Origin of the sequence: Methylopila sp. Yamaguchi, assembly GCF_002897035.1 — a bacterium.
Classification (GTDB): domain Bacteria; phylum Pseudomonadota; class Alphaproteobacteria; order Rhizobiales; family Methylopilaceae; genus Methylopila.
This window is the reverse complement of record NZ_BAUX01000003.1, coordinates 56,314-279,617: the sequence shown is the minus strand read 5'-3', so window position 1 is coordinate 279,617 and position 223,304 is coordinate 56,314. Positions and strand designations below refer to the sequence as shown.

Sequence of the window (223,304 nt, the reverse complement as noted above, 5' to 3'; positions counted from 1 at the left end):
CGGCCGCCCCATCCGCCTGCAGGAGCTCGCCGACCTCACCGGCATGACCCAGAGCCACTTCAGCCACGCCTTCAAGGCGGCGACCGGCGTGCCGCCGCACCGCTGGCAGATGCAGGCGCGCATCCGCAAGGCGCAGGAGCTGCTGACGCGCAGCGACGCTTCGCTCACGGAGATCGCCGCCGAGACCGGGTTTTCGGACCAGCCGCATTTCACCCGGGTCTTCCGCCAGATCATCGGCCGGACCCCGGCCGCCTGGCGCGACGCCTCGAGCTGAGCCTATTCCCCCGGCGCAAGCGCGGGCGTCTCGGGCTCTACGCCCGGCTTGGCCTTGTCCGCGGCCTTGCCGTCGCGGGCGAACGCCCGGCAGACGACATAGAACACCGGCGTGAAGATCAGGCCGAAGATCGTGACGCCGATCATTCCGAAGAACACCGCCGTGCCGAGCGACTGCCGCATCTCGGCGCCGGCGCCGGTCGCGAGCGCCAGCGGCACGACGCCGAGGACGAAGGCGAGCGACGTCATCAGGATCGGCCGAAGCCGGGTCTTCGCGGCGTCGATCGCGGCCTTGGCCCGGCCGATCCCCCGGTCTTCGTTCTGGCGCGCGAACTCGACGATCAGGATGGCGTTCTTCGCGGCGAGCCCGATGAGCACCACGAAGCCGGCCTGGGCGAGGATGTCGACCGGCATGCCGCGGATCGTCAGGCCGGTGACCGCCGCGAGCAGGCACATCGGCACGATCAGGATGATCGCAAGCGGCAGCGTCCAGCTCTCGTACTGGGCGGCGAGCAGCAGGAAGACGAGCAGCACGGAGGCGAGGAACACCAGCATGCCGGAATTGCCGGCGAGCTTCTCCTGCAGCGAGAGCTCGGTCCATTCGAAGCTGAAGCCCGCCGGCAGAGTCGCCGCCGCGACGCGCTCCATCGCCGCCATGGCGTCGCCGGAGGAGAAGCCTGGAGCCGCCGAGCCCTGGATCTCGGCCGCCTGGTAGAGGTTGTAGCGCGGGACGCGGTAGGCGCCGGTCATCTCCGTGAAAGACGCGACCGAGCTCAACGGCACCATCTCGCCGCTATCGCTGCGGGTGCGGTAGCGGCCGATGGCGTCGACGTCCTGTCGAAAGGCTCCGTCGGCCTGGGCCGCCACCCGGTAGGTCCGGCCGAGCATGTTGAAATCGTTGACGTAGGCGGAGCCGAGATAGACCTCGAGCGCCTCGAAGACGCGATCGGCCGGCACGCCGATCATCTCCGATTTCACGCGGTCGATGTCCGCGAAGATCTTCGGCGTCCCGGTGTTGAACGGCGTGAACACGCGCGACAGCGAGGGCTCGCGGTTTGCCGCGGCCACGAGATCGTTCGCGACCTTGGCGATCTCCTCGGACGAGGCGCCCGAGAGGCTCGTCACCATCATCTTGAAGCCGCCGGTATTGCCGATGCCGCGGACGGAGGGGGGCAGCACGGTCACGATCTGGGCGTCCTGGATGGTCGCGAGCCGCTGGTTCACGGTCGCAAGCATCTTCTGGAGCGTGAGGCCCTTCGGATAGCGCTCCTCATGGGGCTTCAGGATGGTGAACACGCGGCCGACATTGGAGGCGTTGGTGCCGGTGGCGCCGTCGATTCCGCTGCTCGACACCACCACCTGAACGCCCTCCACATCCTTCAGCTTCTCGACGATCTGCTGCACGACGACGTCGGCGCGGTCGAGGGCGGAGCCCGGCGGCAGCCGGTAGATGGTGACGAGCTGCGCCTGGTCCTGCTCCGGGATGAAGCCCGTCGGGGCCCGCGTGATCTGCCAGCCCGCGAGCCCGACCAGCCCGAGGTAGGCGACCAGCGCGAGCGTGGAGACGCGCAGCAGCCGGGCGCTCAGCCTGCCGTAGCGGTTGGCCAGCCATTCGAAGCCGCGGTTGAACCAACCGAAGAACCACGCCAGCAGCCGGGCCGGCCAGAACCTGGGCTTCGGGGCGTGATGCGGGTCATGGGGCTTCAAAAGGATCGCGCAGAGGGCTGGCGACAAGGTCAGGGAGACGAAGGCCGAAATCAGGGTCGCGACCGAAATCGTGATGGCGAACTGTTCGAAGAAGAGGCCCGGGATGCCGGGGACGAACGCCGCCGGCGCGAACACCGCCATCAGCACCAGCGCGATCGCGATCAGCGCGACGCCGACCTCGTCCATGGTGACGTGCGCGGCTTCCTTCGGCGACATGCCGCTTTCGAGGTTTCGCTCGACGTTCTCGACCACGATGATGGCGTCGTCGACCACGATGCCGATCGCGAGCACCAGCCCCAGCAGCGACACGGTGTTCAGCGAGTACCCGAAGGCCGCGAGCGCGGCGAAGGTCCCGATCAGCGACACCGGGATCGCGGCGATCGGCACGATCGCGGCGCGCCACCGCTGCAGGAACAGGATCACCACCAAGGCGACCAACAGCACCGCCTCGACGATGGTGGCGTAGACCGCATGGACCGAGGCGGACACGAAGCGCGTGGGATCGAAGTTGATCGCGTATTCGACGCCGGGCGGGAAGCTCTTCGCGAGCTCGACCATCGTGGCGCGCACCTCGTCGGCGGTCGCGAGCGCGTTGCCACCCGGCAGCTGGAACACGCCGACTCCGACGCCCGGCGCCTCGTTGATGTAGGTGCGGTCGGTCACCGTCTGGCTCGCGACCTCGACGCGCGCGACGTCGCGCACGCGGGTCACCCGGCCATCCTCGCTCTTGATGACGATCGCGCCGAACTGCTCCGGCTCGGTCAGCCGTCCCAGCGCCTCGACGTTGAGCTGGTACGCCCGCGAGGTCGCGGTCGGCGGCTGGTTCACCACGCCCGCCGAGATCTGGACGTTCTGGGCGCGCAGCGCTGCGACGATCTCGCCGGCGGTGAGGTTGCGGGCGGCCGCCTTATCGGGGTCCAGCCAGACCACCATCGACAGGTCCTGCGCGCCAAGCATGCGCACGTCGCCGACGCCTTCGATCCGGGCGAGCACGTCGCGGATCGAGAGGTTCACGTAGTTCGAGATGTAGAGCTGGTCGCGGGAGTTGTCGGGCGAGCGCATGTGCACCGCGAGCAGCAGGTCCGGGGAGGACTTGCGCACCGTAAGGCCCTGGCGGCTGACGGACTCCGGAAGCCGCGGCAACGCCAGTGACAGCCGGTTCTGGACAAGCACCTGCGCCTTGTCGAGATCGGTCCCGAGCCTGAAGGTCACGGTGGTCGTCAGCTGGCCGTCGCCGGTCGCCTGCGATGACATGTAGAGCATGTCCTCGACGCCGTTGATCTGTTGCTCGATCGGCGTCGCGACCGTGTCGCTCACGACCTGCGCGGAGGCGCCGGGGTAATTGGCGCGGATCACAACGGTCGGCGGGACGATCTCCGGATACTGCGACAGCGGCAGAGAGAAGAAGCTCGCGGCCCCGAGCAGCGTGATCAGGATCGAGAGCACCACCGCGAAGATCGGTCGGTCGATGCAGAAATGGGCGAGCCGCATAGGCTGTCCTCAAGGGTCTTGCGTCGGCGGTCTTGGACGGGCGCGGCTCAGCTCTGCGGCGCGGCGGCAGGCTCGATCGCGCCGGGCTGGGGCCGCGCGGGCGCCCCGACCCGGGCCTGCATCAGGCCGTTGACGATCACGCGGTCCGTCTTGGACAGCCCCTCGCGCACGATCATCAGCCCGCCGGGCTGTATTGGTCCCGGCTTCACCTTGCGTTGACGGACGATGTTCTGATCGTCGACCACGCGCGCGACCTTTTCGATCTGGTCGCTGAGAACGGCGGTCTCGGGCACGAGGATGGCGTCGTAGGGCTCGCCCCGCGGCACGCGGATTCGCCCGAACTGGCCCGGCGTCAGCGCGCCGTCGGCGTTGGCGAAGGTCGCGCGCGCCCGGATGGTGCCGGAGCCGGCCTGCAGCCGGTTGTCGAGGAAGTCGAGCACGCCCTCGCGCGGCCATGCCGTCTCGCCGTCGCGCCGCGCCTGGACCCTCAGCCCCTCGGCGCCGCGCGCCGAGCCGCCCGCTTGTTGCTGGCGGGCGAGCAGGTCGCCCTCAGACATGTCAAACACGAAATAGAGCCGCTCTTCGGCAAGCACCGTGGTGAGGATGGTGGAGGCGCCGTCGCCGACGACGAGATTGCCGATGTCGACGCGCCGGTTCGACACCCGGCCGCGCACCGGCGATCGGACCTCGGTGAATTCGAGGTCCAGCCGCGCCCGCGCGACCGCCGCCTCCGCGGTCTTCCGGGCGGCCTCCGCGGCCTGACGCTGCTGGATGCGCTGCTCGTGGGTCGCGACCGCGATGTTGGAGCTCTTCACCAGCTCCTGGCTGCGCTTGGCGTCGGCCTCCGCGAAAGCGAGCTGCGCCGTCGCGCCCGCCAGCTGCGCCTCCGCCTGGGCGAGCGCCGTCTGATAGGGGCGCTTGTCGATGACGAACAGCGCTTGGCCGGCCTCCACGATCTGGCCGTCCCTGAAGTTGATTTCGGTGAGATAGCCTGACACCCGCGGCCGCACCTCGACCGTCGCCGTCGGCTCGAAACGCCCGGTGAACTCGTCGTAGTCGGTCACCTTCCGCACTAGCGGGTTCGCCACCGTCACCACCGGCGGCGGAGGCGCCGCGGTCTGCGCCGTCGAGGCGTCCATCCGTCCCCAACCGTAGAATCCGGCTCCTGCGGCAAGAAGGCCCGCGCACGTGAGGCCGATGACGCGGACGACCCGCATGGGCTGCTCTCCGAACCGGTGAGGTGAATGTCGCAATGCAACAAAGGTAGGGCAGCGGCCGTCGACGTGTGATCACTATCTCGTCGACGGCCGCCGGGGATGCGGGGGGGGCTTCGCATCCCTCGGGACGTGGCGGGGGGACGCTGGCTCCACGCCCCAACGTCTGAGGGGTTAGCCCTCGTTGTCGTTTCCGCTCCACTCGATCGTGGTGCGGTAGGCCGCGTCCGGCGTCGCCGGGCGCTTGGTCTCGTAGGTCCGCTCAAGCGACACTGGGGCGGAGTCGCGCAGCCGGTCATCGATCACGCGGGACTGTTGCGGCCGCTCGCGGGCGGGCTCGGCGCCGCGCTCTGCGGCCTGGGCCGCGGCGGTCGCAAGCAGGGTGGCGGCCATGGCTGCAAAAATGCTCTTCATCGATCTTCTCCTCTGTTTCTCCGTCGGACGATCCGTCGTCGAGACGTGGAGAGCGTCTCCGGCGATGCTGTGGTTCTAGCCGCCGTCTGTCGCAGAGCTCTGCCAAGGAACGCGGCCTTGGTCGCCAGATGTCGCCGATCGCGGCGTCGATACATTCCGATACATTTTTCTCGAGAGCGCTCCAGGCGATGCAGCTATGGTGAGGCGCTGCTTGAAGAGCGAAGACGAGATGGACGCTCAACCACATATCGCCGTCGTCGACGACCACCGGGACATCCGTGATCTGGTCGGGAAGTATCTCGTGAAGCACGGCTACCGCGTCAGTCAGGCCGAGAGCGCCGCGGCGTTCCGCCGGCTGATGGAGAAGAACGGAATCGACCTCGTGGTGCTCGACGTGATGATGCCGGGCGAGGACGGCCTGTCGCTCTGCCGCGACCTGCGGAGCGGCGCGGATCTGCCGGTCATCCTGCTGACGGCAATGGCCGACGAGACCGACCGCATCGTCGGGCTCGAGATCGGCGCCGACGACTATCTGACCAAGCCGTTCAATCCCCGCGAACTGCTGGCCCGGATCAAAGCCGTGCTGCGCCGGGTGCAGAGCCTGCCGCCGCAGCGGGCGACGCCGAAAGCCCGCGAAATCCGGTTCGACCGCTGGCTGCTCAACGTCGGGCGACGCGAACTGGTGGACGACAACGGGCTCGCGGTGCCCCTCAGCACGGCCGAGTTCCGGCTGCTTTCGGCCTTCATCGATCATTCCGGACTTGTGCTGAGCCGGGACCAATTGCTCGACCTGACGGTCGGCCGCGCGGCCGATCCCTTCGACCGCAGCATCGACAACCAGGTCAGCCGGCTGCGCAAGAAGATCGAGGCGGATCCGAAGGCGCCGACGCTTATCAAGACGCATTGGGGCGGAGGCTACAGCTTCGGCGCGGAGGTGCAGACGCCATGATCCGGATCTGGACGCGCAGCCTCACTGTGCAGTTCATCGGCCTCATGCTGCTCGCGCTCGCGGCGTCGCAGGGGCTCGGCGCCGCGCTATTCCTGGGCGAACGGGGCGAGGCGCTGCAGAAGGCTTCGAAATCCGAGTTCCTCAGCCGCTGCGCCTCGATCGCCCAGGTGCTGGAGACCACGCCGTCCGGCGTTCACGAGGACATTCTGCGCGCGAGCGGCACGACCTACGCCCGCTTCTGGGTGACGGCCGAGGCGCCGGGAGACGCCGCCGCCTGGCGCGAGGAAGCGTTCCAACAGCTGACGCAACCGCTGCCGAGCTTCACGAGCCTCGGCAGTCCGGCGAAGTTCGCCGCGTCGAACGCTTTCACGCCCCCGATGACCCCACCCGCCGAGCCCAACTGGCGCGAGCTCCCGGCCCATGCGTGGCCGCTCTCGCGCCCGGCGAAGTTCCTGTCGTTGAACGACGCCAACGGCATGGGGCTCGCCGTGCAGCTCAAGGATGGCGGCTGGCTGAACACCGCCCTCGCCAAGCCCGCGCCAAGCGGGTTCTGGACCGAGCAGTCGATGGTCTCTATCGGCCTGACGGCGATTCTGCTTTGCGCCATCGCCGCCTTCATCGCGCGCGGCATCACGCGGCCGATGCGCCGGATGGCGGCGGCCGCCGAGGCGCTTGGCCGCGGCGAGCAGAGCGCTTTGCCCGAAACCGGCCCCGACGACATCCGGCGCACGGCGGAAGCGTTCAACCTGATGCAGGCGCGGCTGCAGCGCTTCGTCGATGACCGCACGCGGATGCTGGCCGCAATCGGCCACGACCTCCGCACCCCGATCACCTCGCTGCGGCTCCGGGCCGAGTTCGTGCAGGACGACGACACCCGCGAGAAGATGCTCGCGACCATCGACGAACTCCGGGCCATGACCGAAGCCGGCCTCGCTTTCGCGCGCGAGGAGTCGGTGGTCGAGGAGACGCGGGCGGTCGACCTTCGGTCGTTGGTGGAGAGCCTCTGCGACGACCTCGCCGAACTCGGTCAGGACGTGTCCTTCGAGGACAGCGCGCGCGTGACGCTGCGCTGCCGTCCCGACGCCTTGCGCCGCGCGGTGCGCAATTTGGTGGAGAACGCCGTGCGCTACGGCGGAGAGGCGCGGGTGCGGGTGGCGAGCGTGGGGAAGAGCGTGGAGATCGTCGTGGAGGATCGAGGACCCGGCATCCCGCAGGAGGCGATGGAGCAGGTCTTCGCGCCGTTCTTCCGTCTGGAGGAGTCCCGCAGCCGCGAGACCGGCGGCATGGGCCTCGGCCTCGCCATCGCCCGCACCATCGCGCGTCGGCACGGGGGAGACGTGGCGCTCGCGAACATCGCCGCCGGTCTTCGAGCGACGATCGTGCTGCCCGCGCCGGAGACGCCGTCGTCGACGCGGCGGGATCGGCCTAGGCTGCGAACGCCGGCCGTGTCGGTGCAATCGACGTAAACCATTCCGGTCTGGCGGCCTTCGCGCCGCACGCGCCGGTAGGCTCGCCGAGGCGCGTGAGATCGGCGTTCGCGGAGCCCCGTCGCGCAGCGGTCAGGCGGCGAGTTCGAGCCGCTTATGGAAGTGTTCCGCAAGGGCCGCAAAGAACAACCGCTGGCGCTGAAGCTCTTCTTCCGTGGGCTGGCCGCGCTTGTTCTCGTCGACGGCCGCGAGCGAAACCGCCGCCGCGTCGAGTCGACCGAACAGAGCTTCGAAATAGCGCCGCACGTTGACCATCGGCGCATTGATCAGCGGCTCGAGTTCGTCCGCCAAAACGGACACGCGGTCGTCGAGGTCCGAGGCGCCGCTTGCGGCGTAGATGGCGGCCCGCGCAGCGACGAGCTCCATCACCTCGCCGACGCTCATCGTGCTCATGGAGCGCTCCTCTATCGTGTTCATCCGACCACGATCGAAGCGCTCTCATGGTTTACAGTCCGTTAACGCGCCGCCCGATGGCGGGGCGGCGCTTGCTGCTCGGGCAGCGGCCGGCGAGCGCCGCGAAACGCTCGCCGGGACAGGACGTCGATTACGCCGCCTTCGCAGCGGGCTTGCGACCGCGCTTGGCGGGAGCCGGCGCGGCGGCCGCGGCCGCGCGCTGCTGGCCAAGGCCCATCTTCTTCGCGAGTTCCGACCGCGCGGCCGCATAGTTCGGGGCGACCATCGGATAGTCGGCCGGAAGGCCCCACTTCGCGCGGTAGTCCTCAGGGCTCATGTCGTACTTCGTGCGCAGGTGGCGCTTGAGCGACTTAAACTGCTTTCCGTCCTCAAGGCAGATGATGTAGTCCGGGCTCACGGACTTCTTGACCGGAACGGCGGGCTTCAGCTCGACGGCCGGCTCTTCGACCTTGCCCTTCGCCGTTGCAGTGAGCGCGGCGTGAACGGACTGGATCAGAGCGGGAAGGTCGGCGGACGGCACAGAATTGTTGCCGACGTAAGCGCTCACGACATCTGCGGCGAGCGCAACGAAATCGGTCTCGTATTCCATTTTGGGGGAAACTCCATATGAGATGGTGGTCAGATGATCCATCCGGCGCGCCAGCGCAATAGATATCTTTCAAACGATGTGCCGCACGGCAAGATAATTGTCTGATTCTGACCCGGTCTGCACTGGCAAATTGCTCGGACGTCCTGCGCCCATGCGACGACTGCATCGCGCGCGCCGGTTTGCGGAGACTGCTTCGGCCAAACATCGCGCCATTTGTTTCCGTAGATGTCCGGGAACTCTGGCGCGCCAGCAGGACGACGCGCTCGTTCCCGCCGATCGGCTCGACCTCCTCCGGTCCCGGACCTCAGTCCGAGATCGTCGCCGGCGCCTTCAACGTCATCAGGACGGGAAGCGCCGCGAGGGCGACGACCCCGATCATCGCCCCGGGCGCCATCGCCCAGCCGGTTCGCTCGGTGAGGACATGCGCGAGATAGGGGGTGAGGCCGCCGAACACGGCGGTGGCCGTCGTCGCGCCCAGGGCGAGACCGGTCAGCCGTCCTTCGCCTGGGAACTGCTCGGCGGTCGCGACCGCTCCGACCGCGCTGACGCCGCCCGCGAGCCCCGCCAGCACGACTGCGCCCAGAAGCGCCTGCGCGCCCGAACCGCTCGCCATGAGCGCGAACATGGCGATGGGCAGGACCGCGCTGCCGACGCCCAGCGCCGTCAGGACGGGCCTGCGTCCCCACCGGTCGGACAGCGCGCCGGCGAGCGGCGTCACCAGGATCACGACCACGGCGGCGACCGTGGACAGCCAGAGCGATAAGCCTTCCGCGAAGGCTCCCGTCGAGGTGAGGAACGACGGCACGTAGGTGATGCCGACGTAGTAGGTGATCGAGCCCAAGGCCGAGATGGCGAAGCCGCGAAGGATGCCGGCGCGATGATGCGCGAGCGCGTAGCGCAGCGGCTGCGCCGGGGCGCTCCCCAAGGCGCGCTGGCGTTCGAAATCCGGCGACTCGCGCATCGTCGAGCGCGCGATCCAGACGCTGCCCGCCAGCGCGGCGCCGACGAAGAAGGGAATCCGCCAGCCCCAGGCGTCGAGATCGGACGGGCTGAGCCAATGCACGGTCAGGGCGGACACGCCGGCCGCGAGCAGAGCGCCGACCTCGCTCGCCGCCGAAGCGGACGAGGTGATCAGGCCGCGTCTCTGCGCCGGGGCGCCCTCCAGCAGATAAGCCACGACGCCGACGTACTCGCCGCCGACCGAAAAACTCATCACGCAGCGCAGCGCGAGCAGCATCCACGCCGCGGCGGGGCCGATCTGCGCGTGCGTCGGCAGCACCGCTGTGGCGAGCATGGCGGCCGTCATCACGGCGACCGACAGCAGCATCGCGCGCCTGCGTCCGAAGCGGTCGCCGATGTGGCCGAACGCCACCGCCCCAAGCGGCCGCAACAGATAGGCTAAGGCGAAGCCCGCGAGAATGGCGGCCAGCGAGCCTTCGCCCGATCCGACGAACACTCGCGACAGCACCGTCGCGAAGTAGAGGTAGAGCGTGAAATCGTACCACTCGACGACGGTCGAGAACGCGGCGATCGCCATGGAGCCGCGCGACAGTGTCCGGGGCTCCGCGACGCTGGCGGCCGTCATGCCGGCGCTCGTAGGAAGCCTCTCCGCCGCGGCGTCAACTCTTGTACTCCGGCTCCTTTCGGTCGAGCGTCCGGCGCACGGCCGCGAGATGAAGCCGCGCCGACTCCGGATCGCCCTCGCGCATCTGGCGGTAGGCCGCCTCGGCGATCTCGGGGGCGACGGGCAGAACCGGGCGCCCTGTCGAGAGCGCGAGCGTCTGAACCTCGCAGGCGCGCTCGAGGTAGTAGAGATCGTCCCAGGCCTCGGCGATCGTCGCTCCGAGCACCATCACGCCGTGGTGCTTCATGAAGACGATGTCGGCGTCCCCAACCGCCGCGGCGATGCGGTCGCCCTCGCGCTCGTCCAAAGCGAGACCGTTGTAGTTCCGGTCGACGGTTGTCCGGCCATAGAACTTGAGCGCCGTCTGCCCCGCGAAGATCAGCGGCTCGCCCTCCGTCATCGAGAGCGCCGTGGCGTAGGGCATGTGGGTGTGGAACGCGACTCGGGCCCTCGGCACGCGCTTGTGGACGCGGGCGTGGATGTAGAATGCGGTCGCCTCCGGCGCGCCCTCGCCCGACACCACCGCGCCGTGGAAGTCGCAGACGAGGAGCTTGGACGCCGTCAGTTCGCTGAAGGCGTAGCCGTAGGGATTGACGATGAAGAGATCGTCGTAGCCCGGAACGAGCGCCGAGAAGTGGTTGCAGATGCCCTCCTCGAACCCGCAGCGCGCCGCCATGCGGAAGCAGGCCGCGAGATCGACCTTGGCCTCCCAAACCGCCTCCGAGTCGAGGTCGGGCTGGTTCGCGCCGGCCTCAGACGCCTGAGGCGAACCATCGTGCGACAGCGGATGCGCCATGAGTCTTCCTCTCCTCCCGGCCAGTATGTCCCGCAGAGGTTCTGGGGCCGAGCCGCCGGGTTTCGAGGGAGGTCCCGCAGCGGAGCGCCACGCCGCCTCAGAACGGGAACTGCCGCTTCCCCATCTGCAGCGTCACCCACTTCACCTCGGTCAGCTCCTCGAGCGAATAGCGCCCGCCCTCGCGGCCGAAGCCGGAGTTCTTGACGCCGCCGAAGGGCACGTGAGGCTCGTCGGAGATCGTGGTGTCGTTGACGTGCACCATGCCGGATTCGAGCCGCATCGAGAGATCGAGCGCCTTCTGCATGTCGTTGGTGATGAGCGCGGCGGAGAGGCCGTACTCGGTGTCGTTCGCGATGCGGAGCGCGTCCTCCGCGTCCTCCGCCTTAATGAGCGACACCACGGGGCCAAAGCTCTCCTCATGGTAGATCCGCATCTCGGGCGTGACCCCGGTGAGGACGGTCGGCTGGTAGAACTGCCCTTCGTGCGTGCCGCCGTAGACGATGGCGGCGCCCTTCTGCTTCGCGTCCTCGAGCTGGCCGTCGATGAAATCGCACTGGCGGGCGCGGATGAGCGGCCCGATCACCGTCTCCGGATCCTGCGGGTCCCCAACCTTGATTCCCGCCGTCCTCGCTTTGAACTTCTCGGCGAAGGCCTCGAACAGCGGCGCCTCGACGATGACCTTCGAGCTCGCCATGCAGACCTGCCCCTGGTGCAGGTAGACGCCGAAGGCCGCGGCGTCGACCGCGTAGTCGAGATCGGCGTCGGCGAGCACGATCAGCGGGCTTTTGCCGCCCATTTCGAGCGTGAAGCGCTTGAGATGCGTCGCCGCCTGCACCGCGAGGCGACGCCCCGTGCGGGTGGAGCCCGTGAAGGTGATCATCTTCACCCGCGGGTCGGCGATCAGACGTTCGCCCACTTCGGCCGGAACGCCCGGCACCACGTTCAGCAGCCCGGCGGGAAGCCCCGCCTCGTCGAACAGATCGGCGATGATCGCGCCCGAGAGCGGCGTCTCTTCAGAGGGCTTGAGGATGAAGGCGTTGCCGACCGCGAGCGCGTAGGCGATCTTCTTCATCGACAGCAGGAAGGGCGAATTGAACGGCGCGATGCCGGCGATGACGCCGAGGGGTTTCCGCACCGAGATCGAGATCTGGCCGGGCATCGTCATCGGCATGGTCTCGCCCATGACGTGGCGGGCGTCGCCGGCGGCGACGCGCAGCGCGTCCACGACGTAATCAATCTCCCACAGCGCCTTGGAGAACACCGATCCGCACTCTTCGATCAGGAGGTCGCGGATTTCGGGGGTGCGGCGCACGATGACGTCGGCGGTCTTGAGCAGGATCGCCTCACGCTCGGCCACCATCGCCGCGCCCCACTTGGCCTGCGCAGCGTGGGCGGAGGCGATCGCGGCGTCGACCTCCTCGACGCCGGCCTGCTGGGTGCGGGCGAAGACCTTGCCGGTCGCGGGATTGACGTCGTCCGCAAGCATGTTGCGGGACGAGTCCGTCCACTTGCCGTCGATGAACAGCTTGTAGTGCGGCACGCCGTCGATGACGTCGAAGGCTACGGGGTTCATGTCGGTCTCCTGCGAAGGTCACGGCCGATCCGCCGGGCGAAAGTGAAGACGAACGCCGTCATGACGCGGCGACCTGTTGAAGAACGGTCGCAAGCGTATGCGGCGCGGAGAGGAACGGAGAGTGGTCGCCGTCGAGGTCGAAGACGCGCTCGCAAGGCGTATTCTCGAGCATCGCGTCCTGATAGGCGGGCGATACGGCGTTGTCCTTGAGACCGCGGACGTAAGCTCGGGGCACAAGGCCGAAGCGCTCGGGCGTCAGCCTGAGGGGCTCGCCGTAGATCTTGGTGCGCTGCGGGCCAAGTCGAGCTGCGGCCCAGGCGGCGTCTTCGACGGCGCAGGTGTTGTAAAAGACGTCGCGCGCCTTCCCGGCAGGAAAGCGCGCCTCCGAGCCGTCGGCCGAAACCTCCATGTTCTTGAGGACGAGGTCGTCGACGTCGAGATGGGCGTGGGCTTCGAGGAAGCTTCCGAGGCTCTCGCCATCCCTCAGCATCAGGCCGTTGACATAGACCAGCGCCGAGAGCCGATGCGGCCGGAGCTCCGCGACCTGCGCCGCGACGATGCCGCCCATGCTGTGTCCGACAAGAACGACAGGACCCGCAACTCCGTCGATCACGCCCGCGACGCGGGTAGCGTAAGAGGCGAGATCGGCGTTCTCGATCGGCGCGGGATCTTCGCCGCTGCCTGGAAGGTTCGGCGTGATCACCTGGTGACCCACGGCCTCCAGCAGCGGAGAGAGGCGCTCCCAGCACCAGGCGCCGTGAAACGAGCCGTGGACGAGGACGAAGCGCGCCATCCTCAGCCCTTCACGGCGCCGAGGGTCAGGCCGCGCACGATGTGGCGTTGCAGCAGCAGCACCACCGCGAGCACCGGGAGCAGCGCCACGATGCCGACCACGGCGACCTCGCCCCAGCGCACGCCCTGCGCCGTGATGAGCTTCGGGATGGCCACGGGCAGCGTCTGGATGCGGTCGCCGCCGAGCATGAAAGCGAACAGGAACTCGTTCCATGCGAAGATGAAGCACAGCACCGCCGTCGCGACGATGCCGTTCCGCAGCAGCGGGAACACCACGCGCATGAAGATCTGAGGTCGCGACCAGCCTTCGAGCGCGGCGGCTTCCTCCAGCTCGACCGGCAGATCGCGGCAGAAGCTGCGCAGCACCCAGACGTAGAACGACAGGTTGAACGTCATGTAGGCGAGGGTCAGTCCCGCGAAGGTGTCGAGCAGGCCGACCTTCGTGAAGATCAGGTAGAACGGGATGACGAGGCACACCGGCGGCCCCATCCGGCTCGCCAGGATGAACAGGAACAGGTCGTCCTTGCCCTTCATCTCGAAGCGCGCGAAGGCGTAGGCCGCGGGCGTCCCGATCAGCACCACGAGAACCGTCGAGACCGTGCACAGCACGAACGAGGTCAGGAGGTTCCACGCGAAGCCTTCGGCGATGACATAGTCGAAGTTCGCGAGCGTCGGCGTGAACAGGAATTCGGTCGGCCGCGCGAACATCACGTCCGCCGGCTTGACCATCATCGTCGCCATCCACAGCACCGGGAACAGCAGCACCAGCGCGTAGAGCACGGCGACCGTCGTCCAGAGCAGGCTCGTCTTGTTCGCGTTCATGGTCGTTTCGTCTCTCAGAAGGCGTTCAGCTTCTTCTTGGCGATCTGGTAGAACACGTTGCAGAAGACGAAGAACGCCGCCCAGACCAGCACGGCGAGCGCGGACGCCTCGCCGATGTTCCAGAATTCGAACGTCATCTTGTAGGCGAGCACGCTTGGGGACTGCGTGGCGACGCCGGGGCCGCCGCCGGTCAGGATGAAAATCGTGTCGAACACTTTGAAGGCGTCGATCAGCCGGAGCAGGCCGATCACAGCCAGCAGCGGGATCATCATCGGCAGCGTGATCTTGAAGAACACCCTGAGCGTCGAGGCGCCGTCGACGGCCGCCGCGCGGTAGGGCCCGAGCGGCAGGGCCTGAAGGCCCGCGAAGAACGCCAGCATCATGAACGGCGACCACTGCCAGATGTCGACGAACATCAGCGCGTAGAGCGCAAGATCGGGCGAAGCGAAGATCGACTGATCGCCTAGCCACCCGAACCGCTCCAGAAGATTGTACGAGATCAGGCCCCAGGAGCCGGCCAGCATGATCTTCCACAACAGCCCAACGACCACCGGCGCCATCATGGTCGGGATGAACAGCAGCGGCACCAGCACCGAGCGGCCGCGAACGCCCGCATTGAGGATCAGCGCGCCGCCGAGGCCGATCATGAATTCGATCGGCACCGCGATCCCGACGAACAGTCCCGCGACCTTGAGCGAGTTCCAGAACTGCGGGTCCGCCAGCAGCTTCGCGTAGTTGTCGAAGCCGATGAAGTCGCCGACGCGGCCGTACTTGGCTTTGTGGAAGCTCAGGTAGATCGCGTAGACGAAGGGAACCAGCGAGACCAGAACGAGCGTGATCATCGTCGGCGCGATCAGCAGGTAGGGGTACCAGACTCCCCGGCCCGAACGCCGCCTTTCGCGGGCCGGGGCGACGGCTGTTTCGGTGATCACGGACATGTCGGACGTCCCGTTCGGGTCTCGGAACAAGGCCCCGGGCGAGACGCCCGGAGCCTCAGGCGTAGCGCTTTCAGAGCGTGCACTTGTCGCCGCAGACGCGGACGAGCGCCTTCTGGCCCTCGGCGGCGCCCTGCTCCGGCGTCAGCCGACCCATGCCGACCTGCTGGACGACCGCCGACAGCGCGTCCGACAGCTCGAGATACTTCGGCATGCGCGGCTTGGCCTCGGCGACGGACAGCGTGTCCTTCATGGCCTTGAACAGCGTGGGATTGGCCGAGGCCTTCAGCACGGGAAGCTCCCACGAGCTCTCGCGGATCGGCACGCCGCCCTGGCCTGCGTTGAGCAGCGCTTCCTGCTGCTTCTTGTCGGCCAGCCACTGGATGAAGAGGAAGGTCGCTTCCGGATGCTTGCTGCTCGCGCCGATCGCGACCAGCGAGGGCTCGGCTTCCGCGGAGGCGAACTTCGGGTCGGCGCCGGCCTTCACCGGAATGCCGCCGTAGACGAACTTGCCGGCGAAGGGCGAAGCGCCGGGCTTGTCGACGCCAAGCACGAAGTCCGAGAACGCCATGGACTGCGCGGCGATGCCGTTGCCCATCACGGTCGGCACGTCGAGCAGCGAGTACTCGGCGGTGCCGGGAGGCGCGAATTTCCACAGGTCGGCGTAAAGCTTGAGCGCGGCGACCGTGGCGGGCGTGTCGAAGTTCGGCTTGCCGGACGCGTCGACGATGTCGCCGCCGTAGTTCTTGAGGATGTTGTTCACGAAGGAGAACAGCGAGGCAGAGCCCTTTACGCCGTCGAACACGATCCCGTAGAAGTCGCTGTCGAGCGGCTTGCCGGCCAGCGTCGCGCCCTTCTTCCGGGTGAAGAACTCGGCGATGTCGCGGAGCTGTTCGAGCGTCTTGGCCGGGGCGAGGTCGTAGCCGTACTTCGCCTTAAACGCGGCCTTCTCGCCCTCGTCGTCCAGAAGATCGGCGCGCGCCCAGTAGACGTGGTTGTAGTTCCAGTTGACGAAGCCGTACTGCTTGCCTCCGAAGAAGGCGACGGTCTTGTAGGGCCGTTCGATCAGGTCCGCGGTCTCGAGGTTCGGGTTCGACAGCGTCTTGTCGGCGATGAGGCTGTCGATCGGGAGCAGCGCCTCAGCTTCGAGCATCTGGCCCATCTGGAAGCCGTGCAGCATCACCGCGTCGAAATAGCCGCGACCGGACAGCATGTCGGCCTGGCCGCGGTTGATGACCTCCATGTGGCCGAGCAGCTGGTAGTCGACCTTGATGCCGGTCTCCTGCTCGAATCCCGGAACGAGCTTCGCCAGCACCTCCTGCAGCGGCGTGACCTCGTCCAGCACGCGGATCGAGACGCCCTTGAAGGGCTTCGCCGCCTCCGCGTAGGAGAACTCCGCGGCGCGAGCGCTCGCTCCGAGCCCCGCCGCAAGAAGGGCGGCCGCAGCCGCGGCCATGAACGTCCTGCTCGTCATCGTTCCAAGTCCCCCGTGGTCGCCGCGGCCTCTCCGGGCCCAGCGTGGTCGCGTGTGTCGTAAGTCATGCGGCCGAGGCCGGCAGCGCGCGGCCGGTCTCGGTGTCGAACAGCGCCAGCGCCTCGGGCGGGCAGATCAGCCCCGCCGTCTCGCCGATGCGCACCCGGGCGGCGGCCCGCGTCTTGATCTTGATCTGCGCGCCGCCCGCGACGCTGAAGGTGATGATCTCGTGCTTGCCGAACGGCTCGTGCGAGTAGATCTCGCCGCGCGCCGCCCCCGCCGCGTCCGCGGCGGCGAGGTTCAAGGCGCCGGCGCGGAGGCCGAGCGACACCCGCCGGCTCGTCGCCCGCGCCGCGTCGGCCGCAAGGCTTGCGGGCAGCGGCAACCGAAGACCCTCGCGCGCGAAGACGAGCGCGTCGCCTTCGCCCTCGAGCTCTCCGTTCAGCACGCTCATGGGCGGATCGCCGATCAACCGCGCCACCGTCATGGTCGCCGGGCGCAGCCAGATGTCCTCGGGCGTCCCGATCTGCTCGATCCGGCCATGGTCGATCACCGCCACCCGGTCGCCGACCGACAGCGCTTCCAACCCGTCCGGCGTGCTCCAGATCGACGGGCTGTCCCGCGTCATCAGCCGCTGCCGGATGGCGCCCCGGAGCTTGTGGCGAAGCTTGGCGTCGAGATGCGAGATCGGCTCGTCCAGCAGCAGGGCACGCGGCTGCTGGACGAGCGCGCGGGCGAGCGCGGCGCGCTGCTTCTGGCCTCCGGAGAGCGCGCCGGGAAGACGATCGGCCAGATGCGCGATCTCAAGCAGTCCCAGCGTCTCGTCCACGATCGCCCGATGACGCTCGCGCGGGATACCGCCGCCCGGCGCGCGCAGCGGGGACAGCGCGTTGTCGCGCACCGAGAGATGCGGGTAGAGCGCGTAGGACTCGAACATGAAGGCGACGCGGCGCCTGTCCGGAGGCACGTGGTCCATTGGCTCGCCTCCGAACCGCACCGACCCCTCGTCGGGCGTCTCGAGGCCGGCGACGACGCGGCAGAGCGTGGTCTTTCCTGCGCCGGAGGGACCGGTGATCGCAAGCACCTCGCCCGGCCCGACCGACAGCGTGACGCCTTCGAGGGCGAGCGTTGCGCCGAAGCGTTTGCGCACGCCGCTGAGCGCGAGCCCGGCGCGAGGCTGAAACGACGTCACGAGACAGCCTCCACGTTCCGCTCGCTCGCGCGCTCGAACAGGTGGACCCGGTCAGGGGCCACCGACACGGCGACGGCGTCGCCCGGGCGGAACGCCGCCGGGCCCGGTATCTCGACGAGAATCTGGACGTCGGGCGCCGCCCGTGGGGTCAGGATCAAGGAGTCGGCGTCGCCGCGGCATTCCCGGTAGCTGACGACGGCGTCGGCGCGTTCGCCCTGCGCGGGCGCGATCGCCAGGTGCTCCGGTCGAATGCCGACGATGAGATCGCCGTCGCCGCGTTCGGCGCGCGCCGCGCGCAGCGGCTCGACGGCGATCGCGCGGCCGAAGGCCTCTACATGGACGGCGCCTGCGCCGGCCGGGCGACCGGGCAGCATGTTCATGGGCGGCTCTCCAATGAAGTTCGCCACGAACACGTTCGCGGGCCGCTCGTACATCGCGGCCGGCGTGTCGACTTGCTGCAGCACGCCGTGACGCATCACTGCGATGCGGTCCGCCATCGCGGTCGCTTCCGTCTGGTCGTGGGTGACGAGGATCGACGTGACGTGGCGGGTCTTCTGCAGCCGCTTGATCTCGGTGCGGAGTTGCACGCGCTGGTCGCCGTCGAGATGGGACAGCGGCTCGTCGAACAGGATGAGGCGCGGGTCGCGCACCAGCGCCCGACCGATCGAGATGCGCTGCATCGCGCCGCCGGACAGGCCGGTCACGGGCCGATCGGCCATGTCGTCGAGACCGAGGAGGCCGAGAGCGTCGTCCACGCGGGCGCGCGCCGTGGCCCGGTCGACGCCGCGCGCCGCGAGCGGAAACGCGATGTTCTCGCGCACGGTCATGCGCGGGTAGAGGCTGTAGTCCTCGAACACCATCGCGACGTTGCGCGCGCCGGGTTCGAGCCGGGCCACCGGCTCGTCGTCGAAGAAAATTTCGCCGGCCGAAAGGTCCTCGAGGCCGGCCGCCATCTTCAACGTGGAGCTTTTGCCGCAGCCGGAGGGGCCGAGCAGCGCGATCATTTCGCCCTCGCCGCAGACGAGGTTCAGGTCCGCGACGGCCAGCGCCTCCACGCCCGCATATCGCTTGGACACAGCCTCGAACCGGACCACGGTCATCAGTGTACGTCCTATTTCGTTCCGGAGCTGTCTTGGCAGGCGCGCCCTGCGGATCAGCACCCTTGTTCGCTTGGCGTCGTCCGCCGGCCAGCTGGCAATCAAATTGCATGCCAGATGCTGCGTTTCGTTGGACTCGTTCTGAAATTCCTACACGCCGTCCGGCGCTGCATGGCGGCGGCGGGTCGATCTGCCCTCCCACGCCGCACCGGCGCCTCAACCAAAGGCAATCGTCATGGTACTGACGATTTGGACATCGCAGAGCCCAATTCCGCGGGTTGGGATCCGCACCGTCTCAGATCAACGAGGCTTGGGCGGGCGCGGGTTGTCACGCCGCGCCGCAGGCCGCGCGCTTGGCGCCGGCGCGCGTGGGATCAGCCTGAGACTGGCGAGCGACTGATGGCGTTGTTGCTCTCGACGAGCAGCGCCAGGTCGTCGAGGAAGCCCTCGCGCCGGGCCTCTGGAAGCGCCGCAAGCGTGCGCTCGTGGGCGCGCGCCGCGCCTTGCTCGACGCGCTTGAGCACGGAGCGGCCGAGGTCCGTCAGCACCGCCAGCTTTTTGCGGCCGTCGTCCGGCGACAGGCGCCGGCGCACGAAGCGCCGACGCTCCAGCCGCGCGATCACCTCGGCGACGTTGGTGCGGTCAACGCCGACCGCGCGCGACAGGGCGACCTGTTCGACCTGGCCCATCTGGTCGAGCGCGGTCAGCACGCTGTACTGCACCGGCGTCAGCCCCTCCGAAGCGCATTCCTCTAGGAACAACGCGACATGGATCTGGTGCAGGCGGCGGATCAGGAAGCCAGGGCGCGACTGCAGCGGCCGCAGACGCCAGTCGCCCGGCGCGTCGTCGTCGCCCGTCGTGGCGCTCGTGTCCGCTGATGTCACCTTTGTTCGCCCCTTCCCGCAGGTCCGCCGCGACCTCGCCACGCCGCGATGCGGCGATCAAGCGTGCAATCGGCGCGCCACCGCCTTTCCGTTCTTCGCACACCGGACCGAACGCCATGACCGTACGTGATATCGCGACCTTCGACGTCGTCATCTGCGGCGGAGGGGCGGCCGGCTGCGTCGTCGCGGGACGGCTCGCCGCCCATCCTGAGCTTCGGGTGCTCGTGCTGGAAGCCGGCGGATGGGGCGATGTTCCCGAGGTCCGCGACCCGACGATCTGGATGCGTAACATCGGCTCGGAACGGGACTGGGCCTTCGCCTCGGAGCCCTGCGCTGGTCTGAACGGTCGCCGCGCCGCCCTGCCGATGGGCCGGGTGCTCGGCGGGGGCTCCGCCGTCAACGGCCTCGTCTGGGCGCGCGGCCACAAGGCGGACTTCGACCTTTGGGAGGCGGAGAGCGGCGACGCCGGCTGGGGCTACGCCGCGGCGATCGACCTCTATAGACGGATTGAAAGCTGGGACGGCCCGGCCTCTCCCCTGCGCGGCGTCGACGGGCCGATGGCGATCACCTTGCCGAAAAGCCCGGTGCCCGTGGTCGGCGCGCTGCTTGAAGCGACCTCGGCGCTCGGCGTGCCGCAGGTTGCAGACCATAATGCGGAGTCGATGGCCGGCGACGGCTGCTGCGCGGTGGCGAACGTCAACGTCGCAAAGGACGGCGGGCGGGTCTCGACTGCGGTCGCCTATCTCGCCCCGCGCCTCGACCAGCCGAACCTCACGGTGCTGACCGGCGCGACGGTCCGCCGGGTGGTGATCGAGGGCAGGCGCGCCGTCGGCGTCGAGTTCGAGATTGGCGGCGAGATCCAAGTCGTCCGGGCGGAGCGCGAAGTGGTGCTGTCGCTCGGCGGCATAAACACGCCCAAGACTCTCATGCTCTCCGGCGTCGGCGACGAGCGCGAGCTGAAGCGGCACGGGATCGACGTGATCCAGCATCTCCCCGGCGTCGGGCAGAACTTCCAGGACCATATCCTGGTCGCAGGCTGCGTGTTCGAGTACCGCACGCCGGAGCCGCCGCGGAACAACTCGGCGGAGTTCACCTTCTTCTGCAAGAGCGACGCGTCCCTGCCCTCGCCCGACCTGCAGCCGATGCTCGAGGAGACCGCCTTCGGCTCCGAGATCACCCGGCCGGCCTACGACCTGCCCGTCGATCCCTCGCTCGCCTTCACGCTCGCGCCAGGACTGATCCGTCCGAAGAGCCGCGGCCATCTCGAGCTTACGGGGCCGCGGCCCGAGGACCCGGTCCGGATTCACGCGAACTTCCTGAGCGAGGAGGCGGACGTGCGCGCCCTCATGGTCGCGCTGGAGCTCTGCCGCGAAATCGGAAACTCGGAGGCCCTGCGCCCCTTCGTGAAGCGCGAGCTGATGCCAGGCGCCCTCCCCGACGCCGAACGGCTCGACTTTCTGCGCAACGCCGCCGGTACCTACTTCCACGAGACCTGTACGGCGAAGATGGGCCGCGACGCGCTGTCGGTGGTGGACGGGTCGCTCAAGGTCTACGGCGTCGAAGGCCTGCGCGTGGCGGACGGCTCAATCATGCCGGCGATCGCCGGGGGCAACACCCTCGCCCCGTGCGTGCTCATCGGCGAACGCGCCGCCGATCTGATCGGCGCCGGCCTCGGACTTCGCTGATCCGCTCCCTCAAAACAGGGCTCAAACGTTCAAGACGAGGCGCCCATCCCCGAACGAAAGTGCGCCCGCGTCCGGCGCCGCCGCGGCGCCGCAAAGGGGGACTTGTCATGCCTGCCACCGCCACGCCCACACCCGGCTCACTGCTGATCTCGCCCACCGACCATGCGCTTGTTCTGATCGACTTCCAGTCGCAGATGGCGTTCGCGACCAAGTCGATCGACGCCGTGACGCTTCGGAACAACGCGGCGCTGATCAGCCGCGCGGCCAAAGGCTTCGGCGTTCCCACGATCCTGACGACGGTCGCAGAGAAGAGCTTCTCCGGCCCGATGTTTTCGGAGATCAGCGACGCGTTCCCGGGCCAGAAGATGCTGGACCGGACCTCGATGAACACCTGGGAGGACGCCGCCGTCATCGAGGAGGTCAACCGCATCGGCAAATCACGACTGGTGTTCGCCGGACTGTGGACCTCGGTCTGCATCGTGGGCCCGACGCTCTCGGCGCTCGACCAAGGCTTCGAGGCTTACGTGATCGCCGACGCCTGCGGCGACATCTCGGACGAGGCTCATGAGCGCGCCATGGACCGCATGATCCAGGCCGGCGTCCGCCCGATGACCTCGCTTCAGTATCTGCTCGAACTGCAGCGCGATTGGGCGCGGACCGAGACCTACGACTTCACCACCGGCGTCGCGAAGCAGTACGGCGGCGCCTACGGCCTCGGCGTCACCTACGCCAAGACGATGTTCGGCGCCTCCGAAGGCGGACACTGACAGCCGTCCAAATGCCGGAGGGTTAGCCCCGATGAGGATGTATCTCCTGTCCGCCGGCGCCGGTTTGCTGGTCGGCGTGGTCTACAGCCTGCTTCAGGTCCGCTCGCCCGCGCCGCCGCTGGTGGCGCTGGTCGGGCTGCTCGGCATCCTGGTCGGCGAGCAGATCGTGCCGTTGGGCAAGCAGATGATCGCCGGTCTCTCCCCCGCCGCGGCCTGGGCGGAAGCGAAATGCGCCCCGCACCTGTTCGGCGCGCTGCCGGGGCGGCGTGCGCCTTCGGACGACAGCCCTTCACACGAGAACGCGCGCCCATGAGCCCAACCCGACGAGAAACGGCGCTCGGCGCCGCCGCGGCCGCGCTCGCGGGCGGCCTTCCCTTGGCCGCGCGCGGCGACGACACTCAGATGACGGACGCCGTGACCGCCGACCTGATCCTGATCAAGGCTCTCGTCACGACCCTTGATCGCTCCAATCCGACCGCCGAGGCCGTCGCGATCAAGGACGGCCGGTTCCTCGCCGTGGGGCGCGAGAGCGAGGTGATGGTCCATCGCGGACCGGAGACGAAAATGGTGGACCTGAAGGGCCGCCGCGTTCTGCCGGGGCTGATCGACAACCACCTGCACATCATCCGCGGCGGACTGAACTTCAATATGGAGTTGCGGTGGGACGGCGTGCCGTCGCTCGGCCAGGCCATGGAGATGCTGCGCCGCCAGGTGGAGATCACCCCGCCGCCGCAGTGGGTGCGCGTCGTCGGCGGCTTCACCGAGAACCAGTTTGTTGAGAAGCGCCTTCCCACGATCGACGAGCTGAACCAGGTCGCGCCCGAGACGCCGGTATTCATCCTTCACCTCTACGACCGCGCGCTGCTGAACGGCGCGGCGCTGCGGGCGGTGGGCTACACGAAGGACACGCCGAACCCGCCGGGCGGCGAGATCACCCGCGACGCCAAGGGCGAACTGACCGGCCTCCTGCTGGCGAAGCCCAACGCCGGGATCCTGTATTCGACGCTGTCGAAAGGACCGAAGCTGCCGTTCGAGTATCAGGTCAACTCGACGCGCCACTTCATGCGTGAGCTGAACCGGCTCGGCGTCACCGGCGCGATCGACGCCGGCGGCGGCTTCCAGAATTACCCGGACGACTACGCCGTGGTGCAGAAGCTCGCCGACGACGGCCAGCTCACCATCCGCCTCGCCTACAACCTGTTCACGCAGAAGCCCAAGGCCGAGCGCGACGACTTCCTCAACTGGACGGCGACGTCCAAGTACAAGCAGGGCGACGATTACTTCCGGCACAACGGCGCGGGCGAGATGCTGGTATTCTCCGCCGCCGACTTCGAGGACTTTCGCGAACCACGGCCGGACATGGCGCCAGAAATGGAGGGCGACCTCGAAGGAGTCGTTCGTGTGCTGGCCGAAAACCGCTGGCCGTGGCGGTTGCACGCCACCTATGACGAGACCATCTCACGCGCGCTCGACGTGTTCGAGAAGATCGACCAGGAGATCCCGCTCGCAGGGCTCAACTGGTTCTTCGACCATGCGGAGACCATCTCGGAGCGGTCGATCGACCGGGTGGCGGCGCTCGGCGGCGGCGTCGCCGTGCAACACCGCATGGCCTATCAGGGCGAATACTTCGTCGAGCGCTACGGCTACGGCGCGGCCGAAGCGACCCCGCCCTTCGCCCGCATGCTGGAGAAGGGGGTGAAGGTCTCGGCGGGCACCGACGCCACGCGCGTCGCCTCGTACAACCCGTGGGTCTCGCTGGCCTGGCTCGCCACCGGCCGCACCGTCGGAGGCCTGCAGCTCTACCCCACCCGCAACCGCCTCGATCGCGAGACCGCGCTCAGGATGTGGGCCGAGAACGTCACCTGGTTTTCGAACGAGGAGGGGGTGAAGGGCCGGATCGAGGCCGGCATGCTCGCGGACCTCATCGTCCCAGACGCCGATTTCTTCTCGTGCCGCGACGACGAGATCGCCGGGATCACCTCCGACCTCACGATGGTCGGCGGCAGGATCGTGTTCGCGAAAGGCGACTTCGCCAAGCTGGATGAAACCGACGTCCCGCCGGCGATGCCGGACTGGTCGCCGGTTCGCGCCTTCGGCGGCTACGGCGCCTGGAGGGCGGAGGCGAAGAAGGACCGCGCGCTTCGTCTTCAAAGCGTAGCCTGCGCCTGCGCCAATGCCTGCGGCGTCCACGGCCACGAACACGCGCGCGCCGCATCCGGCGGCTTGCCCGTCGGCGATCTCAAGGCATTCTGGGGCGCGCTCGGCTGCGCGTGCTGGGCGGTCTGACCTTTCCTTTCAACTTGAGGACAAGAACATGCCCTTCGTCACCACGAGCGACGGCGTCGACATCTTCTACAAGGACTGGGGCCCGAAGGACGCCCAGCCGATCGTGTTCCATCACGGCTGGCCGCTGTCGTCGGACGACTGGGACGCGCAGTTGCTGTTCTTCGTCGGCAAGGGCTACCGTGTCGTAGCGCATGACCGGCGCGGCCATGGCCGCTCGGCGCAGGTCTGGGACGGCCACGACATGGACCACTACGCCGCGGACGCCTCGGCCGTCGCGCAACACCTCGACCTCAAGAACGCGGTTCATATTGGTCATTCAACGGGCGGCGGCGAGGTCGCGCGCTACGTCGCGCAGCACGGCGAGCCACAGGGCCGCGTCGCCAAGGCGGTGCTGGTCAGCGCCGTGCCGCCGCTGATGCTGAAGACCGAAAGCAACCCCGGCGGTCTGCCGATCGAAGTCTTCGACGGGTTTCGCTCGGCCCTGGCAGCCAACCGCGCCCAGTTCTTCCGGGACGTGCCCGCGGGCCCGTTCTACGGTTTCAACCGCGACGGCGCGACGGCGCACGAGGGCCTGATCCAGAACTGGTGGCGCCAGGGGATGATGGGCTCCGCCAAGGCGCACTACGACGGCATCAAGGCCTTCTCCGAGACCGATCAGACCGAGGACCTCAAGGCTATCAGCGTGCCGACCCTCGTGCTGCACGGCGAGGACGACCAGATCGTCCCGATCGACGACAGCGCCCGGCTCTCAGCCCCGCTGCTGAAGAGCGGGACCTTGAAGACCTACCCCGGTTATTCGCACGGCATGCTCACGGTGAACGCCGACGTGCTCAACGCCGACCTGCTCGCCTTCGTCGAAGGCTGACCTTCAGCCGGTCCACTCGACATGCCCGCGCCTGCGCGCGGGCATGTCGCCCCCACGCAGCGCAAGGCGCGAGACCCTGATGACCGACGCCGCGCCCCGCGCCGCACCCTCTCCTCCCGGCGCCTTCGCGCCGCTCCGGCGCCCCGTCTTCGCGGTGCTCTGGGCGGCGACGGTTCTCGGCAACACCGGCTCGTTCATGCGCGACATTGCGAGCGCGTGGATCGTGACGGATCTCGCCGCTTCGCCGGTCGCGGTGGCGCTCGTGCAGGCCGCCGGCACGCTGCCGATCTTCCTGCTGGCGATCCCCGCCGGCGTGCTGTCCGACATCCTCGACCGCCGCAAGCTGCTCATCGCCATCCAGGTCCTGCTCGGCCTGGTCAGCCTGGCGCTCGCCGTCCTGGCCGCGACCGGCGCGCTCACCGTCGGCACGCTCGTCGGGCTGACCTTCATCGGTGGGGTCGGCGCCGCGCTGATGGGGCCGACCTGGCAGTCCATCGTGCCGGAGCTCGTGCCAAAGGCCGAGCTGCGCGACGCGGTCGCGTTGAACTCGCTCGGCATCAACGTGGCGCGGTCGATCGGGCCGGCAGCGGGCGGGCTTCTGCTGGGCGCGGTCGGCTCGGCGGCGACCTATGGCGTCGACGTCGCGTCCTACCTGCTGGTGATCGCGGCGCTGGTCTGGTGGAACCGGCCCGCGTCCGCCGACGACGCCCTGGCGGAGCGCTTCCCCGGAGCCTTCCGGGCCGGTCTGCGCTACGCCCGCGCCAGCCGCGACCTGCACCGCGTGCTGTTCCACGCTTTGGTCTTCTTCGCCTGCTGCAGCGCGATCTGGGCGCTGCTTCCGCTGGTCGCCCGCGGGCTCCTAGGCGGGACGGCCGGCTTTTACGGCTTCATGCTCGGCGCCGTCGGCGTCGGCGCGATCTGCGGCGCACTTGTGATGCCGCGGCTGCGCGCGCGCCTTGGCGCGGATGGTCTGATGCTGTTCGCGGCGGTCCTTGCGGCGCTGGTCATGGCCGGCCTCGTCCTCGCGCCGCCGAAGCCGGTCGCGCTCGTCGCGCTGCTCGCCCTCGGCATCGCCTGGATTGTCGCGCTGACGACGCTGAACGGCGCGGCGCAGGCGATCCTGCCGAATTGGGTGCGCGGGCGCGGGCTCGCCGTTTACCTCACGGTGTTCAACGGCGCGATGACCGGCGGCAGCCTGCTGTGGGGCCTGGTGGCGCATCACATCGGCGTCGCACCCGCCTTGCTGGTCGCAGCGGCGACGCTGCTTGGCGCGGGCCTTCTGCTCCGCCGGCGCGTGCTGCCGGTGGGCGAGGCCGATCTCGCGCCCTCGAACCACTGGCCGGAGCCGCTGCTCGCCGCGCCGCTTGAGAACGACCGCGGACCGGTCACGGTCCTCATCGAGTACCGCATCGCCGCGGCCGACAGACCTCAGTTCTTGGCGGCGCTCCATCGTCTCGCCGATGAGCGCCGCCGCGACGGCGCCTTCGAATGGGGGGCGGCGGAGGACGCCGCGGACCCCGAGGTCGTCGTGGAGTGGTTCCGCGTGGAATCCTGGGCCGAGCACCTCCGCCAGCACCGCCGAGTGTCCAAGGCCGATTCGGACGTGCAGGGAGCCGCGCGGTCTTTTCACAAAGGGCCGGGGGAACCCGTCGTACGACACCTCATCGGCGGCCTCGCAGAAGCGACCTAACAATTTGAGAAACAGTATTTTTCAATAGTTTCTATTTTTATGATTATCTCGGGGACTTAGGTTCGCTGTCGTGACCACGTCACCGGAACTCTAGCGTCACTCTTTTGGATCTCGCGAACCAGGCGACCGCCTAGCGACGCGAGCGCTGCGGGAGCGCGCGGCAAAGCCTCCGGTCGACGTCCAGACCTCGAACCGGAGGCGCCGCCCATGACCACGCTTGAACGACCGTCCGAACGCGGCCGCGGCGAAAGCCGCTCCGAGGCTAAAGCCGCGTCAGCCGCGGCCGACCGCCCCCGCGCCGGCGGCCTCTCGCCCGCCCGCGAACGACTGGCGACCGCCGCTTTGGCGGACGGCCGCGTCTCCGTCGCCGGCGTCGCAGCTCTTTGCGGCCTGTCGCGGAGCTATTTCATTCGCGCCTTCCAGGCGACGACGGGCCTCACCCCGCATCGCTGGGCCCGCGAGCGGCGACTTCAGCGGGCCCGGGATCTGGTAGCCGGCACGTCCGAGCCAATCGCGGCGATCGCGGCGAGCTGCGGCTTCGCCGATCAAAGTCACTTCACACGGGCGTTCCGGGCGCGCTGGGGAGAAAGCCCGGCGAGCTATCGCCGCCGGTCGGCGGAGCCGCCGCCCGCCGCGTCCGAGGGGGAGCAGAGAAGATGCGCGTGATCGAGCGCAGCGCCTGTTCTCGCCGGCGATAAGCCCGCCGCCGCCTCTAGCGGCACGCCCAGCCAGCGCTATCGCGCGCGATAGGCGCTGCCTTTGCGAACGCCCTCGCCTATATGGACTGAGCGGCCGCCAGTCTCGGCCCCCGCAGGCAATCCCCGGAGCAGCGCGCTTTGACCGTCAAGGATAAGAACGCCACGCGTTACCGCGAGGCGATGTCGCGGGTGGCGATGCCGGTGCATGTGGTGACGACGGACGGTCCCGGCGGGCGTCACGGGGCGACGGCGACGGCTGTCGCGAGCGTCACGGACTCGCCGCCCACCCTTCTCGTCTGCCTGAACCGCGCGAGCACGATCCACACCCGCGTCACCGAGAACGCCGTGCTGGCCGTCAACGTGCTGTCCGGCGATCAGGAGGCCGTGGCGCGCGCCTTCGCCCGTTCGTCAGGCGGCCGTGAAGACGATCGCTTTGCGACAGGGAAGTGGCGCGTGCTGTCGACTGGCGCTCCGACCCTAATCGACGCCGTGGCCGTGTTCGACGGACGGGTTGTGGAAGCGCGCGAGATCGGCACCCACACCGTGCTGATCGTCGAGGTGGACGCGGTCGACGCGTCCGACGACCATCGCGACGGCCTGCTTTACCATCGCCGCGGCTATCGTCGCGACGAGGCCGCCGTGACGCGCGAGCCGACGCCGACCGCGTGAGCCTGCGCCTCAGTTCGACCGCGTCTCCGCGTTCGCGCGGAGATCTCGCCTCTCAGTCGGAGACAGTCTTGGTTCGGCTGACCGCGTCTCGCCATCCGGCGATCTTTCTGGCGCGCCTTGCGGGGTCCATCTGCGGCTCGAAGCGCCGGTCCAGGCGCCATGCGGCGGCGAAGGCCATGGGCTCCGGGCACACCCCCGCCGCGAGCCCCGCGAGATAGGCGGCGCCCAGTGCGGTCGTCTCCGGCGCGGTGGGCCGATCCACCGGCGCGTCGAGCACGTCCGCCAGGAACTGCAGCGTCCAATCGCTCGCCGCCATGCCGCCATCCACCCGCAGAACGGTCCGCACGCCGGCTCCCTCCGGCCAATCCGCCTGCATCGCCTCCAGGAGATCGCGCGTCTGGTATCCGACGCACTCCAGCGCCGCGCGGGCGATCTCCGCCCGGCCCGCCCCGCGGGTCAGTCCGAACAGCGCGCCGCGCGCCTCCGCGTCCCAGTGCGGCGCGCCGAGGCCGACGAAGGCTGGCACCAGATACACGTCCTGTTCGGGGTCGGCAGCCTCGGCCAGCGCCTGCGTTTCGGAGGCTTCGCGCACGAGGCCGAGCCCGTCGCGCAGCCACTGGACCGCCGCGCCCGCGACAAAGATCGCGCCTTCGAGCGCATAGGTGCGAACGCCGCCGAGTTGGTACGCGACGGTCGTCAGCAGCCTGTTGCGCGAGGCGACCGGCCGTTCGCCGACGTTCAGCAGCGCGAAGGCGCCGGTGCCGTAGGTCGCCTTCGCCATGCCGGGCTCGAAGCACGCCTGGCCGACAGTGGCCGCCTGTTGGTCGCCCGCGACGCCGAGGATCCGGATCGATCCGCCGAAGACCTCCGGGGACGTCGCTCCGAATTCGCCCGCGCAGTCGAAGACCTGCGGCAACGTCCCGCGCGGCACGCCGAACAGCCGGCAGAGATCCTCGTCGAACCGCCCGGCGTGAATGTCGTAGAGCGAGGTGCGGCAGGCGTTTGTGGCGTCGGTCGCATGCGCGGAGCCGGCGGTGAGACGCCAGATCAGGTAGCTGTCGACCGTCCCGAACAGGAGCTCGCCCGCCTCCGCCCGGGCGCGCGCGCCGTCCACGTGGTCGAGCAGCCAACCGATCTTGGCGGCCGAGAAGTAGGGGTCGAGCAGCAGCCCCGTCTTGGCCGTGACGTCGCGCCCGGCTCCTTCCGCCTCAAGACGCGCGCAGACTTCGGCGGTGCGACGGTCCTGCCAGACAATCGCGTTGTGTATCGCCCGGCCCGTGGCGCGCTCCCAGACCACCACGGTCTCACGCTGGTTGGCGATCCCGAGGCCCGCCACATCCGCTGCGTGGAGGCCCGCGCGCGCCAGCGCCTCCGAGACGGTCGCGACCGTCGTCGCCCAAAGATCCTCGGGGTCATGCTCGACCCAGCCCGGCCGCGGATAGATCTGACGAAACTCCCGCTGCGCCGAGGCGACGGGTGCGAGGCCGGCGTCGAACAGGATGGCCCGCGTCGAGGTCGTGCCTTGGTCGATTGCGAGAAGATGCGTGCTCATGCCGCGCCGTCCTCCGACAGGGTGTTCATGAACGCGGCGAGCCGCGCCGTCTGACGCGCGTCGAACCGCAGGCCGAGCTTGGTTCGCCGCCAGAGCACGTCCTCGGCGGTGCGCGCCCACTCCGCGTCGAAGAGATGACGCGCCTCGCGTTCGGTGAGGCCCGCGCCGAAGTCTTCGCCCAGGTCTTCGATCGACGCCGCGCCCGCAAAGATCGCGGGGGCCCGGACCCCGTAGAGCCGCACGAGCCGCTGCGCGGTCGCGGACGCGAAGAACGGGCAGGCGCGCGTCAGATCCTCGACGAGCGTCGCCTCGGCGCGCCCTCCGAAGTCGCCGCCGGGAAGAGCGACGCTGCCGGTCCAGGCCGGCGCGGTCACCCCCAGCGGCCCGGCGAGCCGGCCAAGCGCCGCTTCGGCCAGCTTACGGTAGGTCGTCAGCTTGCCGCCGATCACCGTCAGCAAAGGCGGCCTGCCCTCCCCGACGTCGAGCTCCAGCGCGTAGTCCCGGCTCGCCCTCTGGGCGGCGTCCCCGCCTCCGTCGCGCAAGGGCCGGACGCCTGCGAAGCTCCATACGACGTCCGCGGGCTGAACCGGCGTCGCGAAATAAGCGCTGACGGCGTCGCAGAGGTAACGGACCTCCTCCGGGCTCGCGATCGCCCCGGCGGGATCGCCATCGTGATCGCAGTCGGTCGTGCCGATCAGCGTGAAGTCCTGCTCGTAGGGGATCGCGAACACCACCCGGCGGTCGCGATGCTGGAAGATGAACGCCCGGTCGCCCGCGAACAACCGGCGGGTGACGATATGGGAGCCGCGCACGAGCCGCACCCGAGGTTCGCCGCTCCCCGCGATCCGGCCGGCCATCACGGCGACCCAGGGGCCTGCGGCGTTGACCAGCGCGCGCGCTGCAATGTCCCGCCGGCCGCTCCGGTCCTGCAGCGTCAGCCGCCAGAGGCCATCGCCCTGCTCCGCCGCGACGACTTCGGTTCGGGGTGCGATCGTCGCGCCGCGCGCCCGAGCGTCGACCGCGTTCAGGACAACGAGGCGGCTGTCGTCGACCCAGCAGTCCACATATTCGAGGGCGCGGCGGAAGCTCGGCTTGAGCGCGGCGCCCTCGGGCGTGCGGGCGAGATCAAGCGCGCGGGACGCGGGAAGCGTCGTCTTGCCGCCAAGCCGGTCGTACAGGAACAGGCCGAAGCGGAGCAGCGGCCAGGACCGGAGGCTTCGATGATGCGGCAGGACGAAGCGCATCGGCCGGACGAGGTGGGGCGCAAGGCGGAGCAGAACTTCGCGCTCGGCGAGCGCCTCGCGCACGAGGCGGAACTGGAAGGTCTCGAGGTAGCGCAGGCCGCCGTGGATGAGCTTGGTCGAAGCCGACGAGGTCGCGCCGCCGAGGTCGCGCGCTTCGCTCAGATGCACGCGAAGGCCGCGGCCGGCCGCGTCGCGGGCGATGCCGCAGCCGTTGATCCCGCCGCCGACGATCGCGACATCGAAGACGCCGGCCTCAGAGATCACTGCGCCGCTTCGTTCTGGACCTCGTCGCGCAGGCCGGTCTCGACCACCCGCACCTCATGGCGCCGGCACAGCTCGGCGAGTTCCTCGCTGTCGAGGCGATCCGTCACGAAGGCGTCCACCTGCGACAGGCGCCCGACCCGGATCGGCGCGCTGCGGGCGAGCTTCGACCGGTCCGCCACGAGCACGATTTCGCGCGCGTTCTCCATGATCGCCTGGCTGACCATGACCTCACGGTAGTCGTAGTCGAGAAGCGCGCCCTCCTCGTCGATCGCGGACACGCCGATGACCGCGTAGTCGACCTTGAACTGCTTGATGAAGTCGACGGCCGGGCCGCCGACGATGCCGGCGTCCGAGCGGCGGACAGGTCCGCCCGCGACGATCACGTCGACGCCGGGGTGGCGGTAGAGCGAGGTCGCGACGTTCAGGTTGTTCGTGATGACGAGAAGCTCTTCGTGCCGGCCGAGCGCCCGGGCCACCTCTTCGGTCGTCGTCCCGATGTTAATGAACAGCGACGAGCCGTTCGGAATGATCCGCGCCGCGGCCTCGCCTATCGCCCTTTTCTCGTCCTGCGCGATGAAGCGGCGCGCGTCGTAGCCGACGTTCTCGACCCCGGACGCGATCGTGGCGCCGCCGTGCACGCGCGACAGCATCCGGCGCTCGCAGAGTTCGTTCAGATCCTTCCGGATGGTCTGCGGCGTGACGGAGAAACGCGCGGCGAGGTCCTCCACGACCACGCGGCCCACCGAACGCGCGAGCGCCACGATTTCGTGTTGCCGCCCATTGAGTTGCTCCATGCGCTTCCTCCGTCTTGTTCCAACGGTTTCAGCGACCATCGCATGGACGGCGGCCGGGCGAACGACCTCCTTAAGATTAAGACGGCGGAGTTGCATACGTCAGCAATTGCCGCCTTGCGATTGCATGATTTTGGATCATACGCAAAGCTGCGGATCGACAGCCGGCTTAACGCTGCATTAAGCAATCGACGACCGTTGGTATTGCGGTAGTGCGCTTCGTTGGGGCCAAAAGTGTCTTCAAGTTTGCACTTCCGCATTAGAGGCCTCATCGCGGAGGCGATCGTCGCCGGCCGGCTCGCGCCGGGCGACGTCCTGTTCGAGGCGATCGTTGCGGAAGCCTTGCTGACGAGCCGGACGCCCGTCCGGACCGCGCTCGAACTGCTGCGCGACGAGGGGCGGCTCGCCAAGCTGCTGGGCCGCGGCTACTGCGTGGTCGGCGGCGACGGCGTTCCGCCCAAACGCTTGCGGCGCATCGACCGCGACGCCTTCGCCGCTCTTACGTCGGCGTCCGACTTCGGCGGACGCGCGCCCGCCGCCTGGTCGCGGATTTACGCGGAGGTCGAGGCGGAGGTCGGCTGCGGCTCGATCTTCGGTCCCCTGCGGATCATCGAGCTCGAAATCGCGAAGATCTATGGGGTCTCGCGAACGGTCGCGCGCGACGTGCTTGCGCGGATCGAACGGGTGGGACTGATCTACAAGGACGAGCGGAACTTCTGGCGCGTGACGCCGCTCACCGCCGAGCGCGCTGCGGACCTCTACGAACTCCGTCGCGCGCTGGAGCCGGTGGCGCTGCGCCGCGCGGCGGAGGGCGGGCGCTACCACGCCGCCCGGGACATGCGGGATCGCCTCGCGAAGGCCTACAATCGGCTTCCCTATGTCACTCCGCTCGAAGTCTGCGCCTTCGAACGCGAGCTGCACGTCGACGTCATCGCGCTGTGCGATAACCCCCAGATCATTCACGCCCTCCGCGTCGGCCAGCTGCAGCTGGCCGCGAACCGGCAGCTCTACGCGAAGATGCCCCATGGTTTTCGGCAGATCCTGTCCGAGCATCTGGCCATCGCCGACCGGCTCGCGGACGACGACGTCGACGGCGCGGCGGAGGCGTTGCGGCATCACCTGAGCGAGGCGAAAGTCGCCTACATCGGGCATGTCACGGAGATCGCCGCGCTGACGCCGGCGACCTTGCCGCCATACCTCCAGTTCGACCTCGACGACGGCCTTCCCTACGGAGGGTATCGCCGCACCCATGCAAGCGAAGCTGACGCAGTGCGGCCTTTCCGCCACGCATGAGATCTCTTCGCGGCGAAAGGGTGTTTGACCCGCCGTTTCACGCCATACTTGGCGCGAAGATCTGGAGGCGCGCACGCGCTTTCCAGCGCCCCGTCCCCCCGGAGCTTTTGAGATGCACATCCGTTCGACCGCGAGCCTGCTCGCACTAGCGCTCGCGACCGTCACCGTCCCCGCTTTCGCGGCCGATCTCGCGGCGGACGGCGTCGTGATCGCCCCGACCGTGGTGGAGGAGACCGGCTGGCGCGTCACCCTGAAGGCCACGGGCGTGGTTCAGCCCAAGTTCGAAGGCGTCGACGAGTACGGCGTGTCCGGCTTCCCGGGCTTGAGCATTCGTCGTCCCGGCCAGCCGTGGAAGTTCGGCGCGCCGGACGATGGGTTTGGTTTCGCGCTGTTCGACAGCGAATTCTTGCAGTTCGGCCCGGTCGGCCGTCTGCGCTCCGAGCGCAACTCGAGCGAGGTCAACAAGCTCCGCGGTCTCCACGACGTCGATTGGGGGATCGAGCCGGGCGTGTTCCTCGAGGTCTACCCGACCCATAACATCCGCGTGCGCGGCGAGCTTCGCTACGGCGTGACCGGCCACGACGGTTTCGTCGGCGACATCGCGGCGGACTGGATCGAACGCCAGGGCCCGTGGACTCTCTCCGTCGGTCCCCGTATCGCCCTCGGCGACTCGGATTTCATGAATGAGTACTTCGGCGTCACGAACCGCGACTCGGTTCGCACCGGCCTGTCGCGCTACAAGGCCAAGGGCGGCGTGAAGTCGGTCGGCGTTGCGGGCGCCGCGACCTACGACTGGACGCAGAACTGGAGCACGACCGTGTTCGGCGGCTACAACCGACTAGTGTCCGACGCCGCGGACAGCCCGATCGTGAAGCGCGCCGGCTCCAAGGACCAGTTCACCGTCGGTCTCGGCGTGGCCTATTCCTTCAACGTCGACTGGTAAGCCCGGTCGGCCGAACGGTCAGAGAGAATACCAAAGGCGCGCTTCTCGAAGCGCGCCTTTTTCATTTGCCGGCCCCGGTCCGCGTCGCCTGCGCGGACGCCGCCCGTCCCCCGGAGCGCGTGCGTTCCACGGCGGCCGCCTTTCTGTCGCCTCGCCCTAGAGCCTGAGCGCCCTCACATCATGTGAACGCGGCGGGCGCCTCACGCTCCGCCTTGGGCTCGGCTGTGGCAAGGGCCTCAGCCCTACGGTCGGCCGAGCGCGTCTGGCTCGAACCCATCTCCCAGGCCCCTCGCTTCTGCAGACCACATTGGCTCGCACCGGCCCGACCCAAGCCTCTTTACATACATTCATGTATGGATAATGGTTGCGAAAGGCGGGAGCGGAATGCGCAAAACGAAGGCGGACGCAGAGCGGACGCGCGATCAGATCCTCGATGCGGCGGAGATCACCTTCTTCGAGCGCGGCGTCGCGCGTTCGTCGCTCGACGACATCGCGCGCGCGGCCGGCGTCACCCGCGGCGCGGTCTATTGGCACTTCGCCAACAAGGTCGAGCTCTTCCTTGCGATGCAGGACCGCGCGTGGCTGCCGCAGGAGGATCTCTGCGAAAAGCTCGCCGACACGCCGGATCGCGACCCGCTGGCGACCGTCGCCGACGTGGTCTGCGACATGTTCCGCCGGATCGCGGCGGACGAAAGCCAGAAGCGGGTGCTCGCCATACTGCTCCTGCGCTGCGAGTACACCGACGAGATGGCGGACGCTCTCCAGCGTCGGAAGGAGGCGGACTGCTCGCTGGACGCGCGGTTCGGCGCTCTGTTCGCCGCGGCCGGCGATCGCGGACTGCTTCACCCGGCGTTCACCCCAGCGCTGGCGCAGGGCGCGTTCCGGGCGCTGGTGTTCGGCGTGTTTCGTCGTTGGCTCGAGGCGCCCGAAGAGATGGACCTGACGGCGCAGGGCTGCGCCATGGTGCAGGCGTTCATCCGGGTTCTTGGCGACGCCTCCCATGAGAAGGCGTCGAGCGCCTGACGAATTGCGGCCGCCGGATGGCTCCGGCGGCCGCCTCCTCGCTCCATCGATTTCCGGTCCTCGACCCGCCGGAGACCGATGGGGACCCGAGCTGCGGGCGACGATTCAGCGTCCCCCACGCGTCGCCCGCAGCTCACCCTCCCCTATCGCACGACGACGCCGCCGCGCCCTACGGCGATCTTGCGTCGTCGCGTCAACGTCATGGAAATCATGCACCACCTCGACCGCGGCGAACGCCGAGGCGGCCCGCTCCGAACGCCAGGACGGGCCGCCTCACCTATCGCGTCGAAACAGCGGACCAAGCGGGCGGTGGGAGCCTAAGGGCGCAGGGCGAGGACGGCGCCGGCGCGCAAACGCGCGCGCCCTACAGACGCAGGGGCGTCCCACGCATTGGATTTATCTGAGGGTCAATCCGGGAAGAATGTTGGTACCACCACCTGGGCTCGAACCAGGGACCTCTTGATCCACAATCAAGCGCTCTAACCAACTGAGCTATGGCGGCACCGGGCCGTTTCGGCGCGGCGGAACCTAGGCGAAACCGGACGCGCAGGCAAGCGGCGGCGGCGCTTTTCCAACACGCGATCTGCGTCCATCAGGACGGAGCCGCTTGGCCGGGCGGCGCCTCCGCGAGAGATGATCGTCTCTTGAGACGAAAACGCCCGGGCCTTGGGGGGCCCGGGCGCGGCTGCAATCGACGGTCGCCTGTCGGCGACGTCTCAGCGGGTCGGGGCGAACTTGAGGCCCTTGGCCGCAACGTCCTGGAACGGCTTAGCGCTGTCGGCCACCGCGCGCTGCGCGAGCGCCGAAAGCTCCTTGGCCTGCGCTCCGACGACCTCGAACTGCTTGCGGGCGTAGGACGACTGGAGTTCGACGGCCTCGCTTAGCGACTTGGCGGCGATGAGCGACGACAGGAAGTCGAAATGCGCGTTCACATTGCTGCGCGTCGCTTCGACCGACTTCTTGCCGAACTCCTTGTAGTTCTTCGACAGCGTGGCGTAGACGTCCTCAAGAGCGTCCGTCGCCTCTTCCGAAGCGCTCTTCAGACGGCTGTAGGTCTGCTTGGCCTGCTGCACGCCCTTCTCGGCGAGATCGCGCACCTGCGCGGGCGTCTCGAAGGTCTTGTTCGCCGCCGCAGCGACGTCGTCGATCACGTCATCCGCCTTGGCGGCGGCGGCCTTGGGAGAGGTCACCATTGTCGTAGTCCTCAGCTCGTGCGGCGGAATCCGTCAACACGAAAGCCGCGCGATCCGCCGTGCCGCGCCGACCCGCAACCCGTCGACCGACGGGCTTTATGTGCAGCGCAACATAATCGCCCGGCGACGGAGCATCAACCCTTCGCCGCTTAGAAATCGTCATTTTGTTTCCGGCCAGCGCCCTGAAAACTGTCCTTTTTCGTTTATCTGCTTCGTAAGTGTTTCGACTTGCGATTTTGCGAACTCTGTCTGGATCGCCACCATCTCGTGCAGGTCCTTCGCGCGCACGAGTTTTTGCGCATATGCGAAGGTGGCGGCGATGTTCGCTTCGGCGTAGGCGACCGCGGCGGCGTTGGCCTGGCGCGCGCGCTCCCCGACCTCTTCCTGCTGGCTCTCAAGCGTCGTCGAGGCCTTCTGGGCCGCGTCCATGAAGCTGTCGAACGCCTTGCGCGCCTGCTCGACGCTCTTCTCCGCGAAATCGCGCATCTCGTTCGGTATCTCGAACTTGGGATTCGCGTCGTTCGCCATCGGTCGCTCCTTGAGTTGGCGCTTGATCCCGAAGCCCTCGACGCGCGACGCCTCGTCGCGGACGAGCCCTCGCCTCCGTGGTAGCAGCGGCCCCGGAGCCGCGCAAACGTCCATTCGGCGGGCCGCGTTAACCCTCCCGCCCGATGTCGTTGGACGATCGCTTGGCGCGGATGGACGGCGTTCCGCCCGCCCGATATTTAAGTCTTTGTTAACGCACGCCGCCGCGATCCAGCGGACCGGCGCGCCGGAGAGGCCCGAATGACCGAGAACGCCACCCTCGACGCGATCGCAGCCGACCCACGGCTGGCTTCGCTCGACGGCGTCCCCGGTCCGGTCATGGCGCTCCGCGCCGACGGCACGCTGGTTTGGGCGAACATGGCCGCTAGGACGCTTCAGCCCGCGGCGCGGTTCGAGCCGTCCGCCATGCGGGCGGCGGCCGCAGCCGCGCGCGGCGGGCTCGTCCGGCTGCGGGTGGGTGCTGCAGGGGCGTTCGCCCCGCAGCTGTTCAAGGCGCAGTCCGTCGTCGTCGCAGGCGAGCCGCTCGTGGTGCTGGCCTCGCCCGAGGTCGCGCTCGCGGCGCTCGAGGGGCCGGCTGCCCCCGCGGCCGCCATCCCGCTTGAGACGGCAGCGGCGCCGACGCTGACGGACGACGCCGGCGCGACGCCCGACGCGCTCCGCGCCGTCGAGGAGGCGGACGCGCCCGCCGCGGAATTGGCGGCGGACGCCGCGAAAGACGAAAGAGCGTCCGCTTCGGAGCCGACGCCCCCCACGCCCCTCGCCGACCCTGCGGCGCTTCGGTTCGTGTTCGAGATCGACGCCGACGGCCGCATCGCCTTCGTCTCGCCCGACCTCGCGGACGTGGTCGGCGCGTCGGGGCGCGGCCTTGTTGGACAGAGCTGGGCCGAGACGTCGGAAAGACTCGGGCTCGATCCGGACGGTCAGGTCACGCAGGCGCTTTCGCAGCGCAGCGGCTGGAACGGGGCTCGGGTCTCGTGGCCGATCGAGGGCGGCGGTCGCCTTCCCGTGACGCTCTCGGCGCTGCCCATGTTCGACCGCGGCCGCACCTTCATCGGCTTCCGCGGCCTCGGACTTGCGGTCGCACCCGCGCTTGAGGCTCCGGCTGAGGAGATCGTCGCCTCGGAGCCGGAGGCGGAGGTCGCGGAGGCCCCCGCAGCGGCGACCGCCGACGCGGCGCCCGAGGCGGAGGCGGAGGTTTCGTTCGCCCAACCAGGGCCGGCGCTCGAACCAGAGCCTGAACCGGAAGCCAAGCCGGAGCCTCCCGAAGCCGAGGCGCGGCTGGAGCCGCCGGCGATCTTCGCCGCGCCGCCGCCGCCGCCCTTCCCCGCGAACGTGGTGCACCTCCGCGAAACCGCCGCCGCGCGCGTCGCGCTGACCCCGGTCGAGGAAAACGCCTTCGACGAGATCGCCCGCCGGCTGCGCGGCCTCGGCGGGGCGGACGGACCTGCGGCGGCGCGCGCCGTCTGGGAGGACATCGCCGCAGACGCGGAGATGTCGCTCGGCTCCGACACGCCTTCGCTTCCCACGGCGCCTGCGATCTCGCCCTCAGCCGACGACTTCGTCCGAATGCTGGACCGCTTGCCGCTCGGAGCGCTCGTGCTGTCGGGCGGACGCGTGGCCTACGCGAACAAGGCCGCGCTCGACCTCACCGGCCACGGCGACCTCGCGAGCCTCGCCGCCCGCCCGCCCGAGCGGCTGTTCGCGGAGCCCGCCGAGCCCTCCGAGAACGCCCCCGCCACCTTGAAGCTGCTCACCGCGGACGGATCGGTGGTCGAGGTCGAAGCGACCCTCGCCGCGATCGCCTGGAACGAGACGCCCTCGACGCTCGTGGCACTTCGACGGCCAAGCCTTGGCGTGGAGGCCGCCCGACGGCGCGAACAGGAGCTCGCGGCGATCCTCGACACCGCGACGGACGGCGTGCTGACGCTCGACTCCGCCGGCCGGATCCTGTCGATGAACCGCAGCGCCGAAGCGCTGCTCGGCTACGAGTCTCGCGAGATCGTCGGCAGCCTGTTTTCTCTGGCGCTCGCGCCGGAGAGCCGGCGGACGGCTTTCGAGTATCTCGACAGCCTGCGCGACAGCGCCGTGGCGTCGCTGCTGAACGACGGCCGCGAGGTGCTGGGACTCGTGCGCCAGGGCGGCGCCGTGCCGCTTTACCTCACGCTCGGCCGCATCGGCCAGGACGAGGACGCCCGCTTCTGCGCCGTTCTGCGCGACGTCACGCATTGGAAGCGGGCGGAGGAGGAGTTGATCGCCGCCAAGCGCCAGGCGGAGCGCGCCAACGCGCAGAAGTCGGATTTCCTGGCCAAGGTCAGCCACGAGATCCGCACCCCGCTGAACGCCATCGTGGGCTTCGCCGAGGTGATGATGGAGGAGCGCTTTGGCGCGATCGGCAACGACCGCTACAAAGACTACCTCAAGGACATCCATCTCTCCGGCCGCCACCTCGTTAGTCTCGTCAACGACCTGCTGGACCTTGCGAAGATCGAGGCCGGCAAGCTCGAGCTCGAGTTTCGGGAGGTCGACCTCAACGAGATCGCGGCGGAGGCGGTGGCGCAGCTTCAGCCGGAGGCGAACCGGGGCCGGATCATCATCCGCACATCGCTCGCCCGCAGCCTGCCGCCGGTGCGCGCCGACCTGCGCTCCGCCCGGCAGATCGTGCTCAACCTCGCCATGAACGCGGTGAAGCTGACGCCCGGCGGCGGCCAGGTCATCGTCGCGACTGCGATCAACGACCTCGGCGAGCCGGTGGTGCGGGTCCGCGACGCGGGCGCCGGCATGTCGAAGAAGGAACTGGCGCTGGCGCTGGAGCCATTCCGCCCGCTGACGACCACCGGTCCCGATGGCGCAGGCGTCGGCCTGCCTCTCACCAAAGCGCTGGTCGAAGCCAACAACGCGAAGTTCGCCATACAGAGCACGGTTGGCGCCGGCACGCTGATCGAAGTGACGTTCCAGGCCTTCGCCAAGGCCCGCCGGTAAGGCCGGCCGCTTCAGCGCACGGCGGGCGCTGGTTGGAAGACGCCACTGCGCCTGAGCGAGATTGAGCGACATTCCCGACGATTCCGCGCAGGCGCCGCCTTGCGCGCAAATCCACGTTGACGGCGAAGCGCCAAGCCCCTAATTAAAATCGCGAGCAAGACCAATAGTTTAGATGAATTCCAAACTGTAATCTTCCTGCAATCCGCCCTCGGGACTCGACGGACGCCTCATGATCGTCTGCTCCTGCAACGTGCTGAGCGACACGCAGATTCGGACGACCATCGGCGACGAGACCGCGAATCCGCGGACGCCGGGGCAGGTCTACCGTTGTCTCGGCTGCAGCCCGCAGTGCGGCCGCTGCGCGCGCACCATCAAAGCCATGCTGGATGACATCAAGGGCCTGAAAGCCCCTGAACCGGCGGCTTGCGGAACCTGCCCGGCGGCGTGTCCGGCGGTGACCCACGGCCATGGCGAGGTCGTCGAATTCGTGGGCGACGTGGTCGGCGTGGCGACCCTCGAGCGCGCCCGCCGCTGAGCGTTACCCTCTTTCAGGCGTCAAATCGCGCATGCGAGGGCGCTTGCACGGCTTCGCAGCGTAGTTTAGAACTCCTCCAATGTTGCGGCGGGCGGCTCTGCCGCGGAGGAGGACGCCATGAAGGGCGACGCGAAGGTCATCGACTATCTGAATCGCGGGCTGCGGTCCGAGATGACAGCGATCAACCAGTACTGGCTGCACTATCGGCTGCTGGACGATTGGGGCTACGCCGCGCTCGCCAAGAAGTGGCGCGCCGAGTCGATCGAGGAGATGCAGCACGCGGACAAGTTCGTCACGCGCATCATCTTCCTTGAGGGCTTCCCCAACATGCAGGTCCTTGACCCGCTGCGGATCGGCCAGACCGTCAAGGAAGTGCTGGAGTGCGATCTCGCGGCCGAAAACGAGGCCCGCGCGCTGTACCGCGAAGCGGCGCTCTACTGTCAGGAAGTTGGCGACCTGCCGTCCAAGAACCTGTTCGAGGAGCTGATGGGCGACGAGGAAGGCCACATCGACTTCCTCGAGACGCAGCTCGACCTCGTCGCCAAGCTTGGCGAGCAGCTCTATGCCCAGCACCACATCGGCGAGCTCGAAGACTGACTCCAGGCGTCGTCGCGCACCTGGTTAAAGGGGCTCCGCCATATGCGGGGCCCTTCTTCGTTTGGGCGGGCGGCCGATTGATCGCCTTGCTCCAGCGCCACCCTACCGCTGGACCTGCGCGAGGGGTCGCCCATGGCTCCCTCCCCGCAGCTGCGGTACACGCGCTTGCGTCATGCTCGCGCGGTCGCGACGCTCTTCACAAGCGCATGCACCACCCGGCCCGGCGCGAGCGCCAGCTCGTCGGCCGCGCGGCGGGTGATCTCTGCCTTCAGCACCGCGCCGCCGACGTCGACGGAGACCAAGACGTAGGGCCCCCCGGTCCGCTTCAGCGTGCGCACCACCCCCGGGAGGACGTTGCGGGTGGACACCCGCCCCGGCGGATCGAGCGCGAGGGCCACGTCGCGGGCGAGCAGGCGCAGGCGCACCGCCTCGCCGACCGGCCCGAGCAGGCCCGGGACCCAGACGAGGTGCGCGCCGAGAGCCACGCCCGTCAGCTCGTAGACCTCGTCGAGTCGCGCGATGCGGGCGTCGACCGTGACGCCTTCAGCGAAGCGGTCGCCGGCGGTCGCGAGACCCGCCTGCGCGATCGCGGCCTCAACAGCGCCCTCGGCGACGACGACGCCCGCCTCCAGCACCACCAGGCGATCAGCGAGACGGCGCGCCTCCTCGAGCGCGTGGGTGACGTAGAGAACGGGCAGCGCCGTCGCCTGGGTCAGCGCTTCGAGGAACGGCAGGACCTCCGCCTTGCGTTCGGCGTCGAGCGCCGCAAGCGGCTCGTCGAACAGCAAGGCGCGCGGACCAGACAGCAGCGCGCGACCGATCGCGATCCGCTGGCGCTCGCCGCCCGAAAGCGAACGCGGCCGACGGTCAAGCAGATGGCCGACGCCCAGCGTCTCCACCACGTCATCGAAGGCGGGCCCCGCGGCGTCGCGCCGGCGCTTGCGCCCGAACAGAAGGTTTGAGCGCACGGAGAGGTGCGGGAACAGGCGGCTTTCCTGGAACACCACGCCGACGCGCCGCTTGGCCGGAGAGAGGTTCACGCGGGCGCCAGAATCGAACAGCGCCTCGCCGTCGAGCGCTATGCGGCCGGAGTCGGGACGGGTGAGCCCCGCCACCGCCGCCACGACAGTCGACTTGCCGGCGCCGGAACGGCCGAGCACCGCCGTCACGCCTGCGGGCGCGGAAAATCCGACGTCGAGCGTAAAGCTCCCGATCGCCCGTCGAATGTCGACCTGGAGCGTCATCCGGCGATCCGTGCGGAAAGCCGGCGGGCGAGCAGTTCGGACAGGATCAGCGCGCCGAGCGACAGGGCGATCGCGATCAGCACGAGCCGTCCCGCCGCGGCGTCGCCGCCGGGCGTCTGGGTCAGCGTGTAGATCGCCGCCGGCAGGGTGCGGGTCTCCCCGGGGATGTTGGAGACGAAGGTGATGGTGGCGCCGAACTCCCCGAGCGCCTTGGCGAAGGCGAGCACGGCGCCCGCCAGCACGCCCGGCAGGCTGAGCGGCAGAGTGACGGCGAAGAAGGCCCCGATGCGGCTCGCGCCGAGCGTCTCCGCCGCCGCCTCGAGCCGCCGGTCCACCGCCTCGATCGAGAGCCGGATCGCCCGCACCATCAGCGGAAACCCCATGATCCCCGCCGCGAGCGCGGCCCCCGTCCAGCGGAACGAGAACACCAGCCCGCAACAGCTCTCAAGCGTCGGCCCGAAAATCCCCCGGCGGCCAAAGGCGATCAGGAGCAGGTAGCCGGTGACGACCGGCGGCAGCACCAGCGGCAGGTGAACGAGCCCGTCGAGCAGGATCTTCCCCGGAAAACGGCCGCGCGCGAGCGCGACCGCCACCAGCACCGCCAAGGGCAGGCTCGCGAGCGTGCCGACCGAGGCGACGAGCAGGCTCAGGCGGATCGCGTCGGCGTCGCCGGCCTCCAGCCCGAGCGCGTGCTCGATCCCTTCCAGCGCCTCAGCTCCCCGAGACGGGCGGCAACACCGCGAAACCGGCGGCCTCGAACGCCGAACGGGCGGGAGCGGCAATGAGGCGCTTCAGCAACGCGTCGGCGTTGGCGCTCTTCGAGTCCTTCAGCTTGGCGACGGGGTACACGATCGGCGGGTGGCTGTCGGCTGGGAAGACGCCGACGATCTTCACCTTCGGATCGGCGACGGCGTCGGTCTTGTACACGACGCCGAGCGGAGCCTCGCCGCGCGAGACCAGCGCCAGCGCCGCGCGCACGCTCTCGGCGCCCGCAATCTTGGCCGAGACGCCGTCCCAGGCGCCGAGCTTCTCGAGCGCGGCCTTGCCGTACTTGCCGGCGGGGACGGAGGCGACCTCGCCCATGGCCAGGCGCCCGTCGCCGAGAACGGCGGCGAGATCGAGGCCCGGCTTGAGGTCCACGTCGCCCTTCGACCAGTCGCTCGCGGCCACCAGCACCAGGCGGTTGCCCAGCAGGTTCTGGCGGGTGTCGGCGACGATCAGGTCCTCCTTCGCCACGTAGTCCATCCAGTCGAGGTCGGCCGAGATGAACAGGTCGGCCGGCGCGCCCTGCTCGATCTGCTTGGCGAGCGCGGAGGAGGCGGCGTAGCTCACCTTGACGTCGACGCCGGTCTCCCTGGTCCAGTCCGCGCCGATCGTGTCGAGCGCGTTCTTGAGCGAGGCGGCGGCGAACACGGTGACGCGCGCCTTGGCGTCGTCCGCGAGGGCGAGGCCGGCGGGCGCGGCGAGAAGAGCGAAGGCGAGCGCGAGGCGCCCGAGGACGGTGCGGCGGATCATGTGCGGTCTCCACGCCGCGGCGTTTTGGGCCACGGCGTCACGATCGGTGGGAACGCGACCCCCAGCGCTCTCCATCGGGAGCGCCAAGATCCGCGCGGAAACCGCCGTCAGCGGCGGATGCGTCGCGTGCGAAAATGCCTGAGGGACGCCGAGGGAGCAAGCGGGGACGACGAGGCGCGGACCGCCTCGTCGCAAAAGCGGATCACGCCGCGCGCTTCGGGGCGGCCGCCGGGATCTCGCGCGTCGGGAGGGCGACGGCGCCGGTCGCGCGGACAAGGCCGGCGGCGCCGGCGAGCGCGCCGGGCACGAGCTCGAGGCCGAGGAAGCGCGCGCGCTCGACCGGGCCGGGCATGGCGAGACCCTCAACCGAGGCGGCGTCGAAGCCGAAGCGGGCGTAATAGGCCGCGTCGCCGACGAGGATCACGGCCTGGTGGCCGAGCGCCGCCGCGCGGGCCAGGCCCTCGCGCGTCAACGCCGCGCCGACGCCGCCCTCGCGGGCGTCCGCCTCGACCGCGAGCGGCCCTAGCATCAGCGCGGCGCGATCGCCGGCGGCCACGTGCCAGAAGCGCAGCGTGCCGACCAGACGGCCGTCGATCTCGGCCTTGAGCGCAAGCCCGCGGGCGGCCAGACGGCCGGCGCGCAGGCGCTCGCAGGTCTTGGCGAAGCGGGCGGGACCGAACGCGCGGTCGAGCAGCGCCTCGCGGGCCCCGGCGTCGGCCGGGGCCTCGTCACGAATGACGGCCATGAAACCCTCCTGAAGGGGTTAGATGACGACGTGTGAGGTCGGAATCAGATGACGACGGAGGCGAGCGGCGCGAAGCCGTTGAACGCCACCGCGGCGTAGGTCGTGGTGTAGGCGCCGGTCGCCTCGATCAGCACCTTGTCGCCGATCTCGAGGCTCACGGGCAGCGCGTAGGGCGCCTTCTCGTACAACACGTCCGCCGAGTCGCAGGTGGGGCCCGCCAGCACGCAGGGGGACATCGCGTCCTGATCCCGTCCGGTGCGGATCGGGTAGCGGATCGCCTCGTCCATGGTCTCGGCCAGGCCGCCGAACTTGCCGATGTCCAGATAGACCCAGCGGATTTCGTCCGCCGCGTCCGACTTCTTCGACACCAGCACCACCTCGGCCTCGATCACGCCGGCGTTGCCGACCATGCCGCGGCCGGGCTCCACGATCGTCTCGGGGATGCGGTTGCCGAAATGCGCGCGCAGGCCCTCGAAGATCGCCTCGCCATAGGCTTCGACCGCCGGGATGTCCTTGAGATAGCGGGTCGGGAACCCGCCGCCGAGGTTGACCATGGAGAGCGTGATGCCGCGCTCGGCGCAGTCGCGGAAGATCTGCGCGGCCGAGCCCAGCGCCGCGTCCCATGCGCCGACGTTGTTCTGCTGCGAGCCGACGTGGAACGACACGCCGTAGGCCTGCAGCCCCAGACGATGGGCGTGGTCGAGCACGTCCGCGGCCATCTCGGGCGCGCAGCCGAACTTGCGCGACAGCGGCCATTCGGCGCCGGCGCCGTCCGCCAGGATGCGGCAGAACACGCGCGCGCCGGGGGCCGAACGCGCGATCTTCTCCACCTCGGCGCGGCAATCGACCGCGAACAGGCGCACGCCGCGAGCGTAGGCGGCGGCGACGTCGCGCTCCTTCTTGATGGTGTTGCCGAAGGAGATGCGGTCCGGCCCGACGCCGGTCGCGAGCGCCATGTCGATCTCGACCACCGAGGCGCAGTCGAAGCACGAGCCCATCTCGGCGAGCAGGTTCAGGATCTCCGGCGCGGGGTTCGCCTTCACCGCGTAGAACACGCGGGTGTCGGGCAGCGCATGGGCGATCTTGGCGTAGTTGTCGCGCACGATCTCGCTGTCGACGACCAGGATCGGCTCGTCGGACTGCTTCTCGGCGAGGAAGCGTCGGATGCGGTCGTTGTCGAGGGCGGAGAGGTGCGAGGCCATGGCGTATGTCCCAACGGAAATCAGAGTGACGGTTGAGGGACGCCGATCGCCCGGAGCGCGCGTTGGAGACGCGCTTCGGTCGTCGTCAGCATCCCGCGGCCGAATCCGTCTGGACCCGACCGTTCGATCACGCCGTAGTCACGACGACCTCTCGCGACGGAACGAACCGTCTCGGACGAGGTCGGCGCCACGTTTGGGACTTGGGGAACACCCGCGACCCGCACGCCCGGCAAGGAAGTAGTCGCCTCTTCAGTGACCCCGGCGTTTGGACAGCCGGCAGAGACCAAAAAAGCCCTCTACGTCGTTGCTTCACGTCGCGTCCGCCGTCGGAGAGACGACTTAGAGCCGGTTGGGATTTCCGGCCATCGGGTTGCCCGGCGGGGAGTTCCCGCCAACCCGACACACGACACAGGCACGCGTTCATTGGGCAAGCGACGAGATAGGGATGTTCGCCGTCGCATGCAACAGAAACTTTGAATTGTGACGGTGTTTTTTGTCGAGCGAGTCCAGATGGTTCACGCCCGCCCGCGGCTTGCCCGCGGAAGGCCCGCCGGTTACGACTTAAGCCTCGTGCGGGCGGCCCGCGCCCGAGCTTTCCGATGCGCCTCCGGCGGGGGACGGCGCGCTCCCATTCGAGTTTCGATGAGCGATTTTCCGATCAGCCCACTCACGCGCCGCGACGCGCTCAAGCTCGGCGCGGCCGGCGCAGTCGCGGCCGCCTCCGTTCCCGCTTTCGCCCAGCAGCCGACGCCGCAGCCGGCCTTCGGCTACGAAGACGTGGTCCGCCGCGCGCGCGATCTGGCGAGACAGCCCTATGACCCCGCCGCGCGGGAGCTCCCGGAGGAGCTGCGCAACCTCAGCTTCGACCGGTACCGTGACATACGCTTCCGGCCGGATCGATCCCTGCTCGCCGCCGGCGGCAGCCCGTTCCGCATGCAGATGTTCCACCCCGGCTTTCTCTACCGCCGTCCGGTGGTGGTGAACGTGGTGCGCGACGGCATCGCGACCCCCGCTCCCTACTCCGGCGCGCTGTTCGACTACGGGGCCAACAAGTTCGAACGCCCTCTTCCGGTCGACCTCGGCTTCGCCGGGTTCCGCCTGCACTACCCGTTGAACGATCCGCGGGTGTTCGACGAACTGATCTCCTTCGTGGGCGCGAGCTACTTCCGGGTGCTCGGCCGCAACCAGGTCTACGGGCTCTCCGCGCGCGGCGTCGCCATCGACTGCGGCGGCCCGAACCCGGAGGAGTTTCCGGACTTTCGCGAGTTTTGGGTCGAAATGCCGGGGCCGGGCTCCGACCGCGCCACGATCTACGCCTTGCTCGACGGACCCTCGCTCGCGGGCGCCTACCGCTTCGTGGTCTATCCCGACGTCGAGACCGTCGTGGACGTCACGGCCACGCTCTGCATCCGCAAGCCGATCGCCAAGCTCGGCGTCGCGCCGCTGACCTCGATGTTCTTCTACGGCGAGAACCAGCGTCGCCATTACACCGACTTCCGACCCGAGCTGCACGATTCGGACGGCTTGCTGGTCCAGACCGGCGGCGGCGAATGGGTGTGGCGACCGCTCCGGAACCCGAAGACGCTGCAGTCGTCGTCGTTTTGGGACACGAACCCGCGCGGCTTCGGCCTGATGCAACGCGACCGGCTGTTCGAGCACTACCAGGACCTCGATCTGTCCTATCAGCTTCGTCCGAGCTACTGGATCGAGCCGCGCGAGGGCTGGGGCCAGGGCCGCGTCGAGCTGATCGAGATCCCGACCGACGACGAGACCAACGACAACATCGTGGCCTTCTGGGTCCCGGCGGGTCCGGTCGAGGCGGGCCAAGAGCGCGTCTTCGGCTATCGGCTGAAATCGCTGTCGTCGGACGGGCGCATGCACCCCGGCGGCCGCGCGCTCAACACCTTCCCCACCCGCGCCGCCGCCCTCGGCTCCGCCGAACCGGTGCCCGCCGGAACCCAGCGCTTCATCATCGACTTCGCAGGCGGCGACCTGCCCTATTATCTGGGCGACCCCACGCGGGTGGAGGTGGTCCCCTCGTCGTCCTCCGGCCGCATCAGCCGCACCTTCGTGACGCCGAACCCGAAGGTCGGCGGCTTCCGCGTCGGCGTCGACGTGCAGGCCGACACGGGCCAGACCATGGAGCTCCGCGCCTTCCTGAAGGCGGGCGAGAGGGCGCTGACCGAGACCTGGACCTTCCCCTACGCGCCCGAGAATGGGTGACGCGGACGGCCGGCGCTATAAGCGTCATCACGTCCCGACATCAAAGACGTCCCGACGTCAGCGAGCCAATCACGGATGCGCCGTCTCGAAGACTATGCGGCGAGAAAACGTGTGAGGCTGTCGCAGAACGCGCTCTCGGCCTCCTCGGCGACGAAGTGGCCGCTGTCCTCGATGACGAGGCCCACATGATGGTCGCATCGCGGCGCCACGGCGTCGGCGAGCTTGTCGCCCGCGCCGTGGCGGCCTCCTATGGTCATCACTGGCATCGCAAGCCTGCGATCGCTCAAAGACGCCACCAGCGCGGCGTCGGCCTTGAGCGCCCGATAATAGTTGAACCCCGCGGTCATGCCTCCCGGTTTGGCGTAATGCGAGGCGTATTCGGCGATGGCCTTGTCGGTCACCGCATCCTTCTTGTGGGACCATGCTTTGATCTGGGCGGCGATGTACTCGCGCTCCCGCCCTTTCGTCAGCAGTTCCGGGATGTCGGGCGCCATGTGGAACCCGTAGTGCCATGCGCCCCCTCGCGACACGTCCATGTTCTCCGTGCCCGGGACGAGGCAGTCTACTAAAACGAGTTTCGAGACGCTGTGAGGGGAGAGCAGCGCGAGCACGAAGGCTGCCTTTCCGCCCATGTCGTGGCCGACGAGATGGGCGCTGCCGTCCGCCTCGCGATCGATCAGTTGGCGGATGTCCTCGGCGATTGAGCGCTTGTCGTATCCCGAGGCCGTTTTCTCCGAGAGCCCCGTGCCCCTCAGGTCGGGCGCGATCAGGCGATACCTGTCGGCCAGCCTGCGCATTACCTCGCGCCAAGCGAACGACGTTTGCGGCCATCCATGAAGCAGCACGACGGACGGGCCGGAGCCCATGACTCGATAGTGGATGTCGCAGCCGTTCAGGCGCGCGATCCTGGATTCGATATCGCGAGCGCTTGCGCGCGCTCCAGTCGCGGGGACGGCGAGCGCCGCGCCCGCGAGGGTCTTAAGGGCGATGCGGCGTCCGATGTCCATCAGCGGTCTCCTGCGGCTGTCGCTTCCATGTTTGGAGGGGAGCCTCGCAGGCGCTATCCCCTCATCGGGAAAGCGCTTCATGCCGAAAGGTTATGACCGATGGATCTCGCCGCCTCGCTGCGCGCCTTCGTCGACGTTCTGGAGCTCGGCTCGATGAGCGCCGCCGCCCGCAAGCTCGGGCTCTCACAGCCGGCCGTCACCAAGTTGATCCGGAACCTCGAAGCGCACGTGGGGGCGCCGCTGCTCGAACGGGGCCCGACCGGCGCCCGGCCCACCGACCATGGAAGGCGACTTCGCGAGCGTCTCGGCGACACGTTGTCGACCATCGACGCGGCGATAGGGGCGGCGAAGGGCGAAGCTGGCTCGATCGGCGGAACGCTGCGGCTGCATGCGCCGGCTTGTCTCGGCGAGCGCCATCTGCACGACGTCGCGCAGAGGTTCAGGTCCATCCATCCCGATGTAGCTGTCGATCTGACGCTCGAGAACACGCCGGCGGATCTGCGGCGCGGCGACATCGACTTGGCGTTCGGCATGACGCGGGCGAAAGCTCAAGGGATCGTGCAGTCGCGCATCGGCCTCGTCCGCCGGTACCTGGTGGCCGCGCCTTCCTATGTGGAGGCCTATGCGCCCATCGACACGCCAGCTGCGCTGGCGGCGCACGACCTCATCGTCACGGACGTGTCGCTCGCGCCCGGAGACACCCTGCCCCTGCAGCAGGACGGCAAGGAGATCGAGATGGCGGTCAATCCTGTGCTTCGCACCAACAGCGTCGGCGTGCTGCTCGAGGCGCTTCGATCCGGCCGCGGCATAGGCACGGCTCAACGACTCCTGGTCGATCGCGATCTCCTAGACGGACGGCTGGTCCGTGTGCTCCCCGATTGGGAGATCAGATCGTCCAATCTCTACCTCAGCTACCCTGCCGCCCGATGGCTGAGGCCCGTGGTTCGAGCCTTCCTCGACTTCGCCGTGCCTGCGCTCCGTCAGATCCCTGGCATTGAACGCCACGGCGTCGGTATCGGGGGGACAACCTGTTAAGCGCCCAGATTCAACGATCCAGCCGCCAGCGCTGGGCGTCGCGGGGACTAGGTGCGCGATGGAGCTTAGGCGAACGCGCCCCACAGCGGCGGCACACCAGCGCCCGCGCAAGGCGCTCCGGCGGCTGGGCGGTCGGGGGGCTTCCCGCTTCGAACACGCAGCGATGGCCGCAACGGCGACACTCCACGCAAAGCCACCCGATGAACCGCGCGAGATCCTCATGCCGGGCGGGCGCGCCTGTCGGCTGCGCTGCGGCCTCTGGCGGCTCGATCTTGGCCATCATTCATCTCCCTTGAGGGAGAAGTTTCATAAGAACAAAAAAAGAACAAGAGGCAAGCGCCGCTTAGCCACGACGCCCTTCCCGATGGACGCTATGCGCCGCGGATTTCATCACCCCTGGCGGAGCGACGGAACTTGACGCGCATCATAGGATGAGAGATCGGCCGTCAGGCGCTACGTCGCGGCTCGGGCGTACGGCGCAGCGAGACAGACCGCGAGATCAGTTCAGGCGACGTTCCGCCAAGGCGACGACCGAGCGGAGCACGGCGGCGATCTGGCCTGCCGTCGCAAGCCTCAGATCAGCCAGATATTGCGTGAAGACGGCTTCGTCGTCTTCTGACCAGCTGGCCGATCCGCGCCGATGATGGCGGCTGCGCCCCACGCGCAGCGCCGTCATGGCCTCCGCCTGCTCGGCGATGCGGGCCTGGATGGCGGCGAAGCGCATGCGCGCGGCCAGCGCCCCGGCTGCCTCGCACGCCCGCGTCGACTGCGACGCCGCCCCCTCGGTTTCCATGAACGCGACATTAATCATGACGCCTCGCCGCGCAACCACGTTCGCGCGGCTGTGCACAGGCTATCGGACCCAATTCCGCGCCGCGTGAGTAGTTTTCATCCATTTGTCCAACTTGCGATCTGCGCAGGCGAAGCCTGCGTAAGCTGATCTTGGCCTGATCAGGCTATAACAACGGCAGGAAGTGACTGGTATTTTTCGAAGATATATCTTGCAGCCCTAGCAAATCAGCCCATTATTACGTTTCTAAAGATCACTGGAGATAGACATGAGCAATGCGCACGATCCTCTCACGCTCGTCGGCGACATCGTCGCAGCCTATGTCAGCAACAATTCCGTTCCCGCGGGTGATCTTCCGGATCTGATCGCAAGCGTGCACGGCGCGTTGGTCAAAGTCGCGACAGGCGCGGTCGAAGAGCCGACAGTCGAACTCAAGCCCGCGGTCTCCGTGAAGAAATCGATCGGGCCCGATTACATCATCTGCCTGGAGGACGGAAAGAAGTTTAAATCGCTCAAGCGCCATCTTCGCACGAAGTACGACATGAGCCCCGAGGACTATCGCGCCAAGTGGGGGCTGCCGGTGGACTACCCGATGGTCGCCCCGAATTACGCCGCGGCCCGGTCCGAACTCGCTAAGAAGATGGGCCTCGGCCAACAGCGCGCCAAGCCGGTCGCAACTCCCGCGCCGGCCCCGGCGAAGCGCGGTCGCAAGCGCGCCGCGGCCAAGTAGGCGTCGCCTCTCCCGAGCGCCGGTGCGCCAAACCCATGGATCAGAAGCACTGATAAAAGTAAGCCCGGCCGATCCCCATCGGCCGGGCTTACTTCGCTGGTTCGTGACGGAGAGGGGCGGGAGACCGTCACGACGCCGTTCAAGGCGGGGGATCCGAATGCGAAGTTACGTTTTTGTAGACCGAAGTCCCTGAACGTTTCCCGGCCGCCCTGTTCATCGAGCGTTCATTAGAGTGACGAGGCGGCCGAGGATGCGCGCCCCTGTCTCAGTCCGGTAGGCCGAACACGATCACCGCTCCGCCCTGCCGGAAGCCCCAGATCTGGCTGCCCCCTGCCGCCACAGCGACGTACTGCTTGCCGTCGATCGCGAAGCTGATCGGCGGCGCGTTGACGCCGGCGCCGCAGTTGAAGCTCCAGAGCTTTTCGCCATTCGTCGCGTCAAAGGCCGAAAAATCGCCGCCGCCCTCCCCGGTGAAGACGAGCCCTCCCGCCGTCGCCAGCGCCCCGCCGATCAGCGGCTGCGGCAGCTTCGTGCTCCAGGCGATCCTGCCGCCGGCCTTCAGATCGATCGCCGCTAGAATCCCATAAGTTCCTTCCGACACGGGCTCGATCGAAAAGTAGCGGACTTCGGGCTTGCCGTCGGCGGCCGGAATCACCTGCGAACGGTAGTTGGCCGGCCAGTGCATGGCGGCGACGAACGCGGTCTGGCTGCTGGGGTCGACCGCCGCCGGCGACCAGTTCACCCCGCCGCCGACGCCGGGCGCAACCACGACGCCGTCCGGCGTCGGCGCATGAAACAGGTTCGATTGCGGCGAATAGGGCTCGGACTTGAACAGCAACTCGCCCGTCGCGCGATCGTGGACGAAGTACCACCCGAGCTTGCTCGCCTGCCCGACAGCCGCGACCGTCCGCCCGCCGACATCGACGTCGAACAGCGAGGGCGGGCTCGCGACGTCGTAGCCCCAGAGGTCGTGAGGCGTCTGCTGGTAGCTCCAGATGAAGCGTCCGGTCCTGCCGTCGAGCGCGACGAGCGACGAGGTGTAGAGATTGTCCCCCGGCCGGCTTTCGCCTGCGGCCTGCGGCGACGGATTGCCGACCCCGAAGTAGATCATTCCCGTCTTCGGATCGAGCGCCGGCGCGTGCCAGATCGAGCCGCCGCCGAAGCGCCAGGCGTCCTTGTGGGCGGGAGCCGCCGCCCTCTCCGCCGCGGCGTCGCGCGGCAGCGTCTCGCCGTAGGCCGTCTTCTCCAGGAACGCGCCTTCCCAGCCCTCCTTCGTCGTGTCGAACCGCCAGACCTCCTTACCGGTCGCGGCGTCGTAAGCCGCGAGGAACCCGGGCCGGCCGTAGCGCCCGGCGACGCCGACCACCGCGCCCAGCGGCGCGCCCGGACGATCGCTGTCGAGGTGGAGGCCGTAGCCGACGCCCGTGATGCCGATGATGATCTTGCCGTCATAGACCAGCGGCGCCGCGTTGGCGCCGACGCCCGTCGCTCCGGAGACGGCGCCCTTGAGCGTCGCGTCGCCGGGACTGATCGCGCCGCGGTCCTCGCTTGGGCCCTCGGTCGCGGCCGGATCGAGCGCCACGTCCCAGACGACCTTGCCGGTGGACTGGTCGAGCGCGACCAGACGCGCGTCCACGGTCGCGACATAGACCTGCCCGTAGCCCAAAGCGGCTCCGCGGTTCGCCGGGCCGCAACACAGCTTCTTCGTCGCCGCCTTGTGCTCGTACCGCCAGATCTCGCGCCCCGTCCGGGCGTCGACCGCCATCACGTGAGAGAACGGAGCGGTGACGTACATCACTCCGTCCGCCACCAGCGGGGTGGTCTGGAAGGTGGCGGCGGTTCCGGTCTGGTAGATCCACTTCGGAACCAGACGCTTGACCGTCTCCCGGCTGATGTCCCTCAGCGGCGAGAACCGGCGGTCGCCATAGTCGCGCCCCGGCAGGATCCAATTCGCGGCGTCCTCATCCGCCGCCTGCAGCCGGGCGTCGTCGATCGCCGCCGCGACGGCGGGGGCGCCCGCCAGGCAGAGGGCCGTCGCGACGATCAGGCGGCGAATGAAGGTCATGGGAGGATCCTGACGTTGGAGACGAACGGCACGGTCGGCGGGACGACCCGTCGCCGCCAGACGACTTAAGATCTACGCGCGAAGGTCCGTCGCGGGTCAGGCGCTTTCCGTCATCGGGATGTTATCGCGCTCGCCCTAGATTCGGGCCGCGTCGATGCGCGACACGGCGCGGACCACTCCGGCCGCCGAGCCGCCCGGCTCCCATGGCTGTCCTCGCCGTCGCCGACGTGATAACCGGGCCGCGTCCGGGCGCCGGCGCCCACCCTCGAGAGAACGGACACCAAAGCCTTTGCGTATCGTGATGATCGGCGCCGGCTACGTCGGCTTGGTCTCCGGGGTCTGCTTCGCGGACTTCGGCCATGACGTGACCTGCGTGGACACCGACGCCAGCAAGATCGCCGCCCTCAAGGCCGGCCGCATCCCGATCTACGAGCCGGGACTTGAGGATCTCGTCGCCAGCAATGTCCGCGGCGGACGGCTGACCTTCTCGACCGACGTCGCCTCGGCGGTCGCGGGCGCCCACGCCGTCTTCATCGCGGTCGGCACGCCGTCGCGCCGTGGCGACGGCCACGCCGACCTGTCCTACGTTCACGCCGCCGCCCGCGACATCGCGAAGGCCGTGACCGGCTTCACCGTGGTCGTCACCAAGTCGACCGTGCCGGTTGGCTCCGGCGACGAGGTGGAGCGCATCATCCGGGAGACCAACCCGGAAGCCGACGTCGCCGTGGCGTCGAACCCCGAGTTCCTGCGCGAAGGCGCCGCGATCTCCGACTTCAAACGGCCGGACCGGGTGGTGATCGGAACGCTCGACGAGCGCGCCCGCGCCGTCATGAGCGAGATCTACCGCCCGCTGTCGCTCAACGCTTCGCCGCTGATGTTCACGGAGCGCCGCACGGCGGAGCTCATCAAATACGCCGCCAACGCCTTCCTCGCGATGAAGATCACCTTCATCAACGAGATCGCGGACCTGTGCGAGAAGGTCGGCGCGAACGTGCAGGAGGTCGCCCGCGGCATCGGCTCGGACAACCGTATCGGTTCGAAGTTCCTGAACGCAGGGCCGGGCTACGGCGGCTCGTGCTTCCCGAAGGACACGCTCGCGCTGGTCAAGACCGCGCAGGACCACGACAGCCCGGTCCGGCTGATCGAGACCGCCGTCGCGGTCAACGACACGCGCAAGCGCGCCATGGCCCGCAAGATCGTCTCCGCCATGGGGGGCGACATCCGGGGCAAGACCATCGCGGTGCTGGGGCTCACCTTCAAGCCGAACACCGACGACATGCGCGAAGCGCCGTCGCTGTCGATCATCACGGCGCTCCAGGACGCGGGGGCGACGGTGCGCGCCTACGATCCCGAGGGCATGGAGCAGGCGAAGCCGCTGCTCGAGAGCGTCGTTTTCTGCGCCGACGCCTACACGGCCGCGGAGGGCGCGAGCGCCGTCGCGCTGGTGACGGAATGGGACCAGTTCCGCGCCCTGGACCTGCCACGGCTGAAAGCCGCGATGCGCGACGCGGTGATGGTCGACCTGCGCAACGTCTACCCGCCGGCGGAGGTGGTCCGCCACGGTTTCACCTACGCGAGCGTCGGCCGCAACGCCGGCTGAGGCGGCGCCGCCTCAGACGCTCAGGTGACGCAGGATGCGTTCGCGCGCGTCGGGGCCGGTGGCGCCCTCGTCGTCGATCTCGCCGAGCTTCAGCACCGCCCAACGGTCGGCGACGCGCAGGGCGAAGTCGAGGTTCTGCTCGACGATCAGCATGGTCGCGCCGCTCGCCGCCCGCTCGGCCGAGAGCGCGGCGGCGATGCGGTCCACGACCGAGGGCTGCAGGCCCTCCGAAATCTCGTCGATCAGCAGCAGCCGCGGCTTCAGCATCAGCGCGCGAGCCAGGATCAGCATCTTCTGTTCGCCGCCCGAGAGCGTGCCCGCGCGTTGCGCGAGCCGGTCCTTCAGGAACGGGAAGTGGCCGAACACGCGCTCCAGCGCCGCGGGCAGCAGACGGTCGCTCGCGACCGCGAGCCGCAGGTTGTCGCGGATCGACAGGTCCTGGAACAGCGGCTGCTCCTGCGGCGCGTAGCCGACGCCGAGGGCGACGAGCTTCGCCGGCGACAGCCCTGCGATGGAAACCCCGTCAACCGCGATCGCGCCGCCGCGGAGGCCGACCATGCCCAGGATGGTCTTGAGCAGGCTGGTCTTGCCCATGCCGTTCTTGCCGAGCAGCGCCACGATCTCGCCGGCTGCGACCGCGAGCGAGACGCCCTTCACGATCGAGACGGCGCCGTAGCCGCTTGTCACTCCGTCGAGCGCGAGCGCGCCGCCCGTCGCATCTTCCATCCGCCGCGCCACGTCAGACATGCGCGCCTCCTGAATAGATGGTCCGGACGAGATCGGAATTGACGACCTCGTCCACGGTCCCGTCGAGCACCAGGCGCCCCTGGTGCAGGACAACGATGCGAGAGGAGATCTGCCGCACGAAGTCGAGGTCGTGCTCCACCAGCACCGCCGCGATGCCAAGGTCGGCGGTGAGGGTCTTCAAAACGGCGCCGATGGTGGTGCGCTCGGCCTTGGTGAGGCCGGCGGTCGGCTCGTCAAGCAGTATCACCCGCGGCTCCAGCGCGACCACCATCGCGAGCTCAAGCGCCTGCTTCTGACCATGCGAGAGCAGCCGCGTCGGCTCCGCCAGCATGCGGTCGAGGCCGGTCATCCGGAGCACGTCGAGCGCGGCCTGCGGCAGGGTCAGGCTCTCGGCGCGGCCGAAAGCGCTCAGCCCGTCATGGGGGGCGCGGGCGAGCAGCAGGCAGTCCGCCACCGTCAGGCTTTCGAACACGCTCGCGACCTGGAACTTGCGCCCGACGCCGAGCGCCACGATGCGGTTGGGCGTCAGGCCGGCGGTGGAGACGCCGCCGATCGACACCGCGCCCGTGAACGGCTCGGTCCCGTCGCTTAGGCAGCGCATGAGCGTGGTCTTTCCCGCGCCGTTCGGGCCGACGAGGCTGACCAGCTCGCCGGCGCGGATCTCGAGGTCGATGTTTTCGAGCACCGTCAGACTGCCGTAGGACTTGGCGAGCCCGTCGATCTTGAGCAGCGGCGCGTCGGAGGGGGCCGCCTCCGCACGCGGCGGGCTGGCGACCAGTCGCGGGGCGAAGCCCGGCCGGCGTCCGACCGGCAGCGCGCCCCAGGCCCGGCGGGCGACTTCGGCCAGGCCGCCCGGCAGCAGGATGATGACGGCGACGAAGGCCGTGCCGAGCAGCAATTGCCAGAGGAACGGCAGGTCGCCGGAGAGGTTCGCCGCGAGATAGTCGATCGCGATCGTGCCGAGGACCGGCCCGAGCAGCGTGCCGCGGCCGCCGAGCGCGACCCAGATCACGAGCTCGGTGCCGAACAGGAACCCGGCGTTCTCCGGGGCGACCACCGACGAAGCGTTGGCGAAGACGAAGCCGGCAAGTCCGGCTACGCCCGCGAGCACGGTGGTGAGCGCGATCTGCAGCCGCTTGGGGCTGAGCCCCAAATAGGCGCAGCGCGCGTCGTTGTCGCGGACCGCGACCAGCGCGCGGCCGGCGTCGGAGCGCACGAACACCCAGGCCGCGAGCGTCACCGCGATCAGCAGCAACGCCGCGAGCCGGAAGAAGCCTTCGAGCTCGAGCGGCAGCACATCGAAGCCGACCAAGCCGCTTGAGGATCCGGTCCACTCTCCTCCCGAATAGATCAGCTGCGTGACCACGATCGGCGTCACCAGCGAGATGACGGACGCGTAGAGCGCGGTGGAGCGGTGGTAGAACGACAGCCAGCCGACCGCGAGGCCGAGCGCCATCGGCGCGACGACGGCGAGCGCGAGGGCGACCGCGATCCACTCCGGCGTCGCCCCAAGATAGGTCAGCGCCATCGCGGTCGCGTAGGCGCCCACCCCGAAGAACGCCGCCTGCCCGAAGGTGAGGATGCCGGCGAAGCCCCACAGCAGATCCACCGTCACCGCGAGCACGGCGTAGATCATCGACCGGGTGAGAACATTGACCGCGAAGGTGTCGAGGACGAGCGGGGCGATCCACAGCGCGACCGCCGCGAGACCCGCGACCACGAAGGGCGCGGCTCGCGACAGCCGCGCGCCGGCCGGCGCGGGCCGCGCGGCGAGCCCGAGGGCGGAGACGTCGTCAGGCACGGGAGAAACCTTTCGGGCTGATGCGCAGCACGAGCGCCGCCAGCACGGCGATCGCGATGCTTCCCAGGATCGGGCTGACGAAGGTGCTGATCAGCACCTGCGCCGCGCCGAACACGAGGCAGGCGACGCCAAGCGCGAGGAAGGACGCATCCGCCACCATCACCAGCATGAAGGCGCCGATCAGCCAGCTGACGCCCATGTTGGGATCGACGCTGGTGAGGGGGGTGAGCAGCACGCCCGCGAGCGCCGCGAGACCCGCGCCGATCATGAAGGTGAAGAGCCGCACGCGAGCGGTGTCGATGCCGAGGCCGCGCGCCAGGGTCTCATTCATGATCACGGCGCGCGCCGACAGCCCGAGCCGCGTGCCCTCGATAGTGAGCGCGAAGGCGACGCCGATGACCACGGCGGCTCCAAGCGCCACCAGCCGGTAGGCGGAGTAGTCCGCGCCGAAGATTTCGACGGTGCCGGAGAACAAGTTGGTGGTCATCTGGACGTCGCGACCGAAGCCGAGGGTGATCAGCTGGCCGATGACGATGCCGAGCCCCCAGGTCGCGAGGATCGCGTCCAGCGGCCGGCGGTAGAGCGGTCGGATGATGAAGAGCTCCGCCAGCCCGCCGAGCGCCGCGCCGATGACGAAGGCGAGCGGCAGCGCGGCCCAGGGGTTGAGGCCGAGCTGGGCGGCGACCACGGCGCAATAGGCCCCGATGGTCAGCCAGGCGCCGTGGGCGAAGTTGATGATCTTCAGCACGCCGAACACCGCCAGCAGGCCGATCGAGACCACGAACAGGATTCCGGCGGTGGTCAGGACGTCGAGGATGAGCAGCATCTTCGGCCCCTTTAGAAAGGATCGCGTTCTTGCCCGCAAACGGGGCTAGGGTCGTTTGCGGCCTGGCGGGGTGGCCTCCATCGTCATGCCCGCCTTCGCCGGCATCCACGACTTGGGCGTCGAGCGCGACGATCCCAGAAAGTCATGGATGCCCGGCTCCGCCGGGCATGACGGCGACGATTCCGCGGAGGCCAGTGACCTCTTCTCGGATCAGTTCAGCTTGGGGCACTGCTCGCCGGGATCGACGTCCTTGAAGGAGCTCACGACCTTGACCGAGCCGTCGCCCTGCACCTGGCCGAGGTACATCGTCAGCGGCGCGTGGTGCTGCTTCGACATGCTGATCGAGCCGCGCGGGCCGGTGAAGCTCACGGTCGGCAGCGCCTCGAGCACCTTCGCGGTCTCCGTGCCGCCCGCCTTCTCGACGGCGGCCTTGTAGAGGTAGATCGCCTCGTACTGCGGCACCGAAAGGTCGTTCGGGGTCTTGAGGCCGGCGCCGAACTTCTTCTCCATCGCCGCGAGGAAGGTCTTGTTCTCGGGGCTGTCGATGCCGGTGACATAGGAGGCGGAGAGGTAGATGCCCTCGGCGTCCGCGCCCATGCTCTTCGCCGTGCCTTCGTCGACCGCGAGGTTGGCGTAGGGCAGCGTGACGCCCGCGCCGCGCAGCTGCTTGGTCAGCGTCACGTTCGGCGCTCCGCCGGCGGTCGAGGTGATCAGCGCGTCAGGCTTTGCGTCTTTCAGCTTCGAGATGATCGCGGTCCAGTCGCTGCCGTCCATCGGGAGGTACTCTTCGCCGACGACCTTGCCGCCGATCTTCTCGATGTAGCTCTTGGTGAAGGCCAGCATGCCGCGGCCGAAGGCGTAGTCGCTGCCGATCAGGAAGTAGGTCTTGGCGCCCTTGCCCTTGGCGAAGGCGTCGACGATCGGCGGCACCTGCTGCTCGGGCACCCAGGCGTTCACGAACAGGTTCTTGTTGCAGGAGCGACCCTCGTAGAACGAGGTGTAGATGTACGGCACCTTGCCCTTGGTGACGGCGGGAAGGCCAGCGTTGCGGGCCGCGCTCGTCTCCATGGAGATCAGAACGTCGACCTTCTTCTGGTAGATGAGGGAGTCGAAGGCCTTTTGCGCGCCAGCCGCGCCGGAGGCGTCGTCGGCGACCTCGAGCTTGAGCTGACGGCCGAGAACGCCGCCGGCGGCGTTGATCTCCTCGACGGCGAGCTCCGCGGACTGCACGACGGACGGGGCGACGACGCTGTTCGCGCCGGAGAGGCCGACCGGCACGCCGATGACGATCGGCTTGTCGGCCGCGAAGGCGGGCGACGCCGCGAGCGCGAGGGCGGCGGCGACGCCGGCGAGGTGACGCTTGAGCATGGATCTTGGCTCCTCGGAGACAGGGTGAGACGGCGAGGCCGGGGCTTCAGCCGTAGACGTCGCTGCGCCTGTCGCGCAGGACGGAATTGAACTCGTTGAGGTCCTTCGCGGAGGCCTCGTTTAGGTCGATGATCGCGGTGAGCGTCTCGGGCTGGTCGCGGCTCGCCGGTCCGGCGATCGTCCAGCCCTTCGGCCCGATGATCAGGCTCTGGCCTTCGAAGGGTTGGCCCCGCTCGACGCCGACGCGGTCGGCGCAGGCGATGAAGATCCCGTTGGAATGCGCCGCCGCGCGGTGCAGCGTGTTGGCCATCGCCGCCTCGCCCTCGGGCTGGTTCGGCATCGGCACCCAGTTCGTGGGGATGCAGACGATCTCGGCGCCGGCTAGCGCGAGCTGGCGGAACGTCTCAGGGAACCAGCCGTCGTAGCAGATGGCGACGCCGATGGTCCCGATCGCGGTCTCGAAAACGGGAAAGCCGAGATCGCCCTTCCGGAAGAACAGGTTCTCCCGGTACCAGAGATGCGACTTTCGGTAGACGCCGACGAAGCCCTCCGGGCCGAGGATCATCGCCGAGTTGTAGAGCGCGTCGCCGTCACGTTCGGCGAAGCCGGCGACGAGATAGACGCCGAGCTCCTTGGCGAGCGCGCCCCAGGCGAGCGCCGTCGGTCCGTCCTTGGCGGGCTCGGAGAGCGCCGTCGCCTCCTCCATGCTTTCGAAGACGTAGCCGCTGTTGGCGAGCTCCGGCAGCACGATAAGCCGGCTTCCCGACGCCGCCGCCGCGCGGATGAGCTCGGACGCCCGCGCGACGTTGTCGGCCACGGCGCCCATCTTCGGCTCGAACTGAACGCACGACACCTGCAACGGCGGACGCACGGGGTCATTCGCCTGGATCATGTAAGCTCCAAAACGCAAAAATCCCCTGGACGCGGAAGTCATCCGCAGACCAGAGGCTCCATAGCCGAGATGTGATGCAGCAATCCTGCTGCGGGGCAATCCTGCCCGAGGCCGTTACGATAGACGTGACGGCGCGCTGATCAAGGCGATAAATGCAGCAGAACCTGCCGTGATCATGACCTTTCGGCCAACGAGATGTGCAGCCCTAGGCCGCTCATCGCCTCGTGCGCGGCCACCACGCTCTCGGCCACGCTCGCCAGCGGCACCCGGGCGGCGGTGGCGCGGTCGCGCAGCAGCTTGTAGGCCGCGTCCTCGTCGATCCGGTTGAGGTCGGTCAGGAGGCGCACCGCCTTCTCGACCATCCGGCGGCCCTTCATCGTCTCTTCGAGCTTGACGATCTTGGCCGTCAGCCGACCCTCGTAGCCCCGCCGGTAGCGGGCCAGCGCGAACTGGGTCAGCACGCCCCGCGGCCTGAGCGGCTTGCTCAGCACCCCGTGGGCGTTGAAGTCGACGATCGCCTTCAGCGAGGTCGGGCTCTCATAGGCGACGATCGCGATCACCGCGGGCTCCGTCTCCTCGATCGAAGGCAACAGATGTCCGACCTCGGCGTCGTCGAGTTGGACGAACAAGGTGTCGATGTCGGGCGGCAGAGCCGCGGGCGGCGGCCAGGCGATCGCGACCTCGCAGCCCAGACGACGCAGCTGATCGACCAGCGAGGCGCCCTCCTCGTCGCGCGGATGCACCACCAGCGCCCGGGCGCGGCGAAGATCCTCGAGGATCCTGCGGGCCGGACCGCTCACGAGGCGAGTCCTTCCTCGAGCCAGTTCGACTCGAACCGCGACGCCGCGAGGTACGGGTCCGGACGCACGGGACGTCTCGAGCGCCAGACGACGTCGAACTGTCCGTCCTCGCGGGCGACGCCGATGCCGGGCGTCAGCCAGATGTGGCGGGTTTCGCCGTCGAAGGCGAGTTCGCCCTCGGGCGCCGCGAAGCTCTGGCGCAGGGCGGCGGCGCTGAGGCGCTCCGCGTCGAGCGTGCCGGCCTCGGCGAGCGCCTTGGCGAAGAGGTGCACCTGCGCGTAGGCCGTCTCCGACCACATGCTCGTCGGCCGGGCCTCGCCGAAGCGCGCCTTGAAGGCCTGGACGAACCGCCGGTTCTCGTGGCTGTCGAGCTGCTCGAAATAATGCGCGGCCAGCACGTGGCCGGAGCAGCGCTCCGCGCCGATCGCCTGGATTTGGCCCTCGGACATGGTGAGGCTCGCGATCGGCCGGCGCGTGCGGTCGACCCCGGCGTCGGCGTAGGCGCGGTAAAGCCGCTCGGCGCCGCGTCCCACCACGGTCGAAAACACCGCGTCAGGCGCGGCGCGCAGGATCTGCGCCAGCATCGCCTTGTGGGCGTCCTCGTCGGCGTCCAGCGGCGCATAGAGCTCGCCGACGATCGTCCCGCCCTTGGCCTCGATGAGATCGCGCATCACCCGGTTGGACTCTCGCGGGTAGATGTAGTCCGAACCGACGATGAAGATCCGCGGCCCGTACTCCTGCAGCAGGAAGTCCGCCAGGGCGAACACGTTCTGGTTCAGCGTGGCGCCGGTGTAGATGACGTTCTCCGAGTATTCGAACCCTTCGTAGATCGACGGGTACCAGAGGAGGCCGTTGTGGCGCTCGATGGTCGACAGCACCGACTTGCGGCTTGCCGACAGCGAACAGCCGAAGATCACCTCGACGCCATCGTCGGCCAACAGCCGACGCGCAAGAGCGCGATAGGCCTCGTTGTCGGCGGCGGGATCGTAGCAGATCGGCTCGATCTGCCGGCCCAGCACGCCGCCCGCGGTGTTGATCTCCTCGATGGCGAGCGCCGTCCCGAGGAAGTGCTCCGTCTCGGTGACGCCGCTCACGCCGCTGCGCGAGAACAGCACGCCCACCCGCCACGTCGCCGCGTCGTCCTCCCTCGCCATCCCTGCCGTCTCATCCCTGTTCGCCGTGGGCAACATGCCGAAAGCCGCCCGCATCGGCAGCCTCCGTCCGCTCTCGGTCAATCCCCCGCGACCTTTGACCGCCGATTCATCGTCCAACGCCATAGTGTCCGGAGCGAGGGCGCCCGTCATCGGGGCATGCGATCAATGACGTGTCCGAGCAAAGCCGGAGCCTGAACATACTTCCAAAGCCGAAGCGCCTGCCTCGACGCAGAAATTAACGATCGATCAGCGAAGCTTTTGACTCTTTTTTCTAAACATTGAATCAGTTGAGCGTGAGGAACGGTGATCGGCGGGGGCCGGTCATCGGCCCATCACCTCGGGGGATGGCATGAAACTCAGCATCGCGGCCGCCGCCGTCGCGGCGTTGATGGCGTGCGCCGTCTCCCCGGCGGGCGCGACGGGCGAGGCCGCGTCCGGCAAGTGGTCCGGCGTCGTGACGCTGCCGCTGATCCCGTCCTCGGGCGCGGTGCTGCCGGACGGCAAGACCCTTCTGTGGTCCGCGGACGACGAGTTCACCTTCGGCACGCTTGGCCAAGTGAAGGCGCTGCTCTTTGACCCGGCGACATCGAGCTACGTGCGGCAGGACGCCAACGTCGGCCACAATATGTTCTGCACCGGCACCACCATGCTCGCAGACGGCCGCGTCCTCGCCAACGGCGGATCGAACGCCGCGGTCACGAGCATCTACGATCCAAAAACAAAGAGCTACGCGCGCGCGCAGGACATGAACATCCCGCGCGGCTACAGCGGCAACACCATACTGGCCGACGGCTCGGTGCTGACGCTCGGCGGCTCGTGGTCCGGCGAGTGGGCGGACCGCAAGGACGGCGAGATCTGGACTCCGGACGCGGGCTGGCGCGTGCTCCCCGGCGTCACCACCAACGGCATGACCACGCCCGACGCTACCTCCGGCTACGCCTACGACAGCCATTACTGGCTGATCCCGGCGGGGAACGGCAAGGTGCTGTTCGCAGGCCCCTCCCCGGCCATGAAGTGGATCGACCCCACAGGCGGAGGGGCGGTGAGCGACGCCGGGCTGCGCGGCGACGACGCCTTCGCGATCAACGGCACGGCCTCGATGTACGACACGGGCAAGGTGCTGAAGACCGGCGGCTCGATCTCGTACAACGGCAACCCGGCGCGCGCCGGCGCCTATGTCATCGACGTCTCGAGTGGCGACGCGGCGGTGACCAAGGTCGCGCCGATGGCCTACGCCCGCACCTACCACAACGCGGTCGTGCTGCCCGACGGCGACGTGATGGTGATCGGCGGCCAGACCTACGGCCAGAGCTTCTCGGACTCGAACGCCGTGCTGGCGGCGGAGATCTGGAGCCCGAAGACCAACGCCTTCCGCACGGTCGCCGCCGCGGCGCGGCCGCGCAATTACCACAGCATCGCGCTGCTGTTGCCGGACGGGCGCGTGCTGTCCGGCGGCGGCGGTCTGTGCGGCTGCTCCGCCGACCATCCCGACGTCCAGATTTATTCTCCGGGCTATCTCTTCGACGCGAACGGGGCTCCGGCGTCGCGACCGCGGATCCTGTCGGCGCCGGACGAGCTCGCTTTCGGCGCGGAGGCGGCCGTCGTCACCGACCGCGAGGTCGTGGCCTTTTCGCTGGTGCGCATGTCGGCGACCACCCATTCGGTCAACAGCGACCAGCGGCGGTTGTCGCTCGCCGTCCGCAAGACGGGCGCCAACGCCTACGCGGTCAGCGCGCCTTCGAACCCAGGCTACCTGCTGCCAGGAAACTGGATGTTGTTCGGCCTCGACGCAGCCGGCACGCCGTCGGTCGCGAAGATCGTCCATGTCAGCCCCAACAGGGTGGCGTCGATGGTCAGTCCGGGGACGATCGTCGCGAGCGCGGGCGCGGGACTTCTGGTGCAGCCCAACGTCGTCCCGCTGTCGACCGACACGATCTTCAGCGCCGTCGGCCTCCCTAGCGGGATGACCGTCGACCGCAAGACCGGCGCCATTTCCGGCGCGCCGTCAGCCGCCGGCGCATTCCAGGCGACGCTGGTCGCGACCGCCGGGGGCCAGACGGTCTCGACCGACTTCAAGGTCTCGGTGGACGACGCGCTGCCCGCCGGCGACGGCCTGGTCGGCGAGTACTACGCCTCCACGGACCTGACTGGTCCGATCGCGATGCTCCGGCGCGAGGCGCCTTATTTCTCGTTTCCGGAGTCGGGGCCCGGCGGAAACGTGCCCGGCGCGTTCTCGGCGCGCTGGAGCGGCGAGATCACCGCGCAGCGCAGCGGGGTCACGCGGTTCCGGATCGAGTCCGACGACGGAGTTCGGTTGTGGATCGGCGGCGCGCAGATCGCCGACGACTGGATCGCCCACGCGCCCACCGTGAAGGAGGGGCAGATCGAACTCACGGCCGGCGAGAAGGTCCCGGTCTTCATGGAGTACTACAACAGCCTGTTTGGGGGCACGCTGCGCCTGAGCTGGCTCAGGCCGGGCGACGTCGACTTCGTCAACATCCCCGTCACGCAGCTCAGCGGGCCCGCCGCCCAACTGTCGACGGCGAATCTCGCGCGCGGCAAGACCGCGAGCCAGTCGAGCGTCGCGAACGGAGGCGCGGCGGCGCGCGCCGTCGACGGCGACGTCAACGGCGACTGGGCGGCCGGCTCCGTGACGCACACGGCGGCGCAGGACAATCCGTGGTGGCAGGTCGATCTCGGCGGCCACGCGGCGCTTGATTACGTCCGCCTCTGGAAGCGAAGCGACTGCTGCGAGGACCGGACCAAGAATGTCTATGTCTTCCTGTCGGCTTCGGACCCTTCCGGCCGCAGCTACGCCGAGCTGATGGCGGACCCCGCCGTCATCAAACGCTACGTCGGCCCGGACGTGACGATTCCTCGGTTCATCGACGTGCCGCTCGGCGGCGTCGGCAGGTACCTGCGCGTGCAGGCTGCGGGCGCGGCGACGCTTCAGCTCGCGGAGGTTCAGGCCTTCGGCGTGTTCGCCAACAAACCGCCGGTGCTGACGCCGCTCTCCGCGCAATCGTCGCCGGCGGGCGCGGCCGTCTCGCTCGTCGTCCGGGCGACCGATCCGGACCGGGACTCCATCGCCTTCAGCGCGACTGGCCTCCCCGACGGCCTGACGATCAACGCCACCGGGCGGATCTCGGGAACGCCGACCACGCCCGGGTCCTACGTCAGTTCCGTGACCGCCGCCGACGCCTTGGCGGCGACGACGGCGAGCTTTTCCTGGATCATCACGGACGCCTTGCCCTCCGTGCGTTCGCTCGTCGTCAAACCGGCGGTCGTCGGCAAGACGGTGACCTACTCCCCAAGCATCCTGAACGGCGACGGGGTGAGCTACCGCTGGAGCTTCGGCGACGGCGGGGCCGGCACCGGCTTCTCGGCCAGCCCGGTGACGACGCATGCGTTCAAGACCGCCGGCAGCTTCGACGTCACCTTGACCATGCAGACGGCGAACGGCCGGCAGACGACCTACAGCTTCGACCAGGCGGTTTATGTGAAGTCGGGCGCCGACGCGCGGGGCGCGACGAGCGGCGCCGCCGGCTACGAAGCGCGCGCTGGAATGTCGCCGCGGCTCTGGATCGCAAACCCCGACAACGACAGCGTCGCCGTCCTCGACCTCGGAACCAACACGCGGGTAGCGGAGATCAAGGTCGGCGCCTCCCCCCAGAGCCTTGCGATCGCGCCGAACGGCAAAGTGTGGGTGGTCAACCGTGACAGCGCGACGGTCAGCATCATCGACCCAATGTCGCTCGGGGTCGTCAAGACCATCGCGCTTCCGACGGCCTCTCGACCCTTCGGCATCGTGTTCGCGAATGGGAACGGCAGCGCTATCGTCACGCTCGAGGGGCTCGGCCAGGCGGCGATGATCTACCCCGACGGGGTCTATGGCGGCGCGGCGCCAGTCGGCCCGTCGCCGCGCTTCGTCACGACCAATCAGGCGCAAGACCGCGTCTACGTCTCCCGCTTCGTGACCGCCCCGCAGCCGGGCGAAGGCACGGCCGTGGTGAAGAGCGTGGACGCCGCCGGCGACCCGACCGGCGGCGAGGTCCGCGTCGTGAAGCTGGACGGGACCGTCGAGAAGAGGATCGTGCTGCGCCACTCAACGGCGCCGGACAGCGAGGCCGGCGGGCGCGGCGTGCCGAACTACGTGGGGGCTCTCGCCCTTTCGCCCGACGGGAAGACCGCCTGGGCGCCCTCCAAGCAGGACAACATCGCGCGGGGAACGCTGCGCGACGGCCAGAATCTGACTTTCCAGAACACGGTGCGCGCGGTCGTCTCCAAGATCGACCTCGCCACCGGCCAGGAGGACCCGAGCGCCCGGATCGACCTCGACAACTCCGGCGTGGCCAGCGCCGCCGTGATGCATCCCACCGGCGCCTATCTCTTCGTCGCGCTGCAGACCACGCGCCAAGTCGCGGTGGTGGACCCGGTCGGCGGGCGCGAGCTGTTCCGTTTCAGCGTGGGCCGAGCGCCGTCGTCGCTCACGCTGTCCCCGGACGGCGACACGCTCTACGTCGGCAACTTCATGGACCGCACGGTGTCCGTCGTGTCCCTCACGTACATCCTGCGCTACGGGCAGATGAAGGAACGCATCCTCGCGACGATCCCGACGGTCGAGCAGGACAAGCTGTCGCCCACGGTGCTGAAGGGAAAGCAGTTCTTTTACGACGCCGCCGATCCTCGGCTGGCGCGGGACGGCTATCTCAGCTGCGCCGCCTGCCACGACCGGGGCGAGGACGACGGCCGCACCTGGGACTTCACCGGCTTCGGCGAAGGCCTGCGCAACACCATTTCGCTCCTGGGGCGAGCCGGGACCGGACAGGGCTTCATGCACTGGAGCGCGAACTTCAACGAGGTGCAGGACTTCGAAGGCCAGATTCGCAGCTTCGCCGGCGGACGTGGCCTGATGTCGGACGCCGCCTTCGCGGTCGGCACTCGGTCCGATCCGTTGGGCACCAGCAAAGCGCGGGCGAGCGTGGATCTCGACGCGCTCGCGGCGTACGTGCAGTCGCTGACCGCGTTCCCAGCGAGCCCCTACGCGCGGGCCGACGGGACGTTGACCCCCGCCGGGGCGGCCGGCAAGGCGGCGTTCGACCGCCTGCGCTGCGCGTCCTGCCACGCCGGCGACGCCATGACGATCAGCGGCAACGAGCGCCGCGTGAAGGACGTCGGCACGATCAAGCCCTCGTCTGGAAGCCGCCTTGGCGGCCCGCTGCCCGGCATCGACGTGCCGACCCTGCGCGGCGTCTGGGCCACGGCACCGTATCTCCACGACGGCTCCGCCGCGACGCTGTCGGACGCGGTGAGGGCCCACGCGAACGTGCGCGCCTCCGCCGCGGACCTGAACGCCCTCGCCGACTACCTCAAGCAGATCGGCCCGACGCCGTGAGGCTGCGCCGGCGAGGCGTCGCACTGGTCGCGGCGCTGGCGATCGGAGCGGCTGGAGCCGCCTCGGGGGCGGCGTGTGTTCCAAGCGTTCGCGGCTACGCGCTCTACCACGGCTACCTGCAGCTGCAGGCCTCGGTCGCGGCGACCGAGGTGCCCTTGCCAACCTCCGCCTCGCGCTGCGTGAACTGCCACGACGCCCAGCCGTCCGGGGCGCCACGGCGGGTCGTCCCCCTCGACCGGACGAGCCTCGTCCAACCCGTCGCCCGGCGCGGCGGCCCTCCCTCGACTTACGACGCCGCCTCGTTCTGCGCGGCGGCGCGCGAGGGTCTCGACCCTTCGTTCGTCATCCTCGACCGGACGATGCCGCGCTTCGCCATCTCCGACGACGACTGCCGGGCGCTGTGGCGCTACGTGAGCGCGCGATGAGCGTCCGGCGCGCGGCGATCGCGGGGGCGTTGGTCGGCTGCGGGCTCGCCGCCGCAGGCCTCGGCGCCGGCTTCCTTCTGTCGGCCGGGCGAGCCGCGCCGCCGACGCTGCCGCCCGTCGCCGCGCCGCCGCCGGAGTCGCATCTGCCGTTCGGTCCGATCCGCCCCCCGCGCGCCCTGCCCTCGGTCGTTCTGCGTGTCGACGACGGCGCCGCGACCACGCTCGCCGCCCTGACGCAGGGGCGCTACACGCTGGCGCAGCTGATGTTCACCGGCTGCTCGGTGACCTGCCCGATCCAGGGCGCGATCTTCAAGGCGACCCAGGCTGAGCTCACGGCGGAGGGCGCGGAGGCGCAGCTGCTGTCGATCAGCGTGGACGTCGTGGGCGACGCGCCGGACGCACTGGCCCGATGGCTGCGCGGCTTCGAGGCCCGGACGGGCTGGCGCGCCGCGGTACCTTCCCCCGAGGGGCTGGGCCCCTTGATCGACGCGCTCAATGGCCGGGGGTCCGGCCCGGACGTGCACGACGCCCGCGTCTATCTCATCGCCCCCTCCGGCAAGCTGATCTTCGTCACCGAGGATATGCCGAGCCCGCGCTACCTTGCGAAGCTGGTCCGCGACGCCGCCGCCTTCGAGGCGCGCAGGCCCGGCTGAACAGAGCGCGCGAGCGCCGTCTCTTCAGGGACTCCCGCGCAGCCTGGCGCTTGCCGCGCGGGCGATCGCTGGTTACCTCTCGCTGCGTTCGATTTCGAGAGGAACCGCAAAGTGGCGCTGAAGGACTGGAAACGGCATCCGGGCGGCGGCCTCGCCATCAATCCCATCGTTGGCTACGAGACCGCCGCGATGACCGACGGGATGGCGGGCATGCTGCGGATCGAGTTCGCCCTGGATCCGACCATGCGCAAAAGCGAGGCCGTCCAGCTCGTCGCCACCCCCAAACAGTTGGAAGACCTGATCCTGGCGCTGCGGGATCTCGCGGACAACCTCGCGGTCAACGCCGGGGCCGATAAGCCGTCGGGCCCGTTAAGCTGACGGAAGCTGCCGAAGAACAGACCGCGACGGTCCAGATTCGTTCCGCGTGATCGGACAGGGAACGTCCTCGCCGGGCGGAAACCTACCCGAAGGTTAAGTCGGCCAAGCTGTTCGGCGAAGGTCGGGGTGTGCGCGACCCTCAGACCGGCCGAAATCCGCCGCCGTCGCCTCGTTGCGCGGTGCTCCAGCTTGCGGTCCGAGAGCGTCCTCCAGACGCGAAAAAGCCGCTCGGCGGAGATCGCCGAACGGCTTTTGACGGGGGGACGGACGTCAGGCCGGAGCGCGTGAGCTTTGACGAGCCTCGACCCAACCCTTCAGCCAGGCGTCCCGCCGACTCGAATCCTTGTAGGGGCAACGCCGCATCTCGACGCCGGCGACGAAGGCCTCGCGGCCCTCCTGAATGACCTGATCCAAAAGCAAACTCCTTGTGCAAGTTCGCCATCATATAGGAACGCGCGGCCATCCGCGACGCGCCCCTGCGCAAATCTAGGGCATTCCATTCGCCCGCGGCCGTCGGGACGGCGGCGTCCAGCGGGAGAGAAGCTCTTTCCTCTCAGCCAGACTTGTCGGCGGCCGCGTTCGCGATCTTCGCAACCTTGCGATCGAGGCGCCTCGCTTTCTTGATAGCCTCCTTGTCGGCAAGCTTCTGCGCCTCTGCCGCGGCCTCCGGATCCGCCGGGGTCTTCTTGGCCTGAGCCTTCGCGAGCTGGCGTTCGGCGCGCTTCTTCGCTTGAGCTTCGCTCGGCTTCTTGATGTCTTCAGCCACCCTGGAGCTCCTCGTTATGTCGCTGCGGCAGCCGGCATCAGTCGCAGCGAGGGTCAAGCGGCGGCGCGATTCAGGCCGGATGGCGCGTCAGGTCGAGCTGTCCTTCGGCTGGTCTCGATGATCCGTCACCGGCCGCCGCGGCGCGGAGTGATCGTCCGGCTTGCGCGTCGCGTCTCGGTCCCCGCCCGGCTTGGCGCTGTGCACGCCGTTGTTCCGGCTGTCGCCTTGCGAAGGCGCCATGGCGCCCTTCGCGTCGTTCTTGACGGTCGATTTCGATGATGGGGTTTCGGCCATGGCCTGCTCCTTCACCCGTGCGGCTTGAAAACGACTTTGGTGCACCCGTCGGTCTTGTCCCTGAAACTCTCGTACAGCGCAGGGCCGTCCTCGAGCGAACTCGAGCGGTGACTGATGATGAACGACGGATCGATTTCGCCGCGCTCGATCCGCTCGAGCAGCGGCTGCATGTAGCGCAGCATGTGGGTCTGGCCGGTCCTCAGCGTCAGCCCCTTGTTCATGAAGGCGCCGAGCGCGACCGGACCGACCTGGCCGGCGTAGACGCCCGGCATCGAGACCACCCCGCCGGGGCGACAGGCGAGGATCGCCTGATTGAGCGCGAACGGCCGGTCCATGCTGATCGTCGACGACATCACCAACGACGACACCTTCTGCGCGAGCGTGTCCGCGCCATGGCCCTCCATGCCGACCGCCTCGATCACGGCGTCCGGACCCTGGCCGGCGGTCAGGGCCATGATCTCCTCCTGGACGTTCTGGTCGCCGAAATCGATGGTCTCGGCGCCGGCCTGCCGCGCAAGCGCAAGCCGCTCGGGCACCGCGTCCACCGCGATCACGCGCTCCGCGCCCAGCAGGAAGCAGCACTTTACGGCGAGCACGCCGATCGGGCCGCAGCCCCAGACGGCGACGGTCTCGCCGCCCTTGATCCCGCACTGCTCCGCCGCCTGATAGGCGGTGGGGAAGATGTCGGACAGGAACAGCACCTGTTCGTCGCTCAGCCCGTCCGGAACGACCAGCGGTCCAACGTCGGCGTAGGGCACCCGTAGATACTCCGCCTGTCCGCCGGCGAAGCCGCCGGTGAGGTGCGAGTAGCCGAACAGGCCCGCGAGCGGATAGCCGAACTGCTCGGCCTGCATCTTGCCGTTGGGGTTGGTCCGCTCGCAGCAGCTCCAGTTTCCCCATTTGCACTGCCGGCACTCGCCGCAGCAGATCGTGAAGGGAACGACCACCCGGTCGCCCACCTTGAGCCGGGTCGCCGCCCGGCCCACCTCCATCACCTCGCCCATCGTCTCGTGACCAAGGACGTCGCCGCTCTGCATGGTGGGGACGTAGCCGCCCATGAGATGGAGGTCGGACCCGCAGATGGCGCAGGCGGTCACCTTGATGATGACGTCGCGGTCGTCCTGGATCTCAGGATCCGGTACGGAGTCACAGCGGATGTCGCCCTTGCCGTGCCAGGTCAGCGCTTTCATCAATCTCTCCCTTTGGAAGGGGAAGACCGCGTCGCGCCCGTTGGTTCCTCTCAATTCGAGCCAAGGCCCAGAGCGTCCTCCGATCGCCGCAGGAACCCAGGGCTGACGTTATAGGCGTATAACCGCGCGTCCTTTCAGAGGTTCGTATCCAGGCGCGCAGACCCGCAGGCGTCGGCAATGGCGTCCAACGCAGATGCGTGCCCGGCTCCGAATGGCGGAGGCTAGATCGACCGCGCCTCGGCCCCGTGATCGCGCCATTCAAACAGAAGTGGCGCCTCCCGGAAGGCGAAGCGATCGAGATGGCGCACCACCGTGTCCTTCGCCTCTCCCATGGCGCCGGGCGTCGCCGCACGGATCGCCACGTCCAGCGCCTCCGGCGTCGCGGCGAGCGTCACGACGGCGTCGTTCAGCAACGTTACGCGGGCCTCTCCGCCGTCGCGGACGATCGCGAGCCTGTGGCCCCAGTGCTTGCAGAGCTGCTCCAGATAGCGCGCGCCGTTCACGGTCGGCACGCGCGCGGCTTCAAGCGCAGACATTGCTAAAGCCTGATCCGAACCGCATGGACCGTCGTTGCCGGGCTTGACCCGGCAATCCATCTCCTTCGCGTGGAAGGATGGATGCCCGGCTCAAGGCCGGGCATGATGCCAAGGTCCGATGCGAACGGATCATGCTCTGCGCCTCCTTGTCTTCTCGTCCGCCCGGTTCGGCCCAGAACGACGACGCGCGCGTGAACGCGGTCGTCTTTCATCGCTCTCGGCGACGCTCAGAACTTGACCTGAGCCGTCATCAGAAACGAGCGGCCGGGCTCGTAAAGCGGAGTGACGTTGCCGAACTCGTCCCCATAGGTGGCGCGGCTCGAATAGGCTTCGTCGAAGATGTTCTTCACGTCGAGCCGGAACGTCGTCTCGTACTTGAGCTTCGGCTTGTACTCGATAAAGGCGTTGACGATCTCGTAGGCCGGATATGCGGGATACTTGTCGCCACGCGGGTTCTCAAGCGTCGCAGAAAACGGATCATACCCGGTGCGCTTGTACTTCGGAGCGATCTCGATATCGCCTCCAACGGTCACGTTCCAAGCCGCGAAGGTGTGCGCAGCGGAAATCGTGATGACGTCGCCGACGGGCGTCGCGATGTAGTTACCTGTGTCCGAGTCGCCCGGCCGGCCGTTGATGTCGACATCGATGTGCGCGTACTTCACGCGCACGAAGCCCGTCTCCCATTCGTAGCCGGCGCCAATTTCAAAGCCCTTCGTATCGAGATCGGGAGCCCAGGAGGCGCCCGGAACGGGCAGGTAAAAATTCACGAACCGGCCATCGAAGTCATAAGTGTTTGAGAATTTGGCGTTCCGGGCATTCTCAATCTGAGTCTTAAATATCGATCCCTCGATTGCGAAACCACTATGACGAATGACAAGACCAGCCGAATAATTATCAGCTGTAGTCGCATTCAGATCCTTGCCTGTTTCGCCGGAATAATCCCAGTTTCGGTTCATGATGAAATTCTCGGCCAGCGGAACGCCGGCCCAGACGTGCGAGTAGCCGGCTTTGGCCGTCAGGAGGTCAGGCACAAGATCGTACTCCCCCGAGACGTTGCCACTGAGACCCGAGTGACTGATGTCCGAACCAGGGTCGTCGTTCGTTCCTTTGAACCGCTGATGGTCGGCGCGCCCGCCGAAGTTGAGGCGTGCCCTCTCGATTGGCTCCAGGCGCGCCTGAGCGTAGAGGCCGATGTTCGTCATCCGCTCCCTGGCGTCGAGATAACCAGCGGCCAAAACCGGATCGCTGAGCCCGCGCTCGTTGAGGCCATAGTCCACCTTCGCGACGTCGTGACGGAAGTCGACGCCGGCGGTGACGCTGCCGAGCGGGAGCGCGAAGCGGTTTTCGGCCCGGCCGTTCAAGCTGCTCGTTGAGCCGGTAGAATGACCGATTTCATCGAGAACGGAGAAATTCGGAATCTTGACCTTCGTTTCGCTGTAGGCGAGCACGACCTTCGGATCGAACCAGCCTTCCGGCGAAGTTGTGCTGTAATTGAGCACGGTATTCTGACGGTCGAGCTTATAATTGCGCGTTAGAGGATTGCCAGCTCCGGCAATGATATCGCCTGCGTTAGCGCGGAATGGCCGGCTAGTGTCGTCATGCACCCGCTCGTGACTGACCTCAAACCGGTGGCCCTCGCTGCTTTCATAGGCCAACTTCGCGAGGCCGCTGAGCAGATCAGTCGCCGTGCCGGGAATCTTCTCCCCGCGCAGATCAGGCCGCTCTGGCCGACCAGCTTGCGTTGGCAGTCGCGGACCGTTCTCGCCGGCGCGGTACCGCCCGCCGTCGGCCCAGTTGAAGTAGCCCAGCGCCTCGAAGCCGTTCTGTTTGCCGTAGACGGTGTAGGAATTGCCGAACACGGCGCCGTTCGAATTGAACGTGCCCTTGACGATGCCGCCATAGCCGTCGCGGTCGTGGCCGAGCAGGTCGGGGACGTCCTTGGTCTCATAGGCGATCGAGCCCGCCAGCGCGCCGAAGCCGGCGTCGGCCGGCGCCACGCCGGGATCGACGCGCGCCTGCTTCAGCAGGCCCGGATCGATGTAGGTCGTCGCGTTGTGATGGAAGACCTTGTTGTTCTGCGCCGAGCCGTCGATCGTGACCGCGAGGTTGGTCTCCTCGACGCCGCGGACATAGACCTTCTGCGACAGCGGGATGGAGCTGCCGACCTGCACACCCGGCTCGCCGCCGAACAGGTCGCGCACGTCCTGCGGGTTCTTGCGCTCGATGTCGGCCGAGGTCACCACGAAGGATCCTGGCGCGCCGCCGGGGGCGCCGGCGCCGCTCTCGCCCGTCACCTGCAGTTCGTCGAGCGCTTCCGCCTCGCCGGCGAGCTGAACCGGCATCGCGCCGCCGATGGGGTAGAGGGCTGCGGTGCGCGGGCCAGTGAACTGGTAGATCAGGCCGGACCCCGCCAGCATGGCCCTCAGGCCCTCTTCCGCGCCGAAGCGGCCGGAGACCGCGCGGGAGCGCCCGGCGATCCTGTCGCCGCCCGTCCGCACCAGTTGCACGCCGGTCGCGGCGGTATAGTCGGCGAGCGCCGCGAGCAGCGGTTTCGAAGGAATGTCGAGCGTGAACCTCCGGCCGTCGTCGGCCCGCGCCGTGCTCGTCAGGGACAGACCGACCGCCAGAGCGGACACGCCGCCGAAGCGGGCGACGTTGGTGATGACTGACATGACGAAGACGCCCCGCGCACGCAAACGCCGCGTCTCTTGCGCGGCCCCCATTGCGTGAACGGGCGACGACCGCCGACCCCGTAAACTTTTCCGGGATCAGCGGTAGACGATGACGGCGAGGCCGGGGATCGCCAGGGTCTTCAGGCCAAGCGCGGTGCGCATCGCCTCCAGCACGGCGTCCGGGTCGTCGGTCCGGAACACGCCCGAGAGCCGCAGGGCCCTAAGCGACGGATCCGGGATCACGACACGGCCCGGCGCGCGCCGGGCGAGTTCGTCCGCGACCGCACCGAGCGGCGCGGCGTCGAGCACGATCAGGCCCCGCTTCCAGGCGAGCGCCGTTTCGAGCGAAACGTCCTGCGGCGCCCCGAGCGCCCCGTCCGCGCCGAGCGCCACTTCGCGGGCCGGCCCGAGCGTCACGGTCCGTCCCGCTCCTGAGACCTCGACAACCCCATGGTCCACGATCACTGCCTGGGCCATGCCGTCGACGGCGAAGGCCGTGCCCACCGCCCGCGCGGCGATCGCGTCCGCATGAGCCGTGAACGGCCTGTCGGGGTCTCGCGCCACCTCGAACCACGCCCGCCCCCGCACCACGGTGACCTCGCGCGCGCTGGGCGCGAAGGCGACGTCGAGCGCGCTGTCGCCGTCGAGCGTCACGGTCGTGCCGTCCGCCAGGGAAATATCGCGGCGTTGGCCGGGCGGCGCGGCGTAGTCGGCGAAGGCGCGATCAATCAGCCCGGCGTCGCGCCACAGCGCGCCCGCAGTCAGCATGGCCGCGACCGCCGCCGCGGCCGCAAGCCGGCCCACACGACGGCGCGACGCCACGCGCCGTCCCGCGTCGGCGCGAAGCCGCTGCGCGGGCGCCGCCAGATCCTGCCACAGCTCGTCCGCCTCCGCGAAAGCGGCGCCATGGAGGGGATCCGCGTCGAGCCAGGCCCGGAAGGCGCGCCGGTCGGCGTCCGTCGCGAGCGGGTTGTTCAAGCGCACGAACCACGTCGTCGCTTCACGCGCCGCGCGCTCGACGGCGTCGTCCTGTCCACCCTGATCCGCCATGCCGCGAATGTCGCCCCTCAGCCTTTCCGCCGCCTATACAGCGAAACGGCCGGCGAGGCATGGGCCCTCACATTAGGCGCGGCGCTTCCGCCAGAGCCGGCAGACCTCAAGCGCGGAGACCATCTCCTTCTCAACCGTGGAGAGGGAGATGCCGAGCCTCCGCGCGATCTGCGGGTAGGTCATCTCGTCGAGCTTGCTCATGAGAAACACCTGCCGGGTGCGGGCAGGCAGCTTCTGGAGCGCGGCAAGAAGATCAGCGAGCTCCTGCCGCCCCGCCGCCACGGCGTCCGGCGCAGGGCTGCCGGCGCCGAGTTGCTCCGGCGTCATTTGCTCGACATAGGCGGACCGGACGCGGTCAGCCCGGCGGGCGTCGCGGGCGGCGTTCTGCGCGGTGCGCACCAGCAACCCGACGTCGTCAGGGCCGAGAGGACGGTTGCCGAGCTTCACAAAGGCGTCGTGGACGAGATCCTCCGCCGCCTCCGCAGACCCCACGATGCGCCGGACGAGCCGACGCAACCGGCCGCCCTCAGCGACGTAAAGCTCAGCGAGACCGCCCGCGTTCATCGCCGCGCCTCCCCGCATCGAAGGTCGGCCGGCAGCGACAGCCGCGCCCAGCTATGAAATCCGCACCTGCAGGTCATTGGAATTATTCAAAAAGCCCGTCGCCATCCGTATCTCTACAAGCGAAAGAGCGGCTCGACTGTCAAATGTTTTGAGCTTGAGCATTTTTGTCTTGTTCTAAACTAGGAGAGACACGTTCCCAGCGTCGCATCCCTGCAACAGCGGCTCCTCAGAGGCGCAGCGGCTCTCGTCGGCGGCGGCGTCCTCGCCCGACGTTCGCTAAACGGCCACAGGGTCAGCCGATGCCCGCGAGGGCGAGCCATTGTTTCGATCAAGCAGCAGCCAGGGCCGACTTCGCTCAGGGCGCCGGGTTTGCGATGCGCGCGTCGAGCAGCGCGAGTATCTCGCCCGCGACGCGGCCGTCGAAGCGGATGTCCTGAAAGGCGTCGCGAAGCCGTACCAGGGCGTCGTTCCGCGCCGCGCCGTCCAGCTGAGCGACGAAGTCGTCTATGGCGCGCGCGGCTGACGCCGCGCCGTCGGCGCGGGAGCCCGCGGCGACGACCAAGGAGGCGAGAGCGGAGCTCAGATCGATCATTCCACGTCTGTAGCGGGTGGATCGGGCCGCGGACTATATACCCGTATAACGCGGAGCCTCTTCGCGCCCCCCTGGACGGGCTTTTTTTGCCTTAGTGAGCGCCTGCGCAGGATGACGGCCGCCGGGCTGGCCCCATGACGGTTCACAGGGAGGAAGTCCTATGAACCTGATCTCAGAATGTCGGGAAGCCTACGACGCCGATCCCCAGAATGGAGTTTGGCGGCTGCTGGCCGAAACGCGTCCTACGATGCAAGAGCGCTGGAGCGCCATACGCCTTCTGCAGGCGGTTGGCTGGTCCGTGGAGCCGAAGCTCCAACGGGAGGCCGGCACCCCCATCCTCGTCGGCGGCGCGTTCGCGCCGCCGCAGCGCAAGAGCTGAGGAATAACGGCGCGCGGAGCGATCCGCGCGCCCCTCCGCCGGCCAGGTTGGGCGCGGGGGAGATCGCCATTTGCGATGTTCGACTAGACCGGCGAGTACACGCCGTTGTCGAGCATGGTGTCCGCCAGCATCCGCTTCAGCCGGCCGTTCTCGTCCTCAAGCCCCTTCAGACGCCGCGCCTCCGAGACGTCGAGGCCGCCGAACGTGGCCTTCCACTTGTAAAACGTCGCCGAGCTGACGCCGTGCTTTCAGCAGACCTCCGCGGTCGCCACGCCCGCCTCCTGCTCGCGCAGGATCGCGATGATCTGTTCTTCCGTGAACCGACTTCTTCATCCGTCCGTCCCTCGTGTTGGGGCGGACTCTAGCTACGCGTGGAGGAGCTTCAGGGGGTCACGTCACCGATCCCGTTATCCAAACCGTCGTGGCGACCAGCTGTCTTCACTGCAGTGTACGCGCCCTCGACTTACTGCGTCGGAGGTCATCTCTAGCTGAACCATTTCCAAGCAGCATCGCCCAGCAGCGCTTCGGATTTCGGTTTCGCCGTCAACTGACGTTAATGCGGCGTTCGCAGCCGAAGCGAAGATTGTCGCGTCGACCTCATGTTGGGGAGCCGATCCATGGACAGATTTTTGAGGCGAGCAAATATTAATCGATACCTCGACCTCCTCTCGCGAACAAATGGAGACAGCGAAGATAAGGAGCTCATCCTCCAATTGCTAAATGAAGAGCTCGCATATTTCGGCTTGAAAATAGATCGCGAAATTTTTGACCGAAAAAATGCTGCCCTAACCCGCATTCGGGACCAAATCCATGCTCTGACAAGAGAGTCTCCGTATAAAATATAAGTGTCTAAAACTATCTTCAGATAATTGATGATCGGCCTGACGAGGGCCCCCGACTAATTTTGTCCGAGGTTCGGTGTCGGCGAGATCCTAACCGACCGGCCTGAAGCACCTTCAAGACGGCGTAACGGCAGGTGCCTATCTTGTCGCCGCCTTATACGCTGAACCATCCACCGAAAGCGAGTTGATGGTGACGATGATTGCGGTCCGCTCGTTGAGGCGGTTGGTCAGTTAGATCAGGAACTGGCCGCCCGATTACGCGAACAATAGGTAGCCGTCGCTATGTCGATGCAGAACTGCACGTTGACGAAGATCAACGCGCACGGTTCCGGGCTAGGATACCGACTACCACCCCCTATCGCCTCCGGGGATCAGCAAACCGGCGTTCGAGCCCGAAGAGCCCATGACTATCCGGAAGCCGCTGTTTGTGCTCACCGTCGTGGCGGCGGTCGCGGCAGCTGCGTTCGCCTGGCGTATGCGGGGCTGGTCGGATCTTACCGAAGGCGTGGCCAGCGGCAACGGGCGCGTCGAGGCGGTCGAGATCGACGTCTCGACGCGCACCTCGGGGCGGATCAAGGAAATTCTTGTTGACGAGGGGGATTTCGTCACGGTCGGGCAGTCGCTCGCGCGCATGGATACCGCACAGCTATCGGCCCAGAAGCGCGAAGCCGAGGCGCAGCTGCAGCGCGCAATCATCTCAATTGAAACCGCGCAAAGCCTCGTCGCCCAGCGACTAGCGGAGCGCGCCGCCTCTGCCGCGGTGATCGAGCAGCGCCAAGCCGAACTGGACGCCGCGGTCGCCAAGCTTAATCGCTCGGAACAGCTCGCCCGGACCGACAACGTCTCGCGGCAGGTGCTCGACGACGATCGCGCGCGCATGGCTGGCGCGAAGGCCGCAGTCAGTGCTGCGCAAGCGGGCCTCGCCGCGTCCGACGCGGCGATCGCCTCCGCCAGATCAACGGTCGTTGGCGCCCGGTCGGCGGTTGACGCCGCGCGCTTCACCATCGAGCGCATCCAGGCCGACCTTGACGACAGCGTGCTGACCTCGCCACGGGACGGTCGGGTCCAGTACCGGATCGCCCAACCCGGAGAGGTCCTCGCGGCGGGCGGGCGCGTGCTGAACCTCGTCGACCTTGCCGACGTCTACATGACCTTCTTCCTGCCGACCGAGCAGGCCGGACGCGTCGCCTACGGAGCCGACGCCCGGATCATCCTGGACGCCGCCCCGCAGTATGTCATTCCCGCACGTGTTTCCTTCGTCTCGGACGTGGCCCAGTTCACACCGAAAACCGTGGAGACCGCCCTCGAGCGTCAGAAGCTGATGTTCCGCATAAAGGCGAGAATCGATCCCGATCTGCTACGCGAGCACATCCGGCAGGTAAAGACCGGGCTTCCGGGCATGACCTACGTCCTGACGCGCGGCGATACACCGTGGCCAGAGCGCCTCAAGACGAAGCTGCCGCAATGACCGGGTCGGAGCCGAAGGTCCCGCCGCCGGTCGTCCGCGCCGCGGGCGTTGGTCTCTCCTGCGGCGCCAAGCGCGCGCTCGACGACGTCACGCTCGACATTCCCGCCGGGTGCATGGCGGGGCTGATCGGCCCGGACGGCGTCGGCAAGTCGAGCTTTCTGTCGCTGATCGCCGCAGCGCGGAAGATCCAGACCGGCGCGATCCACGCGCTCGACGGCGACATAGCCAACCCCGCGCACCGGCGGAGCGTGTGCCCGCGCATCGCGTACATGCCCCAGGGCCTGGGAAAGAACCTCTATCCGACGCTCTCGGTGTTCGAGAACGTCGATTTCTTCGGACGCCTGTTCGGACAGGACGCCGCTGAGCGAGACCGCCGCATCGGTCAGCTACTTCTCAGCACGGGCCTCGCTCCGTTCAGGGACCGGCCCGCCGGCAAGCTGTCCGGCGGCATGAAGCAGAAGCTCGGCCTGTGTTGCGCCCTCATCCACGATCCGGATCTGCTGATCCTCGACGAGCCCACCACGGGGGTCGATCCGCTGTCTCGACGCCAGTTCTGGGGCCTGATCGACAGGGTCCGGCGGCAGCGGGAGGGGATGAGCGTGATCGTCGCGACGGCCTACATGGAGGAGGCGGCTCGTTTCGACTGGCTCGCCGCCTTTGACGACGGTCGGCCCCTCGCCGTCGGTTCTCCCGCGAAGCTGCTCGAGCGGACCGGCGCGCGCGATCTCGACTCCGCCTTCATCGCACTTCTTCCGGAACGGAAGCGGCGCTACCACCGCGCGGTCGAGATCACGCAGCGCGAGACGGTCGCTGGAGCGATCCCGGCGATCGAAGCTGAAAACCTAACCATGCGGTTCGGTCACTTCACGGCCGTCGATCACGTCGATCTCTCCGTCGCAGAGGGAGAGATCTTCGGGTTTCTGGGCTCCAACGGCTGCGGCAAGACCACGACCATGAAAATGCTGACGGGCCTCCTGTCCGCGAGCGAGGGCAAGGCGAGGCTGTTCGGCCGCGAGGTGGACCCTCGCAATCTCGAAACGCGCCGCAACGTCGGCTACCTGACACAGGGCTTTTCGCTCTATTCTGAATTGACCGTTCGCCAGAATCTTGAGCTGCACGCGCGGCTGTTCAGCCTACCAGCCGCGATGATCCCGGGCCGCGTCGCCCAGACGGCTGAACGTTTCTCGCTCGCTGACGAGATGGACACGTTGCCAGACGCGCTGCCGCTTGGCGTACGGCAGCGCCTGTCGCTCGCGGTGGCGCTGATCCACCAGCCGCGTCTCCTGATCCTCGACGTGCCGACCTCGGGCGTCGATCCGGTCGCGCGCGACGGGCTCTGGCGCATCCTCATCGAGCTCGCGCGGCGCGATCACGTGACGATCTTCATCTCGACCCACTTTATGAACGAAGCCGAGCGCTGCGACCGCATCTCGCTGATGCATGCAGGCCGCGTGCTCGTCACCGACGCGCCTGCGGCGATCGTCGCGCAGTCCGGCCTATCGTCGCTTGAGGAGGCCTTCGTCAGACGCCTCAGCGAAGCCAGCGCCGAAGAGGCGCCCCCGGAGATGACTGCATCGGCGCAGTCCACTACGGACTTCGGCTCCGCCGGCGTCGCTCGGCGCGCCTTCGATCTACGACGGTTGGGAAGCTACACGCGCCGGGAGGCTCTTGAGCTTCGTCGCGATCCGGTTCGCGCCACGCTTGCGCTGCTGGGAAGCGCGCTGCTCATGTTCGTCATCGGTTATGGCATGAATCTCGACGTTGAACACCTGTCCTTCGCGGTCCTCGACCGGGACGGGACCACTACGAGCCGGTTGTACGCGCTAGATATCGCCGGGTCTCGATACTTCGACGAGAAACCTCCAATCATTGATTACGCCGATCTCGATCGCCGGATGCGCGCCGGAGAGCTCAGCCTGGCGATCGAAATTCCGCCGGGCTTCGCGGAAGACGTGGCGCGGGGCCGCCAGGCCACGATCGGCGCCTGGATCGACGGCGCCATGCCGGCCCGCGCCGAGACCGCGCGGGGATACGTCCAAGGTATCCATGCCTACTGGCTCGCGCAGAAGGCGCGCGAGGTGGTCGGCGCGCGCGCCGCGGCGGAGCCCTTCACCATCGCCATCCGCTATCGCTACAATCCCGACCTCGCGAGCCTGGTGTCCATGGCGCCCGCGACCATCCCGCTTCTGCTGATGCTGATCCCCGCCATGCTGGCGGCGTTGAGCGTCGTGCGCGAGAAGGAGCTCGGCTCCATCGTCAATCTCTACGTCACGCCGGTCTCGCGGCTGGAGTTCCTGCTCGGCAAGCAGGCGCCTTACGTCGCTCTCGCCATGATCAACGCAGGGCTGCTCTGGCTGGCCGCGGCGTTCGCCTTCCGCGTCCCCTTCACGGGGAGCTTCGTCGCCTACGCGACGGGCGCGCTGCTCTACGTAATGGCCTCGACTGCGTTTGGCCTCTTGATCTCAACCTTCATGTCGAGCCAGATCGCGGCGATCTTCGGCGCGACCGTGCTCACGATCGTCCCCGCCGCGCAGTTCTCCGGGATGATTGATCCGGTGTCCTCGCTCGAGGGCGTCGGCGCTTTGATCGGCCGGATCTATCCGACCGCCCATTTCATGACGATCACCCGGGCGACCTTCTCGAAGGCGCTGGGCCTCGCGGATCTCTATCCCTCGTTCGCTGCACTCGCGATCGCAGCGCCGGCGCTGCTCGGGCTGAGCGTCGCGCTCCTGAAGAAGCAGGCAGCCTGAACATGCGCGCCGCCAACATTCTTCAGCTTGGCGTGAAGGAGCTGCGCGGTCTGGCGCGCGATCCGATGCTACTGATCTTGATCGCCTATTCCTTCACGCTCTCGGTTTACGCGCAGTCGAGGGCGGCGCCGGAGACGCTGAACAGAGCGCCGATCGCGATCGTGGACGAAGATCGCTCGCCAGTGTCGGCCCGCATCGCAGCCGCGTTCTACGCGCCTCACTTCACCGCGCCCCAGTTGATCAACACGGGCGCGATGGACCACCTGATGGACCAGGGGGAGATCGCATTCGCCCTCGACATACCGCCCAACTTCCAGCGCGACCTGCTGGCGGGACGGACGCCCACGATCCAGCTGAACGTCGACGCCACCCGCATGACGCAGGCGTTCAGCGGAGCGGGCTACGTCGAGACGATCGTGGCCGACGAGGTGAAGGGCTTCGCCGACCGCTACCGGACATCCGCCGCGCCGCCGGTCGATCTGGCGAGCCGGGTCCGCTTCAATCCCGGACTCGAGAAGGCCTGGTTCGGCGCCGTGATGAACGTGATGAACAATGTCACCATGCTGTCGATCGTGCTTGCGGGCGCAGCCCTCATCCGGGAGCGCGAGCATGGCACGATCGAGCACCTTCTGGTCATGCCCATCACCGCCGCCGAGATCATGATCTCGAAGATCTGGTCCATGGGCGCGTGGTGCTCGCCGCGACTGCGTTCTCGGTCTACGTAGTGGTGGAGGGCGCCCTCGGGATCCCGGTCCAGGGTAAGGTCTGGCTTTTCCTGTTCGGCGCTGCTCTTCAACTGTTCGCCACGACCTCGCTCGGCGTATTCCTTGCAACGCTCGCTGGATCCATGCCTCAGTTCGGCATGCTGCTCATGCTGGTGCTGCTTCCCCTGCAAATCCTGTCGGGCGCCACTACGCCACGCGAGAGCATGCCCGACACCGTCCAGACGTTGATGCTGGCAGCGCCCAACACCCAGTTCGTCATGCTAGCCCAGGGCGTGCTCTACCGCGGCGCCGGCGTCGACGTGGTCTGGCCGCAACTCCTCGCGCTAGTGGCCATCGGCTCAACCTTTTTCGCCTTGTCGCTTGCGCTGTTCCGAAGGTCGCTACGGTAAGACGTACTGTTTCCGCACCTCTTCGATGATGCGCTTGTGGCTTTCGGCGGCCGACATCCCAGGCTGCCGGCCGATCTCAGGCGCGGCTTTCGCGAGATCTTTGTCCCAGATCGCGCTTCGTCACGTCAAACACGGCGTCCAGCCGGAGTCCGAGCCTATGGCGATTGTTGTCACTCAAGGGATTTGAGGTAGGCGACCATATCATTGCTTTCATCCTGATCCAGGTGGAAATCAGGCATGGCCGAATGCGGGCTGGCGACGCCTTCGATGAACAGCTCGCTAAGCTGCTCCACCGGATAGCTGTTGTGGAGCTTGCGGAACGGAGGCGCCCCGTCGAGCGGGCTGTTTCCCGAGGTTCCAATGGCATGACAGGTTGAGCAATTGTCCTGCGCGATTTGTCTGCCGCGCTCGACGGATGCGGTCGTCTCGTCGCTCGTGGCAGGTTCTGCCAAAAGTAAGAGGCCGCCGACTACGAGCAGCAAGCGCCTGACCATGCGATCAAAATTTGGCTTGTACACATGCCCCTCCCATCACGCGCGGCGCGCCTATGGTCGCTCAGTCGCCAACAACTAAAGGTGCCGCAGGTGATGCGGCGAGCGTACCGCCTCTGACGATGTGATTGGATCCACCATTACAATACTCTATCTTGAAGAGTCAGTGCGACATCAGCAGACAGACGTTCGAATTCTGCAGCAGGTCGTGGGTGACGCCGCCGAAGATCCACTCGCGGGTCCGGCTGTGCCCGTAGGCCCCGGACACGATCAGTCCGGCTTCCGCCTCCCTGGCGACCTCGAGCATCTCACCCGCGATCGAGGAGATCTCGCCGGCGCGCACGACGGAACGCGCCGTGACGCCATGACGGCCGAGATAGCTGACGACGTCCTCCGCGCCGCGATCTCGGAGCTCCAGCGTCGCGCTCACCACCAGGACCTCCTCAGCCCTCTGTAGGAACGGCATGCTGTCCCGGATGGCGCGTCGCGCTTCGCGCGTGTCCTTCCAGGCGACCACGACGCGCTTGGCTGAGAGCCGATCGATCTTCGGCGGCGCGACGAGTATGGGGCGCCCGCACTCCATCGCCGCCGCGCCGGGCGATACGCCGAGCCCTCCATCTCGAGGGTCGCCGCCAGCTTTTCGACCCACCACCACGAGATCCGCGGCGCGCGCCTGTTCGGCCAGGAAGCGCCGAGGGTCGCTGATGTCAGAACGCCATTCGACATTGTTCCCGGCGCCGACAGTGGAGACGAAGCTCGCCCTGGCGGCGGCGAGGTCGCTTTCGACCCGCGCCCTCTCGTCATCCATCAACGTCACGGACACGTTCGGCGTCATGTCTGTGTAGATCGGCACCAGCATCTGTTCGGCCGCGACGCCGATGAGATGGGAGCCGAAGTCGGCGGCGATCCCCATTGCAAGCCTGCCGCGAGACTTTGACTGCGGCGTCAAATCGAAATGGACGAGGATGCTCGCAAAACTGGCTGTGGGTTGTGTCGAGAGAGGCATCGTAGTCTCCCGTGGTCGATCCTTGTCTAACCTTCGGGCTGAACCTGATCCGCCGCCTTGACTTGGCTCAACGACGCCTGAGCGGAATATTTTCTTCACGCCTTCTTGGTGATAGGCAGGACAAAATTTGCATAAGAACTCTCAAATGAAGCTGAGTGTCTTGCTATTTTTTCGCCCGGGACGCTTGCATGCGCAGTTACGACCCGCCACCAAGTCGCGTGAGCCGCAACAATCTGAATTTTATCGAAACGATTTAGAGGTATGAAGTTCCCTAGCCACAGAAGCCATATCTTGATCCAAATCAATACGTCAGATCAGATTTACAGACAAAATGGGCGCTTATTTGATGCGACGCGACCTGACATTACATATAATAAAAAAAGATCTGATATAAATCGCAAGTGCAGCGAACCTATTCGTCGCAAGTCTATCGACCAACGATCCATGTCTGAGGGACGGTGAACGTTTGTCGAATACTATTGTGAACGTGCTGCAGGCAATGATGGGAAATGTTGGCAGCATACATGTCGAGGCAACTCCGATGACGTGACATCTGAGCAAAGCACACAAACGTAAACCCCATTCCGGTCAGGTGGAGAAGGCCTTCCCCCGCCCTGGGCCACCTGCGTAAGTCCGCATCACCGCGGAGTCTGGTGCGGAGCCGGACTGTGTAAACCGATGGGCCCTGCAAGAGCGATCAATCCGCGGCGTCCCTATGGTCGGGGCGCCGTTCATGTTGGCCGACAGCGGCCCTGTCGCCCCGCCGAGCCGACCAGACGAATGGCTTCACGGTCATGAACCATCATTCCTGCCACCATTGCGACCAGGAACAGCAGCGTCGCCGGCGCGCCGAGCGTGATTGAGGCGACGGCCGGCCCGGGGCAAAGTCCAGCCAGGCCCCAGCCCACGCCAAAAATTGCGGCGCCCCCGACGAGCTTTCCGTCGATCGTACGCCCGTGCGGCAGGTGGAAGCTCTCGTCGAAGATCGGTCGCCGCAACTGACGCGAGAGCCAAACGCCGATCGAAGCGACTGAGACCGCCCCGCCAAGCACGAAAGCGAGGCTCGGGTCCCACGCGCCATAAACGTCCAGGAAACCGCGGACCCGCGCCGGGTCTAGCATGCCCGAGAGGGCAAGCCCAAAACCGAACACCAGACCACTCAAACCGGTCGCGATGACGCGCGCGCTGTTCATAACGCGCTTCCGATGCGCATGAGGGCGACGGTGGCGATCGCCGTCGCCAGAAACACCGCGACGGCCACAATTGAGCGCGGCGACAGCCGCGCCAGCCCGACGACACCGTGGCCGCTGGTGCAGCCGGATCCCATGCGTGCGCCGTAGCCGACGAGAAGGCCGGCGATCACCAACACAGGAGCCGAACTGGTGAGATGGACCTCCGGCGCCCGACCAAAAGCGAGCGCATACAGCGCCGGACCCAGCGCGAGACCGGTCGTGAACGCGGCGCTCGCCGCCGGTCCCGCGTCGGTGCGACGCCAGAGCCCGCTCAGAATGCCGCTCACGCCTGCGACACGGCCGTTTAACATCATCATTAACGTCGCCGCGAAGCCGATGGCGACGCCGCCAGAGAGAAAGGGCAAGTATGAAGCGAGCGTCATGTGCGATTTCCTGCTGCCCGGAACGGCGGAATCGATGCGAGCTGGTCTTCCGCAACAGCTATCAACCTCGAATCTAATCGGCTTCTATTCGTCGCGCCGATGTTGAAGTGTTTTGAGATACGCGATCAGATCTGCAATCTGAGCGTTATCAAGCTGAAACATCGGCATCGTGGGATGGCCCGTAACGATGCCTTCAGCGAGCGCTTCGGCCAGCGTGTCGACCGGATATCGCGTGTGAAGGTCACGGAACGGCGGCGCAACCTTCAGCGCGCTGGCCCCCGAACTGCCGATTGCATGGCAACCGGCGCAGTTGGCTTTCGCGAAGGCGAGGCCTCGTTGCTCCCGCGGCTCCATCGCGAGCGGCGAAGTTACGAGGTGGGCCAAGAGCGCCAGCAACAGCGCGCAGGTTCCGAAGACCTTCCAGCATCTCACGGCGTCGCGCCAAGATGAGTTCGCGCGATGTCGTGGAACCGCTCGAGTTTCCGGCGTAGCCGGCCCTCGGACGCCCTGTGGCCTACCACCCCGAAATCCGCCAGATTCTCTCTCACAACCATTATAAGCTGCCCGTCGTCTCCGTCGATGTCCGACACGGCGAGATAGCGAGCGTAATGTTCGACAGCCTCGTTCCTCATTCCCATAAGACGAGCCGCCCAGCGGCCAAACATCCGGTCTCGAAGCGCGCGCACATGAAACGCGACGTCACGCTGATGAACGTATTTCGCTTCTTCAGCGCGTTCCCTTGTCTCGAACATATCAATCGATCCTCCGTCCAGAATCGCCGGACAATTCCTCAGCGAGGTAGACTGGCGCTTTCGAAACATTGACCAGCTTACGAAGAACAAGCACCGGGAGGGTGGAGTGAGCGAGCACTTTATTGGTGACCGAGCCGAGCATCATCGCCGACAGCCCCCGACGACCGTGGCTCGCCATAGCGATCAACTCGCAGCATCGCTCTTCGGCGACCCGGATAATCTCTCTAAACGGATCGTCGCTCCATCGCCGGACCGTAATGAACGCCACGCCCGCCTCCGATGCCGCGGTCCCGGCTTGTTCCAAAATTCGGTCCGCATGCGTCTCTTGTCGTCGCTCATACTCCTCACGAGAGGCCTCGATCATTTCGGTTGAAGTTGTGAACAGATGAAATGGCTCGTTGACCGTCACGAAGACGATCGCGGCGCCGGTCGCCGCGGCGAGTGCTATGGCTTGGTCGACGGCAAAGGTGGAGAGCTCGCTTCCATCCGTCGGCACGAGGATGCGTTGATAGGGCGACGCCCGCGTCGCGAGTTTTCCGACTGACACGATTGAGATGGTGGCTTGCGACATCGGATCCTCCCCTAGGAGAACCTCCGTTTCGCCCGTGGGCCCGTGCGCCGCCTTGATCCGGATCAAAGCAGTGAGGCCAAGCTTCGGCGATCCTGCCTCAGCTTTGAGACACGGAGGATCCCATGATCTCGCTCGAAGAAGCAGCAGCTGCTGCTGTGACCGCAGAGGCGGCGATACCTGATCCCGCGTTGATCGCGCTGAGCATGAAGTCGCTTGTCCTGGATCTCCCGCTCGCCATCGCTGCTGAGGCCACGCGTTTTAACGCGCGGATCGCTGTGGCTTGGTTCGATCACCTTAGCCGTATCGCAGCGCTGAACGGTTCGTCCGAGCCACGCGCGTTGCTGGAACCGGACAATGGCCCCACCGTCAACGTCGCGCCCACGTCGCCTTACGCCGTCGCGGCCAAGCTTGCGGCCTGACCAGCGGAGATGCTCGGATGACGTCGCAGAGCTTTTTAGTCGAGCGCCCGAGCGCCCGGCGGCCGCGCGCAAAACTAAGGCTCGTGCGGCTGCATCTGGCTCGCGAACCTCGGCATCCCACGGGGAGCGAGGTCCATGGTTACGCCTTCGTCTCTCCGCTCGACCGACATGGGATGCTCGACCCTTCGCTCTGGCGGAAGGAAAGGGCACGTTGCCGGGTCGTCCGGTTTTGGGCCGGCGAACAGGCGCTGTTCGGGTTGCTGAAGCATCGAGCCGGAGGCGCGGGCGGATCGACCTGGGTGTTCGATTTTGATCCTGATCGATCCGACGACGATGACACCGGCCACCGTCTGGATGCTCACCGTTTCCGTACCAACGAGTACGTGACCCTTGAGCATGAGGGCGAACCGCATGTGTTCCGCGTGGCGAGCGTCGACGATTTTGCGCCGGAGGACCGACTTGCGGCCCTGACAGCGCCCTACCCCACCTCATCGCGTCGGACGCCGTCGGCGGCTTGACGGCAATCAGGCTCCCCCGCCTCGCGGCGCCGCCCCTCCCCGGGTTGCGGCGGCGCCTTGGAGACCGCTTTAAACATTGACGCGGTACGGCGTTTTCCGGCGCGCGATTGAGGGTAGCAGTATCTCACGGCTCTACTTGGATCGCAGCGTCCTGATCCTAGGCGCTGACTAAGGATCGACAGATTTGCGCCTTGAGATGTGGGCCTGCGAACGATCGACGACACCGGCGACGGTCCCCGTCGCGGTGAGCTTCGGCCAAGTGATGTGCCCGGCGCCCATCCGCAGCTGACGCTTTAGCACATTGACGTCGGCGTCCGGGACGTCGCCGACCCTGTCGGCGACCCGGCGCTCCAAGAGCGCTCACGGCGTAATGGCCACCTTCAAGACGCCGTCGCGCTGATGCGCGAACAGCTCGTAAGCCTTCTCGATGTCGTCAAGCTTGAAACGGTGGGTGACAAGGGGGCGCATGTCGACCCTTCCCGACGCTATGACGGCCATCAGGCGGCGCATCCGTTCCTTGCCGCCGGGGCAGAGCGTGGTGACGATCGTGTGGTCGCCAAGGCCCGCCGCGAACGCGCCGACCGGAATGGTGAGATCTTTGGAATAGACGCCGAGGCTCGACAGCACCCCACCCGGACGCAGGGCGCGCAGAGCCGCCTCGAACGTCGCCGGCGTTCCAAGAGCTTCAATGGCGACGTCCACGCCTCGTCCGTCGGTCAAAGCCAGGATCTGCTCGACCGGGTCGCCGGCCCGAAAGTCGATCGCCTCGTCGCATCCCATCCGTCGGGCGGCGGCCAGCCGGGCGGGCACGGTGTCGACGCCGATGATGCGGGTCGCGCCCATCAGTCTGGCGCCAGCCACGGCGCTCAGGCCGATCGGGCCAAGCGCGAACACCGCAACGGCGTCGCCGATGCGGACCCCTCCCCGCTCCGCGCCGGAAAAGCCGGTGGACATGATGTCGGGACACATCAGGACTTGTTCGTCCGAGAGGGCGTCAGGAGCAGGGGCGAGGTTCGCCATGGCGTCCGGCACAAGAAGATAGTCCGCCTGCGCCCCGTCGATCGTATTGCCGAAGCGCCAGCCGCCCGTCGGCTTGAAGCCGTGCTTCTCGCGCGGCCCGTCTTGCGAGCCGAAGCCGCAAAGGCAGGCGTAGGAATGGCCGCTCGGCGTGATCGCGCCGGCGATCACGCGCTGGCCTTCAGCGTATCCCATGACCGCGGATCCCAGCTTCTCGATCACGCCCACGGGTTCATGCCCCACTGTGAGACCCCCGGAGACCGGATATTCGCCCTTCAGGATGTGAACGTCCGTCCCGCAAATCGTCGTGGTCGTCACCCGTATCAGGGCGTCGAGCGGCCCGACGTCGGGAACAGGCTTGTCTTCAAGTACGATCCGGCCCGGCTCGACGAAGATCGCAGCTCTCATCTTTGGCATGGGACGGCTCCGTTGGCTTGGCCACGCTTCGGTTTCCGCCAGCGTCGCTACAGAGGCCGCGGCGGTCCTTGACCTTGCGCAATCTCGATCCCGCCCCCGCAGGCGGTTGCTGACGCAGATCAAAGCGCCCCGAAGACCACGGGTTCATCGATCGAAACGACGGCGGACGCCGTCCTGGAACCGCTCGTCGAAGGCCGCCGTTCGCAGACGCCTCGCCGACGAGCCCGAAGGGAGAGCAGAGATGTCGGATGCTGGATTGAAGTCGCTGGTGGAAGAGGAACTGGAGTTCGAGCCCAGCGTGAACGCCGCGCATATCGGCGTGGCGGTTCGCGACGGCGTCGTGACGCTGACGGGCCACGTCGCGAGCTACGCGGAGAAGATCGCCGCGGAGAAGGCGACGCAACGGGTCCGTGGCGTGAAGGCGATCGCCGAAGAAATCGAGGTCCGCTACCCCTATGACGGCAAGCGGAGCGACGAGGAGATCGCCAAGCGGGCCGTCAACGTCCTGGACTGGAACACGCAGGTGCCGACGTCCGTGAAGGTGAAGGTGGAGCGCGGCTGGGTGACCCTGTCGGGCGTGGCCGATTGGCAGTACCAACGCGAGGCCGCCGAATTCTCCGTGCGGAAACTGGATGGCGTCGTGGGCGTGACCAATACCATCGCGCTCAAGGACCGACCAAAGGCCGCTGACGTGCAGAAGAAGATTGAGGACGCGCTGAAGCGCAACGCCGCGCTGGACGCCGCCGCGATCCATGTCACCGTCGCAAACGACAAGGTGAGCCTGACCGGCCGGGTCCACAGCTGGCAGGAGCGCCGCATCGCCGAGCAGGCCGCTTGGTCGGCTCCCGGCGTCAAGTCCGTCGACGACGCCATCAGCGTCGCTGCTTAATCCGCCGCGGATGCCCCGGACCGCATGACGCCCGTGTGGTCCGGAGCACACTGCAGCAGGCATCGGGCGATTTGCGCAACGAAATGCAAACAGCAGGAGCGCGCCATGTCAAAGGAACTCATCGAGACTCAGAGTCCAGATTCCAATTCGGCGCCCGTGCGCCGGCATCTGATGCGGGATTTCGATCGCCTGTTCGATAGGATGTCCTCCGCGATCGAACTCCCGGCCATCGAGCGCATCGTTGAACGCGCGGGCGTGCAGAATGGTTTTGCGCCGGCGATCGACATCGTGGAGACGGATGGCGAATACAAAGTTATGGCGGAAGTTCCTGGGCTGGAACCGTCGCAGGTTGATGTGTCGGTTGCGAGCAACATGCTTGTCATTAAGGGCGAGAAATCGCGCGAGAACGAGAGAACTGAGGGAGGAGCCCACATCTCGGAGCGCACCTTTGGCTCGTTTCGTCGAAGCTTCCTGCTCCCGGACGACGTCGACGCCGGTCAGATCGAGGCCAACCATCGCCATGGCGTCCTGACAATCCGCCTGCCCAAGACGAAGGAAGCGAAGCAGCTGAAAAAGATCGAGATCAAGGCGGAAGCTTAGATGTCGCTGCTGCGAGGTCCCTCGGCGCAGTCGACGGACCTCGCGCCTATCGGCGAAAGCGGACTTCCGTTCGGTGAGAGCGGTTCACACCATTCTCGGGACATGCCTTCCAGTCCGGAAGAGCTCGTCGGGCTTGACCCTAGACCACAGAAGAGAGGCGTTCTTGCGCTGGGCCTGAGCGCGTTTGTCGTCCTTGCACTGATCGTTGTCATCCTGATGGTTTTAAACCAAGCTGATTTCAATTCGGGCACAATTGATCAACGCGCCCGCGCAAAGGCGATCGAGGAGCGGTGCCGGCAGTCGTGCAGCGCGTGGCTCGCCCCTCAGTGCGGGGCGCAAAAATCGGGGCCACACGAGAGCATCGCCGAATGCGTTAGCAGCCTAGCGCCAGTCTTTCAGAGCTGCTTAAAGCAATGCAGATGAATCAGATGGCTTCGCCGTTCAGTCCACCGCGTTGAAACGTCAAATCCCGCCGTCGGAACTGGATCTTCGCAAGCTCAGCCGCGGCGAGGTACGCAAGACTGACCGCCAACATCGCAACGACGATAATCGGCGGCAGCATATCGAAGCCGAAAACGTGGCCGATCGGCGTCAGCGCGAGCGCGCAAGCCACCAAGATCGCGCCAGACGAGGTCGTGATTAAGATCGTATGAGGCCGGCTGAGCCAAAGAGGCGAGGTGCTGCGAATTACAAAACCACGAGTATCTGAGTGATCGTCGACTCAAAAAACCACCCTGTCTGGAAAGTGAGAACGTCCGCACTAAACGCAGACCTTAGTATGACGAAGGTCGCAATGTCGAACGCCGACGATAGGGGCCCCATAACAAGCATGAAGCGATAGATCTGCCTGATGTCCCAGACATGAGGTTCACGCGTTTCAATCTCATCCACCCTGTCGAACGGGATGCCCGCTTCACTGACGTCGTAGATCATGTTGTTCAGCAGAACTTGGACCGGTGACAGTGGAAGGAAGGGCAAGACGGCCGAGGCAATCGCCATCGAGACCATGTTTCCGAAGTTAGACGCCATCGCCATCCGAACGTATTTCAGGATGTTTGCGTGGGTGCGCCGCCCTTCCTCTACTCCATCCGACAGCACGCGGAGATCAGGCTGCAGCAGGATCAAGTCAGCGGCGGCGCGGGCGACATCGGTCGCGCTGTCAACCGAGATGCCGGCGTCCGCGACCTTGATCGCCGCCGCATCGTTGATCCCGTCGCCCATGAAGCCGACGGTCGACCCTGTCGCTGTCAGAGCGCGGACGACCGCGACTTTTTGGCCGGGCGCGAGCCGGGCGAACAGATCGACCTGCTGGACGATAACGCCCAACGCCGACTCCGACATTTTCGCGATCTCGGCTCCGGTCAACACCCTAGCGGCGTCGATGCCAACCCCTCGCGCCACATGCGCGACGACAGCGGGCGAATCTCCCGACAGAATTTTGACGCGCACACCCTGTTGCGCAAGCCGCGCGATCGCATTTCCAGCGGACGCTTTGATGGGGTCGGCGAAGAAGCAGAAGCCGGCCAACAAAAGATCGCGCTCATCGTCCGTAGTGAGCGCTTGCGCATTGAGGTCGGCGGCCCGAACGGCGACGGCCAAGCAGCGTAGTCCCTCGGACGCCTTCATTTCGACGAAGGCCAGAATGCGCCTCCGCTCCAGCTCGTCGAGCGGAATTATGCTCGCTCCTTTCGTCATCCGTCCGCAGACGTCAAGCATCGCTTCCGGCGCGCCTTTCGTGACAATCATCCGTTCCCGGTTCGATCGACGAGCACCGACGCGCGGCGGCGTTCGAAATCGAAAGGCGCCTCTGCGATGAGGCATGCATTGGTGGGCGGTGGCGCAACCGCCGCGATAGCATCGTCAAGCGGAGAGCGCGCCCCCGTCGTAAGGCTTGCATTGAGCCCGGCGAGGACGAGCACCTCAGCGCTCGTAGCGCCTTCCGCGTTGACGTAAGAGGTAAGCGCAACCCTGGCGTCCGTCAGCGTTCCAGTCTTATCGGTGCACAGAACATTCAACGCTCCAAGGTCGTGGATCGCGGACAGCTTTTTTGCGACGACGCCGCGCTTCGCCATTCGTACGGCGCCGCGGGACAATGTGACGGTTGTCACCATCGGCAGCAGTTCCGGGGTCAAGCCAACCGCGAGGGCCAGCGCGAACAAAAAGGCTTCAAGCGCCGGCCGATGCGCCGTCAGCTGCGCGAGGACTACGAAAAACGAGAGGAACAGCGTCATTTTGATGAGGAGACGCCCAAGCTCGCCGAGCCCGCGATCGAGGGTGGTCGGCAGCTCATCGGACGAAAGGGCCTCGGCGACTCCGCCGAAGACGGTGGCCGCTCCGGTCTTCGCAACAACCATCCGGCTAGAGCCGCTGATTACGATCGAGCCTGCGAACAAGGCGTTCACCGCGTCCCCGATCGAGGAGGCCATGTTTGAGCCAGGACGCTTGTGAACGGGGTATGGCTCGCCGGTTAGCGCCGCCTCATCAACGAGAATATTTTGTGCCGAGATAATGAGGCCGTCGGCAGGCGTCAGGTCGCCAGCCCTCAACTCGACCACGTCGCCAGGAACGAGACGGTTGACCGCGATCCGCTGAAGCGTTCCATCCCGCAACACGGCTGCATTGAGCGCCACCGAGCTCTTCAGCTCTTCGGCTGCCGTCTCCGCCTTATGCTCCTGCCAGATCTCCAAGGTGATCGACATCACCACCACCCCGGCGATGATCGCGCTGCTCGAAACATCGCCCAGCGCTCCGGCCAAGACGCCCGCAATCAGCAAGAGCGCGACGAGCGGCTGCGACAGTCGCGTCACCACCTTGCCGAGGACCCTCGAGCGAACCTGAGCGCGCGCCTCGTTGGGGCCGTAAAGGTCGATACGACGCGCTGCCTCGGTGGTGGAGAGACCCGACGCCGTTGCGGCCAGCCGCGTCAGGGTGCTGTCGAGGCGCTTCGTCCAGAACGGCGGGTCCGGCTCGGCGGCGGCCGATGTCTTGGACACCTGATCGGAGGCGAAGTCGCAATGCTTCGGTATGGACGCTGCCATGATCAAGTTTCCAGGTGCGCTCTCCGGAATCACCCCCAGCGCCGGAGCAAACCAAAAGCAACCAAGCTGACCGGGCGGCTTTGATTTCGCTCAATGTAGTGTCCGCTCGGGCCTGCCTTCGATCGCAGCGCAAGACCCCAATGGACACGCACCGTGACTTCGGAAGGCCTTCCGAACGCTCGCGAAAAAACATCATCCCAACCTCAATTCGGGCAACGCGAAGGCCGAAGAGCAATTCAAGGCCGCTTCCGCCGCTCACGAGATCCTGGCCGCCTCCGACAGGCGCGCCAGCTTCGATCGCGGTTAGATCGACGCTTCTGGCCATGCCCAGGCCCCATCGGGCGGCTATCGCAAGCGTTACACCCTCTAGATCTCCTTCCTGGAAGCCGTGAGCGGAGCGCCGCCCCGGATCGCCCTTCCCGATTGAGGCTTGCTCAACATCATGATCCCGTCTGGCGCCGAAGACGGCCAAACATTGAGGCTCCGGGGAAGTGCGGAGAAGCTGGAACGCCCCGGAGAAAGTCAGGGGCGAACTCGCGGAACGCCCAAAGCGGCATAGCGGCTAAGGCGCCAAGTCCGACCACATCCGGATGCGGACGATATCTCCCCGACACAGGCGTTCTGCCTCGCCGTTGATTCACATCAATGATGAAACGGCGGCATTTGCGTTCATGAGCGACGGGGGGCCCCATGACAAACCTCGCGCTTGCTCCGCTGAATTTGAAGGCCGCGCGCCGAGCGCCCCCGCCGCCGGATCTTAGCCCGCCGACGCGTCGGATCGCGGAGACCGAAAATTTGCCTGTCATGACGGCGTTGGGCGCGACGATCGATCGCTCGCTCAACGCAGGCCTTGCGCGGTTGACCGGCGGCCTCTCTCCAGCCGGCTTGGCGGAGGCTTGGTTCGACTGGGCCCTCCATCTTTCGGGCTCGCCTGGCAAGCAGATCGCCCTGGTCGACAAAGCCCTGCGGAAGTCGCTGAAGCTAGTCGATTTCATGCTACGATCAGCAAGTAATCCGGACGCTGAGCTTTGTATTCAGCCATTGCCGCAAGACAGGCGGTTCGCCGACCCTGCATGGCGTCGTTTGCCCTTCAGTTTTTATTTTCAGGCATTCCAGCTTCAGCAGCAGTGGTGGCACAACGCCACCAACGACGTCGCCGGCGTGTCGTCACATCACCAGGAGATGGTGGCCTTCGCAGCGCGTCAGCTTCTCGATATGGCGGCGCCGTCGAATTATGTCACGACCAATCCGATCGTCTTGAAGGCGACGCTGGAGAGCAGCGGTGAAAATCTACACGCGGGATTGCAAAACCTCTACGAAGACTGGTCAAGACTGGTTGCAGGCAAGCCCCCGGTGGGGGCGGAAGACTTTGTGGTCGGCCGGGACGTCGCAACCACCCCGGGTGAGGTGATCCTTCGAAACGAACTGATTGAACTCATTCAATATGCGCCGACGACGCCCACAGTGGCGGCCGAACCGCTGCTGATCGTTCCGGCGTGGATTATGAAATACTATGTCCTCGACCTTTCGATGACCCATTCCCTGGTTCGTCATCTGGTTGGCTCGGGCTTCACCGTCTTCATGATTTCGTGGAACAATCCGGACGGCGGAGACGCGAACCGCGGGATCGCGGACTATCTCCGCCTCGGCCTCGCCGCCGCGCTTGACGCGATCGACACCGTGGCGCCTGGCGAAAGAGTTCACGCCGCAGGCTATTGTCTTGGGGGAACGCTGCTCGCCATCGGCGCGGCAGCCATGGCGCGCGACGGCGACGAGAGACTGGCGTCGCTTACGTTGATCGCATCCCAGGTCGACTTCACGGAAGCGGGCGAACTGACGCTGTTTATCGACGAAGCCCAGGTCCGCTTCCTTGAGGACGTGATGTCGATCGAGGGCGTTTTGGAAGCCCGACAGATGGCGGGCGCCTTCCAGATGTTGCGGTCAAACGACCTTATCTGGTCTCGAGTCGTCCGAGACTATCTGCTTGGCGAACGGACGCCCATGACCGACATCTCGGCTTGGAATGCGGACGCTACGCGCATGCCCGCCCGCATGCATGGCGAGTATTTGCGCGGCCTTTTTCTTCAGAACGACCTCGCCGAGGGGCGGTTTACGGTCGATGGACGGCCAATCGCCTTGGGAGATATCCGCACGCCGATCTTCGCGCTCGGTACAGAGCGCGATCACGTCGCCCCATGGCGTTCGGTCTACAAGATCAATCTCCTGACCGACACCGAGGTCACGTTCGCTCTCGTCTCCGGTGGCCATAATCGCGGCGTGGTCTCGGCGCCCGGTCAGGATAAAGGCGTCTATGCTCGCATCGGCACCGCGACGCGGGAGGACCCATATCGGGATCCGGATGACTGGCGCTCGTCTCACGAAGCAAGAGATGGCTCATGGTGGCCGCTCTGGTCCGACTGGATGAAAACGCACTCGTCTGGGCACGCGGCTGCGCGCGCGCCGCGGGAAAGCCTTGCGCCGGCGCCTGGGGCCTACGTTCTGGAACGGTGACACCCAATAGCTTCGGTTGACGCGAGCTATCCAACACTGCCGGCCAGATGCGCCTTGAAGCCAAGCTCGGCGGTCAACCGATCTTGATCCTGATCAAAGACCTCGCTTCGACAGGCCCCCACGATGAGCGCCCTCAGCGATCCGCCGAGCGTCACAGGAGGCTCATATGCCGACAAGCGAAACAATCCGTTCAACCGCGAGCAATGGCTCCGCGCCGCCTTTCGCCGACATGCTCTCGCCCAAGCTCGCCTTTGGCGCGTGGCGATCCATGCTGTCGGCTTCCACTGCGTTTACGATCGAAGCGTTGCATTTCGGGAGCCGACGCTTGGAGGCGCAGGCGGAGTTTCTCTCCAACCTACTGACCTGTAAGGATCCCGCCCAAGCCTTCGAAAAGCAGTCAAGCTTCATGCAGCGCACCATGGAGGAATATGGTCGCGAAGCCGAAGCGATCGTCCAAAAGGTTCGTGACAAGTCAACGGAACAAGCCAAGGCAGCATGAGGTCTAGTGGCCTTCGCTATAAGCCGCACCATGAACTCCTTGGCCGATCCGACTGCCGAACTGACCAACCGCGTCGCCTGCATCGGTGGCGCCGTGGAAAAATTGGTCACGCATGGAACTCGCGCCTTTCTCGAAGGCCGCGTCCTCGAGAGCGCGCGGTCCGCCGAAAGCCGGAAGCGGATAAGCGAGGCGGAGCGAGATTGCGTCGACTTCGCGCTCACGCTTTTGGCCCAACGGGAGCCTTCGCCTGGCGATGCGCGGGCCATCGTCGCATCTCTTGAAATTGCTGACGCCTACAAACGGATAGCTGACCTCTGGATGGAGATCGCGTCGCGCCCGCAGTTGGCGAAGCTGCTCCCGGAATTGCCTGAGTCGGAGAGGACATACGCAGCGCTGTTGGCACTGACAGCAAATCAATTGCAAATCGCCGGCGGCGCCCTGCGCAGCTTTGATCCAGGTCTCGCTCGCACCCTGTTTGAAAGGGACCGCGCGGTCAGAATGGCCCGGGCCGAAGTTCTCTTCTCCGCAGTGCGGATGCTGAGGCTTACTCCTCGCACCATGTACACTGTGGTCGACGCTCTGGCGTGCGCGAGGAGCATGCAACGGATTTCCGCTTACGCAACGTCGATCGCCGACGCAGTGGTCTTCATGAAGACCGGGCGAGAAAAATGGATAGCGGACCAAGCCGCCAGACCAGCCGGGCGGCACGTCGGCGAAGCGGCATGAAGGCGATGGTCCTGCGAGTTCGCGGAGCCTCACTCGCGCTCGAAGAGCGGCAGACGCCAAGCCCCTCGTTCGGCGAACTCCTGGTCCAGATCGAGGCGTGCGCCGTTTGCCGCACCGACCTTCATGTCGTCGATGGCGATTTGACGAAAGGGCCAGTCCCAATCACGCCGGGGCACGAGATCGTCGGAAGGATCGAAGCGCTGGGGCAAGGCGTTGCGGACCGACGCCTCGGCGATCGCGTTGGCGTTCCTTGGCTGGGCGGCGTCTGCGGCGCTTGCGGCTACTGCGCGAGCGGACGCGAAAACCTCTGCGACGATCCAACTTTTACAGGCTACACCCGCGACGGCGGATTTGCGACGCACGCGATCGTCAGGTCCGACTTCGCCTTTTCGCTCGCGGGCTACGACGATCCCGTCGCCGCCGCGCCCCTTATGTGCGCCGGGCTTATCGGCTGGCGATCGCTGCGCATGGCCGGCGACGCCCGACGGATAGGGCTGTTTGGTTTCGGAGCCGCGGCTCATATTCTTGCCCAAGTCTGCGTCTGGCAGCATCGCGACGTCTTCGCGTTCACTCGGTCTGGCGATAAAGCGGCGCAGGATCTTGCCCTATCGCTTGGCGCCAAATGGGCCGGCGCCTCCGAAGACAGCTGTCCGCAGGAACTGGACGCCGCAATCGTCTTCGCGCCGGTCGGGGCGCTTGTGCCTGTTGCGCTCAAGACGGTGCGCAAAGGAGGGCGCGTGGTCTGTGGGGGGATCCATATGACAGACCTGCCTCGCTTTCCCTACCGGCTGCTCTGGGGAGAACGAGCGGTGCTGTCGGTCGCCAACCTGACCCGCCAGGACGCTGCGGAGTTTTTAGCGATCGCTCCGATGGCCGGCGTCCGAACAGTCACCAAGCGTTATCCGCTCGAGCGTGCCAACCAGGCGCTTGACGATCTTCGTGCAGGCCGAGTTTACGGCGCCGCCGTCCTGGTTCCTTAGGCGCGATGAGGGTAGCCGTCGCAGAACGCGACCGATGCTGCCGCGCGGCTAATCCTTCGACCATGCGGGCTCTGTTAAAGCGAGATCCGACTTGTCTCAGCTCGCAGCGCAACGCAGTCACGCTGTCGCCGTTCGCACCGCGCAAGATCTGAACCGCCGGTTGGAACGGCTCTTACTGGAGCTCGCCCTTAAATGCCCTCGGTCTGAGCGAGGGTCCGTCGATCAGGAGAGAGACGGCCAATGAAGAAGAGCTGGTTCCGCGAGAAGCAGATCATCGGCATACTTTGGAGCAGCAGGCTGGATTGCCTTTCGCCGAAGTCTGCCGGAAGCACGGGATGAGTGACGCGACGATCTACACCCGACGTTCGCGTCACGGCGGCATGGAAGTGTCGGACGCCCGACGACTGAAGGCGAGGCGCTCGGAAAAAATATACGACATAGCCGATGGATGTCGCGACCGTCTCGACGCGCACCGGCCGCCGATCAGCGGCGCGGGCGCGAAACATCTGAAGCGGGTTGGCATGAGGTCGCGGGAAGACGCCCATGAGCGTCTTCAACCACGCCGATATCTACGCGGCCCTTCCTGTGCTGGAGACGATGCGATCCGGCCCGCCAATGACAATGAGTACGGGCTGGCGGCGAGCATCTGGACCCGCGAAGTGGACCGATCGCTGCGCGCCGCCCAGGCTGCGAACGCCGGCTCCGTCTGGATCATCGATTGGGCGAAGGTCTACGACGGGACTGAGAAAGAGGGCTTCAAACAAGCCGGCCTCGGTAGACTGGACGACTTGGCTGCGCTTGGGCATTTCGTCGAACACTAGAACTTCGCTCTAAAACCTGGCCTGAACCGGCGCTGACGGCGCCGGTCGGTTGGCTAGGCAGGTTGGCTCCGCGTGGCCATCTCAGCTGCAATCGACAGACACGCCGGGCCGTTGCGAACAAGCGCTCGAGGTTAGCCTCCTCGTTGATTGGGCCAGCCACCGCGCGGCCGCTGGTTCGCGCTGCGTCATTAGCGGTCCTCGATCTAGCGCCCTCTTGCAGACATCAGACAGCCGCGGGCGTCCGGCGTGCAGACTGCAGGAAAAGCATCGTGGATCGGATCGACACGTAGCAGACCACCAAGTTCGCCGCCACGAACAGCACAGGCGCGATCGCGGCCGCGGGGCCTGTGTCGCCGCGTGCGACGAGCTTCAAAGCCGTCGACGCAAGCGCGGTCGCGCCGAAGGTGAAGGCCCAGTAGGACGGCGCGAAGGGCTGCTTCATGATCCAGGACAGGAGCCGGATAAGAACCAGCGCCTGCAGGACGCCGTATCCGAGAAGCGCGTGGGCGAGAACGTCGGGCGGTCCCTGCGTCACGGAGAGATAGGCAAGCGCCCCGACAGGGGCTGGCGCGAGCTGGATGCCAAGCGTCGGTCGCAACGGCGGCGGCAACGGATCGGCCGTCAGCAGGCGGTGGATCAGCACGGATTCGATCGCGAGCCACGAGAACAGGCCCCCGCCGAAGAAGGCCTGTCCCCAGTCCGGATATCCTAGAGCGCCGAGCGAGGCCGCGGAGACGAAACTGCCTGCGACAGTCGGCAGATACAGAACCGGCGTGGTGGTCGCGGGATCGCGTCCCCCCTGCCAGAGCCCGCCCGTGCGCCAGACCGCAAAGCCCAGCGTGAACAGGCCGCCAGCCGCCATCAGGACGATCGCCAGCGGCCTCGAATGCGGCAGGGCGCCGGCCCCGACCAGCATCGTGGCGACGCCCACGAGGCCGATGAAGCAGCACTGGACCGGGTGGAGCGCCTCTTCGATCGAGGCAGCGCGTGCGTTCACCCATTTGGCGGCATAGAGCGCGACCAGTGCAAGCCAGACGACCCCGGCAGCGGCATAGAGCGCCTCGCCGGGCCAGACCGGCAGGCCCCAGGCGTCATGGGCGGCGCGCCAGCTCCCGCCGAGCCCGGAGAGACCGAGCACCGACCCAAAGAACGATGCAGGTATAGGCGGGACCTTCATGGCGGCCTCTCAATGGTCTCGCGTCAAAACCCGGACAGGACTGTCTTGCCGATCGCCCGGGCGCTTTCCTGCGCGGCATGGGTCGCGGCGTCGATCTTCTCCATCTCCTCGCGCAGGGTCGAGCGAAGAACGCCCGCGTCCACCAGTTTCGAGACATCGGAGAGGATCTTGTCCTGCTCGGCGATGTCCGCCCTGCCGAACAAGCCGTGTGAACATCAACTCCCAATGCACCGACAGGCCGCGGTCAGCCGAGGCCATTTGCCGAAATCTTAGACCGGGAAAGTTCGCCTCGGGTCAGCTCATGACTCGGGCTTGCGGTGGTGGTTAGTGCTAGGCTGTGACGCCAGCGGACGCTCAGCTAGTTCGCCACGCTTGCCCCGTCGCGCGTCGCTATTTGGCGAGCACGCCATTGCGCAGGCGCTAAGCCGAATTCGCGCTTGAACGCACGACTGAAAGCCTCCTCGGATTCGTATCCAACCGAATGGGCGAGGTTGGCGATCGAAGCGCGGGTCTCCTGCAGGTTCAGCTTGGTAGTTTGCAGGCGCCAGTTGATGACGTAGCGCATCGGCGGCACGCCCACGAGCCGCGTGAAGCGCTCGACAAAGGCGCTATGCGACAACGCCACTTCCTTGGCCAAGGTCTCAGTCGACCATGGCGCGCTCAGCTTGCCGTGTATGAGCGCGAGCGCTCTGCCGACATGGGGATCAGCGAGGCCCCTCAGCCAACCGGTGTTATGAGCTTCAAGCGTGGCCGCATATTCGCGCACCGCCTCGGTCAGAAGCAGCTCTGAGAGCCGCGACATGACTCCGGACGAGGCGAGCTTTCCTTGCGTCAGTTGGCCCGCGGCGAACCGAACCGAAGCCTCGACCCAGTCACGCGACGCGCCCTCACGGATGTCGAGCTTCAGCAGTCGGGGCAGCGCGGCGAACAGCGGGTTGTAGAGATCGTCGCTTGCGAGAAAGCCGCACACCATGTTGGTCGGCTCGCCGCCGCCGCCGTGGGAGGCCTGCGCCAGCCCGCCATCGGCTGACGGCTGGATCAGCTCGTGCGCGTTCACGGCGGCGAGGCCAGCCGCGCTCGCCAGGATGTGGGCGTCGTTGCGGGGCAGGAGCACGACCTCCCCGGCGCGCACCTCCATGTCGGGCTCGCCCTCCACGGTGACAAGCATCCGCCCATCGATGACGCAGTGATACGAGATCAACTGGGCGGGCGTCGCCAGAAACGGCGTCACGTCCTCCGGCGTGAGCTGCGACAGCACGCACCACGGCGCCGTCATCCGGACGTCGAGAAAGACGCCGCCCGTCAAACGAACCGACCGGAGCACCTCCGCAAGCGGATCCGTCACGGGGGCGTCCTCCAGATATGGACGAACGGTCAAGTGATCCGGCGGCGCGATCATTCGTCCGGCAGACGGCCCGGAGTAATCCATCGGCCGCGGACAGTAGCCGGTCGCCGGCTTCCCCGCTTCCCCCGACCCCTCTGACCGCCGCGCGCGGGTCATGAGCGTGAGCGACAGCGCGCCCGTCAGATTATCAGAGGAGTGACTGGTGATGAACTGTACATTGGTTGCGGCCGACTACGCGACGATCAAGCAACGCCAGCAGGCCGCCTGGGCCTCCGGAGACTACGCCGTTGTCGGCGCCACCCTCCAGATCGTCGGCGAAACCCTCGCCGAGGCGGTGGACCTCCCATCGGGCGCCAAAGTCCTCGACGTCGCGGCTGGCAACGGCAACGCGACGCTCGCCTTCGCGCGGAGGGGCTGCGAGGTGGTTGCCACCGATTACGTTCCGGCTTTGCTCGACCGCGCCCGTGAACGCGCGGCCGCCGAGGGCTATGACGTCGCCTTCCGCGAGGCGGACGCCGAAGCGCTGCCCTTCGCCAACGGGAGTTTTGACGCCGTGGTCTCGACCTTTGGCGTGATGTTCGCCCCCGACCAGGCCCGGGCGGCAAGCGAACTCCTCCGCGTTTGCCGGCCCGGCGGCCGGATCGGCCTCGCCAACTGGACGCCGGAAAGCTTCATCGGGCAGGTGTTCAAGACGATCGGCAAGCACGTTCCCCCGCCGGGGGGCGTCAACTCGCCGGCGCTCTGGGGCTCCAGCGACTGGATCGAGAAGACCTTCGCCGCCCGCGCGCGTTCAATCGCAATCGAACGCCGGACCTTCCTGTTCCGCTACCGCTCTCCCGAGCAGTTCGTGGACGTTTTCCGCACCTTCTACGGCCCGGTCCACAAGGCGTTCCTGGCCTTGGATCGCGCAGGCCAGGCCGAGCTTGAACGCGACCTGCTCGCAACGATCGCGCGCTTCGACACGACGCGCGACAGCTCGGCGCGCATCGCCTCAGACTACGCGGAAATCGTCATCACCCGATGATTCATAACGTTATCCATCACGATGGGTCAAAGTCATGGCTAAATACAAAGGCGCTCTTCCTCAGCTTTCCGACAAACTGTTTCTCACGGCAGGGGGATTAGAGACCACGCTCATTTTTCACCAGGGCGTGGAGTTGCCTTACTTCGCCGCTTTCATCCTCATGGATGCGGAAGATGGCGAGGCACGGCTTGCGGAGGAATGCGCGCGATTCGCCGAGATCGCGCGGGGCTCGGGTCTAGGCTTCATCCTCGACACTCCGACATGGCGCGCAAATCGGGATTGGGGCGAAAAGCTTGGCTACAACGCGGCGGCGCTTGACGTGGTGAACCGTCGCTCAATCGAGATGCTCATCAGGTTGCGGGAGCGTTTCGAGACGCCCGCCTCACCGATGGTGATCAGCGGGACGATCGGCCCAAGGGGCGATGGCTATCGCCCGGACGACATGATGTCGGTCGAGGAGGCGCAAGCCTATCATTCAGCCCAGATCGCCTCGTTCGCGGCGAGCGACGCGGACATGGTCGCGGCCTTCACGCTGTCATATGCGGCTGAGGCGATCGGCATCGTTCGGGCGGCGACTGAGGCCGGAATGCCGGTCGCGATCTCGTTTACTCTCGAAACCGACGGCCGGCTGGCGACCGGTATGTCGCTCCGTGACGCGGTGGCCGCCATCGACGACGCGACCGGCGGGGCCGCAGCCTATTTCGAGATCAACTGCGCCCACCCCACTCATTTCACCCAGGCTTTTGAAACGGACGGAGCGTGGATTCAGCGGCTGCGTGGGCTGCGCGCCAACGCATCGAAGCGCAGTCATGCCGAGCTCGACGCATCCCCTGATCTTGACGCTGGCGATCCGGGCGAGCTCGGGCGCGAGTACCGCGATATACGTCGGCGGTACGGACAGTTCACCGTGCTCGGCGGCTGCTGCGGCACCGACCATCGCCATGTCGAGCAGATATGCTTGGCCTGCACGGCCGACGAGGCGCGCGCCGCCTGAACATGCAATCCAATGAAGGATTGGAAACGGCCACATGTCCGCCGCCGTTTCGCGCCAGGAGCAGTCATCTCCTGGCGCGTCGTCAGCGGACATGTATCTTGGTCAGCCTTCCGGTAACGCCGCGGCGCCGTGTAGAGCGTGATTGGGTAGTCGCGCACCCGCACCCCCGTGGCGTTATGGATAGCGTTCGCGACCGCCGCGGCCACGCCGCAGATGCCGAGCTCGCCGACCCCTTTCGCCTTCATCGGCAAGGAGTACGGATCCGTCTCGTCGAGGAACACGACCTCCTGGTGCGGGATGTCGGCGTGGACCGGAACCTCGTCCCCCGCGAGGTCGTGGTTCACGAAGAAGCCGCGCTTCTTGTCGACCGTTAGCTCCTTCATCAGCGTGGCGCCCGCGCCCATTGTTTCATGATGGCGCTCTGGACCGGACAGCGGCAAGGCGATCTCCTGCGCCTTCCCTGGTCCGCCTATGACGGGGAGCGGATCACGCTGAAGCAGGGCAAGACTGGCGTTCGCGTCTGGATTCCCATCGGGGAGCCGCTGAAAGCTCTACTCGACGCGGCGCCCCGAAAGGGACGGACAATTCTCACGACCGAGGCCGGCAAGCTCTGGACGGAAACCGGGTTTCGCGCGTCGTGGCGCACAGCGGTGAAGCGAGACGGAATCAATGGGGTGACGTTTCACGATCTTCGCGGCACGGCCGTCACGCGGCTGGCGCTTGCAGGATGCTCCGAAGCGGAGATCGCGACGATCACGGGTCACAGCATGAATGACGTCGGGAAGATCCTCGACGCCCACGATCTGCGACGAGATTCTGCCCTCGCCAGATCGGCAATTCAGAAGCGCGAAGCTTACGAAGCGAGCGAGGGATTCGCAATTAGCCGCCCAACCGGGGCGTGCTACACTGACTCTGAAACAGGAAAAAGCGCTGTAAAGTCAATTGGTAGCGGAGGAGGGACTCGAACCCCCGACACGCGGATTATGATTCCGCTGCTCTAACCAGCTGAGCTACTCCGCCACGGCAGGGGTCGCATGAGCGTCCCCGCGGCGCGGGCGGATATAAGGAAGGGCGCGGAACGGTGTCAAGCGGCGGACGCCGAGAAAGGCGCGTCCCGGCGCAGCGCTGAAACACCGTCTTGCCGCCGCGGAGCCGCGCGCCGTCGGCGCCTCAGCGGCGGGCGGAGCGGCGGACAGCGCCGGCCGGAACGCCCTTGGGGTCGTAGCCGACGAGGATGCGCCAGCCGCGGAAGCGGTTTTCCGGGATCGGCACCACGATGTCCTGCTCGAGATGCGGGAATTGCGCCTGGGTCTGGCCCGCCGGCACCACCACGTCGATCACATGGACCTGCGAGTAGATCGGCTTGTCGGCCTCGTCGACGACCGCAACGCGCAGCGGCAGGCGGAAGGCGCCGGGCGCGCCCTTCGGCCCGAGAATCACGCGGCCCGTGACGCCGACTCGGATCGCCGCCTCGACGCCGAGGCTGGAGCACTGCCGCGCGGTGTCGACCAGATTGGCCTGGTAGCGCACCGAGAACGGGTCGGTCGCGGAGGGCGGATCATAGGCGCGGAAGGCCGCCGTGCCGTCGAGGATCTCGATCGGCGGGCAATCGCGCTTGAGGGCGTCGTCCACCGGCGGCGTGATCGGGGGCGGGTTGGCGTTGCCGAGCAGCAGCTTCGTCGCCACGCTTTCCTGGCCTGGGGCGCCGGCCTGCTGGTCGCCGCCCACCGTGCTGCACGCGGACAGCGCCAGCGCCGCCGCGCCTGCCAGGAGATGGATGCCAGCTTTCGTCCGTCGTCCGTCGCCGCTACGCATACGCCTCGCCCCCGGAACAGGCGCCGCGGGCGGGACGGCCCCGGCGCGCGGGCTTTATAGCAAGGTGGTTCCGCGCGCGAAAGCGCGGGGCTCGCCTTGACACTCCCCGCTCGCGCGGCCCATCTCGGGGGCGAACGCCGTCCCCGCCCGACGGCCCGCGCTTCGGCGCCTGTCTCACTTGAGCGGATCATGAGCGACAAGCCGCCCCTCCGCATCCTGCTGTGCGCCCCGCGAGGGTTTTGCGCCGGCGTGGTGCGCGCGATCGACGTGGTCGAGGCCGCCCTCGTGCGCTTCGGGCCGCCGGTCTACGTCCGCCACGAGATCGTGCACAACCGCTACGTGGTCGACGCCCTGAAGCGCAAAGGGGCGGTCTTCATCGAAGAGCTGGACGAGGCGCCCGACGGCGACCGGCCGGTGGTGTTCTCGGCCCATGGCGTCGCGAAGTCGGTGCCGGCCGCGGCGAAAGCCCGCAACCTGATCGCGATCGACGCCACCTGCCCGCTGGTCACCAAGGTGCACCGCGAGGCGGAGATCCACCACAAGCGCGGGCGGCTGGTGCTGCTCATCGGCCACGCCGGCCACCCCGAGGTGATCGGCACCATGGGTCAGCTGCCCGACGGCGCGGTGCTGCTGGTCGAGACCGTCGCCGACGTCGCGGCGCTCGTCCTGCCTGCGGATGCGGAGGAGCTCGCCTACGTCACCCAAACGACGCTGTCGATCGACGACACCGCCGACGTGGTGGCGGCGCTGAAGGCCCGCTTCCCGCTGATCAACGGCCCCTACAAGGAAGACATCTGCTACGCGACCACCAACCGCCAAGAGGCGGTGAAACGCGTCGCGCCGGAGTGCGACGGGCTCGTCGTGGTGGGCGCGCCGAACTCGTCGAACTCCCAGCGCCTGCGCGAGGTGGCCGAGCGCGCCGGCTGCCGCGTGGCGCGGCTGGTGCAGCGCGCGACCGACATCGACTGGGACGAGTTCTCGGGTCTCAGGACGCTCGGCGTCACGGCCGGCGCCTCGGCGCCGGAGATCCTGGTCGAGGAGATCATCGACGCCTTCGCCGAGCGCTACGCGGTGACGGTCGAAACGGTGTCGACCGCGGACGAGAGCGTGTTCTTCCCCCTCCCCCGCGAGCTCCGGGCGCCGGCGGCGGAGTAGGCGGGCGAGCCGACTATCCCAAGCGCACCCATCGTCCTCCGGCTTGACCGGAGGACCCACATTCGCCGGCGTGCTCCACGTCGGACATGGATGGTCCGGTCAAGCCGGACAGGACGTTTCACGTGGCCCGAGGCCCATTGCGGCCGGCGCGCCGACCTCTTAAGCAGCCCGTGCGCCCTCCCCCTCACCTGAGACCCCGCATGGCTGTCTACACCGAAGTCCCCGACGAGGACCTCGCCGCCTTCCTCAAGGCCTACGACATCGGCGAGGCCGTCTCGTTCAAGGGCATCGCGGAGGGCGTGGAGAACACCAACTACCTGCTCGTGACCACCAAGGCGCGGTTCATCCTCACGCTCTATGAGAAGCGGGTAAGCCGCGACGACCTGCCGTTCTTCCTAGGCCTGCTGGAGCATCTCGCCGCTCGCGGCGTCACCTGCCCGCAGCCGGTGGCGGCGCGCGACGGCGCGCTGCTGTCGGAGCTTTGCGGTCGCCCCGCGGCCCTCGTCACCTTCCTCGACGGCGTCTCGGTGCGCCGGCCGACGCCGCGGCAGTGCGCCGAGTTGGGCCGCGCGCTGGCGGACCTGCACGAGGCCGGCAAGGGCTTTGACCTTAAGCGTCCTAACGCGCTGTCGGTCGACGGCTGGCGGCGCCTCGCGGAGAGCGCCCGCGGGCGCAGCGACGCGGTCGCGCCTGGGCTCGACGCGCTGATCGAGGCGGAGCTCGCAGCGCTTGCACCGACGTTCGAGGACCTCGCCCTGCCCTCCGGCGTCATCCACGCCGACCTCTTCCCGAACAACGTGTTCTTCCTGGGCGACCGCCTGTCCGGGCTGATCGACTTCTACTTCGCCTGCGACGACGCCTTCGCCTACGACGTCGCGATCTGCCTCAACGCCTGGTGCTTCGAGACGACCGGCGAGTTCAACGTCACCAAGGGCCGCGCGCTGCTCGACGCCTACCATGCGGCGCGGCCGCTCTCGGAGGCCGAGATCGCGGCGCTGCCGGCGCTCGCGCGCGGCGCCGCGCTACGCTTCATGCTGACCCGATTGGTGGACTGGCTCGACACGCCGCCGGGGGCGCTGGTGAAGAAGCTCGACCCGCTCGAATACCTGAAGAAGCTTCGCTTCCACCAGCAGGCGGCGGGGCTCGGCGACTACGGGTGGCGGCCGTGAGCCCGGTGTCGCACAAGCCGCGGACGAAGAGCCCTCCGCCGCTCGCGAGGCCCGCGGAGCCGGAGAAGCCGGTAGCCCCGGGCGCGGTGGAGATCTTCACCGACGGCGCCTGCTCCGGAAACCCTGGCCCTGGCGGCTGGGGCGCGATCCTTCGCAAGGGCGGCGTCGAGAAGGAGCTGAAGGGCGGCGAGGCTCCGACCACCAACAACCGCATGGAGCTGATGGCCGCCATCTCGGCGCTGGAGGCGCTGACGCGCCCCTGCGAGGTGGTGCTGCACACCGACAGCCAGTACCTGCGTGACGGCGTCACCAAGTGGGTCTACGGCTGGAAGAAGAACGGCTGGCGGACGGCCGACAAGAAGCCGGTAAAGAACCAGGACCTGTGGGAGCGCCTGGACGCCGCGATCCGGACCCACCAGATCGACTGGCGCTGGGTGAAAGGGCACGCTGGCCACCCGGAGAACGAGCGCGCCGACGAGTTGGCGCGCGAGGGCATGAAGCCGTTCCAGTCGAAGCGGTGAGACCCGCGGGCCGCTCTCACCTCGCCCGACCCCGCTCCGCCGTCGTCGTCCGGCTCAACCGGAGGACCAACCTCGGGCGCGGAGTTCAGCGTCGGACGAGGATGGTCCGGCCAAGCCGGACCATGAGGGCGCGCCGCACGGCGGCCGGCTCGCCCTTATCGAGGCTTCAAAGTGCGGCGAGCACCTTGTCGGCGGCGGAGAGGTCGGCTTTGCCGGGGCTGTCCTCGACGGCGAGGAAGGTGACGGTCATGTCGTCGAGGATCATGGCGTAGCGCTTGGACCGCACGCCGAGGCCGCCGGCCGAGGCGTCGAGCTCGAGGCCCAGCGCCTTGGCGAAATCGGCGCTGCCGTCCGACAGGAACTCGATCTTGCCCTTGCCGCCGGTGGCCTCGGCCCAGGCGTTCATGACGAAGACGTCGTTGACCGAGGTGACCGCGATCACGTCGACGCCTTTGTCCTTCAGCGCATCGAGGTTGTTGAGGTAGCCCGGGAGATGGTTCTTGTGGCAGGTGGGCGTGAAGGCGCCCGGGACGGCGAACAGCACCGCCTTCTTGCCCGCGAACAGTTCGTCCGCCATCACCGTCGCCGGCCCTTCGGGGCCCATCGTGCGGAAGGTGGTGTTGGGCAGGCGCGCGCCGACCTCAATGGCCATTGGGACTCTCCTGATCGATCCGGTGAGGCGGCCGAACGAGGCCCGGCCGTTGGGGATGTCGAGGCCGAGATTTAGGGCTTCGCCGCGACGGCGTCGATAGGCGTCAGCGTCTCGATGGCCTCTCCGCCGGCCGAGAGCGTCAGGCGCAGCGCCGAAGGCGGCGCGCCCTCCGGCAGCGCCACATGGAAGCGCTCGACGCCGTCCGCGCGCGACGGCAGCGCCTTCGGCGAGGGCACGAAGGCGCCCTCCCCTGTTTCGGCGAACAGCAGAGCGCCCGGCGCCCCCGCGCGGACGCCGACCTCGAAGCCGTTGCCCTCGCGGATGATCGACGCGATCGCAAGCGGGCCGTCCGGCGCGCCGAGCGCCTTGGGCTTCGGCGCATGCGCGAGCGCGCGTCGCGCCGCCGCAGCTGCCGGACCGGGAAAACCGCCGTCGGCGGCGAGGCTGAGCGAGACCTCCGAGCGCACAGGGACGCAGACCTGGTCGCAGACGCCGTAGTCCGCCACCAGCGCGAGCTCCACGGGCACGGCCGGATCCTTCGGAATGACGGCGACCGGAAGCGTCACCTCGTTGTGGTAGACGTTGGTGATCCCGCTCTCGTCGCTGGCGCGCTCCGGAACCGGAAACACGACGGTCGCGGACGCGAGGTTGCGCGAGCCGGAAAAGTCGAAGCGGGGCGGCACGCCGCTGTCGCCGGGCTGGCGCCAGTAGGTCTTCCAGCCGCCGTCCAGCGTGATCGCGACGGCGGCGAGGCGCTCGCCGGCCGGCCCGCGGCCCGCGTCGACCAGCCGCAGCGCCGACGCGCCGTCGCGCGCCCAAGGCGATGTGGGCTCCGCGGAGGCGGGCCACGCGAGAGCGACGACGGAGAGGGCGGCGAGCAGCGAGCGGGCGATCATCATCGAAGCCTTACCTGAGGCCGGCCCCTGAGAAAGGCAACTCGACGTGAGGGCGACGTGAAAGCGCGGCGGCGCCTCCTTTCAAAACACGACGAGCGGCCCTACTCTTCCATGTATGCCGGAGCTCCTGCGCAAACGCCTCGCTGACCGCACCGTCCGATCGGGCTATCTCGACGGTCAGGTGCTGGTCGCCATGCCGACCATGACGGACGACCGGTTCGCCCGCACGGTGATCTACGTCTGCGCGCATTCCTCCGAGGGCGCTATGGGCATCGTGGTCAACAAGCCGGCCCCGCATATCAGCTTTCCCGACCTGCTGGTGCAGCTCGACGTGATCTCGGAGGGCGAGGAGATCCGGCTGCCGGAGCGCGCCGGCTCGATTCAGGTGCTGCGGGGCGGGCCGGTCGAGTCCGGCCGCGGCTTCGTGCTCCACTCCGCCGACTTCATGATCGAGGACTCGACGCTCTCGATCGACGACGGCATCTGCCTGACGGCGACGCTCGACATCCTCAAGGCGATCGCCAAGGGCGCGGGGCCCAAGAGCGCGCTGCTCGCGCTCGGTTACGCCGGCTGGGCGCCGGGGCAGCTCGAGACCGAGATCCAGGCGAACGGGTGGCTCAACGTGCCCGCCGACCGCGGTCTGGTGTTCGACGGCGCGGTCGAGACGAAGTACGAGCGCGCGCTGGCGAAGATCGGCATCGACCTCGGCAAGCTCTCCCCGGAAGCCGGGCACGCCTGAGGCGGGCTCCGGTCAGTCGTCGAGGCGGAAGCTGTCCACGTAGTCCGCGCAGGTGAGCTTGGCCGATTCCGAGATAGCGACGGGGTAGTCGCAGATCACGTTGAACAGGCCCCTATCCGTTTTCGAGACGCGCATCACGATGCCGCGGGATGGCCCTTCGAAGGCCGCGCGCGCGACCTCCTCCCTGCCGATCGTCTCAACCTCGACGTCGGGAACGGCCGCGCCCTGCTTTCTCGCCACGCCGGCGATCAGGTCGCGCAGGTCGACGTCCTTCTGACGGTCGGTCCGCACGGTTTCGATCGCGCCGAACTCCATCCCGTCCGCGCTCTTGCTGCCGACGCCGTGCAGCGTCAGGCGGCCGATGTTCCGGTCTTCGGTGACGATCGTGTAGTCGTTGAACGGGATCGGCGACAGGATGCGGAAGCCGCCCTTGGTCGACTTCCCCAGATACCAGCCGCTTTCGTCTTTCTCGGTCGCCTGCGTGCGGTGCATCTCAACCTGAGGTTTCGCGGCGTCGCCGAAGGCGGCTCCGCTCGTCGCCGCCACGGCGGCGAGCCCGCCGGCCGTGCGGATCAACCGTGCGCGAAAGGTCATGGGTCCTCCCGTCTCAGGCGCTAAACCCACGCCTGGAAATCAGAGCTCCGGAAGCGCCGAGGAACAGCGCCGTCACCGCCGTCCGAGCGCGCCCTGCATCATCCGGCGGGCGACGCCCTGGGGAGCGAGCCCAAGCATGCGGTCGCAATCGTCAGCCGACATGGCCTCGCCGAAGGCGTAGCCCTGCGCGAAGGTGGCGCCGAGGTGATAGAGCTCGACCGCGTCGCCGTCGGTCTCCACGCCCTCTGCGACGACCTCCATGCCTAGATCGTGCGCGAGCCGCACGATCGAGCCCAAGATGACCGGCCGCTCCCCCCGTCCCGTGGGACGCACGAAGGACTTGTCGATCTTCAACACGTCGAAGGGAAAGCGCTGGAGATAGGCGAGGCTGGAGTGGCCGGTGCCGAAGTCGTCGAGCGACAGCCCTGCGCCGAGCTCCCGGAGGCGCAGCAGCATCTGCGCCGCGTGTTCAGGGTTCTCCATGACCAGGCTCTCGGTCAGCTCGATCTTGAGCGAGCCCGGCGGGAGCAGCGCCCGCGCCAGCACGTTCTTGATGTCCTGCACCAGGTCTTGCCGCAGGAACTGCCGGCTCGAGACGTTGACCGACATGAACAGCGGCGGCTCGCCTGGCACCCGCGCCTGCCACTGCGCGAGCTGACGCGCAGCCTCGTCCAGCGCGAACAGGCCGAGGTCGACGATCAGGCCGCTCTCTTCCGCAATCGAGATGAACTCCGCGGTCGAGCGGCGGCCGTAGCGCGGATGCTCCCAGCGCAGCAGCGCCTCGAAGCCCGCGATGGTGCGGTCCTCCAGCCGGACGATCGGCTGGTAGTGCACCTTGATCTCGTTGCGCTCGAGCGCCCGGTTGAGTTCGCCCGCGATCAGCAGGCGATCGGTGGTCGCCGCCCGCATGGTCGGCTTGAACACCTCGATGTGGTCCCCGCCGAAGCGCTTGGCGTGGTACATCGCCACCTCGGCGTTCTTGACCATCTCCTCGCCGGCGGCGCCTGACCGGCCGTCGGAAAGCGCAAGGCCGATCGAGGCGGTGAGGAAGATCTCGCGGCCGCCGAAGGTGATCGGCGCGCGCAATGTGCGCTTCAGGGTGTCGGCGAAGCCGGTGATGTTTTCGCCGTCGCGCTCCGACAGCAGCAGCACGCCGAACTGATCGCCGCCCAGGCGCGCCAGCGTGTCCTGGGGCTTCAGGAGCCGCGAGAGCCGCCGGACCACCGTGATGAGGATGGTGTCGCCCGTGGTGACGCCGACGCTCTCGTTGACCTTCTTGTAGCGGTCGATGTCGAGCACCATCACCGTCGGCCGCAGTCCCATGTCGGTCTGGGCGTAGGCGAGCGCGGCGTCCAGCCGGTCCACGAACAGCTCGCGGTTCGGCAGCCCGGTGAGGTTGTCGTGCACCGCGTTCTGGAGCAGGCGCTCCTCGGTGGTCTTGGCGTCGGTCACGTCGAGCAGCGTGCCGACGCAACGCACGACCTCGCCGTCCGCGCCCACCACGGGGCGGGCGCGCAGCGTGTACCAGAGGAAATGCCCGTCCGCGCCGCGCAGGCGAAAGGTCTCCGTGAGGCGTCCCCGGCGTTCCTCCACCAGCGCGTCGAGAGCCGCGCGGAACCGGTCGCGGTCGCTTGGATGAACCACGTCGAGCCAGCGCGCGGCCGGCGCATCGAGCGCGCCGCGCTTGAGGCCGAGCGCATGCTCCAGCTCATATCCGGCGTGGACGCGGTCGCCCTCGACGTCCCAGTCCCACACCACGTCGCCGGAGCCGGTGACCGCCAGCGCCCGGCGCTCGACGTCGGAGGCCGGCCCTGTCGCGACGGAGCCGCCGGAGAAGGCGTGCTGCATGACCGTGAAGCCGATCAGAAGGACGATCAGCACCAGCCCGCCCACCAGGGCCGCGGCGGCCAGATCGCTGGCGAGGCCGCCCGCGACGGTGATCGCGGCGGCGCCGACCCAAGCGACCAGCAGGATCCACGTCGGCGCCAGCATCACCGCGCGGTCGTAGCCCTTAGCCGCGAACCACACGACGATGCCGAGGCCGATGACCGCGACGCCGATCAGCGAGAGCCGGGCGATACCGGCGGCGATCGGCGCCTGATAGGCCGCAAGCCAAACCAGCCCCACCAGGAAAGCCAGCCACACGCCCATGATGTGGCTGTAGCGCACATGCCATCGGTTCAGATTGAGATAGGCGAATAGGAAGACCAGCAGAGTGGCCGCAAGCGAGGCTTCGCTCGCCGCTCTCAGGATGCGGTCGACGTCCGGCTGAAGGTCGAAAATCTTGCGCCAGAAGCCGAAGTCGACGCCGAGATAGAACATCACGCCCCAGGCCAGCGCGGCCGCGGCGGGGAACATCACGCTGCCCTTCACCACGAACAGGATGGTCAGGATCAGCGCCAGAAGGCCGCCGACGCCGAGCATGATGCCGCGGTAGAGCGTGAAGGAGTTGATCTTGTCCTTGTAGGCGTCGGTGTCCCAAAGCGTCAGCTGCAGCAGCTTCGGCGAGGCGAGCTCGACGACGTAGGTCACTGTCGCCCCGGGATCGATCGTCAGCTGGAACACGTCCGCGTCGTCGGAAGCCTGCCGTTCGGGCCGCAGCCCCTGACTGGCCGTGACGTTCGCCAGCCGCTCCTCGCCGAGGTCCGGCCACACGGCGCCCGAACCCACAAGCCGGAAGTGCGGCGAGACCAGCAGGCGGTCGATCTGTTCGTCGCCGTCGTTGCGAAGCGCGAAGACGAGCCACTGCCGTCCGTCCCCGCCCTCGCGCTGGGCGCGCACCTCGATCCGTCGGACGATCCCGTCGGGGCCGGGGAAGGTCGCGACCTGGAGCCGATCCGCCTGGCCGACCGGCCGCTCGACGGCGCCCAGCAGATCGATCGCCTCGTCGTCGCCGTCGACGGACAGCGGCTGCAGCGCCGCCGCGGGGGCGGCGGAGAAAAGGAGCGACATGAAGAGAAGCAGCGCCGGAAGAAGGGCGCGGACCGAACGCAACGCTTGGCGTCTCCCCGAAGGCCGTCGGAGCGACGGCGAGGTGATGGCCCGGCTTTTACCGCGGGTCCCGATCGCGTCGGCCGCTCCGCGGAACGCCGACCCGCACCTACTTAGCCCACGGCGTCGCTTCGCAGAAGCGCGTAAAGCAAGTGGTCCTGCCAGACGCCGTCGATGCACAGATATTCCCGCGCATAGCCCTCCTTCTGGAACCCCGTCTTTTCCAGCAGGCGGATCGACGCGGCGTTGAAGGGCAGGCAGGCGGCCTCGATCCGGCGCAGCTTCAGCTGGGTGAACACGAAGGGCGCGAGCGCGCGCACCGCCTTGGTCATCAGGCCCCGGCCGGCGTGAGGTTCGCCCATCCAGTAGCCGACCGAGCAGGTCTGGGAGACGCCGCGGCGCACCTGGCTCAGCGTGACGCCGCCCACCAGCCGCCCGTCGGCGTCGAACACGAAGAACGGATACGCCTGGTCCTGCTCGATCTCGCGCACGTAGCGCTTCAGACGGCGGCGGTAGGCAAGCCGCGTCAGGTCGTCGGCGGGCCAGATCGGCTCCCACGGCCGCAGGAAAGAGCGGCTGGCGGCTCTCAGGTCCGCCCAGGCCTGATAGTCCGCCATCTGGGGCGTGCGGAGGGTGACCCCGTCGCCAGCGACCGTGGGCACCAGCTCCGCCGCCGCCAGCGTCCGGAAGAACGCCATCCCCGCGGTCTCAGGCCGCGGAGCGCCGCGCGCCCAGCCGTTCGGCCAGGCGATCTTCGCGCATCAGCCCCCGCGTCGGGCCTATGGCGGCGAGAGTCGGCGCGGAGCCCAGCATGAGCTTGCCCGCGGCCCGCGCGTCCTCCACCGTCACCGCCTCGATCTTGGCGAGCGTCTCCTCCAGATCAAGCGGCCGCCCGTGGGCGAGCTGGTGGCGGGCGTGGTGGTCGGCGCGGGACGCCGCCTGCTCCAGCGACATCAGCAGCCCCGCCCTCATCTGCGCCTTGGCGCGGAGCACCTCGCGCTCGGTCGCGCCGTCCGCGGCGTCGTGCAACACGTCAAGCATGACAGGCAGGATCTCGGCCGCGTCTTCCGGCCCGAGGCCGGCGTAGGCGCCGAAGAGGCCGGCGTCGGCGTAGCCCCAATGGAAGGCGTGCACGGAGTACGCGAGACCGCGGTTCTCGCGCACCTCCTGGAACAGGCGGGAGGACATGCCCCCGCCGACAAGGTTCGTGAACACCTGCGCCGCGTAGGCGTCGGGCGCCTCATAGGGGCGGCCCTCGAAGGCGATCGCGACATGGAGCTGCTCGAGATCGCGCTTCGCCCGCTTGTCGCCGCCGCGGTAGATCGCGGCCTTCGGCGTCTCCGCCTCCCCGGCCGGCAGTCGGTCGAACAGACGCGCCGCGGCCTCCACGAAGGCGTCGTGCTCGACCGCCCCGGCCGCGACGACGACCGCGCCGCCGGAGGTGTAGTTGCGGGCGAGGAAGCCCGCGAGCGCGCGCCGGTCCAGCCCGCGCACGGTCTGCTCCGTGCCGAGGATCGAGCGGCCGAGCGGCTGGCCGGGAAAAGCCGCTTCCTGGAGCATGTCGAACACGAGGTCGTCGGGCGTGTCCTCGACCGAACCGATCTCCTGCACGATGACGTTCTGCTCGCGCTTCAGCTCGTCCGGATCGAAGGCGGGCTCGGTGACGATGTCGGCCAGCATGTCGAGCGCCAGCTCCACGTCGGCGGCCAGCACGCGTGCGGAATAGGCGGTCTGCTCCACGCCGGTCGCGGCGTTGAGATCGCCGCCGACCTGCTCGATCTCCTCCGCGATGGCGAGCGCGGAGCGCCGCGCGGTGCCCTTGAACGCCATGTGCTCGAGCAGGTGGGCGAGCCCGTGCTCCTCCTCGCGCTCCGACCGGGCGCCGGCCCCGAAAGAGACGCCGACGGCCGCCGTCCCGAGCTCGGGCATCGCGTCGGTGACGACGGCGAGGCCGGAGGGAAGCGTGGTGAGGCGGGCGCTCACGCGGCGGCGTCCCGCAGCACCCGGGCGTGGTCCGACACGTAAGCCTCGATCGCCGCGACGTCGTTCGGCAGGCGCTTGAGGCGCTCGGGCCGCTGCAGCAGGTCCGCGAGATGCGGCGGCAAAATGGGCCGCACGCCGGAAGCCGCCTGCACCGCGTCCGGAAACTTGGCGGGATGGGCGGTCGAAAGCACCACGGTCGGCGTCGCCGGATCGAGCGCTGCGTGATCGGCGACGGCGTAGGCGACCGCAGTGTGGGTGTCGAGCAGGTAGCCGGCGTCCTTAAGCACGCGGCCGATGGTGCGCCCGACCGTCGCCTCGTCGGCGCGCGCGGCGTCGAACTCCGCGCGGATGGCCGCGAGCGCGTCCGGCTCCAGCGTGAAGGCGCCGGACTGCCCGAGGGAGGCCATCGCGGCGCGCACCTTTGAGGGATCGCGGCCGAGGGCGTCGAACAGAAGCCGCTCGAAGTTCGATGACACCTGGATGTCCATGGAGGGCGAGGTCGTCGCGGTGACGCCGGTGACCTCGTAACGCCCGGTCTCGAGCGTGCGGGCAAGAATGTCGTTGACGTTGGTGGCGATGACGAGCCGGCCGATAGGCAGCCCCATGCGCTTCGCCACATAGCCCGCGAAGACGTCGCCGAAGTTGCCTGTCGGCACCACGAAATCGACCTTGCGGTGCGGCGCGCCGAGCGCGAGAGCGGCCGCGAAATAATAGACCGCTTGCGCCAGCACCCGCGCCCAGTTGATCGAGTTGACGCCGGCGAGCGCCAGGCGGTCCCGGAAGGCGTGATGATTGAACATGGCCTTCACGTGCGCCTGCGCGTCGTCGAACGAGCCGTCGATCGCGATGGCGTGGACGTTGACGTCCGGCACGGTGGTCATCTGACGGCGCTGGACCTCGCTCACCTTGCCGTCCGGCATCAGGATGAAGACGTCGAGCCGCGAGCGCCCGCGGAAGGCCTCGATCGCGGCGCCGCCGGTGTCGCCGGAGGTCGCGCCGACGATGGTCGCGCGCTGGCCGCGCTCGGCCAAGGCGTAGTCCATCAGCCGCGCGAGCAGCTGCATGGCGACGTCCTTGAAGGCGAGCGTCGGCCCGTGGAACAGCTCCAGCACGAAGCGGTTCGGCCCGGTCTGCACCAGCGGCGTGGTCGCCGGGTGGCGGAACGAGCCATAGGCCTCCTGGATCATCGCCCGCAGCGTCGGCGCCGGGATCGCGTCGCCGACGAAGGGGGCGATCACGGCCTCGGCTATCTCGGCGTAGGGGCGGCCCGCAAGCGCGGCGATCTCGTCGCGGGAGAGCGTGGGCCAGGTCTCCGGCACGTAAAGGCCGCCGTCGCGCGCGAGCCCCGCCAGCATCGCGTCGGTGAAACCGAGCCTGGGCGCGTCGCCGCGGGTCGAGACATAGGCGACAGCCATGCCGAAGATGCTCCGTCGAAACTGGAAAATGAGGGCGTCAAACTAGGCCCGCGGGCCCGGCCCCGCAAGCGCTGCGGAGCTCAGGAGTTCCGTCCCTCCCGCACGACCCGGAGGGCGTAGACCGCGAACACCCCCGCAAGCGCGGCCGCGAGGCCGAACCAGGTGAGCGCGTATTCGAGATGGCGGTTGGGAAAGGTCACCCGCGTCTCGCCCCCTTGCGGCAGCCCCCAGGGGCTCGACGCGGCGTCGGCGTCGATCGTGAAGGGCGCGACGCGGGACAGGCCAAGGGCGGACGCGATCGCGTTCGGATCGCGCGCAAAGAAGAGACGCCTCGCAGGGTCGTCAGCGGGCGTAAAGAGGTTGCGGTCTTCCGGCCCCCGCAGGAGACCTGTCACCGAGACGGGTCCGTCGACCCTTGTTTCGGGCCGCCGCGCCGGATCGCCCAGCGGCTCCGGCACGAAGCCGCGATTGACGATGACGGAAGATCCGTCCGGGCGGACGAGCGGCGTCAGGATGAAGTAGCCCGGGCCGGACAGCGGACCGCGGGCGTCGCTGAGCGCGACGTAGACCCGGACCTCGTTCTGGTGCGCGAACGTTCCGGTCAGGTTAACCCGACGGTAACCCCAGGCGTCAAAGTCAAGCCTCGGCCAGTCCGCTTCCGGGGGCGCCGCGACGGGCGGGGCTTCCGTCCGCGCGGAGATGCGGGCGACAAGGTCGTTCTTCCAGCCAAGCCGCTCCAACTGCCAGACGCCGAGGGCGATCAGAAGCCCGAGCGCGACCAGCGTCGCGAGCCCCGCGCCGAGGAGCTTGCGCGAGGCCGTCATCGGTCGAGCTTCGCCTCGGAGGCGGCGTTGCGGTGCTGGAGGGCGATCAGCAAGCCCTTCAAAAGGCGCAACATTCCCAGGCAGACGAGGAGCGTCAGGGGCAGCGACACGAGAAGATGAACCCAGAACGGCGGTTCGAACGTGAACTCGAACCACAGCACGAAGCCGAGCACGAGAAACCCAGCGATTAGCGTGACGAACACCGCCGGCCCGTCGCCTGCGTCCGCGAAGCCGTAGTCGAGGCCGCAGGCCTCGCAGGCCGGCGGCAGGTCGATGAAGCCCTTGAACAGCTTGCCTTTCCCGCAGGCGGGGCAGCGCCCCAGCAGCCCCGCGACGGCGGCGTTGACGGGGGTCTGAGACACGGTGGGCGGCGTCATCGCGGGTCCTTGGAACGGCGAAGGGCCGCCGGCGCGGCGCCGGCGGCCCTTCGGAAGCTCTGGCGCCCCGAGGGCGCCGCCGTCAATGGGCCGCGGCGTGCGCGCCGGCGCCCCAGACGTAGATGGCCATGAACAGGAACAGCCACACCACGTCGACGAAGTGCCAGTACCAGGCCGCCGCCTCAAAGCCGAAGTGCTGCTTCGGCGTGAAGTGGCCGGCGTAGACGCGGGCGAGGCAGACCGCGAGGAAGATGGTGCCGACGATGACGTGGAAGCCGTGGAAGCCGGTCGCCATGAAGAAGGTCGCGCCGTAAATGTTCTCGGAGAACTTGAACGCGGCCTCGGAGTACTCGATCGCCTGGAACACCGAGAACAGCACGCCGAGGCCGATCGTCAGCCACAGGCCGATCTTGAGGCTGCGGCGGTCGCCGTGCAGCAGCGCATGGTGCGCCCAGGTCACCGTGGTGCCCGACGTCAGCAGGATCAGCGTGTTGACCAGCGGCAGGTGCCAGGGATCGAAGGTCTGGATGCCCGTGGGGGGCCACACGCCGCCGGTCGCCTCAAGCCGCTGGAACTGGTGCGCCTCGTTCGGGAACAGCGCCACGTCGAAGTAGGCCCAGAACCACGCGACGAAGAACATCACCTCGGAGGCGATGAACAGGATCATGCCGTAGCGCATGTGGATCTGAACGACGCGGGTGTGGAAGCCGGCGTGGGCCTCCTTGATCACGTCGCGCCACCAGGCGATCGCGGTGTAGAGCACGCCCGCGAAACCGGCGACGGCGATCCACGGCGTGTGGCCGTGCATCCAGAGCACCGCGCCGACAGCCATAACGAACGCCGCCATGGAGGCGAGGAACGGCCACGGGCTCGGGTCCACAAGGTGGTAGTCGTGATGCTTGGCGTGGGCGTCGGCCATGGTCGTCTCCCCGTTATTGTCCTTCGGATCGCAGCGCTTGTCGCGTCGCGTCCCGGTGAGCGTCTAGAGTTTCGGTCGGTCGTCCTTCACGGCGGCGAGCGGCTTCGGGCCCTTCGCCGGGAAGAACGTGTAGGACAGCGTGATCTGCTTCACGCGGTCGAGCTCGCGCTCATCCGCGATCGTCGGATCGACGAAGAAAGCCACCGGCATGTCGATCTCCTCGCCGGGCTTCAGCGTCTGCTCGGTGAAACAGAAGCACTGCAGCTTGGCGAAGTAGGCGCCGGTGGTCTCGGGCGTGACGTTGTAGGTCGCGGTTCCCGACAGTTCCCGGTCCGAACGGTTGCGGACCTTGAAGTTCACGAGCTTGGTCTCGCCGACCTTCACCGTCGTCGTGGTGACCTCCGGCCGGAAGTCCCAGTCGAGCCCCTGAGCCACGTTGCCGTCGAACCGGACGATCATCGTGCGGTCCAGAGCCGCCTCTGGCGCCACCTTCGCGACCTGCGTGGTGCCGTCGAACCCGGTCGCGCGGCAGAACATGTCGTAGAGCGGCACCGCGGCGAAAGCCGCGCCGACCATCACAGCGACGAACAGGCCGCAGGCCGCAGCCACGTTGCGGTGGCGGCGGGCAAGATCGGTCGTCGTGTTCGGCGCCGGTTCGGTCACCGCTCGGTCTCCACGCTCACAGGGGCCGGTTGAGGACGTTGCCGCCCAGTTTGAAGATCGTCACCAGCCAGAACAGAACCACCAGCGCGCCGAGCGCCCAAGCGATGGCGACGTTCCGCCGCCGCCGCTGACGCTGCTGCTCGGTGGTAAGGCGGACGCCATCCTCCTCGGCCATCATACCCAGCCGTCGAAAGGCGCGGTCAGCGCCGCGACCCCGAGGCTCTTTTCGATCAGGATCGTCGCGAACAGCGCCGTCAGGTAGAACAGCGAATAGGCGAACAGCTTACCCGCGGCGCGACGCGCGGGGGCGCCCTCCCGCTGCCGGTAGACCCGCCAGGCGAAGCCGACGAACGCCAGGCCGGCGACGCTCGACAGCGCCAGGTAGGCCCATCCGCCAAGCCCGATCCCGGCCGGCAGCACGCCGAGCGGCGCCAGCGCGATGGAATAGAGCAGGATCTGCTTGCGGGTCTCGTCCTCGCCGGCGACGACCGGAAGCATGGGCACGCCCGCCCGCGCATAGTCCTCGGACTTGATCAGGGCGAGCGCCCAGAAGTGCGGCGGCGTCCACATGAAGATGATGGCGACCAGCGTCGCGCTCTCGAGCCCGACGGTTCCCGTCGCCGCGGCCCAGCCGATCATCGGCGGCAGCGCGCCGGCGAGCCCGCCGATGACGATGTTCTGAGGCGTCCAGCGCTTCAGCCACATCGTGTAGACGACGACGTAGAAGAAGATCGTGAAGGCGAGCAGCCCGCCCGCCAGCCAGTTGGTGGCGAGGCCGAGCAGCATCACCGAAACGCCGGAGAGCAGCAGGCCGAAGCCGAGCGCCTCGCCGGGCGCGACGCGTCCCGCCGGGATCGGGCGGTTCTGGGTGCGGGTCATCACCGCGTCGATGTCGGCGTCCCACCACATGTTCAGCGCCCCCGAAGCCCCGGCGCCGACGGCGACGCAAAGCAGCGCGATCGCGCCGAGCACGGGGTGCAGGCCGCCGGGAGCGGCGACGAGGCCGACGAGCGCCGTGAAGATCACGAGCGACATCACCCGCGGCTTCAAGAGCGCGACGAAGTCCTCCACGCCCGCGAGGCTCGGGCCGGGGCCCGTCAGCGTCGGGGCGTCGAGATGATCGTCGTGAGCGAGGGACATGGGGAGGTACGCGCCTGACTTGAGTTGAGCCCGGTCGGGGCGGGAGCGGCCGGAGGGGCGAGGCCCGCCCGGCCGCTCAGAAGGTCACTTCACGCGGGGCAGCGTCTCGAACTGGTGGAACGGCGGGGGCGAAGGCAGCGTCCACTCGAGCGTGGTAGCGCCCGGACCCCAGGGGTTATCGCCCGCCACGCGCTTCTTCGAGAAGGCCTCGACGACGCCGTAGAGGAAGATGAACACGCCGACCGCCGAGATGTACGAACCGACAGAGGACACAAAGTTCCAGCCCGCGAACGCGTCGGGATAGTCGACGTAGCGGCGCGGCATGCCCGACAGGCCGAGGAAGTGCTGCGGGAAGAACACGAGGTTCACGCCGATGAACGTGACCCAGAAGTGGGTCTTCGCGATCGTCTCGTTGTACATGTAACCGAACATCTTGGGGAACCAGTAGTACCAGCCCGCGAAGATGGCGAACACGGCGCCGAGCGACAGCACGTAGTGGAAGTGAGCGACCACGTAGTAGGTGTCGTGCAGCGAGCGATCGATGCCGGCGTTGGACAGCACCACGCCGGTGACGCCGCCGAGCGTAAACAGGAAGATGAAGCCGATCGCCCAGTACATCGGGGCGCGGAGGCTGATCGAACCGCCCCACATCGTCGCGATCCACGAGAAGATCTTCACGCCCGTCGGAACCGCGATGACCATGGTGGCGAACACGAAGTACGCCTGCGTGTTCACGGAAATGCCGGTGGTGTACATGTGGTGCGCCCACACGACGAAGCCGACCACGCCGATCGCGACCATGGCGTAGGCCATGCCGAGGTAGCCGAACACGGGCTTGCGCGAGAAGGTCGAGATGATGTGGCTGATGATGCCGAAGCCCGGCAGGATCAGGATGTACACCTCCGGGTGCCCGAAGAACCAGAACAGGTGCTGGTAGAGAATCGGGTCGCCGCCGCCGGCCGGCGAGAAGAAGGTCGTGCCGAAGTTGCGGTCGGTGAGCAACATGGTGATCGCGCCGGCGAGGACCGGGAGCGAGAGCAGCAGCAGGAAGGCGGTCACGAGCACGGCCCAGGCGAACAGCGGCATCTTGTGCAGCGTCATGCCGGGGGCGCGCATGTTGAAGATCGTGGTGATGAAGTTGATCGCGCCGAGGATCGACGAGGCGCCCGCGATGTGCAGGCCGAGGATCGCGAAGTCCATGGCCGGGCCGGGCTGGCCGCTCGTCGAATAGGGCGGATAGATCGTCCAGCCGCCCGAGACGCCGTGCGAGCCTGGGGCGCCCTCGACGAAGAGCGAAGTGATCAGCAGGCCGACCGCCGGGATCAGCAGCCAGAAGGAGATGTTGTTCATGCGCGGGAACGCCATGTCAGGCGCGCCGATCATGAGGGGCACGAACCAGTTGCCGAAGCCGCCGATCATCGCCGGCATCACCATGAAGAAGATCATGATGAGGCCGTGCGCCGTGGTGAAGGCGTTGAACGTGTTTGGGTTCGTGAAGAACTGCATGCCCGGCTGCTGCAGCTCGAGGCGGATGCCGATCGAGAGCGCGCCGCCCAGGATCCCCGCGCAGATCGCGAAGATCAGGTACATCGTGCCGATGTCTTTGTGGTTCGTCGAATACACGTAGCGCCGCCATCCCGTCGGGTGGTCGTGCCCCGGGTGCGTCGTACCATGGGCGTGAGCCGCAGTGGCCATAGCCTCGTCTCCCTGACTCAAGTCTTTTTCGGGCGGTCGATCAGCGCTGCGCGACGGTCGCGCCGCCCTGCTCGATCGACGCCTCGAGCAGCTTCTTGGCTTCTTCGGTGTCCGACTTCGCGGCTTCGAGCCAGCGGCCGTACAGCTCCTCGTTCACCACCCGGATCACGATCGGCATGAAGGCGTGGTCCTGGCCGCAGAGTTCGGAGCACTGGCCGTGGTACACGCCCTCCTTGTCGGCGCGGAACCAGGTCTCATTGTTGCGGCCCGGAACGGCGTCCACCTTCACGCCGAAGGACGGCATGGCGAAGGAGTGGATCACGTCCTCGGAGGTGACCTGCACGCGGACCACCTTGCCGACCGGCACGACGGCCTCGTTGTCGACGCTCAGCAGCCGGGGCTGGCCGGGCTTGAGGTCGCTGTCCTGAGCCATCACAGCGGTGAGCGTCAGCTCGTCGGCGTCGGGATAGACGATGTCCCAGTTCCACTGGCGGCCGACGATCTTGATGTTCAGATCGCCAGGGGGCGGCGTGTACTGGGCGTAGAGAAGGCGGAAGGAAGGCACGGCGATCGCGACCAGGATCAGCACCGGCGCGATCGTCCAGACGACCTCGAGCATCGTGTGATGCGTGGTCTTGGAGGGAACCGGGTTCCGGTCCTCGCGGAAGCGCACCACGACGTAGATCAGCAGCGCCAGAACGAACAGCGTGATGACCGTGATGATCGCCAGGATGAAGTTATGAAAATCGTGGATCTGCTCGAAGATCGGCGTGACGGCGTCCTGGAAGCCGACCTCCCACGGGCTGGGCTGGCCGGCGGCGGCCAGCGCCGGGGCGGCGCCGATGATCGAGGCCGCAGCGGCGGCGATCGTGAGCGTCGTCAGACGTCCGGTTGGAAACATGCCAGCCTCTCGTCGCTTCCCAAGGGCCGGTTTCGCCCTTTTTGTTGTCTTGTCATGCCCTTCCCTGGCGGAGCGAGCCCGCCAATGGTCGGAGCCGGTCAGGCCCAAGCGGCCGGCCCGCGCGGACGAATCCGTGCGTGCGGCAGGCTGTAGGGGGTCTAACCTGCTTTCTTGAAATCATAAAGGTTGCGCAAGCTCAATGTGGCGCCTCAGTGACTTCCATGCGGCATAAGGGCGCGAAAAACCGCAGTCCCGAGACGGCCTTGGGCGAGCGGCGGTCAGCTTGACACGCCGCTCCGCTCTGCTACGCCCGAGCGGCCCGTATCCGGAGACCGCCCCACGTGCCTCGCATCCGTTCTCTGGCGCTCGCCGCCGCAGCCGCCCTGATCGGGCTCGCGCCGGTCGCCGCTTTCGCGCAGGGCGCGGTGAAGGCCACCCATGGCGATTGGCAAATGCGCTGCGACACGCCGGCGGGCGCGCAGGGCGAGCAGTGCGCGCTCATTCAGAGCGTGACGGCCGACGACATGCCGAACGTCGGCCTCACGGTCATCGTTCTAAAGACCGCCGATAAGAAGAGCCGCCTGTTGCGGGTGCTGGCGCCGCTCGGCGTGCTGTTGCCGTCGGGACTGGGCCTTCGGATCGACCAGAACGAGGTGGGCCGCGCCGGCTTCGTCCGGTGCCTGCAGAACGGCTGCGTGGCTGAGGTGGTGCTCGAGGACACGCTCGTCAACCAGTTCCGCAACGGTCAGAGCGCGACCTTCATCATCTTCCAAACGCCCGAGAAGGGCATCGGCATCCCGGTGTCGCTGAAGGGGTTCGGGCCGGGCTACGACGCGCTGCCCTGACGCTCGGGGCGTTCTAAAGTTTGTCGAGCACGATCATCACAATCCCGTAGACGATCATGCCTGCGCAGAAGGCCTGCGCGGCGCGCGACGTGCGTCGCGGCGCTGGCGTCGGCTCCGGAACCGAAGCGCGGCGGCCGAAGACCGGTCGGCTCGGCTGCGCTGGCGGTGACGTCGGCGGCCGGAGGCGCTTGAAAGTGCGGGCGGTGTCAGCCATGGCGTCCGCGGAGATACCGCCGCCGACGCCGCCCGCAAGCTGTCGCGCTCCCGCTTAGTGAACGATCGCTAACGGCACGGCGCCGGCCGTTAACCCTTTCGCGGAGCGCCGCAGGCCTCTCGGACGGCCTCGGCGAGCGCCGTTATGACCCCCGTCTCCTCGGCGAGCCTGGCGCCGTCCAGAGCGGTCACCGGCATCAGGAGCCGAACGCTGTTGGTGGCGAAGACGGCGTCGGCGTCGCTCAGCTCGGCGCGCGTCAGCGGACGCTCCAGCGGCGTAAGGCCCAGCGCGGGGGCGAGCTTCAGCACGAGCCGGCGCACGATCCCCGGCAGCACGCCCTCCGCGACCGGCGGTGTGGCGAGCGTCCGTCCGAACAGCGCAAAGAGGTTCGCCATCGACGTCGACGCGGCGCGGCCGTGGATGTTCAGCATCAGCGCATCGTCCGCGCCCGCGCGGCGCGCCTCGTCGTAGGCGAGCACGCTGTCGAGGTAGGACAGGGTCTTGGCGCGCGACGCGAAGGACGTCGGATTGCGCTGGACCGAGACCGTGGCGAGCTGGATCGGCGCCCCGAGGGCGGCGAAGGGGAACGGCGCCCGCGCCGCGATTACGGTCGGCGCGCCGCCCTCGGGGATCGCGAGCCCGCGCGCGCCAGCGCCGCGGGTGACCGTGAGGCGAAGGACGGCGTCGCCGCCCTCCCCCGCCAGAGCCGCCACCTCCGTTTCAAGCAGGCCGCGATCGACCGGCAACCGGATTTCGGCCGCGGCTTCGACCATGCGGTCGAGGTGGGCGTCGAGCGCGGCGGGACGGCCGTCGAACACCGCAATGGTCTCGAACAGCCCGTCGCCGAGCGTCAGCCCACGGTCCGCGAGGTCAAACGGCGCGACGCCCGCCGCCGCGGCGCCGTTCAGGCGAGGCACGGCGCGCGCGCCTCCGCCATGGCCAGGAAGTTCCGGAGCAAGGCGTGGCCGCTGTCGGTGAGGATCGACTCCGGATGGAACTGCACGCCGAACGTCGGATGCTCCGCGTGCGCCAGCGCCATCACCTCGCCCTCCTCCGAAGTCGCCGTCACGCGGAGCGGCCCCACGTAGCCTTCGTCGAACTCGACGATTAGGGAGTGGTAGCGGCCGACGGTGAGCGGGTCGGGCAGCCCGGCGAACAGTCCCTCGCCGTCGTGCGCGACGCGGGAGGCGCGACCGTGCAGCGGCCGCCGGGCGCGAACGACGCGGCCTCCGAAGACCTCGCCGATCGCTTGATGGCCGAGGCAGATGCCAAGGATCGGGACCACGCCCGACAGCGCCCGGATCAGCGGAAGCGACACGCCCGCTTCGGTCGGGGTGCAGGGGCCGGGCGAGACGATCACCGCCTCGGGCGCCATCGCCGCAATCTCCCGCACGCCGACCGCGTCGTTGCGCACGACCTTCACCTCGCGGCCGAGCTCCTCGACGTAGCGGGCGACGTTGAAGACGAAGGAGTCGTAATTGTCGACGACGAGGATCATCGGAGGCCTCCGGCCGCCGCGCGCGGCGGCTCCTCGCCGTCCTTGGCCGCCGCTAGGCCGCCGCCGAAGGCGTCGAACACCGCGCGAGCCTTGGTCAGCGTCTCGTCGTATTCGGCGCGCGGGTCCGACAGCGCGGTGATCCCGCCGCCGGCCTGAAACAGGGCCTTGCCGCGGGCGAGCGTCGCGGTGCGGATCGCGATGTTGAAGTCAGCGTCGCCGGCGAACGAAATCCAGCCGATCGAGCCGCAGTAAACGCCGCGGGCGTGGCGCTCCAGCTCGGCGATGATCTCCATGGCGCGGAGCTTCGGCGCGCCGGTGATCGAGCCTCCGGGAAAGCTCGCCCTGAGCAGGTCGGTCACGCCAAGCCCTTCACGCAGTCGCCCCGTCACGACGGAGACCAGATGATGGACCGAGGCGTAGGTCTCGAGCCCGCACAGGGTCGGAACCTCGACCGTGCCCGGCCGGCACACCCGCGACAGGTCGTTCCGCAACAGGTCAACGATCATGACGTTCTCGGCCCGGTCCTTCTCGGAGGCGAGCAGAGCGCGGGAGGACGACCCGTCGGCGTGCGGGTCCGCCCAGCGCTTGGCCGTGCCCTTGATGGGCCGCGCCTCCACGCGGTCGCCCTCGACCGAGACGAAGCGCTCCGGCGAACTCGACGCCAGCACGACGTCGCCGAAGGCGAGATAGGCCGCGAACGGCGCGGCGTTGCGGGTGCGCAGGCGCCGGTAGAACGCCCAGGGGTCGAAGCCCGCCGGGAGATCGGCCAGGAAGCGCTGGGCGACGTTCGCCTGGAAGATGTCTCCCGAGAGCACGTAGTCGACGGTGCGGGCGATCGCCCGCTCGTAGTCCTCGCGGGTGAAGTTCGAATTGAAGGCGATCGGCTGAGCGGCGACGACGGCCCGCGCGACGACGGGCGCCGCGAGCCGCTCCAGCACCCAATTCGCGCGGGCGTCCGCGCGCGCCGCGCGGGCCTCAGCGTCGCGCTCAGGCGCGCCGGTCGAGATCAGCCACGCCTTCCCCTTGGCATGGTCGCAGGCGATCACCCAATCATAGAGCGGCAGCACCGCGTCCGGCACGCCGAGATCGTCCACCTCAGGCGCCGGCAGCCGCTCAAGACGACGCCCGTAGTCGTAGGAGATGAAGCCCGCCGCGCCGCCCTGGAACGGCGGAAGGTCGGGGTGAGCCGGCGCGCGTTCGGCCGCGAGCGCGCGCTCCAGCGCCTCGAGCGGATCGCCGTCGACGATCTCTCCGCTGAGGCGCGCTCCGGCGGCGCTGACTTCCAGAACGGCGTAGGGATCGGCCGCGAGATAGGAATGGCGGCCGAGCTTGGCGTGCGGCATCGCGCTGTCGAGAAAGACGAGATGCGGCAGTCCGGCGAGGCGTTCCGCCAGCGCGGGCATGTCCGTCGTCTGAAGCTCCGCGATGCGCATCGTCCGTCCGCACTCCGGCGCCGCCGATCGCCGGCCGCGCGTGTCGTCTCTTATGATAAGCGCGCGCAAGCCCTGCGTCATGTGCGGCGCGGCGATGCATAGCCGGGGACCGCTTGCGAAGGCGAGCCGCAGGGCGCCACATGCGCGGCAAACCTCGCGCCGGAGCCGCCTCATGGAACATCCCGCAGCCCCCGGACCGTTGATCGGCATTCTCGTCTTTCTGGTGGCTGCGGTCGTCGCCGCCCCGATCGCCCGCCGATTGGGGCTGGGCGCCGTTGTCGGCTACCTTGCGGCCGGCGTGGTCGTCGGCCCCGCGGCGCTCGGCTTCTTCCGGGACCCGGAGCAGGTGCTGCAGCTCGCCGAGCTTGGCGTCGTCATGCTGCTGTTCCTGATCGGGCTCGACCTCAGGCTCGAGCGGCTGATCGCGCTCCGCCGCTACGTCGTCGGCATGGGCGGCGGCCAGATCGTCGGAGCGGCCCTCGCCGTAGCGCTGCTCGCCTACCTCGGCGGCTGGGCGGCCCCCTCGGCGCTTGCGATCGGCGTCGCGCTCTACTCTTCCGCCACCGCCATGGCGCTGCAGATCCTCGACGAACGCGGCCATCTCAATCGGCCTTACGGCGAGAAGACCTTCGCGGTGCTGCTGGCGCAGGACATCGCCGTCGTCCCGGCGCTGGCGCTCATTCCGTTTCTCGGCGCGCCGGCGGGGGCCCCGAGCGAGAGCTGGGGCCACACCCTGGCCTCCGCGGCGATCGCCGTCGCCGCTCTCGCCGGCATCGTGGTCGCGGGGCGCTATCTGCTCGATCCCATGTTCCGCCTGCTGGCGCGCACCGGCGCGCGCGAGGTGATGACCGCCGCCGCGCTGCTCGTCGTCCTGGGGGCCGCGGAGGTCGCCCACGCGGCGGGCCTGTCGATGGCGCTCGGCTCCTTTCTCGCCGGAGTGCTGCTTGCCACCTCGTCCTACCGGCATGAGCTCGAAGCCGACGTCGAGCCATTTCGCGGACTGCTGATCGCCTTGTTCTTCATGGGCATCGGCATGACCATCGACGTCGGCGTGGTCTGGAGTCGACTGCCGCTGCTGCTGGCGGCCACGGTCGGCTATCTCGCGCTCAAGGTCGTCATCGCGGGCGTCCTCGCCCGTCTGTTCGGCGCTCCCCTGCCGGACGCGATCCGGATCGGCTCGCTGCTCGCGGCGGCCGGCGAGTTCGTGTTCGTGCTCGTTCCGCTGTCGCTGAGCAACGGGCTGATCGACGCCGAGACGGCAAGCCTGCTGTCCGCGATGGCGGCGCTCAGCCTGGTCGCGGCCCCGCCGCTTGCGGCGCTCGCCGAGCAGTTCGCCGCGAAGGCCGAGCCGACCCTGCCGGAGCCGGACGAGGACTTCGAGGGGGCCAAGGGGCAGGTCCTGGTGATCGGCTTCGGCCGCGTCGGCCAGATCGCGTCGCAGCTGTTGCTGGCGGAGGGCGTCGAGACGACGCTGATCGACGGCAACCCGGAGAGGGTGTTCCAGGCCGCCCAGTTTGGATTCAAGGTCTATTACGGCGACGGCTCGCGCCTCGACGTGTTACGGGCGGCCGGCGCGGACAAGGCGCGCGCCATCCTGGTCTGCGTCGACGATCGCGAGACCGCCAAGCGCATCGTCGAGCTGATCCAGTCGAGCTTCCCGCTCACCGAGCTGGTGGTGAAGGCCTACGATCGCGGGCACGCCCTCGACCTCTACGGCATGGGCGTCGCCAACGTGGTGCGGGAGACCTTCGAAAGCGCGCTCGTAATGGGGCGCATGGCCTTGGAGGCGGTCGGGGTCGACGCCGAGCGCGCGCTCGAGATCGAGGAGGACGTCCGGCGCCGCGACGCGGAGAAGCTCGACGTGCAGCGTGTCGAGGGCATCTATGCAGGGCGCGACCTCACCTACACCAACAAGCCGACGCCCCAGCCTCTGGCGCAGCCGAAGCGGAAGGGAGCCGTGGTCGACGACGCCGCGACCCCCGCGCCGGCCCCCGCGGAGTGAGTGGCGGCCCCGGCCGCCGCGGGTTAGGGTGGGCGGGGCTCGGCGCAGGAGAGACGCGATGTTCGACATGTTCGAGCTGATCCGGCGAGCGCAGGGCGGCGGCGCCTTCGACCACATCGCCCGCGCCTACGGCATGACGCCGGAGCAGATGCGCGCCGCCACCGCCGCGCTCACTCCCGCCTTCGCGCAGGGTTTTCAACGCCAGTCGCAGAGCGACGCCGCCGCGCGACGGCTGCACGAACTCATGGGCGCCGAGACCTACGCGCGCGCCTTCGAGGCCCAGGCCGCCGCCCTCGACCCCCGCGCCAGAAGCGCCGGAGAGGACGCGCTCGGCGCCCTGTTCGGCTCGAAGGACGTGTCGCGCGCCGTCGCCGCCCAGGCCGCCGCGGCCTCCGGCGTGCAGGCTGACATCATCCGCAAGGTGATGCCGGTGCTGACGAGCGTCCTGATCGGCGGGGTCATCAAGGCGGCTCAGGCCTCCCAGGCGTCGGCGCCCGAAGCTGGAAGCGATGGGCCTTTCCCCGGCCCCTTCGGCGCGTTCTGGAATGAGCTGCTGCGTGACTCGACCCGCCGTCCCGAAGCCAACGCCGCCGACGACGCGCCCCGCAATCCGTTTACCGACTGGGCGAGCGCCTTCCGCCCCGATCCCGATAAGACGGATGACGGGAAGACCGCAGGCGGCGGCCCCGAAAGCGCCGGGAGCGACGGCCCGGCCCTTTCGAACCCGCTGGGCGAGATGATGGCGGAGATGTTCGGAGGAATGTTCGGCGCGCGGAACGCGGCCGATCCCGCGACGCGGGAGCCGACGCCTGATCCGGTCGAAGCGCCGGCTCCAGAGCCGGATTCGGCGGAGACCGCCGAACCGACGCCGTTCGACAAGATGCTCGAAACGAGCCGTGAGCTCTCGGCGCAGAACGCCCGCGCCATGGAGCAGATCTTCGAGACCTTCTTCAGCGAGGAAAAAGGCGGGCCGCGCAAGCCGCCCGCCTGATTTCGAGGCCGCGTTAGTCCGCGCAGGTCTCGCGGGGCAGACCCAACCGCGCCTGGACCGCTTCGCGCCGACGCGCCATCCGCCACCGCGTGTGCGCCTTCTCCGACGCCCGACGCTCGACCGCCAGCACCGTGAGCCGGACGGTGGGATCGCGCCACAGCGGCTCGGACGCGGCCATCCCGACGTCCGCCCGGGTGAGGCCGATGTCGGCCAGCATCTTGTCGTCAAGGCCCGCGAGCTCGCCGAGCTTGCGATGGTTGTTCCACGCCACGGCGGCGACGAAGGCGGTTCGCATGATCGCCTGGACCTTCACGAGGGCGACCTTGGCCGGAGTGATCCGGGCGGGCGTCAGGCTCTCGATGGACGGCAGGGACATGGCAACCTCCTCACGCCGGGACGACGTCTCTCACCTTTTGAGGGGCGGTCCGCCGCTCGGGTCATCCGAGGTGCTTGAAAACCGCCGCCGGCCTCCCGGGGACAAGCGAACCTTGCCTGACCCTCATTGATCAGTGAAACGAATGTTCCTAATATAGGTCATCAGATCCCGTGATGGGCGTCAGGAGCCCGGACTGCGGAGCCGCCATGACCGCTCTTCTCGACGTCGATCAGCTGAAGACCTTCCTTGCTATCGTCGACACAGGCTCGTTCACGCGGGCGGCGGACGTGGTGCACAAAACCCAGTCCGCGGTCTCGATGCAGATGAAGCGGCTGGAGGAAAGGATCGGTCGGGCGATCTTCGCGCGCGACGGGCGGGGAAACCGGCTCACGGAAGACGGCGAGCGGCTGTTGGATTACGCCCGCCGCATCGTCCACATCTCGCGCGAAGCGGTGTCCGCCTTCGCTGACGACGCGTTGACCGGCCGGGTGCGGCTGGGCGTGCCGGACGACTACGCGGAGCGCTACCTGCCGGAGATTCTCGCCCGCTTCTCGCGGTCCAATCCGCGGGTCGAGGTGTCGGTGGTCTGCGAACCGACGAGCCATCTCATCGGCTTCATCGGGCGCGACGATCTCGACCTCGCCATCATCACCCACGCCTCCCGCAAGCCCGTCGGGGAGATCATCCGCCAAGAGCCCCTGCTGTGGGTGACCTCGCAACGCGCCATGGTGCATGAGGAGCAGGTGCTTCCGCTCGCGCTCGGCACCGCCGCCTGCGAGTGGCGCGAGACCGCGATCGCCAAGCTGGAAGCGATGGGCCGGCAACACCGGGTGCTCTACTCCAGCTGCAATTTCACCGCGGTCGGCTCCGCCGTGCTGGCGGGGCTCGCGATTTCGGTGCTTCCGGAATCGGCGCTGCGGCCGGGCATGCGGGTGCTCGGGCCGGCGGAGGGTTTCCCCTCGCTGCCCACCTGCAAGATCGCGCTGCTGCGCAACACCGGATCGCTGACCGAGACCGCCCAAGCGCTCGCGGACCACATCGTGGCGAGCCTGGACAACATGTCGGCCACCTACGAGGATCGCGCGATCGCCGCGGAGTAAGGCGCCCGCGGCGAGGCGGTCTACGCCGGGATCGTCGTCGCCCGCGTGACGATGCGCTCGCCTTCGATCTCGGCCTCGATCGTCACCGCCATGTTCGCCGCCTTGGCGACGAGACCGGCGTAGAACGGCTGGATGACGTGGGCGTCGACCCGGTCGTCCGGGGCGCGGCCCGCCAGCAGGTCGACCACGTTTCCAGGCACGCGGGCGGTTGGGCCCGTCGCGACGATCCGGAACGCGGTGGCGTCCCCCTCGCCTTCCGACGTTACGGCGATGACGCCGCCACGTGGAATGGTGGTGGTCGCGACCAGCACCAGGTTGAGCAGCAGCTTCACCTTGTTCTTCAGGAGCAGTTGGCGCGGGGCCTCCCAGGTGAGCTTGGTCTTCTGGTCCTCGATGAACCCGCGCGCGACCTGCTCGGCGTCGCCAAGGTCGAGCATGGCCGCAGCCGAACCCGCCGCGCCGAAGGCGATGCGGCAGAACTGCAGGCGGGCGGAGGCCTGCGCCGCGCTCTTCTTGATGAGGTCGAAAGCGAAGCCCCGCATGCCCTCGTCCTTCTCGTCCTCGAGAATCTCGAGGCCGTTGACGATGGCGCCCACGGGACTGATCACGTCGTGGCAGACCCGGCTCGCGATCAGCGCCGCGAGGTCGAGGGCGTCGAGCGTGATCACGCCCGAAGGCGGCGTCGCATCGGAGGTTGACATGGGGGCTCCTGCCGGCGCTTTGGGAGCGGTTTCCGGGCCGGCGACTCGTCGGCGCCGCCCGGCCGCGACGTCTGGCCTGATACACGCTGCCGTCTCCGCCCTCAAGCCGAAGCCTTCGGGAAGGACCCAGAGCCCATGACCGACCTCGCCCTGCTCCAGGCGCTTGGCGCCCTCTGCGTCGAGGCCGGGCGGGCGATCCTGGACGTCTACGACGCCGAGGCCATCGTGGTGCGCTCGAAGGACGACCGCAGCCCGGTGACGGACGCCGACGAGCGCGCGGAGGAAATCCTCCACGCCGTCCTCGCCAAACTGTTCCCGGGCGTGACGGTCATCGCCGAGGAGGCGGCCTCCCGCGACGGCGCGCCGACGGAGGCGCCGGAGACCTTCCTGCTGGTCGACCCGCTCGACGGCACGCGCGAGTTCATCAACCGCAACGGCGAATTCACGGTTAACGTGGGGTTAATTTCACGCCGCGCGCCCGTGCTCGGCTGCGTGCATGCGCCGGCGCTCGGCGCCACCTGGATCGGCGCGGCCGGACGTGGCGCGTTTAAGGCCGAAGCGGCGATCCGCGACGTCCCCGCCCCGGCCGCCTATCGACCGATCGCGGTCCGGCAGCGCCCGGCCGCCGGCCTCTGCGCCGTCGCGAGCCGCAGCCATGCGGACGCCGAGACGGAGGCGTTCCTCGAAAAGCTCGGTGTCGTCGAGCGTCGCTCGGCGGGCTCGTCGCTGAAATTCTGTCTGGTCGCGGAAGCCGCGGCCGACGTCTACCCGCGCTTTGGGCCGACGATGGAGTGGGACACCGCGGCGGGCCACGCCGTGCTCGCCGCCGCCGGCGGCGCGGTGACGCGACCGGACATGACGCCGTTCGACTACGGCAAGGCGGAGGCGGGCTTCCGGAATGGCGGCTTCGTCGCCTGGGGCGCGAGGGACTGACCGCGCGCGGACGCGCCGCTTACGGCGTGAGGTCGCGCTCGACCGCGGGCCATTCGGCGACGGCCGGCGCAGGGTCGACGAAGGAGTCGCGCGCGTCCGGCGAACGGAACAGATAGAGCCGGTCGCGGAGCACTGCGAAGACCTGCGGATGCCCGGCCGCCGCGCGGCCGCGCGCGACCGCGAGCGGATCGTGGCCCCCGAACTGGGGCGCGTAGACCTCCGGGGCGCTGAGGAAGGCGGCGCGGTTCGCGGCGCTGGCGAAGCGCCAGGCGGCCCCGCCCCATTCCGCCTCGAACAGCGGCTTGCCCAGCACCGGCCGGCCTTCGGTGAAGTAGGCCACGGGATCGTAGCCGAACAGCGCGATGCCGCTGGCGGGATCGGCCACCACTCGCTCGTTGAGCCCCGGCGTCGCGGCCGCCGGCGCGGCGCAGGCCAGCCCGGCGCAGAGCGCGCCGCAAGCCAGAACGCCGGTCAGGGTCGTCGTGAACGCCACGGGCTGCGCGTCTCCTCGTCACGGTCTGCCGGAAATGGAACCGTCCTCAGGATCGGTCTTAAAACGGCGCCGTTCACCTTTGAGTAAAGCCGATCGATCAAATTCTACGAATCGGCGCGAATCCGTTTCCGCGGACATCGCGCGCTCACGTGAAAAGGACGTACGCGATGACGTGGAAGACCCTCGTCGCGGCCGCGACCCTCCTCGCAGGCTTCGCCGCCGCGACCACCGACGCCTCCGCCCAATACGCCGGCCCGCGCGCCGAGAACGCCGCCTACTCCGACCGCCAGTACGGTGGCGCGAGCGACACCTTCTCCGCCTCCGAGATCGTCGAGAAAGGCCACGGCTTCTTCGGCTCTATGTCGCGCGGCCTGGCCGGCATCGTCGAAAAGGCCACCAGCCAATGGGGCGAGCCCAACGGCTACATCCTCGGCGAAGAGGCGGCGGGCGCCTTCGTCGGCGGCCTGCGCTACGGCGAAGGCAAGCTCTTCACCCGCGGCGAGGGCGAGCAGCGCGTCTACTGGCAGGGTCCCTCGCTCGGCTTCGATTTCGGCGGCGACGGCGCCCGGACGATGATTCTCGTCTACAATCTGCGCTCCCCTAACGCGATCTTCAGCCGCTTCGCGGGCATCAACGGCTCGGCCTATCTCGTTGGCGGCCTCGGCATGACGGCCCTCAAGGACTACGACACGGTCCTGGTGCCGATCCGCACCGGCCTCGGCGCGCGCCTCGGAGTCAACGTCGGCTACCTGAAGTTCACGCCGACCTCGACCTGGAATCCGTTCTGACGCCGGCTGCGGCGCTTCGCATCGGCGGGGCGGCCGGCGCCGGCTTTATGTCGCGCCGGCCCTGTGCCATCCTGACGCCAGCGCGAAGCGCGGGCGCGCCCGCCGTCCGCACCCGCGAAGCGCCACGGCCGAAGGGCTGAGCGCTGTGGCCCGCCGAGTACGCCGCCGATGGTCGAGCCCCTCCTCTATGCTTCGCTCGGAGCCTGCGTCGCGGGCCTCATCGGGCTGTTGCTGCTTCCCGCCATCTGGGCGCGCGCGGTCCGTCTGACGACGCGCCGGCTGGTGGGGCGGCTTCCTGTGTCGCTCGACGAAATCGTCGCCGCGCAGGACCGCCTCCGCGCGGAACACGCGATCGGCGTGCGCACCGTGGAGCGTCGCGCCGAAGCCGCGGCCGAAGAGGCCGCCCGCGAGCGCATCGTCGCCGGTCGGGCCCGCTCGCAGGAGATGGGCCTGAAACTCGAGATTGCAAAATTGAAGGAGAGCGTGGCCGCGCTCGAGGCTCACGGCGCGGCGGTGCGCGGCGACCTCGACCGCACCGGCGCGGAGGCCGCGGAGATGTCGAAGGCGCTCGAGGCTGAACGCACGGCTTTGATGGCGGCGCGGCGCGAGGCCGACGAGGCGCGCAAGGCGCTGTCCGAGCTGGAGCTCGCGCGCGACGCTATGCGCGTGGAGCTTGCGGCGACCGAGGCCGAGCTCGCCTCGGCGCTCGCGCAGCAGGCGGCCTCCGAGCGCGAGATCGCCCGGCTGCGCGGCGCGGTGCAGGCTGGGGAAGCGGCGGCCTCCGGCGTCGCGGCGACCATCGAGGCCGAGCGCTCGCGCGCGGCCGAGGCCGAGGCCGCGCGGCTCGCCGCCGAGCGGCGGCTGGCCGCCGAAATCGAGAGCTTCGTCGCGTTTCGGGCGGACGCCGCGCGCCCTGCCGCCGCAGGAGCCGCGGCGGACGCCGGCCTCGTCGCGCTCCGCGCGCGCCTGGACGAGCTGGCCGACGAGATCGTCCGGGCGAGCGGCGCCCCTCGCCCGCCGGAGCCCCCGCGCCCTCGGGCGCCGCTGCAGCAGGCGGCGGAGCGCGTCCGCCTCGGCTCGCTCGTCGGCGGCGAAATCGGGGCGCAGTAGGACGGCTCGCCTCGGCGTCGGCCTCGTCGCTGCCGGAGTTTTATTCGGAAGCCCACCCCACCCGGCCGGCCTTCGGCCGTCCACCCTCTCCTGCTCCAGGGGGAGATCTGCGCGCCTGCGTCGGATCCGGCTCGCCTGTAGACGCGAGGGCGAAGCGCAGCCCGCCGTCAGGTCTCTGCCCGTAAGCGTGCGCTAGGGCGCGAGGCGTCCGACCACGCGGATCGCGTCACCGTCCACGGTCACCACCACGATCTCGCCTGAGGCGGGAAACACGCCGGTGGCGGCGGTGATGTTGACCTGGTGCGTGACCAGCACCGTCGTTGCGCTGGAATGGGCCGCGGCCCGCACCGCCGCCTTGGACGCTTCGCTTCCGACTGCGCGGTTGTCGTCCGCGAAGAACGAGTTCAGCCGAAAGTCCTCCGTCACCGGCCCGAGCTTCATCTCCGCCGCCGTGTCGCGCGCCCGACACCATTGGCTGGTCCGCACCTCGGCGACCGCGACGCCCTCGGCCCGAAACCGATCGCCCACGGCGCGCGCTTCGGCGCGACCGGCGTCGCTGAGATTGCGCTGGGTGGAGCAGTCGCCAAGCTTGAAATTCGCGGGGTCGCCGACGCCGGGCGCGGTCGCGTGCCGCATTAGGGCGACATGGCCGCCGCGCTTCAGCGCCGCCCAGGCCGCTTGCTCGTCGGCGAGCGCCGACGGCGCTCCGAACGCCGACGCGATGGCGAAGAGTAGCGTGAGCGCGAAGGCGGCGGCGGTCATGGCGGGATGATGGCGTTCGCCGCGCTCCGCGTCTCGGCGACGGAGATCACGAGATCGTGGGCGGCGACGGCCGAGGCGCCCGCGCGGGACTCGTGTGAGGCGAACGCGCGCTCCGCCCGCCCGCCCAGGCCCCGGCGGGGAGCGCCGGGGCCCGAGAACCCTGTGTTCGAGACGGCTTCGCACCGACGGGGTCATGAGTTCCGGAACAAGCCGGAACGACGGCGCGGTTCGTTGCGTCAGCCGCGGGGCGGCAGCGCCCGGCGCGTCAGAACCGCAGCGCGCGGGCCTGCTTGACGTGCTCGAGCGCCTGCACCTGGGCCACAACCGCGTCCGGGATGTCGCCGTCGATCTGGACGATGGCGATCGCGTCGCCGCCCGCGGCCGCGCGGCCGAGGTTGAAGGTCGCGATGTTCACCCCCGCAGCGCCCAGCGTCGCCCCCAACGCGCCGACGTAGCCGGGCTTGTCCTCGTTGGTGACGTAGAGCATCGACGGGCCGAAGGACGCCTCGATCTCGATGCCCTTGATGTCGATGATGCGCGGCTTGCCGTCCGCGAAGACCGTCCCGGCCACATGGCGGGTGACGTCGCCCGTGGTGACGGTCAGCCGGACGACGCTGTCGTAGGTCTCGGCGTCCTCCCGCAGAACCTCCTCGATCGCGACGCCGCGCTCGCGCGCGATCACCGGGGCCGAGACCATGTTGATGTCGGCGAGCTGCGGCTTCAACAGGCCCGTCACGGCGGCGGAGGTGAGCGCGCGGGTGTTCATGCCCGCGACCAGGCCTTCGTACTCGATGCGGATCGCGGTGACGCCGGCCTCGGTGAGCTGGCCCGCGAAGGAGCCGAGCTTTTCAGCGAGCGCGACGAAGGGCTTCAGCCGGGGCGCCTCCTCGGCCGTGATCGACGGCGAATTGACGGCGTTTGAGACCGCGCCACGCAGCAGGTAGTCCGACATCTGCTCGGCGACCTGGAGGGCGACGTTCTCCTGCGCCTCCGTGGTGGCGGCGCCGAGATGCGGCGTGCAGACGACCCCGGGATGGCCGAACAGCGGGTTTTCGGTCGCGGGTTCGGTCGTGAACACGTCGAAGCCCGCGCCCGCCACATGGCCCGCGTCGAGCGCCTCGCGCAGCGCGGCCTCGTCGACGAGGCCGCCCCGGGCGCAGTTGACGATTCGCACCCCCTTCTTCATCCGGAACAGCGCCTGCCGGTCGATGACGTTGCGCGTCTTCTCAGTAAGCGGCGTGTGCAGGGTGATGAAATCGGCGCGGGCGAACAGCTCGTCGAGCTCGACCTTCTCGACGCCGAGGTCCTGGGCGCGCTCCGGCGACAGGAACGGGTCGAAGGCGATGACCCGCATCTTGAGGCCGATGGCGCGCTCGGCGACGATCGATCCGATGTTGCCGCAGCCGATGATCCCGAGCGTCTTGGAGGTGATCTCCACGCCCATGAAGCGGTTCTTCTCCCACTTGCCGGCCTGGGTGGAGGCGTCGGCGGCGGGGATCTCGCGGGCGACCGCGAACATCATCGCGATGGCGTGCTCGGCGGTGGTGATCGAGTTTCCGAAGGGCGTGTTCATCACGATCACGCCCTTCGCCGTCGCCGCCGGCAAATCGACGTTGTCGACGCCGATGCCGGCGCGGCCGATGACCTTCAGACGGCTCGCGTTCGCGAGGATCTTCGGCGTGACCTTGGTGGCCGAGCGGATCGCGAGGCCGTCGTAGCCGCCGATGACGGCGGCGAGCTTGTCCTTGTCCTTGCCGAGGTCGGGCTGGAAGTCGACGTCGACGCCGCGGTCCTTGAAGATCTGGATCGCGGCGGGGGAGAGCTTGTCGGAGATGAGGACGCGGGGCGCCATGGGAGGCTTTCTCTCGTGTTCGCCGGCGCCTGAAAAGTCAGCCGGCTCAGGTTTTCCGATAGAACGGCTGGACGTCGCGCGTGAAGTAGTCGTCCAGGGGCGATCCGGGGATGGAGACGAAGTCGATCTCGTCGGTCGGCTTGGCGGCCTCGGACAGCACGTCCTCGACCTGGTCGAGGGCTTCGTCGAGGTCGCCGTCGACGACGAGGCCGACGACGAGCCGCCGCACGCCGCGCGCGTCGGGCGTGATCGCCTGCGCCACATGGGCGGCGCGGACGGTCGGCATGGTGGCGAACAGCGCCGCGAGCGGCGTCGTCAGATGGGTCGGCGTCGGGGACGGCTTGCCGACGAGGGTCGGAAGGTCGTCCTCTTCGTCCTCGTCGCCGAGCTCGCGCTCGAACCCGTCGGCGGCGCGCACGAAATCGCCGTCGAGCATGGAGGCGACGTCCTCGGCCATGAACTCGTGGCCGGCCTCGGAGCCTGGGTTGAGGACGAAGTTGGCGTCCTCGATCTGCGAGACGATCTGCTTGAAGGTCTGCCGCACGATCATCAGCTGCTCGTCGGGGAACATCGCCTTCACCCGCGCGTCCGACGTGAACACCGGCACGAAGCTGATGTCCTCATGAGTCACCTCGGGCACGGCGTAGCCGGCGCCTTTGCCTTCCTTCGGATCAATCAGCGCGAAGGACAGCTCCGCGTCGAGAAACGACTTCAGGAAGGCGACGCGCTGTTCGGGCTCATCGAGCGCGCGCAGCAGCGACTTTTCGAGGGCGTTTTCGGGCGTGAACATGGGCTGGCTCCGGGTCTTCGGGCTGCGGGCGGTCAGAGAAGCGACGTCGTCCCCGCCTTAACGGGCGTCCTTGACTGGAATGCGAAGTAGAACTGATCGGCCCGAAGTCATGATCAGCCCGTAGTCATGGACGCCCGGCCCGCGGGCCGGCGGCCCGTCGCGGCGCGTGCCCGCGACGACGCCCCGTCAGGTCCCGAAGCTCAGGCCGCCTTGGCGAGCGCCGGCGACAGCTGCGCGTAGGCCCAGTCCAGCCAGGGCAGCAGGGCCTGGACGTCGGACGGCTCGACCGTCGCGCCGCACCAGATGCGCAGGCCGGGAGGCGCGTCGCGGTAGGCGCCGAAGTCGAAGGCCACGCCCTGCTTCTCCAGCAGCGCGACGAAATCCTTCGCGAAGGCGGCCTGCTTTTCGAGCGGCGCCGCGGCGAGCGCGGGATCAGCGAACACCAGGCAGACGCCGGTGTTGGTGCGGGTGGCGTCGTCCGCGGCCAGGACCTTGAGCCAGGGCGTGCGCGCGACGTAGTCGTAGACGGCCTTGGCGCTGGCGTTGGAGCGGGCGATCAGGCCCTTGAGGCCGCCGACCGACTTCGCCCAGTTGAGCGCGTCGATGTAGTCCTCGACGCACAGCAGCGACGGCGTGTTGATGGTCTCGCCCTCGAACAGGCCCTCGTCGAGCTTGCCGTTCTTGGTCATGCGGAACAGCTTCGGCAGCGGCCAGGCCGGCGTGAAGCTCTCCAGGCGCTCGACCGCGCGCGGTCCGAGGATGAGGATGCCGTGGGCCGCCTCGCCGCCCATGACCTTCTGCCAGGAGAAGGTCACGACATCGAGCTTGTCGTAGTCGAGCTCCATCGCGAAGGCGGCCGAGGTCGCGTCGCAGATGGTGAGGCCGGCGCGGTCGGCCGGGATCCAGTCGTGGTTCGGCACGCGGACGCCGGCGGTGGTGCCGTTGAAGGTGAAGACGACGTCGTTGTCGAAGTCGACGGCGGCGAGGTCCGGCAACTTGCCGAACTCGGCGACGACCGCCTTGGTGTTCGGCAGGCGAAGCTGCTTCACCGCGTCGGTGACCCAGATCGCGCCGAAGCTCTCCCAGGCGAGCACCTCGACGCCGCGGGCGCCGAGCATCGACCACATGGCCATCTCGACGGCGCCCGTGTCGGAGCCCGGAACGATCGCGATGCGGTGGGTGGCCGGAACCTCGAGGACCTCGCGGGTGAGGTCGATCGCTTCCTTGAGCTTGGCCTTGCCAGCCTTGGAGCGATGCGAGCGCCCGAGCGCCGCGCCCTTGAGGGCGTCGAGCGACCAGCCGGGGCGCTTGGTGCAGGGTCCGGACGAGAAATTGGGATTCGCGGGGCGAACCGCGGGAACAGCAGTCGTCATGGTCCATCCTTCCAGATGGTCAGCCCCTCGTTGGGGAGGGGTGGCCCGCCGCGGGGAATACGTCCGCGGGACCGACGCCGTCAAGCGAATTGAGCGGGGTAAGGATTAGCCCCGAGGAACGAAAGCGGCGGGACCCAAGGATCCCGCCGCTTGAAGATTTCGTGCTGAAGGCCGGAGCCGAAAGCTCAGTCGAGCATGTAGCGCACGCCGAGACGGACTTCGTTGGCCTGAAGGTTTTTCACCTTGACCCGGCCGCTCTCGCCCGCCGCCGTGTAGCTCTTCGACTTCACGTCGCCGAGATTGACGTAGCGGTAGTTGGCGTCGATCACGACGTTGTCGGAAACCTGATAGCCGACGCCCGCCATGAGCGCCCAGGCGAAGTTCCAGTCCGAGCCCGAGCCGGGGCCGTCCTCGTAACCGCCCGCGCCGGGGTTCTTCGAGCGGAAGCCGCTCATATGGATGCGCGACGCGCCGATGCCGGCGCCGACGTAGGGCGTGAAGCCTTCCCAGGTGCCGAGGTCGAAGTAGGCGTTGGCGAGGAAGGTCAGAGCGGAGATCTTGCTCTTCTCGGTGGAGTAGCCCGCGACGCCGCCGCAGCCCGGGCAGCCCAGACGGCCCTTGAAGTCGGCCTTGGTCTCGTAGTCGACCGTGACGTCAGTGCGGACCCAGTTGTTCCACTTGTAGCCCGCGCCGCCGCCGATGATGAAGGCGTCGTCGACGTCCTCGTCCTTGTACTTCGACAGACCCGCGCGCTTGAAGTAGGGGTTGTCGTAGGACGCCGAGGGATCGCGGTAGAACTTGTAGCCGACGTCTCCGCGGAGATACCAGCTGGAGCCGAACTCGACCGGCTCCGGGATCGGCTCCAGCAGCGGCGGTTCGGGAAGATCGGCCGCGAGACCCGCAACCGGGGCGAACGCGACTGCGAGCGCGCCCGCGAGCGCGTAGGTCATCAATTTGGCCATACCGCCAGTTCCTCAGAAGTGCAGCGCATCGCCGCTGGCGAGAGGCGCGTTCATGTCACGACTGCAAATCTGGCGTGTATTCGTTAAAAACCATTTAACCTTAACTTTTAACCCTCGTGTCCTCACCTGCCAAAGACGTCACTGAAGTGTTTCGGCAACACTCCGCTCGCGACGATTGCAGCGGGCGCAAGGTGCTGCCGCGCCTCGCATTTTCCGTCAGGCGCGACGAAGCGCGCCAGCGCAGGCTGGCGGCCTTCGTCGGGAAGACTACGGAGAAGCCCTCAGGCCGCGGCGGCGCGGATCACGTCCGCGACGTTCGCCACCACGTCGTTAACGAGGTCGCGGTCGTCGCCTTCCGCCATCACCCGGATCACCGGCTCCGTGCCGGAGGGTCGGATGACGAGCCGTCCCTCCCGGCCGAGGCGCTCGGTCGCCTTGGCGATCGCGGCGCGGACCGCGTCGTCGTCGAGCGGCCGGCCGCCGGCGTAGCGCACGTTCTTCATCACCTGCGGCAGCGGCTCGAAGCGGTGGCAGATCTCGGAGACCGGCTTGCCCGCCCTCTGGACCACCGACAGCAGCTGCAACGCCGCCACCAGACCGTCGCCCGTCGTGGCGTAGTCCGACAGCACGATGTGGCCGGAGGGCTCGCCGCCGAGGTTGTAGCCCTGCGCGCGCATGCGCTCGACCACGTAGCGATCGCCCACCGGGGTCCGCTCCAACGTCAGCCCGATCGAGGTCAGGTAGCGCTCGAACCCGAGGTTGGACATCACGGTCGAGACCAGCCCCGGGGCGGAGAGCCGGCCGTCTTCCGACCAGGAGGCCGCGACCACCGCCATCAGCTGGTCGCCGTCGACCACATGGCCCTTCTCGTCCACGATGATCACCCGGTCGGCGTCGCCGTCGAGCGCGATGCCGATGTCGGCGCGGGTCTCGCGCACCTTTTCGATCAGCGCGTTCGGCGCGGTCGAGCCGACGTCCTTGTTGATGTTCACGCCGTTCGGTTCGACGCCGAGCGCGACCACCTCGGCGCCCAGCTCCCACAAGGCCTCGGGCGCGACCTTGTAGGCCGCGCCGTTGGCGCAATCGACCACCACGCGCAGGCCCTCGAGCGACACGGCGCGGTTCAGCGTGCGCTTGGCGAACTCGATGTAGCGCGCCTGCGCGCCTTCGATGCGCTTCGCGCGGCCGAGCGCGGGGCTGTCGGCAAGCTTCGGGCCGAGGTCGGCGTCGAGCAGCGTCTCGATCTCCAGCTCGACCTCGTCCGACAGCTTGTAGCCGTCCGGGGCGAACAGCTTGATGCCGTTGTCGTCGTACGGGTTGTGCGAGGCGGAGATCATCACGCCGAGGTCGGCTCGCATGGAGCGGGTCAACAGCGCGACCGCGGGCGTCGGCATGGGCCCAAGCAGAAGCACGTCCATGCCCACGGAGGTGAAGCCCGCCTGCAGCGCGCTTTCGATCATGTAGCCCGAAAGACGGGTGTCCTTGCCGATCACGACCCGGTGGCGATGGTCCCCGCGCCGAAACGCGATGCCCGCCGCCATCCCGACCTTCATCGCGAAGTCCGGCGTGATGGGAAACTTGTTCGCGCGGCCGCGGATGCCGTCCGTGCCGAAATACTTGCGCGTCATCGGGCGCTCCTCGAATCACGCGCGGCCGATCGCCGGCTCGCCGCGCCTCCGTCAGTCTTAGCGCAGCATCATGCCGCGGCGACGTTCAAAAAAGGTGAGCGATCATTGCGGGCGCCGGTCGCGCCTACCTCCTGCGGCCGTACGACTCGTCGCACGCGAAGGTTTGAATGGCGCAGGCGCGCGCCGAAGGCATACTCACAAGCGGTCCCCGCTTGAGGATAAGCGAGATGGAGCTTGATCCGGACGATCTCCGCGACCCCGTAGGACGGGCCTTCGAGCAGCTCGCCTCGCTGATCGCGATCTTTCTCATCGCCGTGGGCATCGACCTCGCCGTACAGGTCGCCGCCCACGCGGTGGAGCGGGTGACCTACGAAAACCAGGACGGTCTGGCGCGCTGACGCCGAACGACGCGGGCGCTCAACTCAGCAGAAACCAGAGCGCCAGCACCGGCGCTGCGAGGGTGAGCGCGATGCCGCTCAAAAGCGCCGCGAAGGCCGCGACCGATCGGATTTCGCCAAGCACGGTGCGCTCGCGCCGTTCGGCCGCCGCGTCGTCGTAAGCGACCCGGGCGTAGAGTTCCACGATGTTGTCCATGCGCCTGCCATCCCCTGAACAGGCGCGATCATGCGCCAGACCGAGGGCCCGCGATACCTTTAGGTGAAGACTTCGTTAAGATGCCGCCGGGTCAGCTCTGGCGAAGCAGACTGCCGACCACCTTGGCGGTGTAGTCCACCATCGGCACGATCCGGGCGTAGTTCAGCCGCGTCGGACCGATGACGCCGAGCACGCCGACGATTTTCTGGTCGCCGTCGCGGAACGGGGCCGCAATCATCGACGAGCCCGAGAGCGAGAACAGCTTGTTCTCCGACCCGATGAAGATTCGCACCCCGTCCGCCGTCTCCGCCCGTCCCAACAGGTCGATGACGTCCTTCTTGGATTCGAGGTCGTCGAGCAGGAGGCGCACGCGATCCAGATCCTCCAGCGCCTTGAGGTCCTCGAGCAGGTTGGCCTGGCCGCGCACGATGAGCTGGCGCGGTTCCCCGGCGGAGACGCCCGCCCAGTCCGCAAGCCCGGCGGCGACCACGTCCGCGGTGATGGCGTCCAGTTCGCCCTTGGCGGCGGCGACCGCCTCCTCGACCGCCGCACGGGCCTCGCCCAGCGTACGGCCGCGCATCCTGGCGTTGAGGAAGTTGGACGCCTCCACCAGCGCGGACGGCGGCAGGCCCTTGGGCAGTTGCACGATGCGGTTCTCGACCCCGCCGTCCTCGCCCACGAGGACCACGAGGGCGCGGGTGGGCTCCAGCGGCACGAACTCGATGTGCTTGATCGCCGGGTCCTGCTTGGTCGCCACCACGACGCCGGCGCCGCGCGACAGGCCCGACAGCAGGGCGGAGGCGTCGGTCAGCACGTCCTCGACCGAGCGCGAGGCGCTGAGCGCCCGCACCTGCCGCTCGATGGCGCGGCGATCCTCGGCGTTGAGGTCGCCGATCTCCAGCATGGCGTCGACGAAGAAGCGTAGGCCGAGTTCCGTCGGCAGGCGCCCGGCGCTGGTGTGCGGCGCATAGATCAGCCCGAGCGTCTCCAGGTCCGCCATGACGTTTCGGACGGAGGCCGGCGACAGCGAGACCGAGAGCAGCCTGGAGATGTTGCGGGAGCCGAGCGGCTCTCCCGTCGACAGATAGCTGTCGACGATCCGGCGAAAGATCTCGCGTGAACGGGCGTCGAGCTGCGCGAGCCCGGCGGCGGCTTCGGGGAGAATGGGACGGTCGATCGACATGGCCTTAAAACCTCGCGTCCCCAACATTCGTCTTCGCGCGCCGCCGATCAAGCGCGGCGGCTTGCGGGCGGACGCGCGCAGGGGCAGAAAGACGCCGATTTCTCAATCTCCCTGCGAAAGCGAAGCCTCCATGTCCGTCCGTCCCTCCAAGCGCGCCCCCGACGCGCTGCGCGCCGTCTCGATCGAGCGGGGCGTCGCGCGCTACGCGGAAGGCTCCTGCCTGGTGAAGTTCGGCGAGACCCACGTGCTGTGCTGCGCCTCGCTGGAGGAGAAGGCGCCGGGCTGGCTGCGCGGCCAGGGCAAGGGCTGGGTGACGGCCGAATACGCCATGCTGCCGCGGGCGACGCACGAGCGCACCCGCCGCGAGGTGACGAGCGGCAAGCCCTCCGGCCGCACGCAGGAGATCCAGCGCCTGATCGGCCGCAGCCTGCGCGCCGTGGTCGACCTCAAGATGATCGGCGAGCGCCAGATCACGGTGGACTGCGACGTGCTGCAGGCCGACGGCGGCACGCGCACGGCCTCCATCACCGGCGCCTGGGTCGCGTTGCACGACTGCCTCGCCTGGATGAAGGCGCGCGACATGCTCAAAGGTCCGGCGCTGAAGGACCACGTCGCCGCCGTCTCCTGCGGCGTCTACAAGGGCGCGCCGGTGCTCGACCTCGACTACGCCGAGGACAGCGCGGCCGAGACCGACGCTAACTTCGTGCTGACGGGATCGGGCGGCATCGTCGAAATCCAGGGCACCGCCGAGGGGACGCCGTTCTCCGAGGACGAACTGATGGAGCTGCTCCGCCTTGCCAAGGCCGGCTGCGCCACCCTCGTCGACCTGCAGAAGCTGGCGGTGGCGTGACGCCTCAACTGTCCTTGACCCGCGCGTCATCCCGGCCGAAGCCGAAGGCGGAGAGCCGGAATCGTGCGCCTCAGGACGCGCGGCCTGGAGCACGATCGCGGCTCTCGCTGCGCTCGGCCGGGATGACGTGTAAGGACTGACGATGACCGCCCTCCCCCCGCTCGGCGTCCGACTGGTGATCGCCACCCATAACGCCGGCAAGCTCGCCGAATTCCGCGAGCTGCTGGCGCCGTTCCCGCTGGAGCTGACCTCCGCGGGCGAGCTCGGCCTGCCCGAGCCCGACGAGACCGGCACGACCTACGCTGAGAACGCCGCGATCAAGGCGGACGCCGCAGCGCAGGCGTCAGGGCTGCCCGCGCTCGCCGACGACAGCGGGCTTTCGGTCGCGGCGCTCTGGGGCGCGCCGGGGCTGTTCTCCGCGCGCTGGGCGGGACCCTCGAAGGACTTCTCCGCCGCGATGGCGCGGGTCGAGGCGGACCTTCAGGCCCGCGGCGCGAAGGATCGCTCCGCCGCCTTCGTCGCTGCGCTCTGCCTGAGCTGGCCGACCGGCGAGCGGCTCGAGGTCGAAGGATCGGTTCCCGGCGAGATCGTGTGGCCTCCGCGCGGGAACCTCGGCTTCGGCTACGATCCGATCTTTCTGCCGGGCGGCCACGCCCGCACCTTCGGGGAGATGTCCTCGGACGATAAACACGGCGTGGTCTGGGGCGCGGACGGTCGCGCCACGGGCCTGTCCCACCGCGCCCGCGCCTTCGGCGCGCTGATGGCCGCGCTCTATCCCGCAGGTCCGCCGACATGAGCGAGCCCGGCTTCGGCGTCTACGTGCATTGGCCGTTCTGCGCGGCGAAGTGCCCCTACTGCGACTTCAACAGCCACGTGCGCCACAAGGGCGTCGACCAGGGCCGCTATCTCGCGGCCTTCCGCCGCGAGATCGCGCACATGGCGGCGCTGGCGCCCGGTCGGAAGGTCGCTTCGGTCTTCTTCGGCGGCGGCACGCCCTCGCTGATGACGCCGGAGACCGTCGCAGGGATCCTCGACGCCATCGGCGGCGCCTGGGAGGTCGAGCCGAACGCCGAGATCACGCTGGAGGCGAACCCGACCAGCGTCGAGGCCGAACGCTTCCGCGGCTACCGGGCCGCCGGCGTCAACCGCGTCTCGCTCGGCGTGCAGGCGCTGAACGCCGAAGACCTCGCGAATCTCGGCCGGCTGCACACCGTCGAGGAGGCGCTGACGGCCGTCGAGCTCGCCATGTCGATCTTCCCGCGCGCGTCCTTCGACTTGATCTACGCCCGCCCCGGCCAATCGCCGGCCGCCTGGCGCAGGGAGCTGTCGCAGGCGATCGAGCGCGCGCCGGAGCACCTGTCGCTCTATCAGCTCACCATCGAGGAGGGCACGCCCTTCCACGCGCTCTACCGCGCCGGCAAGCTGAAGACGCCCGACGAGGAAACCTCCCGCGCGCTCTGGGACGTGACGCAGGAGACCACCGAGCGCGCCGGCATGCCGGCCTACGAGATCTCGAACCACGCCCGCCCTGGCGCGGAGAGCCGCCACAATCTGGTCTACTGGCGCTACGGCGAATACGCCGGCGTCGGCCCCGGCGCCCATGGACGGCTCCTGGTCGACGGCCTGCGCCGCGAGCTTTCGACCGAACGCAATCCCGAGCTCTGGGCCGCCGCCGTCGAGGCCGACGGTCATGGCCTCGTGGTCGACGAGCCTCTCAGCGTCGAGGCCCAAGCCGACGAGTTCCTGCTGATGGGCCTCCGGCTCGCCGAGGGCATCGACCTCGCCCGCTTCCACCGCCTCTCCGGCCGCAGGCTCGACCAGCGCCGGATCGACGACCTCACCATGGACGGCATGGTCGAGCGCGTCGGCCGCGACCGCCTGCGCGTCACCCGCGAGGGCTTTCCGGTCCTGGACGCCGTGGTGGCCGATCTCGCGGGGTAGAGCGACGAGCGCTCAACGGTCAATTCGCCTGGGCGGTCTGGCCGTCGAAGCTGCGGGGCGCGGGGCTGATGACCTTCGCGCCGCCGGGCTGCACCTGGTAGACGGCGAGCGCGCGGTCGTTGCCGCCGTCGGCGCGGAAGCGGAAGGTGCCGTCGACGCCGGCGAAGCCAGACGGGTTCGCGAAAGTCTGGTCGGTCAGCCCGGCGGCGCCCTGCGTCTTCACCAACGCAGCCACGAGCGAGGTGGCGTCGTAGGCGAGCGAGGCGGTGCGGGTCGGCTCCGAGCCGAATTTCGCCTTGTAGCGCTGGGCGAAGGAGCGGAAGCCGGAGCTGTCCGGCGCGGCGTACCAGGCGCCCGCAAGGCTCGCGTCGCGTCCCATCTGCGGGTCGTCCCAGAGCCCCGTGCCGAGCAGCTGCACGCGCTTCAGGTTGACGCCGTTCGCGGCGAGCAAGCCCACCACCGTCGGAACGCTGTCGGCCGTGTCGGGGATGAACAGCGCGTCGGCCTGGCCGAGGGCGTTCGCCACGCGGGCGATCGGCTCGGCCATCTTGCCCTTGTCGGTGGGATAGCGCTCAAGCGCGACGACGCGGCCGCCGGCCCTCGCCACCGCCTGCTGGAAAGCGCCCTCCACCACCGTGCCGTAGCCGTTCTCCGGAAGCAGCGCGGCGAAGGAGCGCTTGCCCTGGCTGACCGCGTAACGGACGATCCGGTCGACGTCGGATTCAGGCAGGAAGCTGAGGAGATAGACGCCCCGCGAGGCGACGTTGGCGTCGGTCGAGAAGGCGACCACCGGCACGCCCTTCTGGCGCGCGGCCTGGCCTGCGCCCTGGACCGAATGGGCGAACAGCGGCCCGATCACCATGCGCGCGCCCTCGTCGGTCGCGCTGTTGACCGCCGCCTGCGCGCCCTGCGCGGTGCCGCCGTCGTCCTTCACCACCAGCTGGATGTCGGGGCTGTTGAACTCCGAGAGCGCGAGCTCCGCCGCGTTCTTCATGGATTGGGCGGCCGCGCCGGCGTTGCCGCTGGCCGACAAGGGCAGCACGAGCGCCACCTTGGTGGAGCCCTGCCCGATCGCCTGACCGAGCGGCTGGGCCTCGACCTGCGGCGTCGGATTGCCGGGCAGCGGATTGAGCCGCTCGTCCGTCCCGCCGAGGTCGCTTCCCCCGCCGCAGGCGGCGAGCGCGAGCGCCGCGCTTCCGACGAGCAGCGCGCGCCATCCCTTCGCCAGGGACCTTGGATCGACCGTCATGTGCGCCACCGTCTCTCGGCCGGACCCCCACGAACTCGTCCGACGCGCCGAATGCCCCGATGGTCCACGGCTCGGGGAGCGCCGCGCGCCACCGCTTCCCGCGGCTGCGCCCCACCGATAGACTTGACTCTGAAGTAACCGACGAGCGTTCCCATGCCAAGGCCCGAGCCGACCGACCCCGACCTCACGGCCGGCCCCGATCACTCCTCCCGCAGCTACCTGGTGGCCGGCGTACGCCTGACCGCGCCGTCGCTGGCGCCCGGCCTTCACGTCGTCGCGACCCCCATCGGCACGCTCGCCGACATCACCCTGCGGGCGCTGGAGACGCTGGCCGCCGCCGACGCGGTGCTGTGCGAGGACACCCGCGTCACCGCCAAGCTGATGAACCACTACGGCATCGCGACCCGGCTGACGCCCTACCACGACCACAACGCCGCCGAGATGCGCCCCAAGGTGCTGGCGCGCCTCGCGGACGGGCAGCGGCTTGCGCTCGTCAGCGACGCCGGCACGCCGCTGGTGTCCGACCCCGGCTTCAAGCTCGTGCGCGACGCCGTCGCGGCCGGCGCGCACGTCACGCACCTCCCCGGGCCCTCCGCCGTGCTTACGGCGCTGGTGCTGGCGGGCCTGCCGACGGACCGCTTCTTCTTCGAGGGTTTCCTGCCGGCGAAGCAGCAGGGGCGGCGCGAGCGCATCGCCGAGATCGCCCGCGTGCCAGGCACGCTGGTGCTGTTCGAGACCGGGCCGAGGGTCGCCGAAGCGCTGGCGGACCTGGCCGACGGACTGGGGAACCGGCCCGCGGCGCTCGCGCGCGAGCTCACCAAGCGCTTCGAGCAGGTGCGGCGCGGGACATTGACCGAGCTTGCAACCGAGCTCGGTCGGGAAGCCCCGCCCAAGGGCGAGATCGTGCTGGTGATCGGCCCGCCGGCCGAGGAGGCGCCGCCGAGCGAGGGCGACGTCGACGCGCTGCTCGAAGCCGCGCTCGCCCGCGCCTCGGTGAAGGACGCGGTCGCCGAAGTCGCGAGCGCAACGGGGCTCAAGCGGCGCGAGGTCTACGCGCGCGCGCTCGAGCTGACCAAGGCCGGCGCCTGAGCCCGGCGCCCCCCGCCCCGAAGCGGCTTGCGGCGTTCCGGCTCGGGCTCGACGCCGAGGCCCGCGCGGCTTGGCTGCTGAGGCTGACCGGCTGGCGCATCCTGAAGCGACGCTACGCGCAGGGCGGCGGCGAGATCGACTTGATCGCCGTCCGGGGGCGGACGCTCGCCTTCGTCGAGGTGAAGGCCCGCGCGACGCTGGAGGCCGCGGCCGAGGCCGTGGCCCCGCGCCAGCAGGCCCGCATCCGCCGCGGGGCTGAGGCCTTTCTTGCGCGCGAGCCGGCTTATGCGGGATATGTCATGACCTTCGACGTCGTCCTCGTCGCGCCCCGCCGCCTGCCGCGCCGTCTCCCAAACGCCTTCGGCCAGTAAAAACCCCAAGCGGATCAGCCCCATGTCGCTTCGCGTCGCCGTGCAGATGGACCCGATCGAGCGCATCAACATCGCGGGCGATTCGACCTTCGCCCTGATGCTGGAAGCGCAGGCGCGCGGCCACTCGCTGCTCGTCTACACGCCCGAGCGCCTGACCCAGACCGCCGAGGGCGTGTTCGCGGCCATGCGGCCCGCGGAGGTGCGCGACGTCGCCGGCGACCACGTCACGCTCGGCGAGGAGCGCCGCGTCTCGCTCGGCGATGAGACTGACGTGGTTCTGCTGCGGCAGGACCCGCCGTTCGACATGGCCTACGTCACCACCACCCACATGCTGGAGCGGGTGCACCCGCGCACGCTGGTCGTGAACGACCCCGCCGAGGTGCGCAACGCGCCGGAAAAGATCTTCGTGCTCGATTTTCCCGAGCTGATGCCGCCCACCATCGTGACCCGCGACAAGGCCGAGATCGCGGCCTTCCGCGCCGAGCACGGCGACATCGTGGTGAAGCCGCTCTACGGCAACGGCGGAGCGGCGGTGTTCCGCGTGACCGCCGACGACCTGAACTACGGCTCGCTGATCGACCTGTTCTCGACCACCTTCCGCGAGCCGTGGATGGTGCAGAAGTTCCTGCCGAAGGTCGCCGCGGGCGACAAGCGCATCCTGCTGGTGGACGGCGTGTTCGCGGGCGCGGTGAACCGCGTGCCGGCGGTGGGCGATCTGCGCGCCAACATGGTGCGCGGCGGCGCGGCGCAGACCACCGAGATCACCCCGCGCGAGCAGGAGATCTGTGCGCGCATCGGGCCGGAGCTGTCGCGGCGCGGGCTGCTGTTCGTCGGCATCGACGTGATCGACGGCAATCTGACCGAAATCAACGTGACCTCCCCCACCGGCGTTCGCGCCATCAAGCGGCTCGGCGGCCCGGACGTCGCGGCGATCACCTGGGACGCCATCGAAGGCAAGCGGAGCCGCGCCGCCGCATGACGCTGAAGCTCGCTCTCGCCGCCGCCGCGTTCTTCGCCTGCGCCGCCGGCGCCGCCTGGGCGCAGGACGTGACGCCGCCCGGCTTCCGCCTGCCGCCCATGCCGCCGATCACCGCGACGACGCCCGCGAAGGAGCTGTTCGGCCGGGTGACCCGCCCGAGCACGGGGCGCGAGCGGTCGATCGGCTTCTACTCCAAGGGCTGTCTCGCAAGCGCCTCCATGCTGCCGCTCAGCGGCCCGACGTGGCAGGTGATGCGGCCCTCGCGTGACCGCTTCTATGGTCGCCTGACGCTGGTGAGCTTCATCCAGCGGTTCTCGAAGCGGGTGGCGTCGAACACCTCCTGGCCGGGGGTGCTCGTCGGCGACATGTCCCAGCCGCGCGGCGGCCCCATGATCAAGGGCCACGCCTCGCACCAGATCGGCCTCGACGTGGACATCTGGCTGCGCCCCATGCCCGCGCAACCGCTGACGATGGCGCAGCGCGAGACGCTGATGTCCACCAACGTCGTCGCCGAGAACCGGATCGACACGAACCGCTTCTGGTCCGCGGACCACATGCAGGTGCTGAAGGACGCGGCGCTCGACCCGCAGGTGGAGCGCATCCTGGTCAACCCCGCGATCAAACGGGCCGTGTGCCGCGACGCGCGCGGCGACCGCGGCTGGCTGCAGAAGGTGCGGCCGCAGTGGGGCCACGACTACCACTTCCACGTGCGGCTGGGCTGCCCCGCCGGCGAGGCCTCCTGCAAACCCCAGGCGGACGTCGTCCCCGGCGACGGCTGCGGCAAGCCGCTCGACTGGTGGTTCACGCCGGGCCGGCTGTTCCCGACGCCGCCGAAAATTCCGCCGAAGCCGCGCCCGCCGATGACGCTGAAGGACATGCCAGCGGAGTGCGCGGCCGTCATCCGCGAGCCGTGAAGGGCCTGTCTAAGAGCCGGAGTTGAAGGCCTACTGCTTCGTCATCCCCGTTGCATCCGGGAATCCAGGCGAGATCGTCAAGCGCCTGCCATGGCGACCTGGGCGCCCCGAAGTCGATCAAGCGAATGTTCGCTGATTGTTCTTGACGGCGGTTGCGCCGCCGCTACCATCGCGTGCGTCAGGGCGGGGGCGGCGGCATGGTCGTTTGGGTCTCAACGGTGGCGTTCGAGGGCATCGAGGCCCGCGCCGTCGACGTGCAGGTGCAGGTCGCGCCGGGCCTGCCGGCCTTCAACGTGGTGGGCCTGCCCGATAAGGCGGTGACCGAGGCGCGCGAGCGGGTGCGCGCGGCGCTGATCGCCTCCGGCCTCGCGCTGCCGCCGCGGCGCATCACCGTCAATCTCGCCCCCGCCGACCTCCCCAAGGAGGGGAGCCACTTCGACCTGCCGATCGCGCTCGGCCTGATGGCGGCGATCGGCGCCGTGCCGCAGGACGCGCTCGCGGGCGTGACCGTGCTCGGCGAGCTCGCGCTCGACGGCACGATCGCCAGCGTCGCGGGCTGTCTCCCCGCGGCGGTCGCGGCCGTGGCCCGCGGCCACGCGCTGATCTGTCCGGAATCCTGCGGGCCCGAGGCCGCGTGGGCGAGCGCGGACCTCGCCATCGTCGCGCCCCGCTCGCTGCTCCAGATCGCGAACCACCTCAAGGGCGTGCAGGTTCTGGCCCGTCCCCGCCCCGGCCTGCCCGACGCGGCCGGCGCGCAGCCCGACCTCAAGGACGTGCGTGGCCAGGAGACGGCGAAGCGCGCGCTCGAGATCGCAGCCGCCGGCGGGCACAATATCCTGCTCAACGGACCGCCGGGCGCCGGCAAGTCGATGCTCGCGAGCCGCCTGCCCTCGCTGCTGCCGCCGCTCGGCGCGCGCGAGCTGCTCGAGGTCGCAATGATCCGCTCGATCGCGGGCGAGCTCGCCGGCGGAAGGCTGTCGAACCGCCGGCCGTTCCGCGCGCCGCACCACTCCGCCTCCATGGCCGCGCTGGTCGGCGGCGGGGCCCGGCCGCGGCCCGGCGAGATCGCGCTCGCCCACAACGGCGTGCTGTTCCTCGACGAGCTGCCGGAGTTCTCCGCCCAGGCGCTCGACGCGCTGCGCCAGCCGCTGGAAACCGGCGAGGCGGTCATCGCCCGCGCCAACCACCGCATCGCCTATCCCGCCCGCTTCCAGCTGGTCGCGGCCATGAACCCCTGCCGCTGCGGCGGAGGCGAGGCGGGCCACGCCTGCCGCCGCGGCCCGCGCTGCGCCGCGGACTATCAGGCGCGGATCTCCGGCCCCCTGCTCGACCGCATCGACCTGCGCCTCGACGTCCCGGCGGTGAGCGCCGCCGACCTGATGGCGCCGCCCGCGCTCGAGGACAGCGCGACGGTCGCCGCGCGCGTCGCCGAGGCGCGCCGCCGGCAGGCCGGCCGCTTTGCCGCGCTCGGCCTTGATGGCGTCGCGGTGAACGCCCACGCGCCCGTCGCGCTGCTCGAGGAGATCGCCCGTCCCGACGCAGCGGGCCTCAAGCTGCTGCGCGACGCCGCCGACGCGCTCAAACTGTCGGCGCGGGGATATCACCGCGTGCTGAAGGTCGCCCGCACCATCGCCGACCTGGACAGCGTGGAGACCGTCGGCCGCATCCACCTCGCCGAAGCCTTGGCCTACCGCGCTGCGCCCGCCGCGGAGGCGCGGGCGGCGTGAGCTGCGCCTTTCACGCTACGGGCTAAGATGCGGGGAGCCCTCCCCCCGTAGCGTGGGTTGGCCTTGGCCGGCAGGCCGAAGTTGGATGGGGTTCGGGGCGTTGGGGGTGACGGCGCTGGAACGCGGTGGGACGTCGGAGCTTCGTCCGGCGTATACCCCACCCGGCCGGGGCGTTCGCCCGTCCACCCTCCCGTTCCGAGCGAGGGATCGCCCGCGCGTACCTGCGTCGGCGGAAGTCTCACCGCGCCGTGGGATGAACCACCACCGTCGCGGTCATGCCCGCGGCGAGCGTCAGGCCCGCCGGCAGCGGGTCGAGCTTGATGCGGACCGGGATGCGCTGGGCCAGCCTCACCCAGGTGAAACTCGGGTTCACGTTCGCGATCAGGTCCGCGCTCGTGACGTTGTCCCGGTCGACGATGGCGCGCGCCACGCTCTCCACACGGCCTGTGAGGTCGCCATCGTGGCCCATCAGGCGCACGGTCGCCGGGTCGCCCTCGCGGATGGCGCGCAGCTTGGTCTCCTCGAAGTAGCCGGCGACATAGAACGAGTCGCTGTCGACGACGGCGACCGCCGCCTTGCCCGCGGTCGCATAGTCGCCCTCGTTCAGCAGAAGGTTGGTGACGTAGCCGTTGACGGGGGAGCGCACGACGGTGCGGTCGAAGTTGAGCTTCGCCACGTCGCGCTCGACGATCGCCTGCCGCCACGCGGCTTCGGCGGTGACGACCGCGGTGCGCGCCTGCTCGCGCGCCTCGTCGGCGACGGCGGCGGAGGTCAGTCGGTCCCGGCGCTCCGCCTCCTTGCGCCGCTGCTGCAGCTCGCCGAAGCGCCCGTCGACCGTCGCCTCGGCCTGGTCGAGCGCGAGCTTGTAGCGCGCCTGGTCGATGACGAAGAGCACGTCGCCCTTCTTCACCGTCTGGTTGTCCTGCACGGTCAGGTCGGTCGCGGCCCCGGAGACGTCTGGCGTCACCTGGATGACGTTGGCGCGCACCCGGCCGTCCCGCGTCCAGGGCGTGTCGGCGTAGGCGCGCCAGACGTACCACCCGCCGGCGAGGGCCGCGGCGAAGACGACGAGGGTGAGGAGGACCCGGAAGCTCCTCGCAGCGATCGACATGATTTGCGAAGCCTCACATCAGGACGGCGACGACCGCCGCCAGCGTCAGCACGTAGGCCGACACGTTGAACAGGGCGGGATGCCAGACGAGCCTGTAAAAGCCCGTCCGCTCCAGCAGGATGCGGAGCGGCTGCCAGATCAGCCCGGCCAGCGCGGCGTAGAGCAGCAGGGGCGGCACGAAGACGCCGAAGAGGTCGACCTCCTTGATCATGCCGCCGCCTCCCCGACGCGCCTCGCCACGCCGAACAGCGCGGGGTGCTGCGCGAGGCTCGAGCGCAGCGCCGCGATCCAGACCGCAAGCTCCGCGGCCTCCGCCTCGTCGGCCGGCCCCTGCGCCAGCGCGGCGCTGAGCGCCGCGTCCAGCCGGTCGAGCGGCGGGACGGAGGGCTCCCGGCGGGCGAGCCGGCGGAAATGGCGCGCGAGTTCGGCGAGGGCGTCGGCGAGCGGCGCGCCGACGGCCGACGGCAGGGCGCGCACCACGCGCCGCAGCGCCAAGGTGTTGAGGCCGACGCGCAGGGCCGCCAGCGCGCCCTGCTCGAGCGCGAGCTGGCGGGGGTCACGCAGGTCGAGCCGGATCATGAGCCCATTGATGCGGTCGAACATGCGGCTTTCGAACCCGGTGCGCGTCGGGGCCTCGCGGCTCGCCGCGGCCTCCGCGAGGTCGCGTCGCAGCCCCGCGACCAGCCGCGCCACGGGCCAGGCCGTCCCGATCGGCCGCAACACCCGCAGCAGCGCCGCGGCCAAGCCGAGCCCGAACAGGCTCGCGACCGTCGTGTTGGCGTAGGCCGCGAAGTCGTAGGTCATCACGTTGCTCAGCGAGATGATGTTGATCGCCCCAAGGCCGAGCGCGAGCGCGCGCAGCGTGTAGGCCGGGATCGACATGGCGTAGGCGGCGCCGAACACCAGCGGGGCGAGCGCGAGGGCAAGCGCCTCGAAGCCCTCGAGCCGAGGAAGCACGCCGAACAGATAGACCCCTGCGACCACAGCCCCGACCGCCGTCATAAGGGTAAAGCCGCCGGCCGCGGCGGCGGGGTCGTCGGCCTGCGCGAACAGGCTCGCCATGACGGCGACGAAGATCACCGCGCCCGCCCCGCTCACCCAGCCGGACAGAATCCAGAAGGCGAAGGTGCCGACCAGCGCGACGAAGGCCGCCGCGGCGGCCGTGAAGGCGAGCTGGTAGTCGCGGTAGCGCTCGAGCGTGGCCGGCGCCTCGCCCGCTGCGCGGTCGGTCTCCGGGGCCCGGAGGTCGGACAGCCCGTCGAGGTCGTCGCGCAGCGCGAGCAGGTCGGCGACTCGGACCAGGATGGTCCGCTCCAGCACCGCGCCGGCGCTCGCCCGCATCGCGGCGAAGTCGGGGGCCGCCGCCAGCACGGCCTTGGCCGCGGCCGTGCGCGCCCCCGCCGGCGCGCCGGCCGCCATCGCGTCCGCGGCGCCGGCGAGCGTGGGAGCGAGCGTCGCGAACCGATCCGGGCGCTCGGCGCGCAGGATCTCCATGCGGTCGTGGATCGCGACGACCAGCGCGAGGAACGAGATCAGCCGCCCGTGCAGCAAGCGGATACGGCGGTTGGAGAGGCGCACCGTCGCGCTGTCGAACGAGGCGTGGATGCGCAGGCCGTCGAGCGTCGCGACGTTCGCCACGAGCGCGCGCCGGTCGCGCAGCACGGCGGCAGGGTCGGGCCGCCCACGCAGCGTGTCGGCCGCCCAGCGTGAGGCCGAGGCGAGCGCCGTTTCCGCCGAGGCCTTCAGCGCGCGCCCCGCGCTGCGCGGAAAGAACACCTGGCTCAGGACGGTCGCGGACGCGAGGCCGACGAAGATTTCGGCGATGCGGTCGAGCGCCGCCAGGAACACCGTGTCCGGCGCGTCCACCACTGGGAAGGCGATGATCGCCACGGTGTAGCCGGAGAGCAGCGCGCCATAGGAGGCCGGCGCATCGCGCAGATAGATCGACACGAAGACGCAGCCCGCGATCCAGAGCGAAACCGCGACCACGAACAGCTCGCGGGCGTCGTAGAGCGTCGCCGTGATCGCGACCGCGACGACGCCGCCGACGATGGTGCCGACCGTGCGGTAGAGCGCCTTCGACAAGACCATGCCGGTCAGCGGCTGAGACACGATGAACACCGTCATGATCGAGCTCGAGGCCTGCGGCAGCTCGACCACGAAGGCGACGAAGGCCGCGAGGCCGGCCGCGAGCGTCGTCCGTGTCGTGAAGATCAGCCGATCGCGGACGACGGGGCTCACGGGCGCGGGCTCCGGTCGAGCGCGAGCCGCGCGAGCAGCCGCGTCGCAGCGGCGATCTCCTCGGCGGGCGCGCCCTCAAGCATCTCCGCGCAGACCTCCGCAACCACCTGCTTGAGCCGCGCCGTCTCGTCGCGGCCCCGAGCGGTGAAATGGAGCGTCTTGGCGCGCCGGTCAGTGGGGTCTTCACGGCGCTCGATCAGCTCGGCCGCGGCCAGACGATCGAGCAAACGGACGAGGGACGGCCCCTCGATCCCGAGCGCGTGCGCGAGGTCCTGCTGGCGGGCCCCCTCCCCCAGCCGGTCGAGGTGCAGCAGCGGGCGCCAGCTGGCGTCGCTCAGGTCATAGCGCGCGAGCGCCTCGTCGATCGTCCGGCGCCAGCGGCGCGCGGCGAGCGTAAGGCCGAAGCCGAAATCGGTGACGGCGGAGGGCGAAGGGCGAGACGACATCGCCACTAATTAGGACGCTAACTAATAGCCCGCTACACAGATTGCGCATGGCTGGCGCGCTGGCGGCGCAGCGAGCGCATCCTCCGGGCGCTTCGCTCGCACCTGCGAAGGCGTCATCCCGCGATGCGGGAACCCTATGGCGGCGTTCGCGTTCCCTGTCCTTACGTCGCACAGACAGGGGGGTCGCATGAACGAAGCGGTGACGCTCGTTGAAGGGGCGGCTGAACGGCTGTCCTGGCTTCCCGATTGGGGCGCCAGCCTCATTCTGCTTGCGCTCGGCGCGGCGGCCGCGATCGCAGTCCACCGTCTCGCGTTTCGCATGCTCACGACGTTCGTGGCGGACCGCAGCCTGTTCTGGCGTTCGCTGGTCTCCCGCACGCGCGGCCCGACGCGGCTGGCCGTGCTGATCCTCGCGCTCTCGATCGTGTCGTCCGCGGCGCCGCTCACCGACCGCCAGAGCGACGCCATCCGCCACGGCCTGCTGGTCGCCTTCATGATCCTGGTCGGCTGGGCGGCGACGACGGCGCTGCACATCTGGACCGTCATCTATCTCAGGAAGTTCAAGCTCGACTCGGAAGACAACCTGCTGGCGCGCAAGCACCTGACGCAGATGAAGATCTTCGAGCGCGCGGGCGTCACGCTGCTTGTCGTCGTCACCATCGGCGCCACTCTGATGACCTTCGACGGCGTGCGGCAATACGGCGTGTCGCTGCTCGCCTCCGCCGGCGCCGCGGGCCTCATCCTGGGCCTCGCCATGCAGCCGGTGCTCGCCAACCTCGTCGCCGGCATCCAGCTCGCCATCACCCAGCCGATCCGGCTCGACGACGCAATCGTGGTGGAGAACGAATGGGGCTGGGTCGAAGAGATCACTGCGACCTACGTCGTGGTGCGGCTGTGGGACTGGCGGCGGCTGGTGCTGCCGCTGAAGTACTTTATCGAGAAGCCGTTCCAGAACTGGACCCGTGAGGGCGCCTCCATCATCGGAACGGTGATGCTTTATGTCGACCACGCCGCGCCGATCGCGCTGATGCGGGCGAAGCTGGAGGAGCTGGTGAGGGCCTCGCCGCTCTGGGACGGGCAGGTCGTGAACCTGCAGGTCTCGGACGCCATGGAGCACGTCATCCAGGTGCGCCTGCTGGTGTCGTCGGGCAGTTCGCCCAAGGCGTGGGACCTGCGCTGCGAGATGCGCGAGAAGATGATCGTATGGCTTGCCGAGCATCACCCCTACGCGCTGCCGCGGCTGCGGACCGACATGGGGCGCCAGCCGGCTCCGGACCCGCGCCAGCAGCAGGCGCGGGAGGAGCGGCCCGCGCTCAAGGCCGCGCGGGCCTGAGCGCGGCCCCGTCCGGAGGCAGGGGTCCGGCGGCTTAGCCGACGCTGACCATGTCCGCGGTGATGTTCTCGATCCGCAGAGCGCCGACCTGCTTCATGATCGTCTCGAACTCGCGCTGCATGATCGCCAGCACGGCCGCCACGCCCGGTTCGCCAAAGGCCGCGAGGCCCCAGCAGTAGGGTCGGCCGATGCAGACCGCCGTCGCGCCCATCGCGAGCGCCTTGATCACGTCGGTGCCCCGGCGGAACCCGCCGTCGACCAGCACCGGGATCTTGCCGTTCACGGCCTTCACCACTTCGGGCAGCGCCTCGATGGTCGGGAAGAGGCTCTCCTCGGCGCGGCCGCCGTGGTTCGAGACGATGATCGCGTCCACGCCGTGCTTCAACGCCTCTTCCGCGTCCTCGTGGGTGACGATGCCCTTCAGCACCAGCTTGCCCTTCACGATCTTTCGGAGCCGATCGACATAGTCCCAGGTCATGCCGGTGCCGTAGAGGTTAGTGACCTTCGACACGTCGAGATCGTCGAACATCGGCTTGCGGCTGACTTCGTTGACGAAGCCGCCGGCGTGGCAGTCCTTGCAGTTGCGTGTGTCGTCGCGGCGCAGGCGGAACAGCGTCTCGGTGTTGCGGCCGCCCTGGCGGTCGACGGTGAGCACGATCGCGGGCGCGCCGGCCGCCTCCGCGCGCTTCACCAGCGCCTCGGTGACGGTCCAGTCGTCGGTCGGGTAGAGCATGTACCAGACGGGCGCGCCGCGGGCCTCGGTGACGTCCTCGATCGAGGTGGAGCCCACCGTCGAGAGGATCATGCCGTTGCCCTTGACCTTGGCGGCCTTGGCGACCGCGCCCTCGGCCTCAGGATGGAAGGCGCCCTGGCTGCTGACCGGCGCCAGCATGATCGGCGTGCCGTAGGTCTGGCCGAAGAGGGTGACGCTGGTGTCGATCTTGCGAACGTCGATCAGGCGGCGCGTGCGGATTCGGATCTTGGAGAAAGCCTCGTGGTTCGCCCGCAGCGTCTCGTCGCCGTCGACGCCGCTCGCGAGATAGCCGTAGTGGGCGGGCGGCAGCGCCTTCTTGGCCGCCGGCTCGAAGTCCATCACGTTGAGCGCCTGCTCCGGCGCCGCGATCACGTCCCCGACCGCCTGCGTCGGGGCGCGGAGGACGTCGTAGCTCTGGGCGAAAGCGTTGGTGGAGCCGAGCGCCAGCGACCCGACGAGGGTACGCACGGCAGTCGGCGTCATCACGGGGCTCGCCGCGAGGAAGCGGATGAAATTGCGGCGGTCGGTTAGGCGGGCGTCGGATGCGTCGGACACGGTCGTCTCCTGAAAGCGGCGGGGACCAGGACGCGGGCACATGCTCGCGAGCGACGGCGAGCCTGTGTCGGCACGCCGCGCCTCGAAGCTGCGCCCAAGTCGGGGAAGCGGGAATGCGTCTCTTATTGGACTAAAGTAGCACTAGCGCCGTAGCCCGCGTCCGCGGTCCTGTCCACCGAATAATGCCGCACCGCACAAAATGCGGGAGCGGTCGGCCAAGTCCGGAGGGTTCGCGCCCGCTCGCGGGAGCGACAGAAGATGCGCTCGCGCGCGGCTCAGCGCGCCGCCCGGCGCCAGATCCAGAGGGCGAGCGCGCCGAAGGCGGCGAAGAAGACGATGTTGAACCAAGGGATGATCGTCGGGTTCGGCTCGGTGCGGCGCACGTTGATCGCGTTCGGGAACCACGAGAACAGGTTCACTCGCCAGCCGTACTTGGTGACGATGGCGAGCCCCTTCTCGGAGGCGATCGACGCCGCGACCGCCTGCTCGTCGGCGCTATCGAACTTCAAGTAGAACGGAAAGCCCCAGCCGGTGTCCTCGTTGCGGTAGACGTGCGGGGCCTTGGTCTCGGCGTCCTCGGCGAAGATGTAGTAGACGTCCCGCCCCGTCTGCGGGCGGTCTCCGCCCTGCAGCGGCTTGCCGCTCATGTCGACCCGCCGGTTCTCGACGCCAATGATCCGCACCACGTCGTGCCGCGGCAGGTAGTAGTGCAGGAACGCCGCCCCCGGCAGCACCGCGAGCAGGGCCACGACGGCGACGATCACACGCGTGCGGTTGAACATGGGCGAGGTCTCCCGAGGACGGCGGCGTGGCTAATGTGGCGCTCCGCGAGCAAGAAACCAACGCGGCGCCCCTGCGCCCTCCCTACCGCTCGTCTTCTGAGATAACAGGAAGCTCTTGGCGGCGCTTCGCCGCAAGAGGAGGCGATAATGGCGATCAAGATCACGCGTGACGACGCCTCGTGCTTTCGAGCGCACGAGCAAGCGGCGTAACTCGTTCCCGTCGGAAACCCGCGTCGGACGTGGCGTTCGCGTGGTTCATGGAGACGTGGAGCTGGTCGAAAAACTCGGACGGCAGGATCTCTGCCCATGCGGGTCCGGGAGGCGGTTTCAAAGCGTGCTGCCTGAAGGGCGGCCGCTACGACGGCGCCGAACGACGCCACTACTTTCAGGGACTAGGCGGCCCGGAAGGCGCGCGGCGACGCGCGCCTTCTTCCCTCTGAGCGCCCCTCACCGCACCAGGAAATTCCTGAACTGCCAGGGATCGCTCTCGTCGAGGTCCTCCGGGAACAGGCCCGGACGGTTATGCAGCGGCGTCCAGTCGGTGTAGTAGCCGTTCACCGGGCCGAGGTAGGGGCGCTGGATTTCGAGGCAGCGCTTGAAATCCATCTCGTCGGTCTCGACGATGCCCTCGTTCGGGTTCTCGATCGCCCAGACCATGCCTGCGATGATCGCGGAGGTCACCTGCAGGCCGGTGGCGTTCTGGTAGGGCGCAAGTTCGCGGGTCTCCTCGAGCGAGAGCTGCGAGCCGTACCAGTAGGCGCCCTTGCCGTGCCCGTAGAGCAGCACGCCGAGCTCGTCGATCCCGTCGACCAACTCGTCCTCATCGAGCACGTGCAGCGTGTCCTGCACCTTGCCTTCCGCGCCAAACAGCTCGTGCCAGGACAACACCGCGTCGTCGGCTGGGTGGTAGGCGTAGTGGCAGGTCGGGCGGTAGACGGCCTTGCCGTCCTCGTAGACCGTGAAGTAGTCGGCGATCGAGATCGACTCGTTGTGAGTAACGAGGAAGCCGTACTGCGGCCCGGGCGTGGGGCACCAAGTGCGCACCTTGGTCGCGGCGCCCGGCTGCATCAGGTAGATCGCCGCCGCGTTCGGATCGTCGTGGGTGCGGGCGTTCTCCGGCATCCAGGTCTCGTGCGTGCCCCAGCCGAGCTCCGCCGGCTGCAGGCCCTCGGAGATGAAGCCCTCGACGGACCAAGTGTTGAGGAACACGTTCCGCGGCTTCGGATCGGTGGTGCGCTGGGTGTCGCGCTCGGCGATGTGCACGCCCTTCACGCCGATCTGGCGCAGCAGGGCGGCCCACTCCTCGCGGGTCGAGGGCTCCGGCGTGTTCAGGTTCATGTCGGCTGCGATGTTCAGCGCCGCCTGCTTCACGAAGAACGACACCATCCCGGGGTTCGCGCCGCAGGTGGAGACGGCGGTCGGCAGGCCTTTCGGCGAACGGCGGCGAAGATCGAGCGTGATCTCGCGCAGCGCGTAGTTCGAGCGCTCCGACGGCCCCTTGCTCTTGTCGAAGTAGAACCCGAGCCACGGCTCGTTGACGGTGTCGATGTAGAGCACGCCGAGCTCCTGGCAGAGCGCGATCAGGTCGGCCGAGCCGGTGTCGACGGAGAGGTTCACGCAGAAGCCGCGGCCCTCGCCCTTGGTCAGCAGAGGCGTCAGAAACGCGCGGTAGTTTTCCTTGGTCACGTGCTGCTGGATCAGCTCGTAGCCGTGCTTCTCGGCGATGTGCTTGTTGAGATCGCTCGGGTCGATGATCGACACCCGGCTCTTGTCGAACTCGAAGTGGCGTTCCAGCAGAGGCAGCGTCGCCCGTCCGATGGAGCCGAAACCGATCATCACGATGGGACCGTCGATCTTGGCGTACACCGGATGTTCCGTCATTCTTTCGCGCTCCTGGGCTGGCTGTCGCGGCGGACGCCGCGCGGCCCGATAAAGGCCGAACGGCGCTGGAGAATCAACACCAGCGGTGACGCGGCGATGACGGCCGCGCCCCTGTCAGCCCCGCCGCGCGCCGGCGATCAGACGGTCGAGGGAGAACGATCCCGGCCCCCGCGCGATCACCAGCAGGAAGCAGGCCGCCCACACCCCATGCGTCGGCCAGGCGTCGGGATAGACGAAGATCTCGATCACCAGCGTCATGCCGAGCAGCGCGAGCGCCGCGAAGCGACTGGCTAGGCCGATCACCAGAAGAATGGGGAAAAAATGCTCGGCGAAGGCGGCGCCGTAAGCGGCGACGGTCGGGTCGATCAGCGGCAGCCGGTACTCTTCCTGGAACAGGTAGACCGCGCTGTCGGAGAGGCCGAACCCCTGCACCTTGGTCTGACCGGACTGCCAGAACACCGCCGCCGGAAAGATGCGGGCGGCGAGCGCGAGCGCGGAGTATGGGATCGCTTCGAACAGCCCGATCAGGCGCTCGACGGCGGCGACGAGGCTTCCGCGCGGCCTGGGGCCGGCGATGGGCGCTGCGGCGGTCATGGCTTGGGATCCTTGCAAGGGGATGGGGCGATCGCCGCGGCGAGGCCGGATGCGATGAGGCCGGACAGGTTGAGGGCGACGTCGAAGTCCGGCGCGACGCGCCGGGCGAGGGCGCAGGCGCGCCCGAGCGGGCGTCCTCCGTGCAACGCTGCCAGGAACGCCGCGCCGCCGGGCGGCAGCCGGCGCACGTGGACGTCGAGCGCAGGGCGCCCGACGATGGCGTCCTCGGGCGGGAGGCCGTCGATCGGCCCCAGTTCCGCCTCGCCGGCGTTCATGGCCCAGATCGACGCCACCGGGTGGCGCGAGCGCACCAGGCCGAGGGACGGATGGAGCCTGATCGTCGCCTCCGCCAGCGCCTCCGGCCCAATCGCCGCGAAGGCGGCCGCCCCGAGAGGGGCGACGTCGGCCGCGTGGTAGGCGCGCGTGCGGGCCGCCTCTAGCCGGGCGACGTCGCCGAGATAAGGCAGCTCCTCCAGCCCCGGCGCCGTGTCCACGAAGGCGGGAAAATCGTCGCCGTAGAGCATCATCAGCGGGGAGCGCGGCGGATGCGCCCGGACGAACGCGCGGGCGAGCTCCGCGAAGAAGTCCGCGCCGACGATGCCGCGCACCGCCGGAAACCGCGCCGCGAGCGGGCCCGCGAGCCCAACCGCCACGTTGTTGCGGTAGACCGCGAAGCGCCGTTCCGGCGCGCGGCCGCCTGCTTGCGCGAGATCGGCCGGAACCGCGGCCCCCGGGTCCAGCGCCGCCGCCGCAAAGCGCGCCTGCGCGGCCGCGCTCACGCCGCCACCCGCTTGGACACGGATGCGCCGGCCGCCGCACCGTCGATGAGCCTCTGCGCGACGCCGGCTTCAGCGCGGAGCTCAGGCCATGCCGGCACGTCGTTGTCGCGCTCGATCAGCGTCGGGAGAGGTCCTGTGCGGTCGAGCGTGCGGGCGTAAAGCGCCCACACCGGATCGGCCACAGGCGCGCCGTGGGCGTCGATCAGCAACGGCGCGCCGCCGTCGCCCTCGGCGAGGTCATGACCGGCGAGATGGATCTCGCCCACCTGAGCGAGGGGGAACGCGTCGAGATATCGCTCCGGCGAGGTCCCATGGTTGGTCGCCGAGACCAGCACGTTGTTGACGTCCAGCAGGAGCCCGCAGCCCGTCCGGCGCGCCACCTCGGCGAGGAACTCCGTCTCGGGAATGTCGCTCTCGGCGAAGAGCACATAGGTCGCCGGATTCTCGAGCAGCATCCGCCGACCCAGCGCGCTTTGGGTTTCGTCCACATGGGCGATCACCTGGGCGAGAGTCTCGGCGGTGTAGGGCAGCGGCAGCAGGTCGTTCAGGAACACGCCGTCGTGGGTCGACCAGGCGAGATGCTCGGAGAAGCTTTCCGGCGCATAGCGGTCGCAGAGGGACCTCAGCCGCGCCAGATGGGCGCAGTCGAGCGGCCCAGCGCCGCCGATCGACAGGCCGACGCCGTGGATCGAGAGAGCGTGATCCTGGCGAAGACGCGTCAGCTGGGCGTGCGGAGGCCCGCCGGCGCCCATGTAGTTCTCGGCGTGAACCTCAAAGAATCCGCCAAAGCCGCCGTCGGCGAGCACGTCGCCGAAATGCTCTGGCTTGAAGCCGACACCCGCCGTGGCGGGCAGCGTGGTCAGGATCATGGCGTCGCTCCGCTGTGGGGCAGGACGCGCCGCCGGACGCCGCGGACAGGCCCCGCGTCCGGCGGCGGCGGTCACATCTTGATCGGCGAGAGCGAGCCCATGCCCTTGGCGGTCTTCATGGTGACGCAGGTGCCGGCCGGCACGGCCTTCCAGGCGTTGCCCTGAAAATCGACCTTGGAGGTGCCGGCGCAGGTGGTGCCTGCGCCGGCGGCGCAGTCGTTCTGGCCCTTCAAGGCCACGCCGTAGCACTTCTCCTTGCCCGCCATCTTGTCCTCCGCGAGGGCGGGCGAGGCGGCCGCGGCGAGGGCGGCGGCGAACGAACCCGCGAGGGCGACGGCGGCGACACGACGATTCATGACTGTTCTCCTACAGTAGAACCGGGCTCTAAGCGGCCCGCAACCCAGTCTTCGTCGGCGATCCGCCGTTCGTTACATGCCACACAAACTTCCCCCGAAAATTTATTCGCGCTTGACCGCCGCCCGCGCGTAACGCTTCCTGCGCGCCGCACGTAAGCCCAAGTCGAGGATGCTTCGTGAACGAGCGTGAACTGGACTGGGCGACCTGGATGCGGGCGGCTGAGGCGGGCGACACGCGCGCCTACCGGCGGCTGCTCGACGAGCTGTCCGTGTTCCTGCGTCGCGTGGTCCGACGTCGGGGCGGCTTCGGCGTGGACGACGCAGAGGTGGAGGACGTGGTCCAGGAGGCGTTGCTCGCGATCCATCTCAAGCGCGGCACGTGGGATCCGGCCCAGCCGGTCGGCCCCTGGGTCGCGACCATCGCGCGCAACAAGCTGACCGATGCGCTCCGGCGTCGCGGGCGGCGGATCGCCGTGCCGATCGAGGACGTCGAGGAGATGCTGGCCGCGCCCCAGGAGGAGGACGGCCTGTCCGCCCATGAGACCGACAGGTTGCTGTCCGTGCTGAAGGGCCGGCAGCATGACGTGGTGCGGTCGATCTCGCTGGAGGGCGCGGACATCCGCGCCACGGCGACCAAGTTAGGCATGACCGAGGGCGCCGTGAGGGTCGCGCTGCACAGAGGATTGAGCGCGTTGTCCGTCGCCTACAGGAGCTTCCGGGAATGAGGACGAGCGATCTGATCGCGGCCATGGCCGCCGACGCCGGCACGCCGCCCGCGCGGCTCGGCCGAACTTTCGCGCTCGCGCTCGCACTCGCGGTCGTGGGCGCCGCGCTTGTCTTCGCCGTGAAGCTCGGACCGCGCCCCGACGTCGTCGACGCCCTTGGAACCGTGCGGTTCCCGTTCAAGTTCGCGGTGACCGGCGCGTTTGCGGCCGCGGCCGCGCTGCTCGCGCTGCGGCTAGCGCGGCCGGGCGCCTCGCCGCGGGGCGGCGCGCTGGCCTTCCTCGCGGCCGTCGCGCTGCTTGGAGCGGGCGTATTGGCGGAGTTGTCGGCGACGCCCGGGGCGACTTGGGCGCCGCGGCTTGTGGGCCACAACTGGCTGGTCTGCCTGATCAACGTGCCCGTCCTGTCAGCCATCCCGCTGGCTGCGCTGCTGATCGCGCTCCGCCGCGGCGCGCCGGCGTCGCCGCGGCTCGCCGGCGCGGTCGCAGGCGTGCTCGCCGGCGCGATCGGCGCGACGTTCTACGCAGCTCATTGCCCGGACGACTCGCCGCTGTTCGTGGCGGTTTGGTACACGCTTGCGGTCGCGATCGTGGCGACGGCGGGCGCCGTCGCCGGCTCGCGTCTGTTGCGCTGGTGACGGTCGGCGACCCGCGTCAGAGCACCGCGGGCATTTGCGGCGATGGCGCGACTTTTCCGTGAACGATCCTTGGGCGGGCGCGTTCTAGGGCTACTGGCGTCGGGGGCGGCGCCGGGGAGGACGTCCTAAGCCATGAAATTTCGCACCTTGGCGACGGCGGTGGTCGTGGCGAGCGTCGCCGCGCCCACAGCGCAGGCGGGGTTCCTCGACTTCCTGTTCGGGCGCCGAGCGCCGGCTCCGGTCGAGGAGTACCGTGAGCCGCGGGCGGCGCCGCCGCCTGCGCCGCGCGCCGAACGAGCGCCCGTCCGGAAGCCCCAGCTTACCCCGCAGGAGCAGTTGGCGCGCACAATCGATCCGGTCGCGAACCCCGACTGGCATCTCATGGATCCCACCCTGCGGCGCGGCGACGTGCTGTTCCTGGCGGACCGCGTGGTCGTGTTCACGGGCGGGCGCATCGGCGATCCGAGCAGCTACGCGCCGCTCGAGAGCACCCACATCGTCAGCTCGTCCGAACGCCGCGCGCTGCGCCAGATGGCGGGCCGAGCGGCGCAGGACGAGCCCCAGGAGCCGAAGGAGCGGCGCCGCCGGACCATCAAGCCCGCCGGCGCCCGTCTCGCGACCTCGTTCTAAGGCTGTTTGGCCGTTCAGGCCGGGATGCGGAGCACCTGTCCCGGGTAGATCTTGTCGGGGTGCTTCAGCATCGGCTTGTTGGCTTCGAAGATGTCGTTGTAGCGGCTGGCCTTGCCGTACTGCGCCTCGGCGATCTTCGACAGGTTATCGCCCTTCTTCACGGTGTAAAACTTGGCCTCCCCGCCCGGCGCGTCGACCTTCAGCTGCTCTTCGACCTTGGCGACGCCGAGGGTGTTGCCGGCGGCGAGAATGATCTTCTCGCGGACCTCGTTCGACGGCGCGGCGCCGGTGATTTTCACCGTGTCGCCTTCGACCGCGACGTTGAGATCCTTCGCGTCGAGCCCGTGCTTCTCGATCTCGGCCTTGATCTTGTCCGCCGGGGCGGCCTCGGCTTCGCTTGCGCCGAACAGCTTCTCGCCGACGTCCTTGATGAAATCGAACACGCCCATGAAGCGCCTCCTTAACCCGTTGATCGCCCTTCTGAACGGACAAATAGCGCCGGCGTGACGGATCGACAGGCCGGCCTGAGGCGGCGTCCGGCCGGGGCGCGGGCGCCTGGGCGGCGGTGGCGCACACAGGCCCGTGGTAAACACTAGGTCAACCGCGGGTTACGGCGCCCGGTTCGGGTTGGCCTGCGGCGCCTCGAACGGTAGGTCTGAGGCCGCCCGCAGCGCGCGTCTCCGAACCCAAGGCCCGACCGCCCCGATGACAGCCGCCCCTCGACGCTCGCCCGTTCCGCTCGCGGGGCTCCTCGCCCTGATCCTCGCCGCCGGTCTGGCCCTCTGGGCGCTCTCCCCATGGCTCGCGAGCGTCATCCACGGCCATGTGGACGGCAACGCGCTGTCGCTGGTCTGGACGCTGCCGCTGATCGGGCTGCTGCTGTCGATCGCGGTGATGCCGCTCGCGGCGCCGCACGTCTGGCACCACCACTACGGCAAGATCGCGGCCGGCTGGGCGATCGCGCTGCTCGTCCCATTCGCGGCCGTCCACGGCGTCGGGCCGGTGGCGAGCGAGACGGTTCACGCGGCCCTGGGGGAGTACCTGCCGTTCGTCGTGCTGCTGTTCTCGTTGTTCACGATCTCCGGCGGCATCCTGGTGAAGGGCAATCTGCACGGCACGCCGGCGCTCAACACCGCGCTGCTCGCGATCGGCACGCTGCTCGCGAGCGTCATCGGCACGACCGGCGCCTCGATGGTGCTGATCCGCCCGCTGCTGCGGGCCAACGACCAGCGCCGGCGCAACGCCCATGTGGTGATCTTCTTCATCTTCCTGGTCTCGAACATCGGCGGCTCGCTGACGCCGCTCGGCGACCCGCCGCTGTTCCTCGGCTTCCTGCAGGGCGTCGACTTCTTCTGGACGACGACCAACGTCGCCAAGGAGACCGCGGTGCTGGTGGCGATCCTGCTGCCGGCGTTCTATCTGCTCGACCGCTGGTTCTTCTCTCGCGAGCCTCTCATCCCGAGGCCCGACCCGACGCCCGACAGCCGGGTCGGCGTCGCGGGCCTGCAGAACCTGCCGCTGCTGGCCGGGGTCATCGCCGCCATCCTGATGAGCGGGCTATGGGACAGCGGCGTGATCTTCGACGTGTTCGGGACCAAGGTCACGCTGCAGGCGCTGCTGCGCGACATCATCCTCGTCGGCCTCGCGTTGATCTCCCTCGCCATCACCCCGCGCGAGTTGAGGGAGCGCAACGGCTTCGACTGGGAGCCGATCCGCGAGGTCGCCAAGATCTTCGCCGCGATCTTCGCGACGCTGATCCCGGCCCTTTTGATCCTGAAGGCCGGGACGGACGGCGCCGCCGCGCCGCTGGTCGCGCTGGTGTCGCGACCGGACGGCAGCCCCAGCGACGCCACCTATTTCTGGCTCACGGGCATCCTGTCGAGCGTCCTGGACAACGCCCCGACCTACCTCGTGTTCTTCAATCTCGCCGGCGGCGACGCGCAGGAGCTGATGGGGCCGCTCGCCTCGACGCTCGCGGCGATCTCCGGCGGCGCGGTGTTCATGGGCGCCCTGACCTACATCGGCAACGCCCCGAACTTCATGGTGCTCGCCATCGCGAAGAACCGCGGCGTCGCGATGCCGAGCTTCTTCGGCTACATGGCCTGGTCCTGGGGCGTGCTCGGTCCCTGCTTCGTGGTTCTGACGCTGCTGTTCTTCGACTGGTGAGGACGAGCGTCAGGCCGGCGCCCGAAGCCGTCAGGTCTCGGGCGCCGGTCGGAACGGAGGTTTACTTGGCGTCCTTGCACCACGAGGACGAGGCCTCGCGGCACCGCGCGGCGTAGCTCTGCGACAGCTTCTCGGCCGCGGCCCACTCGTCTTCGTCGATCGAGTTCGTGCTGTTGGCGTCCATCGCCTCGAACGTCGGCACCTGCTCGACCTTGAGGTTCGCGGAGTTCTTCCGCCACTCGACGCTGTCGATCTGACCGTTGCCGTTGGTGTCGATCGACTTGAAGCTCGGCCACTCGGCTGCGACGGCCGGAGCCGCCGAAAGCAGAAGGACGGCGGCGAAAGCGACCACTTTCTTGGTCATGTGCGTAATCTCCCTAGTGTCGTTAGTGACCCCCGCCTCAGTGGACGCGGGCCCTGCCGCCTGTTTTCGGCCGCTTTCTAACGGGCGGGCGCCAGCCAAGCTTTATCAATGGCACTTCTTCCCGATTTCAGCCGGGACTTAGTCGTAGGCGCGCCGATACGTCGCCTATACGCAAAGCGACGGCGGCGGCGTAACGTCTTCGTTTGCCTGAACATGGCTTCCGGCCCCGGTCTTCGACCCCGCCGACGACGACCTCAGCGCCCCCTACGGCTGCACGACCAGGAAGCAGAAGGTCGCGAACAGCACGAGGTGGATCAGGCCGTAGAGAATGTTCGTCCGGCCCGTGCCGAAGGTGAGCAGCGCGACCGCGAAGGTGACGAGCAGCAGCACCGTGTCCTTCGAGTCGAGCCCGAGCTCCAGCGGCGCGCCATAGAGCAGCGACAGCGCCGCGATCGCGGGGATGGTCAGGCCGATGGTGGCGCAGGCGGAGCCCAGCGCGAGGTTCACGCTCTTCTGCAGCTTGTCGGCGCGGGCGGCGCGCACCGCGGCGCTGAACTCCGGCAGCAGGATCAGGAAGGCGACGATGACGCCGGCGACCGCCGCCGGCGCGCCCGCCGCCCGCAGTCCGACGTCGACCGTGGCGGTGAAGGTCTTGGACAGCAGGATCACCACGAGCAGCGACGCGATGAGGAAGCCGAAAGAGATCAGAGTGGCGCGGTTGCTCGGCTTGTGCGCCTTGTCCGCCACCTCGTCGTCCTTGATGACGACGGCGAAATACTCGCGGTTGCGCACGGTCTGGGTGTAGAGGAACGCGAGATAGATCGCGAAGGTCGCGGCGCCCGCGAAGGCGAGCTGGCTCGCGGAATAGGCGCCGCCGGGGGCCGCAACCGTGTGGTTCGGCAGCACGAGCGACAGCGCGCAGAGCGGGATCAGCACCGCGAGATAGGCGTTCGCGCCGGTGACGCGGAAGCTCTGCTCCTTGTGCCGCAGGCCGCCCAACAGGATGCAGACGCCGACCAGCCCGTTGCCCACGATCATCACGACCGCGAGGATGGTGTCGCGGGTCAGCGTGGGATTGGGGTCGTCGCCGAGCAGCGCGGAGGCGAGCAGCGCCACCTCCATCACCGTGACCGACATGGCAAGCACGAGCGTGCCGAAGGGTTCGCCGGTCCGGTGGGCGATCAGCTCCGCATGGTAGACCGCCGCGAAGACGGCGCCGAACAGCACCGGGATGAGCGCGATGGCCACCACGAGGCTGAGGGTTGAGCCGTCGTAGCCGCCGTCGAGGCCAAAAACCTTGAGCGCCGCGACGAAGGCGAGCCCGACGAGCGGCGGCGCCCACGCGGAGACGGGCGTCTTCGGCTCGACATGGGACTGACGTTCGGCGGCGGCGGCGACAGGTGTCATGACGTGAGGCGGTCTCCGGCTGGCGCGTCCACCGGGGATGGCGGACGCATCGGCGCGCTTTGCGGCGTGAGCAGGATGGATTATCCGATCGGGGGTGTAGGACATCGCCGCCGGGTGTCCACCCATTCCGCCGCTTCAGGCCCTCCCCGCGTCGAACAAGAGCGTGATGACCGCCCCCCAGACCGAACCGCTGACCGATCCCCTCGTCGCCCCGGAGACGCTCGCCGCCGCCCCGCGGCCCGACCATCTGCTGGTGACGGAGATGGTCCAGCCGGGCTCGCGCGTGCTCGACGTCGGCTGCGGCGACGGCGCGCTGCTGAACCTTCTGATCGCCCGGCGCGGCGTGGACGGGCGCGGGATCGAGCTTTCGCAGTCGGGCGTGAACGCCTGCGTGGCCCACGGCCTATCCGTGATCCAAGGCGACGCCGACGCCGACCTCGCTGCCTATCCCGACGACGCTTTCGACTACGTTATCCTGTCGCAGACGCTGCAGGCGACGCGGCGCCCGAAGGCCGTGATCGAGGACCTCCTGCGCATCGGCCGTCGGGCGGTGGTCTCGTTCCCGAACTTCGGCCACTGGCGCACCCGCATGCAGTTCCTGACGGAAGGCCGCATGCCGGTGAACGCCAATCTGCCCGAGGCCTGGTACGAGACGCCGAACATCCACCTCTGCACCATCCGCGATTTCGTGGACCTGGTGGAGATGCTTGGCGCCCACATGGAGCGCGCGGTCGCGCTCGACGCCACGGGACGCCCCGTGCGCGTCAACGCGCCGTGGTGGTTCTGGAACCTGTTCGGCGCCCAAGGGGTGTTCCTGCTCAGCCGGGAGTGAGGGCGAGGCGCCGCCTGGTTCCTCACCTTCTTCGGGAGGGAGAGATGTGCGGCTGCGTCCCTACGGCGCAGGAGCCGGGACGCCCACCGGGGCCGGCGACAGCGCCGGCGCCATTTTCACCCGGCGCGTCGAGCGGGCGGGAAGCGGTCGCATCACCTGCTTGGTCGCCTCCACCAGATGCACGCCCGCGAACGGCGCCCACAGCCGCGCGCCGAAGCGCTCAAAGGCGAAGGCGGAGCGCAGCATCAAGCCGCGCTCAACCGGCGGCATGAACAGCGCCTCGTCCCAGCCTTCGGGCGTGAACAGCGCCTCGCGCAGCAGGTCGGTCAGCTGACTGCGGCTGAAAGGACGGCCGTGGCCGAAGGGGGTCGCGTCGCTCTGCGCCCAGGCGCCGCGCCGGTTGGGCGCCACCACGATCAGCCGGCCGCCGGGGGCGAGGCAGCGCCAGGCCTCCCGCAGCACGTCGGCCGCGCTGTCGCTGGTTTCGAGCACGTGGATTGCGATCACCCGATCGACGGCCGCGTCCGGCAGCGGCCACATGTCGGCCTCCACAAGAGTCGCGGCGTGGGGCGGCTCCGGCGGCCAGGCGATGACGCCCTGCTGGGCGGGGTAAAGCGCCAGCAGCCGCTCCGCCTCCCCGCGGAACACGCCGAGATAGGGGCTCGCGAAGCCGACTCCGAGCACGCGCAGGCCGGCGGTTGCTGGCCAGCGCGCGCGGAGCTTGCCGCGCAGGATGCGCCGAGCGATTTCGCCGAGCGGCCGGGCGTAGAAGTCTCGGAGATCGACGACGTCGAGCGGCATCCCGGGGTCAGGCCACGCAGGCGTCGAGGGCGGCGCGCAGCGTCAGGCCGTCGAAGGGCTTGGTGACGACCTGCGTCGGTCCGTCGTCGAAGGCCGCGCCGACGTCAAAGTCCGCCCGGCCGGTGGCGAAGACGATCGGAAGGTTCGGACGCTCGTCGCGGCACCACCGGGCCAACGCGTCGCCGTCCATGTCCGGCAGGCCGAGGTCCGCCAGCACGACGTCGACCGGCTTGCCTTCGCGAATGATCGCCTGGGCGCCGGCGGCGGTCCGCGCCTCGATCACCTGATGGCCGAAGCTCGCGAGAAGGTCGGCGACGCCCATGGCGATCAGCGCGTCGTCCTCCACCAGCAGCACCGTGAGGGGCCCCTCCCGGGCAGGGCGCGGCTCCGGCGGGGGCGCAGGCGCGTCCAGGAGACGGCGCAGGCGCGCCGCCAGCTCATCCTGGCGGTAGGGCTTCTGGATGAGGTGGACGTCGGCGTCGATGCGGCCGTGGTGGACGACGACATCCTCCGCGTAGCCCGACATGAACAGCACCTTCAGCTCCGGCCGCGCCGCCTGCGCCTCGCGCGCGAGTTCGAGCGGTGTGGGCTGGCCGGGCATGACCACGTCGGACAGCAGCAGCTGAAACCGTTCTCCGGCGTCGAACAACGCCGCGGCCTCGCGGGTGGTCCCCGTCGCGGTGACGGCGTAGCCCAGAGCGGCCAGCAGGTCGGCGACCGCGCGGCGCACAGCGTCGTCGTCCTCGACGATCAGAATGCTCTCGCCCCGGCCGCGCATGTCGTCGAGCCGCGGCGTCTCCTCCGGCGCGGCCGGCGCGGCGTGGGTGCGCGGCAGGCTGAGGCGCACCGTCGTGCCCGCGCCAGGCAGGCTCTCGATCTCAATGCGGCCGTTCGACTGCTCGATGAAGCCCTGCACCTGCGGCAGGCCGAGGCCGGTGCCCTTGCCTTCGGGCTTGGTGGAGAAGAAGGGCTCGAACACCCGCGACAGCGTGCGCGCGTCCATCCCCACGCCGCTGTCGGCGACGCGGATCTCCAGCCGGTCGCCGTCGGCCGGGTCGACCAGGTTGCGCACAGCGATGTCGAGCGTTCCTCCGTCGGGCATGGCGTCGCGCGCGTTGATCGCGAGGTTGAGCACCGCGTTCTCGAGCTGGGCGGGATCGACCAGCGCCGTCCAATGCGGCGAGGCGACGTCGAGGCGAACGATAATGGTCTCGCCGAGCGTGCGCTGAAGCAGGTCCAGCATGGACGCGACGAGTTCGGCGACCGCCACCGGCTTCGGCGCGAGCGGCTGGCGGCGGGAGAAGGCGAGCAGCTGGCGCGTGAGCTTCGCGCCGCGCGCGGCCCCCGCCATCGCGTCCTTCAGCCGACGTTCGATCTGCGGCGTGCGAAGGGCGGCCGCGGGCCCGGCGAGGTCCAGCGCGAGCAGGTCGAGATTGCCCTTCACCACCTGCAGCAAGTTGTTGAAGTCGTGGGCGATGCCGCCCGTCAGCTGGCCGACCGCCTCCATCTTCTGCGCCTGCCGGAGCTGCTGCTCGGCGCTGCGGCGTTCGGTCAGGTCGCGCGCCGAGCCGACGATGCGCGTCGAGCGCGCTGGGCCGATCGTGACGGGCGCCAGCGTGACCTCGTAGACCCGCTCGCCGTCGCCGCGCTCGACGGTCTCCTCGTAGCGGACGGGCCTGTTGGTGCGCAGGCACTCGGCGATCTTCGCCGCCAGCCGGTCGGCGGTGGCGTCGCCCAGCATCAGCCGCAGCGACAGCCCGCGCACATCGTCCCGCCGGATCGCGAAGGCGCGCTCGATCACCCGGTTGACGGTCTCCACCACCACCCGGCCGTCGGCGGCCGCCTCGACGACGAAGACGCCGTCGGTGGTGTTGTCGATGTAGGCGGCGTAGAGCGCGTCGACCTCGGCGCGCTCGCTCTCGATCGAGCGTCGCCCGGCGATCTCGACCTCGAGCCGGCGCTCGACGTCGACGAGGTCGGCGGCGCGGTCGGCGGCGATGCGCTCGAGCTCGCGCCGACGGCCGGCGAGATCCTCGCGGGCGCGGACGACGTCGTCGATGTCGGTCGAAGCGCCGAACCAGCGCTCAATAGCGCCATCGGCGCCGCGCACCGCGCGCGCACGTGCGAGGAACCAGCGCCAGGCGCCGTCGCCTGCGCGGCGCAGGCGGTACTCGGCGGAATAAGGCTCGCCGGTGGCGAGGCTCCGGCGCCACGCCTCCTCAGCCAGCTCAACATCGTCGGGATGGACGTAGTCGGTCCATACGTTGCGTCCGTCGCGGTGGACGGGCATGCCGGTGTAGTCGTGCCAGCACGAGTTGTAGTAGTCGGGGACGCCCGCGGCGTCCGTCGACCACACCATGTGCGGCATGGCCTCCGCGAGGGCGGCGAAGCGCGCTTCGCTCTCCGCGAGCCTGCGGCGCAGCTCCGCCTCAACGCCGCCGCCCCCCGCGGACTCGGCGTCTCGCGCCACCGGAACATGCGGCAGGAGGAGAGGACTTACGACGGTCATCGAACGGCATCCGCGCTGTGCGACGCTGGCTGGAGGGCCCGCCGATCTCCCCGAACGAACCTATCCGGTCAAAACGCTAGCACGAAAGCCGGGCGGCGTGTCGACACCCCCATGACGGTTCGGTGAACGGATGACCATGGGTCAGGCGGAGGGCGCGTCGGCTCCGTCTTCGGGCGGCCCGTCCAGGGCGCGGGGGGCGTCCGGCCGCCGTTCCGCCACGCGGCGCGCGGGCGTCCGCCGCTGCGCGATTTCGCCCGCGAGCCGGAGCGGCGGGGCCTCTCCGTTCTTGTCTTCGCCCATGTAGAGCGTGACGTGGGGGAAAGGCATCTCGATGCCGCGCGCGTCGAAGATCTCCTTCAAGATCTCGTTGTAGGCGCGGCCCGCGGCCCACTGCTTGCCGGGCTGGGTCTTGATGCGGGCGCGCACGGTGATCGCGCTGTCGCCGAACACGGTGAGCCCGTGCATCTCGAACGGCCCGATGATCGCCGGCCCGTGTTCGGTCTCCTTCAGCCTGTCGAAGGCCTCCTGCATCGCCTCTTTCACCTCGGGGATGCTTTCGCGGTAGGCCACGCCGATCTGGGCCATGTGGTAGCTGAAGATCTTGGTGGCGTTCGAGACGCTGTCGACGGAGGAGAACGGGATCAGGTGGTAGACGCCGTCGATGGAGCGGACGCCGACCGAGCGGATCGTCAGGTGCTCGACCGTGCCTGTGATTCCCGCGATCTTGACGTTGTCGCCGGTGTTCATCGCGTTCTCGAACTGGATGAACGCGCCGGTGATGATGTCCTGCACCAGCTTCTGCGCGCCGAAGCCGACGGCGAGGCCGAGCACCCCGGCGCCGGCCAGCAGCGGCGCGATGTTCACGCCGACCTCCGACAGCGCCAGCATCGCGACCAGCACCACCAGCACGATGGTGAAGGCGTTGCGGAACAGCGCGAGCAGCGTCTTCTCGCGCGCAGTCGGGACCGCGCCGTAGTTCGGGTTCAGCCGGTACTCGACCCACGACGACATCGCGAGATAGGCCGCAAGGCCGATCAGCAGGATCAGCCCGGCCGAGAAGATGGAGGTCGCAATCCGCGCGCCGGCCTGGCTCGAGATCCAGCCAGCGAAGTCGAGCAACGCCCAGCTCTGCGCGATCGCGAGCAGCACCGCCAGCAGCACCACGACGCGCGCGACCTTGAGGATCGCCGGCACGAAGGCGTTGAGCCGCGTCTCGAGCAGCGGCAGCCGGTTCCGGACGTCCTCCGGCAGGCGCATGCCGCCGGAGATGACTCGCGAGATGAAGGCTGAGACGAGCGCGCCGATCGCGACCGCGGCGAGCGTCTGCAGCGTCGCGGCGGCCATGAAGGGCAGCGCCTCCTGCGGATTCACCAGCCAGACGACGAACAACGCCAGCAACCAACCAATGGCCGCGAGGTGCCAGAAGCGCGCGAGGAAGCCGTAAAGCGCCGAAAGCGCGTCGCTCGATGTCGCCTCGGCGCCGCCCGCCAGCGCGAGCCGCACCCTCTCCCGGTTCTGCAGCACGATCGCGAGCGACATCATCAGCGCGGTGAAGGCGACGACGACGCGCACCGCCTGCGCCGCGCCCGGCGAGACCGCTGCGGTCAGGATCGGAGCCACGAACAGGAAGGTGTAACCCAACAGGCTGACGAGCCGGCTGCCCCAGAAGTACCAGTAGGCGGCGGCCTCGTCCGAGAGGGGCAAGGCGCGCAGCGACCGGTAGTTCGGCGACAGGGCGGCGCGCATCGCCACCTTGGCGAGTTCGATGAACAGGAAGGCGTTGAGGTAGAGCGCCTCCTGGATGTGCATGACGCCGGTGACGCCGAACTGTATGGCGAATACGTAGCCGCCGGCCCAGGCGACCGCGACCATCAGCGCGTCTACCGCCACGCTCGCCAGAACAAGGGGAATATGGACCGCGAGCCGCCCGGTGGCGGCCTTGCGTCCGATCCAGCGGTAGAACGGGATGCCGGCGGCGCGGAGCGCGAGAAACGCGCCGAAGGTGACGCCGATGGTCGCGGCGACGGCGATCAGGCGCCCCCAGTTGGCCTCGATTCCGGCGCCGCCGGCGGTGATGATCGACGAGAGGTCCCCGACCAGGCGCGCGCTCGCGCCGACGAGGTTCGCGCCCTGCTCCGCCACGCTGCGGGTGTACTCCGCGACGCGCCGCGCGAAGGTCGGCTCCGGCGTGCCTTCGGCGGATTTCGCGGCGTCCACGGCCGCGGCCTCGGTCGGCGGCGCGCTCGGCGTGTCGCCGCCGGAGGCCTTGGTCTCAGCGGTCGGGCCCGTCGGCTGCTGCGGCGGCGCGGCTGCCGCTTTCAGCCGGCCGATCAGCTCACCCCGCGCCTTGTCGTCCTCGAGCACGCGGATGAGCGCGTCGAGATCGGGCGCGGTCGGCCGGGGTTCATCGGCCGTTTGGGAAGCCGAGTGCGGGACCTCGGCCTGCGTCTGGGCGTTAGCGGACGACGACGCGATCGCCGCGAAGGCGATGAGGAGGAGGGGAACGACGGCGGCGAGGCGGCGCAGGTTCATAGAGAGGCTGAACGCTCTAAGACCGCTGGCGCGGCCGGGCGACTTGAACTAGGCCGCGACGTCCCGCCGCACAGATCGCCGATGGTCGGCGATCTCGGGCCGGCTCCGGCCCTCACCCGCCCTGGGAGTTCAGCTTCTTGCCCAAAGCTTCGGCCCATGACCGGCCAGCGTCGCCGCCCCAGAGCAGCCAGGCCACGTAGCCAGCCGAGGGATTGTCGTCGTCGCCGAAGTTCGCGGCGCGCTTGTCGACCTTGTGGCGGGCGAAGTAGCTGATCATGCGCTTGACGGTCTCCTCGCTCAGCGGCTTCCGCGCCGAGAGGTCGCGCGCGCGGGCGACGCCGACCTGGGTGCCGCCGCGCTTGTGCGCCTTGCGGAGTTCGAGGCCCTTGGCCGCGGCGTCCGCCACGGCCTTGGTCGGCGTCAGATCGACGTCCGCCATCACGCCTTCTCCAGCTCCGAATGCGACTTCAGCGCCTTGCCCCCATCCTCCTGCTCCACGAGGTAGGCCGGATTGTCGGCGGTGGCGCGGCGGACGATCTTCGAGCCCTTGATCGTCCGCTGGACCCGCTTCTGAAAAACGTCCGCCACCTTGCCGGTGGCCTTCCCCTGCCCCCAACTCCACGACACCTTCGCGCCCACCGCGTAAGCCTTCGTCATGCGTCGCCTCTCGTCCTGTGATGATGTCGCCGGCGGAGAAACGCCGGCGCCGCACGGCCGTTCCGGCGAGTCCTCCGGCGACAGGCCTTCTGATCGTCGTGCAAAGGCCGTAAGGTCCGACCGCCTCTCCCTGACCCCCGACGGAGACCCATGGCCTCGGACGCAACCCGCGATCTGCTCGCCCGGCTTGTCGCTTTCGACACCACGAGCCGCAATTCGAACCTCGCGCTGATCGAGCACGTGGAGGCCTATCTCGACGGCCTCGGGATCGCTCATGAACGCGTGACGGACCCGAACGGCGGCAAAGCCAACCTGTTCGCGACCATCGGCCCCGCCGAGCGTCCGGGGATCGTGCTGTCGGGTCACACGGACGTGGTGCCGGTGGACGGTCAGGCCTGGGCCTCCGACCCCTTCGTCCTCTCCCGCCGCGACGGCAAGCTCTACGCCCGCGGCGCCTGCGACATGAAGGGGTTCCTCGCGGTCTGCCTCGCGCTCGCGCCGGAGATGACGCAGGTCGATCTGAAGACCCCGATCCATTTCGCCTTCTCCTACGACGAGGAGGTCGGCTGCCTCGGCGTGCGCGGCCTGCTGGAGATGCTGGCCGCGCGTCCCGTGAGGCCGCTCGGCTGCATCGTCGGCGAACCCACCGACATGCAGGTCGTCATCGGCCACAAGGCCAAGCGCTCGCTGATCGCGACGGCGAGGGGTACGGGCGGCCACTCCTCCCGCGCTCCGGAGTTCGTCAACGCGGTCGAGCACCTCGCCGAGTTGGTGACGGCCACGACCGCGATCGGAAAGCGCCTCGCCGCCTCAGGCGCCCGGGACGAGCTCTACGACGTGCCGCACACCACCGCCCATGTCGGCGTCTTCCACGGCGGCACGGCGCTCAACATCGTGCCGGACGAGGCGACGACGGAGTTCGAGTTCCGCGTGCTGCCGACCGAAGACGCCGACGCGCTGGTCGCCGAGATCCGCGGCGTCGCCGAGACCATCGAAGCTGAGATGAAGGCGCGCGATCCCCGCGCCTCGCTCGACCTGCGCATCAAGTCGGAGTTCCCGGGCCTCGCGACCGCGCCCGAGGCCGAGATCGTCACCCTGGCGAAGCGACTCGCCGGCCGCAACGACCACGCCAAGGTCGCCTACGGCACGGAGGCGGGGCTGTTCGTGGAGATGGCGGGCGTCCCGACCGTCATCTGCGGCCCCGGCTCGATCGGCGAGGCGCACAAGGCCGACGAGTTTGTGACCGAGGCCCAGCTCGGCGCCTGCGAGGACTTCGTCCGCAAGCTGATCGCGCACTGCGCGGGGTGACCGCCGGCTGGCGGCCCTGGTCGTATGCGGAACCGGCGGTGACAGAGCCTCGCCGTCGTCCTCCGGCTCGACCGGAGGACCCATCGTCGACGTCGATCTCGACGTCGAAGTGGATGGTCCGGTCAAGCCGGACCATGACGGCGCGGGTGGACTGATCCTCGGCTCCAAGCCCCTCAGCGGGGCAGCAGCACCCACAGGTCGAGGTCGAGCACAACCGCCGGGTGGTCCTTGCCGTCCTCGGTCTTGAGCGGGAAGGCCCCCGGCGCGTCGTTCTTGAGGCCGACGAGGCGGACGCGCAGGGCGCCGACGTCGTCGCGGCCGGGCAGCGCCTGCTTGTCGAGGATTTCCGACCAAGCGTAGAGCGTGTCGCCCGCGAAGATCGGCGCCACATGGCGACCGCCGTTGATCGCCGCGACATGAAAGGCGTTCTCCAGCCCGTTGTACATGAGCCCGCGCGCGAGGCTGATGACGTGGCCGCCATAGACCAGCCGCCGGCCGATCTTGCTCGACTTCTGCGCATGGTTGTCGAAGTGAACCCGCGCGGTGTTCTGCCAGAGACGGGTGGCGAGCTGATGCTCGGCCTCCTCGACCGTCATGCCGTCGACGTGGTCGATCCTCTCGCCGACCGCATAGTCGTCGAAGCGCCGCGGACTGCCGGACAGAGCGTCGTCCCAGGCCGAAAGATCGATGCGCGGGCAGGCGCCGCCGATCTCGGCGGGGTCCACCACCGCGGGAAGCTCCGGCACGACCGTGTCCTGGAGCGGCCGCCCGCCCTGGACTCGCACCAGCACCCAGCGCACGTACTCGAGCACCAGCGCGCCGTCGGCGCGCGATCCGCGCGTCCGCACCCACACCACGCCGGCGTCTCCCTTCGAGGTCGGCCGGACGCCGATGACCTCTGAGGTCGAGGACAGGGTGTCGCCCGGGTAGACCGGCGTCAGGAAGCGGCCGGCGGCGTAGCCGAGGTTCGCGAAGGCGTTGAGAGAGACGTCCGGCACGGTCTTGCCGAACACCACGTGGAAGGTGACGAGGTCGTCCACCGGCGAGCGGGGATAGCCCAGCCCCTGGGCGAAGGCGTCGGACGACTGGACGACGTAGCGGTTGCCGTAGAGCGCCTGGTTGAGCGCGAGGTCGCCGAGCGTAACGGTGCGGGGCGTGGCGTGGCGGATGACGTCGCCGACGATGAAGTCTTCGAAGAACCGTCCCGCTCCGGCCATGCCGCGCCGCTCCGTCATTGTTTTACCGCAGCGCACATCTGCCACGTTGCGCCGCGGCGGGCGACATCGACGTTCGTCTTCTGCGTGCGTTTCCGGAGAGTGAATGGGATCGCGCGATTCCGACCGTGCCGCTTCACCCGGCCTTCAAGCCCGGCGTGCCAACTTGCGGTCATGCCAGCAGGCGTCGTCGACGACGCCCTTGGCCGAGGGATTTTGCAGGAGGGGCGGATGTCGCTGACCGATGCTCGGGAACAGATTGCGGTCGTCGCGACGTATGACGTCGCCGCCAGGGCGCGCCGCGCGCTGACCTTCGAGCGGGCCGGCCGCTTCGGGGACGCCTGGCGCGAATGGGAGGCGCTGCGGGCGACCGAAGGCCGCCGCGCCGACTGGAACGCTCCGCTCGCGGCGAGCTACCTGCGCTTCGCCTTCGACTGGACGGCGGACGGTTCGCCGGAGCCCCTGCACGAGGCCGAGGAGGCGCTGGTGCGCGGCGTCGCGATCCTCAGCATCGACCTCGCCGACCAGCCCGACGACGTGGCCCGCCTGCTGCTCATCGCCCGGGCCTGCGAACAGCGCTGCCTGCTCCGGGCCTACGGCGAAGGCTGGACCCGAGCGGCGCGGGCGGCGCTCGAGGCTGGCGAAGCGCCTGAGGTGACGGGCGATCCGCGCCAGATCGCGGCCGCGGGGGCTGCGGCCACGGCCGCGCTCGACCTGGTGGCGATCCACGCGCCGTCGCTTGCGACGCTCGCGACCGAACTCGCGCAGAGCTGCCTCCGCCTCGCCGCGACGCTGGAGGCGAGCGGGGCGGGAGACGAGGCCGCCGGCCTGATGCTGCGCGCGGAGACCGTGCTGAGGGGGCCGTCGGCGCCTCAACGCCGCCCGGCGCTGATCGCGATCGAGGGGGGAGCCCCCGAGGAGCGCACGCCGCCGCGGCGACCCGCGCTCACCGTCGTCACCAGTCGGACAGCTTGATCTCGTCCGACCACTCGACGTCCGGAACCTCCTTCACAATCGCCTGGCCGCAGATCACGGTTCCCTTGACCGGATCGTAGGTCAGCGACGGATCGCCCTGCAGCGCCCACCCCTTGTTGAGCGCAGCGGAGACACGCCGGCAGAAGGCCGCGTCGTCGGGACCGGTGAGGAAGCGATAGAGTTTCATCGAAACCTGATTGGAAGGTGACGCGCGTCAGCCGCGCTTGCCGTAACGGCGGTCGAACTCGGCCGATTCATAGCTCGTACGGACAAGCGCAACGGGGCCGAGGCCAGAGCGCCGGACGGGACGCCCCACAGGCGCCAAAGCGGAAGGTCGGCCATTCAGTCCTCGCTCTTAATCGACCGAGCACGACTTGCCTCACCAGATGTAGTCCCCGCGCAATCGGAATCCAAACGATCGAGGACCAACTGAGTAGGCCGCCTACGAGCGGAACCTACGCCGCTGCGCCAAGCAGCGTGGGCCGACGTGTCGATCGAACGCGCCGCCAGCTCAAGACGCTCATTGAGCGCCTTGGGCGGATGCGGCGCTCACCGTCTTCCGAGGGCATGGCCATATCGGAAATCGTCGAGCGCCGCGTCGCTTGAGACTTACGCCGCCTTCTTCAGCAGCCCGCGGTTGGCGAGGCTTTCGGCGATCTGCACCGCGTTCAGCGCCGCGCCCTTGCGCAGGTTGTCAGAGACGATCCACATCGCGAGGCCGTTGTCGACGGTCGGATCCACGCGGATGCGGCTGACGAAGGTCGCGAAGTCGCCGACGCACTCGACCGGCGTGACGTAGCCGCCGGGCTCGCGCTTGTCGACGACCAGGATCCCCGGCGCCTCACGGAGGATGTCGCGCGCCTCCTCGGCCGAGATCGGCTTCTCGAACTCGATGTTCACCGCCTCGGAATGGCCGACGAAGACCGGCACGCGGACGGCGGTCGCCGTCAACTTGATCTTCGGGTCGAGGATCTTCTTGGTCTCCGCGACCATCTTCCATTCCTCCTTCGTGAAGCCGTCCTCCATGAAGACGTCGATGTGAGGAATGACGTTGAAGGCGATCTGCTTCGGGAACTTGCCGGTGCCCGGCTCCGGCGCCTGGTTCACGTAGATGCCCTTGGTCTGGTTCCAGAGCTCGTCCATGGCGTCCTTGCCGGCGCCGGAGACGGACTGGTACGTCGAGACCACCACGCGCGTGATCGTCGCCGCGTCGTGCAGCGGCTTCAGCGCCACGACCAGCTGCGCGGTCGAGCAGTTCGGGTTCGCGATGATGCCCTTCTTGGTGTAGCCGGCGACCGCGTCGGCGTTCACCTCCGGCACCACCAGCGGCACGTCGGGGTCCATGCGCCAGACCGACGAGTTGTCGATGACGATCGCGCCCTGCTTGGCGATCTTGGGCGACCACTCGCGCGACACCTCTCCGCCGGCCGACATCAGGCAGATGTCGATCCCGGAGAAGTCGAAGGTCGCGAGATCCTTGCATTTCAGAGTTCGATCGCCGAACGACACTTCGGTCCCGAGGCTCCGGCGCGAAGCCAGCGCGACGATCTCGTCGACCGGGAACTCCCGCTCTTCGAGGATGTTCAGCATCTCGCGGCCCACGTTGCCCGTGGCGCCCACGACGGCGATCCGATAACCCATCTCCAACTCCATCGGCCCGGTTTCGACCGCGGCCGTCTTGCTGTCGTTCGCGGCGCGACGCCGCGCGATGTGAATGGCCCCGTTGGGCCGAGATTGCAAGAAATTCACGGAACGGGAGCCGGCGAAACGACGTTGCTTCGATGACCGGCGCGCCTCAGTCCCGGGACGCGGCGTTTCCCCTCATGGAGGCTGCTATGCTTGGTATTGCGCATGGAACGGCCGCATTCATCCTTGCGGCGGGCGTGGCGCTCGTCCCGCTTACGGCGTCGGCCCAGACCCGCGACCGTGCGTCTTCGGACGGCGGCGTGACCATCACGGTCCGGAAGGCGCCGAGCTACCTCAACACGCGCACGGTCGCGCGCCCCATGACCGGCGCCGACTACCAGACCTCGGCGCTCTACCAGTCTTCGACGCCGACCCGCGGCCCCGGCGGCTTCGAGCGCTGGCCGCTGCCGTCGACCTTCGACGTTCCCGGCTACTGACCAGGGGCCCGCTGGGGGATGCCGCCCGGCGTTCCTTCCCGCCTCGCCCTCGCGAAGGCCTCGTCTCCCTCGGGTCGTCCGGCTCAGTGAGAGCTTCAAGACGCCCTACTTAGCGCCAAGGCTCCTCCTCATGTTGAGGAGCCTCACCAAGCGATGCGTCTCGACGGACGCAATGAAAACGAGCGCGCCCCCGTCCGACCGCACCGGACTGGGCCGCCGCTTCTACCTTTACGCCGCGAGGAGCTGCTCGAACTTCGCGACCACCGCTTGGCCCATCTCGGCGGTGCCGACGCGGGTCGACCCTTCCGTCCAGATGTCGCCCGTGCGCAGGCCGTCGGCCAGCACGCCCGCGATCGCCCGATCGAGCGTGTCCGCGATCTCCGGCTTGCCAAGCGAGTACTTCAGCGCCATCGCGAGGCTCGCGATCATCGCGAGCGGGTTGGCGACGCCCTGGCCCGCGATGTCGGGCGCGGAGCCGTGCACCGGCTCGTATAGCGCCTTACGGCGGCCGCTCGCGTCCTCAGCGCCGAGCGAAGCGGACGGCAGCATGCCGAGCGAGCCCGTGAGCATGGACGCGACGTCGGAGAGAATGTCGCCAAACAGGTTGTCGGTGACGATGACGTCGAACTGCTTCGGCGCGCGCACCAGCTGCATGCCAAGCGCATCGGCCAGCATGTGGTCGAGCTTCACGTCCTCATAGCCGGACTTGTGGGTCGCGGTGACGACCTGGTTCCACAGCAGGCCAGACTTCATGACGTTGCGTTTCTCGGCCGAGGTCACGCGGTTGCCGCGCACGCGCGCCAGCTCGAACGCGACCTTCGCGATGCGCTCGATCTCGTAGGTCTCGTAGACCTGGGTGTCCACGGCGCGCTTCTGGCCGTTCGGGAGGTCGGTGATCTCCTTCGGCTCGCCGAAGTAAACGCCGCCCGTGAGCTCGCGGACGATGACGATGTCGAGGCCGTCGACCAGCTCGCGTTTCAGCGCCGAGGAGTCCGCGAGCGCGGGGTAGCAGATCGCCGGGCGCAGGTTCGCGAACAGCTCGAGGTCCTTGCGCAGGCGCAGCAGGCCGGCCTCCGGACGATGCTCGTAAGGCACGCCGTCCCACTTCGGGCCGCCGACCGCGCCGAGCAGCACCGCGTCCGCCGCGTGGGCCTTCGCCACCGCCTCGTCGCTGATCGCCTTGCCGTGCGCGTCATAGGCGCAGCCGCCGACGAGGTCCTCGTCGATCTCGAAGGACAGCAGGCCCTTCGCCTCGATCGCGGCGAGCACGCGGCGCACCTCGCCCATGACTTCCGGGCCGATGCCGTCGCCGGGCAGGAGAAGGAGCTTCTGGGCGGCCATGGGTGTCCTCGTGCGTGTTTCTTTCCGGGGGTCTTAAGCGGGCGCTGCACGCCTTGGCAAGGGCTGCGAGCCTTAGCGGCTGTTCGGCTCCGCCGTACGAGCCGCCTTCTTCTCGAAAGACGAAACGGTCCCCAACGGCTCCGCTAGCGGTTGAACGAAGACCTCAGCCGCAGTCGTGCAAGGCCTCGAGTCGCCCGGCCTCAGCCGGATTACGGTCTCGTTTGATGCAGAACCCCAGTCCTGCGTGGAGCGATGGGTCTCGTAGCCGGGCGCAGACACGCACCACCGCCACGTGTACGAGCGAGAGCCGTGAATCATAAGCGACTCCAGCTGCCACTCACGGTCGCTCAGAAAGTGTGCCCGGCCGTCCGGGCCGGTGGCGGCGATCTCGCGCTTGTCCTCGTTACCGTAGGGATATGAGATGGTCACATAGGCCACCGTGGCTGATGCAATCGGCTTTCCCGCTTCATCCTCCACCTTGAACGATCGCTCGCGTTGGACCGTTTTCCAGGCAGGCCAGCACCCCTGGGTAAGCCCGGCCAGACCGAGCGCCACGATCGCGGCTCGAATCGGCCGCCCATGGGTCCTCCGCCGCCTCACAGAAACCGCCCGCCCCTCTCCAGCACCTCAATCTTGTAGCCGTCGGGGTCGGTCACGAAGAAAAACCGCGCGAAAGGCTTTCCCTCGCGGTCCATCTGCTTCAGGGCGCCGGGGTTCAGGCCCGCTTCCTCGAACCGGGCGTGCTCTGCGGCGAGATCGTCCACCGAGACGGCGAGATGGCCGTAGCCGTCGCCGAGATCGTAAGGCGTCCCGCGGTCGGCGTTGACGGTCAGCTCCAACTCGAAGCCGGTCTCCGGGTTCGACAGGTAGATGAGCGTGAAGCCGTCGAACGGATAGCGGTCCGCCACCTTCAGGCCGAAGGCGGCGTCGTAGAACGCGACCGAGCGCTGTTCATCGAGCACCCGGATCATGGAGTGGATCGCCTTGGCCATTCTGGCCTCCTCGCACTGGGTTAAGGGCGGCGACACCAGAACGCGACCGGCGGGCGCAGGTCAAAAGAAAAGGCCCCGGCGTCGCCGCCGGGGCCTTCGTTCCATACGTCCGGCCGAAGCCGGGAGCGTCAGGTCACTCGCGGTTGCCGAACAGCGACAGCAGCATCGTGAACAGGTTGATGAAGTTCAGGTAGAGCGACAGGGCGCCCATGATGGCCTTGCGGCCCATGATCGTGCCGTCGTCGCCGGCGTAGTACTCTTCCTTCAGACGCTGCGTGTCGTAGGCGGTGAGGCCCGAGAAGATCAGCACGCCGGCGACCGAGACCACGAACTGCACCAGCGACGAGCCGAGGAAGATGTTCACCAGGCTCGCGATGACGATGCCGATGAGGCCCATCATCAGGAAGGTGCCCATCCCCGAGAGGTTGCGCTTGGTGGTGTAGCCCCAGAGGCTGAGCGCGCCGAAGGCGGCCGCGGTGATGAAGAACACGCGGGCGATCGAGGCGCCGGTGTAGACGAGGAAGATCGACGACAGCGATAGGCCCATCAGGCCCGCGAAGACGTAGAAGGCGATCTGCGCGCCGCTGACGCTCATCGTGTGCAGGCGCGCCGACAGGAAGAACACCATGCCGAGCGGAGCGAGCATCACCACCCACTTGAGCGGGCTGGTGAAGAGCGCGACGCCGACCTGGGTGAGCATCATGCCGTTCGCGGTGCGGGCGGCCGCCAGCGACGGATCGGTCGTCACCGACAGCATGAAGGCGCCGATGGCGAACAGGCCGGTGATGGCCAGGCCGAGCGACATGTAGTTGTAGACGCTCAGCATGTAGGACCGCAGGCCCTGATCGACCGACGCCGCCGGAACGGAGGCGCCGCCGAAGCCGGTGCGGCCATAAACGTTACGTTGGGTGTCGGGCATTGAGTGCGGTCCCCTCAAGAACAGCTGAAATCGGGCCGCCGGTGATCGGCGCCACGTATTGCCGTCGATGATATGGGGATGGCCCAGGGGCGCACAAGTTCGAGAGCGCCTCCGGATTCTGACATCTTCGTCAGATGGCGCGCCGTCGGGGCCTGGGGACCGGACCGCCGATCTCGATCATGGTCCGGGGACCGATGCGCCCCGCCAGCCGCTTCAGCACGGCGGGCGCCAGCGCCACGCAGCCGGCGGTCGGCGTGAAACCGGGACGCGCGGCGTGCAGGAAGATCGCGCTGCCGCGCCCCGCGCGCACCGGGCGGTCGTTCCAGCCGAGCTCGAACACGAGGTCGTAGAGCCCGTCGTCGCGCCACATCGCTTCGTGCGAGGCCGAGAACGGCCGCCTTACCGGTCGATTGTAGCGGCGGTGCCCCACAGCGTCGCACCAGCCGTCGTCGGGGCGGGTCACGCGGACGGGCAGGCCCGTGGGAGGCCGCGGCGCGCGATCGGCGCGGCGCCACAGCCGACGGATCGCGAAGCTCCCGAGCGGCGTGACGCCGTCGCCTTCGCGCTTCGCCGTCGCGATGCCGGCCGGCCCCAGCGCGCAGGGGAAGCGAGCCAGTCCGGCGATCACACATCCGCGCGCAGGGCGCCCTGGCGCGGCCCGAACCTTGAGAACCGGAAGGAAACCCTGCATTCCTAGCCGCGACGCTCCTGAAGACGCGTCCTGGCGCCTTGCCGAGGACGGGGGGCGCGCACTAGGTGCGACGACGAACGACGCGGCGCCCGCCGCAGCCGGAGAAGACGTCCGAATGGCCACGAAGCGCAAGATCCTTGTCGTCGACGACGACGCCGACCTCCGCGGGGAGATCGTCGAGCAGCTCAACCTGCTGGACGAATTCGACGCGGACTCCGCAGCCGCCGCGACCGAGGGCGTCGCCAAGGTCCGCGGGGACCACGTCGACCTCGTGCTGATGGACGTCGGCCTGCCGGACATGGACGGCCGCGAGGCGGTCAAGATGATGCGCCGCGACGGCTACCGCGGCCCGGTCATCATGCTGACGGGGCAGGATTCCGACGCCGACACGATCCTCGGGCTCGAGGCCGGGGCCAACGACTACGTGGCGAAGCCGGTGCGCTTCGCCGTGCTGCTCGCCCGCATCCGAGCGCAGCTCCGCAGCCATGAGGCCAGCGAGGACGCGATCTTCACGATCGGGCCCTACACGTTCAAGCCGGGCGCCAAGATGCTGCTGACGGAGAAGAACGCCAAGATCCGCCTGACCGAGAAAGAGACGGCGATCCTGCGCTTCCTCTACCGCTCCGGCGCCTCGGTCGTCGGGCGCGAGACGCTGCTGCAGGAGGTCTGGGGCTACAACTCCGGCGTGACCACCCACACGCTCGAGACCCACGTCTATCGCCTGCGGCAGAAGATCGAAGCCGACCCTTCGAACGCACGTCTGCTGGTCACGGAAGCCGGAGGCTATAAGCTGGTCCCTTGAACAGGGAATCAGCGGGGGCGGCTTGTCGCTTGAGGACGACATTCGGACGTTGAGCCGCACGCCGCTGCTCGACGAATTGGGCGTGGACGCGCTGCGCCTGATCGCGTTTTCGGCCGACCGGCTGAGCCTTGGCGAGGGCGACATCCTGTTTCGCCAGGGCGACGAGGCGGACTCGGGCTTCGTGGTCGTCTCGGGGGCGATCACGCTCACGCGGCGCGGCGGGAGTACGCATCTCGCGGGTCCCGGCGCGCTTATCGGCGAGCTGGCGCTGCTGTGCGACACCCGCCGGCCGGCCACCGCCGAGGCCGCCGAGCGGAGCGAGGTCTACCGCATCGCGCGGAGCCTGTTCGGGCGCCTCCTGACCGAATATCCTGCCGTCACCGCCAAGCTGCGCGCCCGGCTGGCGGCGCGCATGACCCAGAACGCCGCCGACCTCCGCGCGATCGAGTCGACGCTCCGCGGGCGCTGACGCGTCAGGCTACTCCGCGGCCACGGACCAGCGCCGCGCCCAATCCGGCGCAAGCTCGAGGCTCGCCGGAGCGGGCCCCGACGCCCTGCCCTCCTCCATACAGTCCGCGATGAATCGCAGCGCCGCGGTCATGCCCCAAGAGGTGTAGGGCTTGGCGATCGCCCCGCACGCGCCTGCGAAGTCCTCGGGGATGCGCTTGCGATTGGCGGTCATGAACACGGCTACGACGCCGTGGAGCTCCGCGGCCTCGCGGGCGACCTCGACCCCGGTCGGCCCGTCGAGCAAATGGATGTCCACGAGCGCGACGTCCGGAGCAGACTGCTCCAGCAGCGCGCGGGCCTCCGCGCTGTCGAGCGCGAATCCGCTTGGCGTCAGCCCCGCGTCTTCGATCATGAACTCGAGCTCCGCCGCGAGCAGGGCTTCATCCTCCACGACCAGAATTCGCAAGGGCTCTATCCTTCTACGCCCTCGCCCGCCTGATGCGGATCAATCGGGATCCTCACCCTGGCGACGAGCCCGGGGTCGCCGTCGCGCCGTTCGACCGTGGCGGACAACTGCCGGCTGAGCAAGTCCACAAGGCTCTGACCGAAGCCGATCTTTTCGTCCTCGACGGCTCCGGCGCCGCCGACGCCGTCGTCCTCGACCTCGATCACGAAACTTTCGCCGTCACGCTTGGCGGAGACCCGGATCCGGCCGGGACGCCCGTCAGGGAAGGCGTGCTTGAGGGCGTTGGTCAACAGTTCGTTCACCACGAGCGCCACCGGCGCGGCCCGGCTGGCCTTGATCACGACGGTTTCGAGGTCGAGGTCGAGCGTGAGGTCGTCCCGCCCGGTCGAGCCGACGAGCTCCGTCGCGATGTCGCGGATGAAGGCCGCGACGTCGAACACGCCGACGTCGTCGGACTGGTAGAGCTTGCGATGGACGGTCGCGAGCGCGCTCACGCGGTCCAGCATCGAGCGCAGCGTCCGCTGGATGTCCGGATCGGGGATGCGGCGCGTCTGCAGCAGGATCAGCGAGGCGATCAGCTGCAGGTTGTTCTTCACGCGGTGGTCGACCTCGTGCAGCAGCAGCGTCTTCTGCTCAAGCGCGTAGCGCAGGTCGCGGGTGCGTTCCTCCACGAGCTTTTCCGCCATGGCCTTGGCCTGGCTGAGCGCGATGTTGGCCTCCCGAAGATCCGTCGCCGATTGGATCTTCTGGGTCACGTCGAGCTGCGACGCGAAGAAATGCGTGATTTCGCCGGTCGCGCTGAAGACCGGGCTCACGTAGAGCGCGTTCCAGAACGGCTCGCCCGTCTTGCGGTAGTTCCTGATCTCGGCCACCACCGCTTCCCCGGCGTCGATCGCGGCGCGGATACGCTGGACTTCTGCGCGGTCGGTCTCCGCGCCCTGAAGGAAGCGGCAGTTCCGGCCGATCACTTCGTGTCGGGGATAGCCCGTAAGCTGAAGAAACGCGTCGTTGGCGAAAACGATGGGGTTATCCGGCTGCAACGCGTCGGTGATGACGATCGGCATGCGGGTCGCTCGGATCGCGGCCCCATAGGGATCGCTCGAATCGTGCTGGTCCTCAAGGCGCTGCGCCTCCCGCAGCGATGCATTGCGGTCGTCGGTCATTCAATCTCGCGAAACGTCGGAACGCTGAAGCGAACGTCCAGCGGATCGTGATCGGTAGCGCGACGGGCGCGCCGTGGAAAGCGTTCGAAAACGCCCCACCCGTACGAATGGTTCGCCAATCTGGATCGTTACGCGACGTCCGCGCCGGAGCCCGGCTCCAAAGCGGGGCGCGCCAGCAGGTCGCCCTGCAGATAGGTGGCGCCCCACGCGGTGAGGAGTTCCGCCACCTCCTCGGTCTCGACCTGCTCCGCGACGGTCTCCAGCCCGAGCTCGCGGGCGAGCGCGAGCAGAGCGCGGACGAAGGCGGCGCTGTCGGCCGAAGCCCCGAGATCGCGCACGAAGGAGCCGTCGATCTTGACGAGATCGACGCCCAGCTCGCGCAGCGCCTTGAACGAGGTGTGCCCGGTGCCGAAGTCGTCGATCGCGACGCGGACGCCGAACGCCCGCAGCTGCGCGACGAAGCGGCCCGTGACCGCGAGGTCGGCGATGGCGGCGGTCTCGGTGATCTCGACCATGAGCCGCGCCGCGAGGTCCGGCCGCAGCGTGAACCAGGAGGTCAGCGCCTCGAGCCAGCTCTCGTCGTTGGTGGTGGAGGCGGAGATGTTGACCGCAAGATGGATCTGCGGGTTCTCGGCGAGCCGTCGGACCGCAAGGTCGAGCACCCGATGATCGAGCATGTGCACGATCTTCAGCTCTTCCGCCGCGCGGACGTAGGCCCCCCCGGAGACGACGTCGCCGGACTCGGTGGTGATCCGCAGCAGCGCCTCGCTCCACACCGGGTCCCGCGCGCCGGCGCGGAACACCGGCTGGTAGGCCAAGGCCACACGCCGGCTGCTCATGGCGGCGACCAGTTCGTCGGCGAGACGCAGGTCCGCCCGGCGCGCCGCTTCCCGTTCGGGATCCGGCGCGTAGATCTGGAACCCCGTCCCGGATCCGTTCGCGCGGGCGAGCGCGGTGCGCGCGCGGGCCACGAACTCCGCGCCGTCCCGGGCATGGCGCGGCGCGACCACGCCGCCGATCGCGATGCGCACCGCGACGGCGCCCGCGCCCGAGTCGATTGGCTCGTCGTGCACCGCCGAGATCAGCCGCCGTCCCACGACCTGAAGGTCTGCGGCGTCGCATTCCTGCAGCACCAGGCCGAAGGTCGAGGTCGAGAACCGGCCGAGGCTGTCCCCGCCGCGCATCGCGCCCCGAAGCCGGCGCGCGACCGCCACCAGCACCTGATCGCCCACGTCGAAGCCATAGGCGTCGTTGACGCCGCCGAGGTTCACGACAGAGGCCAGGACGAAGGAGGTCGAGGTCTGCATCCGCCCGCCCGCCGCGAGCGCGCTGGCGGCGATCTCCATGAGGCGCGGGCGCGCGAGCAGGCCTGTGAGCGGGTCGAAGCGCGCGAGCGAGGCGGCCTGTTCGGCGCGCTCGTGATGGGCGCCGAGGCGGCGGATGACGCCCACGACCTCCGCCGGTCGCCCATCGGCTCCTGCGCGCCAGCGGCCGCGGTCCTGGATCCAGAGGCGCTGCGCGCGGCCGCCGCGGAGCAGCGGATAGTCCACCTCGAACGGCACGCCCTCGCCGCTGTCGGCGCTTGCGGAGCCGAACACCGCCTCGCGGCGGGTGGTCAACGCCTCCGGATCGAACAGCGCGGCGAAGGCGGTCTCGGTGTCGAGACGGGTCGCGGCTGGGAGTTCGAGCAGACCGTGAGGATCGCCGATCCACCGCAGGCGGTCGGATTGCACGTCCCATACATAGGCCGCTTCCCCCACGGCCACGAGAATGTCGTCGGCCGCGAGGCGGCCAAAGCTGGTCGCGCCTCCCGCGCCGATGTGCGTCGTCATGCTCGCCCCCCGGGCGCCGGAAGAGGAATCGCCAGCTTGGAATCTGCCGACGCCTCTCTTAACTTTTCGGTCGCCGCTTGCCGACGCCGCCACTGGTTAACATTAAGTTAAATTTTAGGTTGCGGACGGAAAAAACGTCGCGCTCCATGTCCGCGAGGCGGGTTCGCGCGTTGGAGCGAGACGGCGACGCGCCATGTCAGGCCAAGGGAGGCGACGCGGATGTTGATGATCGCCGGACCAGGCGGAGCCGAACGTGTCGTTCGCGCCGCGCGAAAGCGCGGGGTCGACCCTGTCTCCTCCGCGCCGCGCGTCGAACCCGCGCCAGACGCCGCCCGGCCGACGGACCGCTCCGACCCGGATCTCGCAACGCGCGCGGCTCTGAACCAGGAGCGGTCAGCGCCGGCGCAGATCGCCCGACCCTTCGCGCCGCTCGTCGCCCAGCTCATCGCGAACGTCCTCGGCCTGCCGCAGACACGCGCCCGCCGCCGGGCCGAGCCGTCCCATGCGACGCGGGCCTACGCCCGGAGGGCGGCCGACGCGCCGCGCGGGGCGCTTTACGAAGCGAAGGTCTGAGAGCACGCGTTTGCCTGGGGACGGAGCCGCCTCCAGCGCATTTGCAACTCATTCAAGACTTCACCTATATGACGTGCCATGAGCAGGCACCGATCCCGCATCGCCGCGCGTTCGACCGAGACCTTCGCGGGCCTCGCAGATCACGTGCGGCTGCCGTCGCGGTTCCACGCGCGCCTGTCGGCGATCAGCACGCGACTCCGGGGCTGAGACCCAACTCCGGCGCGCCCGACGGCGCGACGCCACGTCCGTTCTGCATTCATAAGGCTTAGAGGCGCATTATGTCCGCCGCTCCCAAGACCCTGTACGACAAGATCTTCGACGACCACATCGTCGACCGGCAGCCCGACGGCTCCGTGCTGCTCTACATCGACCGCCACCTCGTCCATGAAGTGACGAGCCCGCAGGCCTTCGAGGGCCTGCGGATGACGGGCCGCAAGGTGCGCGCGCCGGAGAAGACCCTGGCGGTCGTCGACCACAACGTGCCGACCACCAACCGTCTGCTGCCGAACCCCGATCCGGAAAGCGTCGCGCAGATCGCGGCGCTGGCCGAGAACACGCGCGAGTTCGGCATCGAGTACTATGACGAGTTCGACAAGCGGCAGGGCGTCGTCCACATCGTGGGTCCCGAGCAGGGGTTCACCCTGCCCGGCACGACGATCGTCTGCGGCGACAGCCACACCTCGACGCACGGCGCCTTCGGGGCGCTGGCGCACGGCATCGGCACGTCCGAGGTCGAGCACGTGCTAGCCACCCAGACGCTGATCCAGACCAAAGCCAAGAACATGCGCATTACGGTCGACGGCAAGCTGCCGGAGGGCGTGGGCGCCAAGGACGTGATCCTCGCCATTATCGGCGAGATCGGCACCGCGGGCGGCACCGGCTACGTGATGGAGTACGCCGGCGAGGCGATCCGCGCGCTGTCGATGGAAGGCCGGATGACGGTCTGCAACATGTCGATCGAGGGCGGCGCCCGCGCCGGCATGATCGCTCCGGACGAAACCACCTACGCCTATGTCCAGGGCCGGAAGCGCGCCCCGAAGGGCGAGGCCTGGGACGCGGCGCGCCGCTACTGGGAGACGCTGGTCTCCGACGAGGGCGCGCATTTCGACCGCGAAATCCGGCTCGACGGCGCCAACCTGCCGCCGATCGTGTCCTGGGGCACGAGCCCGCAGGACGTGGTGTCGATCACCGGCGTCGTGCCCGATCCGGACGCCGCCTCCGACGAGGGCAAGCGCGCGGCGATCAAGCGGGCGCTCGCCTACATGGGGCTGACCGCCGGCTCCAAGATCACCGACATCGCCCTCGACCGCGTGTTCATCGGCTCCTGCACCAACGGCCGGATCGAGGACCTGCGGCAGGCGGCGAAGATGGTCGTCGGCAAGACCGTGAACGCCAACGTCAACGCCATGGTCGTTCCGGGCTCCGGCCTCGTGAAGGAGCAGGCGGAGGCGGAAGGGCTCGACAAGATCTTCACCGCCGCCGGCTTCGAATGGCGCGAGCCGGGCTGCTCCATGTGCCTCGCGATGAACCCGGACAAGCTGCGGCCGGAGGAGCGCTGCGCCTCCACCTCGAACCGCAACTTCGAGGGCCGTCAGGGCTTCAAGGGCCGCACCCACCTGGTGTCGCCCGCCATGGCCGCCGCGGCGGCGATCGCCGGCAAGTTCGTCGACATCCGCGACTGGCGCTGACGAAGAGGGTCGGCGTCGGCTCGTTCTTGTCCCGGCTCGATGCCGGGACAAGAGGTGCGCTTCCGTCGCCAACTCAGCCGTCGTCCTCCGGCTCGACCGGAGGACCCACCCCAAGCGTGGAACGGCCTCGGGCATGGACCGATCAAGCCGGACGGCGACGGCGCCGTTGAGCCAGACCCGTTCGCACTTGTGCAGGTCGCTCGACGCCTTCTCATCCCCGGAGCGCATGTGTGAGCCTTCGCATCCTCCCGCGCCTCGGCGCCGACGACGCGGTGCGGCTCGCCCCGCTGCTTGCGGCCTACTCCGCCGCGCTGCTGCATGAAGAGCCAGGAGCGCCGGACGAGACCTACGCCCGCGCCCTGATCGACGACCACGTGGCGAAGATCGCCGGCGCTGAGCTCGACGGCCGGCTGGTGGGCTTCGCGGTGTACTACGACCTCCCCGAAGCCATCTCCCGCCGCCGCGCGGGCCAGCTCGACGACCTCTACGTCGATCCCGCCTGCCGGGGCCGCGGCGTCGCTCAGGCGCTGCTGGAGCGGCTTGTGGCCCATGGCGAGACGCTCGGCTGGGTGCACCTGCGCTGGATGGTCCCGGAGGGCAATCCCGCCGCCGCGCTCTACGACCGCCTCGCGGAGCGGGCGCCGTGGCACAACTACGTCATCCGGATCGACCGCTCCGTGCACTGGTGAGCGGCGGGAGCTCGCTCGAGGTGGAGATCGCTAGAGCGCGAGCGCGCCGACCAGCCGCTCGAAGGCGAACAGAACGCCGCGGTCGAGCTTGCCCCCCATGCCCCGCATGACGGCGAGGGCCTCCTTCGACGACATCCGCGCCCGGTAGGGCCGGCTCTCGATCAGGGCCGCGAAGATGTCGCAGACGGTGATGAAGCGGACCACGTCCGGGATCGCGTCGCCCGCGAGTCCGTCGGGGTAGCCGCTGCCGTCGAGATACTCATGATGGCTGCGGACGATCGCCAGGAGTTCGGGCGAGACATTCCCCTGCGCCTGCAGCACGGCGTGCCCGTTTGGGGCGTGGAGCCGCATGATCGCCATCTCGTCGGGAGTCAGCGGCCCCGGCTTGTTCAGAATCTCCATCGGCACCCCGACCTTGCCGATGTCGTGCAGCAGCGCGCCCTCCACCACGCGGCGGCAATCCCGCGGGGTGAAGCTGAGCGACTCGCTGAAGGCGGCGGCGAGCCCCGCCACCAGCAGCATGTGCTGGTAGGTGACGTCGTCGAAGCTCCAGACGGCGTCGAGCCACCCGTGCAGGCCGACCTTCTCCAGGGTGCGGGTCACGTGGCGCCCGCCTTCGGGCAGGCGCTCGACCGGTACGGGCCGCCCGTCCTCTGCTGCGTCCATCAGGCTTGCCAGCACGAACCCGGCCTCGCGGGCGCCCCGACGGGCCGCAGCCGCGCGCGGATCGTCCCTGTCGGAGGTCATCGCGCGCAGGACGGCGCTGACCAGGACGTCGCGCGGGGCGTCGCCCGGGAGCACGACCGCGGCTCCGAGCGCCAGCGCCTGCACGTCCGCCCGCCGGCCTTCGCCCCGCATCAGGACAACAACCGGGGTCGCGGCGCGGTCCATGCCGTTCAGCGCCGCCCGCGCCATGGCGACCGAGGCCGCGTTGTCGAGAGCGATGTCGGTGACGACGGCGCCAGGCGCCTCGACAGGCATCGGTCTGTGCGGCGCGGCGATCCGGCAGCGGCAAATCAGCCCGAGATCGCGTTGCAGCCGTCGTCCTTCCGCCGGGCGATCGGTGAGGAGGACGATAGAGCCGCTCATGGCGATCGTTCCTGCAGCCCGGCGGCGGTCGCGGGCTGGCGTCGCGAAAGTGTGGACAGGGCGGCCCCTGCCCGCAAGTCCGTCCTCCGTCGCATGGCGAGCGATCGAGCGACCCCGTTGAGGCGTAGCTCGAAACCACGAGGGGCGCGCCGTCTTTGCGACGCGCCCCTCCGGAAGACCGGCAGGCGCTTACTCCGCGGCGGCCGCCACGTTGGCGAAGCCGCCGCCGACGCGCGGACCCGCCTCGCGGATCTCGGCGTCGACCTCGCTGAAGGCCTCGAAGTTCTTCTGGAACATGCGCGCCAGCTTGCGGGCGGCGCGGTCATAGGCGGCGGGGTCGGCCCAAGTGTCGCGCGGGCGCAGCAGCTTGGCGTCGACGCCGGGCACGTCGGTCGGGACGGCGAAGCCGAAGGTCGGGTCGACGTAGGTCTCGACGTCCTTCAGCGCGCCGCTGAGAGCAGCCGACAGCAGCGCGCGGGTGGCGGCGATCGGCATGCGCCGGCCCTCGCCGTAGCCGCCGCCGGTCCAGCCGGTGTTGACGAGCCAGCAGTCCACGCCGTGCTCGGCGATCAGGCTCTTCAGAAGCTCGCCATAGACCTCGGGCCGGCGCGGCATGAAGGGCGCGCCGAAGCAGGTGGAGAAAGTCGCCTGCGGCTCGCTGACCCCCGTTTCCGTGCCGGCGACCTTGGCGGTGTAGCCGGAGAGGAAGTGATGCATGGCCTGCGCCGGCGTGAGCCGCGCGATCGGCGGCATCACGCCGAAGGCGTCGGCGGTCAGCATGACCACGTTCTTCGGATGCCCGGCGCGGCCGCTGGCGTGGACGTTGCGCACGAAGCGCAGGGGATAGGCCGCGCGGGTGTTTTCCGTGCGGGTCCCGTCGTCGAAATCCGGCTGGCGGGTGACAGGATCGACCGCGACATTCTCCAGCACAGCGCCGAAGCGGCGGATGGCGTTCGCGATCTGCGGCTCGGCCTTGGGGTCGAGCCGGATGGTCTTGGCGTAGCAGCCGCCTTCGAAATTGAAGACGCCGTTGCGCCCCCAGCCATGCTCGTCGTCGCCGATCAGGGCGCGATCGGGATCGGCCGACAGCGTGGTCTTGCCCGTGCCCGAGAGGCCGAAGAACACCGCGACGTCGCCCGCCTTGCCGACGTTCGCCGAGCAGTGCATCGGCATCACGTTGCGCTTCGGCAGCAGGTAGTTCAGCGCGGTGAAGACCGACTTCTTCATCTCGCCGGCATAGGCCGTGCCGCCGATCAGCACGACGCCGCGGGCGAAGTCGATCGCGATCACCGTCTTGGAGCGAACGCCATGGCGCTCGGGATCGGCCTGGAAGCTCGGGACGTCGAGGATGGTGAGGTCCGGGCGGAACCGCGCGAGGTCCGCCCGCTCGGGCTCGATCAGCAGCGTGCGGATGAACAGCGAGTGCCAGGCGTATTCGGTGAAGACCCGCACCTTGAGGCGGTTCGAGGGGTCCGCCCCGCCGTGGAGGTCCTGGGCGAACAGTTCGCGCCCCGCGACATGCGCGATGAAGTCGGCCTTCAGCAGGTCGAACTGCTCCGGCGTCAGCGCGCTCGCGTTGTCCCACCAGACCTCGTTCTCCGTCGCGGCGTCGCGAACGATGAATTTGTCCTTGGGCGAGCGGCCGGTGTGGGCGCCGGTTTCGGCGACGAGCGCGCCGGTGGCCGCCAGCGAGGCTTCGCCCCGGCGGACCGCGCGCTCGACCAGCGCCGCCTCCGTCAGGTTCCAGTTGACCCCCGCCAGGCCCTCGAAGCCAAAGGCTTCAGCGCCGTGGTCCGGGTTCCACTCTCCTGTCTGCCTCACATCGTCCTCCTACACGCTGCCCCCGCGCGCCGCCTCCCGGCGCGCCCGCCGCGAGAAACCAGCGAAAGTCGGCGCGAACGTGACCGCGGCGGCTGTTTTGTCGCACAGCGGGGAATTCCAGCCCTCCTGCGCGCGACCTGCCTGCGACGATATCACGCCTTGTGCTTCCGATAAGCAGATGATTCGCGCGGCACGAGACGAGCGGTCAGGCGGGCGTCGGGCCGCGGAAATAGGGCTCGACCTCGCCCTTGAGCTTCAGCGTCATCGGCTTGCCGAACCGGTCGCGCGCGAGGCCGGCGGCGACGCGGATCCAGCCTTCGCTGACCGAGTATTCCTCGACGTTGGTCTTCTCGACGCCCTTGAAGCGGACCCCAACCCCGCGCTCAAGCGCCTCCGCGTCGTAGTACGGGCTGTCGGGATCGGTCGAGAGGCGGGCAGGCGGCGTATCGGCCATCGAGGGCGCTCCGGGGGGGTTGCGAGACGCGGCGGACCATAGGCGCAGCCTTCCGTTGGGCCAAGCCTCGCAGCGCCCCCTTTGCCCGCAGTCGCCGGGCCGAGGGCGGGCGCCCACGCACGGCGACCTTGCGCGGCGCACGCCGCAGCCTCGCCCTAATCGCGGCCCAACAATTCGATGTTGCGTCGCAGCATTGAATTGTGCTTTGCGGCGCCCACGTGATCTAGCGACGACGACATCCCCGCTCGTTGCGCCAAAAGACTGGACGCGCCATGGCCCGCTTCGGCGATCTCGCCTCGGAACTGAACCCGCTCTTGAAGATGTGGTCGCTCGACGGCGGGAGCGCGGGCGCCCGCAGCGAGCCCGGCGACCCGCGGCTGGCGACGGTCGCCGAGTTCGGCGGCAACCCCGGCGACCTCGTCATGAGAAGTTACACGCCGGCCCGGCTGGCGCGCGGATCGGCTCTGGTCGTGGTGCTGCACGGCTGCACCCAGACGGCGGCGAGCTTCGAGCACAGCGCGGCCTGGACCGCCCTCGCCGACGAGCACGGGTTCGCCGTGCTCTACCCTGAGCAGCACAGGGGCAACAACCCGAAGCGCTGCTTCAACTGGTTCAATCCTGAGGACGTCGCCCGGGGCGCCGGCGAAGCGGCCTCCATCCGCGCCATGGTCGAGACCATGGTCGCCGGGCATGGCCTCGACCGCCGCCGGGTGTTCGTCACCGGGCTGTCGGCCGGCGGCGCGATGACCTCCGCGCTGCTTGCAGCCTATCCCGACGTCTTCGCCGGCGGCGCGATCATGGCCGGACTGCCGTGCGGGGCGGCGTCGTCGGTGCCGCAGGCCTTCGAGAGCATGTACAAGGGCGCCTCCAGACCGGCCCGCGAATGGGGCGACGTGGTCCGGGACTCGTCGGACCACCGCGGCCCCTGGCCGAAGGTCAGCGTCTGGCACGGCGGCGCCGACTCGACTGTGGTTCCCTCCAACGGCGACGAGATCGTCAAGCAGTGGCTCGACGTCCATGGCCTCGGCGGCGCCAAGCCGACCGTCGAGCGCAAGGGCGGCCGCACCCGCCGGGTCTGGACCAGCCCGAACGGCGAGGCGGTCGTCGAACAGCACGTCGTCGCCGGCATGAGCCACGGCGTGGCGCTCGACGCCCGGCGCGGCGAGACGCCCGGCCCCTTCATGCTGGACGTCGGAGTGTCGGCCAACCGCGACGTGCTTGCGTTCTGGGGCCTCGCCACAGCGAGCGCCAAGAGCGCGGAGGAGCGCAGCCCTGCCAACGCGCCCGGCGCCGCCGAGCCTCCTCGCCCAACCTCGGCCCACCGGCCGGCCGCCGCGGCATCGACCGCCAAAACCTCCCGCAGCGGTTTCGCCGGCCGCATGGAGCCCGAGCCGCGGCGGAGCGGCCGCATCGACGTGCAGGGCGTCATCGCCAAGGCGCTGAAGGCCGCCGGCCTGATGAAGTGACGCCGCCGGAACGCCCCGTCGCCGACCAGCGTTCACCGCGGGGCAACCGGATGCAGGCGGGCGAATGATCACGGACCTCTGGTACAAGAACGCGATCGTCTATTGTCTCTCGGTCGAGAGCTTCATGGACTCGAACGGAGACGGGGTCGGCGATTTTCCGGGTTTGACGCGCCGGCTGGACTATCTCCACGGCCTTGGCGTCACCGCCGTCTGGCTGATGCCGTTCCAGCCCTCGCCGGGGCGCGACGACGGCTACGACGTCTCCGACTACTACAACGTCGACCCGCGCTACGGGTCGCTTGGCGACTTCGTCGAGTTCACCCACGCCGCGAAGCAGCGCGGTATGCGCGTTCTGATCGACCTCGTGGTCAACCACACCTCCGACCAGCACCCCTGGTTCAAGTCCGCTCGCGCGGACCCGAAGTCGCCGTTCCGCGACTGGTACGTCTGGTCGAAGACCAAGCCGAAGAACGCCGACGAAGGCATGGTCTTCCCCGGGGTGCAGAAGACGACCTGGACCCGGGACGACGAGGCCAAAGCCTATTACTTCCACCGCTTCTACGAGTTCCAGCCCGACCTCAACACCGCCAACCCGGAGGTGCAGGCCGAGATCCTCAAGATCATGGGGTTCTGGATCCAGCTCGGCGTGTCCGGCTTCCGCATGGACGCCGTGCCCTTCGTGATCGCCGAGAAGGGCGCTGACGTGACGAGGCCGAAGGAGCAGTTCGAGATGCTCCGCTCGTTCCGGGAATTCCTGCAATGGCGCAAGGGCGACAGCGTCATCCTCGCCGAAGCCAACGTCCTCCCCGAAGACGACATGAAGTACTTCGGCGACGACGGCGACCGCATGCAGATGATGTTCAACTTCCAGGTCAACCAGCGGCTGTTCTACGCGCTGGCGAGCGCGGACGTCGCGCCGCTGGAGAAGGCCCTCAAGGACACGCGCCCGGGCTACCCCACGGCGCAGTGGGGCTTGTTCCTGCGGAATCACGACGAACTGGACCTCGGCCGTCTGACCGACGAGCAGCGGCAGGCGGCGTTCGACGCCTTCGGACCCGAGAAATCGATGCAGCTCTATGACCGGGGCGTTCGACGGCGGCTCGCCCCGATGCTGAAAGGCGATCGTCGCCGGCTTGAGCTCGCCTACAGCCTGATGTTCGCCCTGCCGGGCACGCCGGTGCTGCGCTACGGCGACGAGATCGCCATGGGCGACGACCTAGACCTCCCCGAACGCTACTGCGCTCGCACCCCGATGCAGTGGGCGAACGAGCAAAACGGCGGGTTCAGCACGGCCGAAAAAACTTATTTGCCGGCTATCTCAGGTGGCGGCTACGGCTATGAGTCAGTCAACGTGGCGCAGCAGCGGCGCGATCCGAACTCGTTCCTGAACTGGCTGGAGCGGATCGTCCGGATGCGCCAGGAGACGCCGGAGATCGGCTGGGGCGACTACCAGATCCTGCGCACGGGCGCGAAGGGCGTGCTCGCCATGCGCTACGACTGGCGTGGCAACGCCGCGGTGTTCCTGCACAACTTCGGCGAGGAAGGCTGCGACGTCGCCTTCCGCAGCGGAGGGATGGAGGGCGAGCCGGACCATCTGGTCAATCTGCTGTCGACCGACCACAGCCGTCCCGGCCCCGACGGCCGCCATCATGTCACGCTCGAGCCCTACGGCTACCGCTGGTACCGCCTCGGCCGGCTGGACGAGACCCAGCGCCGGACCGCCGCGGCGTAGCCTCCGCACTGTGACAACGGTTTCCAGGACCCCTTCATGACCACCGAAACGCCCTGGTGGAAGAGCGCGGTGATCTATCAGGTCTATCCGCGCTCGTTTCAGGACACCAACGGCGACGGGATCGGCGACCTCGAAGGCGTCCGGCGCCGGCTTGGCCATCTCGTGGAGCTTGGCGTCGATGCGCTCTGGATCTCGCCGATCTACCCCTCGCCCATGGCGGACTTCGGCTACGACGTCGCGGACTACTGCGGCGTCGATCCCATCTTCGGGACGCTCGCCGACGTCGATCGCCTGATAGATGAGGCGCACGCGCGGGGCTTGAAGCTCATCCTCGATTTCGTGCCGAACCACAGTTCGGACCGGCACCCATGGTTCGGGGAAAGCCGCTCCGGCCGACACGCGCCCAAGCGCGACTGGTACATCTGGCGCGACCCCGCCCCGGGGGGCGGACCGCCGAACAACTGGGTCAGCAACTTCGGCGGGCCGGCCTGGACCTATGACGAGGCCTCCGGCCAGTACTACCACCACGCCTTCCTGAGCGAGCAGCCCGACCTGAACTGGCGCAACCCGGAGGTGCGCGCCGCAATGATCGACGTGCTGCGGTTCTGGCTCGACCACGGCGTCGACGGCTTCCGCGTCGACGTGTTGTGGCACCTCATCAAGGACCTCGACTTCCGAGACAACCCGCCGAACCCGGACTACGGCCCCGGCATGCCGGACATCGCGCGCGTCCTGCAGGTGCATTCCGCCGACCAGCCCGAGGCGATCCAGGTGACGCGGGAGCTGCGGGCGACGCTCGACGCCTATCCCGGCGACCGGGTGCTGATCGGCGAGCTCTACCTGCCGTTCGAACGGCTGATGGCCTACTACGGGCCGGACCTCACCGGCGCTCAGCTGCCGTTCAACTTCCACCTCATCCTCGCGCCCTGGAACGCGCGCGGCCTCGCCGGGCTGATCGCTGACTACGAGCGGGCGTTGCCTCCTGGCGGCTGGCCGAACTGGGTGCTCGGCAACCACGACCAGAAGCGCGTCGCGAGCCGCGTCGGACCCGCGCAGGCTCGCGTGGCCGCCATGTTGCTGCTGACGCTGAGGGGGACGCCCACGCTCTATTACGGCGACGAGATCGGCCTGATGGACGGCGTGGTTCCGCCCGAGGCGCTGCGCGACCCTTGGGCGCTGCGCGAACCGGGCGTCGGGGGGCGCGACCCCTGCAGGACGCCGATGCCCTGGGACGACGGGCCGAACGCCGGTTTCTCGACGGCGACGCCCTGGCTCCCGCTCGGCGACGGCGCGACCCGCAACGTCGCGGGCGAGGCCGCCGATCCCCGCTCCATGCTCGCGCTGCACCGTCGGCTGCTGGCGCTGCGCCGCGCCACGCCGGCGCTCGCGCTTGGATCCTACGAGGCGGTCGCGGCCGAAGGCGACCTGCTCGCCTACCAACGCCGTGACGGCGAGACTCGCCTTCTGGTCGTGCTGAACCTCGGGCCGCGGCCCGCCACCTTCGAGGCCGGGGCCCCGACCCGCACGTTGATCTCGACCCATCTCGACCGGGAAGGGCCAGAGCCCGCCGGGACGCTGACGCTGCGCTCCGACGAGGGGCTGGTGCTGGCGTTCGAGGGGTAAGACGGCCAAACGGTCAATGAAGACGGCCTCAGCGGCCATCACCGCTTCGTCATTCCCCGGTTTATCCGGGGAATCCAGGCCGGGTCGTCGGGCGCGCTCCATCTCCTGGATGCCCCGGATAAACCGGGGCATGACGTGCTTGGCTTTTCAGCTCGACCGCGATCGTCTGGCGACGCTCATCCCTCGGGCAGCGCCACGATTCCTGCCTTGCCGTCCTCGGTGCCGAAGGCGATGCGGGAGCCGATGCGGTCCCAGCCGAGCGCGGTGATCGGGCCGCCTTCGCCGGGATTGCGGCCGAGGATTTCCGCTCCGTCGGACAGACGAGCGAGCAGGATGCAGCCGTCCTCGTAGCCGAGCGCCACCACCGGGGCCTTGGGGTGCGCTGCGACGCGGGAGACGCGCGCGGGGCGGATGCCCAGCTCCTTCGGGGCCTTGCCCATCGGTCCGTCCTTCGACTGGAACGGCCAGACGACGGCGGCGTCGGCGCCGGCGGAGGCGAGCCATTTGCCGTCCGCCGTCCAGTCCACCGAGCGCACCTTGCCGGGGTAGCCGGTCATGCGCATGTGCGCCCCGTCCGACAGCCGCCAGCCGTGCAGGGCGTTCTCCTGCATGGTCGTGACGACGAACTTGCCGTCGGGCGCGAAGACCACGTCGATGTGGCTGCCCTTCCAAGTCAGCTCTTTCGGGGCGCCTTCGGTGCGCGGAAACCAGAGCGAGACGCCGTTGTAGCGCGCGACCGCGAGCTGGTAGCCCTTCGGCGCGAAGGCGAGGCCGCGGACAGCCGAGGGCGACTCGAAGGTGCGGACGTCGCCCTTGCCGTCGCGGGCGAACACCTTTTTGCCGGCCGACCAGGCGACCGCGCCGTCGGGGCCGATCGCGACCGCGTCGATCCAGCCCTTGGCCTCGCCGACCGGCTCCGGCGTGTCGCCGGCCGCGAACTTCAGTACCTTGCCGTCGTCGCCGCCGGTGACGAGCAGGTTCGGCGCGACCGCCGTCGAGACCACGCCGCCGTCGTGCGCCGGCACGCGCAGCTCGCCCTCGTCGCCCACGAACAGCACCGCGCCGTCGCCGAGCGCGAAGGCCGCCGCGCCGCCCAGAAAGGTCGCGGCGACGACGTAGGCCCCGGCCTCGACCGGCGTCAGCCGGTCGGTCAGCGAGGGGTAGCCGGCGTCGGTGGGCATGGACATGAGGCGCGCGCGTCCGGTGATGATGAGGTTCTGAAGAGCGAGAGGCATACAGGTGCGCCCCCCGGCTTCGCAAGCCGGAGCCCTCTCGACCCGCACGTCGATCATGCTAAAAGGCGCGGGTCCATCGTGCGGCCCGCCGCACCGTCAGTCTGGAGTTCCCCCGTGCCCGACGCCTCCGCCGGTTCGCTCGACGTCAAGCGCGTCGTCACGCTCGCCGGCGCCACGGTGCTGATCGCGACGCAGACCATCGCCGCGGCGGTCGCTGGCGGCTGGGCGATCGCCGGGTTCTTCGGCCTGGGCGAAATCGGCGCCTACGCGCTGGAGGCGGCCGGCCTCGCCGTCGGCGTCTGGATCGTCGTGAAGTTCGTCCGCGCCGCCCTGAAGCAGGAGCCTCTGCGCACGCAGCGCTGAGGATCACCAGCCTCCTACCCTCTCTCAATCAGGACGAGGCGCGGACATCCCTTCTCAAGCGGAGCTTGGGGAGCGTGGCTCGGCGTCAGCCGAGGTCGGGTGGGGTTTGCGCGTAGAGCGCGGCGCCGGCCTTCGGGGCCCATCCTAGCCCCCGCCCGCCCAAGCTGCGCCCGTCCACCCTCTCCCTATCGAGAGAGGCGTGTCCACACTTTTGGTCCTCGGCTTGTTCGTTGAGCGCGCCGAGTTTCGATCTCCGCCAACCTTGCATCGCGAAAACGTTACGATATAACGTTTCTCACAAAGCGCTCCCGCGCCCGACCGAGCTCGGCATGACGTCCACGCACGCCCACGACCACCACGCCCACGATCACGGCTCCCACGACCCCGGCTCCCACGGGCATGGTCACGACCATGCTTTCCCGCGGCACGGCCATGCCCCCCGCGCGCAGGCGCCCGCCGCCTCATTGCTGCGCACATCTGCGCTTGGCCGGATTGGCGGCGTCGCCGCGGCGTTGATCGTGCTATGGGGCGCCGTCGCCTGGGCCCTGGCATGAGCGCGCTCCGGCTCGAGGACGTGACGCTCGGCTACGACCGTCACCCCGCCGTGCACCACCTCGACGGCGCCGTCGCGCCGGGCGCGTTGCTGGCGGTGGTGGGGCCAAACGGCGCGGGCAAGTCCACGCTGCTCAAGGGCCTCGTCGGCGCGATCGAGCCGCTCGGCGGGCGCATCGACCGCGGCGCGCTCGGTCCCCGCGACATAGCTTACCTGCCCCAGGCCGCGGAGCTCGACCGCAGCTTCCCGATCGACGTGTTCGACCTCGTCGCCACAGGCCTCTGGCGCCGCGCCGGCCTGTTCGGCGGCGTCGGCCGCGCCGACCGGGCGCGGGTCGCTGAGGCGATAGCCGGCGTCGGCCTTACCGGGTTCGAGCGCCGCGCCATCGGCACGCTCTCCGGCGGCCAGCTGCAGCGCGCGCTGTTCGCCAGGCTGCTGCTGCAGGACGCCTCCGTCATCCTGCTCGACGAGCCCTTCGCGGCCATCGACGCCAAAACGGTCGAGGACCTTCTGGCGCTGGTCGCGCGCTGGCACTCCGAGCGCCGCACGGTGATCGCGGTGCTGCACGACATCGACATGGTGCGCCGCGCCTTCCCCGAGACGCTGCTGCTCGCCCGCCGCGCCGTGGCCTGGGGGCCGACGACGGAGGCGCTGAAGCCGGAGCGCCTGCTTGAGGCCCGCGCCATGACCGAAGCGTTCGACGACGCCGCCCCGTTCTGCTCCGCGAACGCGGCCTGACGCGATGACCCTCTATGACGCCCTCGTTGGACCCTTCGCCGAGTTCGCCTTCATGCGTCGGGCGCTGGTCGGCGCGCTCGCGCTGTCGCTCGGCGCGGCGCCGATCGGCGTGTTCCTGATGCTGCGGCGCATGAGCCTGACCGGCGACGCCATGGCCCACGCCATCCTCCCGGGCGCCGCGGTCGGCTTCCTCGTGGCCGGGCTGTCGCTGCCGGCGATGACGCTGGGCGGCCTTGTCGCCGGCGTCTCGGTGGCGCTGCTCACCGGCCTCGTCGCCCGCACCACCGTGCTGAAAGAGGACGCGGCGCTCGCCTCGTTCTACCTGCTGTCGCTCGCGCTCGGCGTCACGCTCGTCTCGCTTAAGGGCTCCAACGTCGACCTGCTGCACGTGCTGTTCGGATCGGTGCTGGCGCTCGACGATCAGGCCATGCTGCTGCTGGCGGGCGTCGCCAGCGTCACGCTCGTCGCGCTTGCGCTGATCTACCGGCCGTTGGTGCTGGAATGCGTCGACCCTGGTTTCCTGCGCTCGGTCAGCCGCGCCGGCGGGCCGGTCCACTTCATCTTCCTCGGCCTCGTGGTGCTAAATCTCGTGGCCGGGTTCCAGGCGCTCGGCACCCTGCTCGCCGTCGGCGTCATGATGCTGCCCGCCGCCGCCGCGCGCTTTTGGTCGAACGCGCTGACGCCGATGTTCGCGGTCGCGATCCTGGTCGCGAGCCTCGCGAGCGTCGCCGGCCTCCTCGTCTCCTACCACTTCGACCTGCCGACCGGCCCCGCGATCATCCTGTCGGCCGGCGTCCTTTACCTCGTCTCCGTCGCCGTCGGCTGGTCCGGCGGCGTGCTCTGGCGGCTCGCGCCGCCGCGCCATCACAGGGCGGCCTGACGCCCGAACGAACGTCACCTTCCGGAGGTTTTCATGATGCGGATGCGCTCTCTCCTCGCCGCCGCGGTCACGGCCGCGTTCGTCGTCACGCCGGCCGCCGCCGAGCCGGTCAAGGCGCTCGCGACATTCTCGATCCTCGGCGACCTGGTGCGTCAGGTCGGCGGCGACCGCGTCACGGTCGAGACGCTCGTCGGGCCGGACGGCGACGCCCACGTGTTCTCGCCCGCCCCCGCCGACGCCAAGAAGGCGGCGGACGCCGCCGTAATCTTCGAGAACGGCCTGGGTCTCGAAGGCTGGATCGACCGCCTCGCGAAATCTTCTGGAGCCAAGGGAACGGTTGTGATCGCCTCCAAGGGCGTCACGGCGCAGAAGATGGAGGACGAGGAGGACGGCCATGGCCATGGCCACGACCACGGGCACGGCCACGAGGTCACCGACCCGCACGCCTGGCAGTCGGTCCCCAACGCCAAGCTCTACGTGGCGAACATCCGCGACGCGCTGATCGCGGCCGACCCCGAGGGCAAGACGGCCTACGAGACGAACGCGGCCGCCTATCTGGCGACGCTCGACGCGCTCGACGCCGAAATCCGCGCGGGCCTCGCCAAGATCCCTGCCGAGCGCCGCAAGATCATCACCTCGCACGACGCCTTCGGCTACTACGCCAAGGCCTACGGCGTGGAGATCATCTCGCCGCAGGGCGTCTCGACCGAAGCGGAGGCCTCCGCCAAGGACGTCGCGAAGATCATCCGTCAGATCAAGACGGAGAAGATCCCGGCGGTGTTCGTTGAGAACATCACCGATAAGCGGCTGGTCGAACGCATCGCCAAGGAGACCGGCGCCGTGGTGGGAGGCACGCTCTACTCCGACGCGTTGTCGGGCCCGAACGGCCCCGCGGGAACTTACGTCGACATGATGCGCTCGAACCTGCGTGAGCTGACGGCGGCGCTGTCGAGCTGAGATCGGGCGACAAGCGCCGCCGTCGTCCTCCGGCTTGACCGGAGGACCCATTTCCGACGTCGAGGGCGACGTTCGGCGTGGATGGTCCGGTCAAGCCGGACCATGACGGCCCGGGTAGGCTTGAGCCGACGGGGGCGAGGCCCCCTCACAGCGTCTTCGCCAGCGCCTCAAGCTGGTCCGCGACCTGCCCCCACCCCTCGCGGAACCCCATCGCCTCGTGGGCGGCCTTGTCCTCGGCCGTCCAGTGGCGGGCGACGGCGGTGTAGCGGGTCTTGCCGGCTTCGTCCGCGAAAGTGAGAATCCCAACGAAGAACGGCTTCTCCGACGGTTTCCACGCCTCGGTGAAGGCGTCGGTGAAGACGATCTTCTCGTTCGGAACCGCGTCGAGATAGACGCCGGACATCGGCATGTCCTCGCCGTCCGGCGAGCGCATGGTGATGCGGTTCGAGCCGCCGGGGCGCACGTCGAGCTCGGCGTGCGGCGTGGTGTAGGGCAGCGGCGCGAAGAATTGCTTCAAGAGCTCCGGCTCGGTCCAGCAGCGGTAGAGCGCGCTTCGCGGCGCGTCGAGCAGACGGGTCAGGACAAGGTCGCGGTTCGGATCGATGGCGTCGGTCATGGCGTCTGCTCCCGGTGAAGATTTCGCTCCGCTTGCGAGGACGGCCGGGACGCCGCCGTCCCGACACGTCCGTCGCGCAAAATGTCCGACCGGGCGCCCGGCCCGGAAAAACTTAACCCCTCCCGACCATCCTGACGGCCATGACATCCCCCGCCATCCAGACCCTCGACGACCTGCTGCTGCCCGTGGCCCCGGACCTGCGCCAGGCCTTCGCGGAGTGGCTGCGGCATCTCGCGACCGAGCGGCGGCTGTCGTCCAAGACGGTCGAGGCCTACGGGCGCGACGTCCGCATCTTTCTCACCTTCCTGCAGGGCCATCTCGGCGGGCCGGCCTCGCTCGATGACCTGATCGCGCTGACGCCCCGCGACCTCCGCGCCTTCCTCGCCGCCCGGCGAGCGAAGGGGCTCGTCAGCCGCTCGCTGATGCGGGCGCTGGCGTCGAGCCGCTCGCTCGCGCGCTTCCTCGCCCGCACAGGCCGCGGCGAGGCGTCGGCGTTCGCGGCGGTGCGGTCCCCGAAGATTGCGCGCAGCCTGCCGAAGCCCGTCTCCCCCGCCGCGGCCCGGGCGCTCGCCGACGCCGACACTCGCGCGGGCGAGGAGCGCGAGGGCTGGGTGCTCGCCCGCGACGCAGCGGTGATCGCGCTGCTCTACGGCTGCGGCTTGCGCATCTCCGAGGCGCTGTCGCTCACGCGGGCGCAGGCGCCGGTCGAGGGCGTCGACCGCATCGAGGTCACCGGCAAGGGCGGCAAGACCCGCCAGCTGCCGGTCATTGCCGCGGTGCAGACCTCTATCGCGGCCTATCTCAAGGACTGCCCCTGGACGCTGGCGCCCTCCGGCCCGCTGTTCGTGGGCGCTAAGGGCGGCCCTTTGAACCCGCGCATCGTGCAGGCGGCGGTGGCGCGCATGCGCGGGGCGCTGGGCCTGCCCGACAGCGCGACGCCGCACGCGCTGCGCCATTCCTTCGCGACCCATCTGCTGGCGCGCGGCGGCGACCTAAGGACGATCCAGGAGCTGCTCGGCCACGCCAGCCTCTCGACGACGCAGATCTACACCGAAGTCGACGCCGCCCGCCTCGTCGCCGTGCACCAGCAGTTTCACCCCCGGGCCCGCGCGCGGGCCTGACGCCGTCACGCCCCGTGACGCCAGCGCCCGGCGTCGCTATATCAGGCGCGACCATCCCATCCCGAAGCGGCCCATCTCTGGCCGCGCCCGCCCCCGGAGGCTCCATGTCGCTCGCGGCCGCATCCGACAAGACGCCCGTCACCGTGCTCACCGGCTATCTCGGCGCCGGCAAGACGACCCTGCTCAACCGCATCCTCTCGGAGCCGCACGGCAAGCGCTACGCCGTCATCGTCAACGAGTTCGGCGAGATCGGCATCGACAACGACCTCGTGGTCGGCGCCGACGAGGAAGTGTTCGAAATGAACAACGGGTGCATCTGCTGCACCGTGCGCGGCGACCTGATCCGCATCCTCGAAGGCCTGATGAAGCGCAAGGGGAAGTTCGACGCGATCATCGTCGAGACCACCGGCCTCGCCGACCCCGCCCCCGTCGCGCAGACCTTCTTCATTGACGAGGAGGTCGGCCGGAAGGCCCGGCTCGACGCCGTCGTCACCGTCGCCGACGCCAAGTGGCTGACGGATCGCCTCAAGGACGCGCCGGAGGCGAAGAACCAGATCGCCTTCGCCGACGTGATCCTGCTCAACAAGACCGACCTCGTCACCAAGGACGAGCTGGAGGAGGTCGAGGCCCGCATCCGCGGCATCAACCCCTACGCCCGCGTCATCCGCACGGTGAAGAGCGCCGTCGCGCTGGACGAGGTGCTGGACAAAGGCGCGTTCGACCTCGACCGCATCCTCGCGCTGGAGCCGGCGTTCCTCGAGGCCGACGACCACGACCACAGTCATCATGACCACGCCCATGGCCACGCGCACGACCACCACGAGCATGGACCGGACTGCGGCTGCGGCCACGATCACGGGCACGGCCACGGCCACGAGGACCACGGCCACGCGCACAAGGATCATGGCCACGGCGAGCATTCGCACGGCGGCCTGAAGCACTACCACGACGAGACCATGCAATCGGTCGCGCTGGAGATCCCCGGCGAGGTCGATCCCAACAAGTTCATGCCCTGGGTCAACGCGCTGGCGCAGTCCGACGGCCAGAACTTCCTGCGCTGGAAGGGCATTCTCGCGTTCAAGGGCGAGGATCGCCGCTTCGTGTTCCAGGGCGTGCACATGATCCTCGACGGCGACCTGCAGCGCGAGTGGAAGGCCGACGAGGCCCGCCGCTCCAAGCTGGTCTTCATCGGCAAGGAGCTCGACGAGGCCAAGCTGCGCGAGGGCTTCGAAGCCTGCGCGGCTTGAGCTGATCGCGCCCGTCTCACGAGTCATGCCCGGCAAGGGCATGACTCCGCTTCGGTCAAGCGCGTGCTTCGAGACGCGCCTTCGGCGCTCCTCAGCGTGAGGAGGTCGGAGGCAGTCTTGGTTCTGTAGTCCTGGTCCTCCCGACGACCTCCTCATGCTGAGGAGCCGAGCGCCAGCGAGGCGCTCGAAGCCCTCTTGCCTCCATCCTCTGGCCTCCATGCCGCGCGCCGGACATGAGCAGGCCGCCCTCCAAAACCTCCTCGAGAGTCAGCCAGGCCCCCATGTCCGACATCGTCGTCTCCACGCGGGGGGCCGTGGCCGCTCCCTGTCGCGAGGCCGCGGAGACCGGCCGGCTAATCCTGGGAGAAGGCGGCGACGCCTTCGAGGCGGCCGTCGCGATGGCGGCGACGCTCGCCGTCGTCGCGCCGCACCTGAGCTCGCTGGCGGCCGACGCCGTCTGGACCTTCCGCGAACCGCACGGGGCGGTCGGCGTGATCGAGGCCCGCGGCCTCGCCGGACGGCGCGCGTCCCCAGCCTTCTTCCATGACCGCGGCCATGGCGCCGTCCCGGTCCGCGGGCCGTTCTCCGCCTTCGTGGCGCCCGGGTCCGTCGAAGGTTGGCGGGCGGCGCTGGAGCTTTCCAGCCGCCGCCTACCGCGCCACGTGCTGTTCGCCGACGCGCTGCGACACGCCCGCGAGGGCTTTTCCGTTTCGTCCACCCTCGCCCGCGCCCTGGCCGACGCGCTCCCGACGCTCCCCGAGGATAAGGGCTTCCAGGCCGCCTTCCTCATCGACAAGGCCGCGCCCGCCGCAGGCGCCACGCTGCGCCCGCCGCGGCTGGCGGACGCGCTCGAGCATCTCGCGCGCTCCGGTCTCCGCGACCTCTACGACGGCGACCTCTCCCGCGAGCTGGCCGCCGACCTCGATCGCCTCGGCATCCCGCTCGGCCGCGAGGATCTCACCCGCGTCGAAGCCCGGCCGCGGGCGGCGCTGTCCGCGCGCATCAAGGCCGGCGTGGCGTTCGACGCCGAGCTCTCGACGCCCGCCCTGATCGCGCTGCTGGAGCGGCTGAAGCTCCAGCGCGACGACGACGCCGCCTTCGTCCACGCCATCGTCGAGGGCGCGAAACGCGTCGAGGGGCTACGCCGCGAGGCCGAGGCCGACGACCGCCCGCGCGTCGCCGCCGCCGATCGTCTGACGCCGGAGGCGCTCGACGCTGCAGCCGGCGCGCTCGACCGCGCCCGCGCGACGCCGCTCGCTTTGCCTGACGTCCCCACCGGGGGCGCCGGCTGGATCGGCGTCGTCGACGCCGCAGGCCGCGCGGTCAGCGTCACGCACAGCCTGTTGTCGCCGTTCGGCGCGGGCATGGTCTCGGCGTCGACCGGCGTGCTGCTCTCGAACCGCGGCGCGGCCTTCGCGCTCGAGGGCGACGAACCGCTTCGTCCGGGCGCCGCCGCCTCCGATCCGCTGTCGGCGCCGCTGATGGCCATGCTCGACGGGCGCGTCGCGGTGTTCGGCGCAAGCGACCGGCCGCCCCTGGCCGCCGCCGCGCTGGCGGTACGCCGCCTCGGCTTCGAGCAGGATCTCGCGAGCGCCCTCGCCGCCCCGCGGATCGCGCTTCGCCGCGGGCCGGACGGCGAGCCCCTGCTGGCGCTTGAGCCGGGGTTCGACGGCGAAGTCGCGGATCGGCTCGACCGGATGGGACATCGCGTCGCTGTGGAGAGCTCAGGGTTCGCGGCGCCCGCGGCGCTCATTCGCGAGGCCTCCGGCCGCGTCGAGGCCGGCGCCGACCCCCGCGGCGAAGGGGCGGCGCTCGGGGTCTGACGCCAAGGGCGCAGGTTTCCATCGCGCCCTGGTCGGCCTATCTAGGCGCAACCTTCGGCCGCCGGCCGAGCTTTCGAGACCCCTATAGCCGCCCGATGGAAACCGTCCTCACCAACGCCCGCCTCGTGCTCGACGACGCGATCGTCACCGGCACGCTGGCGCACCGGGACGGCGTCATCCGTGACATCTCCGAGGGACGCTCGCAGGCGCCGGGCGCGATCGACCTCGAGGGCGACCTGCTGGCGCCCGGCCTGATCGAGATCCACACCGACAACCTCGAGAAGCACTTCGTGCCGCGGCCCGGCGTCGTGTGGCCGAACCCGCTCGCGGCGGCGCTGGTGCACGACGCGCAGATGGCTGCCTCCGGCGTCACCACCGTCTTCGACGCGCTTTGCGCCGGCGGCTACGACGCCAAGAACGACTACCGCCGCGCGATCTTCCCCGACATGGTCGCGGCGATCGAGGACGGGGTGCGGTCGGGCGCGTTCCGCATCGAGCACCGCATCCACCTGCGCTGCGAGCTGACCGATCCCGCGCTGATCGGCGACCTCGACGGCCATCTCGATTCGCCCCTCGTGCGGCTCGGCTCGCTGATGGACCACACGCCCGGCCAGCGGCAGTGGCGGGACGTCGCGACGCTGAAGCGGTTCATGACGAGCAACGGCCTGTCCGAGACCGACGCCGACGAGATGCTCGCCCGGCGCATGGCGGCCGGGGCCGAGAACGCCGCCCGAAACCGACCCCAGGTGGTCGCGCTGTTCAAGGCCCGCGGCGCGCCGCTCGCAAGCCACGACGACACGACCGAGGCGCATGTCGCGGAGGCCGCGGCGGAGGGCTGCGCGATCTCTGAGTTTCCCACGACGCTCGCCGCGGCGCGGGCGGCGAAGGCGGCGGGCCTCGCCACGGTGGCCGGCGCGCCGAACGTGGTGCGCGGCGGCTCGCATTCCGGCGGGGTCTCGGCCAGGGAGCTGGCCGAAGACGGCCTGCTCGACGCGCTGTCCTCGGACTACGTGCCGTCCAGCCTGCTGCAGGCCGTGGAGAGCCTCGCGGCCGGCGACGGCCCGATCACGCTCGCGCAGGCCTTCGGGTTCGTGACCTCCCGTCCCGCCGCCATGCTCGGTCTCGCCGACCGCGGGCGGCTCGCTCCGGGCCTGCGGGCCGACCTCGTCCGTCTGCGCTTCGCAGGCCGCACGCCGGTCGTCCGTTCGGTCGTCGTCGCAGGAGAGAGGGTGACATGAGCGACCCCCGCTACGCGATCTACTACGCCCCGCCGCCGGAAAGCGCGCTCTGGACCTTCGGCTGCCGCGTCCTGGGCTACGACGCCGCGACCGGCGCGCCGGCGCCGGCGCTCGGGCCGCTCGACGTGAAGCCAAAGCGCTGGGCGGAAATGACGGCGGCCCCGCGGCGCTACGGCTTCCATGGCACGCTGAAGGCGCCGTTCCGGTTGTCGGGGACGGCGACGGAAGACGATCTGGTCGCCGCCGGCCGCGCGTTCGCGCAGACGCAGGCGCCCTTCCCGCTGCCGCCGCTGAAGGTGGCGGCGCTCGGATCGTTCGTCGCGCTCGTCCCCGAAGGCAAGGCGCCGGAGCTCGCGCGCCTGTCCGATGCTTGCGTCGAAGCCTTCGACCGGTTCCGCGCCGCGGCCAACGCCGCCGAGCGCGCGCGGCGGCAGGAGGCCCCCCTGACCGAGCGCCAGACAAGCTCCCTCGAGCGCTGGGGCTACCCCTATGTCTTTGAGGATTTCCGTTTTCACATGACGCTGACCGGCGCGCTGCCCGAGGATGACGTCGCGCCGACGGTCGAGGCGCTCGCCCGGCTCTACGCGGACCATGTGGGCGCCGCGGCGACCGAGGTGAACGCCGTCACCCTGTTCGTCGAGGAGAACCCCGCGGAGGGTTTTCGGATCGTCGACCGGTTCGTGTTCCAGGGGTGAACGCCCCTGCCAGCCGAGCGCTCTCCAAACAGGGGGTTGCAGCCGCCGCGTTTCGGCCGCACTCCGGGGCGATGACGCGCATGCGCCGCACGTGATCCCCGCAGGAGCGAACCGACCGCCGATGACGACGCTTCGCCTCGCCCTGTGCGGCCTCCTCGCCGCGATCGCCGCCACCTTCCCAATCGCCGCCGAAGCGCACCCGCATGTGTGGGTGACGGCCCGTAGCGAGATCGTCTTCGGAGCGGACGGCAAGATGGCGGCGGTCCGCCACGCCTGGACCTTCGACGAGATGTTTTCGTCTTTCGCGACGCAGGGGCTGGATGCGAACGGCGACGGCAAGCTCACTCGCGAGGAGCTGCAGCCGCTCGCCGAGGTGAACGTCACCTCGCTCAAGGAGTTCGGCTTCTTCACCTTCAGCCGCGAGGGCGACAAGAAGGTGGGCTTCGCCGAGCCCGTCGACTACTGGCTGGAGCAGACGCCTGCGGGCCTCCTGATCCTGCACTTCACCCTGCCGGTGAAGGACAACGCGCCGCCGAAGGGCGCCCCGCTCAAGGTCGAGGTCTACGACCCGACCTACTTCGTCGCCTTCGAATTCGCCAAGGATCATCCGGCGAAGCTCGTCGAGGCGCCGGCAGGCTGCGCGCTCGACGTCGCCCGCCCGAAGGAGCCCGACGCCGCGACCTCCAAGAAGCTGTCCGAAAGCTTCTTCACGGGGCTTTCGCCGGGCGCGAACTTCGGCGCGCAGTTCTCCAACACGATCTCGGTCTCCTGCACGTCGTGAGGCGGGTGGTCCTCGTCGCGGGCGCGGCCCTCGCGCTGGTGGCGCTCGCGGGCGCGGCGGACGCGCTCGCGCAAGCGGCGGGCCCCTTCGGGGTCGGCCGCCCCGACGGCCCCGGCGGCGCGCCCGCAACCGGCGGGCTGCTCGGCTGGATCGCGGCCCAGCAATCCGATTTCTACCGCTCGCTGTCGGCGGCGATCCGCGCGGCCAAGACGGACAACACCGCCCTTTTCTCCCTTGCCGGCCTGTCCTTCGCCTACGGCGTGTTCCACGCCGCTGGGCCGGGCCACGGCAAGGCGGTGATCTCCTCCTACCTGATCGCGACCGGCGAAGGCTTCCGTCGCGGCGTCGCGCTCTCAACGCTCGCGGCGCTGGCGCAGGCCGTGACCGCGATTGCGGCCGTCGGCCTGATCGCGGTGGCGCTTGGCGCCACCAGCATGGCGATGGGCGTCGCGACCTGGTGGCTAGAGGCGGCGAGTTACGCCGTGATCCTCGCCCTCGGCGTGGTGCTGGTCTGGCGCAAGGGGCGCGGCTTCCTTCGCACGCTCAACGGCCAGTCCGCCCATGTCCACGGGCCGGACTGCGCGCACGAGCACGGCGTGGACCCAAAACTCGTCGAGGGCCGGGTCGACTGGCGCCGCGCTGGGGCGGCGGTGCTGGCGATCGGCCTTCGCCCCTGCACGGGCGCGCTGGTGGTGCTGGTGTTCGCGCTGGCGCAGGGAATCCTCTGGGCGGGCGTCGCCGCGACCTTCGCCATGGCCGCGGGAACCGCCGCCACCGTCGCGGCCATCGCCGCGCTCGCGGTGGGGGCGAAGGGCCTGGCGCTTCGCCTCGCCGCCGCTCGGCCCGGAGCCGGCGCCATGGCGCTGGCCGGCCTCGAGACCCTGGCCGCGTTGGTGGTGCTCGTCTTCGGGGCGATCATGCTCACAGGCCTGCTGCTCACCGGCGTCGGCGCGCCCGGCTGAAGCCTTCAGGCCAAAACGCCCGGCCTCTCCAGCGCGCCAAGGTCCGGGAGGCCGACCTCCTCCGCGAAGAATCGCCGCCCGATCGTGGTGACGTCGAGCGTGCGCTCGTCCTTCCGCCGGGCGAGAACGCCGCCGTCGATCAGCGCCGCAAGCAGCGCGGCGCCGAGCGCCCCGGCGAGGTGGTCCCGCCGTTCGCTCCAGTCGAGGCAGCAGCGGGCGAAGGCGCGCGGAGAACAGCGCGCGCGGGCGACGTCGACCCCTCGCGCGCGGAACCAGCGTTCGCCGGCGAGCGTCGGTTCGAAGCCGTCGTGCCCGCGCCGCAGCAGATCGCGCGCGACCAAGGCCGCGACGAGCTCCACCGCCAGCCGTCCGGCGAGATGGTCGTAGCAGGTCCGCGCCTTGCGGAAGGCGGCCTCGGCGGGCGTGCGGGGCCGAACGGCGGGCCGCGCGACGCTGGCGAAGATCATTAGCCGCTCGATCAGTTCGGCGACCTCGGCGCCAGCCAGACGCACGTAGCGATGCCGCCCCTGCGTCGCGACCGACACGAGGCCCGCCGCGGTCATCTTGGCGACGTGCCCGCTCGCGGTCGGGGCCGAGACCCCAGCGAGGCTCGCAAGCTCCTTCGCCGTGCGGGCGCGCCCGTCCATCAGAACGCCCAGCATGCGGGCGCGGGTCGGGTCGCCGATCAGGGCGGCGGCTTCGGCGATCAGAGGGTCTGCGGGCGCCGTCATGCCGCGAGACTACGCGCCCGGGCGCTCGCGTGCGAGCCGCGACGCTTCGGCCGCCGCCGAAGGATCGGCGCCTCCCATTTGACCACGAAGCCTTTGCTTCCGGCTTTGCTGACGCGCCCTGAGGGTTAAGCTTCGGCCTGAACAACGGGGGAACGACGCATGCACGCTTTCGCCAAAGCCGTCGTTCTTGCAGCCGGCCTTGCGCTCGCCGCCAGCTCCGCCCACGCCGTGGACCCCTTCTTCCCGACCTTCGGGAACAACGGGATCGACGTCCGCAACTATGACCTCGACCTCGACGTGGCGATGCCCTCGTCGCGGCTGACCGCAAAGGCCACGCTCGACATCCGCGCGCTCGAGGACATAACGACCTTCCGACTGGACCTCACCGGCCTGACCGTCTCCGAGGTGCTGATCGACGGCGTTCCCGCCGTCTTCAACCAGCGCAACGAGAGCAAACTCACGATCCGACCGCGCGTCGCGATCCCGAAGGGCAAGTCGTTCAAGGCCGTCATCTCCTACGCCGGCGCGCCGAAGCCCATTCAGGACCCGACCGTGCCCGACGATCCATCCTACCAGCTCGGCTGGTTCACCTATGACGGCGCAACCTACGCCCTGAGCGAGCCGGTCGGCGCCTCGACCTTCTACCCCTCGAACGACGAGCCGACCGACAAGGCCACGTTCAACCGCATCGCGATCACAGTGCCTGCAGGCTACACGGCGGTCGCGAACGGCTTGCTGAAATCGACCACGCCGCTGGGCGCCAAGACCCGGTTCGTGTGGAGCATGGACGAGCCGATGACGACCTGGCTCGCCACTGTCCACATCAACCGGTTCGACGTGAAGGTCACCGCCACCACCACCGGCAAGCCGCTGCGGTTCTACTCGACCGCCGCGACGCCCGCCGCCGACGTCGCGAGCTACGCGAAGAGCCGCTCGATGATCGCCTACTTCGAGACCCTCGTCGGCCCCTACCCCTTCGACAGCTACGGCAGCGTGGTGGTCGACGACCCCGCTCTCTACTACGCGCTGGAGACCCAGGGCATGTCGACCTTCCCGCTTGGCGCCGCCGACGAGGGGATCGTCGCGCATGAGCTGGCCCATCAGTGGTTCGGCAACTCGGTGTCCGTCGCGGCTTGGGCGGACCTCTGGCTCGCGGAAGGCTTCGCGACCTATTTCGAGGTGCTCTGGCCGAACCGTCGTTCGCCCGCGGCCTTCGACGCCGCCATGCGCCGCATGTACGACTACGCCGTGGACGCGCAGCTCGGGCCGGCCGTGGTCGACCGTCCGGAGGACATCTTCTCCGACCGCACCTACGTGCGCGGCGCGCTGGCGCTTTATGCGCTCCAGCTCAAGGTCGGCACCGAGACCTTCTTCCGGATCGCGAGGACCTGGCAGGAGACCTACCGCGGTCGCAACGCGAACAGCCGCCAATTCATCCTCACCGCGGTGGACGTCTCCGGGGACCGGACCGTGTCGACGCTGCTGTCCGACTGGCTGTTCAAGGCGCCGGTCCCGCCGCTGCCGGGTGGGCAGCCGTCCGCCGCGCGCCGCCTTGGTCCCGCCCCGAAGCCCGATCTCGTCGGCCTCCGGTGCGGCCGCGGGAGCCATCGCGGTGCGCCTGCCGTCTGCGCGGGCGCGGCCGCGAACTGACTGCGGCGCCCGGCGACGATCGGCCAGCGCCGAAGCGTTTTGACTTGCGGGAAGCCGTGAGCGGCGGGCAGGTTCGGATCCTGTCTGCGTGAGGAGCCGCCCATGATCGCCGTCATCTTCGAGGTCACGCCCGCCGAGGGCCGCACGGACGACTACTTCGCCATGGCGGGCGCCCTGAAGGCCGACGTCGAGACCATCGACGGCTTCATCTCGGTCGAGCGCTTCGCCAGCGTCACGACGCCCGGCAAGTACCTGTCGCTGTCGATCTGGCGCGACGAGGAGGCGGTCGCGGCCTGGCGCGCGCTCGCGCGCCATCGCGCGGCCCAGGTCGCCGGCCGCGAGGAGGTGTTCGCCGGCTATCGCTTGCGGGTGGCCTCGGTGATCCGCGACTACGGCATGGACGAGCGCGCGGAAGCTCCCGCGGACTCGCTCGCGCTCCACGGCTGACGCCGCGCGATCAATCGCCGAGCGGCAGCTCTTCGAATAGGTCGTGGGCCTCGAGCCGGCGCCCGATCTCGGGCAGATCCAGCGTTGCGTCCAGCGTCTCGTAATGGTGCGGCGTCTAGCCGGAGCAGCGT

218 protein-coding genes, 2 tRNA genes and 6 pseudogenes (2 of these 226 only partly in view) are annotated in these 223,304 nt (G+C 68.9%); 96 read left to right on the top strand and 130 right to left on the bottom strand.

What is annotated here, in order from left to right; translation table 11 throughout:
* On the top strand, positions 1–274 hold the final stretch of the coding sequence (locus METY_RS05580) for an AraC family transcriptional regulator (RefSeq protein ID WP_103120384.1). The gene continues 587 nt to the left of window position 1, outside the view; 274 of the gene's 861 nt are visible here — the last part of the coding sequence; its start codon lies off the left edge, out of view; the stop codon is at positions 272–274.
* A 2-nt stretch (positions 275–276) separates the two neighbouring features.
* Here METY_RS05580 and METY_RS05575 read toward each other — a convergent pair whose 3' ends face one another.
* The 3 genes from METY_RS05575 to METY_RS05565 form a co-directional block, all read right to left on the bottom strand.
* Positions 277–3,471, bottom strand: coding sequence for an efflux RND transporter permease subunit (locus tag METY_RS05575; protein WP_103120383.1), 3,195 nt, complete (start codon positions 3,469–3,471; stop codon positions 277–279).
* Positions 3,472–3,518: 47 nt separating this feature from the next.
* The gene (locus METY_RS05570) at positions 3,519–4,688 is read right to left on the bottom strand and encodes an efflux RND transporter periplasmic adaptor subunit (RefSeq protein WP_103120382.1); all 1,170 of its coding nucleotides are present in this window, start codon (positions 4,686–4,688) and stop codon (positions 3,519–3,521) included.
* A gap of 171 nt (positions 4,689–4,859) precedes the next feature.
* Positions 4,860–5,099: a hypothetical protein gene (locus METY_RS05565; protein WP_146035660.1), complete on the bottom strand. Its 240-nt coding sequence runs from the start codon at positions 5,097–5,099 to the stop codon at positions 4,860–4,862.
* A 229-nt stretch (positions 5,100–5,328) separates the two neighbouring features.
* Here METY_RS05565 and METY_RS05560 point away from each other — a divergent pair, with 229 nt between their 5' ends.
* Both METY_RS05560 and METY_RS05555 read left to right on the top strand, forming a co-directional pair.
* Positions 5,329–6,048, top strand: coding sequence for a response regulator (locus tag METY_RS05560; protein WP_103120456.1), 720 nt, complete (start codon positions 5,329–5,331; stop codon positions 6,046–6,048).
* Positions 6,045–7,514 (top strand): sensor histidine kinase, encoded by a 1,470-nt coding sequence (locus METY_RS05555; protein WP_103120380.1) that lies wholly within the window; start codon positions 6,045–6,047, stop codon positions 7,512–7,514. The genes METY_RS05560 and METY_RS05555 overlap by 4 nt, the downstream gene beginning before the upstream one ends.
* A 93-nt stretch (positions 7,515–7,607) precedes the next feature.
* Here METY_RS05555 and METY_RS05550 read toward each other — a convergent pair whose 3' ends face one another.
* From METY_RS05550 to METY_RS05495, 12 genes are all read right to left on the bottom strand, one after another.
* A complete protein-coding gene (locus METY_RS05550; protein WP_103120379.1) occupies positions 7,608–7,928 on the bottom strand; it encodes a hypothetical protein in 321 nt (106 codons plus the stop codon).
* Between the two features lie 151 nt (positions 7,929–8,079).
* Positions 8,080–8,538 (bottom strand): MucR family transcriptional regulator, encoded by a 459-nt coding sequence (locus METY_RS05545; RefSeq protein ID WP_103120378.1) that lies wholly within the window; start codon positions 8,536–8,538, stop codon positions 8,080–8,082.
* 304 nt (positions 8,539–8,842) lie between these two features.
* Positions 8,843–10,123 carry an MFS transporter gene (locus METY_RS05540; RefSeq protein ID WP_103120377.1) on the bottom strand — a complete coding sequence of 427 codons (1,281 nt, stop codon included), beginning with the start codon at positions 10,121–10,123 and terminating at the stop codon, positions 8,843–8,845.
* 34 nt (positions 10,124–10,157) lie between these two features.
* Positions 10,158–10,958 carry an aldolase gene (locus METY_RS05535; protein WP_103120376.1) on the bottom strand — a complete coding sequence of 267 codons (801 nt, stop codon included), beginning with the start codon at positions 10,956–10,958 and terminating at the stop codon, positions 10,158–10,160.
* Positions 10,959–11,055: 97 nt separating this feature from the next.
* Positions 11,056–12,531: an aldehyde dehydrogenase family protein gene (locus tag METY_RS05530; RefSeq protein WP_200819602.1), complete on the bottom strand. Its 1,476-nt coding sequence runs from the start codon at positions 12,529–12,531 to the stop codon at positions 11,056–11,058.
* A 58-nt stretch (positions 12,532–12,589) separates the two neighbouring features.
* Positions 12,590–13,324 (bottom strand): alpha/beta fold hydrolase, encoded by a 735-nt coding sequence (locus tag METY_RS05525; RefSeq protein ID WP_103120375.1) that lies wholly within the window; start codon positions 13,322–13,324, stop codon positions 12,590–12,592.
* Between the two features lie 2 nt (positions 13,325–13,326).
* A complete protein-coding gene (locus METY_RS05520; RefSeq protein ID WP_103120374.1) occupies positions 13,327–14,145 on the bottom strand; it encodes a carbohydrate ABC transporter permease in 819 nt (272 codons plus the stop codon).
* A gap of 14 nt (positions 14,146–14,159) precedes the next feature.
* A complete protein-coding gene (locus METY_RS05515; RefSeq protein WP_244593526.1) occupies positions 14,160–15,083 on the bottom strand; it encodes a carbohydrate ABC transporter permease in 924 nt (307 codons plus the stop codon).
* Between the two features lie 70 nt (positions 15,084–15,153).
* On the bottom strand, positions 15,154–16,554 hold the full coding sequence (locus METY_RS05510) for an extracellular solute-binding protein (protein ID WP_103120373.1): 1,401 nt from the start codon (positions 16,552–16,554) through the stop codon (positions 15,154–15,156).
* Between the two features lie 64 nt (positions 16,555–16,618).
* Positions 16,619–17,746 carry an ABC transporter ATP-binding protein gene (locus METY_RS05505; RefSeq protein ID WP_103120372.1) on the bottom strand — a complete coding sequence of 376 codons (1,128 nt, stop codon included), beginning with the start codon at positions 17,744–17,746 and terminating at the stop codon, positions 16,619–16,621.
* Positions 17,743–18,846 carry an ABC transporter ATP-binding protein gene (locus tag METY_RS05500; protein ID WP_103120371.1) on the bottom strand — a complete coding sequence of 368 codons (1,104 nt, stop codon included), beginning with the start codon at positions 18,844–18,846 and terminating at the stop codon, positions 17,743–17,745. The genes METY_RS05505 and METY_RS05500 overlap by 4 nt, the downstream gene beginning before the upstream one ends.
* Before the next feature lie 371 nt (positions 18,847–19,217).
* A complete protein-coding gene (locus tag METY_RS05495; protein ID WP_103120370.1) occupies positions 19,218–19,727 on the bottom strand; it encodes a MarR family winged helix-turn-helix transcriptional regulator in 510 nt (169 codons plus the stop codon).
* A 116-nt stretch (positions 19,728–19,843) separates the two neighbouring features.
* Here METY_RS05495 and METY_RS05490 point away from each other — a divergent pair, with 116 nt between their 5' ends.
* From METY_RS05490 to METY_RS05455, 8 genes are all read left to right on the top strand, one after another.
* The gene (locus METY_RS05490) at positions 19,844–21,412 is read left to right on the top strand and encodes a GMC family oxidoreductase (RefSeq protein WP_103120369.1); all 1,569 of its coding nucleotides are present in this window, start codon (positions 19,844–19,846) and stop codon (positions 21,410–21,412) included.
* Between the two features lie 107 nt (positions 21,413–21,519).
* On the top strand, positions 21,520–22,179 hold the full coding sequence (locus METY_RS05485; RefSeq protein ID WP_103120368.1) for a hydrolase: 660 nt from the start codon (positions 21,520–21,522) through the stop codon (positions 22,177–22,179).
* 31 nt (positions 22,180–22,210) lie between these two features.
* Complete coding sequence (locus METY_RS05480; protein WP_103120367.1) at positions 22,211–22,492, top strand: XapX domain-containing protein; 282 nt, start codon at positions 22,211–22,213, stop codon at positions 22,490–22,492.
* An 89-nt stretch (positions 22,493–22,581) separates the two neighbouring features.
* Positions 22,582–24,465 (top strand): amidohydrolase, encoded by a 1,884-nt coding sequence (locus METY_RS05475; protein ID WP_200819609.1) that lies wholly within the window; start codon positions 22,582–22,584, stop codon positions 24,463–24,465.
* A 28-nt stretch (positions 24,466–24,493) separates the two neighbouring features.
* Complete coding sequence (locus METY_RS05470) at positions 24,494–25,330, top strand: alpha/beta fold hydrolase (protein ID WP_103120365.1); 837 nt, start codon at positions 24,494–24,496, stop codon at positions 25,328–25,330.
* Positions 25,331–25,409: 79 nt separating this feature from the next.
* Positions 25,410–27,020, top strand: a complete 1,611-nt coding sequence (locus METY_RS05465; protein ID WP_103120364.1) for an MFS transporter — start codon at positions 25,410–25,412, stop codon at positions 27,018–27,020.
* A 207-nt stretch (positions 27,021–27,227) separates the two neighbouring features.
* Positions 27,228–27,686 carry a helix-turn-helix domain-containing protein gene (locus tag METY_RS05460; protein ID WP_103120363.1) on the top strand — a complete coding sequence of 153 codons (459 nt, stop codon included), beginning with the start codon at positions 27,228–27,230 and terminating at the stop codon, positions 27,684–27,686.
* 170 nt (positions 27,687–27,856) lie between these two features.
* On the top strand, positions 27,857–28,387 hold the full coding sequence (locus METY_RS05455) for a flavin reductase (RefSeq protein WP_103120362.1): 531 nt from the start codon (positions 27,857–27,859) through the stop codon (positions 28,385–28,387).
* A gap of 52 nt (positions 28,388–28,439) precedes the next feature.
* On the opposite strand, the gene glpK is transcribed toward METY_RS05455, so the two are convergent.
* The 3 genes from glpK to METY_RS05440 are packed head-to-tail and all read right to left on the bottom strand — an operon-like array spanning position 28,440 to position 32,241.
* Positions 28,440–29,939 carry a glycerol kinase GlpK gene (gene glpK, locus METY_RS05450; protein ID WP_103120361.1) on the bottom strand — a complete coding sequence of 500 codons (1,500 nt, stop codon included), beginning with the start codon at positions 29,937–29,939 and terminating at the stop codon, positions 28,440–28,442.
* Positions 29,936–31,447, bottom strand: coding sequence for a glycerol-3-phosphate dehydrogenase (gene glpD, locus METY_RS05445; RefSeq protein WP_103120360.1), 1,512 nt, complete (start codon positions 31,445–31,447; stop codon positions 29,936–29,938). The genes glpK and glpD overlap by 4 nt, the downstream gene beginning before the upstream one ends.
* The gene (locus METY_RS05440) at positions 31,444–32,241 is read right to left on the bottom strand and encodes a DeoR/GlpR family DNA-binding transcription regulator (RefSeq protein WP_103120359.1); all 798 of its coding nucleotides are present in this window, start codon (positions 32,239–32,241) and stop codon (positions 31,444–31,446) included. Before METY_RS05440 ends, glpD begins: the two co-directional genes overlap by 4 nt.
* A gap of 231 nt (positions 32,242–32,472) precedes the next feature.
* Between METY_RS05440 and METY_RS05435 the strand changes: the two genes are divergently transcribed.
* From METY_RS05435 to METY_RS05425, 3 genes are all read left to right on the top strand, one after another.
* The gene (locus METY_RS05435; protein WP_160147310.1) at positions 32,473–33,531 is read left to right on the top strand and encodes a GntR family transcriptional regulator; all 1,059 of its coding nucleotides are present in this window, start codon (positions 32,473–32,475) and stop codon (positions 33,529–33,531) included.
* Positions 33,532–33,643: 112 nt separating this feature from the next.
* Positions 33,644–34,474: a MipA/OmpV family protein gene (locus tag METY_RS05430; protein ID WP_103120357.1), complete on the top strand. Its 831-nt coding sequence runs from the start codon at positions 33,644–33,646 to the stop codon at positions 34,472–34,474.
* A 384-nt stretch (positions 34,475–34,858) separates the two neighbouring features.
* Positions 34,859–35,497 (top strand): TetR family transcriptional regulator, encoded by a 639-nt coding sequence (locus tag METY_RS05425; RefSeq protein WP_160147309.1) that lies wholly within the window; start codon positions 34,859–34,861, stop codon positions 35,495–35,497.
* A gap of 425 nt (positions 35,498–35,922) precedes the next feature.
* Here the strand turns inward: METY_RS05425 and METY_RS05420 are convergent.
* The 3 genes from METY_RS05420 to METY_RS05410 all read right to left on the bottom strand — a co-directional run bounded on the left by METY_RS05420 (position 35,923) and on the right by METY_RS05410 (position 37,218).
* A tRNA-His gene (locus METY_RS05420) sits at positions 35,923–35,999 on the bottom strand.
* Between the two features lie 214 nt (positions 36,000–36,213).
* Positions 36,214–36,690, bottom strand: a complete 477-nt coding sequence (locus tag METY_RS05415) for a phasin (protein WP_103120355.1) — start codon at positions 36,688–36,690, stop codon at positions 36,214–36,216.
* Between the two features lie 159 nt (positions 36,691–36,849).
* Positions 36,850–37,218, bottom strand: coding sequence for a phasin family protein (locus tag METY_RS05410; RefSeq protein ID WP_103120354.1), 369 nt, complete (start codon positions 37,216–37,218; stop codon positions 36,850–36,852).
* 258 nt (positions 37,219–37,476) lie between these two features.
* On the opposite strand from METY_RS05410, the gene METY_RS05405 reads away from it, so the two are divergent.
* The 3 genes from METY_RS05405 to bfr all read left to right on the top strand — a co-directional run bounded on the left by METY_RS05405 (position 37,477) and on the right by bfr (position 41,347).
* On the top strand, positions 37,477–40,215 hold the full coding sequence (locus METY_RS05405) for a PAS domain S-box protein (protein ID WP_103120353.1): 2,739 nt from the start codon (positions 37,477–37,479) through the stop codon (positions 40,213–40,215).
* Positions 40,216–40,444: 229 nt separating this feature from the next.
* Positions 40,445–40,750 carry a (2Fe-2S)-binding protein gene (locus METY_RS05400; protein ID WP_103120352.1) on the top strand — a complete coding sequence of 102 codons (306 nt, stop codon included), beginning with the start codon at positions 40,445–40,447 and terminating at the stop codon, positions 40,748–40,750.
* A gap of 117 nt (positions 40,751–40,867) precedes the next feature.
* Positions 40,868–41,347, top strand: coding sequence for a bacterioferritin (bfr, locus tag METY_RS05395; RefSeq protein ID WP_103120351.1), 480 nt, complete (start codon positions 40,868–40,870; stop codon positions 41,345–41,347).
* Positions 41,348–41,517: 170 nt separating this feature from the next.
* Here the strand turns inward: bfr and modC are convergent, their stop codons facing one another.
* The 5 genes from modC to METY_RS05370 form a co-directional block, all read right to left on the bottom strand.
* Complete coding sequence (modC, locus tag METY_RS05390) at positions 41,518–42,591, bottom strand: molybdenum ABC transporter ATP-binding protein (RefSeq protein WP_103120350.1); 1,074 nt, start codon at positions 42,589–42,591, stop codon at positions 41,518–41,520.
* Positions 42,588–43,289, bottom strand: a complete 702-nt coding sequence (gene modB / locus METY_RS05385; RefSeq protein WP_200819608.1) for a molybdate ABC transporter permease subunit — start codon at positions 43,287–43,289, stop codon at positions 42,588–42,590. Before modB ends, modC begins: the two co-directional genes overlap by 4 nt.
* A 13-nt stretch (positions 43,290–43,302) precedes the next feature.
* Positions 43,303–44,106, bottom strand: a complete 804-nt coding sequence (gene modA, locus METY_RS05380) for a molybdate ABC transporter substrate-binding protein (protein WP_103120349.1) — start codon at positions 44,104–44,106, stop codon at positions 43,303–43,305.
* A gap of 202 nt (positions 44,107–44,308) precedes the next feature.
* Positions 44,309–44,851 (bottom strand): GNAT family N-acetyltransferase, encoded by a 543-nt coding sequence (locus METY_RS05375; protein WP_103120348.1) that lies wholly within the window; start codon positions 44,849–44,851, stop codon positions 44,309–44,311.
* 44 nt (positions 44,852–44,895) lie between these two features.
* A complete protein-coding gene (locus tag METY_RS05370) occupies positions 44,896–46,053 on the bottom strand; it encodes a type III PLP-dependent enzyme (protein ID WP_103120347.1) in 1,158 nt (385 codons plus the stop codon).
* Positions 46,054–46,695: 642 nt separating this feature from the next.
* Between METY_RS05370 and METY_RS05365 the strand changes: the two genes are divergently transcribed.
* On the top strand, positions 46,696–48,276 hold the full coding sequence (locus tag METY_RS05365; protein WP_103120346.1) for a glucan biosynthesis protein: 1,581 nt from the start codon (positions 46,696–46,698) through the stop codon (positions 48,274–48,276).
* A 92-nt stretch (positions 48,277–48,368) separates the two neighbouring features.
* Here the strand turns inward: METY_RS05365 and METY_RS05360 are convergent, their stop codons facing one another.
* The gene (locus METY_RS05360) at positions 48,369–49,283 is read right to left on the bottom strand and encodes an alpha/beta fold hydrolase (protein WP_103120345.1); all 915 of its coding nucleotides are present in this window, start codon (positions 49,281–49,283) and stop codon (positions 48,369–48,371) included.
* A 99-nt stretch (positions 49,284–49,382) separates the two neighbouring features.
* On the opposite strand from METY_RS05360, the gene METY_RS05355 reads away from it, so the two are divergent.
* Complete coding sequence (locus METY_RS05355) at positions 49,383–50,318, top strand: LysR family transcriptional regulator (protein WP_103120344.1); 936 nt, start codon at positions 49,383–49,385, stop codon at positions 50,316–50,318.
* Positions 50,319–50,817: 499 nt separating this feature from the next.
* On the opposite strand, the gene METY_RS05350 is transcribed toward METY_RS05355, so the two are convergent.
* A complete protein-coding gene (locus METY_RS05350) occupies positions 50,818–51,129 on the bottom strand; it encodes a hypothetical protein (RefSeq protein ID WP_103120343.1) in 312 nt (103 codons plus the stop codon).
* A gap of 247 nt (positions 51,130–51,376) precedes the next feature.
* Between METY_RS05350 and METY_RS05345 the strand changes: the two genes are divergently transcribed.
* Positions 51,377–51,838, top strand: a complete 462-nt coding sequence (locus METY_RS05345; protein ID WP_103120342.1) for a MucR family transcriptional regulator — start codon at positions 51,377–51,379, stop codon at positions 51,836–51,838.
* Between the two features lie 265 nt (positions 51,839–52,103).
* Here METY_RS05345 and METY_RS05340 read toward each other — a convergent pair whose 3' ends face one another.
* A complete protein-coding gene (locus METY_RS05340) occupies positions 52,104–53,903 on the bottom strand; it encodes a pyrroloquinoline quinone-dependent dehydrogenase (RefSeq protein ID WP_103120341.1) in 1,800 nt (599 codons plus the stop codon).
* Positions 53,904–54,192: 289 nt separating this feature from the next.
* On the opposite strand from METY_RS05340, the gene METY_RS05335 reads away from it, so the two are divergent.
* Positions 54,193–55,503 (top strand): UDP-glucose dehydrogenase family protein, encoded by a 1,311-nt coding sequence (locus METY_RS05335; RefSeq protein ID WP_103120340.1) that lies wholly within the window; start codon positions 54,193–54,195, stop codon positions 55,501–55,503.
* A gap of 12 nt (positions 55,504–55,515) precedes the next feature.
* On the opposite strand, the gene METY_RS05330 is transcribed toward METY_RS05335, so the two are convergent.
* From METY_RS05330 to METY_RS05300, 7 genes are all read right to left on the bottom strand, one after another.
* Complete coding sequence (locus METY_RS05330) at positions 55,516–56,250, bottom strand: ABC transporter ATP-binding protein (RefSeq protein WP_103120339.1); 735 nt, start codon at positions 56,248–56,250, stop codon at positions 55,516–55,518.
* Positions 56,243–58,051, bottom strand: a complete 1,809-nt coding sequence (locus METY_RS05325) for a branched-chain amino acid ABC transporter ATP-binding protein/permease (protein WP_103120338.1) — start codon at positions 58,049–58,051, stop codon at positions 56,243–56,245. Before METY_RS05325 ends, METY_RS05330 begins: the two co-directional genes overlap by 8 nt.
* On the bottom strand, positions 58,044–58,877 hold the full coding sequence (locus tag METY_RS05320; RefSeq protein ID WP_103120337.1) for a branched-chain amino acid ABC transporter permease: 834 nt from the start codon (positions 58,875–58,877) through the stop codon (positions 58,044–58,046). Before METY_RS05320 ends, METY_RS05325 begins: the two co-directional genes overlap by 8 nt.
* Before the next feature lie 210 nt (positions 58,878–59,087).
* Positions 59,088–60,245 carry a substrate-binding protein gene (locus METY_RS05315; protein ID WP_103120336.1) on the bottom strand — a complete coding sequence of 386 codons (1,158 nt, stop codon included), beginning with the start codon at positions 60,243–60,245 and terminating at the stop codon, positions 59,088–59,090.
* A gap of 46 nt (positions 60,246–60,291) precedes the next feature.
* Positions 60,292–61,137 (bottom strand): nitrilase family protein, encoded by an 846-nt coding sequence (locus tag METY_RS05310; RefSeq protein WP_103120335.1) that lies wholly within the window; start codon positions 61,135–61,137, stop codon positions 60,292–60,294.
* Positions 61,138–61,310: 173 nt separating this feature from the next.
* The gene (locus METY_RS05305; protein ID WP_103120334.1) at positions 61,311–61,937 is read right to left on the bottom strand and encodes an ANTAR domain-containing response regulator; all 627 of its coding nucleotides are present in this window, start codon (positions 61,935–61,937) and stop codon (positions 61,311–61,313) included.
* Positions 61,934–63,091 carry a transporter substrate-binding domain-containing protein gene (locus METY_RS05300; protein WP_103120333.1) on the bottom strand — a complete coding sequence of 386 codons (1,158 nt, stop codon included), beginning with the start codon at positions 63,089–63,091 and terminating at the stop codon, positions 61,934–61,936. The genes METY_RS05305 and METY_RS05300 overlap by 4 nt, the downstream gene beginning before the upstream one ends.
* A gap of 349 nt (positions 63,092–63,440) precedes the next feature.
* Here METY_RS05300 and METY_RS05295 point away from each other — a divergent pair, with 349 nt between their 5' ends.
* The 4 genes from METY_RS05295 to METY_RS05280 all read left to right on the top strand — a co-directional run bounded on the left by METY_RS05295 (position 63,441) and on the right by METY_RS05280 (position 69,942).
* Positions 63,441–68,486 carry a galactose oxidase-like domain-containing protein gene (locus METY_RS05295; RefSeq protein ID WP_103120332.1) on the top strand — a complete coding sequence of 1,682 codons (5,046 nt, stop codon included), beginning with the start codon at positions 63,441–63,443 and terminating at the stop codon, positions 68,484–68,486.
* Complete coding sequence (locus tag METY_RS05290; protein WP_103120331.1) at positions 68,483–68,911, top strand: hypothetical protein; 429 nt, start codon at positions 68,483–68,485, stop codon at positions 68,909–68,911. Before METY_RS05295 ends, METY_RS05290 begins: the two co-directional genes overlap by 4 nt.
* Positions 68,908–69,564, top strand: coding sequence for an SCO family protein (locus METY_RS05285; RefSeq protein ID WP_103120330.1), 657 nt, complete (start codon positions 68,908–68,910; stop codon positions 69,562–69,564). Before METY_RS05290 ends, METY_RS05285 begins: the two co-directional genes overlap by 4 nt.
* A gap of 111 nt (positions 69,565–69,675) precedes the next feature.
* Positions 69,676–69,942, top strand: coding sequence for a hypothetical protein (locus METY_RS05280; protein ID WP_103120329.1), 267 nt, complete (start codon positions 69,676–69,678; stop codon positions 69,940–69,942).
* 270 nt (positions 69,943–70,212) lie between these two features.
* On the opposite strand, the gene METY_RS20785 is transcribed toward METY_RS05280, so the two are convergent.
* From METY_RS20785 to METY_RS05245, 9 genes are all read right to left on the bottom strand, one after another.
* Positions 70,213–70,356, bottom strand: a complete 144-nt coding sequence (locus tag METY_RS20785) for a ribosome modulation factor (protein WP_146035659.1) — start codon at positions 70,354–70,356, stop codon at positions 70,213–70,215.
* Positions 70,357–70,495: 139 nt separating this feature from the next.
* On the bottom strand, positions 70,496–70,708 hold the full coding sequence (locus METY_RS20780) for a hypothetical protein (RefSeq protein ID WP_146035658.1): 213 nt from the start codon (positions 70,706–70,708) through the stop codon (positions 70,496–70,498).
* A gap of 87 nt (positions 70,709–70,795) precedes the next feature.
* Positions 70,796–71,002, bottom strand: coding sequence for a hypothetical protein (locus tag METY_RS05275; RefSeq protein WP_103120328.1), 207 nt, complete (start codon positions 71,000–71,002; stop codon positions 70,796–70,798).
* A gap of 11 nt (positions 71,003–71,013) precedes the next feature.
* On the bottom strand, positions 71,014–72,192 hold the full coding sequence (locus METY_RS05270) for a zinc-dependent alcohol dehydrogenase (protein WP_103120327.1): 1,179 nt from the start codon (positions 72,190–72,192) through the stop codon (positions 71,014–71,016).
* Between the two features lie 221 nt (positions 72,193–72,413).
* Complete coding sequence (locus METY_RS05265) at positions 72,414–72,728, bottom strand: DUF2218 domain-containing protein (protein ID WP_103120326.1); 315 nt, start codon at positions 72,726–72,728, stop codon at positions 72,414–72,416.
* Positions 72,729–72,955: 227 nt separating this feature from the next.
* Positions 72,956–75,400, bottom strand: coding sequence for a TonB-dependent receptor (locus tag METY_RS05260; RefSeq protein ID WP_244593525.1), 2,445 nt, complete (start codon positions 75,398–75,400; stop codon positions 72,956–72,958).
* Positions 75,401–75,496: 96 nt separating this feature from the next.
* The gene (locus tag METY_RS05255) at positions 75,497–76,450 is read right to left on the bottom strand and encodes a FecR family protein (protein ID WP_103120324.1); all 954 of its coding nucleotides are present in this window, start codon (positions 76,448–76,450) and stop codon (positions 75,497–75,499) included.
* 72 nt (positions 76,451–76,522) lie between these two features.
* A complete protein-coding gene (locus METY_RS05250) occupies positions 76,523–77,014 on the bottom strand; it encodes an RNA polymerase sigma factor (protein ID WP_244593524.1) in 492 nt (163 codons plus the stop codon).
* Between the two features lie 355 nt (positions 77,015–77,369).
* Positions 77,370–77,606 carry a hypothetical protein gene (locus tag METY_RS05245; RefSeq protein ID WP_103120322.1) on the bottom strand — a complete coding sequence of 79 codons (237 nt, stop codon included), beginning with the start codon at positions 77,604–77,606 and terminating at the stop codon, positions 77,370–77,372.
* Positions 77,607–77,766: 160 nt separating this feature from the next.
* Between METY_RS05245 and METY_RS05240 the strand changes: the two genes are divergently transcribed.
* Positions 77,767–77,985 carry a hypothetical protein gene (locus METY_RS05240; protein WP_103120321.1) on the top strand — a complete coding sequence of 73 codons (219 nt, stop codon included), beginning with the start codon at positions 77,767–77,769 and terminating at the stop codon, positions 77,983–77,985.
* 104 nt (positions 77,986–78,089) lie between these two features.
* Here the strand turns inward: METY_RS05240 and METY_RS05235 are convergent.
* Positions 78,090–78,314: pseudogene (locus METY_RS05235) on the bottom strand (transposase); the annotation flags it as partial.
* Positions 78,315–79,230: 916 nt separating this feature from the next.
* Between METY_RS05235 and METY_RS05230 the strand changes: the two are divergent.
* From METY_RS05230 to METY_RS05220, 3 genes and pseudogenes are all read left to right on the top strand, one after another.
* Positions 79,231–80,295 (top strand): HlyD family secretion protein, encoded by a 1,065-nt coding sequence (locus METY_RS05230; protein WP_103120320.1) that lies wholly within the window; start codon positions 79,231–79,233, stop codon positions 80,293–80,295.
* Positions 80,292–83,045 (top strand): ribosome-associated ATPase/putative transporter RbbA, encoded by a 2,754-nt coding sequence (rbbA, locus tag METY_RS05225; protein WP_103120319.1) that lies wholly within the window; start codon positions 80,292–80,294, stop codon positions 83,043–83,045. The genes METY_RS05230 and rbbA overlap by 4 nt, the downstream gene beginning before the upstream one ends.
* A gap of 2 nt (positions 83,046–83,047) precedes the next feature.
* Positions 83,048–84,159: pseudogene (locus METY_RS05220) on the top strand (ABC transporter permease).
* Positions 84,160–84,329: 170 nt separating this feature from the next.
* On the opposite strand, the gene METY_RS05215 reads toward METY_RS05220, so the two are convergent.
* From METY_RS05215 to METY_RS05185, 7 genes are all read right to left on the bottom strand, one after another.
* The gene (locus METY_RS05215; protein ID WP_103120318.1) at positions 84,330–84,677 is read right to left on the bottom strand and encodes a c-type cytochrome; all 348 of its coding nucleotides are present in this window, start codon (positions 84,675–84,677) and stop codon (positions 84,330–84,332) included.
* A 136-nt stretch (positions 84,678–84,813) separates the two neighbouring features.
* A complete protein-coding gene (locus tag METY_RS05210; RefSeq protein WP_103120317.1) occupies positions 84,814–85,563 on the bottom strand; it encodes a universal stress protein in 750 nt (249 codons plus the stop codon).
* An 824-nt stretch (positions 85,564–86,387) separates the two neighbouring features.
* Entirely contained in the window at positions 86,388–86,849 is a 462-nt protein-coding gene (locus tag METY_RS05205) for a YeeE/YedE family protein (RefSeq protein WP_103120316.1), read from the bottom strand.
* Positions 86,846–87,271, bottom strand: coding sequence for a YeeE/YedE family protein (locus METY_RS05200; protein WP_103120315.1), 426 nt, complete (start codon positions 87,269–87,271; stop codon positions 86,846–86,848). The genes METY_RS05205 and METY_RS05200 overlap by 4 nt, the downstream gene beginning before the upstream one ends.
* A gap of 84 nt (positions 87,272–87,355) precedes the next feature.
* The gene (locus METY_RS05195; protein WP_244593523.1) at positions 87,356–87,703 is read right to left on the bottom strand and encodes a c-type cytochrome; all 348 of its coding nucleotides are present in this window, start codon (positions 87,701–87,703) and stop codon (positions 87,356–87,358) included.
* Entirely contained in the window at positions 87,700–88,023 is a 324-nt protein-coding gene (locus METY_RS05190; protein ID WP_160147308.1) for an ATPase inhibitor subunit zeta, read from the bottom strand. The genes METY_RS05195 and METY_RS05190 overlap by 4 nt, the downstream gene beginning before the upstream one ends.
* Before the next feature lies 1 nt (position 88,024).
* Positions 88,025–88,594, bottom strand: a complete 570-nt coding sequence (locus METY_RS05185) for a universal stress protein (RefSeq protein ID WP_103120451.1) — start codon at positions 88,592–88,594, stop codon at positions 88,025–88,027.
* Between the two features lie 122 nt (positions 88,595–88,716).
* Here METY_RS05185 and METY_RS05180 point away from each other — a divergent pair, with 122 nt between their 5' ends.
* The gene (locus METY_RS05180; RefSeq protein WP_103120313.1) at positions 88,717–89,013 is read left to right on the top strand and encodes a hypothetical protein; all 297 of its coding nucleotides are present in this window, start codon (positions 88,717–88,719) and stop codon (positions 89,011–89,013) included.
* Positions 89,014–89,030: 17 nt separating this feature from the next.
* Positions 89,031–89,531 carry a hypothetical protein gene (locus METY_RS05175; protein ID WP_200819601.1) on the top strand — a complete coding sequence of 167 codons (501 nt, stop codon included), beginning with the start codon at positions 89,031–89,033 and terminating at the stop codon, positions 89,529–89,531.
* Between the two features lie 360 nt (positions 89,532–89,891).
* On the opposite strand, the gene METY_RS05165 is transcribed toward METY_RS05175, so the two are convergent.
* A complete protein-coding gene (locus tag METY_RS05165; protein WP_103120311.1) occupies positions 89,892–90,965 on the bottom strand; it encodes an NAD(P)-dependent alcohol dehydrogenase in 1,074 nt (357 codons plus the stop codon).
* Between the two features lie 241 nt (positions 90,966–91,206).
* On the opposite strand from METY_RS05165, the gene METY_RS05160 reads away from it, so the two are divergent.
* On the top strand, positions 91,207–91,854 hold the full coding sequence (locus tag METY_RS05160; protein WP_103120310.1) for a BON domain-containing protein: 648 nt from the start codon (positions 91,207–91,209) through the stop codon (positions 91,852–91,854).
* Between the two features lie 105 nt (positions 91,855–91,959).
* A complete protein-coding gene (locus METY_RS05155) occupies positions 91,960–92,454 on the top strand; it encodes an Hsp20/alpha crystallin family protein (RefSeq protein ID WP_160147307.1) in 495 nt (164 codons plus the stop codon).
* Between the two features lie 424 nt (positions 92,455–92,878).
* Here METY_RS05155 and METY_RS05150 read toward each other — a convergent pair whose 3' ends face one another.
* From METY_RS05150 to METY_RS05140, 3 genes are all read right to left on the bottom strand, one after another.
* Entirely contained in the window at positions 92,879–93,067 is a 189-nt protein-coding gene (locus METY_RS05150; RefSeq protein ID WP_103120308.1) for a hypothetical protein, read from the bottom strand.
* A 74-nt stretch (positions 93,068–93,141) separates the two neighbouring features.
* Entirely contained in the window at positions 93,142–94,200 is a 1,059-nt protein-coding gene (locus tag METY_RS05145) for an HAD-IC family P-type ATPase (protein WP_160147306.1), read from the bottom strand.
* The gene (locus tag METY_RS05140) at positions 94,197–95,492 is read right to left on the bottom strand and encodes an HAD-IC family P-type ATPase (RefSeq protein ID WP_103120306.1); all 1,296 of its coding nucleotides are present in this window, start codon (positions 95,490–95,492) and stop codon (positions 94,197–94,199) included. The genes METY_RS05145 and METY_RS05140 overlap by 4 nt, the downstream gene beginning before the upstream one ends.
* Positions 95,493–95,664: 172 nt before the next feature.
* On the opposite strand from METY_RS05140, the pseudogene METY_RS21745 reads away from it, so the two are divergent.
* The 7 genes and pseudogenes from METY_RS21745 to METY_RS21355 all read left to right on the top strand — a co-directional run.
* Positions 95,665–95,799: pseudogene (locus METY_RS21745) on the top strand (DnaJ domain-containing protein); the annotation flags it as partial.
* Between the two features lie 383 nt (positions 95,800–96,182).
* Complete coding sequence (locus METY_RS05130) at positions 96,183–98,003, top strand: alpha/beta fold hydrolase (RefSeq protein ID WP_103120305.1); 1,821 nt, start codon at positions 96,183–96,185, stop codon at positions 98,001–98,003.
* Between the two features lie 166 nt (positions 98,004–98,169).
* Complete coding sequence (locus METY_RS05125) at positions 98,170–98,502, top strand: phasin family protein (RefSeq protein WP_103120304.1); 333 nt, start codon at positions 98,170–98,172, stop codon at positions 98,500–98,502.
* Between the two features lie 30 nt (positions 98,503–98,532).
* Positions 98,533–99,228 (top strand): phosphate signaling complex PhoU family protein, encoded by a 696-nt coding sequence (locus METY_RS05120; protein WP_103120303.1) that lies wholly within the window; start codon positions 98,533–98,535, stop codon positions 99,226–99,228.
* Positions 99,225–100,208: a zinc-dependent alcohol dehydrogenase family protein gene (locus tag METY_RS05115; RefSeq protein WP_103120302.1), complete on the top strand. Its 984-nt coding sequence runs from the start codon at positions 99,225–99,227 to the stop codon at positions 100,206–100,208. The genes METY_RS05120 and METY_RS05115 overlap by 4 nt, the downstream gene beginning before the upstream one ends.
* A gap of 240 nt (positions 100,209–100,448) precedes the next feature.
* A pseudogene (locus METY_RS21360) lies at positions 100,449–100,633 on the top strand (transposase); the annotation flags it as partial.
* Between the two features lie 96 nt (positions 100,634–100,729).
* Entirely contained in the window at positions 100,730–101,029 is a 300-nt protein-coding gene (locus METY_RS21355; RefSeq protein ID WP_244593532.1) for an aldehyde dehydrogenase family protein, read from the top strand.
* Positions 101,030–101,252: 223 nt separating this feature from the next.
* Here METY_RS21355 and tehA read toward each other — a convergent pair whose 3' ends face one another.
* The 3 genes from tehA to METY_RS05095 form a co-directional block, all read right to left on the bottom strand.
* On the bottom strand, positions 101,253–102,206 hold the full coding sequence (tehA, locus tag METY_RS05105) for a dicarboxylate transporter/tellurite-resistance protein TehA (RefSeq protein WP_103120301.1): 954 nt from the start codon (positions 102,204–102,206) through the stop codon (positions 101,253–101,255).
* Between the two features lie 23 nt (positions 102,207–102,229).
* Positions 102,230–102,409 (bottom strand): hypothetical protein, encoded by a 180-nt coding sequence (locus tag METY_RS05100; protein WP_103120300.1) that lies wholly within the window; start codon positions 102,407–102,409, stop codon positions 102,230–102,232.
* Positions 102,410–102,564: 155 nt separating this feature from the next.
* A complete protein-coding gene (locus METY_RS05095; protein ID WP_103120449.1) occupies positions 102,565–103,551 on the bottom strand; it encodes an AraC family transcriptional regulator in 987 nt (328 codons plus the stop codon).
* Between the two features lie 205 nt (positions 103,552–103,756).
* Here METY_RS05095 and METY_RS05090 point away from each other — a divergent pair, with 205 nt between their 5' ends.
* Positions 103,757–104,575 carry a class I SAM-dependent methyltransferase gene (locus METY_RS05090; RefSeq protein WP_103120299.1) on the top strand — a complete coding sequence of 273 codons (819 nt, stop codon included), beginning with the start codon at positions 103,757–103,759 and terminating at the stop codon, positions 104,573–104,575.
* A gap of 34 nt (positions 104,576–104,609) precedes the next feature.
* Complete coding sequence (locus METY_RS05085) at positions 104,610–105,569, top strand: homocysteine S-methyltransferase family protein (RefSeq protein ID WP_103120298.1); 960 nt, start codon at positions 104,610–104,612, stop codon at positions 105,567–105,569.
* A gap of 134 nt (positions 105,570–105,703) precedes the next feature.
* On the opposite strand, the pseudogene METY_RS05080 reads toward METY_RS05085, so the two are convergent.
* Positions 105,704–105,976 (bottom strand): annotated as a pseudogene (locus METY_RS05080) (xanthine dehydrogenase family protein molybdopterin-binding subunit); the annotation flags it as partial.
* Positions 105,977–105,979: 3 nt separating this feature from the next.
* Here METY_RS05080 and METY_RS05075 point away from each other — a divergent pair.
* Positions 105,980–106,276 (top strand): annotated as a pseudogene (locus tag METY_RS05075) (tyrosine-type recombinase/integrase); the annotation flags it as partial.
* Between the two features lie 236 nt (positions 106,277–106,512).
* Here METY_RS05075 and METY_RS05070 read toward each other — a convergent pair.
* Positions 106,513–106,589: transfer RNA gene (locus METY_RS05070), tRNA-Met, on the bottom strand.
* Between the two features lie 150 nt (positions 106,590–106,739).
* On the bottom strand, positions 106,740–107,384 hold the full coding sequence (locus METY_RS05065; protein ID WP_244593522.1) for a hypothetical protein: 645 nt from the start codon (positions 107,382–107,384) through the stop codon (positions 106,740–106,742).
* 189 nt (positions 107,385–107,573) lie between these two features.
* Here METY_RS05065 and ispH point away from each other — a divergent pair, with 189 nt between their 5' ends.
* The 3 genes from ispH to rnhA all read left to right on the top strand — a co-directional run bounded on the left by ispH (position 107,574) and on the right by rnhA (position 110,229).
* Positions 107,574–108,539: a 4-hydroxy-3-methylbut-2-enyl diphosphate reductase gene (gene ispH / locus METY_RS05060; RefSeq protein ID WP_103120297.1), complete on the top strand. Its 966-nt coding sequence runs from the start codon at positions 107,574–107,576 to the stop codon at positions 108,537–108,539.
* Positions 108,540–108,739: 200 nt separating this feature from the next.
* Positions 108,740–109,708, top strand: a complete 969-nt coding sequence (locus METY_RS05055) for a homoserine kinase (RefSeq protein WP_103120296.1) — start codon at positions 108,740–108,742, stop codon at positions 109,706–109,708.
* A gap of 86 nt (positions 109,709–109,794) precedes the next feature.
* The gene (gene rnhA, locus METY_RS05050; protein ID WP_103120447.1) at positions 109,795–110,229 is read left to right on the top strand and encodes a ribonuclease HI; all 435 of its coding nucleotides are present in this window, start codon (positions 109,795–109,797) and stop codon (positions 110,227–110,229) included.
* Between the two features lie 166 nt (positions 110,230–110,395).
* Here rnhA and METY_RS05045 read toward each other — a convergent pair whose 3' ends face one another.
* Complete coding sequence (locus METY_RS05045) at positions 110,396–110,881, bottom strand: peroxiredoxin (RefSeq protein WP_103120295.1); 486 nt, start codon at positions 110,879–110,881, stop codon at positions 110,396–110,398.
* A gap of 71 nt (positions 110,882–110,952) precedes the next feature.
* Entirely contained in the window at positions 110,953–111,777 is an 825-nt protein-coding gene (locus tag METY_RS05040; RefSeq protein ID WP_244593521.1) for a protein-disulfide reductase DsbD domain-containing protein, read from the bottom strand.
* 115 nt (positions 111,778–111,892) lie between these two features.
* On the opposite strand from METY_RS05040, the gene METY_RS05035 reads away from it, so the two are divergent.
* Positions 111,893–112,516, top strand: coding sequence for a YqgE/AlgH family protein (locus METY_RS05035; RefSeq protein ID WP_103120293.1), 624 nt, complete (start codon positions 111,893–111,895; stop codon positions 112,514–112,516).
* 12 nt (positions 112,517–112,528) lie between these two features.
* Here the strand turns inward: METY_RS05035 and METY_RS05030 are convergent, their stop codons facing one another.
* The 13 genes from METY_RS05030 to coxB all read right to left on the bottom strand — a co-directional run bounded on the left by METY_RS05030 (position 112,529) and on the right by coxB (position 126,018).
* Positions 112,529–113,110, bottom strand: a complete 582-nt coding sequence (locus tag METY_RS05030; protein WP_103120292.1) for a hypothetical protein — start codon at positions 113,108–113,110, stop codon at positions 112,529–112,531.
* A 72-nt stretch (positions 113,111–113,182) separates the two neighbouring features.
* A complete protein-coding gene (locus METY_RS05025; RefSeq protein ID WP_103120291.1) occupies positions 113,183–116,104 on the bottom strand; it encodes a sensor domain-containing phosphodiesterase in 2,922 nt (973 codons plus the stop codon).
* A gap of 110 nt (positions 116,105–116,214) precedes the next feature.
* On the bottom strand, positions 116,215–116,799 hold the full coding sequence (locus METY_RS05020) for a GNAT family N-acetyltransferase (RefSeq protein WP_103120290.1): 585 nt from the start codon (positions 116,797–116,799) through the stop codon (positions 116,215–116,217).
* A 10-nt stretch (positions 116,800–116,809) separates the two neighbouring features.
* Complete coding sequence (locus tag METY_RS05015) at positions 116,810–118,084, bottom strand: M16 family metallopeptidase (RefSeq protein WP_103120289.1); 1,275 nt, start codon at positions 118,082–118,084, stop codon at positions 116,810–116,812.
* On the bottom strand, positions 118,081–119,499 hold the full coding sequence (gene thrC, locus METY_RS05010; RefSeq protein ID WP_103120288.1) for a threonine synthase: 1,419 nt from the start codon (positions 119,497–119,499) through the stop codon (positions 118,081–118,083). Before thrC ends, METY_RS05015 begins: the two co-directional genes overlap by 4 nt.
* An 80-nt stretch (positions 119,500–119,579) precedes the next feature.
* Positions 119,580–120,323 (bottom strand): SURF1 family protein, encoded by a 744-nt coding sequence (locus METY_RS05005; protein ID WP_103120287.1) that lies wholly within the window; start codon positions 120,321–120,323, stop codon positions 119,580–119,582.
* Positions 120,320–120,700 carry a DUF983 domain-containing protein gene (locus tag METY_RS05000; RefSeq protein ID WP_103120286.1) on the bottom strand — a complete coding sequence of 127 codons (381 nt, stop codon included), beginning with the start codon at positions 120,698–120,700 and terminating at the stop codon, positions 120,320–120,322. The genes METY_RS05005 and METY_RS05000 overlap by 4 nt, the downstream gene beginning before the upstream one ends.
* 82 nt (positions 120,701–120,782) lie before the next feature.
* A complete protein-coding gene (locus METY_RS04995) occupies positions 120,783–121,619 on the bottom strand; it encodes a cytochrome c oxidase subunit 3 (RefSeq protein ID WP_103120285.1) in 837 nt (278 codons plus the stop codon).
* A gap of 63 nt (positions 121,620–121,682) precedes the next feature.
* A complete protein-coding gene (locus METY_RS04990) occupies positions 121,683–122,282 on the bottom strand; it encodes a cytochrome c oxidase assembly protein (protein ID WP_103120284.1) in 600 nt (199 codons plus the stop codon).
* A gap of 16 nt (positions 122,283–122,298) precedes the next feature.
* Positions 122,299–122,457 carry a hypothetical protein gene (locus METY_RS21185; RefSeq protein ID WP_200819600.1) on the bottom strand — a complete coding sequence of 53 codons (159 nt, stop codon included), beginning with the start codon at positions 122,455–122,457 and terminating at the stop codon, positions 122,299–122,301.
* Positions 122,457–123,422: a heme o synthase gene (gene cyoE / locus METY_RS04985; RefSeq protein ID WP_103120283.1), complete on the bottom strand. Its 966-nt coding sequence runs from the start codon at positions 123,420–123,422 to the stop codon at positions 122,457–122,459. The genes METY_RS21185 and cyoE overlap by 1 nt, the downstream gene beginning before the upstream one ends.
* Positions 123,423–123,506: 84 nt before the next feature.
* On the bottom strand, positions 123,507–125,117 hold the full coding sequence (gene ctaD / locus METY_RS04980) for a cytochrome c oxidase subunit I (protein ID WP_103120282.1): 1,611 nt from the start codon (positions 125,115–125,117) through the stop codon (positions 123,507–123,509).
* Between the two features lie 40 nt (positions 125,118–125,157).
* A complete protein-coding gene (gene coxB, locus METY_RS04975) occupies positions 125,158–126,018 on the bottom strand; it encodes a cytochrome c oxidase subunit II (RefSeq protein ID WP_103120281.1) in 861 nt (286 codons plus the stop codon).
* A gap of 341 nt (positions 126,019–126,359) precedes the next feature.
* Between coxB and METY_RS04970 the strand changes: the two genes are divergently transcribed.
* Complete coding sequence (locus tag METY_RS04970) at positions 126,360–126,863, top strand: invasion associated locus B family protein (RefSeq protein ID WP_103120280.1); 504 nt, start codon at positions 126,360–126,362, stop codon at positions 126,861–126,863.
* Positions 126,864–126,876: 13 nt separating this feature from the next.
* Here METY_RS04970 and METY_RS04965 read toward each other — a convergent pair whose 3' ends face one another.
* The 4 genes from METY_RS04965 to pabB all read right to left on the bottom strand — a co-directional run bounded on the left by METY_RS04965 (position 126,877) and on the right by pabB (position 130,008).
* Positions 126,877–127,077: a hypothetical protein gene (locus tag METY_RS04965; protein WP_103120279.1), complete on the bottom strand. Its 201-nt coding sequence runs from the start codon at positions 127,075–127,077 to the stop codon at positions 126,877–126,879.
* A gap of 89 nt (positions 127,078–127,166) precedes the next feature.
* Entirely contained in the window at positions 127,167–127,994 is an 828-nt protein-coding gene (locus METY_RS04960) for an aminotransferase class IV (protein WP_103120278.1), read from the bottom strand.
* Complete coding sequence (locus METY_RS04955; protein ID WP_103120277.1) at positions 127,982–128,575, bottom strand: anthranilate synthase component II; 594 nt, start codon at positions 128,573–128,575, stop codon at positions 127,982–127,984. The genes METY_RS04960 and METY_RS04955 overlap by 13 nt, the downstream gene beginning before the upstream one ends.
* The gene (gene pabB, locus METY_RS04950) at positions 128,572–130,008 is read right to left on the bottom strand and encodes an aminodeoxychorismate synthase component I (RefSeq protein WP_103120276.1); all 1,437 of its coding nucleotides are present in this window, start codon (positions 130,006–130,008) and stop codon (positions 128,572–128,574) included. The genes METY_RS04955 and pabB overlap by 4 nt, the downstream gene beginning before the upstream one ends.
* Positions 130,009–130,180: 172 nt before the next feature.
* Here pabB and METY_RS04945 point away from each other — a divergent pair, with 172 nt between their 5' ends.
* Together METY_RS04945 and METY_RS04940 are read left to right on the top strand one after the other, a co-directional pair.
* A complete protein-coding gene (locus METY_RS04945; RefSeq protein ID WP_200819599.1) occupies positions 130,181–132,010 on the top strand; it encodes a monovalent cation:proton antiporter-2 (CPA2) family protein in 1,830 nt (609 codons plus the stop codon).
* A 58-nt stretch (positions 132,011–132,068) separates the two neighbouring features.
* On the top strand, positions 132,069–133,001 hold the full coding sequence (locus METY_RS04940; RefSeq protein ID WP_103120274.1) for a DUF937 domain-containing protein: 933 nt from the start codon (positions 132,069–132,071) through the stop codon (positions 132,999–133,001).
* 13 nt (positions 133,002–133,014) lie between these two features.
* Here the strand turns inward: METY_RS04940 and METY_RS04935 are convergent, their stop codons facing one another.
* Positions 133,015–133,377, bottom strand: a complete 363-nt coding sequence (locus METY_RS04935) for a DUF1127 domain-containing protein (RefSeq protein ID WP_244593520.1) — start codon at positions 133,375–133,377, stop codon at positions 133,015–133,017.
* 206 nt (positions 133,378–133,583) lie between these two features.
* On the opposite strand from METY_RS04935, the gene METY_RS04930 reads away from it, so the two are divergent.
* Positions 133,584–134,477 (top strand): LysR substrate-binding domain-containing protein, encoded by an 894-nt coding sequence (locus METY_RS04930; RefSeq protein ID WP_103120273.1) that lies wholly within the window; start codon positions 133,584–133,586, stop codon positions 134,475–134,477.
* A 20-nt stretch (positions 134,478–134,497) separates the two neighbouring features.
* On the opposite strand, the gene chpT is transcribed toward METY_RS04930, so the two are convergent.
* Positions 134,498–135,178 carry a histidine phosphotransferase ChpT gene (gene chpT, locus METY_RS04925; protein WP_103120272.1) on the bottom strand — a complete coding sequence of 227 codons (681 nt, stop codon included), beginning with the start codon at positions 135,176–135,178 and terminating at the stop codon, positions 134,498–134,500.
* Between the two features lie 135 nt (positions 135,179–135,313).
* Here chpT and cysQ point away from each other — a divergent pair, with 135 nt between their 5' ends.
* Positions 135,314–136,111, top strand: a complete 798-nt coding sequence (gene cysQ, locus METY_RS04920) for a 3'(2'),5'-bisphosphate nucleotidase CysQ (protein WP_103120271.1) — start codon at positions 135,314–135,316, stop codon at positions 136,109–136,111.
* Between the two features lie 19 nt (positions 136,112–136,130).
* Here the strand turns inward: cysQ and METY_RS04915 are convergent, their stop codons facing one another.
* On the bottom strand, positions 136,131–136,604 hold the full coding sequence (locus tag METY_RS04915) for a YHS domain-containing (seleno)protein (RefSeq protein ID WP_103120270.1): 474 nt from the start codon (positions 136,602–136,604) through the stop codon (positions 136,131–136,133).
* A 167-nt stretch (positions 136,605–136,771) separates the two neighbouring features.
* On the opposite strand from METY_RS04915, the gene METY_RS04910 reads away from it, so the two are divergent.
* Both METY_RS04910 and METY_RS04905 read left to right on the top strand, forming a co-directional pair.
* Entirely contained in the window at positions 136,772–137,392 is a 621-nt protein-coding gene (locus METY_RS04910; RefSeq protein WP_103120269.1) for a DUF1134 domain-containing protein, read from the top strand.
* 168 nt (positions 137,393–137,560) lie between these two features.
* Entirely contained in the window at positions 137,561–138,502 is a 942-nt protein-coding gene (locus tag METY_RS04905; protein WP_103120268.1) for a hypothetical protein, read from the top strand.
* 192 nt (positions 138,503–138,694) lie between these two features.
* Here the strand turns inward: METY_RS04905 and METY_RS04900 are convergent, their stop codons facing one another.
* The 6 genes from METY_RS04900 to glmM form a co-directional block, all read right to left on the bottom strand.
* A complete protein-coding gene (locus METY_RS04900; protein WP_103120267.1) occupies positions 138,695–139,264 on the bottom strand; it encodes a histidine phosphatase family protein in 570 nt (189 codons plus the stop codon).
* A gap of 265 nt (positions 139,265–139,529) precedes the next feature.
* Positions 139,530–141,116 carry a phosphoglycerate dehydrogenase gene (gene serA, locus METY_RS04895; protein WP_103120266.1) on the bottom strand — a complete coding sequence of 529 codons (1,587 nt, stop codon included), beginning with the start codon at positions 141,114–141,116 and terminating at the stop codon, positions 139,530–139,532.
* Positions 141,117–141,162: 46 nt separating this feature from the next.
* A complete protein-coding gene (locus METY_RS04890; protein WP_103120265.1) occupies positions 141,163–141,906 on the bottom strand; it encodes an enhanced serine sensitivity protein SseB C-terminal domain-containing protein in 744 nt (247 codons plus the stop codon).
* Between the two features lie 200 nt (positions 141,907–142,106).
* Complete coding sequence (locus METY_RS04885; RefSeq protein WP_103120264.1) at positions 142,107–143,279, bottom strand: phosphoserine transaminase; 1,173 nt, start codon at positions 143,277–143,279, stop codon at positions 142,107–142,109.
* A gap of 185 nt (positions 143,280–143,464) precedes the next feature.
* Positions 143,465–144,241 (bottom strand): outer membrane protein, encoded by a 777-nt coding sequence (locus tag METY_RS04880; RefSeq protein WP_103120263.1) that lies wholly within the window; start codon positions 144,239–144,241, stop codon positions 143,465–143,467.
* A gap of 281 nt (positions 144,242–144,522) precedes the next feature.
* The gene (glmM, locus tag METY_RS04875; RefSeq protein WP_103120262.1) at positions 144,523–145,869 is read right to left on the bottom strand and encodes a phosphoglucosamine mutase; all 1,347 of its coding nucleotides are present in this window, start codon (positions 145,867–145,869) and stop codon (positions 144,523–144,525) included.
* 227 nt (positions 145,870–146,096) lie between these two features.
* Here glmM and METY_RS21020 point away from each other — a divergent pair, with 227 nt between their 5' ends.
* Complete coding sequence (locus tag METY_RS21020; RefSeq protein ID WP_160147305.1) at positions 146,097–146,267, top strand: hypothetical protein; 171 nt, start codon at positions 146,097–146,099, stop codon at positions 146,265–146,267.
* Between the two features lie 19 nt (positions 146,268–146,286).
* On the opposite strand, the gene METY_RS21015 is transcribed toward METY_RS21020, so the two are convergent.
* On the bottom strand, positions 146,287–146,463 hold the full coding sequence (locus METY_RS21015; protein ID WP_160147304.1) for a hypothetical protein: 177 nt from the start codon (positions 146,461–146,463) through the stop codon (positions 146,287–146,289).
* 91 nt (positions 146,464–146,554) lie between these two features.
* On the bottom strand, positions 146,555–147,646 hold the full coding sequence (gene hrcA, locus METY_RS04870; protein ID WP_103120261.1) for a heat-inducible transcriptional repressor HrcA: 1,092 nt from the start codon (positions 147,644–147,646) through the stop codon (positions 146,555–146,557).
* A 130-nt stretch (positions 147,647–147,776) separates the two neighbouring features.
* On the opposite strand from hrcA, the gene rph reads away from it, so the two are divergent.
* From rph to hemW, 3 genes are all read left to right on the top strand, one after another.
* Positions 147,777–148,496 (top strand): ribonuclease PH, encoded by a 720-nt coding sequence (rph, locus tag METY_RS04865; protein WP_103120260.1) that lies wholly within the window; start codon positions 147,777–147,779, stop codon positions 148,494–148,496.
* 142 nt (positions 148,497–148,638) lie between these two features.
* Positions 148,639–149,292: a non-canonical purine NTP pyrophosphatase gene (locus tag METY_RS04860; RefSeq protein ID WP_103120259.1), complete on the top strand. Its 654-nt coding sequence runs from the start codon at positions 148,639–148,641 to the stop codon at positions 149,290–149,292.
* The gene (hemW, locus tag METY_RS04855; protein ID WP_103120258.1) at positions 149,289–150,437 is read left to right on the top strand and encodes a radical SAM family heme chaperone HemW; all 1,149 of its coding nucleotides are present in this window, start codon (positions 149,289–149,291) and stop codon (positions 150,435–150,437) included. The genes METY_RS04860 and hemW overlap by 4 nt, the downstream gene beginning before the upstream one ends.
* A 19-nt stretch (positions 150,438–150,456) precedes the next feature.
* Here hemW and METY_RS04850 read toward each other — a convergent pair whose 3' ends face one another.
* The gene (locus tag METY_RS04850; RefSeq protein WP_103120257.1) at positions 150,457–151,686 is read right to left on the bottom strand and encodes a penicillin-binding protein activator; all 1,230 of its coding nucleotides are present in this window, start codon (positions 151,684–151,686) and stop codon (positions 150,457–150,459) included.
* Between the two features lie 153 nt (positions 151,687–151,839).
* On the opposite strand from METY_RS04850, the gene rsmI reads away from it, so the two are divergent.
* The 5 genes from rsmI to METY_RS04825 all read left to right on the top strand — a co-directional run bounded on the left by rsmI (position 151,840) and on the right by METY_RS04825 (position 156,766).
* Positions 151,840–152,775, top strand: coding sequence for a 16S rRNA (cytidine(1402)-2'-O)-methyltransferase (gene rsmI, locus METY_RS04845; RefSeq protein WP_103120256.1), 936 nt, complete (start codon positions 151,840–151,842; stop codon positions 152,773–152,775).
* Positions 152,772–153,146: a YraN family protein gene (locus METY_RS04840; protein ID WP_103120445.1), complete on the top strand. Its 375-nt coding sequence runs from the start codon at positions 152,772–152,774 to the stop codon at positions 153,144–153,146. Before rsmI ends, METY_RS04840 begins: the two co-directional genes overlap by 4 nt.
* A 22-nt stretch (positions 153,147–153,168) precedes the next feature.
* Entirely contained in the window at positions 153,169–154,125 is a 957-nt protein-coding gene (gshB, locus tag METY_RS04835) for a glutathione synthase (protein ID WP_103120255.1), read from the top strand.
* Positions 154,122–155,039 (top strand): penicillin-insensitive murein endopeptidase, encoded by a 918-nt coding sequence (gene mepA, locus METY_RS04830; protein WP_103120254.1) that lies wholly within the window; start codon positions 154,122–154,124, stop codon positions 155,037–155,039. The genes gshB and mepA overlap by 4 nt, the downstream gene beginning before the upstream one ends.
* Before the next feature lie 197 nt (positions 155,040–155,236).
* Positions 155,237–156,766, top strand: a complete 1,530-nt coding sequence (locus tag METY_RS04825; RefSeq protein WP_103120253.1) for a YifB family Mg chelatase-like AAA ATPase — start codon at positions 155,237–155,239, stop codon at positions 156,764–156,766.
* Positions 156,767–157,004: 238 nt separating this feature from the next.
* Here the strand turns inward: METY_RS04825 and METY_RS04820 are convergent, their stop codons facing one another.
* From METY_RS04820 to METY_RS04805, 4 genes are read right to left on the bottom strand one after another with little or no spacing between them, the layout of a single operon-like run.
* Positions 157,005–157,877, bottom strand: a complete 873-nt coding sequence (locus tag METY_RS04820) for an efflux RND transporter periplasmic adaptor subunit (protein WP_103120252.1) — start codon at positions 157,875–157,877, stop codon at positions 157,005–157,007.
* Positions 157,878–157,890: 13 nt separating this feature from the next.
* Positions 157,891–158,088: a DUF1656 domain-containing protein gene (locus tag METY_RS04815; RefSeq protein ID WP_103120251.1), complete on the bottom strand. Its 198-nt coding sequence runs from the start codon at positions 158,086–158,088 to the stop codon at positions 157,891–157,893.
* A complete protein-coding gene (locus tag METY_RS04810; protein ID WP_103120250.1) occupies positions 158,085–160,118 on the bottom strand; it encodes an FUSC family protein in 2,034 nt (677 codons plus the stop codon). The genes METY_RS04815 and METY_RS04810 overlap by 4 nt, the downstream gene beginning before the upstream one ends.
* Positions 160,115–160,564 (bottom strand): MarR family winged helix-turn-helix transcriptional regulator, encoded by a 450-nt coding sequence (locus tag METY_RS04805; protein WP_103120249.1) that lies wholly within the window; start codon positions 160,562–160,564, stop codon positions 160,115–160,117. The genes METY_RS04810 and METY_RS04805 overlap by 4 nt, the downstream gene beginning before the upstream one ends.
* A 187-nt stretch (positions 160,565–160,751) precedes the next feature.
* Here METY_RS04805 and METY_RS04800 point away from each other — a divergent pair, with 187 nt between their 5' ends.
* Positions 160,752–161,897, top strand: a complete 1,146-nt coding sequence (locus tag METY_RS04800) for a mechanosensitive ion channel family protein (RefSeq protein WP_103120248.1) — start codon at positions 160,752–160,754, stop codon at positions 161,895–161,897.
* Positions 161,898–161,931: 34 nt separating this feature from the next.
* On the opposite strand, the gene METY_RS04795 is transcribed toward METY_RS04800, so the two are convergent.
* Together METY_RS04795 and METY_RS04790 are read right to left on the bottom strand one after the other, a co-directional pair.
* A complete protein-coding gene (locus METY_RS04795; protein ID WP_103120247.1) occupies positions 161,932–163,206 on the bottom strand; it encodes an alpha-hydroxy acid oxidase in 1,275 nt (424 codons plus the stop codon).
* A gap of 275 nt (positions 163,207–163,481) precedes the next feature.
* Entirely contained in the window at positions 163,482–163,988 is a 507-nt protein-coding gene (locus tag METY_RS04790) for a DUF1523 family protein (protein ID WP_103120246.1), read from the bottom strand.
* A gap of 166 nt (positions 163,989–164,154) precedes the next feature.
* Between METY_RS04790 and METY_RS21575 the strand changes: the two genes are divergently transcribed.
* Positions 164,155–164,535 (top strand): SEC-C metal-binding domain-containing protein, encoded by a 381-nt coding sequence (locus METY_RS21575; RefSeq protein WP_146035656.1) that lies wholly within the window; start codon positions 164,155–164,157, stop codon positions 164,533–164,535.
* Here METY_RS21575 and METY_RS04780 read toward each other — a convergent pair.
* The 5 genes from METY_RS04780 to METY_RS04760 form a co-directional block, all read right to left on the bottom strand.
* Entirely contained in the window at positions 164,436–165,869 is a 1,434-nt protein-coding gene (locus METY_RS04780) for a homospermidine synthase (protein ID WP_103120245.1), read from the bottom strand. The genes METY_RS21575 and METY_RS04780 overlap by 100 nt on opposite strands.
* 114 nt (positions 165,870–165,983) lie before the next feature.
* A complete protein-coding gene (locus METY_RS04775; protein WP_103120244.1) occupies positions 165,984–166,463 on the bottom strand; it encodes a DoxX family protein in 480 nt (159 codons plus the stop codon).
* The gene (locus tag METY_RS04770) at positions 166,460–167,242 is read right to left on the bottom strand and encodes an HvfC/BufC N-terminal domain-containing protein (protein ID WP_103120243.1); all 783 of its coding nucleotides are present in this window, start codon (positions 167,240–167,242) and stop codon (positions 166,460–166,462) included. Before METY_RS04770 ends, METY_RS04775 begins: the two co-directional genes overlap by 4 nt.
* On the bottom strand, positions 167,239–168,111 hold the full coding sequence (gene bufB / locus METY_RS04765; RefSeq protein WP_103120242.1) for an MNIO family bufferin maturase: 873 nt from the start codon (positions 168,109–168,111) through the stop codon (positions 167,239–167,241). The genes METY_RS04770 and bufB overlap by 4 nt, the downstream gene beginning before the upstream one ends.
* Positions 168,112–168,182: 71 nt before the next feature.
* On the bottom strand, positions 168,183–168,467 hold the full coding sequence (locus METY_RS04760) for a BufA1 family periplasmic bufferin-type metallophore (RefSeq protein WP_103120241.1): 285 nt from the start codon (positions 168,465–168,467) through the stop codon (positions 168,183–168,185).
* Between the two features lie 176 nt (positions 168,468–168,643).
* Here METY_RS04760 and METY_RS04755 point away from each other — a divergent pair, with 176 nt between their 5' ends.
* The 3 genes from METY_RS04755 to METY_RS04745 all read left to right on the top strand — a co-directional run bounded on the left by METY_RS04755 (position 168,644) and on the right by METY_RS04745 (position 170,457).
* Positions 168,644–169,192, top strand: a complete 549-nt coding sequence (locus METY_RS04755) for a sigma-70 family RNA polymerase sigma factor (protein WP_103120240.1) — start codon at positions 168,644–168,646, stop codon at positions 169,190–169,192.
* The gene (locus METY_RS04750) at positions 169,189–169,827 is read left to right on the top strand and encodes an NrsF family protein (RefSeq protein WP_103120239.1); all 639 of its coding nucleotides are present in this window, start codon (positions 169,189–169,191) and stop codon (positions 169,825–169,827) included. The genes METY_RS04755 and METY_RS04750 overlap by 4 nt, the downstream gene beginning before the upstream one ends.
* A gap of 132 nt (positions 169,828–169,959) precedes the next feature.
* Positions 169,960–170,457, top strand: coding sequence for a hypothetical protein (locus METY_RS04745; protein WP_103120238.1), 498 nt, complete (start codon positions 169,960–169,962; stop codon positions 170,455–170,457).
* 14 nt (positions 170,458–170,471) lie between these two features.
* On the opposite strand, the gene lysM is transcribed toward METY_RS04745, so the two are convergent.
* Complete coding sequence (lysM, locus tag METY_RS04740; protein WP_103120237.1) at positions 170,472–170,906, bottom strand: peptidoglycan-binding protein LysM; 435 nt, start codon at positions 170,904–170,906, stop codon at positions 170,472–170,474.
* Between the two features lie 256 nt (positions 170,907–171,162).
* On the opposite strand from lysM, the gene METY_RS04735 reads away from it, so the two are divergent.
* Positions 171,163–172,623 (top strand): sodium:proton antiporter, encoded by a 1,461-nt coding sequence (locus METY_RS04735; RefSeq protein ID WP_103120236.1) that lies wholly within the window; start codon positions 171,163–171,165, stop codon positions 172,621–172,623.
* Between the two features lie 61 nt (positions 172,624–172,684).
* Here the strand turns inward: METY_RS04735 and METY_RS04730 are convergent, their stop codons facing one another.
* Positions 172,685–172,987, bottom strand: a complete 303-nt coding sequence (locus METY_RS04730) for a hypothetical protein (protein ID WP_103120235.1) — start codon at positions 172,985–172,987, stop codon at positions 172,685–172,687.
* A gap of 264 nt (positions 172,988–173,251) precedes the next feature.
* Complete coding sequence (locus METY_RS04725) at positions 173,252–174,394, bottom strand: calcium:proton antiporter (RefSeq protein ID WP_103120234.1); 1,143 nt, start codon at positions 174,392–174,394, stop codon at positions 173,252–173,254.
* A gap of 166 nt (positions 174,395–174,560) precedes the next feature.
* Between METY_RS04725 and metW the strand changes: the two genes are divergently transcribed.
* A complete protein-coding gene (gene metW / locus METY_RS04720; protein ID WP_103120233.1) occupies positions 174,561–175,226 on the top strand; it encodes a methionine biosynthesis protein MetW in 666 nt (221 codons plus the stop codon).
* Positions 175,227–175,286: 60 nt separating this feature from the next.
* On the opposite strand, the gene METY_RS04715 is transcribed toward metW, so the two are convergent.
* From METY_RS04715 to METY_RS04695, 5 genes are all read right to left on the bottom strand, one after another.
* Complete coding sequence (locus METY_RS04715) at positions 175,287–176,027, bottom strand: class I SAM-dependent methyltransferase (protein WP_103120232.1); 741 nt, start codon at positions 176,025–176,027, stop codon at positions 175,287–175,289.
* Positions 176,028–176,034: 7 nt separating this feature from the next.
* On the bottom strand, positions 176,035–178,536 hold the full coding sequence (locus tag METY_RS04710) for a response regulator (RefSeq protein WP_103120231.1): 2,502 nt from the start codon (positions 178,534–178,536) through the stop codon (positions 176,035–176,037).
* 141 nt (positions 178,537–178,677) lie between these two features.
* Positions 178,678–181,068, bottom strand: coding sequence for a mechanosensitive ion channel domain-containing protein (locus METY_RS04705; RefSeq protein WP_103120230.1), 2,391 nt, complete (start codon positions 181,066–181,068; stop codon positions 178,678–178,680).
* Between the two features lie 112 nt (positions 181,069–181,180).
* On the bottom strand, positions 181,181–181,507 hold the full coding sequence (locus METY_RS04700) for a hypothetical protein (protein WP_103120229.1): 327 nt from the start codon (positions 181,505–181,507) through the stop codon (positions 181,181–181,183).
* Positions 181,507–181,725, bottom strand: a complete 219-nt coding sequence (locus METY_RS04695) for a DUF2945 domain-containing protein (RefSeq protein WP_103120228.1) — start codon at positions 181,723–181,725, stop codon at positions 181,507–181,509. The genes METY_RS04700 and METY_RS04695 overlap by 1 nt, the downstream gene beginning before the upstream one ends.
* Before the next feature lie 150 nt (positions 181,726–181,875).
* Here METY_RS04695 and argE point away from each other — a divergent pair, with 150 nt between their 5' ends.
* Positions 181,876–183,033, top strand: coding sequence for an acetylornithine deacetylase (gene argE / locus METY_RS04690; protein ID WP_103120227.1), 1,158 nt, complete (start codon positions 181,876–181,878; stop codon positions 183,031–183,033).
* Between the two features lie 173 nt (positions 183,034–183,206).
* Here argE and METY_RS04685 read toward each other — a convergent pair whose 3' ends face one another.
* Positions 183,207–184,286, bottom strand: a complete 1,080-nt coding sequence (locus METY_RS04685) for a MaoC family dehydratase (RefSeq protein WP_346433151.1) — start codon at positions 184,284–184,286, stop codon at positions 183,207–183,209.
* Between the two features lie 192 nt (positions 184,287–184,478).
* Here METY_RS04685 and METY_RS04680 point away from each other — a divergent pair, with 192 nt between their 5' ends.
* Complete coding sequence (locus METY_RS04680; protein ID WP_103120225.1) at positions 184,479–185,222, top strand: hypothetical protein; 744 nt, start codon at positions 184,479–184,481, stop codon at positions 185,220–185,222.
* On the opposite strand, the gene METY_RS04675 is transcribed toward METY_RS04680, so the two are convergent.
* Positions 185,203–185,409: a DUF1737 domain-containing protein gene (locus METY_RS04675; RefSeq protein ID WP_103120224.1), complete on the bottom strand. Its 207-nt coding sequence runs from the start codon at positions 185,407–185,409 to the stop codon at positions 185,203–185,205. The genes METY_RS04680 and METY_RS04675 overlap by 20 nt on opposite strands.
* A 422-nt stretch (positions 185,410–185,831) precedes the next feature.
* Positions 185,832–186,863 (bottom strand): aspartate-semialdehyde dehydrogenase, encoded by a 1,032-nt coding sequence (locus tag METY_RS04670; protein ID WP_103120444.1) that lies wholly within the window; start codon positions 186,861–186,863, stop codon positions 185,832–185,834.
* Between the two features lie 140 nt (positions 186,864–187,003).
* Here METY_RS04670 and METY_RS04665 point away from each other — a divergent pair, with 140 nt between their 5' ends.
* On the top strand, positions 187,004–187,345 hold the full coding sequence (locus tag METY_RS04665; RefSeq protein ID WP_146035655.1) for a hypothetical protein: 342 nt from the start codon (positions 187,004–187,006) through the stop codon (positions 187,343–187,345).
* A 228-nt stretch (positions 187,346–187,573) separates the two neighbouring features.
* Here the strand turns inward: METY_RS04665 and leuB are convergent, their stop codons facing one another.
* The 4 genes from leuB to METY_RS04640 form a co-directional block, all read right to left on the bottom strand.
* Complete coding sequence (gene leuB, locus METY_RS04660) at positions 187,574–188,686, bottom strand: 3-isopropylmalate dehydrogenase (RefSeq protein ID WP_103120222.1); 1,113 nt, start codon at positions 188,684–188,686, stop codon at positions 187,574–187,576.
* A 596-nt stretch (positions 188,687–189,282) separates the two neighbouring features.
* Positions 189,283–189,678 (bottom strand): VOC family protein, encoded by a 396-nt coding sequence (locus METY_RS04650; protein WP_103120220.1) that lies wholly within the window; start codon positions 189,676–189,678, stop codon positions 189,283–189,285.
* Between the two features lie 133 nt (positions 189,679–189,811).
* Positions 189,812–190,597 carry a Bax inhibitor-1/YccA family protein gene (locus METY_RS04645; protein ID WP_103120219.1) on the bottom strand — a complete coding sequence of 262 codons (786 nt, stop codon included), beginning with the start codon at positions 190,595–190,597 and terminating at the stop codon, positions 189,812–189,814.
* A gap of 130 nt (positions 190,598–190,727) precedes the next feature.
* Positions 190,728–191,225, bottom strand: a complete 498-nt coding sequence (locus tag METY_RS04640) for a L,D-transpeptidase family protein (protein ID WP_346433150.1) — start codon at positions 191,223–191,225, stop codon at positions 190,728–190,730.
* A gap of 178 nt (positions 191,226–191,403) precedes the next feature.
* Between METY_RS04640 and METY_RS04635 the strand changes: the two genes are divergently transcribed.
* Positions 191,404–192,090: a response regulator transcription factor gene (locus tag METY_RS04635; RefSeq protein ID WP_103120217.1), complete on the top strand. Its 687-nt coding sequence runs from the start codon at positions 191,404–191,406 to the stop codon at positions 192,088–192,090.
* A 49-nt stretch (positions 192,091–192,139) separates the two neighbouring features.
* The gene (locus tag METY_RS04630; protein WP_244593519.1) at positions 192,140–192,559 is read left to right on the top strand and encodes a cyclic nucleotide-binding domain-containing protein; all 420 of its coding nucleotides are present in this window, start codon (positions 192,140–192,142) and stop codon (positions 192,557–192,559) included.
* 9 nt (positions 192,560–192,568) lie between these two features.
* Here METY_RS04630 and METY_RS04625 read toward each other — a convergent pair whose 3' ends face one another.
* The 3 genes from METY_RS04625 to METY_RS04615 all read right to left on the bottom strand — a co-directional run bounded on the left by METY_RS04625 (position 192,569) and on the right by METY_RS04615 (position 196,001).
* On the bottom strand, positions 192,569–193,006 hold the full coding sequence (locus METY_RS04625; protein ID WP_103120215.1) for a response regulator: 438 nt from the start codon (positions 193,004–193,006) through the stop codon (positions 192,569–192,571).
* 5 nt (positions 193,007–193,011) lie between these two features.
* Positions 193,012–194,169, bottom strand: a complete 1,158-nt coding sequence (locus tag METY_RS04620) for a PAS domain-containing protein (protein WP_103120214.1) — start codon at positions 194,167–194,169, stop codon at positions 193,012–193,014.
* Between the two features lie 128 nt (positions 194,170–194,297).
* A complete protein-coding gene (locus METY_RS04615; protein WP_103120213.1) occupies positions 194,298–196,001 on the bottom strand; it encodes a bifunctional diguanylate cyclase/phosphodiesterase in 1,704 nt (567 codons plus the stop codon).
* Positions 196,002–196,220: 219 nt separating this feature from the next.
* Here METY_RS04615 and METY_RS04610 point away from each other — a divergent pair, with 219 nt between their 5' ends.
* The 4 genes from METY_RS04610 (at position 196,221) to METY_RS04600 (ending at position 198,951) form a co-directional block, all read left to right on the top strand.
* Positions 196,221–196,574, top strand: a complete 354-nt coding sequence (locus METY_RS04610; RefSeq protein WP_103120212.1) for a hypothetical protein — start codon at positions 196,221–196,223, stop codon at positions 196,572–196,574.
* Between the two features lie 78 nt (positions 196,575–196,652).
* On the top strand, positions 196,653–196,781 hold the full coding sequence (locus METY_RS21570) for a hypothetical protein (protein ID WP_255400837.1): 129 nt from the start codon (positions 196,653–196,655) through the stop codon (positions 196,779–196,781).
* 71 nt (positions 196,782–196,852) lie between these two features.
* The gene (gene leuC / locus METY_RS04605) at positions 196,853–198,262 is read left to right on the top strand and encodes a 3-isopropylmalate dehydratase large subunit (RefSeq protein ID WP_103120211.1); all 1,410 of its coding nucleotides are present in this window, start codon (positions 196,853–196,855) and stop codon (positions 198,260–198,262) included.
* A 230-nt stretch (positions 198,263–198,492) separates the two neighbouring features.
* Complete coding sequence (locus METY_RS04600) at positions 198,493–198,951, top strand: GNAT family N-acetyltransferase (RefSeq protein WP_103120210.1); 459 nt, start codon at positions 198,493–198,495, stop codon at positions 198,949–198,951.
* 30 nt (positions 198,952–198,981) lie between these two features.
* Here METY_RS04600 and METY_RS04595 read toward each other — a convergent pair whose 3' ends face one another.
* The 3 genes from METY_RS04595 to METY_RS04585 form a co-directional block, all read right to left on the bottom strand.
* Entirely contained in the window at positions 198,982–200,040 is a 1,059-nt protein-coding gene (locus tag METY_RS04595; protein WP_103120209.1) for an HD-GYP domain-containing protein, read from the bottom strand.
* 189 nt (positions 200,041–200,229) lie between these two features.
* Complete coding sequence (locus METY_RS04590) at positions 200,230–201,861, bottom strand: phosphoenolpyruvate carboxykinase (RefSeq protein ID WP_103120208.1); 1,632 nt, start codon at positions 201,859–201,861, stop codon at positions 200,230–200,232.
* A gap of 205 nt (positions 201,862–202,066) precedes the next feature.
* On the bottom strand, positions 202,067–202,315 hold the full coding sequence (locus METY_RS04585; protein ID WP_103120207.1) for a DUF3297 family protein: 249 nt from the start codon (positions 202,313–202,315) through the stop codon (positions 202,067–202,069).
* A gap of 272 nt (positions 202,316–202,587) precedes the next feature.
* Here METY_RS04585 and METY_RS04580 point away from each other — a divergent pair, with 272 nt between their 5' ends.
* The 3 genes from METY_RS04580 to METY_RS04570 all read left to right on the top strand — a co-directional run bounded on the left by METY_RS04580 (position 202,588) and on the right by METY_RS04570 (position 207,136).
* A complete protein-coding gene (locus tag METY_RS04580) occupies positions 202,588–203,781 on the top strand; it encodes an extracellular catalytic domain type 1 short-chain-length polyhydroxyalkanoate depolymerase (protein ID WP_103120206.1) in 1,194 nt (397 codons plus the stop codon).
* 64 nt (positions 203,782–203,845) lie between these two features.
* Positions 203,846–205,513, top strand: coding sequence for an alpha-amylase family protein (locus tag METY_RS04575; protein ID WP_103120205.1), 1,668 nt, complete (start codon positions 203,846–203,848; stop codon positions 205,511–205,513).
* Positions 205,514–205,549: 36 nt separating this feature from the next.
* Positions 205,550–207,136 carry an alpha-amylase family glycosyl hydrolase gene (locus tag METY_RS04570; protein ID WP_103120204.1) on the top strand — a complete coding sequence of 529 codons (1,587 nt, stop codon included), beginning with the start codon at positions 205,550–205,552 and terminating at the stop codon, positions 207,134–207,136.
* Positions 207,137–207,312: 176 nt separating this feature from the next.
* Here METY_RS04570 and METY_RS04565 read toward each other — a convergent pair whose 3' ends face one another.
* Entirely contained in the window at positions 207,313–208,317 is a 1,005-nt protein-coding gene (locus METY_RS04565; protein ID WP_444849066.1) for a WD40 repeat domain-containing protein, read from the bottom strand.
* Between the two features lie 168 nt (positions 208,318–208,485).
* Between METY_RS04565 and METY_RS04560 the strand changes: the two genes are divergently transcribed.
* From METY_RS04560 to METY_RS04545, 5 genes are all read left to right on the top strand, one after another.
* Positions 208,486–208,734, top strand: a complete 249-nt coding sequence (locus METY_RS04560; RefSeq protein WP_103120203.1) for a hypothetical protein — start codon at positions 208,486–208,488, stop codon at positions 208,732–208,734.
* 329 nt (positions 208,735–209,063) lie between these two features.
* The gene (locus METY_RS20770) at positions 209,064–209,288 is read left to right on the top strand and encodes a hypothetical protein (protein ID WP_146035654.1); all 225 of its coding nucleotides are present in this window, start codon (positions 209,064–209,066) and stop codon (positions 209,286–209,288) included.
* Positions 209,285–210,025: a metal ABC transporter ATP-binding protein gene (locus METY_RS04555; protein WP_103120202.1), complete on the top strand. Its 741-nt coding sequence runs from the start codon at positions 209,285–209,287 to the stop codon at positions 210,023–210,025. The genes METY_RS20770 and METY_RS04555 overlap by 4 nt, the downstream gene beginning before the upstream one ends.
* Before the next feature lie 4 nt (positions 210,026–210,029).
* Positions 210,030–210,905 carry a metal ABC transporter permease gene (locus METY_RS04550; RefSeq protein WP_103120201.1) on the top strand — a complete coding sequence of 292 codons (876 nt, stop codon included), beginning with the start codon at positions 210,030–210,032 and terminating at the stop codon, positions 210,903–210,905.
* 33 nt (positions 210,906–210,938) lie between these two features.
* Positions 210,939–211,862, top strand: coding sequence for a metal ABC transporter solute-binding protein, Zn/Mn family (locus METY_RS04545; RefSeq protein WP_103120200.1), 924 nt, complete (start codon positions 210,939–210,941; stop codon positions 211,860–211,862).
* 145 nt (positions 211,863–212,007) lie between these two features.
* Here METY_RS04545 and METY_RS04540 read toward each other — a convergent pair whose 3' ends face one another.
* Complete coding sequence (locus METY_RS04540; protein WP_103120199.1) at positions 212,008–212,478, bottom strand: SRPBCC family protein; 471 nt, start codon at positions 212,476–212,478, stop codon at positions 212,008–212,010.
* Positions 212,479–212,618: 140 nt separating this feature from the next.
* Here METY_RS04540 and METY_RS04535 point away from each other — a divergent pair, with 140 nt between their 5' ends.
* The 7 genes from METY_RS04535 (at position 212,619) to METY_RS04505 (ending at position 220,345) form a co-directional block, all read left to right on the top strand.
* A complete protein-coding gene (locus METY_RS04535; protein WP_103120198.1) occupies positions 212,619–213,599 on the top strand; it encodes a tyrosine recombinase XerC in 981 nt (326 codons plus the stop codon).
* A gap of 104 nt (positions 213,600–213,703) precedes the next feature.
* Positions 213,704–214,846: a CobW family GTP-binding protein gene (locus METY_RS04530; RefSeq protein WP_103120197.1), complete on the top strand. Its 1,143-nt coding sequence runs from the start codon at positions 213,704–213,706 to the stop codon at positions 214,844–214,846.
* 281 nt (positions 214,847–215,127) lie between these two features.
* Positions 215,128–216,669 (top strand): gamma-glutamyltransferase, encoded by a 1,542-nt coding sequence (locus tag METY_RS04525; RefSeq protein ID WP_160147303.1) that lies wholly within the window; start codon positions 215,128–215,130, stop codon positions 216,667–216,669.
* Between the two features lie 95 nt (positions 216,670–216,764).
* Positions 216,765–217,907 (top strand): alpha-D-ribose 1-methylphosphonate 5-triphosphate diphosphatase, encoded by a 1,143-nt coding sequence (locus METY_RS04520; RefSeq protein WP_103120195.1) that lies wholly within the window; start codon positions 216,765–216,767, stop codon positions 217,905–217,907.
* A complete protein-coding gene (locus tag METY_RS04515) occupies positions 217,904–218,602 on the top strand; it encodes a DUF1045 domain-containing protein (RefSeq protein WP_103120194.1) in 699 nt (232 codons plus the stop codon). The genes METY_RS04520 and METY_RS04515 overlap by 4 nt, the downstream gene beginning before the upstream one ends.
* A 121-nt stretch (positions 218,603–218,723) precedes the next feature.
* A complete protein-coding gene (locus METY_RS04510) occupies positions 218,724–219,383 on the top strand; it encodes a DUF1007 family protein (RefSeq protein ID WP_103120193.1) in 660 nt (219 codons plus the stop codon).
* 5 nt (positions 219,384–219,388) lie between these two features.
* Complete coding sequence (locus tag METY_RS04505) at positions 219,389–220,345, top strand: nickel/cobalt transporter (protein WP_103120192.1); 957 nt, start codon at positions 219,389–219,391, stop codon at positions 220,343–220,345.
* 5 nt (positions 220,346–220,350) lie between these two features.
* On the opposite strand, the gene METY_RS04500 is transcribed toward METY_RS04505, so the two are convergent.
* Positions 220,351–221,076, bottom strand: coding sequence for an ArsR/SmtB family transcription factor (locus tag METY_RS04500; RefSeq protein ID WP_103120191.1), 726 nt, complete (start codon positions 221,074–221,076; stop codon positions 220,351–220,353).
* A 159-nt stretch (positions 221,077–221,235) separates the two neighbouring features.
* Between METY_RS04500 and METY_RS04495 the strand changes: the two genes are divergently transcribed.
* Together METY_RS04495 and METY_RS04490 are read left to right on the top strand one after the other, a co-directional pair.
* Entirely contained in the window at positions 221,236–222,726 is a 1,491-nt protein-coding gene (locus METY_RS04495; RefSeq protein WP_103120190.1) for a M1 family metallopeptidase, read from the top strand.
* Between the two features lie 102 nt (positions 222,727–222,828).
* Positions 222,829–223,173, top strand: a complete 345-nt coding sequence (locus METY_RS04490) for an antibiotic biosynthesis monooxygenase family protein (protein WP_103120189.1) — start codon at positions 222,829–222,831, stop codon at positions 223,171–223,173.
* Here the strand turns inward: METY_RS04490 and METY_RS04485 are convergent.
* Positions 223,116–223,304: the end of a Uma2 family endonuclease gene (locus METY_RS04485; protein WP_244593518.1), read on the bottom strand. Its footprint extends 291 nt past the window's final position; 189 of the gene's 480 nt are visible here — the last part of the coding sequence; its start codon lies beyond the right edge, outside the window — the gene reads right to left on this strand; the stop codon is at positions 223,116–223,118. The genes METY_RS04490 and METY_RS04485 overlap by 58 nt on opposite strands.

What these genes read in the sequence shown, in the direction of transcription:
- METY_RS05270 (WP_103120327.1), bottom strand. Translation starts at nt 72,192, where the DNA reads ATGAAAGCGCTGACCTGGCACGGCAAGGGCGACATCCGCTGTGACTCC.
- METY_RS05130 (WP_103120305.1), top strand. Translation starts at nt 96,183, where the DNA reads ATGACAAACCTCGCGCTTGCTCCGCTGAATTTGAAGGCCGCGCGCCGA.
- METY_RS05515 (WP_244593526.1), bottom strand. Translation starts at nt 15,083, where the DNA reads ATGTCCGTGATCACCGAAACAGCCGTCGCCCCGGCCCGCGAAAGGCGG.
- METY_RS05480 (WP_103120367.1), top strand. Translation starts at nt 22,211, where the DNA reads ATGAGGATGTATCTCCTGTCCGCCGGCGCCGGTTTGCTGGTCGGCGTG.
- METY_RS04615 (WP_103120213.1), bottom strand. Translation starts at nt 196,001, where the DNA reads ATGACGACGCACATCGGCGCGGGAGGCGCGACCAGCTTTGGCCGCCTC.
- METY_RS04905 (WP_103120268.1), top strand. Translation starts at nt 137,561, where the DNA reads ATGGTCGAGCCCCTCCTCTATGCTTCGCTCGGAGCCTGCGTCGCGGGC.
- METY_RS05565 (WP_146035660.1), bottom strand. Translation starts at nt 5,099, where the DNA reads ATGAAGAGCATTTTTGCAGCCATGGCCGCCACCCTGCTTGCGACCGCC.
- METY_RS04555 (WP_103120202.1), top strand. Translation starts at nt 209,285, where the DNA reads ATGAGCGCGCTCCGGCTCGAGGACGTGACGCTCGGCTACGACCGTCAC.
- METY_RS05200 (WP_103120315.1), bottom strand. Translation starts at nt 87,271, where the DNA reads ATGACGCTCGCTTCATACTTGCCCTTTCTCTCTGGCGGCGTCGCCATC.
- METY_RS04890 (WP_103120265.1), bottom strand. Translation starts at nt 141,906, where the DNA reads ATGTTCACGCCCGAAAACGCCCTCGAAAAGTCGCTGCTGCGCGCGCTC.
- bufB (WP_103120242.1), bottom strand. Translation starts at nt 168,111, where the DNA reads ATGATCCTGACCACGCTGCCCGCCACGGCGGGTGTCGGCTTCAAGCCA.
- METY_RS05570 (WP_103120382.1), bottom strand. Translation starts at nt 4,688, where the DNA reads ATGCGGGTCGTCCGCGTCATCGGCCTCACGTGCGCGGGCCTTCTTGCC.
- METY_RS05315 (WP_103120336.1), bottom strand. Translation starts at nt 60,245, where the DNA reads ATGCTCAAGCGTCACCTCGCCGGCGTCGCCGCCGCCCTCGCGCTCGCG.
- rph (WP_103120260.1), top strand. Translation starts at nt 147,777, where the DNA reads ATGTCCGTCCGTCCCTCCAAGCGCGCCCCCGACGCGCTGCGCGCCGTC.
- METY_RS04490 (WP_103120189.1), top strand. Translation starts at nt 222,829, where the DNA reads ATGATCGCCGTCATCTTCGAGGTCACGCCCGCCGAGGGCCGCACGGAC.
- METY_RS04955 (WP_103120277.1), bottom strand. Translation starts at nt 128,575, where the DNA reads ATGATCCTCGTCGTCGACAATTACGACTCCTTCGTCTTCAACGTCGCC.
- modC (WP_103120350.1), bottom strand. Translation starts at nt 42,591, where the DNA reads ATGACGCTCCAGGTCGACATTCGACGGGCGATCGGGAGCTTTACGCTC.
- METY_RS05300 (WP_103120333.1), bottom strand. Translation starts at nt 63,091, where the DNA reads ATGGCGAGGGAGGACGACGCGGCGACGTGGCGGGTGGGCGTGCTGTTC.
- METY_RS05500 (WP_103120371.1), bottom strand. Translation starts at nt 18,846, where the DNA reads ATGACCGTGGTCCGGTTCGAGGCTGTGTCCAAGCGATATGCGGGCGTG.
- METY_RS05000 (WP_103120286.1), bottom strand. Translation starts at nt 120,700, where the DNA reads ATGACGCCGCCCACCGTGTCTCAGACCCCCGTCAACGCCGCCGTCGCG.
- METY_RS05530 (WP_200819602.1), bottom strand. Translation starts at nt 12,531, where the DNA reads ATGAACCCCGTAGCCTTCGACGTCATCGACGGCGTGCCGCACTACAAG.
- hemW (WP_103120258.1), top strand. Translation starts at nt 149,289, where the DNA reads ATGAGCGAGCCCGGCTTCGGCGTCTACGTGCATTGGCCGTTCTGCGCG.
- METY_RS04700 (WP_103120229.1), bottom strand. Translation starts at nt 181,507, where the DNA reads ATGGCGGACGTCGATCTGACGCCGACCAAGGCCGTGGCGGACGCCGCG.
- METY_RS05120 (WP_103120303.1), top strand. Translation starts at nt 98,533, where the DNA reads ATGAACTCCTTGGCCGATCCGACTGCCGAACTGACCAACCGCGTCGCC.
- cyoE (WP_103120283.1), bottom strand. Translation starts at nt 123,422, where the DNA reads ATGTCCCTCGCTCACGACGATCATCTCGACGCCCCGACGCTGACGGGC.
- METY_RS04750 (WP_103120239.1), top strand. Translation starts at nt 169,189, where the DNA reads ATGAGGACGAGCGATCTGATCGCGGCCATGGCCGCCGACGCCGGCACG.
- METY_RS04735 (WP_103120236.1), top strand. Translation starts at nt 171,163, where the DNA reads ATGACAGCCGCCCCTCGACGCTCGCCCGTTCCGCTCGCGGGGCTCCTC.
- bfr (WP_103120351.1), top strand. Translation starts at nt 40,868, where the DNA reads ATGAAGGGCGACGCGAAGGTCATCGACTATCTGAATCGCGGGCTGCGG.
- chpT (WP_103120272.1), bottom strand. Translation starts at nt 135,178, where the DNA reads ATGTCAACCTCCGATGCGACGCCGCCTTCGGGCGTGATCACGCTCGAC.
- METY_RS04585 (WP_103120207.1), bottom strand. Translation starts at nt 202,315, where the DNA reads ATGGCCGATACGCCGCCTGCCCGCCTCTCGACCGATCCCGACAGCCCG.
- METY_RS04745 (WP_103120238.1), top strand. Translation starts at nt 169,960, where the DNA reads ATGAAATTTCGCACCTTGGCGACGGCGGTGGTCGTGGCGAGCGTCGCC.
- leuC (WP_103120211.1), top strand. Translation starts at nt 196,853, where the DNA reads ATGTCCGCCGCTCCCAAGACCCTGTACGACAAGATCTTCGACGACCAC.
- METY_RS05185 (WP_103120451.1), bottom strand. Translation starts at nt 88,594, where the DNA reads ATGTCGCAAGCCACCATCTCAATCGTGTCAGTCGGAAAACTCGCGACG.
- METY_RS04965 (WP_103120279.1), bottom strand. Translation starts at nt 127,077, where the DNA reads ATGGCTGACACCGCCCGCACTTTCAAGCGCCTCCGGCCGCCGACGTCA.
- METY_RS05410 (WP_103120354.1), bottom strand. Translation starts at nt 37,218, where the DNA reads ATGGCGAACGACGCGAATCCCAAGTTCGAGATACCGAACGAGATGCGC.
- METY_RS05415 (WP_103120355.1), bottom strand. Translation starts at nt 36,690, where the DNA reads ATGGTGACCTCTCCCAAGGCCGCCGCCGCCAAGGCGGATGACGTGATC.
- METY_RS04520 (WP_103120195.1), top strand. Translation starts at nt 216,765, where the DNA reads ATGGAAACCGTCCTCACCAACGCCCGCCTCGTGCTCGACGACGCGATC.
- METY_RS04575 (WP_103120205.1), top strand. Translation starts at nt 203,846, where the DNA reads ATGATCACGGACCTCTGGTACAAGAACGCGATCGTCTATTGTCTCTCG.
- METY_RS04525 (WP_160147303.1), top strand. Translation starts at nt 215,128, where the DNA reads ATGTCCGACATCGTCGTCTCCACGCGGGGGGCCGTGGCCGCTCCCTGT.
- METY_RS05275 (WP_103120328.1), bottom strand. Translation starts at nt 71,002, where the DNA reads ATGGCCGAAACCCCATCATCGAAATCGACCGTCAAGAACGACGCGAAG.
- leuB (WP_103120222.1), bottom strand. Translation starts at nt 188,686, where the DNA reads ATGGCCGCCCAGAAGCTCCTTCTCCTGCCCGGCGACGGCATCGGCCCG.
- METY_RS05575 (WP_103120383.1), bottom strand. Translation starts at nt 3,471, where the DNA reads ATGCGGCTCGCCCATTTCTGCATCGACCGACCGATCTTCGCGGTGGTG.
- METY_RS05545 (WP_103120378.1), bottom strand. Translation starts at nt 8,538, where the DNA reads ATGGAATACGAGACCGATTTCGTTGCGCTCGCCGCAGATGTCGTGAGC.
- METY_RS04995 (WP_103120285.1), bottom strand. Translation starts at nt 121,619, where the DNA reads ATGGCCGACGCCCACGCCAAGCATCACGACTACCACCTTGTGGACCCG.
- METY_RS05360 (WP_103120345.1), bottom strand. Translation starts at nt 49,283, where the DNA reads ATGGACATCGGACGCCGCATCGCCCTTAAGACCCTCGCGGGCGCGGCG.
- METY_RS05400 (WP_103120352.1), top strand. Translation starts at nt 40,445, where the DNA reads ATGATCGTCTGCTCCTGCAACGTGCTGAGCGACACGCAGATTCGGACG.
- METY_RS05465 (WP_103120364.1), top strand. Translation starts at nt 25,410, where the DNA reads ATGACCGACGCCGCGCCCCGCGCCGCACCCTCTCCTCCCGGCGCCTTC.
- METY_RS04675 (WP_103120224.1), bottom strand. Translation starts at nt 185,409, where the DNA reads ATGAAACTCTATCGCTTCCTCACCGGTCCCGACGACGCGGCCTTCTGC.
- METY_RS04650 (WP_103120220.1), bottom strand. Translation starts at nt 189,678, where the DNA reads ATGGCCAAGGCGATCCACTCCATGATCCGGGTGCTCGATGAACAGCGC.
- METY_RS05240 (WP_103120321.1), top strand. Translation starts at nt 77,767, where the DNA reads ATGAACCTGATCTCAGAATGTCGGGAAGCCTACGACGCCGATCCCCAG.
- METY_RS04550 (WP_103120201.1), top strand. Translation starts at nt 210,030, where the DNA reads ATGACCCTCTATGACGCCCTCGTTGGACCCTTCGCCGAGTTCGCCTTC.
- METY_RS05160 (WP_103120310.1), top strand. Translation starts at nt 91,207, where the DNA reads ATGTCGGATGCTGGATTGAAGTCGCTGGTGGAAGAGGAACTGGAGTTC.
- METY_RS05190 (WP_160147308.1), bottom strand. Translation starts at nt 88,023, where the DNA reads ATGTTCGAGACAAGGGAACGCGCTGAAGAAGCGAAATACGTTCATCAG.
- METY_RS05265 (WP_103120326.1), bottom strand. Translation starts at nt 72,728, where the DNA reads ATGTCTGCGCTTGAAGCCGCGCGCGTGCCGACCGTGAACGGCGCGCGC.
- METY_RS05320 (WP_103120337.1), bottom strand. Translation starts at nt 58,877, where the DNA reads ATGCTGCTCATCCTCGACGTCCTGACCACCGCCGGAATCCTGTTCGTG.
- METY_RS05520 (WP_103120374.1), bottom strand. Translation starts at nt 14,145, where the DNA reads ATGAACGCGAACAAGACGAGCCTGCTCTGGACGACGGTCGCCGTGCTC.
- METY_RS04725 (WP_103120234.1), bottom strand. Translation starts at nt 174,394, where the DNA reads ATGACACCTGTCGCCGCCGCCGCCGAACGTCAGTCCCATGTCGAGCCG.
- METY_RS05560 (WP_103120456.1), top strand. Translation starts at nt 5,329, where the DNA reads ATGGACGCTCAACCACATATCGCCGTCGTCGACGACCACCGGGACATC.
- METY_RS04705 (WP_103120230.1), bottom strand. Translation starts at nt 181,068, where the DNA reads ATGAACCTGCGCCGCCTCGCCGCCGTCGTTCCCCTCCTCCTCATCGCC.
- METY_RS04610 (WP_103120212.1), top strand. Translation starts at nt 196,221, where the DNA reads ATGTTGATGATCGCCGGACCAGGCGGAGCCGAACGTGTCGTTCGCGCC.
- METY_RS05115 (WP_103120302.1), top strand. Translation starts at nt 99,225, where the DNA reads ATGAAGGCGATGGTCCTGCGAGTTCGCGGAGCCTCACTCGCGCTCGAA.
- METY_RS21185 (WP_200819600.1), bottom strand. Translation starts at nt 122,457, where the DNA reads ATGGCCGAGGAGGATGGCGTCCGCCTTACCACCGAGCAGCAGCGTCAG.
- METY_RS04780 (WP_103120245.1), bottom strand. Translation starts at nt 165,869, where the DNA reads ATGACGGAACATCCGGTGTACGCCAAGATCGACGGTCCCATCGTGATG.
- METY_RS05230 (WP_103120320.1), top strand. Translation starts at nt 79,231, where the DNA reads ATGACTATCCGGAAGCCGCTGTTTGTGCTCACCGTCGTGGCGGCGGTC.
- METY_RS04635 (WP_103120217.1), top strand. Translation starts at nt 191,404, where the DNA reads ATGGCCACGAAGCGCAAGATCCTTGTCGTCGACGACGACGCCGACCTC.
- METY_RS05125 (WP_103120304.1), top strand. Translation starts at nt 98,170, where the DNA reads ATGCCGACAAGCGAAACAATCCGTTCAACCGCGAGCAATGGCTCCGCG.
- METY_RS05030 (WP_103120292.1), bottom strand. Translation starts at nt 113,110, where the DNA reads ATGACCTTTCGCGCACGGTTGATCCGCACGGCCGGCGGGCTCGCCGCC.
- rsmI (WP_103120256.1), top strand. Translation starts at nt 151,840, where the DNA reads ATGCCAAGGCCCGAGCCGACCGACCCCGACCTCACGGCCGGCCCCGAT.
- METY_RS04825 (WP_103120253.1), top strand. Translation starts at nt 155,237, where the DNA reads ATGGTCGTTTGGGTCTCAACGGTGGCGTTCGAGGGCATCGAGGCCCGC.
- METY_RS04940 (WP_103120274.1), top strand. Translation starts at nt 132,069, where the DNA reads ATGTTCGACATGTTCGAGCTGATCCGGCGAGCGCAGGGCGGCGGCGCC.
- METY_RS05065 (WP_244593522.1), bottom strand. Translation starts at nt 107,384, where the DNA reads ATGCGTAGCGGCGACGGACGACGGACGAAAGCTGGCATCCATCTCCTG.
- glmM (WP_103120262.1), bottom strand. Translation starts at nt 145,869, where the DNA reads ATGACGCGCAAGTATTTCGGCACGGACGGCATCCGCGGCCGCGCGAAC.
- METY_RS05405 (WP_103120353.1), top strand. Translation starts at nt 37,477, where the DNA reads ATGACCGAGAACGCCACCCTCGACGCGATCGCAGCCGACCCACGGCTG.
- METY_RS04850 (WP_103120257.1), bottom strand. Translation starts at nt 151,686, where the DNA reads ATGACGGTCGATCCAAGGTCCCTGGCGAAGGGATGGCGCGCGCTGCTC.
- METY_RS05210 (WP_103120317.1), bottom strand. Translation starts at nt 85,563, where the DNA reads ATGGGGATCGCCGCCGACTTCGGCTCCCATCTCATCGGCGTCGCGGCC.
- METY_RS04545 (WP_103120200.1), top strand. Translation starts at nt 210,939, where the DNA reads ATGATGCGGATGCGCTCTCTCCTCGCCGCCGCGGTCACGGCCGCGTTC.
- serA (WP_103120266.1), bottom strand. Translation starts at nt 141,116, where the DNA reads ATGGCGCCCCGCGTCCTCATCTCCGACAAGCTCTCCCCCGCCGCGATC.
- METY_RS05005 (WP_103120287.1), bottom strand. Translation starts at nt 120,323, where the DNA reads ATGACGGCCTCGCGCAAGCTCCTCGGCGCGGGGCTCGCGACGCTGGTC.
- METY_RS04500 (WP_103120191.1), bottom strand. Translation starts at nt 221,076, where the DNA reads ATGACGGCGCCCGCAGACCCTCTGATCGCCGAAGCCGCCGCCCTGATC.
- METY_RS05175 (WP_200819601.1), top strand. Translation starts at nt 89,031, where the DNA reads ATGACGTCGCAGAGCTTTTTAGTCGAGCGCCCGAGCGCCCGGCGGCCG.
- lysM (WP_103120237.1), bottom strand. Translation starts at nt 170,906, where the DNA reads ATGGGCGTGTTCGATTTCATCAAGGACGTCGGCGAGAAGCTGTTCGGC.
- METY_RS04715 (WP_103120232.1), bottom strand. Translation starts at nt 176,027, where the DNA reads ATGCCGCTCGACGTCGTCGATCTCCGAGACTTCTACGCCCGGCCGCTC.
- METY_RS05470 (WP_103120365.1), top strand. Translation starts at nt 24,494, where the DNA reads ATGCCCTTCGTCACCACGAGCGACGGCGTCGACATCTTCTACAAGGAC.
- METY_RS05255 (WP_103120324.1), bottom strand. Translation starts at nt 76,450, where the DNA reads ATGGCGGATCAGGGTGGACAGGACGACGCCGTCGAGCGCGCGGCGCGT.
- METY_RS05535 (WP_103120376.1), bottom strand. Translation starts at nt 10,958, where the DNA reads ATGGCGCATCCGCTGTCGCACGATGGTTCGCCTCAGGCGTCTGAGGCC.
- METY_RS04515 (WP_103120194.1), top strand. Translation starts at nt 217,904, where the DNA reads ATGAGCGACCCCCGCTACGCGATCTACTACGCCCCGCCGCCGGAAAGC.
- METY_RS04645 (WP_103120219.1), bottom strand. Translation starts at nt 190,597, where the DNA reads ATGCCCGACACCCAACGTAACGTTTATGGCCGCACCGGCTTCGGCGGC.
- gshB (WP_103120255.1), top strand. Translation starts at nt 153,169, where the DNA reads ATGTCGCTTCGCGTCGCCGTGCAGATGGACCCGATCGAGCGCATCAAC.
- METY_RS05525 (WP_103120375.1), bottom strand. Translation starts at nt 13,324, where the DNA reads ATGGCGCGCTTCGTCCTCGTCCACGGCTCGTTTCACGGCGCCTGGTGC.
- METY_RS04900 (WP_103120267.1), bottom strand. Translation starts at nt 139,264, where the DNA reads ATGACCGCCGCCGCCTTCGCGCTCACGCTACTCTTCGCCATCGCGTCG.
- METY_RS04510 (WP_103120193.1), top strand. Translation starts at nt 218,724, where the DNA reads ATGACGACGCTTCGCCTCGCCCTGTGCGGCCTCCTCGCCGCGATCGCC.
- METY_RS05460 (WP_103120363.1), top strand. Translation starts at nt 27,228, where the DNA reads ATGACCACGCTTGAACGACCGTCCGAACGCGGCCGCGGCGAAAGCCGC.
- METY_RS04880 (WP_103120263.1), bottom strand. Translation starts at nt 144,241, where the DNA reads ATGGCCAAATTGATGACCTACGCGCTCGCGGGCGCGCTCGCAGTCGCG.
- cysQ (WP_103120271.1), top strand. Translation starts at nt 135,314, where the DNA reads ATGACCGACCTCGCCCTGCTCCAGGCGCTTGGCGCCCTCTGCGTCGAG.
- METY_RS05540 (WP_103120377.1), bottom strand. Translation starts at nt 10,123, where the DNA reads ATGACGGCCGCCAGCGTCGCGGAGCCCCGGACACTGTCGCGCGGCTCC.
- METY_RS05145 (WP_160147306.1), bottom strand. Translation starts at nt 94,200, where the DNA reads ATGATTGTCACGAAAGGCGCGCCGGAAGCGATGCTTGACGTCTGCGGA.
- METY_RS04670 (WP_103120444.1), bottom strand. Translation starts at nt 186,863, where the DNA reads ATGGGTTATCGGATCGCCGTCGTGGGCGCCACGGGCAACGTGGGCCGC.
- METY_RS05250 (WP_244593524.1), bottom strand. Translation starts at nt 77,014, where the DNA reads ATGAACGCGGGCGGTCTCGCTGAGCTTTACGTCGCTGAGGGCGGCCGG.
- METY_RS05490 (WP_103120369.1), top strand. Translation starts at nt 19,844, where the DNA reads ATGACCGTACGTGATATCGCGACCTTCGACGTCGTCATCTGCGGCGGA.
- METY_RS05375 (WP_103120348.1), bottom strand. Translation starts at nt 44,851, where the DNA reads ATGGCCGTCATTCGTGACGAGGCCCCGGCCGACGCCGGGGCCCGCGAG.
- METY_RS05340 (WP_103120341.1), bottom strand. Translation starts at nt 53,903, where the DNA reads ATGACCTTCATTCGCCGCCTGATCGTCGCGACGGCCCTCTGCCTGGCG.
- METY_RS05370 (WP_103120347.1), bottom strand. Translation starts at nt 46,053, where the DNA reads ATGGCCTCGCACCTCTCCGCCCTCGACAACGACCGCATCCGACGCTTC.
- METY_RS05510 (WP_103120373.1), bottom strand. Translation starts at nt 16,554, where the DNA reads ATGACGAGCAGGACGTTCATGGCCGCGGCTGCGGCCGCCCTTCTTGCG.
- METY_RS04595 (WP_103120209.1), bottom strand. Translation starts at nt 200,040, where the DNA reads ATGAGCGGCTCTATCGTCCTCCTCACCGATCGCCCGGCGGAAGGACGA.
- METY_RS05085 (WP_103120298.1), top strand. Translation starts at nt 104,610, where the DNA reads ATGGCTAAATACAAAGGCGCTCTTCCTCAGCTTTCCGACAAACTGTTT.
- METY_RS04790 (WP_103120246.1), bottom strand. Translation starts at nt 163,988, where the DNA reads ATGTTCAACCGCACGCGTGTGATCGTCGCCGTCGTGGCCCTGCTCGCG.
- METY_RS05430 (WP_103120357.1), top strand. Translation starts at nt 33,644, where the DNA reads ATGCACATCCGTTCGACCGCGAGCCTGCTCGCACTAGCGCTCGCGACC.
- METY_RS04760 (WP_103120241.1), bottom strand. Translation starts at nt 168,467, where the DNA reads ATGAATCGTCGTGTCGCCGCCGTCGCCCTCGCGGGTTCGTTCGCCGCC.
- METY_RS05440 (WP_103120359.1), bottom strand. Translation starts at nt 32,241, where the DNA reads ATGGAGCAACTCAATGGGCGGCAACACGAAATCGTGGCGCTCGCGCGT.
- METY_RS05035 (WP_103120293.1), top strand. Translation starts at nt 111,893, where the DNA reads ATGCCGGAGCTCCTGCGCAAACGCCTCGCTGACCGCACCGTCCGATCG.
- METY_RS05345 (WP_103120342.1), top strand. Translation starts at nt 51,377, where the DNA reads ATGAGCAATGCGCACGATCCTCTCACGCTCGTCGGCGACATCGTCGCA.
- METY_RS05040 (WP_244593521.1), bottom strand. Translation starts at nt 111,777, where the DNA reads ATGATCGCCCGCTCGCTGCTCGCCGCCCTCTCCGTCGTCGCTCTCGCG.
- METY_RS04565 (WP_444849066.1), bottom strand. Translation starts at nt 208,317, where the DNA reads ATGCCCACCGACGCCGGCTACCCCTCGCTGACCGACCGGCTGACGCCG.
- METY_RS05285 (WP_103120330.1), top strand. Translation starts at nt 68,908, where the DNA reads ATGAGCGTCCGGCGCGCGGCGATCGCGGGGGCGTTGGTCGGCTGCGGG.
- METY_RS04860 (WP_103120259.1), top strand. Translation starts at nt 148,639, where the DNA reads ATGACCGCCCTCCCCCCGCTCGGCGTCCGACTGGTGATCGCCACCCAT.
- METY_RS04945 (WP_200819599.1), top strand. Translation starts at nt 130,181, where the DNA reads ATGGAACATCCCGCAGCCCCCGGACCGTTGATCGGCATTCTCGTCTTT.
- METY_RS04570 (WP_103120204.1), top strand. Translation starts at nt 205,550, where the DNA reads ATGACCACCGAAACGCCCTGGTGGAAGAGCGCGGTGATCTATCAGGTC.
- METY_RS21355 (WP_244593532.1), top strand. Translation starts at nt 100,730, where the DNA reads ATGAGGTCGCGGGAAGACGCCCATGAGCGTCTTCAACCACGCCGATAT.
- METY_RS21570 (WP_255400837.1), top strand. Translation starts at nt 196,653, where the DNA reads ATGAGCAGGCACCGATCCCGCATCGCCGCGCGTTCGACCGAGACCTTC.
- mepA (WP_103120254.1), top strand. Translation starts at nt 154,122, where the DNA reads ATGACGCTGAAGCTCGCTCTCGCCGCCGCCGCGTTCTTCGCCTGCGCC.
- METY_RS05090 (WP_103120299.1), top strand. Translation starts at nt 103,757, where the DNA reads ATGAACTGTACATTGGTTGCGGCCGACTACGCGACGATCAAGCAACGC.
- METY_RS05205 (WP_103120316.1), bottom strand. Translation starts at nt 86,849, where the DNA reads ATGAACAGCGCGCGCGTCATCGCGACCGGTTTGAGTGGTCTGGTGTTC.
- METY_RS04930 (WP_103120273.1), top strand. Translation starts at nt 133,584, where the DNA reads ATGACCGCTCTTCTCGACGTCGATCAGCTGAAGACCTTCCTTGCTATC.
- METY_RS04820 (WP_103120252.1), bottom strand. Translation starts at nt 157,877, where the DNA reads ATGTCGATCGCTGCGAGGAGCTTCCGGGTCCTCCTCACCCTCGTCGTC.
- METY_RS04665 (WP_146035655.1), top strand. Translation starts at nt 187,004, where the DNA reads ATGACCGGCGCGCCTCAGTCCCGGGACGCGGCGTTTCCCCTCATGGAG.
- METY_RS04580 (WP_103120206.1), top strand. Translation starts at nt 202,588, where the DNA reads ATGGCCCGCTTCGGCGATCTCGCCTCGGAACTGAACCCGCTCTTGAAG.
- glpK (WP_103120361.1), bottom strand. Translation starts at nt 29,939, where the DNA reads ATGAGCACGCATCTTCTCGCAATCGACCAAGGCACGACCTCGACGCGG.
- METY_RS04815 (WP_103120251.1), bottom strand. Translation starts at nt 158,088, where the DNA reads ATGATCAAGGAGGTCGACCTCTTCGGCGTCTTCGTGCCGCCCCTGCTG.
- METY_RS05555 (WP_103120380.1), top strand. Translation starts at nt 6,045, where the DNA reads ATGATCCGGATCTGGACGCGCAGCCTCACTGTGCAGTTCATCGGCCTC.
- thrC (WP_103120288.1), bottom strand. Translation starts at nt 119,499, where the DNA reads ATGGCTGTCGCCTATGTCTCGACCCGCGGCGACGCGCCCAGGCTCGGT.
- METY_RS21015 (WP_160147304.1), bottom strand. Translation starts at nt 146,463, where the DNA reads ATGGACAACATCGTGGAACTCTACGCCCGGGTCGCTTACGACGACGCG.
- METY_RS21020 (WP_160147305.1), top strand. Translation starts at nt 146,097, where the DNA reads ATGGAGCTTGATCCGGACGATCTCCGCGACCCCGTAGGACGGGCCTTC.
- hrcA (WP_103120261.1), bottom strand. Translation starts at nt 147,646, where the DNA reads ATGTCGATCGACCGTCCCATTCTCCCCGAAGCCGCCGCCGGGCTCGCG.
- ispH (WP_103120297.1), top strand. Translation starts at nt 107,574, where the DNA reads ATGAGCGACAAGCCGCCCCTCCGCATCCTGCTGTGCGCCCCGCGAGGG.
- METY_RS04530 (WP_103120197.1), top strand. Translation starts at nt 213,704, where the DNA reads ATGTCGCTCGCGGCCGCATCCGACAAGACGCCCGTCACCGTGCTCACC.
- METY_RS05355 (WP_103120344.1), top strand. Translation starts at nt 49,383, where the DNA reads ATGGATCTCGCCGCCTCGCTGCGCGCCTTCGTCGACGTTCTGGAGCTC.
- METY_RS04695 (WP_103120228.1), bottom strand. Translation starts at nt 181,725, where the DNA reads ATGACGAAGGCTTACGCGGTGGGCGCGAAGGTGTCGTGGAGTTGGGGG.
- METY_RS04680 (WP_103120225.1), top strand. Translation starts at nt 184,479, where the DNA reads ATGTCGCTGACCGATGCTCGGGAACAGATTGCGGTCGTCGCGACGTAT.
- METY_RS05310 (WP_103120335.1), bottom strand. Translation starts at nt 61,137, where the DNA reads ATGATCCAGGCGAATGACCCCGTGCGTCCGCCGTTGCAGGTGTCGTGC.
- METY_RS05245 (WP_103120322.1), bottom strand. Translation starts at nt 77,606, where the DNA reads ATGATCGATCTGAGCTCCGCTCTCGCCTCCTTGGTCGTCGCCGCGGGC.
- coxB (WP_103120281.1), bottom strand. Translation starts at nt 126,018, where the DNA reads ATGTTTCCAACCGGACGTCTGACGACGCTCACGATCGCCGCCGCTGCG.
- METY_RS20770 (WP_146035654.1), top strand. Translation starts at nt 209,064, where the DNA reads ATGACGTCCACGCACGCCCACGACCACCACGCCCACGATCACGGCTCC.
- METY_RS04540 (WP_103120199.1), bottom strand. Translation starts at nt 212,478, where the DNA reads ATGACCGACGCCATCGATCCGAACCGCGACCTTGTCCTGACCCGTCTG.
- METY_RS05155 (WP_160147307.1), top strand. Translation starts at nt 91,960, where the DNA reads ATGTCAAAGGAACTCATCGAGACTCAGAGTCCAGATTCCAATTCGGCG.
- METY_RS04710 (WP_103120231.1), bottom strand. Translation starts at nt 178,536, where the DNA reads ATGACCGTCGTAAGTCCTCTCCTCCTGCCGCATGTTCCGGTGGCGCGA.
- METY_RS04535 (WP_103120198.1), top strand. Translation starts at nt 212,619, where the DNA reads ATGACATCCCCCGCCATCCAGACCCTCGACGACCTGCTGCTGCCCGTG.
- METY_RS05045 (WP_103120295.1), bottom strand. Translation starts at nt 110,881, where the DNA reads ATGGCCATTGAGGTCGGCGCGCGCCTGCCCAACACCACCTTCCGCACG.
- METY_RS05260 (WP_244593525.1), bottom strand. Translation starts at nt 75,400, where the DNA reads ATGTCAGTCATCACCAACGTCGCCCGCTTCGGCGGCGTGTCCGCTCTG.
- METY_RS05425 (WP_160147309.1), top strand. Translation starts at nt 34,859, where the DNA reads ATGCGCAAAACGAAGGCGGACGCAGAGCGGACGCGCGATCAGATCCTC.
- METY_RS05475 (WP_200819609.1), top strand. Translation starts at nt 22,582, where the DNA reads ATGACGGACGCCGTGACCGCCGACCTGATCCTGATCAAGGCTCTCGTC.
- METY_RS04885 (WP_103120264.1), bottom strand. Translation starts at nt 143,279, where the DNA reads ATGACGACTGCTGTTCCCGCGGTTCGCCCCGCGAATCCCAATTTCTCG.
- METY_RS05295 (WP_103120332.1), top strand. Translation starts at nt 63,441, where the DNA reads ATGAAACTCAGCATCGCGGCCGCCGCCGTCGCGGCGTTGATGGCGTGC.
- ctaD (WP_103120282.1), bottom strand. Translation starts at nt 125,117, where the DNA reads ATGGCCACTGCGGCTCACGCCCATGGTACGACGCACCCGGGGCACGAC.
- METY_RS04495 (WP_103120190.1), top strand. Translation starts at nt 221,236, where the DNA reads ATGCACGCTTTCGCCAAAGCCGTCGTTCTTGCAGCCGGCCTTGCGCTC.
- METY_RS05350 (WP_103120343.1), bottom strand. Translation starts at nt 51,129, where the DNA reads ATGATTAATGTCGCGTTCATGGAAACCGAGGGGGCGGCGTCGCAGTCG.
- modA (WP_103120349.1), bottom strand. Translation starts at nt 44,106, where the DNA reads ATGATCCGCCGCACCGTCCTCGGGCGCCTCGCGCTCGCCTTCGCTCTT.
- METY_RS04775 (WP_103120244.1), bottom strand. Translation starts at nt 166,463, where the DNA reads ATGACCGCCGCAGCGCCCATCGCCGGCCCCAGGCCGCGCGGAAGCCTC.
- METY_RS04620 (WP_103120214.1), bottom strand. Translation starts at nt 194,169, where the DNA reads ATGACCGACGACCGCAATGCATCGCTGCGGGAGGCGCAGCGCCTTGAG.
- METY_RS04910 (WP_103120269.1), top strand. Translation starts at nt 136,772, where the DNA reads ATGACGTGGAAGACCCTCGTCGCGGCCGCGACCCTCCTCGCAGGCTTC.
- pabB (WP_103120276.1), bottom strand. Translation starts at nt 130,008, where the DNA reads ATGCGCATCGCGGAGCTTCAGACGACGGACATGCCCGCGCTGGCGGAA.
- METY_RS05055 (WP_103120296.1), top strand. Translation starts at nt 108,740, where the DNA reads ATGGCTGTCTACACCGAAGTCCCCGACGAGGACCTCGCCGCCTTCCTC.
- argE (WP_103120227.1), top strand. Translation starts at nt 181,876, where the DNA reads ATGGCCTCGGACGCAACCCGCGATCTGCTCGCCCGGCTTGTCGCTTTC.
- METY_RS05330 (WP_103120339.1), bottom strand. Translation starts at nt 56,250, where the DNA reads ATGTCTGACGTGGCGCGGCGGATGGAAGATGCGACGGGCGGCGCGCTC.
- METY_RS04730 (WP_103120235.1), bottom strand. Translation starts at nt 172,987, where the DNA reads ATGACCAAGAAAGTGGTCGCTTTCGCCGCCGTCCTTCTGCTTTCGGCG.
- METY_RS05020 (WP_103120290.1), bottom strand. Translation starts at nt 116,799, where the DNA reads ATGGCGTTCTTCCGGACGCTGGCGGCGGCGGAGCTGGTGCCCACGGTC.
- METY_RS04805 (WP_103120249.1), bottom strand. Translation starts at nt 160,564, where the DNA reads ATGTCGTCTCGCCCTTCGCCCTCCGCCGTCACCGATTTCGGCTTCGGC.
- METY_RS05485 (WP_103120368.1), top strand. Translation starts at nt 21,520, where the DNA reads ATGCCTGCCACCGCCACGCCCACACCCGGCTCACTGCTGATCTCGCCC.
- tehA (WP_103120301.1), bottom strand. Translation starts at nt 102,206, where the DNA reads ATGAAGGTCCCGCCTATACCTGCATCGTTCTTTGGGTCGGTGCTCGGT.
- METY_RS05550 (WP_103120379.1), bottom strand. Translation starts at nt 7,928, where the DNA reads ATGAGCACGATGAGCGTCGGCGAGGTGATGGAGCTCGTCGCTGCGCGG.
- metW (WP_103120233.1), top strand. Translation starts at nt 174,561, where the DNA reads ATGACCGCCCCCCAGACCGAACCGCTGACCGATCCCCTCGTCGCCCCG.
- METY_RS05165 (WP_103120311.1), bottom strand. Translation starts at nt 90,965, where the DNA reads ATGCCAAAGATGAGAGCTGCGATCTTCGTCGAGCCGGGCCGGATCGTA.
- METY_RS05180 (WP_103120313.1), top strand. Translation starts at nt 88,717, where the DNA reads ATGATCTCGCTCGAAGAAGCAGCAGCTGCTGCTGTGACCGCAGAGGCG.
- rbbA (WP_103120319.1), top strand. Translation starts at nt 80,292, where the DNA reads ATGACCGGGTCGGAGCCGAAGGTCCCGCCGCCGGTCGTCCGCGCCGCG.
- METY_RS04935 (WP_244593520.1), bottom strand. Translation starts at nt 133,377, where the DNA reads ATGTCCCTGCCGTCCATCGAGAGCCTGACGCCCGCCCGGATCACTCCG.
- METY_RS05365 (WP_103120346.1), top strand. Translation starts at nt 46,696, where the DNA reads ATGAGCGATTTTCCGATCAGCCCACTCACGCGCCGCGACGCGCTCAAG.
- METY_RS04800 (WP_103120248.1), top strand. Translation starts at nt 160,752, where the DNA reads ATGAACGAAGCGGTGACGCTCGTTGAAGGGGCGGCTGAACGGCTGTCC.
- METY_RS05140 (WP_103120306.1), bottom strand. Translation starts at nt 95,492, where the DNA reads ATGGCAGCGTCCATACCGAAGCATTGCGACTTCGCCTCCGATCAGGTG.